Annotated in this window: 180 protein-coding genes, 1 tRNA gene, 3 pseudogenes and 3 riboswitches (2 of these 187 cut by a window edge); of the genes and pseudogenes, 84 read left to right on the top strand and 100 right to left on the bottom strand. The window is 61.7% G+C overall.

Annotation, left to right across the window (positions count from 1 at the left end; all coding sequences use genetic code 11):
• On the bottom strand, nt 1–1,767 hold the 5' portion of the coding sequence (locus HBN54_RS07850; RefSeq protein WP_168672626.1) for a TonB-dependent receptor domain-containing protein. It extends 1,152 nt beyond the left edge of the window; the window shows 1,767 of its 2,919 coding nt (coding positions 1–1,767); its start codon is at nt 1,765–1,767; its stop codon lies off the left edge, out of view.
• A gap of 313 nt (nt 1,768–2,080) precedes the next feature.
• Here HBN54_RS07850 and dxs point away from each other — a divergent pair, with 313 nt between their 5' ends.
• Nucleotides 2,081–4,027, top strand: coding sequence for a 1-deoxy-D-xylulose-5-phosphate synthase (gene dxs / locus HBN54_RS07845; RefSeq protein WP_168672625.1), 1,947 nt, complete (start codon nt 2,081–2,083; stop codon nt 4,025–4,027).
• A gap of 954 nt (nt 4,028–4,981) precedes the next feature.
• Nucleotides 4,982–6,697: a T9SS type A sorting domain-containing protein gene (locus tag HBN54_RS07840; RefSeq protein WP_168672624.1), complete on the top strand. Its 1,716-nt coding sequence runs from the start codon at nt 4,982–4,984 to the stop codon at nt 6,695–6,697.
• Between the two features lie 670 nt (nt 6,698–7,367).
• Here HBN54_RS07840 and HBN54_RS07835 read toward each other — a convergent pair.
• Nucleotides 7,368–10,190 carry a bifunctional transaldolase/phosoglucose isomerase gene (locus HBN54_RS07835; RefSeq protein ID WP_168672623.1) on the bottom strand — a complete coding sequence of 941 codons (2,823 nt, stop codon included), beginning with the start codon at nt 10,188–10,190 and terminating at the stop codon, nt 7,368–7,370.
• A 202-nt stretch (nt 10,191–10,392) separates the two neighbouring features.
• On the opposite strand from HBN54_RS07835, the gene HBN54_RS07830 reads away from it, so the two are divergent.
• Nucleotides 10,393–11,469: a LacI family DNA-binding transcriptional regulator gene (locus HBN54_RS07830; RefSeq protein ID WP_168672622.1), complete on the top strand. Its 1,077-nt coding sequence runs from the start codon at nt 10,393–10,395 to the stop codon at nt 11,467–11,469.
• Between the two features lie 40 nt (nt 11,470–11,509).
• Nucleotides 11,510–12,277 carry an alpha/beta fold hydrolase gene (locus HBN54_RS07825; protein WP_168672621.1) on the top strand — a complete coding sequence of 256 codons (768 nt, stop codon included), beginning with the start codon at nt 11,510–11,512 and terminating at the stop codon, nt 12,275–12,277.
• A 27-nt stretch (nt 12,278–12,304) separates the two neighbouring features.
• Here the strand turns inward: HBN54_RS07825 and HBN54_RS07820 are convergent, their stop codons facing one another.
• Entirely contained in the window at nt 12,305–14,398 is a 2,094-nt protein-coding gene (locus tag HBN54_RS07820; RefSeq protein ID WP_168672620.1) for a M48 family metallopeptidase, read from the bottom strand.
• Nucleotides 14,399–14,608: 210 nt separating this feature from the next.
• Here HBN54_RS07820 and HBN54_RS07815 point away from each other — a divergent pair, with 210 nt between their 5' ends.
• Nucleotides 14,609–15,463, top strand: coding sequence for a hypothetical protein (locus HBN54_RS07815; RefSeq protein WP_235955423.1), 855 nt, complete (start codon nt 14,609–14,611; stop codon nt 15,461–15,463).
• Nucleotides 15,464–15,555: 92 nt separating this feature from the next.
• Here HBN54_RS07815 and HBN54_RS07810 read toward each other — a convergent pair whose 3' ends face one another.
• Complete coding sequence (locus HBN54_RS07810) at nt 15,556–16,770, bottom strand: DUF1501 domain-containing protein (RefSeq protein WP_168672619.1); 1,215 nt, start codon at nt 16,768–16,770, stop codon at nt 15,556–15,558.
• A 204-nt stretch (nt 16,771–16,974) separates the two neighbouring features.
• Entirely contained in the window at nt 16,975–18,546 is a 1,572-nt protein-coding gene (locus HBN54_RS07805; protein WP_168672618.1) for a DUF1800 domain-containing protein, read from the bottom strand.
• Nucleotides 18,547–18,689: 143 nt separating this feature from the next.
• Between HBN54_RS07805 and HBN54_RS07800 the strand changes: the two genes are divergently transcribed.
• Entirely contained in the window at nt 18,690–19,934 is a 1,245-nt protein-coding gene (locus HBN54_RS07800) for an aspartyl protease family protein (protein WP_168672617.1), read from the top strand.
• A gap of 148 nt (nt 19,935–20,082) precedes the next feature.
• Here HBN54_RS07800 and HBN54_RS07795 read toward each other — a convergent pair whose 3' ends face one another.
• Together HBN54_RS07795 and HBN54_RS07790 are read right to left on the bottom strand one after the other, a co-directional pair.
• Nucleotides 20,083–22,677, bottom strand: coding sequence for a lamin tail domain-containing protein (locus tag HBN54_RS07795; RefSeq protein WP_168672616.1), 2,595 nt, complete (start codon nt 22,675–22,677; stop codon nt 20,083–20,085).
• A 279-nt stretch (nt 22,678–22,956) separates the two neighbouring features.
• The gene (locus tag HBN54_RS07790; protein ID WP_235955422.1) at nt 22,957–25,446 is read right to left on the bottom strand and encodes a glycosyltransferase; all 2,490 of its coding nucleotides are present in this window, start codon (nt 25,444–25,446) and stop codon (nt 22,957–22,959) included.
• A 302-nt stretch (nt 25,447–25,748) separates the two neighbouring features.
• Here HBN54_RS07790 and HBN54_RS07785 point away from each other — a divergent pair, with 302 nt between their 5' ends.
• On the top strand, nt 25,749–27,164 hold the full coding sequence (locus tag HBN54_RS07785) for a glycoside hydrolase family 2 TIM barrel-domain containing protein (RefSeq protein ID WP_168672615.1): 1,416 nt from the start codon (nt 25,749–25,751) through the stop codon (nt 27,162–27,164).
• On the opposite strand, the gene HBN54_RS07780 is transcribed toward HBN54_RS07785, so the two are convergent.
• Nucleotides 27,140–28,972, bottom strand: coding sequence for a right-handed parallel beta-helix repeat-containing protein (locus HBN54_RS07780; RefSeq protein ID WP_168672614.1), 1,833 nt, complete (start codon nt 28,970–28,972; stop codon nt 27,140–27,142). The genes HBN54_RS07785 and HBN54_RS07780 overlap by 25 nt on opposite strands.
• Before the next feature lie 477 nt (nt 28,973–29,449).
• Between HBN54_RS07780 and HBN54_RS07775 the strand changes: the two genes are divergently transcribed.
• The 3 genes from HBN54_RS07775 to HBN54_RS07765 all read left to right on the top strand — a co-directional run bounded on the left by HBN54_RS07775 (nt 29,450) and on the right by HBN54_RS07765 (nt 33,173).
• A complete protein-coding gene (locus tag HBN54_RS07775) occupies nt 29,450–30,448 on the top strand; it encodes an aspartate-semialdehyde dehydrogenase (protein WP_168672613.1) in 999 nt (332 codons plus the stop codon).
• Nucleotides 30,449–30,567: 119 nt separating this feature from the next.
• The gene (locus tag HBN54_RS07770; protein ID WP_168672612.1) at nt 30,568–32,520 is read left to right on the top strand and encodes a carboxypeptidase-like regulatory domain-containing protein; all 1,953 of its coding nucleotides are present in this window, start codon (nt 30,568–30,570) and stop codon (nt 32,518–32,520) included.
• Nucleotides 32,521–32,564: 44 nt separating this feature from the next.
• A complete protein-coding gene (locus tag HBN54_RS07765) occupies nt 32,565–33,173 on the top strand; it encodes a DNA-3-methyladenine glycosylase (RefSeq protein ID WP_168672611.1) in 609 nt (202 codons plus the stop codon).
• A gap of 139 nt (nt 33,174–33,312) precedes the next feature.
• Here HBN54_RS07765 and HBN54_RS07760 read toward each other — a convergent pair whose 3' ends face one another.
• The gene (locus tag HBN54_RS07760) at nt 33,313–33,780 is read right to left on the bottom strand and encodes a GNAT family N-acetyltransferase (protein ID WP_168672610.1); all 468 of its coding nucleotides are present in this window, start codon (nt 33,778–33,780) and stop codon (nt 33,313–33,315) included.
• A gap of 136 nt (nt 33,781–33,916) precedes the next feature.
• Between HBN54_RS07760 and HBN54_RS07755 the strand changes: the two genes are divergently transcribed.
• On the top strand, nt 33,917–35,320 hold the full coding sequence (locus HBN54_RS07755; RefSeq protein ID WP_168672609.1) for a PQQ-dependent sugar dehydrogenase: 1,404 nt from the start codon (nt 33,917–33,919) through the stop codon (nt 35,318–35,320).
• Nucleotides 35,321–35,617: 297 nt separating this feature from the next.
• Here the strand turns inward: HBN54_RS07755 and HBN54_RS07750 are convergent, their stop codons facing one another.
• Nucleotides 35,618–40,351 (bottom strand): beta strand repeat-containing protein, encoded by a 4,734-nt coding sequence (locus HBN54_RS07750; protein WP_168672608.1) that lies wholly within the window; start codon nt 40,349–40,351, stop codon nt 35,618–35,620.
• Between the two features lie 747 nt (nt 40,352–41,098).
• On the opposite strand from HBN54_RS07750, the gene HBN54_RS07745 reads away from it, so the two are divergent.
• Nucleotides 41,099–43,717, top strand: a complete 2,619-nt coding sequence (locus HBN54_RS07745) for a gliding motility-associated C-terminal domain-containing protein (RefSeq protein WP_168672607.1) — start codon at nt 41,099–41,101, stop codon at nt 43,715–43,717.
• A gap of 258 nt (nt 43,718–43,975) precedes the next feature.
• Here the strand turns inward: HBN54_RS07745 and HBN54_RS07740 are convergent, their stop codons facing one another.
• Nucleotides 43,976–44,971: a cation diffusion facilitator family transporter gene (locus HBN54_RS07740; RefSeq protein ID WP_168672606.1), complete on the bottom strand. Its 996-nt coding sequence runs from the start codon at nt 44,969–44,971 to the stop codon at nt 43,976–43,978.
• 274 nt (nt 44,972–45,245) lie between these two features.
• Between HBN54_RS07740 and HBN54_RS07735 the strand changes: the two genes are divergently transcribed.
• From HBN54_RS07735 to HBN54_RS07720, 4 genes are all read left to right on the top strand, one after another.
• Complete coding sequence (locus HBN54_RS07735; protein WP_168672605.1) at nt 45,246–46,607, top strand: Nramp family divalent metal transporter; 1,362 nt, start codon at nt 45,246–45,248, stop codon at nt 46,605–46,607.
• Nucleotides 46,608–46,718: 111 nt separating this feature from the next.
• Complete coding sequence (locus HBN54_RS07730) at nt 46,719–47,600, top strand: transporter (protein ID WP_168672604.1); 882 nt, start codon at nt 46,719–46,721, stop codon at nt 47,598–47,600.
• A gap of 194 nt (nt 47,601–47,794) precedes the next feature.
• Nucleotides 47,795–48,008: riboswitch (cobalamin riboswitch) on the top strand.
• Nucleotides 48,009–48,169: 161 nt separating this feature from the next.
• On the top strand, nt 48,170–50,155 hold the full coding sequence (locus HBN54_RS07725; protein ID WP_168672603.1) for a TonB-dependent receptor plug domain-containing protein: 1,986 nt from the start codon (nt 48,170–48,172) through the stop codon (nt 50,153–50,155).
• A 43-nt stretch (nt 50,156–50,198) separates the two neighbouring features.
• Complete coding sequence (locus HBN54_RS07720; protein WP_168672602.1) at nt 50,199–51,314, top strand: DUF5074 domain-containing protein; 1,116 nt, start codon at nt 50,199–50,201, stop codon at nt 51,312–51,314.
• Between the two features lie 126 nt (nt 51,315–51,440).
• On the opposite strand, the gene HBN54_RS07715 is transcribed toward HBN54_RS07720, so the two are convergent.
• Entirely contained in the window at nt 51,441–51,713 is a 273-nt protein-coding gene (locus HBN54_RS07715) for a hypothetical protein (RefSeq protein WP_168672601.1), read from the bottom strand.
• 166 nt (nt 51,714–51,879) lie between these two features.
• Here HBN54_RS07715 and HBN54_RS07710 point away from each other — a divergent pair, with 166 nt between their 5' ends.
• Together HBN54_RS07710 and HBN54_RS07705 are read left to right on the top strand one after the other, a co-directional pair.
• Complete coding sequence (locus HBN54_RS07710) at nt 51,880–52,476, top strand: thioredoxin family protein (RefSeq protein ID WP_168672600.1); 597 nt, start codon at nt 51,880–51,882, stop codon at nt 52,474–52,476.
• A gap of 419 nt (nt 52,477–52,895) precedes the next feature.
• The gene (locus HBN54_RS07705; protein ID WP_168672599.1) at nt 52,896–53,468 is read left to right on the top strand and encodes an AraC family transcriptional regulator; all 573 of its coding nucleotides are present in this window, start codon (nt 52,896–52,898) and stop codon (nt 53,466–53,468) included.
• A gap of 91 nt (nt 53,469–53,559) precedes the next feature.
• On the opposite strand, the gene HBN54_RS07700 is transcribed toward HBN54_RS07705, so the two are convergent.
• Nucleotides 53,560–53,913: a four-helix bundle copper-binding protein gene (locus tag HBN54_RS07700; RefSeq protein WP_235955420.1), complete on the bottom strand. Its 354-nt coding sequence runs from the start codon at nt 53,911–53,913 to the stop codon at nt 53,560–53,562.
• A gap of 201 nt (nt 53,914–54,114) precedes the next feature.
• Here HBN54_RS07700 and HBN54_RS07695 point away from each other — a divergent pair, with 201 nt between their 5' ends.
• Nucleotides 54,115–56,424, top strand: a complete 2,310-nt coding sequence (locus tag HBN54_RS07695; RefSeq protein WP_317170188.1) for a B12-binding domain-containing radical SAM protein — start codon at nt 54,115–54,117, stop codon at nt 56,422–56,424.
• 174 nt (nt 56,425–56,598) lie between these two features.
• On the opposite strand, the gene HBN54_RS07690 is transcribed toward HBN54_RS07695, so the two are convergent.
• The 3 genes from HBN54_RS07690 to HBN54_RS07680 are packed head-to-tail and all read right to left on the bottom strand — an operon-like array spanning nt 56,599 to nt 58,520.
• Nucleotides 56,599–57,651, bottom strand: coding sequence for a hypothetical protein (locus tag HBN54_RS07690; RefSeq protein ID WP_168672598.1), 1,053 nt, complete (start codon nt 57,649–57,651; stop codon nt 56,599–56,601).
• 24 nt (nt 57,652–57,675) lie between these two features.
• Entirely contained in the window at nt 57,676–58,221 is a 546-nt protein-coding gene (locus tag HBN54_RS07685) for a GNAT family N-acetyltransferase (protein ID WP_168672597.1), read from the bottom strand.
• Nucleotides 58,222–58,250: 29 nt separating this feature from the next.
• A complete protein-coding gene (locus tag HBN54_RS07680) occupies nt 58,251–58,520 on the bottom strand; it encodes a hypothetical protein (RefSeq protein ID WP_168672596.1) in 270 nt (89 codons plus the stop codon).
• A 105-nt stretch (nt 58,521–58,625) separates the two neighbouring features.
• On the opposite strand from HBN54_RS07680, the gene HBN54_RS07675 reads away from it, so the two are divergent.
• From HBN54_RS07675 to HBN54_RS07655, 5 genes are all read left to right on the top strand, one after another.
• Nucleotides 58,626–58,698, top strand: a tRNA-Gly gene (locus tag HBN54_RS07675).
• A gap of 501 nt (nt 58,699–59,199) precedes the next feature.
• Nucleotides 59,200–61,980 (top strand): substrate-binding domain-containing protein, encoded by a 2,781-nt coding sequence (locus HBN54_RS07670; RefSeq protein ID WP_168672595.1) that lies wholly within the window; start codon nt 59,200–59,202, stop codon nt 61,978–61,980.
• Between the two features lie 390 nt (nt 61,981–62,370).
• Nucleotides 62,371–63,693, top strand: a complete 1,323-nt coding sequence (locus HBN54_RS07665) for a sugar porter family MFS transporter (RefSeq protein ID WP_168672594.1) — start codon at nt 62,371–62,373, stop codon at nt 63,691–63,693.
• Nucleotides 63,694–63,850: 157 nt separating this feature from the next.
• Nucleotides 63,851–64,732, top strand: coding sequence for a carbohydrate kinase family protein (locus tag HBN54_RS07660; RefSeq protein ID WP_235955419.1), 882 nt, complete (start codon nt 63,851–63,853; stop codon nt 64,730–64,732).
• A 44-nt stretch (nt 64,733–64,776) separates the two neighbouring features.
• The gene (locus HBN54_RS07655; RefSeq protein ID WP_168672593.1) at nt 64,777–66,321 is read left to right on the top strand and encodes a glycoside hydrolase family 32 protein; all 1,545 of its coding nucleotides are present in this window, start codon (nt 64,777–64,779) and stop codon (nt 66,319–66,321) included.
• Here HBN54_RS07655 and HBN54_RS07650 read toward each other — a convergent pair.
• A complete protein-coding gene (locus HBN54_RS07650; protein ID WP_168672592.1) occupies nt 66,310–66,552 on the bottom strand; it encodes a hypothetical protein in 243 nt (80 codons plus the stop codon). The genes HBN54_RS07655 and HBN54_RS07650 overlap by 12 nt on opposite strands.
• A gap of 105 nt (nt 66,553–66,657) precedes the next feature.
• On the opposite strand from HBN54_RS07650, the gene HBN54_RS07645 reads away from it, so the two are divergent.
• The 5 genes from HBN54_RS07645 (at nt 66,658) to HBN54_RS07625 (ending at nt 75,553) form a co-directional block, all read left to right on the top strand.
• Nucleotides 66,658–69,621 (top strand): SusC/RagA family TonB-linked outer membrane protein, encoded by a 2,964-nt coding sequence (locus tag HBN54_RS07645; RefSeq protein ID WP_210427970.1) that lies wholly within the window; start codon nt 66,658–66,660, stop codon nt 69,619–69,621.
• 19 nt (nt 69,622–69,640) lie between these two features.
• Nucleotides 69,641–71,206 carry a RagB/SusD family nutrient uptake outer membrane protein gene (locus HBN54_RS07640; protein WP_168672590.1) on the top strand — a complete coding sequence of 522 codons (1,566 nt, stop codon included), beginning with the start codon at nt 69,641–69,643 and terminating at the stop codon, nt 71,204–71,206.
• Nucleotides 71,207–71,332: 126 nt separating this feature from the next.
• Nucleotides 71,333–73,390 carry a glycoside hydrolase family 65 protein gene (locus HBN54_RS07635; protein WP_317170187.1) on the top strand — a complete coding sequence of 686 codons (2,058 nt, stop codon included), beginning with the start codon at nt 71,333–71,335 and terminating at the stop codon, nt 73,388–73,390.
• 195 nt (nt 73,391–73,585) lie between these two features.
• Entirely contained in the window at nt 73,586–74,938 is a 1,353-nt protein-coding gene (locus tag HBN54_RS07630; RefSeq protein WP_168672589.1) for a metal-dependent hydrolase family protein, read from the top strand.
• Nucleotides 74,939–75,034: 96 nt separating this feature from the next.
• Nucleotides 75,035–75,553 carry a hypothetical protein gene (locus HBN54_RS07625; RefSeq protein WP_168672588.1) on the top strand — a complete coding sequence of 173 codons (519 nt, stop codon included), beginning with the start codon at nt 75,035–75,037 and terminating at the stop codon, nt 75,551–75,553.
• A 70-nt stretch (nt 75,554–75,623) separates the two neighbouring features.
• Here the strand turns inward: HBN54_RS07625 and uvrB are convergent, their stop codons facing one another.
• The 5 genes from uvrB to HBN54_RS07600 form a co-directional block, all read right to left on the bottom strand.
• Complete coding sequence (gene uvrB, locus HBN54_RS07620) at nt 75,624–77,663, bottom strand: excinuclease ABC subunit UvrB (protein WP_168672587.1); 2,040 nt, start codon at nt 77,661–77,663, stop codon at nt 75,624–75,626.
• A 248-nt stretch (nt 77,664–77,911) separates the two neighbouring features.
• Nucleotides 77,912–79,597: a hypothetical protein gene (locus HBN54_RS07615; RefSeq protein ID WP_168672586.1), complete on the bottom strand. Its 1,686-nt coding sequence runs from the start codon at nt 79,595–79,597 to the stop codon at nt 77,912–77,914.
• Nucleotides 79,587–80,243, bottom strand: coding sequence for an RNA polymerase sigma factor (locus HBN54_RS07610; protein WP_168672585.1), 657 nt, complete (start codon nt 80,241–80,243; stop codon nt 79,587–79,589). Before HBN54_RS07610 ends, HBN54_RS07615 begins: the two co-directional genes overlap by 11 nt.
• 173 nt (nt 80,244–80,416) lie before the next feature.
• The gene (locus tag HBN54_RS07605) at nt 80,417–81,178 is read right to left on the bottom strand and encodes a shikimate dehydrogenase family protein (protein WP_168672584.1); all 762 of its coding nucleotides are present in this window, start codon (nt 81,176–81,178) and stop codon (nt 80,417–80,419) included.
• Nucleotides 81,179–81,302: 124 nt separating this feature from the next.
• Nucleotides 81,303–81,965 (bottom strand): DedA family protein, encoded by a 663-nt coding sequence (locus HBN54_RS07600; protein ID WP_168672583.1) that lies wholly within the window; start codon nt 81,963–81,965, stop codon nt 81,303–81,305.
• 423 nt (nt 81,966–82,388) lie between these two features.
• Here HBN54_RS07600 and HBN54_RS07595 point away from each other — a divergent pair, with 423 nt between their 5' ends.
• Both HBN54_RS07595 and HBN54_RS23955 read left to right on the top strand, forming a co-directional pair.
• Nucleotides 82,389–83,312: a bestrophin family protein gene (locus HBN54_RS07595; RefSeq protein WP_168672582.1), complete on the top strand. Its 924-nt coding sequence runs from the start codon at nt 82,389–82,391 to the stop codon at nt 83,310–83,312.
• Between the two features lie 1,111 nt (nt 83,313–84,423).
• On the top strand, nt 84,424–86,817 hold the full coding sequence (locus tag HBN54_RS23955) for a T9SS type A sorting domain-containing protein (protein ID WP_210427969.1): 2,394 nt from the start codon (nt 84,424–84,426) through the stop codon (nt 86,815–86,817).
• Nucleotides 86,818–86,978: 161 nt separating this feature from the next.
• Here the strand turns inward: HBN54_RS23955 and HBN54_RS07585 are convergent, their stop codons facing one another.
• From HBN54_RS07585 to HBN54_RS07560, 6 genes are all read right to left on the bottom strand, one after another.
• Nucleotides 86,979–87,809: a phosphosulfolactate synthase gene (locus HBN54_RS07585; RefSeq protein ID WP_168672580.1), complete on the bottom strand. Its 831-nt coding sequence runs from the start codon at nt 87,807–87,809 to the stop codon at nt 86,979–86,981.
• Nucleotides 87,810–87,934: 125 nt separating this feature from the next.
• The gene (locus tag HBN54_RS07580) at nt 87,935–89,332 is read right to left on the bottom strand and encodes a tetratricopeptide repeat protein (RefSeq protein WP_168672579.1); all 1,398 of its coding nucleotides are present in this window, start codon (nt 89,330–89,332) and stop codon (nt 87,935–87,937) included.
• Between the two features lie 164 nt (nt 89,333–89,496).
• Nucleotides 89,497–90,519, bottom strand: a complete 1,023-nt coding sequence (locus tag HBN54_RS07575) for an NAD-dependent epimerase/dehydratase family protein (RefSeq protein WP_168672578.1) — start codon at nt 90,517–90,519, stop codon at nt 89,497–89,499.
• Nucleotides 90,520–90,592: 73 nt separating this feature from the next.
• The gene (locus HBN54_RS07570; RefSeq protein WP_235955418.1) at nt 90,593–91,363 is read right to left on the bottom strand and encodes a tyrosine-protein phosphatase; all 771 of its coding nucleotides are present in this window, start codon (nt 91,361–91,363) and stop codon (nt 90,593–90,595) included.
• Nucleotides 91,364–91,377: 14 nt separating this feature from the next.
• A complete protein-coding gene (locus tag HBN54_RS07565; RefSeq protein WP_168672577.1) occupies nt 91,378–93,882 on the bottom strand; it encodes a polysaccharide biosynthesis tyrosine autokinase in 2,505 nt (834 codons plus the stop codon).
• A 74-nt stretch (nt 93,883–93,956) separates the two neighbouring features.
• Nucleotides 93,957–94,925 carry a polysaccharide biosynthesis/export family protein gene (locus HBN54_RS07560; protein ID WP_168672576.1) on the bottom strand — a complete coding sequence of 323 codons (969 nt, stop codon included), beginning with the start codon at nt 94,923–94,925 and terminating at the stop codon, nt 93,957–93,959.
• A 250-nt stretch (nt 94,926–95,175) separates the two neighbouring features.
• On the opposite strand from HBN54_RS07560, the gene HBN54_RS07555 reads away from it, so the two are divergent.
• The 4 genes from HBN54_RS07555 (at nt 95,176) to hpf (ending at nt 98,075) form a co-directional block, all read left to right on the top strand.
• A complete protein-coding gene (locus HBN54_RS07555; protein ID WP_168672575.1) occupies nt 95,176–96,321 on the top strand; it encodes an acyl-CoA dehydrogenase family protein in 1,146 nt (381 codons plus the stop codon).
• Nucleotides 96,322–96,498: 177 nt separating this feature from the next.
• Entirely contained in the window at nt 96,499–96,693 is a 195-nt protein-coding gene (gene rpsU / locus HBN54_RS07550) for a 30S ribosomal protein S21 (RefSeq protein WP_168672574.1), read from the top strand.
• A gap of 166 nt (nt 96,694–96,859) precedes the next feature.
• Entirely contained in the window at nt 96,860–97,738 is an 879-nt protein-coding gene (locus HBN54_RS07545; RefSeq protein ID WP_168672573.1) for a tyrosine-type recombinase/integrase, read from the top strand.
• Nucleotides 97,739–97,775: 37 nt separating this feature from the next.
• On the top strand, nt 97,776–98,075 hold the full coding sequence (gene hpf / locus HBN54_RS07540) for a ribosome hibernation-promoting factor, HPF/YfiA family (RefSeq protein ID WP_168672572.1): 300 nt from the start codon (nt 97,776–97,778) through the stop codon (nt 98,073–98,075).
• A 120-nt stretch (nt 98,076–98,195) separates the two neighbouring features.
• Here hpf and metK read toward each other — a convergent pair whose 3' ends face one another.
• The 4 genes from metK to HBN54_RS07520 all read right to left on the bottom strand — a co-directional run bounded on the left by metK (nt 98,196) and on the right by HBN54_RS07520 (nt 102,324).
• Entirely contained in the window at nt 98,196–99,458 is a 1,263-nt protein-coding gene (gene metK, locus HBN54_RS07535; RefSeq protein ID WP_168672571.1) for a methionine adenosyltransferase, read from the bottom strand.
• A gap of 167 nt (nt 99,459–99,625) precedes the next feature.
• Nucleotides 99,626–100,360: an SDR family NAD(P)-dependent oxidoreductase gene (locus tag HBN54_RS07530; protein WP_168672570.1), complete on the bottom strand. Its 735-nt coding sequence runs from the start codon at nt 100,358–100,360 to the stop codon at nt 99,626–99,628.
• A 201-nt stretch (nt 100,361–100,561) separates the two neighbouring features.
• Nucleotides 100,562–101,773: a class I SAM-dependent methyltransferase gene (locus HBN54_RS07525; RefSeq protein WP_168672569.1), complete on the bottom strand. Its 1,212-nt coding sequence runs from the start codon at nt 101,771–101,773 to the stop codon at nt 100,562–100,564.
• Between the two features lie 29 nt (nt 101,774–101,802).
• Nucleotides 101,803–102,324 carry a hypothetical protein gene (locus HBN54_RS07520; RefSeq protein ID WP_168672568.1) on the bottom strand — a complete coding sequence of 174 codons (522 nt, stop codon included), beginning with the start codon at nt 102,322–102,324 and terminating at the stop codon, nt 101,803–101,805.
• Nucleotides 102,325–102,567: 243 nt separating this feature from the next.
• Between HBN54_RS07520 and HBN54_RS07515 the strand changes: the two genes are divergently transcribed.
• Nucleotides 102,568–103,317, top strand: coding sequence for a DUF4397 domain-containing protein (locus tag HBN54_RS07515; RefSeq protein WP_168672567.1), 750 nt, complete (start codon nt 102,568–102,570; stop codon nt 103,315–103,317).
• Nucleotides 103,318–103,446: 129 nt separating this feature from the next.
• On the top strand, nt 103,447–104,766 hold the full coding sequence (gene ahcY, locus HBN54_RS07510) for an adenosylhomocysteinase (RefSeq protein WP_168672566.1): 1,320 nt from the start codon (nt 103,447–103,449) through the stop codon (nt 104,764–104,766).
• 186 nt (nt 104,767–104,952) lie between these two features.
• On the opposite strand, the gene HBN54_RS07505 is transcribed toward ahcY, so the two are convergent.
• From HBN54_RS07505 to HBN54_RS07495, 3 genes are all read right to left on the bottom strand, one after another.
• A complete protein-coding gene (locus tag HBN54_RS07505; RefSeq protein ID WP_168672565.1) occupies nt 104,953–105,981 on the bottom strand; it encodes an Atu2307/SP_0267 family LLM class monooxygenase in 1,029 nt (342 codons plus the stop codon).
• A 77-nt stretch (nt 105,982–106,058) separates the two neighbouring features.
• The gene (locus HBN54_RS07500) at nt 106,059–108,290 is read right to left on the bottom strand and encodes a prolyl oligopeptidase family serine peptidase (protein WP_168672564.1); all 2,232 of its coding nucleotides are present in this window, start codon (nt 108,288–108,290) and stop codon (nt 106,059–106,061) included.
• A gap of 71 nt (nt 108,291–108,361) precedes the next feature.
• On the bottom strand, nt 108,362–109,456 hold the full coding sequence (locus HBN54_RS07495; protein WP_168672563.1) for a hypothetical protein: 1,095 nt from the start codon (nt 109,454–109,456) through the stop codon (nt 108,362–108,364).
• A 251-nt stretch (nt 109,457–109,707) separates the two neighbouring features.
• Here HBN54_RS07495 and HBN54_RS07490 point away from each other — a divergent pair, with 251 nt between their 5' ends.
• Nucleotides 109,708–111,198 carry an alpha/beta hydrolase gene (locus tag HBN54_RS07490; RefSeq protein WP_168672562.1) on the top strand — a complete coding sequence of 497 codons (1,491 nt, stop codon included), beginning with the start codon at nt 109,708–109,710 and terminating at the stop codon, nt 111,196–111,198.
• Here HBN54_RS07490 and HBN54_RS07485 read toward each other — a convergent pair.
• Nucleotides 111,195–112,196, bottom strand: a complete 1,002-nt coding sequence (locus tag HBN54_RS07485) for a sugar phosphate nucleotidyltransferase (RefSeq protein WP_168672561.1) — start codon at nt 112,194–112,196, stop codon at nt 111,195–111,197. The two genes, HBN54_RS07490 and HBN54_RS07485, sit on opposite strands and share 4 nt — an antisense overlap.
• A 201-nt stretch (nt 112,197–112,397) precedes the next feature.
• Here HBN54_RS07485 and HBN54_RS07480 point away from each other — a divergent pair, with 201 nt between their 5' ends.
• The 4 genes from HBN54_RS07480 (at nt 112,398) to HBN54_RS07465 (ending at nt 114,778) form a co-directional block, all read left to right on the top strand.
• Entirely contained in the window at nt 112,398–112,976 is a 579-nt protein-coding gene (locus HBN54_RS07480) for a LemA family protein (RefSeq protein ID WP_168672560.1), read from the top strand.
• Between the two features lie 121 nt (nt 112,977–113,097).
• Nucleotides 113,098–113,556, top strand: coding sequence for a TPM domain-containing protein (locus HBN54_RS07475; protein WP_168672559.1), 459 nt, complete (start codon nt 113,098–113,100; stop codon nt 113,554–113,556).
• Nucleotides 113,553–114,416 (top strand): TPM domain-containing protein, encoded by an 864-nt coding sequence (locus HBN54_RS07470; protein WP_168672558.1) that lies wholly within the window; start codon nt 113,553–113,555, stop codon nt 114,414–114,416. The genes HBN54_RS07475 and HBN54_RS07470 overlap by 4 nt, the downstream gene beginning before the upstream one ends.
• 182 nt (nt 114,417–114,598) lie before the next feature.
• On the top strand, nt 114,599–114,778 hold the full coding sequence (locus HBN54_RS07465; RefSeq protein WP_168672557.1) for a hypothetical protein: 180 nt from the start codon (nt 114,599–114,601) through the stop codon (nt 114,776–114,778).
• Between the two features lie 148 nt (nt 114,779–114,926).
• Here HBN54_RS07465 and HBN54_RS07460 read toward each other — a convergent pair whose 3' ends face one another.
• From HBN54_RS07460 to HBN54_RS07440, 5 genes are all read right to left on the bottom strand, one after another.
• Complete coding sequence (locus HBN54_RS07460; protein ID WP_168672556.1) at nt 114,927–115,601, bottom strand: sterol desaturase family protein; 675 nt, start codon at nt 115,599–115,601, stop codon at nt 114,927–114,929.
• A gap of 36 nt (nt 115,602–115,637) precedes the next feature.
• Entirely contained in the window at nt 115,638–116,225 is a 588-nt protein-coding gene (locus tag HBN54_RS07455) for a shikimate kinase (protein ID WP_168672555.1), read from the bottom strand.
• A 116-nt stretch (nt 116,226–116,341) separates the two neighbouring features.
• Nucleotides 116,342–117,400, bottom strand: a complete 1,059-nt coding sequence (locus HBN54_RS07450) for an ABC transporter permease (RefSeq protein ID WP_168672554.1) — start codon at nt 117,398–117,400, stop codon at nt 116,342–116,344.
• Nucleotides 117,401–117,539: 139 nt separating this feature from the next.
• The gene (locus tag HBN54_RS07445) at nt 117,540–118,697 is read right to left on the bottom strand and encodes a BT_3928 family protein (RefSeq protein WP_235955417.1); all 1,158 of its coding nucleotides are present in this window, start codon (nt 118,695–118,697) and stop codon (nt 117,540–117,542) included.
• 180 nt (nt 118,698–118,877) lie between these two features.
• Nucleotides 118,878–119,414, bottom strand: coding sequence for a DUF1599 domain-containing protein (locus HBN54_RS07440; protein ID WP_168672553.1), 537 nt, complete (start codon nt 119,412–119,414; stop codon nt 118,878–118,880).
• A 109-nt stretch (nt 119,415–119,523) separates the two neighbouring features.
• On the opposite strand from HBN54_RS07440, the gene folP reads away from it, so the two are divergent.
• From folP to HBN54_RS07425, 3 genes are all read left to right on the top strand, one after another.
• Complete coding sequence (folP, locus tag HBN54_RS07435) at nt 119,524–120,405, top strand: dihydropteroate synthase (RefSeq protein ID WP_168672552.1); 882 nt, start codon at nt 119,524–119,526, stop codon at nt 120,403–120,405.
• Nucleotides 120,406–120,585: 180 nt separating this feature from the next.
• Nucleotides 120,586–121,422 (top strand): diadenylate cyclase CdaA, encoded by an 837-nt coding sequence (gene cdaA / locus HBN54_RS07430; RefSeq protein ID WP_168672551.1) that lies wholly within the window; start codon nt 120,586–120,588, stop codon nt 121,420–121,422.
• 344 nt (nt 121,423–121,766) lie between these two features.
• On the top strand, nt 121,767–126,167 hold the full coding sequence (locus HBN54_RS07425) for a beta strand repeat-containing protein (RefSeq protein ID WP_168672550.1): 4,401 nt from the start codon (nt 121,767–121,769) through the stop codon (nt 126,165–126,167).
• A gap of 157 nt (nt 126,168–126,324) precedes the next feature.
• Here the strand turns inward: HBN54_RS07425 and kbl are convergent, their stop codons facing one another.
• The 3 genes and pseudogenes from kbl to HBN54_RS07410 all read right to left on the bottom strand — a co-directional run bounded on the left by kbl (nt 126,325) and on the right by HBN54_RS07410 (nt 129,184).
• On the bottom strand, nt 126,325–127,521 hold the full coding sequence (kbl, locus tag HBN54_RS07420; protein ID WP_168672549.1) for a glycine C-acetyltransferase: 1,197 nt from the start codon (nt 127,519–127,521) through the stop codon (nt 126,325–126,327).
• Between the two features lie 163 nt (nt 127,522–127,684).
• Nucleotides 127,685–128,779 (bottom strand): patatin-like phospholipase family protein, encoded by a 1,095-nt coding sequence (locus tag HBN54_RS07415; protein ID WP_168672548.1) that lies wholly within the window; start codon nt 128,777–128,779, stop codon nt 127,685–127,687.
• A gap of 28 nt (nt 128,780–128,807) precedes the next feature.
• A pseudogene (locus HBN54_RS07410) lies at nt 128,808–129,184 on the bottom strand (BLUF domain-containing protein).
• 190 nt (nt 129,185–129,374) lie between these two features.
• On the opposite strand from HBN54_RS07410, the gene HBN54_RS07400 reads away from it, so the two are divergent.
• A complete protein-coding gene (locus tag HBN54_RS07400; protein ID WP_168672545.1) occupies nt 129,375–130,364 on the top strand; it encodes an NAD-dependent epimerase/dehydratase family protein in 990 nt (329 codons plus the stop codon).
• A gap of 285 nt (nt 130,365–130,649) precedes the next feature.
• Here HBN54_RS07400 and HBN54_RS07395 read toward each other — a convergent pair whose 3' ends face one another.
• The 3 genes from HBN54_RS07395 to HBN54_RS07385 all read right to left on the bottom strand — a co-directional run bounded on the left by HBN54_RS07395 (nt 130,650) and on the right by HBN54_RS07385 (nt 134,404).
• Nucleotides 130,650–132,386, bottom strand: a complete 1,737-nt coding sequence (locus HBN54_RS07395) for a T9SS type A sorting domain-containing protein (RefSeq protein WP_168672544.1) — start codon at nt 132,384–132,386, stop codon at nt 130,650–130,652.
• Nucleotides 132,387–132,631: 245 nt separating this feature from the next.
• Complete coding sequence (locus HBN54_RS07390; RefSeq protein ID WP_210427968.1) at nt 132,632–133,399, bottom strand: TerC family protein; 768 nt, start codon at nt 133,397–133,399, stop codon at nt 132,632–132,634.
• Nucleotides 133,400–133,492: 93 nt separating this feature from the next.
• Nucleotides 133,493–134,404 (bottom strand): alpha/beta fold hydrolase, encoded by a 912-nt coding sequence (locus HBN54_RS07385; RefSeq protein ID WP_168672542.1) that lies wholly within the window; start codon nt 134,402–134,404, stop codon nt 133,493–133,495.
• Between the two features lie 138 nt (nt 134,405–134,542).
• On the opposite strand from HBN54_RS07385, the gene HBN54_RS07380 reads away from it, so the two are divergent.
• Nucleotides 134,543–135,283: a DUF3891 family protein gene (locus HBN54_RS07380; RefSeq protein ID WP_168672541.1), complete on the top strand. Its 741-nt coding sequence runs from the start codon at nt 134,543–134,545 to the stop codon at nt 135,281–135,283.
• Here HBN54_RS07380 and HBN54_RS07375 read toward each other — a convergent pair.
• A complete protein-coding gene (locus HBN54_RS07375) occupies nt 135,280–136,107 on the bottom strand; it encodes a hypothetical protein (protein WP_168672540.1) in 828 nt (275 codons plus the stop codon). The genes HBN54_RS07380 and HBN54_RS07375 overlap by 4 nt on opposite strands.
• Before the next feature lie 163 nt (nt 136,108–136,270).
• Between HBN54_RS07375 and HBN54_RS07370 the strand changes: the two genes are divergently transcribed.
• Nucleotides 136,271–137,242, top strand: coding sequence for a YihY/virulence factor BrkB family protein (locus HBN54_RS07370; RefSeq protein ID WP_168672539.1), 972 nt, complete (start codon nt 136,271–136,273; stop codon nt 137,240–137,242).
• A gap of 250 nt (nt 137,243–137,492) precedes the next feature.
• Nucleotides 137,493–138,503, top strand: a complete 1,011-nt coding sequence (locus tag HBN54_RS07365; protein WP_168672538.1) for a hypothetical protein — start codon at nt 137,493–137,495, stop codon at nt 138,501–138,503.
• A gap of 89 nt (nt 138,504–138,592) precedes the next feature.
• On the opposite strand, the gene rlmN is transcribed toward HBN54_RS07365, so the two are convergent.
• Nucleotides 138,593–139,672 (bottom strand): 23S rRNA (adenine(2503)-C(2))-methyltransferase RlmN, encoded by a 1,080-nt coding sequence (gene rlmN, locus HBN54_RS07360; protein WP_168672537.1) that lies wholly within the window; start codon nt 139,670–139,672, stop codon nt 138,593–138,595.
• Nucleotides 139,673–139,748: 76 nt separating this feature from the next.
• Nucleotides 139,749–139,846, top strand: a riboswitch (TPP riboswitch).
• Nucleotides 139,847–139,928: 82 nt separating this feature from the next.
• Here rlmN and thiS point away from each other — a divergent pair.
• The 6 genes from thiS to thiH all read left to right on the top strand — a co-directional run bounded on the left by thiS (nt 139,929) and on the right by thiH (nt 145,821).
• The gene (gene thiS, locus HBN54_RS07355) at nt 139,929–140,132 is read left to right on the top strand and encodes a sulfur carrier protein ThiS (RefSeq protein ID WP_168672536.1); all 204 of its coding nucleotides are present in this window, start codon (nt 139,929–139,931) and stop codon (nt 140,130–140,132) included.
• A gap of 168 nt (nt 140,133–140,300) precedes the next feature.
• Nucleotides 140,301–142,178 carry a phosphomethylpyrimidine synthase ThiC gene (thiC, locus tag HBN54_RS07350; RefSeq protein ID WP_168672535.1) on the top strand — a complete coding sequence of 626 codons (1,878 nt, stop codon included), beginning with the start codon at nt 140,301–140,303 and terminating at the stop codon, nt 142,176–142,178.
• A gap of 202 nt (nt 142,179–142,380) precedes the next feature.
• Nucleotides 142,381–143,127: a hydroxymethylpyrimidine/phosphomethylpyrimidine kinase gene (locus tag HBN54_RS07345; RefSeq protein WP_168672534.1), complete on the top strand. Its 747-nt coding sequence runs from the start codon at nt 142,381–142,383 to the stop codon at nt 143,125–143,127.
• Between the two features lie 7 nt (nt 143,128–143,134).
• A complete protein-coding gene (locus tag HBN54_RS07340) occupies nt 143,135–143,758 on the top strand; it encodes a thiamine phosphate synthase (protein ID WP_168672533.1) in 624 nt (207 codons plus the stop codon).
• Between the two features lie 5 nt (nt 143,759–143,763).
• Complete coding sequence (locus HBN54_RS07335) at nt 143,764–144,543, top strand: thiazole synthase (protein WP_168672532.1); 780 nt, start codon at nt 143,764–143,766, stop codon at nt 144,541–144,543.
• Between the two features lie 168 nt (nt 144,544–144,711).
• The gene (gene thiH, locus HBN54_RS07330) at nt 144,712–145,821 is read left to right on the top strand and encodes a 2-iminoacetate synthase ThiH (RefSeq protein ID WP_168672531.1); all 1,110 of its coding nucleotides are present in this window, start codon (nt 144,712–144,714) and stop codon (nt 145,819–145,821) included.
• Nucleotides 145,822–145,851: 30 nt separating this feature from the next.
• On the opposite strand, the gene HBN54_RS07325 is transcribed toward thiH, so the two are convergent.
• Nucleotides 145,852–146,460, bottom strand: coding sequence for a thiamine phosphate synthase (locus tag HBN54_RS07325; RefSeq protein WP_168672530.1), 609 nt, complete (start codon nt 146,458–146,460; stop codon nt 145,852–145,854).
• 6 nt (nt 146,461–146,466) lie between these two features.
• The gene (locus tag HBN54_RS07320; RefSeq protein WP_168672529.1) at nt 146,467–146,892 is read right to left on the bottom strand and encodes a thioesterase family protein; all 426 of its coding nucleotides are present in this window, start codon (nt 146,890–146,892) and stop codon (nt 146,467–146,469) included.
• Nucleotides 146,893–146,927: 35 nt separating this feature from the next.
• On the opposite strand from HBN54_RS07320, the gene mnmD reads away from it, so the two are divergent.
• Nucleotides 146,928–147,644 (top strand): tRNA (5-methylaminomethyl-2-thiouridine)(34)-methyltransferase MnmD, encoded by a 717-nt coding sequence (mnmD, locus tag HBN54_RS07315; protein ID WP_168672528.1) that lies wholly within the window; start codon nt 146,928–146,930, stop codon nt 147,642–147,644.
• Nucleotides 147,645–147,790: 146 nt separating this feature from the next.
• On the opposite strand, the gene HBN54_RS07310 is transcribed toward mnmD, so the two are convergent.
• The 3 genes from HBN54_RS07310 to HBN54_RS07300 are packed head-to-tail and all read right to left on the bottom strand — an operon-like array spanning nt 147,791 to nt 150,962.
• Nucleotides 147,791–148,570, bottom strand: a complete 780-nt coding sequence (locus tag HBN54_RS07310; protein WP_168672527.1) for a LytR/AlgR family response regulator transcription factor — start codon at nt 148,568–148,570, stop codon at nt 147,791–147,793.
• Nucleotides 148,567–149,616, bottom strand: a complete 1,050-nt coding sequence (locus HBN54_RS07305; protein WP_168672526.1) for a sensor histidine kinase — start codon at nt 149,614–149,616, stop codon at nt 148,567–148,569. The genes HBN54_RS07310 and HBN54_RS07305 overlap by 4 nt, the downstream gene beginning before the upstream one ends.
• A gap of 50 nt (nt 149,617–149,666) precedes the next feature.
• Nucleotides 149,667–150,962, bottom strand: coding sequence for an erythromycin esterase family protein (locus tag HBN54_RS07300; protein WP_168672525.1), 1,296 nt, complete (start codon nt 150,960–150,962; stop codon nt 149,667–149,669).
• A 279-nt stretch (nt 150,963–151,241) separates the two neighbouring features.
• Between HBN54_RS07300 and HBN54_RS07295 the strand changes: the two genes are divergently transcribed.
• Together HBN54_RS07295 and HBN54_RS07290 are read left to right on the top strand one after the other, a co-directional pair.
• The gene (locus HBN54_RS07295; RefSeq protein WP_168672524.1) at nt 151,242–152,525 is read left to right on the top strand and encodes a DUF2157 domain-containing protein; all 1,284 of its coding nucleotides are present in this window, start codon (nt 151,242–151,244) and stop codon (nt 152,523–152,525) included.
• A 21-nt stretch (nt 152,526–152,546) separates the two neighbouring features.
• The gene (locus HBN54_RS07290) at nt 152,547–153,098 is read left to right on the top strand and encodes a GDYXXLXY domain-containing protein (RefSeq protein ID WP_168672523.1); all 552 of its coding nucleotides are present in this window, start codon (nt 152,547–152,549) and stop codon (nt 153,096–153,098) included.
• A 94-nt stretch (nt 153,099–153,192) separates the two neighbouring features.
• Here the strand turns inward: HBN54_RS07290 and HBN54_RS07285 are convergent, their stop codons facing one another.
• The 6 genes from HBN54_RS07285 to pheS form a co-directional block, all read right to left on the bottom strand.
• A complete protein-coding gene (locus HBN54_RS07285) occupies nt 153,193–154,038 on the bottom strand; it encodes an energy transducer TonB (protein ID WP_168672522.1) in 846 nt (281 codons plus the stop codon).
• A 134-nt stretch (nt 154,039–154,172) separates the two neighbouring features.
• Nucleotides 154,173–154,760: a 5-formyltetrahydrofolate cyclo-ligase gene (locus tag HBN54_RS07280; protein ID WP_168672521.1), complete on the bottom strand. Its 588-nt coding sequence runs from the start codon at nt 154,758–154,760 to the stop codon at nt 154,173–154,175.
• A 14-nt stretch (nt 154,761–154,774) separates the two neighbouring features.
• Nucleotides 154,775–156,370 carry a bacillithiol biosynthesis cysteine-adding enzyme BshC gene (gene bshC / locus HBN54_RS07275; protein ID WP_168672520.1) on the bottom strand — a complete coding sequence of 532 codons (1,596 nt, stop codon included), beginning with the start codon at nt 156,368–156,370 and terminating at the stop codon, nt 154,775–154,777.
• Between the two features lie 184 nt (nt 156,371–156,554).
• Entirely contained in the window at nt 156,555–157,868 is a 1,314-nt protein-coding gene (gene rimO / locus HBN54_RS07270; protein WP_168672519.1) for a 30S ribosomal protein S12 methylthiotransferase RimO, read from the bottom strand.
• An 81-nt stretch (nt 157,869–157,949) separates the two neighbouring features.
• Complete coding sequence (locus HBN54_RS07265) at nt 157,950–158,573, bottom strand: Uma2 family endonuclease (protein ID WP_168672518.1); 624 nt, start codon at nt 158,571–158,573, stop codon at nt 157,950–157,952.
• 41 nt (nt 158,574–158,614) lie between these two features.
• A complete protein-coding gene (gene pheS / locus HBN54_RS07260) occupies nt 158,615–159,700 on the bottom strand; it encodes a phenylalanine--tRNA ligase subunit alpha (RefSeq protein WP_168672694.1) in 1,086 nt (361 codons plus the stop codon).
• Nucleotides 159,701–159,800: 100 nt separating this feature from the next.
• Between pheS and HBN54_RS07255 the strand changes: the two genes are divergently transcribed.
• The 4 genes from HBN54_RS07255 to HBN54_RS07240 all read left to right on the top strand — a co-directional run bounded on the left by HBN54_RS07255 (nt 159,801) and on the right by HBN54_RS07240 (nt 162,204).
• Complete coding sequence (locus HBN54_RS07255) at nt 159,801–160,439, top strand: hypothetical protein (RefSeq protein ID WP_168672517.1); 639 nt, start codon at nt 159,801–159,803, stop codon at nt 160,437–160,439.
• Between the two features lie 267 nt (nt 160,440–160,706).
• A complete protein-coding gene (locus HBN54_RS07250) occupies nt 160,707–161,051 on the top strand; it encodes a hypothetical protein (RefSeq protein ID WP_168672516.1) in 345 nt (114 codons plus the stop codon).
• A 174-nt stretch (nt 161,052–161,225) separates the two neighbouring features.
• The gene (locus HBN54_RS07245) at nt 161,226–161,648 is read left to right on the top strand and encodes a hypothetical protein (RefSeq protein ID WP_168672515.1); all 423 of its coding nucleotides are present in this window, start codon (nt 161,226–161,228) and stop codon (nt 161,646–161,648) included.
• 181 nt (nt 161,649–161,829) lie between these two features.
• Nucleotides 161,830–162,204: a hypothetical protein gene (locus HBN54_RS07240; protein ID WP_168672514.1), complete on the top strand. Its 375-nt coding sequence runs from the start codon at nt 161,830–161,832 to the stop codon at nt 162,202–162,204.
• Between the two features lie 89 nt (nt 162,205–162,293).
• Here HBN54_RS07240 and HBN54_RS07235 read toward each other — a convergent pair whose 3' ends face one another.
• The gene (locus HBN54_RS07235) at nt 162,294–163,547 is read right to left on the bottom strand and encodes a M16 family metallopeptidase (protein ID WP_168672513.1); all 1,254 of its coding nucleotides are present in this window, start codon (nt 163,545–163,547) and stop codon (nt 162,294–162,296) included.
• Nucleotides 163,548–163,878: 331 nt separating this feature from the next.
• On the opposite strand from HBN54_RS07235, the gene HBN54_RS07230 reads away from it, so the two are divergent.
• On the top strand, nt 163,879–166,269 hold the full coding sequence (locus HBN54_RS07230; protein WP_168672512.1) for an ATP-binding protein: 2,391 nt from the start codon (nt 163,879–163,881) through the stop codon (nt 166,267–166,269).
• Here HBN54_RS07230 and HBN54_RS07225 read toward each other — a convergent pair.
• Nucleotides 166,266–166,985: a LytR/AlgR family response regulator transcription factor gene (locus HBN54_RS07225; RefSeq protein WP_168672511.1), complete on the bottom strand. Its 720-nt coding sequence runs from the start codon at nt 166,983–166,985 to the stop codon at nt 166,266–166,268. The genes HBN54_RS07230 and HBN54_RS07225 overlap by 4 nt on opposite strands.
• Nucleotides 166,986–167,476: 491 nt before the next feature.
• Between HBN54_RS07225 and HBN54_RS07220 the strand changes: the two genes are divergently transcribed.
• The 4 genes from HBN54_RS07220 to ytxJ all read left to right on the top strand — a co-directional run bounded on the left by HBN54_RS07220 (nt 167,477) and on the right by ytxJ (nt 170,963).
• Nucleotides 167,477–169,456, top strand: coding sequence for an alpha-ketoacid dehydrogenase subunit alpha/beta (locus tag HBN54_RS07220; RefSeq protein ID WP_168672510.1), 1,980 nt, complete (start codon nt 167,477–167,479; stop codon nt 169,454–169,456).
• 78 nt (nt 169,457–169,534) lie between these two features.
• The gene (locus HBN54_RS07215; protein WP_168672509.1) at nt 169,535–170,149 is read left to right on the top strand and encodes a hypothetical protein; all 615 of its coding nucleotides are present in this window, start codon (nt 169,535–169,537) and stop codon (nt 170,147–170,149) included.
• The gene (locus HBN54_RS07210; RefSeq protein WP_168672508.1) at nt 170,070–170,510 is read left to right on the top strand and encodes a hypothetical protein; all 441 of its coding nucleotides are present in this window, start codon (nt 170,070–170,072) and stop codon (nt 170,508–170,510) included. Before HBN54_RS07215 ends, HBN54_RS07210 begins: the two co-directional genes overlap by 80 nt.
• A gap of 108 nt (nt 170,511–170,618) precedes the next feature.
• On the top strand, nt 170,619–170,963 hold the full coding sequence (gene ytxJ, locus HBN54_RS07205; RefSeq protein ID WP_168672507.1) for a bacillithiol system redox-active protein YtxJ: 345 nt from the start codon (nt 170,619–170,621) through the stop codon (nt 170,961–170,963).
• 78 nt (nt 170,964–171,041) lie between these two features.
• Here the strand turns inward: ytxJ and HBN54_RS07200 are convergent, their stop codons facing one another.
• Nucleotides 171,042–171,449, bottom strand: a complete 408-nt coding sequence (locus tag HBN54_RS07200; RefSeq protein ID WP_168672506.1) for an OsmC family protein — start codon at nt 171,447–171,449, stop codon at nt 171,042–171,044.
• A 109-nt stretch (nt 171,450–171,558) separates the two neighbouring features.
• Here HBN54_RS07200 and HBN54_RS07195 point away from each other — a divergent pair, with 109 nt between their 5' ends.
• From HBN54_RS07195 to HBN54_RS07185, 3 genes are all read left to right on the top strand, one after another.
• Entirely contained in the window at nt 171,559–172,452 is an 894-nt protein-coding gene (locus HBN54_RS07195) for a hypothetical protein (RefSeq protein WP_168672307.1), read from the top strand.
• 144 nt (nt 172,453–172,596) lie between these two features.
• Nucleotides 172,597–173,490 carry a lipoyl synthase gene (lipA, locus tag HBN54_RS07190; protein WP_168672505.1) on the top strand — a complete coding sequence of 298 codons (894 nt, stop codon included), beginning with the start codon at nt 172,597–172,599 and terminating at the stop codon, nt 173,488–173,490.
• A gap of 45 nt (nt 173,491–173,535) precedes the next feature.
• Entirely contained in the window at nt 173,536–173,937 is a 402-nt protein-coding gene (locus HBN54_RS07185; RefSeq protein ID WP_168672504.1) for a DUF805 domain-containing protein, read from the top strand.
• Between the two features lie 58 nt (nt 173,938–173,995).
• Here the strand turns inward: HBN54_RS07185 and HBN54_RS07180 are convergent, their stop codons facing one another.
• Nucleotides 173,996–174,595, bottom strand: coding sequence for a DUF4136 domain-containing protein (locus HBN54_RS07180; RefSeq protein ID WP_168672503.1), 600 nt, complete (start codon nt 174,593–174,595; stop codon nt 173,996–173,998).
• Nucleotides 174,596–174,826: 231 nt separating this feature from the next.
• On the opposite strand from HBN54_RS07180, the gene HBN54_RS07175 reads away from it, so the two are divergent.
• On the top strand, nt 174,827–175,156 hold the full coding sequence (locus tag HBN54_RS07175) for a hypothetical protein (protein WP_168672502.1): 330 nt from the start codon (nt 174,827–174,829) through the stop codon (nt 175,154–175,156).
• A 72-nt stretch (nt 175,157–175,228) separates the two neighbouring features.
• On the opposite strand, the gene gcvP is transcribed toward HBN54_RS07175, so the two are convergent.
• Complete coding sequence (gene gcvP / locus HBN54_RS07170) at nt 175,229–178,147, bottom strand: aminomethyl-transferring glycine dehydrogenase (RefSeq protein ID WP_168672501.1); 2,919 nt, start codon at nt 178,145–178,147, stop codon at nt 175,229–175,231.
• 315 nt (nt 178,148–178,462) lie between these two features.
• Between gcvP and HBN54_RS07165 the strand changes: the two genes are divergently transcribed.
• Entirely contained in the window at nt 178,463–179,686 is a 1,224-nt protein-coding gene (locus HBN54_RS07165; protein ID WP_168672500.1) for an NAD(P)-dependent oxidoreductase, read from the top strand.
• A 3-nt stretch (nt 179,687–179,689) separates the two neighbouring features.
• Here the strand turns inward: HBN54_RS07165 and HBN54_RS07160 are convergent, their stop codons facing one another.
• The 5 genes and pseudogenes from HBN54_RS07160 to HBN54_RS07145 all read right to left on the bottom strand — a co-directional run bounded on the left by HBN54_RS07160 (nt 179,690) and on the right by HBN54_RS07145 (nt 182,731).
• The gene (locus HBN54_RS07160; protein WP_168672499.1) at nt 179,690–180,520 is read right to left on the bottom strand and encodes a DUF1206 domain-containing protein; all 831 of its coding nucleotides are present in this window, start codon (nt 180,518–180,520) and stop codon (nt 179,690–179,692) included.
• 180 nt (nt 180,521–180,700) lie between these two features.
• Nucleotides 180,701–180,865: pseudogene (locus HBN54_RS07155) on the bottom strand (CsbD family protein); the annotation flags it as partial.
• 75 nt (nt 180,866–180,940) lie between these two features.
• A pseudogene (locus HBN54_RS23210) lies at nt 180,941–181,135 on the bottom strand (CsbD family protein); the annotation flags it as partial.
• 168 nt (nt 181,136–181,303) lie between these two features.
• Nucleotides 181,304–181,942 (bottom strand): hypothetical protein, encoded by a 639-nt coding sequence (locus tag HBN54_RS07150; RefSeq protein ID WP_168672498.1) that lies wholly within the window; start codon nt 181,940–181,942, stop codon nt 181,304–181,306.
• 3 nt (nt 181,943–181,945) lie between these two features.
• Complete coding sequence (locus HBN54_RS07145; RefSeq protein ID WP_168672497.1) at nt 181,946–182,731, bottom strand: hypothetical protein; 786 nt, start codon at nt 182,729–182,731, stop codon at nt 181,946–181,948.
• Nucleotides 182,732–182,928: 197 nt separating this feature from the next.
• On the opposite strand from HBN54_RS07145, the gene HBN54_RS07140 reads away from it, so the two are divergent.
• Nucleotides 182,929–184,488 (top strand): hypothetical protein, encoded by a 1,560-nt coding sequence (locus HBN54_RS07140; protein ID WP_168672496.1) that lies wholly within the window; start codon nt 182,929–182,931, stop codon nt 184,486–184,488.
• Between the two features lie 72 nt (nt 184,489–184,560).
• Here the strand turns inward: HBN54_RS07140 and HBN54_RS07135 are convergent, their stop codons facing one another.
• Nucleotides 184,561–184,956: a hypothetical protein gene (locus HBN54_RS07135; protein WP_168672495.1), complete on the bottom strand. Its 396-nt coding sequence runs from the start codon at nt 184,954–184,956 to the stop codon at nt 184,561–184,563.
• A 168-nt stretch (nt 184,957–185,124) separates the two neighbouring features.
• On the opposite strand from HBN54_RS07135, the gene HBN54_RS07130 reads away from it, so the two are divergent.
• The 3 genes from HBN54_RS07130 to HBN54_RS07120 all read left to right on the top strand — a co-directional run bounded on the left by HBN54_RS07130 (nt 185,125) and on the right by HBN54_RS07120 (nt 187,780).
• The gene (locus HBN54_RS07130) at nt 185,125–185,526 is read left to right on the top strand and encodes a hypothetical protein (protein WP_168672494.1); all 402 of its coding nucleotides are present in this window, start codon (nt 185,125–185,127) and stop codon (nt 185,524–185,526) included.
• 125 nt (nt 185,527–185,651) lie between these two features.
• Nucleotides 185,652–186,668, top strand: a complete 1,017-nt coding sequence (locus tag HBN54_RS07125) for a hypothetical protein (RefSeq protein WP_168672493.1) — start codon at nt 185,652–185,654, stop codon at nt 186,666–186,668.
• A 107-nt stretch (nt 186,669–186,775) separates the two neighbouring features.
• Nucleotides 186,776–187,780, top strand: coding sequence for a DUF3089 domain-containing protein (locus HBN54_RS07120; RefSeq protein ID WP_168672492.1), 1,005 nt, complete (start codon nt 186,776–186,778; stop codon nt 187,778–187,780).
• A gap of 5 nt (nt 187,781–187,785) precedes the next feature.
• Here the strand turns inward: HBN54_RS07120 and HBN54_RS07115 are convergent, their stop codons facing one another.
• The 5 genes from HBN54_RS07115 to rplM form a co-directional block, all read right to left on the bottom strand.
• Nucleotides 187,786–188,109 (bottom strand): hypothetical protein, encoded by a 324-nt coding sequence (locus HBN54_RS07115; protein ID WP_168672491.1) that lies wholly within the window; start codon nt 188,107–188,109, stop codon nt 187,786–187,788.
• A gap of 65 nt (nt 188,110–188,174) precedes the next feature.
• Nucleotides 188,175–189,011: a translation elongation factor Ts gene (gene tsf, locus HBN54_RS07110; RefSeq protein ID WP_168672490.1), complete on the bottom strand. Its 837-nt coding sequence runs from the start codon at nt 189,009–189,011 to the stop codon at nt 188,175–188,177.
• Nucleotides 189,012–189,284: 273 nt separating this feature from the next.
• Entirely contained in the window at nt 189,285–190,052 is a 768-nt protein-coding gene (gene rpsB, locus HBN54_RS07105) for a 30S ribosomal protein S2 (protein WP_168672489.1), read from the bottom strand.
• Between the two features lie 18 nt (nt 190,053–190,070).
• Entirely contained in the window at nt 190,071–190,457 is a 387-nt protein-coding gene (gene rpsI / locus HBN54_RS07100; RefSeq protein WP_168672488.1) for a 30S ribosomal protein S9, read from the bottom strand.
• Nucleotides 190,458–190,557: 100 nt separating this feature from the next.
• Complete coding sequence (gene rplM, locus HBN54_RS07095; RefSeq protein ID WP_168672487.1) at nt 190,558–191,010, bottom strand: 50S ribosomal protein L13; 453 nt, start codon at nt 191,008–191,010, stop codon at nt 190,558–190,560.
• Nucleotides 191,011–191,278: 268 nt separating this feature from the next.
• On the opposite strand from rplM, the gene HBN54_RS07090 reads away from it, so the two are divergent.
• The gene (locus tag HBN54_RS07090; protein ID WP_168672486.1) at nt 191,279–192,745 is read left to right on the top strand and encodes a hypothetical protein; all 1,467 of its coding nucleotides are present in this window, start codon (nt 191,279–191,281) and stop codon (nt 192,743–192,745) included.
• Between the two features lie 157 nt (nt 192,746–192,902).
• Here the strand turns inward: HBN54_RS07090 and HBN54_RS07085 are convergent, their stop codons facing one another.
• From HBN54_RS07085 to recA, 5 genes are all read right to left on the bottom strand, one after another.
• Nucleotides 192,903–193,616, bottom strand: coding sequence for an RluA family pseudouridine synthase (locus HBN54_RS07085; RefSeq protein ID WP_168672485.1), 714 nt, complete (start codon nt 193,614–193,616; stop codon nt 192,903–192,905).
• Between the two features lie 160 nt (nt 193,617–193,776).
• Nucleotides 193,777–194,832: a sensor histidine kinase gene (locus tag HBN54_RS07080; protein WP_168672484.1), complete on the bottom strand. Its 1,056-nt coding sequence runs from the start codon at nt 194,830–194,832 to the stop codon at nt 193,777–193,779.
• 142 nt (nt 194,833–194,974) lie between these two features.
• The gene (locus HBN54_RS07075) at nt 194,975–195,670 is read right to left on the bottom strand and encodes a response regulator transcription factor (protein WP_317170185.1); all 696 of its coding nucleotides are present in this window, start codon (nt 195,668–195,670) and stop codon (nt 194,975–194,977) included.
• 208 nt (nt 195,671–195,878) lie between these two features.
• Complete coding sequence (locus HBN54_RS07070) at nt 195,879–196,697, bottom strand: DUF3108 domain-containing protein (protein WP_168672483.1); 819 nt, start codon at nt 196,695–196,697, stop codon at nt 195,879–195,881.
• A gap of 147 nt (nt 196,698–196,844) precedes the next feature.
• Entirely contained in the window at nt 196,845–197,876 is a 1,032-nt protein-coding gene (gene recA, locus HBN54_RS07065) for a recombinase RecA (RefSeq protein WP_235955436.1), read from the bottom strand.
• Nucleotides 197,877–198,297: 421 nt separating this feature from the next.
• Between recA and HBN54_RS07060 the strand changes: the two genes are divergently transcribed.
• A complete protein-coding gene (locus tag HBN54_RS07060) occupies nt 198,298–199,383 on the top strand; it encodes a hypothetical protein (RefSeq protein WP_168672481.1) in 1,086 nt (361 codons plus the stop codon).
• 57 nt (nt 199,384–199,440) lie between these two features.
• Here the strand turns inward: HBN54_RS07060 and HBN54_RS07055 are convergent, their stop codons facing one another.
• From HBN54_RS07055 to HBN54_RS07010, 10 genes are all read right to left on the bottom strand, one after another.
• A complete protein-coding gene (locus HBN54_RS07055; RefSeq protein ID WP_168672480.1) occupies nt 199,441–199,992 on the bottom strand; it encodes a GNAT family N-acetyltransferase in 552 nt (183 codons plus the stop codon).
• A gap of 68 nt (nt 199,993–200,060) precedes the next feature.
• On the bottom strand, nt 200,061–200,486 hold the full coding sequence (locus HBN54_RS07050; RefSeq protein WP_168672479.1) for a hypothetical protein: 426 nt from the start codon (nt 200,484–200,486) through the stop codon (nt 200,061–200,063).
• A 94-nt stretch (nt 200,487–200,580) separates the two neighbouring features.
• Nucleotides 200,581–201,546, bottom strand: coding sequence for an AAA family ATPase (locus HBN54_RS07045; protein ID WP_168672478.1), 966 nt, complete (start codon nt 201,544–201,546; stop codon nt 200,581–200,583).
• Between the two features lie 168 nt (nt 201,547–201,714).
• Entirely contained in the window at nt 201,715–203,094 is a 1,380-nt protein-coding gene (locus HBN54_RS07040) for a peptidylprolyl isomerase (protein ID WP_317170184.1), read from the bottom strand.
• 265 nt (nt 203,095–203,359) lie between these two features.
• Nucleotides 203,360–205,675: a peptidylprolyl isomerase gene (locus tag HBN54_RS07035; protein ID WP_168672476.1), complete on the bottom strand. Its 2,316-nt coding sequence runs from the start codon at nt 205,673–205,675 to the stop codon at nt 203,360–203,362.
• A gap of 183 nt (nt 205,676–205,858) precedes the next feature.
• Complete coding sequence (locus HBN54_RS07030; RefSeq protein ID WP_168672475.1) at nt 205,859–206,272, bottom strand: ATP-binding protein; 414 nt, start codon at nt 206,270–206,272, stop codon at nt 205,859–205,861.
• A gap of 110 nt (nt 206,273–206,382) precedes the next feature.
• Complete coding sequence (locus tag HBN54_RS07025) at nt 206,383–206,712, bottom strand: STAS domain-containing protein (protein ID WP_168672474.1); 330 nt, start codon at nt 206,710–206,712, stop codon at nt 206,383–206,385.
• A 15-nt stretch (nt 206,713–206,727) separates the two neighbouring features.
• Complete coding sequence (locus tag HBN54_RS23950) at nt 206,728–208,224, bottom strand: PP2C family protein-serine/threonine phosphatase (RefSeq protein ID WP_168672473.1); 1,497 nt, start codon at nt 208,222–208,224, stop codon at nt 206,728–206,730.
• A gap of 199 nt (nt 208,225–208,423) precedes the next feature.
• Nucleotides 208,424–209,902: an IMP dehydrogenase gene (gene guaB / locus HBN54_RS07015; protein ID WP_168672472.1), complete on the bottom strand. Its 1,479-nt coding sequence runs from the start codon at nt 209,900–209,902 to the stop codon at nt 208,424–208,426.
• Nucleotides 209,903–209,991: 89 nt separating this feature from the next.
• The gene (locus tag HBN54_RS07010) at nt 209,992–211,401 is read right to left on the bottom strand and encodes an alpha/beta hydrolase-fold protein (protein ID WP_168672471.1); all 1,410 of its coding nucleotides are present in this window, start codon (nt 211,399–211,401) and stop codon (nt 209,992–209,994) included.
• A gap of 141 nt (nt 211,402–211,542) precedes the next feature.
• Between HBN54_RS07010 and HBN54_RS07005 the strand changes: the two genes are divergently transcribed.
• Both HBN54_RS07005 and HBN54_RS07000 read left to right on the top strand, forming a co-directional pair.
• Nucleotides 211,543–212,394, top strand: a complete 852-nt coding sequence (locus HBN54_RS07005) for an oxidoreductase (protein ID WP_168672470.1) — start codon at nt 211,543–211,545, stop codon at nt 212,392–212,394.
• A gap of 211 nt (nt 212,395–212,605) precedes the next feature.
• Entirely contained in the window at nt 212,606–213,445 is an 840-nt protein-coding gene (locus tag HBN54_RS07000; RefSeq protein ID WP_168672469.1) for an FRG domain-containing protein, read from the top strand.
• Between the two features lie 9 nt (nt 213,446–213,454).
• Here the strand turns inward: HBN54_RS07000 and HBN54_RS06995 are convergent, their stop codons facing one another.
• Together HBN54_RS06995 and HBN54_RS06990 are read right to left on the bottom strand one after the other, a co-directional pair.
• Nucleotides 213,455–214,366, bottom strand: coding sequence for a fatty acid desaturase (locus HBN54_RS06995; RefSeq protein ID WP_168672468.1), 912 nt, complete (start codon nt 214,364–214,366; stop codon nt 213,455–213,457).
• Between the two features lie 96 nt (nt 214,367–214,462).
• The gene (locus tag HBN54_RS06990; RefSeq protein ID WP_168672467.1) at nt 214,463–215,191 is read right to left on the bottom strand and encodes a DUF2490 domain-containing protein; all 729 of its coding nucleotides are present in this window, start codon (nt 215,189–215,191) and stop codon (nt 214,463–214,465) included.
• Nucleotides 215,192–215,417: 226 nt separating this feature from the next.
• Between HBN54_RS06990 and HBN54_RS06985 the strand changes: the two genes are divergently transcribed.
• Nucleotides 215,418–217,049, top strand: coding sequence for a GMC family oxidoreductase (locus tag HBN54_RS06985; protein WP_168672466.1), 1,632 nt, complete (start codon nt 215,418–215,420; stop codon nt 217,047–217,049).
• A gap of 411 nt (nt 217,050–217,460) precedes the next feature.
• Here the strand turns inward: HBN54_RS06985 and hrpB are convergent, their stop codons facing one another.
• From hrpB to HBN54_RS06970, 3 genes are all read right to left on the bottom strand, one after another.
• The gene (gene hrpB / locus HBN54_RS23435) at nt 217,461–220,115 is read right to left on the bottom strand and encodes an ATP-dependent helicase HrpB (protein WP_235955416.1); all 2,655 of its coding nucleotides are present in this window, start codon (nt 220,113–220,115) and stop codon (nt 217,461–217,463) included.
• Nucleotides 220,116–220,160: 45 nt separating this feature from the next.
• Complete coding sequence (locus HBN54_RS06975) at nt 220,161–220,949, bottom strand: YqjF family protein (protein ID WP_168672465.1); 789 nt, start codon at nt 220,947–220,949, stop codon at nt 220,161–220,163.
• Nucleotides 220,950–221,011: 62 nt separating this feature from the next.
• Nucleotides 221,012–221,344, bottom strand: coding sequence for a rhodanese-like domain-containing protein (locus tag HBN54_RS06970; protein ID WP_168672464.1), 333 nt, complete (start codon nt 221,342–221,344; stop codon nt 221,012–221,014).
• Between the two features lie 73 nt (nt 221,345–221,417).
• Here HBN54_RS06970 and pnuC point away from each other — a divergent pair, with 73 nt between their 5' ends.
• Complete coding sequence (pnuC, locus tag HBN54_RS06965) at nt 221,418–222,065, top strand: nicotinamide riboside transporter PnuC (RefSeq protein ID WP_168672463.1); 648 nt, start codon at nt 221,418–221,420, stop codon at nt 222,063–222,065.
• Nucleotides 222,066–222,201: 136 nt separating this feature from the next.
• Nucleotides 222,202–223,647 (top strand): aldose epimerase family protein, encoded by a 1,446-nt coding sequence (locus tag HBN54_RS06960; protein WP_168672462.1) that lies wholly within the window; start codon nt 222,202–222,204, stop codon nt 223,645–223,647.
• A gap of 202 nt (nt 223,648–223,849) precedes the next feature.
• Here the strand turns inward: HBN54_RS06960 and HBN54_RS06955 are convergent, their stop codons facing one another.
• The 3 genes from HBN54_RS06955 to HBN54_RS06945 form a co-directional block, all read right to left on the bottom strand.
• Nucleotides 223,850–224,863 (bottom strand): Brp/Blh family beta-carotene 15,15'-dioxygenase, encoded by a 1,014-nt coding sequence (locus tag HBN54_RS06955; protein ID WP_168672461.1) that lies wholly within the window; start codon nt 224,861–224,863, stop codon nt 223,850–223,852.
• Nucleotides 224,864–225,009: 146 nt separating this feature from the next.
• Nucleotides 225,010–225,783, bottom strand: a complete 774-nt coding sequence (locus HBN54_RS06950) for a bacteriorhodopsin (protein ID WP_168672460.1) — start codon at nt 225,781–225,783, stop codon at nt 225,010–225,012.
• A 292-nt stretch (nt 225,784–226,075) separates the two neighbouring features.
• Nucleotides 226,076–226,300 carry a hypothetical protein gene (locus HBN54_RS06945; RefSeq protein WP_168672306.1) on the bottom strand — a complete coding sequence of 75 codons (225 nt, stop codon included), beginning with the start codon at nt 226,298–226,300 and terminating at the stop codon, nt 226,076–226,078.
• 162 nt (nt 226,301–226,462) lie between these two features.
• A riboswitch (TPP riboswitch) is annotated at nt 226,463–226,566 on the top strand.
• A gap of 60 nt (nt 226,567–226,626) precedes the next feature.
• On the opposite strand from HBN54_RS06945, the gene HBN54_RS06940 reads away from it, so the two are divergent.
• On the top strand, nt 226,627–229,140 hold the full coding sequence (locus tag HBN54_RS06940; RefSeq protein WP_168672459.1) for a TonB-dependent receptor: 2,514 nt from the start codon (nt 226,627–226,629) through the stop codon (nt 229,138–229,140).
• 157 nt (nt 229,141–229,297) lie between these two features.
• On the opposite strand, the gene HBN54_RS06935 is transcribed toward HBN54_RS06940, so the two are convergent.
• Nucleotides 229,298–230,686, bottom strand: the 3' portion of a protein-coding gene (locus tag HBN54_RS06935; protein WP_168672458.1) for an APC family permease. The gene runs 375 nt beyond the window's last position; 1,389 of the gene's 1,764 nt are visible here — the last part of the coding sequence; the start codon falls outside the window, past its right edge; its stop codon occupies nt 229,298–229,300.

Raw genomic sequence — 230,686 nt, 5'->3', positions numbered from 1 at the left:
GCGCTGAATGCGGCGGTTGTAGGCCAGCTTCAGCACGTTGCCGTTCGAGAGCTTGCGCGAGAGGTTCACGCTGGGTACCAGCACGCCGTAGTTGGGAATGTTGGTCTTCGCCGTGTCGGTTTTGGCAAAATCGGCTTGGATAGTCGTGTACTCGTAGCGCAGGCCGGGCTTCAGGGTGAAGCCTTTGGGCAGGCCCAGGGTGTAGGCCACGTAGCCGGCCGTCACGTTCTGGCGGTAGGTGAAAACGTTGTTGGTCGATAGCCCCACCGAAGGTATTACCTCGCCACTGGCCCCGAAAGACGTGGTGGTATAGTCCGAATTCACGCGCCGCAGAATGTTCTTCGCGCCCATCTCCAGAATCTGGGTTTTGCTGATAGGGTTCTGATAATCAAGCTGAACGGTGTATTCCTCGTTGTAGCTCGGGTTGTCGTTCACGATGCTGGCCGGGCTGTTGGGCAGCGTCGTGCTCAGAATGGAGTTGGTGTAGCTGTTGGTGCGGTCGTTGCGGCTAAACAGCGTGAGCAGGCTGATTTCGTGCTGCGGCTTCGCGAAGCTGTGGGTGTAGTTCAGGCTGGCATCCACGGTGCCCGACAGGTCTTTCGAGTAGGTGTCGCGCAGGTCGGTGCCGGAAGGGGTGCCGGTGGCGAAGGCCCCGGTGTAGCTGGTGCGCAGCAGGCCGTCCTGGTAGTTGCGGCCGCTGCGGGTGCCATAGGCCACCGAAGCTTGCAGAGAGTTAAACTTGTCGATGTCGTAGTCCCAGCCCAGCGTGTAGCGCCCAAAAATCTGCTGCAGGCGGGTATTGGCCGATTGCACCGTGGTCGTAGCCTTGCCATCGGCAAGGCTGCGCGTCACCTGCGTGTTCGAGAACTCGCCCGGCACGTTGTACTGCGCCCGCCCGAAACCGCCCAGCGAAAAGCCCATTTTGCCCGTGCGCAGGCCGCCGTTCAAACTCAGGTTGCTGCTGCGAACGCCAACGCTGGCGTCGATGCCCAGCGTAGCCCCGCGCAGGTTGTTGCTTTTGGTGATGATGTTGATGATGCCGCCCGAGCCTTCGGCGTCGTACTTGGCCGAGGGCGAGGTGATGACTTCCACGGTCTTAATCTGGTCGGCCGGAATCTGCTTCAGCGCGTCGGCAATGCTGTTGGCGGCAATGGTCGAAGGCTTGTTGTTGATGAGCACCTTAATGTTGCTGGAGCCGCGCAGGCTCACGTTGCCATCCAGGTCCACGCTCAGCAGGGGCACCCGCTTGAGCACGTCGGTGGCGTCGCCGCCCCGGGCGGTCTGGTCGTTTTCGGCGTTGTACACCGTGCGGTCTACCCGCTCTTCGATGATGGCCTTTTGGCCCGTCACTACTACTTCGCCCAGCTTCTGGGCCGAAGTGCCCAGTGCCACCGTGCCCAGGCTCACCACGCCGCCGGCGGGCACTACCACGCCGGGGCGGTCCTCATTCTTATAGCCCAGAAAGCTGATTTGCACCGTGTAAGTCCCGGCCGGAATGCCAGCCAGCACGAATTTGCCGTCGTCGCCGGCCACGCCGCCGTTCACGGGCGCGCCGGCCGCATCCAGCACCGCCACCGTGGCGTAGGAAATCGGCTTGCCGGTGGTGGCATCGGTCACGGTGCCGCTGATGCGGCCCGCTGCCGCGCGGGCCGGAGCTGCCAAAGCCGGGCGAGTGCCCGCAGGCGGGCCTTGCTGCGCGAACGACAAATGGCTGATTGCCAGTAGGCCGGAGAATAATACGGCAGTAGCCGGTAAGGGTCGTTTCATACAATTCATAACGGCCAAAGTGTCGTAATTGGGGCCGGAGGTTGCATGCTCCCGGTGCTTTTGTTGTTTGTGGGGCAAACTGATTGGTTGCTTTATTGCTATTCAGCGCTTGCGCATTACGTAAAGGTCTTTGCTGCCAGTATGTTTCCCGTCGGAAACTAGATTACCAAACCTCAAACCCCGACCAAGCCCCCAATTCCTTCGGGCGCAACAACCGCACTTCGCCCGCCGTCGTACCTTTGTGCCAGCCCGATAATCTTTTAGCGGGTCAGGCGGTTAACTCTCCGTCACCCATCCCACCACGCCTGCCCCGATGATAGTTGAACCCGGCCCGCTGCTAGCGGCGATTGACTCGCCCGACGACCTCAAAAAGCTCGCCCCCGAGCAGTTAGTCCAGCTCAGCACCGAGCTGCGCGACTTTATCATCGATTCCGTCAGTATTTACGGCGGCCATTTTGGGGCTTCGCTGGGCGTGGTTGAGTTGACCGTGGCGCTGCACTACGTCTTCAATACGCCGCACGACCAGCTTATCTGGGATGTGGGCCACCAGGCCTACGGCCACAAAATTCTCACCGGCCGCCGCGAAAATTTCCCGACCAACCGCCGCTACAAAGGCATGTCGGGCTTCCCCAAGCGCAGCGAAAGCCCGTATGATGCCTTCGGCGTGGGCCACAGCAGCACCAGCATCGGGGCGGCGCTGGGCATGGCCGTGGCCTCGGACTACAAGGGCGAGTTTGACCGCCAGCACATCGCCGTAATCGGCGACGGGGCCATGACGGCGGGCATGAGCTTCGAGGCCATGAATCAGGCCGGCGTGCTCAACAATAACATGATTGTCGTACTGAACGACAACTGCATGAGCATCGACCCCAACGTGGGCGCGCTCAAGGAATACCTCACCGACATCACCACCTCCCGCACCTACAACAAGGTGCGCGACGAGCTCTGGAACGTGCTCGGCAAGCTCTCCAAATTCGGCCCCAACCCCCAGCAGATTGCCCGCAAAGTAGAGGCCGCCATGAAGGCGACCCTTATGAAGCAGAGCAACCTGTTCGAGGCGCTGAAATTCCGCTACTTCGGCCCCGTCGATGGCCACGACGTGCAGCACCTCGTCACCATTCTCAACGACCTGAAATCCATTCCCGGCCCCAAGCTGCTGCATTGTGTGACGGTTAAGGGCAAGGGCTACGCACTGGCCGAAAAAGACCAGACGCTGTGGCACGCGCCGGGTTTGTTCGATAAAATCACGGGCGAGATTTACAAAAAGGTTCCCACCGCGCCCCAGCCGCCCAAGTACCAGGACGTGTTTGGCCACACGCTGGTGGAACTGGCCGAGGCCAACGACAAAATCATGGGCGTGACACCGGCCATGCCCTCGGGCTCGTCGCTGAACATCATGATGGCCGCCATGCCTACCCGCGCTTTCGACGTGGGCATTGCTGAGCAGCACGCCGTCACGTTCTCGGCCGGCCTGGCCACGCAGGGGCTCATTCCGTTCTGCAACATCTACTCCTCGTTCATGCAGCGGGGCTACGACCAGGTGGTGCACGACGTGGCCCTACAAAACCTGCACGTGGTGTTTTGCCTCGACCGCGCCGGTTTCGCCGGGGCCGACGGCCCCACCCACCACGGCTGCTACGACCTGGCCTTCATGCGCTGCATCCCCAACATCGTGGTTTCGGCCCCGATGAACGAGCAGGAGCTGCGCAACCTGATGTACACCGCCACCCTGCCCGAAAACGCCGGCCCTTTCAGCATCCGCTACCCGCGCGGTGAGGGTGTGATGCCCGAGTGGCGCACGCCGCTGCAACGCGTGGCCATCGGCACGGGCCGCGTGGTGCGCGAGGGCGAAGCCGGCGGCGTGGCCATCCTCAGCATCGGCCACATCGGCAACTACGCCGTAAAAGCCACCGACGCGCTGGCCGCCGAAGGCTTCTCAGTGGGCCACTACGACATGCGCTTCTGCAAGCCCTTGGACGAGGAAATGCTGCGCGACGTGGCCCACCGCTACCGCGCCATCGTGACGGTGGAAGACGGATGCCTGCCCGGCGGCTTCGGCTCGGCCGTGCTCGAATTCCTGGCCGACCACGGCTTCCAGCTGCCCGTTGTCCGCCTCGGTATTCCAGACCGCGTGGTGGAGCATGGTACGCAGGATGAGCTTTACAAAGAATGCGGATTTGATGCCGCTGGTATTGCCCAGGCCGTGCGCGAGCTGGGTGCCAAAGTGACTGCTGACTCGCTGGCGACTGTGCTGCGGTAGCTGGGTTTTTGAGATAAGAAGAAGCCCCCGTAGCTAGTGCTGCGGGGGCTTTTTTGCTTAGTATATACAGTCAGAGAAGTAGGCTTTATGACCAGTAGCAAGCACCGATTATAGCTGGAGCAATTTAGTAGGTCGCCCAAGTAAATAATTGAAGCACGTAGGTAAATAGGAGTAAAATGGTGGAAACAACAGTGCGCGGCTGAGCGGGGATATTATATGTATAAAATGTTATTAATATTTATTTTCATCACAACTATAAGTATGATATAATTGCTGTTAAATTGTTGTTTATATTGAACAGAGTAGAATGTCATCATTCTATGGGATTAGATAAAGTATATTGTGAAACTGTAAAGACTTGGCTATTAGATTAATTTTTAGTTATAATACAAATTCAGAAGTTATGTATAAATTTGTAAACAGTACTTCAATTGCACTAATCTAATCTAACCCTTATTCAGAATGAAAGCACTACCTACTTTCCTAATATGGCTTTTCCTAGTTGGCGGACTGGACCTTTATTCTTTCGTCAGTTTTGGCCAAAGCAACGCCTGTTCCAACCAAATTACTTTTAGCTACTTCAATAATTCGCAGGTAGTCAACAACGGCCAGAGCGGCGCTACTGCTAATGTATGTCCGGTAGCGGGTGCCGGATACGACTTGAGTGGCAGCTCAACCAGCAATGCAATTCTGACCTGGTCGCGGGTGATTACATCGGGCGGTACCACAGCAAACCCAAACCCTGCTAATGATGTGGTGGTCGATATTGCTAGTATCACGGCCCCAGCGAACACCATTCTCTCCATATCGCCTCAGTTGACAACTAGTACCTTATTCAGATTAAGAGCCGACGCCAAGAACTACCCCACCGGCAACTGCAGTAAGATTGACTACGTGTATGTTACCTTGGCTCCAGCCCTGTCGCTGTCTTCTTCGGGCGTTTCAGGCATATGCATGGGCACCAGCACCACGCTCACCGCTTCGGGCAGCACCGGGGGCTACACGTGGTCGGCCAATGGCACGAACATTCCCAACCAGACCGGGGCCACGCTCACCGTGGCTCCTACCGTGACGACGACTTACACAGTAACGGCCAATACATCCTGCGGCCTCAGCTCGCAGCAACTTACCGTCCCAGTATTTGGGGTGAGCGTGACGCCGAGCGCGCCAGTGATTTGCGCGGGGGAGAGCACGCCGCTCACCGCCAGCTACAGTGGCACCAGTGCCACATACCAGTGGTTTGTGAAGGGCCAGCCCGGTGTGTTGTCCACCAGCAATACGTTGACGGTTGCCCCCAATACTACCACTACCTACCAGGTAGTGGCTACGCCCTCTGACTGTGGTGGCACAACAATTACCAAGGATGTGCCGGTAACCGTTGGGCCGCCCACTGTCGTTATTTCTTCCGGGGGCGGCACCATCTGCTCGGGTACTTCTACCACGCTCACGGCCGTATCGAACAACCCCAACGTGAGCTTTGCCTGGCAGGCCAACGGTGCGCCTATTGCCGGCCAGACGAGCCGCACGCTTACAGTGAGCCCCACCGCTACCACTACTTATACCGTGACGGCTACGGCTCCCTGCAATACGGCCAGCAGCCAGACCACTGTGAATGTAGCCACGGCCGCCACCTTTGCCGTGACGCCCACAACAATGGCCATTTGCAATGGCAGTTCGGCTACCTTCATAGCTAGTTCCAACATCACGGCCGTAAGCTACAAGTGGTACAAGTCGACGGACTTAGGAACGGCCATTGCGACAACTCCCAGCCTGACCGTGTCACCCACAACGAACGCTACCTACCGGGTGCTCACCGCTACCAGTTGTGGCAACAACAGCCAAGATGTGACGGTAACCGTGAACACGAACCCCGTAAGTGTATCGCCGCCCTCGACTACCATTAACTACGGCGAAGCCACGACTCTTACTGCCAGCGGTGGAACGTCCTATACCTGGACGGCGACCAGCAACAACAATACAACAACACTACCTAATACTTCGGCATCCATCACGGTGTCGCCGGCTTACACGACCGTTTATACCGCTACTGCCACTAACGTAGCTTCGGGTTGTAATACGGCGCAGTCCACAGTAGGTGTCAACCGGCCGCTGCCAGTTGAGTTGATTAGCTTTGAGGCCGCTTGGATTTCCAACGCGCCGCAGCTAAGCTGGAGTACAGCGTTGGAAAAGAACAGTGCCTACTTTGCCATTGAGCGCAGCCTAGATGGTGTAGCGTTCGAAACCGTGGGCCAGGTTGAAGCCGCCGGCAACATTCAACGCCGCACGGAGTACTCCTTCCGCGACGCCCGCCTGCCATTGACCGCGGCAGGTACGGTATACTACCGCCTGCGTCAGGTCGACGTATCTGGTGAAACCATGTATTCACCCATCCGGACTGTGAGGGTGGCAAAGTCGAGAGCCGATTTCCAGGCCGCCGTTTACCCAAATCCCTATGGCAACAGCGTGGCGGTGCAGGTGTTGTCGTTGAGCACCGAAGCCGTAACGATGACGGTGCGCAATGCGCTGGGCCAAGTGGTGTTGACGCATACCGAAGCCGCCGGCAGCCAAGAAATAGTTCTGCCTCACGCCCAAGCCCTGCCCGTGGGCCTCTATTACCTCACTGTGCAGCAGGGTGACCGGCAGCAGGTATTGCGTTTGAGCCACCAGTAAAGGCCGCTGCTTACCAACCGTTACTGGCTTGCAAAAAAGCCTGAAACCCAAGTGGGTTTCAGGCTTTTTTGCGTTTGGGCAGGCCGCTGCTTGCGGCTGGCAACCGAGGGCATTTCAGAGGAAGTGTTTTGCTTAGATTTAAGACAGCCAATAAAAACCATTTTGGTGAAGGACACTGTCAATGGTATTCTGGTCGTTGCAGACAGCCGCTTCGCCAGCACGGTTGCGGCTGATGCTAAGCTTGTATTTTCCTTCGTAGCCTGTGCCACATAGGGAGCGTCCGCTGTAAGACAATGCAATACTGCAATCCCGCCAAAAAATATTTACGCCAGCATCCGCTCGATTACCTTGAAGGCCTAAAGGCCGCGTTACGCCGCGTAGCGCAAAGCATACCTGCCGCTCAGACTGTGGGCTTGGCCGTGAATACTACCGGCTCCACGTCCGCCCCGGCGAATCTTGAGGGCTTGGCCCTATGCCTATTACCCGAATATACCGATGAAAACGGTGACGCACTTAAAGTCCACGGTGGCGGCTTTTATCGGGCCGAAATTCCTGAAAGCTAGTTGCTCATTCATGGGATTCTCAACAAAGGGATGGGCCCAAAAGTACCACGCGGCGGCCCCCGTTGCCGGGAACCGCCGCGTGGTAGTTGCAGCCGAAGCTACGGGGGTTACTTCAGGTCCAGCGCGGCCAGCATGGTTTTCAGGCCGGCTTCGGCGTCGTTGCCGAGGTTCACGCGCAGGGTGCGGCGGTCGTTGTCGAGCAGGGCCTGCAGGTCGCCGAGGGCCTGGGCATTTTTGAAGGTGCCGAAGGTGTAGGAGCGGCCGGGCAGGGCCAGGTCCTGCGGGTTGTCGTCGGTGAACTGGATGAACAGGCCCGTGTTGGGGCCGCCCTTGTGGTACTGGCCGGTGCTGTGCAGGAAGCGTGGGCCATAGCCCGAGGTAGTGGCAATGTGCAGCGCCTGCTGCACGCGCTGGCGCAACTCCAGCAGGCTGGCGCTCACGGCGGGCGTCTCGGTCAGGTAGGCCTGCAGGCACATGAAATCGCCGGGCTTCGCTTGCGCGAAGAAGGCTTTCAGCACACCGGCGGCGCCTTCGCCGTGGGCGGCGGTGTAGTAATCCACGCCGTTTTCGCTGACGGCTGGCTTGTCGCCCTCGGGCAGCTGGCCGGTGGCTTCCACGGCCTTCATCAGCTTGTCGGTGGCCGTTTTGGCGGCCTGCACGTTGGGCTGGTCGAAGGGGTTAATCTGGAACACGGCGCTGGCTACGGCCGTGGCCACTTCCCAGCGGTAGAACTCCTGGCCGAGGTCGAAAGAGTCCTTCATCAAGAGCGTGATGACGGGGTGGCCGGCGGCGGCCAGGGCGTCCAGCTTGGCGGTGTTGACCTCGTCGCGCTGGCCCTTGTAGCCCACGTACACGAACACACGGTCGGTGCCATAGATGGCGGGTTCGCCCAGCGGCTCGCCGGCCACGGGCAGAATACCCTTGCCTTCCTTGCCGGTGCTTTCGGCGATGAGCTGCTCCAGCCACAGGCCGAGGTCGTGCAGGGCATCGGGCACCACGATGGTGAGCTTGTCGCGGCCCTGCTGGGCCAGCACGCCCAGGGCGGTGCCAAATTCCAGGCCGGGGTTTTTATCGGTAGCGCCGTAGGCGCCGCAGGCGCGCATCATCAGAATGGCGCGCTCCAGAATCTCGCCAATCGGCAGGCCATAGAGGGCCGCCGGCACCAGGCCGAAGTAGGTGAGGGCCGAGAAGCGGCCGCCCACCTCGGGGAAGTTGAGGAAGATGTGGCGGTAGTTGGCGGCCGTGGCATCGGTCACAAACTTGGAGCCGGGGTCGGTGATGGCCACGAAGTTTTCGCCGGCCTTATCGCCCTTCAGCTCCTTCACCTTGGCGTAGAAATAGTCGCCGAAGGCCAGCGGCTCGGCCGTGGTGCCTGATTTGCTGGCCACGATAAACAGCGTGTCCGCCAGCGGAATCGAGGCTTCGATGGCGCGCACCGCGCCGGGGTCGGTAGTGTCAAGCACCGACATCGGCAGGCCGTTTTCGCCTTTCTCGAAAGCCGATTTGAACACGATGGGGGCCATCGTGCTGCCGCCCATGCCCATTACCACCACGTGCTTGAAGCCGGCGGCCTGCACCGAATGCACAAACTGCTCAATTTCAGTCACGCGGCCCACCATGGTTTCGGCCACGCGCAGCCAGCCCATGAAGCTGCGGATGCTCTTCTGGCCGTCGGCGTCGGCCGTCCACAAGTCCGCTTTCTTGTCCCAGAAGCCGGTGATGAAATCATCGGCCTTGAACTTGGCAATCTGGGCATCCACGGCGGCCTGGTATTTCCCCAGCTCCATTTTGGAGTCGTCCACCTGGTCTTCCACGGCCAGGGCGCGCTTCTTCTCGATGGACTGCATGAGCTTGGCGAAGGGCTCCTTGAACTTAGTGGCGCCGTCTTCTTCGAGGTGTTGGGTCAACTCTTCGAGGTTCAAACCCAACTCGGGTAGGCTGCTCAGGGTTTTGCGGGCTTGGTCGAGGTTGTCTTCGATGGTCACGGCCACCTTGCCTTCTTTACCGAACAGGTCCAGCGTTTCCACCGGCACGGTGTTCACGGTATGCGGGCCGATGAGGCCGTCTACGTAGCGCAGGTTATCGTATTTGGGGTTTTTATTGCCGGTGCTGGCCCACAGCAGGCGCTGCGTGGGAGCACCCTGGGCGGCCAGCGCCTCCCAGCGCGGACCCGCGAAAATCTCCTTGTAAATCTGGTACGCCTGTTTGGCGCTGGCCAGGGCCACTTCGCCCACGAGGCTTTCGGCCAGCTTACCTTTCTCGCCGCCTTCAGCCGCAATTTTCTCCAGCATGGGGTCAATCAGCACGTCGATGCGGCTCAGGAAAAAGCTGGCCACCGAGTCGATGCGGGCCAGCGGCTTGCCGGCCTTAGCGCGGTCTTCGAGGCCGGCGATAAAGGCCTCGGCCACCAAACGGTAGCGCTCCAGGCCAAAAATCAGCGTCACGTTCACGTTCACGCCCTCCGAGATGAGGCGGCGGATGGCGGGCAGACCCTCCAGCGTGGCCGGCACTTTTATCATCACGTTGGGGCGGTCCACAGCTTTCCACAGGGCCAGGGCCTCAGCAATGGTGCCTTCGGTGTCATTCACCAGCTCAGGCGAAACTTCGAGGCTCACGTAGCCGTCGGAGCCGTGGTCGGGGCCGTCGTAGAGGGGCCGGAACAGGTCGGTGGCCGCCTGCACGTCGGATACGGCCAGGTTGGTGTAGATTTCGTCGGTGGTTTTGCCCTGCACCGCCAGCGCCTTGATGGCCGAATCATAGTCGGCGGTATCGCCGATGGACTTGGCAAAAATGGCCGGGTTGGAGGTCACGCCGCGCAGGGCTTCGGTGCTGATGCGGTGCTGGAGCTTGCCGTCGATGATGATGGGGCGGCTAATAAAGTCCAGCCACAGGCTTTGGTCGAACTGGCGGATGTCAACGAGAGGGTTCATAGAGTCGCAATTGGTTCAGAGGGGCCAAAGGTCCGGAAAGACGGGCGTTGTTGTACCGTTTCGGCCGGCGTAATTGAGAGATTGACAATAAAAGTTGCGTCCTTATACGGCTGGCGGGCAGGTTTGCATCAGGCCGTCAGGCAATCGTTGCGGCACTTCCACTAGCTTTACGCACTGCATTGCTATTTATCGCATCATTAAAATGGCTGGACGCCGCCCTTCTGCCAAACCATCCGACGCGGGCCACAGCCCGGTTTCCATGGCCGATTTGGCCCGGGAGCTGGGCGTGTCGATGACCACGATTTCGCGGGCCCTGAGCGACCACCACAGCATTGGGCCGGCCACCAAGCAGGCCGTGCTCAAGCTGGCCAAAAAGCTGAACTACCAGCCCAACCGCATGGCCTCGTCGCTGCGCAAAGGCACCAGTACGCTGCTGGGCGTGATTGTGCCCCACATCGAAGGACGCTTTTTTGCTTCGGTGGTGCACGGCATCGAAACGGCGGCCAGCAAGGCCGGCTACAGCGTCATCATCTGCCAGTCGAGCGAAGACGTTGCCCAGGAGCGCAAAAATCTCGAAACGCTGCTTAGCGCGCAGGTGGCGGGTATTCTGGTGTCGGTTTCGCGCACCACGCTCGATTTGCGGCACTTCGACAAGGTGCTCCGGCGTGGGGTGCCGCTGGTGTTTTTCGACCGCTTGCTGGAGGGCGAAAGCGTAAATGCCGTGGTGCTCAACGACCAGGATGGGGCCCTCCAGGCCACCCGCCACCTGCTGGAGCAGGGCTGCCGCCGCGTGGCGCACCTGGCCGGCCCGCAGCACATCAATATTTACCGTAACCGCCGCCAGGGCTACCTCGACGCCCTGCAAAGCCACGGCCTTGCCCCGGATCAAAGCCTGATTATTGCCTGCGACATGACCCTGGAGGGCGGCCGGGCCTGTATGCAAACGCTCCTATCCCTATCCACTCCCCCCGACGCCGTGTTCGCGGCCGGCGACTCGGCTATTCTCGGCGCCCTCCAGGTGCTGAAAAGCCGGGGCCTGCGCGTGCCGCAGGATGTGGCCCTGGCCGGCTTCAGCAACGAGGACCTGACCATGGTGGCCGAGCCCAACCTCACCTCCGTAGACCAGCGCTGCGAGGAAATGGGTCAGGCCGCCTTCCGCCTCTTCACCGATTTAGTAGCGGCCGAGGGCACGGCGTTTTCGCAGCGGCAGGTGGTGTTGCAGCCGCAGCTGTTCGTGCGGGAGTCGTCGGTGCGGCAGGTGGAGCAGGGCGCGAAATAAATTGTAGATGCGAAAAGGCCGAAACGTTACTTTTGCCCGTATGACGCCCGCTTCTAACCCGCCCACCATCGTTTTCCTCCACGGCTTTGCCGAAAGCCGGGAGGTGTGGACCGACTTCACCCGCACTTTTCCCGACGGCTACCGGCTGCTCGCCCCCAACCTGCCCGGCCACGGCACCAACCTGGCCCCGGTGCCCGATTTTTCGATGGAAGCGCAGGCGCGGCACGTCATCGACTACCTCAACCAGAAAGGCTGCCCCGACCCCGTGCTGCTCGTGTGCCACAGCATGGGCGGCTACGTGGCCCTGGCCCTGGCCGAGCGCTGGCCCCAGCGCGTGGCCGGCCTGGCCCTCATCAACTCCACGGCCCTGCCCGATACCGACGAGAAACGCCAGAACCGCGAGAAAAACATCAGCTTCGTGGAGCGCCACGGCGTGGGCAAGTTCATGGAATCGTTCGTGCGCCCGCTCTTCGCGCCCCCCAACCGCGACAAGCTGACCGATGCCCGCGGCCTGCTCGAAGAAATCGGCAAGGCCACGCCCGCCAGCACCATCACCGGCGCCTTGCGTGGTATGGCCGCCCGCCCCGAGCGCACTCAGGTGCTGGCCAAAGCCCCTTTCCCGGTGCTGCTGGTGGCTGGCAAGCACGACGTGGCCGTGCATTTCGATGATGCCGTGCGCCAGGCTGCCCTGCCGCCGGTGGGCGCGGCGCTGTTCCTGGAGGGCAGCGGGCACCTCTCGTACCTGGAGCAGCCGGAGGCCACGCGCCGGGCCGTGCTGGCGCTGGCCGCGGCCGTGTTTGGGCGGTAGATTCCGGAAAAGCGGCCGGCTGCTTTGCTACACGGCCTCCTGCAAGCGGAGCAGCACGCCCAGGTTCTTGAAATACAGCCGCCGCATCCGCTCCTCGCTCAGGGTGGTGCCGCTCAGGAAGGTGTTAATCCACTCATTGGTGAAGGTGGCGTACTGGGGAAGCGCCCGGTTTTGCAACACAAAATCGGTGAGCGTGGCAAAGCCTTCCAGATGGGCCAGTGGTAGCATTGGCACCGTGCGGGCCTCTTCCAGTGCTACGTCAAGCAGCGTGCGGAGCTGTTCAAAATCAGCCACGTAGCGCGCCACATCGGCTTCCTGAATGGTGTCCTGCTGCTGAATCTGAAAAACCAGGCGGTGGGCCTCCATATCCACGCTGCGTACCGTTTCATAGGCGCGCTGAATGCCGAACTGAAAGCGGAAGCGGGCCAGCCACTCCTCGCGCTGCGCCGCAGGGGCCTGGGCAAATAAGTGGTGATGGAGTAAGGCCGTCTGCCGGTCAAAATCGGCGCATTCGGCGCGGTAAAGCTCGTTTTCGCGCTCCAGGCGGGCGGCCACGGTGGCGGCTTCGGTGGCGGGGTAGCGGGTGCCGGCCACGGTGAAGAACTTGTCCTTGGTATGGCCCTGCCGGAACAGGGCCAGCTTCTGTAAATTGGCCTGGCGAGCGGTGTGGGCGTCGGTGCGGGCCTTCAGCTCGGGGCCGAAGAGGGCGGTGCGGGCTTCCGCCAGCGTGCCCGCCGGCAGGGCAGTGGTATCTACCAAGTCGGCCAGCTTATCGGGGTTGAGGGTGGTGATAATGCGTTGCTCGTAGGTGCCGCCGTACATCGGCGCGTAGGTGATTTCGGCCCGCTCGGCGGCTAGGAAGGCCTCGATTTCAGCCGCCGGCCGCACTTCGGGGGCCTTGCCGGCCGCTGCCTCCGGGTAGATGCACTGGGTCACGAGCCGGCGCAGCTCCTCCGGGTTGTTGAATAGCAGCCAGGCCGAGCGCTCGTCGGTGGGGCCGGGCACGGGGTGGGCCTGGGCCTGCTCCTCGCGCAGGTAGTCGGCGGGGTGGCTGGCGTACATCTCCACCACATTCACTTCGTCGGGCCGGAACAGGCGGCGCGGCTCGCCGGGTGCGGGCGGGGCCGGGGCTTCGCGCTGGGCCAGGTTTTCGGCCAGGTACACCGACTGGTGGTAGAACACGTCATCGGTGGCGAGCTTGTGCTCCAGGGCCATGCCCAACTGCCCGGTGGCCGCGCCCAGCGCCGTGCTCACCGGCCCCAACTGATAGAGCACCTGGCACATGGCATCGGAGCCGGCCAGGCTCACGGCCACGCGGTCGGCCTGAAATTCCATTTCCCGCGAAAGGGAGGCGTGCACCAAGTGTATGCCTTGATAAGCCAGCTGCAGCAGCTTGCGCATCACCCAGACCAGGGCCGTTATCAGCCACGCGGCCGCCGACACGCGAATGTCGAGCGCCCGCCACTGCACCAGCATTTCGTCCCATTTGTCGCGCTCGTACACCATGTCGTGAATCAGGCGGCTGGCCGTGTTCACGTAGGAGCCAAGACGCATGCTGCGCTGCGCAAAGTGGCCAAACTCGTGGGCCAGCACCGCCTTAAACTCCGAGAGCGTGAGGCCATTAACCAGCCCCAGTCCAATGAGCAGGTTTTTGCGCGTGGGCCAGAACAGGCTGCGCGTGGCGTTGTCATAAAACACCGCCGCGTTCACTTCGGAGCTCACGCAGATGTACTTCGGGCGGTCGGCCCCCGCCTCGGCGCAGAGCTGGTCTACGAACGCAAACAGCGCCGGATGCGCCTCCCGGCTCAGGCGCGGGTGCTGGCTCAGGTAGCTAATGGGCCCGCGCTTAAACAGCGCTTTCAGCAGGAAGGCCACCAGCATGAGCGCGGCCACCACGCAGCCCAGGTGGAACAGGCCCGTCCACAGCCCATAGCTTTCGAAATGATGCGTGAGCGTGAGGTAAACCAGGCCCGCCGCCCCGGCCAGCAGTGCCGCATACAGCACCAGAAACAGCAGAATGCTCGCCAGCATGGCGGCCACAAGCCCCATGTAGCGGCCCGAGGGGCGCGTGAAACCAGCCGGCAAACTGGCCGGGCTGGGTGGGTAGAGAGCCGGCGTCATAAAGCGAGCAGTAAAGCTAAAAAAGTGGTGGAAAGGTAAATTTTGCCACCAAGCTACCACGCGCTTCGAAATTAATTTCGAATTTTATGGGCCTTGCCAGGGCTGCTTCGCTGAATTGACTGACTCAGCTAACCAGTTGGCAGACTTGCGCCTTACCTTCGCGCGCTTTTATCGTTGAGCTTTATCGCGGAATTTATTTATTCATTTTCAATGAGATTCTTCTTCTTATTGTCGGGCCTGTTGATGGGCCTGGCCGGGCCACTTATTGCGCAGCCGCTGGCCCCGGTGGCCGACCCAATTATCACTGAATCAGCTCCCACAGCCGCGCCCATCCCGCCTGAGCTCAAGCCGCACGGCAGCCTCTATTTCAGCTGGGGCTACAACCGCGACTGGTACACGCGCAGCGATATCCGCTTCAAAAACACGAAAACCGACAACTACGACTTCACTTTCGTGAACGCGCACGCTAGCGACAAGCCCGATTTCAAGGACTTCTGGCGGTTCAATTCTTGGACCATCCCGCAGTATGACATGACGCTGGGCTACCTGTTCAAGGACAAGCACAACCTGGGCATTGAAGTGAGCTGGAACCACCTCAAATACGTGGTCGATGACAACCAGATTATCCACGTTCGGGGCCAGATTCGGGGGCGCTACCTGGACAAAGACACGCTGGTAACGCCCGATTTTGTGCACCTCCAGCACACCAATGGCAATAATTACCTGATGGTGAACCTCGTGAAACACAAGGTGCTGTGGGAGCGTCGCTTGCTGAAAGTGAGCGCCGTGGGCAAGGTGGGAGCCGGCCCCATGATTTCCTACACCATCTCCACCGTGCTGGGCAACCACCAGGAGGGGCCATTTCACTACCACGGCCTGGTGGTGGGCAGCAGCTTGGGCCTGAAAGCGGATATTCTCCGCTACTTCTTTCTGCAAACCGACATTCAGGGTGCCTTCGCCGACTACACCAACACCTACCTCGGCGATGACCGGCAGGGCCGCGCCACCCACGTTTTCGGGTCGCTGCAAGCCATCTGGGCGTTCGGGTTCAACGTGCCGCTGTAGGTCATTTAACATTTATCAATTAACAGTTAACAGCCGTTTCACCTGCCCGAATTGAGGAGGTGGAACGGCTGTTAACTGTTAATTGATAAATGTTAAATGAAAGACGTTCGCTCGAAGCCCTTGCCCAGAATGGCCGTGTCGTCGGCCCCGAGCCAGTCTTTGAGGATGCTGGCGTAGATGCTGCGGAAATCGACCTGGTGGCGCAGGTCGCCCTGGTCGAGGTCCACGAGGTCGGGGGCGGCGTTTACTACGCCTTTTTTCTGGAGGGCGCCGCCGGCCAGGAACACGTTGTTGGCCGTGCCGTGGTCGGTGCCGTTGCTGGCATTCTGGCCCACGCGCCGGCCAAACTCACTGAATACCAGTACCAGTGTGTTGTTCCATTGGTCGTGCTGGCGCAGGTCGTCGGCCAGGGCGGCCAGGCCGTCACCAAGGTCGGTGAAGAGGCGCTGCTGCTGCTCGTGCTGCCGAACGTGGGTATCAAAACCGTTCAGGGCCAGGTAGTACACCCGCGATTCGACGCCGGAGTTGATGAGCTCGGCGGTGGTTTTCAGGTTTTTGCCGAAGTCGGAGTTCGGGTACGTTACCGCCGACTTGTAGATTTTCGACTTGTCGTAGAGGTAATCGGCCGAGGACGCGGTTTCGGCCAGCGTCTTGTACAGGTAATCGACCTGCTCCTGGTGGGCGGGCGCGGTTTCCTTGCTCACTTTGGCCAGCAAACGGTTCTGGCTGATTTGGTGAAATTTGTCCGGATTTTTGAGGGCCAAGCCTTTGCGCTGGCCGCCTTTGAGGGCGAGGCTCAGCGTGTCGTCGATTTCGAGGGCGTTGTAGGGCCGCTGGCAGTCGGGGCAGTTGGAGTCGAGGTAGCGGCCCAGCCAGCCGGTGCTCACCACCTGGTCGGAACCCGAGCCGGACTGCCAGATGTCCATCGAGCGGAAGTGTGAGCGGTCGGGGTTGGGGTAGCCCACTGAGTTTAGCACGGCCAGCTGGCCCTGGTCGTACAGGCCTTTCAGGCCTTTCAGGGCCGGGTGTAGGCCCAGGTCCTTGTCCAGGGCCAGAATGCCGTCGGCTTCTTTGATGCCCAGCGTGGGCCGGGCCTTGTAATACAGGTCGTTGCGGTAGGGGATGACGGTATTCAGCCCATCATTGCCCCCGCCGAGCTGCACCACAATGAGGCGGCGCGCCCCGGTGGCATCGCGCAGGCCGGCAAGGCCTGTCCCCCGGTCCAGGGCGTGCAGGAACTTGGGTATCAGCAGCAAGGTGCTGGCTAAAGCGGAAGTGCGGAGGAATTCGCGGCGGGTGGAAGCCATAGCTCTATTGGTAAGGGTTGAGAGGACATCAAACTCCCCTCCTTAAAAAAGGAGGGGGCGTTTCAGCGAAGCTGAAACTGGGGTGGTTGAAGTCGTTGAACGACTCGCGGCCGAACTGTTCGCCCATCGTTCAACGACTTTACCACCCCCGTCCGGGCCTGCGGCTCGAACATCCCCTCCTTAAAAAAGGAGGGGAGTTTTACCTTACGCCAGCTGGTATTCGGGCAGGCTCAGCAGGTTCATTAAGGTGGCGCGCAGTGCCTCGGTCGGCTCTTTTTGCTGGGCAGCCTGCTGCACCAATTGCAGGTTTTCGGGCCGAATAGTGGCCTGGAGCAGGAAGCCGCTGAGCTTCTCGGGCTGCTGGGCAGTAGGCGTAGCCCCCAGCAGCAGCTGGAGCGGACCGAGGGGCAGGTGGGCACCCGCGCCGGGCCGCACGGTGCGCTCGGCCTTAGTCTGGTTGGGGGCGATGTCGTTTTCGTCCTGCTTGAGGGCCACGGCAAACTCGGCGTTTTTGAACAGGATGGCCGGCAGCTGCAGGCGCAGCAGCAGCGACGACGAATCAATCCAGTTGCGGCCGCCGGGCCAGCCGGCCACGTTGGGCGGCTGAAACAGGTTCTGGCCCAGGGCGCGCTGGTAGCCCAGCAGCGGCTGCGCGTTGTCCACCTTCACGTTTAGGGTGCGGCGGATGCCGGCCAGCAGCTCCACCGGGCTTTTGATGTGGGTGCCCATGTTGGCGGGCTCGTAGAACCAGTCGGCCGAAAACAGGCGCTCCATGAGGTCGGCAATGTCGTAGCCGCTCTTGCGGAAGGCCACGGCCAGCGGCTCGATGTGCATCGGGTTGGGTACGTCGTTCACGAAGAAACGGTAGAGCTTGGTGGTCAGGAATGTAGCGGCGGCGGGCTGGGCCAGAATGTGCGTTAGCACGTCCTCGCCGGTCAGGTTGCCGGTTTTGCCCAGGAAGGTTTTGGGGCCGGCATCGTGCTCGCGCTGCTGAAACCGGAAGTTGCCCTGCCTGTCGTAGCCCCAGCCGGTGAAGGCGCGGGCGGCCTCTTTCACGTCGGTTTCGGTGTAGTTGCCGCGCCCGAGCGTGAACAGCTCCATCACCTCACGGGCGAAGTTTTCGTTGGGATGCTCCTTGCGGTTTTGCTGGTTGTTGAGGAACTGGAGCATGGCCGGCTCCCGGCTCACGGCCAGCAGCAGGTCGGGGAATTTGCCCAGGGCGTACTGCCGGGTGGTGTTGTGCAGGCTGAGCGCGGCATCGGGCTGGCGCACGCGGCAGGCAAAGTGCCCGTGCCAGAACAGCGTCATTTTCTCGCGTAGCTGGGTCGGCGAGGTAGCCATGCGCTCCATCCAAGCCGTGCTCATGTTATTGAAGGCATCGCGGATGCCTTCGTTCTGCATTTTGCGTTGGGCGGGCGTGAGGTCGGCGCGGCGCAGGCGGGGCACGCCGGCCGCAATGGTGCCGCCCTTAAAAGCGGCGCGGGGCCGCATGGCGGCCACGGGCGTGGCGGGCGCGCCGGGGGGCGCGGGCTGGTCGGGGGTGGTCACCATGCCGTTGGGCACGGGGTTGTTTTTGGTCGAGGCCGGGTCGGTCATCACCATGCCCTGCGGGTCGGTGTAGCTCAGGGTGGGGCCGGCGAGGGGCTCATAGTGCTCCGAATCGAGAAGCAGCTGGCGCAGGGCTTTGCGCGGGCTGAGGCCGGCGGCCACGTCCTGCGGGCGCGGGCCGAAGCCGGCGCGCCAATAGAGATGCTGCAATTGCTGGGTGCTGTTCATACCGGTAAGACGCCGGGCCGGGCACGAGGTTTAAGCCGGCCAGACAATTGCCGGCGCAACCCCGGCGGCGGTGGGCTGGTCATTGGCACGCTTTACGGGCAGTTATTGCGTCCCAACGGTGTTGCCCACAACAGGTATTCCCGATGAAAAAACTTTTCCTGACTTGCTGCTTCTGTCTGAATTTCCTGGCTGCCGCGCTGGCCCAGGAAGCTACCGGCGTAGCTCCGCTCGACCAGCTGGTGGCCGCCATCAATGCCAAATCGGTGGAGCCCCTGCAGCCCTACCTCACGCCCGAAACCCGCCTCGGCAGCCTGCCGCCGGCCTACACGGCGCGGGTGCTGGCCCAGCTCATTCCGCAGTTTGGGCCTCTCGAAGGTTTCCGGGTGGTGCGCCAGACCACCGAAGGGGCCAACACGCGCTACGTGTGTGCCATTACCCGCAAGGGCACGGAGAAAGAATATGACTTTCTGCTGACGCCCACCGGCACGTTTGCCGAGCTGAATCTGGCCCAGGCCAGCCTGAAAAAGATTGATACCGCCTTCAAGCCCGAAGACCTGACCACGCCGCCAAGCCTCGACGTACCCGTGCGCATCAGCCACGACCTGCTGCTGGTGGAAGCCGAAGCCGATGGCCGCCGGGGCTGGTTTTTTCTCGATTCGGGGGCGCCGGCCCTTATGCTGAATAAAAAGACGTTTCCGCCGGCCGCCACCGAAACCACGCTTGCCGTGAACGGGGCCAAGGGCGTGAACGGAGCCGTGGGCGGCATGTCGTACCACCTCACCAAAACGTTTGACTGGAGTGGTATCCGCTTCGAAAACAAGGAAGTCGCCACGCTCGACCTGACCGGCCTCGAACAGCAGACCGGCGTGGAGCTGCTGGGCATTATCGGCTTCAACCTGCTGAACCAGTACGCCCTGACCCTGGACTACCGCGCCCAAAAGGTGCTGCTGCGCAAGCCCACTACGCCCGATGCCCTGCCCGCGCCGCTCATGCGCGTGCCCTTCACGCTACGGGGCCACCTGCCCGTGGTGGCCATGACGGCCAACGGCCAGACCTTCCAGATGGGAATCGACTGCGGGGCGCAGAACAACCTGCTCGACCAGCAGTTCGAAGCCGCTTTTGCCAATAAACTGCGCAAGCCGGAAAAAAGCACCCTGCACGGCGGCGATGGCGCGCTGCGCACCGTGACCAGCGGCCAGCTGGCCGATGTGCGCCTGGCTGGCCCGCTGCCCTTCCGCAACCAGCAAACCGTATTTTCCGACATCTCCCAGTTCAACCAAAACCCCGATAAAACGCTCTTGCAGGGCCTGCTGGGCTATCCGCTGCTCAGCCAGTACCGCACCACGATTGACTACGTGAACAAGCAGCTGGAATTTCGGAAGTGGTAGGCTGCTGCTTAGCAGCTGTTTGAGTCAGCGGAGAATACCGCTGGAACGATGTAGAGACACATCTTTGCGTCTTGTCGTTGGGCGATTTCCTTCAACGACAAGACGCAAAGATGCGTCTCTACATCGTTTCAAATTCTAAGCGTCCGGCTTAAAACCGTGCGCCCAGTACCACCGTTTTCTTGTATTCGCGCTTCTCGCCACTGGTTGGGCGGAAGAGCTCGACCAGTAGAATATAGTACCCCACGGCCGCCTTGTGGCCTTTCTCGTCGGTGCCGTCCCACTGAATGAAGCCGTTGGTGGGCAGGGTTTCGTTGCGGGTGAGGCGGCGGGTGAGGCGGCCCAGGGCGTCGTACACCGTTACGCTGGCGGCGTAGCCGGGGGCGTCGAGGTGGTAGTTGAGGGTGGCAAAATCCTGCTGGCCGTCGTCGTCGGGGGTGAAGACTTCGGGCATTATGGTTAGTTCCTGGTCGCCGCCGGCTTCGTCCTGGGCCTGCGAGTTGGGCCGGCCGGGCGTGGCATAGCCCGCCGCGCTGGCCGCCGAATGGAAGTTGCTGCCCAGCGTAGGCCCATTGGTGCGAATGCGCTCCAGCGACACGCCGTCCTGGGTGACCAGCAGGCTCAGGTGCAGCGCTTTGCTATACACAAACCGGTCGATTTCGAAGCCCTTGCCGTCGGCCAGAAATGCCGTGCCCACATCAGCAAAGGTGGGCAGGCTGGCCGTCTGAACCAGATTGGCCGCGTCGCTGCTGGTGGGGTACTGCGTGGTGATGATGGCCAGGCTGCTACTGAACGCCAGCAGCTGCCCCGGTGCCAGCACCAGCGGCCCGGTGCTGAGCACGGTGGTACTGGCGGTACCATCCGGTTTCACGCTCCCGATTTGCCAGCCCTGCAAATCGATAAATTTGTTGCTGCGGTTGATGATTTCCACAAACCGCACCGCGCTCACGCGGGGGTTGAACAATAGCTCGTTTATCACCACATCGCCGCTCACGGCTTTTTCGGGCAGGGCGAAGGTGGCGGGCTGCAACACGCCGCTGGCGTTGCCGACGCAGTCGGTGGCCGTTTGCACGGTGAGGACGCTGGGGCGGCTGGGGAGCAGCGCGGTGGCCAGCGTGAGGTCGACCTGTCGGAAATCGGGCCCCACGGGCGCGGCCCGTGTGATGGCCGGGCCCGGCGTGGCCAGCGCGTAGCGGCCCACAGTGGCGGCGGCGGCGCTATCGAGCTTTTCGGAGAAATAGGCCCGCACGGTGGTCGCGTTCAGGGCAATGGCGCGGAGCAGGCTGGGGGCCAGGGCATCGGCATTGGCGGCGCGCACCGAGTTGGCGCGGCCGGGGGTGCCGCCGCTGGCGTTGGTGCTGGCCGTCCAGTTGCTGGCCCCCGCGCAGAAGTTGTTGGTATCAATCATTTCCAAGCTCCAGCCGCCGTCCTTTTTCACCGCGTCGCGGTACCAGGTGTCGGAATACGCCACCTCAAACAGCGTGCGGCCATCGCGCCCACGCAGAATGAGCTGGTCGCCGCCGTTGTTGAGCGAAGGGAAATTGGTGGGCCCATACACCTTGCCGTACTGCGTGAACTGGCTGATGCGGGTGCTGCCGCACACAATGGCATACTGGCCGGGCAGGAGCTTAGCCGTATCGGCGAAGGCTGCGAAGGTGGTGCTGCTGGTTTTGCCCAGGCGCACGCCGCGCAGGCTCAGGGTTTTGGTGGTGCTGCGGTTGTGAATTTCCAGGTATTCGGAGAGCGGCAGGCCTATCTGCGGCGTTTCATCGGCAAAAATCTCGCTGATAATCAGGTCGCCAAAGGCCGGAGCGGCGGGCAGCGACGTGAAGGCGGCCGTGAGCGGACCGGCCGCAACGTTGCCGTATAGGTCGGCCACGTTGCGGGCCTGTAGTACGTCCTGGGCCGCAAAATCGGCGGCGAAGGCCAGGCGCACCACGGCCGGGTTGGTAGCCGAGAGCTGCGCCGAAACCGGCACCGCGCCGCTTTGCAGGCGGTAGTTGGCGGGCAGGCCGGCACTGGCGGCGGCCACGGCTTCGTTGAAAACCACGTCTACCTGCCGGGCATCGGTGGGCACGGCGCGGGCGAGAAGGGGGGCCGTGGCATCGGTTACCACAAAGTCATCGAAGTAAAAATTGCGGTTGTTGGTGGAGGAGTAATTCAGGAACACGCCCACGGCCACGCTGCGCTGATAGGTGGCATCCAAGGGCTGCGCCGCCTCGGCCACGAAGGCGCGTCCGCCGGTGAGGTCGCGCTCCAGGGTCCACTGGTTGGCCGTGGTGCGGGTCACGCGTACGCGCACCAGGTTGTTGGTGGTAGACAGGCTGTTGAGCGCACCGTCGATGACCGCCACGGCGGTGCGGGTAGAGTCTTTGCGGAACAGGCTCACCTTGCCGCCGGTGCCGCCAAGGCGCACAAAGTAGCCGGAGTTGCTGGTTGCCCTGAGGTCGGCCTGCGAGGCGATGAGCCACACATCGGCATAGTTGCCCGAAGTGGTGACTACCCGCAGATTAGCCCAGAACTCCCAAACCGTGCCGATAGTGGCCTGGCAAGGGGTACTGAGGGCAACCTGCGTGGTGGTGACGGCCGGGCCATTGCTTTGCAGCACCTGCGCATTTACCTGGAAGCTGGCCGCGTCGCCGGTCCAGGTGGGGTTGGCGGTAAAGTTGCCATCGCTGAAATTATCGGCCAGCTGGGCGTGGGCAAGGCCGGGTAGGAACAGGAGCAGGAATAAAAATTTCTTCATGCAAGCGCAGATAAGTCGTAGTTATGCACAAGGTAATATTATTGCAAGGGATAGCGTGAATGTATCGTCAGCAAGCCCCTGCATGCATAATTGGCCGAAATATATGCTGTCGCCCTGTCCGCGCTCCGTTACCATTAGCGAACAAAAGCACCGCTGTTATACAGTATGTGCGTTCATTACGTGGAAAGGATATTTCTCGAAGCTGCAAAAGCAGCCGTATCGCGTTTTGAGCTAGCCAAACAGAAAACCCGGGTTGTTGGGCCCGGATTGTGGCTCGAATCAGTATAAGAACTGGCTGGTATGCAAGAACGGTGAGCTAGCCGCTATTGACTGGCCTGACTGGCTAACCCGACTGGCCGTGGGAGTTGTGGTATGCGTTGGTGCCGCAAAAACTACTGCTTTAATCTCGGGATATTGCCAGCCCAGGCGGGCTACATCGGCGGAAGCGCCATTTTGCGGCGGCGCCATCAGCAGCACTGGTAACTGGTGAAATGCCAGGTTCTGGGCCATCTGTGGCCGCAGCGTACCATAGGGTGGCCCCTGGCCGTTCAGCAGCGAGCCCGCCACCCAATCGGTGTAGGCAACCCCCGGAAACCGTTGCAGCAGCGAGTCCGTCGCTTCGGGGCTCCACACCCAGACCACATTCCGTACGCCCTCGCGGCGAAAAACCTCCACCATGTCCCTCCAGGTACGCCGATAACTCAGAGCCGTTGGTGCGCTCAGCAGGGGGCGCAGCATCACCGGCCCCGGCACTTCCCTTAGCTGCCGGGCCACATGGTGCCAGTAGCTGGGCTGCCGGCTGGTAGCAGCACTAACCGGCCAGCTAAGCAGCGGTACTTTTTGCTGGCTGGCCAGGTCGCTCACCAAGGCTGGCAATTGCGATGAAGCCGTTGGGAGTTCAATACGCAAAGCGGCAATATCACAATCCACAGCTACTGATTTTGTGAGGCCCATGGCGGCGAAAGTGCCCACCATGCTGGCCTCTGTCGAATTAATATCCTGCCCTACGTGCATGCTCTGCGTATTGGTGAGCAGCCATTCGGGGATATCCTGGGCCACCCAATCGGCCCGGACATGATAGGATATGCCTACGATAACCAGACTTGCCACCGCCACCGGCTGGCTGAAGCGACGCAGGCGCGGCACCAGTGCCAGTGCTAGCATTGCCTGCAACCGGTGCAGGCGCAACACCACGCCGCGAAACGGCCAAGCCGCCATATCCCGGATAAAATTGCGCGTGGCCTCGTGCTGCCCTAGGGCAGCGGCAGCCACCAGAATAGCCACATTCACCAGGGCCAGCACCACCATGGTGTTGGTATAAAACCCATAGGCGGTCACCCGGCCATATTTGCAGGCCAGCAGCAATAGCACGGCCAGCAGCAGGTTGGGCAGCGCCAGCAACCATTCGTTGTCCCGGCGGCCTTCTTTTGGAGTAGGGAGGTATGGAACCCGTACGCCCAGCACCGCATACACGAAGCCTAGCGTGTATACCCACCAGGTGCCGATGCGCAAAAACCCACCCGCAAGGTGCAGGCCGCTCTCGCCGGGCTCGCGCAACCAGCGCTGCACGTAGCAGCGGATAAGTAGTGACATACCCAGCATTGGCAACGCGTGCAGGGCCAGTTCATCCAGGCCAACCAGCCACGGGAACTGGCTAAGTCCCAAGGAAAGTACGGGCAACGTCAAGTCAATCAAGGCGATGATGCCGGAAAAAAAGTAGAGCGGTAGCAGCAGGTAGTGCAGGCGTTGCGCCCAGGTGAATTTTCCGAAAAGCCGGGGGTAGACGCGGAACAGCAGGTCGAATGCCCCGCGTGACCATTTAAGCTGCTGCGAGTAGTAGGCCGCCAGCGAAGCCGGCACCAGGCCCCGGCTCACTACTTTAGGCACATATACCGACTGCCAGCCCGCCGCGTGCAGCCGCATAGCCGTGTGCATATCCTCCGTAAGCCCGGCCGCGTGCCCCCCGATGGAATCGAGGGCGGCCCGGCGGAAAGTGCAGTTTGCTCCGATGGCCTGTACCGTGCCATACCCGTTCATGCCCATCATGAGGGGGCCGTAGAAGTGGTAGGTCTGCTCGGCGGCACCTCGTGCCACCAGGCTTTCCTGCTGGTTGCCATAGGCCTGCACCACCTGTACAAAGCCCACTCGCTCGTCGTCAAAGTAAGGCAGCACCTGGTCCAGAAAATCGGGGGTCGGCACATGGTCGGGGTCCAGCACCACGCATATTTCGCCGGTTGCCTGGCGCAGCGCATTGTTGATGTTGCCCGCTTTGGCGTCTTTCTTCAGCACGCGGGTTACGTGTACTACGCCCAGCCGGGCACAGGCTGCCCTTAGCACGGGGTCGTTGCCTTCATCGCAGAGGTAGCTGGTGTGCGGGTGCCGAATAGCCTGCATTGCTTCCAGTGTCTTGATTATCATGCCGTGGGGCTCTCCGGGGCAAGCTGTCGTCAGCACATCTACCCGGCGTATAGCGGCGGCGGGGGCAGGCGGCATAGGTACCCGTACCTGCACATAGTGTACCCATTCGTGCAGCATGCGCAGCAGCTTAAAACCGAGCGAAATCGCCAGCAGCCAGAATAATGGAGCATAGCCGATGCGTAGCGTCGTGAAGAACCACCACAGAAAAAAAAACATGCATGCCATGCCTGCGGCCACCAGCCAGCGCATAGTAGCCAGCCCTGCTATTGGCTGGTAGGTTACGCGGTAGTGCGTAGGACCTGGTTTGATAGTGCTGATAGTCGAATTTTTTGCCTGGAAAGCATATATCATAAAATGGAATCTTATGGGTAATCATTTTTATATAAGTTAAAAATGATATTACGTACTCAACATAATTTACGGTTTGATTATTTGTAAGACATTCAAGAATTTTGTATAATAATTTAGGCAAAAATAAGGCAGTTTTCTGAAACGAGTACTTTAATTAAAAATAAAACAATAAAATTGAGGATTATACTACAGATGAGCTTTGCTGTTATTGGTAACTAATTGTGCTTATTTATTGAAATAAGCAAAGCATTAATGTAATTTGCTTGCGAAACGCCTCGACCAAGCAGACTGATTTTTCCCATATGTTTTTCTCTTCACGCCCTTCTGCCAGCTCTTGCGCGGGCCTTTGTATATTCTTCCGGGGCTGGCAACTGGTGCTGGTGGCGACGTTGGCGAGCCTGCTCCAAGGCTGCGGTACTTCCCCGCAGGGCCCCCCCGTGGGGGCAACCCACGAGGCTGCTGTTTCCAAGGCCGCTACTGCCGTGCGGGTAGAAAAAACCGGACACGGCTACCGCTTGCTGCGCGGCGGCAAGCCTTATTTTCTACGGGGCGGCGGCGGGACGCAGCAGTTTGCCCGATTGCGAGAGGCTGGTGGCAATACCGTGCGGCTGTGGAGTACCGACTATGCGGGACCGCTCCTCAGCGCCGCCCATAACCAGGGCCTGACGGTGATGTTGGGTATTTGGCTAGAGCCTGAAAGCGAGAATTTTACCTACTATGACCCGGCTATGGTGGAAGCCCAGCGGCTGCGGGTACGGCAAGAGGTATTGCGCTTTCGTCACCATCCGGCGCTGCTCATGTGGAGCGTAGGCAATGAGCTGGAACTTACCTCTACGGGCCCCCGGCTGTTCAGCGCCATCAATGAACTAGCCCGCATGATTCATGAGCTGGACCCTGACCACCCGGTTACCACGGCCCTCGCCCTTTTTGTGGGTAGGGTGGCCGAGCTCCAGCAGCTGGCACCAGCAGTAGATATCCTGTCCATCAATATCTATGGGGGGTTGAGTCAATTGCCGGCACAGCTGAAAAAAAGTGGCTGGCGGGGCCCTTATATCATCAGTGAGTACGGGGCCAAAGGTTATTGGGAAACGGACTCGACCAACTGGCACGTGCCGATTGAGCAAACCAGCGCCACCAAAGCGGCCTTTATGAGTGAGCGGTACCGTCAGGTCATCCCGCACGATTCTGCCTGTCTGGGGAGCTACATCTTTTACTGGGGTTCCAAGTTTGAATATACGCCCACTTGGTTCAGCATATTTGGGCCGGCCGGCGAAAAAACCGAGATGGTTGATGAGTTGCAACTGCTATGGCTGGGACGCTACCCGCCCAACCGGAGTCCGCACCTGACTGAAATGCGGCTGGATGGCAAAAGTGCCATTAGCAACGTGCAACTGGTGGCTGGCCACTCGTACCCGGCTGTCGTGACGGTATCCGACCCGGAGGGCGACTCGCTCACGACGCGCTGGGAAATACTGCCCGAAATGCGCGCCAAAGCGAATACCAAGGAAGTAGTGACGCCGCTGGAGCCCCTGGCAGGACTGGTGAGGCAAACCGGGCGGCAGCAGGCCCAGGTGCGTATGCCCACCAAGCCGGGCCCCTACCGGCTCTACGCTCGCGTATTCGATGGGCACGGCAGCATGGCTACAGCCAATATTCCGGTATTGGTGCGGGCTGCGCCAGCTGCGGCGGTTCGTTACTCGGCTACCACCAAAGACTGACGCTGCGAATGACTCTCGCTTTGGATGCGCAGCACGTAGTGGCCCAGGGCCAGGCCGGCTACCGGCAGGGCCAGGCCGCCGTCCTGCAGCTGGGTGCCGGGGCGGCTCCACGTCCGGCATTCGCGGCCCAGCATGTCGAATAGCTGGAAGCTGACCGACGAAGGCAGGCTGTGCTCGCAAACGACCCGGATTTCGTCGCGAATGACCGTCGGGTATACTTGGAACCAGGCCGTGGTGGGGGTATCGCGGGTGGTCGTACTCACCACCGCCGTCTGTGCCTCGGCAGCCCCGATGTTGCCTGCCGTACCGGGCGCGGGTGCGGGATTGCCAAAGAAGTCACGCGTGCCGGGGTCGATGCCAAACTCAGCGCTGAGACTAAGGCCGGCGCCCATCAGTACCGAAGGCCGGCGCGGGACGTAGCCGGCCAGCCCATTGGTCATGGGTACGATGCCAACGGCCGTGGTAGCGGTAAGAAATGGGTCGGCGCAGATGCCTGTGTCGCGGCGCGTGCCTCCTAGCGTTTCCTGGCCAGTGCCAGCCCGCCAGGCGGCCAGCGAAGTGTAAAGCGCGCCCTGCCAGTTGATAGCCAGGGCGGCGTTGGGCGTCCAGTAGCAGTTGCCTTCTAGGCGCAGGCCAGTGGTGGTGCTCGTAACCAGTACCGGCAGGCCCGCCGCCGTTTGCAGGATGTTGTTGCGCAGGGTCACGTCGGTGATTCCGCCGCTTATTACGTACACGGCCTTGGGGGCCGTGCCGTTGGCCGGCTGGTCCAGCAGCACGGAGTTGTTGTATATATCGGCCCGGACAATGCCTCCGTTAGACCCCGAGGAATATAGCTCGATGGCTCCCTGGCTATAGCCCCGGGCATCGTTCTGGCTGATGTTATAGCGCACGGTGAGGTCGTGCATCGCCGGTGCGCCGCCAAACTGGGCCAGCAAATAGCCTGGGCCCTGGTTGTCGTGCGAATAATTGTACTGCAATATCGAATTGGTGCAACCGCCGTCCAGGTCAAAGCCACCGCCGTCGAGGGCCGTGCCGGATTGGTTGTGGTGCGATTCGCACCGCTGAATAATAAGCCGGTTGCAGTTCCAGCCCCAGATACCCACCGGGCCGCCCGAAGCATTGGCATTCAGCCAGCCATTATGGTAAGCCGTGCACTGCTCTACCAGCGCTTGGTCGATGCCCGACAGCACGATGCCGTTGCCGGTGTGCGTGGTCGTGACGTCGGCCCGGCCCGCGTTATCATACACCGAGCAATTGCCAACGTACCAGTTATGGTGGCCCAACAGCGGATATTCAGCGTAGGAGCTCAGCCCCGCTTCGCCATTGGCGTGCAGCTGGCAGTTGGTGATGCGTACATCGCTGTAGCCGCTGGTGCCGCTCCAGCTACCAATGGAAAGGCCCGCATTGCGGTAGCCGCTCACGTCCAGGCTATCGAAGCGCAGGTGCGGCAGGTTCGAATGGGCCGAGTCAAGGTAGAAAACAACGCCCGAATTCCGGCTGTGCACCCGCCCCGCCCCGACGAAATTGAGTTGCCGCAGCTCGATGCCGGCGGCATTATGCGCGTAAAACCCATAGGAAGAATCACTCTGAATAGTAGCTCGCCCCGCGCCATACGACCGGAAGACTATTGGCTGAGCGGGCGTGCCCTGGCTATTGCCCCGCAGCCAGATGCCCCCGGCAAATACCTGCCCGCCAGCCAGCAAAACCCGGTCGTTTGGCTGGAAATGGGCCGCGCTGACGCGGGCTGTCGTGCGCCATGCCTGTGCCTGGGAAGTCCCGGCGTTAGCATCATTGCCCGTATTGCTCACATAATAGGTGGTAGCAAATAATGTGTAAGGCAGAAAAAAAGATAATACAAGGAAAAGTATAATTCTAAACTGCATATAAAGGCGTTTGTAAATGTGTAATACAAATTTAATGTATTTGATTTTATAAAAAAAATACAGAAAAATTATTTTTAATTTAATTAAACTAATAAAATTACTTCTGAAATACTGTTTGCTTAATAATCGAATGTATTATGTGTTTTGCACTTTGGTATTTAAAATACAAATTTTGGCTCTTGTGACATGTGTGGGAATTCTCTCTGTGCAGTAGGCAAAAACGCGGCAACTGACCGGATACTTCGCTCGCAGCTTGGGGTCCTGATTATGTAGGCTACATAGGCAGCAAGTGCCCTGGCCACACACAAGACGGCGCTGGAGCGATGAGGCGATTAACCAATTCCTGGCGACCTTTGCATAAGGCGGCCTGATGGAATGGCAGCCCCATCATTTCTTACCTGTATGAAAATTGCTGTTGTGGGTGCCACCGGCCTGGTGGGCACCGAGCTGTTGAAAGTATTGGCCGAGCGCCAATTTCCCCTCACCGAGCTGCTGCCCGTGGCTTCGGCCAAATCGGTGGGCCAGTTTATTGAGTTTCAGGGCAAAAAATACCCCGTGGTGAGCATGGACGACGCCATTGCGGCCCGGCCCGACATTGCCATTTTCTCGGCCGGCGGCTCCGTGAGCAAGGAGCACGCGCCACGCTTTGCCGCCGTGGGCACTACCGTTATCGACAATTCCTCGGCCTGGCGCATGGACCCCACCAAGAAGCTGGTGGTGCCCGAGCTGAACGCCGACACCCTCACGCCGGAGGATAAAATCATTGCCAACCCGAACTGCTCGACCATTCAGATGGTGGTGGCCCTGAACGATTTGCACCGGAAATACAAGGTGCGCCGCATCGTGGTGAGCACCTACCAGAGCGTGACCGGCACCGGCAAAAAAGCCGTGGACCAGCTCCTCGAAGAGCGCGCCGGCCAAACTGCCAGCAACCCCGCCTACCCGCACCCCATCGACCTGAACGTGCTGCCCCACATCGACGTGTTCGAGCCCAGCGGCTACACCAAGGAGGAGCTGAAAATGGTGAACGAGACCAAGAAAATCATGGGCGACGACAGCATCCGCGTCACGGCCACCTGCGTGCGCATCCCGGTGATGGGCGGGCATTCGGAGTCCCTCAACGTGGAGTTTGCCGAGGAGTTTGACATGGCCGAGGTGCGCGAAATTCTCGCCAACACCGCCGGCGTAGAGCTGGTGGACGACCCCGCCACCAACTCCTACCCCATGCCCAAAGACAGCCACGGCAAAGACGCCGTGCTGGTGGGCCGCCTGCGCCGCGACGAAACCCAGCCCAAAACCCTCAATATGTGGGTGGTAGCCGACAACCTGCGCAAAGGGGCCGCCACCAACGCCGTGCAGATTGCCGAGTACCTGCTGAGCCAGCAAGTGCCGGCGAAGTAGCGGTAGAAACGTTGCAGAGACGCATCTTTGCGTCTTGTCGTTGAGCGGCTCACGCGAAAGGCGCGGGCAAAACCGTTCAGTGACGAGACGCAAAGATGCGTCTCTGCCGCGTCCAGCCCATGCCCGTTTTGAAGCGACATTTTCTATTGCTGTGGCTGGTGCTGCTGGCCATGCCGGCCCGCGCCCAACTGGTGCTGCGCGGCCGGGTGCTCGATGCCGAAACCCACCAGCCCATTCCCAACGCCCAGGTGGGCGTGGCTGATAACCGCATCGGAACCAGCACCAACGACGCTGGCCGCTTCGCGCTGAGCATCCCGCCGGCCTACGCTGGGCAACCGCTGACGGTGGCCCTGCTGGGCTACCAGAGCTACCGCCAAATGCTGCCGCCGCTGCCGGGGCCGGAACTGCTGATTGAGCTGAAAATGAGCCCGGCCGCGCTGGGCGAGGTGCAGGTCACGGGTTCGGTATTGGGCATTGTGCGGGAGGCCGTGGCGCGTATTCCGCGCAACTACCCGGGGCGGCCCACGCAGCTCACGGGCTTCTACCGGGAGTCGGACAATGACAGCCTGGGGCGGCCGCGCTACCTGGTGGAGGGCCTGCTGACGGTGTACAAAGCGCCGTATCCGCAACGCACCAGTACGGGCGAAGTCCAGATTCGGCAGTCGCGCAAGGTCGATTTGCGCTCGGATAAGCTGGTGCGGATTGACTGGGCCGGCGGGCCGTTTATCGCGCATCTGGCGGATTTCGTGCACCGGCGGGCGCAGTTTATCGACCCCGGCCATTTTCGGGACTACGACTACCGGCTCGCACCCGGCAGCAGCTACCATGACCGGCCGGTGTACGTCGTCACGTTCGCGCCCAAAGCGGGCAACCGCCGCGCCGATTTTGCGGGCCGGATGTACATCGACCAGGATACCTACGCTTTTCTGGGGGCCGAGTGGCGCTACACGCCCGCCGGCCTCCGGCACTCTCCTAACTTGGCCGACTCGCGGGCCCTGCGCGTGGCCTACCAGCCCTACGCTGGCCGCTGGCACCTCAAAACCGTGTGGTGGCAAACCCGCGCCCGCCTGCCCATCGGCCCGCCGCTCAACTACTTCGGCGAATTCCTGACCACGGCCATCGACACGGCGCAAACGGTCCGGCCCGGCTACCTGGAGCGCGCCCAATACCACGACGTATTTCTGCGCAATGCCGTGGCTTACGACTCGGCCTTCTGGCGGGGCCACACCACGCTGCTGCCTCCCGAAACCCTGCGGCAAGCCCTGCTCGACCAGCAGCGCCAGCACCGGGCCGACTCGCTGTTCCGGCCGGTGGCCGCCGGCGATTCAACTTCGGCTAAAGACGCGCCGCAGACGCTGTTTGGGAAGTTTCTGAGCCGCTTCCGCTACGGGGGCATGGTGGGGGCATGGCCGCTGTCGGTAGCGGCGGCGGGCCTGGCGGTGGCGTATGCGCCGGATGGGTACGGGTTTGGTTTTCAGGCTGATAATTCGGTGAAAGCGCAGTCATTTTCTGTTTATTCGCAGTTTGAATATCAGTTTGAGTTAACCCACGAACTGGCCGTGCGCCTGGCTACGCAGCGCCTGTACGGGCAGTTCCGCGCCGATGGCTGGGCGGCCGGGCTGAGCTATCAGCGCAACTTCAGGCCCCGGCACCGCCCGCTCTACGGCCGCGCCGGCCTGGCTTACACCCGCCAGACCGCCGGCCGCGAACTGGGCACCTTCGCCAACCCCGATGCGGGCCTGCGCGTGGCCGGCACCCACCTCGGGGCCGATGAGCTCAGCGCCCAGCTACAAGCCCTGACCGAGGCCCTGCAACCCAGCCTGGGCCTCGGCCTGGAGCTCAGCCACAAGCTGGAGCTGGTGGCCGATGCCAGCTACCTGCTGCCGCTGCGCACCCGCACCCGCCTGCAAATCAGCGAGGAAAGTGGTTTTTTTCTCGCCCGAAGCGCCGCCGTCATCAATTTGCCTCATCCCGACGTAAGCCTGAGGGACAATGGACAGCTTACTGCTGCCCTGCCGTGGCAACCCCGGCCCTGGCTGTTCAGCATTGGGTTGCTGTACCGGTTGCGGTAGCGCACGTAGTGCGAAGCGCCGCTTCGCACTACAACTCACCATATATGTCCCGAAAACTTTCCGCCGCTTTCTTCCAGCGCCCCGATGTGCTCACCATTTCCCGCGACCTGCTGGGCAAGCACCTCTACACCCACATCGACGGCGTGCTGACCGCCGGCCGCATTGTCGAAACCGAGGCCTACCGGCATGAGGGTGACCAGTCGCTCACGCTGCATTTGCAGCGCAAACGCCACCAGGCCCAGGGGCTGCACGTACCCGGCGGCCACGCCTACATCTACACCGTTTATAACCGCCACGCGCTGTTCAACATCGCCACACACGATGCGCAGCACCCCGACGCGGTGCTCATCCGGGCCATCGAGCCACTTATTGGCGTTGAGGAAATGCTGCGCCGCCGGGGGCTGGCCAAGCCCGTGCGCGCCCTCACCGCCGGCCCGGGCGTGCTGAGCCAGGCGCTGGGCATCACGCCCGCCCTCACGGGCCAGCCGGTGACCGGGGACATTATATGGTTTGAGGACCACGCCGAAGCGGTGGCCGAAGCCGATGTGTTGGCCAGTGCGCGGGTGGGTCTGGCCTACGCCGGGGGCGAAGCGGCCGGGCTGCCGTGGCGCTTTCGGCTACGCGACAGCAAGTGGACCAGCCCGGCGAAGTGAGGGGCTTCTGTTAAAGGAGAAGTGTTGTCATCCTGAGCTTGCGAAGGACCTTATCACGGTTGCGCCGATTAAGTCACTGCAAATCATTCCAGCGTGATAAGGTCCTTCGCAAGCTCAGGATGACAATCTTTCTCATTCCTCATTCCTCATTCCTCATTGGATAAGGGTTAGGATGCTTGATTTCGAGCCACCTATCGGGCCGGTCCAGGGGCTCGTAGCCGAAGCGTTGGTAGAGGGTGTGGGCGTCAAAGGTGGCGAGCAGGTGGCGGCGCAGGTTTTGCAGGTCGGGGTGGGCCAGCATCTGCTTCACCAGCCACTTGGAGAGGCCGTGACCCCGGAACCCGGGCAGCACAAACACGTCGCAGAGCCAGGCAAACGTGGCGCGGTCCGTGACCACGCGGCAGAAGCCGGCCTGGCGGCCATCGGGGGCGTAGAGGCCGAAATTGAGCGAGTTGGCCACGGCGCGCTCCACGGTGGCGCGCGGTATGTGCCTGGCCCAGTAGGATTCTTCGCTCAGCCAGCGGTGAATGGCGGCGAGGTCGAGCCGGGCGGGGTCGGTGCTGAGGGTATAGCCGGTGGGGTGAGTGGCGGTGAAAAATTCAGCCATGCTGGAAGTCGGTAAATGGTGCCGCAAGCTACAAAATCCGGCTGTGGGCCGGACCGCCAGCATCCGGTTACGGCCAGGTTTCGTTATCTTTTGACAAACGACGCACTGCCACTTTCCTCACCAACTGCCTATTGTCATGAAACTTCTACGTAACGCGTTGCTGGCCTTGGGCACCCTGGGGCTGCCGCTGGCCGCCTGCGCTCAGGCCCCGGCCCTCACCACCTTTGCGGTGGGCACTACCACGGTCACGGCTTCGGCCTTGGCTAGTAATCTGGCTACCATCTGGGAGCTGGTGTGGGGGCCCGATAATTTCATCTGGGTAACGGAGCGCAGCGGCCGCATCAGCCGCGTGAACCCGGCCACCGGGCAGGTGCTGCCGCTGCTCACCATTGCCGACGTGACCGAAAGCAACGAGAGCGGCCTGCTGGGCATGGCCATCGACGCTACGCCCACGGGGCAGCCGGCCGGCACCTACGGCGTGTTTGTGGTGTACAACTATACCGACCAGGGCACGCTGAAGGAGAAGCTGGTGCGCTATTCCTATACCAATGGCACGCTGAGCAACCCCGTGGTGCTGCTCGGCAACATCGTGGCCACCACCAACCACAGCGGCTCGCGCCTGCTGCTGCTGCCCGACCGCACCCTGCTCATGACCACCGGCGATGCGCTGGTGGCCTCGGAGGCGCAGAGCCGCACCTCACTCAACGGCAAAATTCTGCGGCTGAATTTCGACGGTACTATCCCGGCCAATAACCCCACGGCCGGCAGCGCCATCTACACGCTGGGCCACCGCAACCCGCAGGGCCTGGTGCGGCTGCCCGATGGCCGCATCTACAGCTCGGAGCACGGCCCCAATAACGACGACGAAATCAACAAGATAGAAGCCGGCCGCAACTACGGCTGGCCCAACGTGGAAGGCTTTTGCGACCTGCCCGCCGAAGCCACCTTCTGCACCGCTAACAATGTGCGCGAGCCCCTCACCGTCTGGACGCCCACCATTGCCCCGGCCGGCCTCACGTACTACGACCACCCGGCCATTCCCGGCTGGCGGGGCAGCCTGTTGCTGGCCGTGCTCAAAGACCACAAGCTCACCCAACTCACGCTGGATGCGGCCGGCCTCACCATCCCCAGCCGCACCGATTTCCTCACCGGCTTTGGCCGGCTGCGAGCCATTTGCGTGTCGCCGGCTGGCAAGGTGTACATCGGCACCAGCAACCGCGACGGTCGGGGCAACCCCGCCGCCACCGATGACCGGATTCTGACCCTCGAAAACCGCGCCTACGTGCCCACGGCCACACGCCCGGCCACTGGTTTCAGTTTTGATATTTTCCCCAACCCCGCCCGCCGGCAGGCCACCGTGCAGCTGTCCGCGCCGGGCGGCCTACTCACGCTCAGCGACCTGCTGGGCCGCCCCGTGTATGCCGTGCGCCCCACCAGTTCCACCGCCACGCTGGACCTCGCCGGCCTGCGCCCCGGCACCTATCTGGTGCAGGCCGACGGCGCGGCCGGCCGCAGCACCCGCAAGCTGGTGGTGGAATAAAGCCATGAATAACAATGTGTTGTGTAATATTTGCTAAATACTTGTGCAGAAGTGCTCGGCTGAGCCGGTCTGACCGCCCTAGGCGGTCTGACCGGTTGTCGTGAGAACGAAACCGTGGGTTCGACCAATTGTCGCGAGAACGAAACCGTGGGAGCTTCAACCGGTCAGACCGCCTAGGGCGGTCAGACCGGCAGGCCCGACTCAGATACGCTCACGGCTGCATGACTACCTAAATTCAACCAAAAAAGGGCCGGCAAATTGCCGGCCCTTTTCGTTGCGTGGTAGTTGTGCGGAGGGTTATTCCAGCACCACTTTGCGGGTCAGGACCTGGCCGGCCACCGTCACGCGGAGCGTGTAGAGGCCCGTGGCCAGGCCGTGGGTGCTCAGGGTTTGCTCGGCGGTGCCGCTCAGGGCTTTGGTCGCTACTACCTGGCCCAGGGCATTGAGGAGGGTTGCCTGCCCGGTTCCGCTCAGGCCACTCAGGCGCAGGGTGAGCTGGCCGGTGCTGCTGGGGTTGGGGTACACCAGCAGCGCGTCGGTATCAGCCTGGGCGCGGGTGGCGGTAGGCAGGCTCAGGATGGTGAAGGAGCCCGCCGTATCGGAGCTGCCGTAGCCGCTCACGGCCACGTAGTAGCGCGTGCCCACCGTGAGGCCCGTCAGGCTCACGGGGCCCACATTGAGGTTGTTGTTAGCTGCGGCCTGGCATTTCACGCTGGTGAACGGCCCGGCGGCGCAATCGGGGCTGGTGTACACGCGCACCATGCCGGCGGCCGTACCCGTGATGGTCAGGGTGCGGGTCGTCGTCGTGGCCACAAAGGAGAACCACACATCCTTGGGCTGGGCCGCCGGCGAGCAGGCCGGCGTGATGATGCCGTTCTGGATGCTGGTGGTCGAACCCACGTTCGAGCCAGTGATGGTGGTGGTGCCCAGGGCAACCGCGCCGCAGGGCTCATCGTTGGCCGGCGCGGTGAGCGGCGTGGTGAAGCACGTCGGCCCCACGAAAGTGCTGCTGCCATTCGTCGTGCCGCAGTTCTGGCGTACGTAGAAGCAGTAGTCGGTAGCCGCCTGCAGGCTGGTCAGCGCGTAGGTAGCGGCCGTGAGGCCGGTGACGCTGGTGCCGGTGCCCTGCGTAAAGCCCTGAACGCCGTATTCCAGCTCGTAGGTATTGCCGGCGGGCAGGCCGCCCGTGGGAGCCACCCAGCTCAGCGTGGCCGTCGTGTTGGTCACGTTGGTAGCCGTGGGGCCGCTGGGGGCGGCGCAGTTCGACGGCGCCGTGGCGCACACCGCAATCAGGCCGGCAGTGGTGCTGCTAAACGCCCAGGCGCGGATGTAGAGCACCTCGCCGGGCGTGCGGCCCGTGAGGGCCACCTGCGAGTACAGGCCGTTGGTGTCGTCGTTGCAGCCAATCTCCGTCAGGTTGCCGCAGGTACCGGAGTACAGGCTGATAACCGTATCGGTGATGTTGCTGCCAGCGGTGGGGGCCACGGTTTTCACCGTTACCGACCCGCTCACGGGCACCGTCACTTTAAACCACACGTCCCGGTTCAGGGTAGCGGAGCAGCTTGGAGTGGGGGCCCCCGCCGAGGTGGTGGCGGCGGTGTTATCGGAAGTAGTCTGGGTGATGCAGGTGCCAAATTGAATGGGCACGCTGAGCGCCCCGGCGCACTCATCATTCAGCGGCGCTACCGGCGGGGTGGTGAAGGTGAGCGTGGCGGCCGGCGAGGTCTGGCCCGCGCCGCAGTTGCTCACAATGGTAATCGTGTAGCTCGTGCCGGGCGTCAGGCCGGTCAGGTTCACCGGCGAGGTCGTGGCCGTCTGGGTCGTGGTGGTGCCGCCGGCGGGGGTCACCGTCACCGTGTAGGTAGTGGTGGCGGTGCCGGGCGTGAAGTTCACGGTGGCCGCCGTAGGCGTTACGCCGCTGGCGGAGAGGCCCGTTACGGTAGGGCAGGCCAGGTAGGTGATGTTCACGTTATCCAGGCCAATATCGGTGGTGCCGAAGTCGCCCACGGCGCGCAGCCGGATGATGGTAGTGGCCGTGAGGCCCGTGCCGGGCAGGTTCACCGTCTGGCGGGTCCAGGTGCCGGCCTGGCCGATTCGGGCCAGCGCCGCGCTGAACGTGGTGCCGCCGTTGGTGCTTATAAACACGTTCAGCGAGTCGGTGCCCGAGGTGTTGATGTAGTCGAAGCTGAGCGCGGGCGTGCCCGATGTGCCCGCCATGTTGGCAAACAAATCCAGGCTGCCCCGGGCGCGGCCCGACACATTGTAGGAGTGGAAGCGGGCCGAGTGCAGGCTGGTGCCCGAGCCCAGCGGGCTGCCAGCCGGCGTGTAAATGCCCAAAGCCGGGCCGGTCCAGGCGGCGCTGGCGCCGTCGTCGTCGCGGCGCCACGAGTTGTTGCCCGTCAGCGGGGTGTTGCGCCAGTTCACGGCCGGAACTTCGTTTGTGCCGCACTGGCTGGTCCAGGCGGCCTCAAAGTCCTGGTTGTAAGGCGTCGTGTTGTTGATGAGCACATACGGGGCCGCCGCGCAGCTTGTGGTGAAGCTGGTGGTGGTAGCCGTGGAAGTCGTGCTGCCGCTGCAGTTGCTCACAATGCTCACGGTATAGGCCGTGTTGGGCGTCAGGCCCGTCAGCGTTATCGGGGCCGATGAAGGAGCAGGGGTGACGGTGGTGGCCGTGCCGCCGGCCGGGGTCACGGTCACCGTGTAGGTGGTGGGGCCGGCCGGCGGGGTAAAGTTCAGCACCGCGCCGGTGGCCGTCACGCCCGTAGCCGTGAGGTTGGTCACGGCCGCGCAGGCGATGTAGCTCACCCGCACGTTGTCTACCCCGATGTCGGAGAAGCCAAAGTCACCCGTGCCGCGCAGGCGCACGATGGTGGTAGCCGTGAGGCTGGCCGGCAGCGATATCAGCTGGTGCGCCCAGGTAGTGGTTGTGTTCAGGCCCAATATGGCGGCGCTGAACGACGTGCCGCCGTTGGTGCTCACAAATACCTTCAGCGAGTCGGTGCCCGAGGTGTTGATGTAGTCAAACTCCAGCGTGGGCGTGCCCACGGTGCCGGCCATGTTCACGTACAGGTCCAGCGTGCCCCGGGTACCGCTCGTGGCATCGTAGGAGTGGAAACGGGCCGAGTGCAGGCTGGTGCCCGTGCCCAGCGGGCTACCGGCGGGCGTGAACGCCCCCGACGTACCGTCCCAGGTGGCGCTGGTGCCGTCGTCGTCGCGGCGCCACGAGGTGTTGCCCGTCAGGGGCGTCGTGCGCCAGTTCACGCCGGGAATCTCGCGGGTGCCGCACTGGCTCAACCAGGTAGCTTCAAAGTCCTGGGTGTAAGGCGTGGTGTTGTTCACCGTAACATAAGGAGCGGCCAGGCAGCTCGTCGAGAACGTAACCACCGTGGGCTGCGAAGTCGAGCCGGCGCCGCAGTTGCCCACAATGCTCACGGTATAAGCCGTGCTGGCCGTCAGGCCCGTCAGCGTCAGGGGCGACGCCGTGATGGTTTGGGTGGTGGCCGTACCGCCGGCCGGCGTCACCGTCACGGTGTAAGTCGTTGGGCCAGAAGCCGGCGTAAAGCTCACCGTGGCACCCGTGGCCGTAATGCCGGTTGCCGTAGCAGCCGTCACGGCGGGGCAGGAAATGTAGCTCACCCGCACGTTGTCTACCCCAATATCGGTAACGCCAAAGTCGCTGGTGGCGCGCAGCCGGATAATGGTGGTGGCCGTCAGGCCGGTGGCGGGCAGGTTCACCGTCTGGCGGGTCCAGGCGGTGGCCGTGGTCAGGCCCAGCAGCACGGGGTTGAACGTGGTGCCGCCGTTGGTGCTCACAAATACCTTTAGCGAGTCGGTGCCCGAGGTGTTGATGTAATCGAAGTTCAGTGTGGGCGTGCCCACCGTACCGGCCATGTTCACGGCCAGGTCCAGCGTGCCGCGGGTGCCGCTGGTAGCATTATAAGAGTGGAAGCGGGCCGAGTGCAGGCTGGTGCCTGTGCCCAGCGGGCTGCCGGCCGGCGTGTAGGCCCCTGAGTTGCCACTCCAGGCGGCGCTGGTGCCGTCGTCGTCGCGGCGCCAGGCGTTGTTGCCCGTCAGGGGCAGGCTGCGCCAGTTGGCATCGGGCGCATCGCGGGTGGCGCACACGTTCAGCCAGGTGGCTTCAAAGTCCTGGGTGTAGGCCGTCGTGTTGTTCACGAGGGCGTAAGGCGCGCTGGTGCAGCCCGTGAAGAACGTAATGGCGTTGGCGGCCGAAGTCGAGCCCGTGCCGCAATTGCCCACAATGCTCACGGTGTAGCTCGTGCTGGCCGTCAGGCCCGTCAGCGCCAGGGGCGACGCCGTGATGGTCTGAGTGGTGGCCGTGCCGCCGGCCGGCGTCACCGTCACGGTGTAGGTGGTGGCCGACGAGGATGGCGTGAAAGCCACCGAAGCGCCCGTGGCCGTGATGCCCGAAACCGCGAGGTTGCTCACGCTCGGGCACGCCGCTGGTGCTCCCACCGTGAGTGTAAAGTCCTTGGTTTCGCCGCTGCCAAACGAGGTGCAGGCATCGGCCGCGCCGTTGGCATTGCCCGCGCCCCGGCTGCGAATACGCATGCCCGTAGTGCCCTGCACGGCCGTAGTGGGCACCAGCAGCGTAGCGCTCACCGGCGTGCCCGTGGGCGAGGCCGTGGCTATCTGGGTCCATTCGCTGGCTTCGTACACGAAATTGTGGTTGTAGTCAATCCACACCGATACAATGCTGCTGCCGGTCAGGGTTACGCTCAGCGTATACGGCACGCCACCCGAAATAGCGCCCGTATTGGTGCCGGTAGCCGGATAGCTGGTATAGGCCTGGCCGCCGGTAGCGGCGCAGCTAAGCCCCGTCGCGTTGAGCGTAGTGCCCGACAAGCCCACGTCAGTAATATCGTTGCCGCCGCAGGAGCCGCCCAGGCCCGTTGCGCAGTAGGCCGTCGTCTGGGCCTGGGCCGGCCCGCTACCAAAGAGCAGTGCCGCGAGCAGCAGTACCCCCGCCTGCGGCCAGTGCCGCCGCGTGAAAGAACGTAGAAGTGTCGTCATAAGTAGGAGAGTGGGGTGAAGAGGGGAAAAATGGAGAAAAGGTGGGGAAATGCCGCAACGGCCAGCAGCCGCTCCTGCCGGTTTGGTGTCGTAATGTAGAGACAAAGCTCGAATGTTTGGCTGCCTTACCTGCTTTTAACCATTTACTTACCACAAAGGCAAATTGCTGTTGCCAGCTTCTTTTTAGTACCCACTAGCCGAGCTATTAGAAAAATTGTCTTTTTAGGCGCCCTGATATCCAAATAATGCGGTTGATTATTATAAATATGTTCATTAAACAAGGATGATATGTGTTATTTTTGACTCTTAACTGTCATCGAAGCAAGGCGAAACTTCGTGCCCGTGCGTGCACCCGGTCAGTTGGCTTCGTCCTCATTACTGAGCACCCTTGCCTGGCGCACTGGTCCGCCGCTACTGCCCATAAGCAGGAGGTAAGTGCTGTATTTCAGGAGTTTGCTACTGATGCATTGCCCTGTTGGGGCTTGGCAAATGGCAATTTGCGTAAGTCCCGTTAGCGTTGAGCTTAACCGGCGTGGGGCTGGTAGAATGGAAAGCTGAAAATAAGTTCATTTTTGACTGAAAAAATATCGTTTGTGGCCCTTAATTTGCTATATGCGGTGATAGTTTTATGGCTTTTTTTGAACTCGCTCTTTCTGCCTGTATCTTGGTTCGCTGATTAGTTGGCACCCACCCGTTTTGTGTTTTTTTACACCCACTACACCCCCCTCACCCCCTCTTTTTTCACCCATGAGAAAAACTTTACAATCTTTCATCCTCCTGCTCTTTGCGTGTAGCCTGCTGGGCGGGCTGCCGTCGGCACGAGCTTCCCACTTGCTGGGCTGCGACATGACCTACACCTCGCTGGGCAACAACCAGTACCGGGTGAAATTCCGCCTCTACCGCGACTGTTCCGGTATTACGGCCTCGCCCTTCACGCTCTCGTGCCGCAACGGCGGCTGCAACGCAACGGCCACGGTATCGGCCCCACTCGTGCAGCAGGGCGTTCCATTGGCCGCTACACCACTGTGCCCCAGCACGCCCAATTCCTGCGCCAACCCGTCGTCGCTCTATCCGCTCTACGACTTCACCAACTACGAAGCCACTGTGACGCTGCCCCCCGGCCAGTGGACAATGAGCACGAGCCAGGGCTCGCGCCCCACCATCGCCAACATCGTTGGCTCGCCCGACCTGTATGCCGAGGCCTACCTCGACAACCGCAGCAGTGGCACCACCACGGTGGCCAATACCTCGCCCCAGTTCGACCCGCAGGATATTCCGATTCAGTACGTGTGCGTGAACCAGCGCACCACCTTCGGCTTCTCGGCTATTGAGCCCGATGGCGACTCGCTGGTGTATGCCCTGGCCGCTCCGCTGGCTTCCTGCGGCACGCCCGTGGTCTATACCTCTTACCCGGGTGCCAACGCCGGCGGCGTATTTATCATCACCCGCAGCCCGCTGTGCATTCTGGAAATCCCCGGCCTCACGGGCGGCACGCTGTTTACGCCCACGCTGCCTATTCCGGTAGCTACCGACACCACCGGGGTTTGCCCCATCAAGCAGGGCGTACCGTATTTCGGCCTCAACCAGTCGGCCCGCACGGTTACCTTCACCCCAAACGTATATAGCCCGGCTACCTCCGCCGCCGATGGCCGCAACAAGTACCAGGTAGTGGTGGAAGTAACCGAGTATCGCCGCGTCAACGGCGTGCGCCGCATTGTGGGCCGCGTGCGCCGCGAGGCCGTGCTCATCGTTATCAACTGCGGCACCAACACCACGCCCAACCCGGTGCAGGCCACCAACCAGACGCCCAACTCCAACACCGGCACCATCAACACTGCCGATACTACCCAAATCAACGTGTATTCGTGCAACTACTCGCGCGTACTGGTAAACTTCACCGACCCCGACAACCTGCGCACCCCCAGCGCGCACCAGCTGCTGACGGTAACCCTGCCCTCGAACATCAACACCGACCCCAGCTACCTGGCTGCGGGCGATGTGGGCACGTTCACCCTGTCCGGCAACGGCACCGAGAACCCCCGCGGCGTCTTCTTCTTCCAGCCCTCGCCTTCGCAGGTGGGCCGCACCATCCGCATCAACGTGCGGGTGGAAGACAACGCGTGCCCGGTAAAGGGCCTGCAGAACCGGGTAATTGTCATCAAAATTCTGCGGGGCAACTTCGCCTCGGCCGTGGCGGCCGTGGGCGGTTCCACCCTCCTGGGCTCGGCGGCAATCTGCCGCGGCAACTCGCTTTCGCTGCAAGGCCGCGTAATCCGGCCTGACTCGGTGCGCCGCCTGGCCACTAACACGACGCAGGCGCAGGTGTATACCTACCAGTGGACGGCTTCGGCCGGCGGCACCGGCCTGCCCGCCGTCACCAACGTGCAGAACATCGCGGTGAAGCCCACCGTTACCACGCGCTATTTCCTGACCATTGCGCCTACGCTGGGCTTTGCACAAGGTGCCTGCGGCGATACCACCTCCATTCTGGTGCGGGTGGTGGCCCCGCCGGTAGCCCGCGTGGTTACCAACAACGCCTACATCTGCCCCGGCGGAACGGCCACGCTCCAGGCGTCGGCAACTACGACCGGCAGCCCCGCCGGCACGTACACCTACGCCTTCCGGGCGGCCAACGGCCTGGCTACCGCCGATTTGACGAAGGCCAACCCCACAGTTAACCCCACGGTAACCACCCGCTATTACGTAACGGCCTCGGGCAGCGCCCCCACGAGCTGCACGGATACGGCTTCGGTGCTGGTGCGGGTGCTGCCCGGCGTGGTAGCCAACTTCACTACCGCCGACTCGGTGGGCCTCAACGGCCAGCGCACCAACCGCCCGCCGGTAATCTTCACCTTCAAAGACGCCTCGACCGTGACCGGCCTGCCGCAGGGTGCCTCCACCACCTACAAGTGGACCTACGAGCGGGTGCGCGACATTGCCAACAACCGGGTGTCGGGCACGGAAACGACTTTCGGCACGGCATCGGCTACGCCGGGCCCGCTGCAGCTGGCCATCGCCGGCTACTACCGTATCCGTCTCACCACGTTGGTTTCCATCGTCAACGGCGGGGTTACCACCACCTGTACGCCTTCGGTGAAGGAGCGCATCGTGCTGGTGCCTGATTTGCAGGTGCCCAACGTAATCACGCCCAACGGCGATGGCCAGAACGATTACTTCAAGGTTTCAACCGTTAGCACCACCAACAGCAAGATTGAGATTTTCAACCGCTGGGGCCGCAAGGTGTACGAACAGGCCAACTACGCCAACAACTGGGGGGGCGATAACCAGCCCGCCGGGGTGTACTATTACCTGCTCACGGCTTCCAACGGTGCGCAGACCAAAGGCTGGATTGAGGTAGTGCGCTAAGCCCTGCTTCTCACCAGATGCACCAAAAAAGGGTGCCGCGATTATCGCGGCACCCTTTTTTAGTTGTGGCTAAGCCAGCGTGGTTCCCGGGTGCGCGTACCTGCACGCAGCAGTAGCAGCAGTAGCGCGAACTTTATAGTTCGCGTCCCCGCGCCGTCAGAGTAGTTCTAACGGCGCGGGGACGCGAACTACAAAGTTCGCGCTACAAGCACACGAACGCTGTGAATGCCGCAGTACTGCTTACTTCTGCACCACTGTTCAGGCCGACTGCCCGAGATGGTGCCGCTCGTTTTTCACGGCGTTCTGCACGGTCCAGGTCACTTCGTGCCGCAGGGGGAACTGCCGCACCGGGCAGGCGGGCATCAGGCAGAGGGAGCAGGCGGCAAAGGTGCAGGGGTCGGCGTGCACGAACATCTCGACTTCCACCGCGAACCGCGCCCGAATGAGCTCCTCGATGTCGTGAAGCTCGGTGTGCACCTGCTCCAGGGTGAAATAGTAGGGCATCTGCATGTGGCAGTCGATGTGCAGGTTGGCGCCGTAGCGCTGCACGCGCAGGTTGTGCACGTCAATCCACGAAGCTCGGCGCTGAACCTGGAGCTCGGCAATTACCTCGGCCACCACGGCGGTATCGGTTTCGTCCATCAGGCCCGATACGGCCCGGCGCAGCATCCGCCCGCCATTCACCAGGATGAAGCCGCCCAGCAGCAGGGCCGCGCCCGAGTCGAACCGCACGATGCCCGTGGCCGCCACCAGCACCAGCGCCCCCGACGAGACGATGGACGTGAGCGCATCAATGTAGAGGTGCTGCCCGTCGCCCACCAGTGCCACCGACTTCAGGCGCTTGCCGTTGCGCACCAGCAGCAGGCCCACGGCCAGGTTCACCACGGCGGTGCTGGCCAGCAGCGCCACGCCCCAGTCGGGCCGGGCCACGGGGTGGGGGTGCAAAAAGTGCCCGCTGGCGCTGTAGAGAATAAAGGCACCGGCCATGAAAATCAGTCCCCCTTCAAAGCCGAGCGACAGGTTCTCGATTTTGCCGTGGCCGTAGGGATGGTTCTCATCCTTGGGCAGGCTGGACAGGTAGAGGCTATAAAGCGCAAATCCACTGGTAGCCACGTTGATGATGCTCTCCAGTGCATCGGTGAGCACCGCCTGCGAGCGGGTGAGGTGGTAGGCGTAGAACTTAACGGCCACGAGCCCGATGCTGACCACGAGGGACAGCAGGCCGAGGCGGTACTTGGTTTGGGAGGACGTCATGCAGCGGGATTTACGGTGCAAAGGTCGGGCACCGGCCGCAAGCGGGGCGGCGTGCCCGGCGCGGGCTTCCAAGTGGCTACCCACCGCCGCAGCTGCCGGCCAAAACCTAAACGATTCGGTAGCCGCCGCATTACGTAGTTGGCAAACGTTGCCACTGCCGCGAAAAATTGCCGCCTGATGGCAACTTTTTTTACGTAATGTTGTATTTAAGGCAGTCGAAAATTATTTTTAGGCTAATCTAAAAAGAGGCCCTTGCCCTTACCGATTGATTAACGTGCCTCCTTCTACATTAACTGATACCCAGCCAACCAACCCAGATGCCGGCTGGCGCCACCCCCGCCGGGGCAATTCGCTGAGCGAGGTATACGCCAGCATCAAGGTGCCGCCGGCCAATGCCTCATTTTGGCGCAAGCTGATGGCCTTTTGGGGGCCGGGCCTGCTGGTAGCCGTGGGCTACATGGACCCCGGCAACTGGGCCACCGACCTGGCCGGTGGCGCCCGCTACGGCTATACGCTGCTGTCGGTGGTATTGATTTCCAACCTGTTCGCCATGCTGCTGCAGCACCTGGCGGCCAAGCTGGGCATTGTGACCGGGCGCGACCTGGCCCAGGCCTGCCGCGACCACTACTCGCGCCCCATCAGCCTGATGCTGTGGGTGCTGTGCGAAATAGCCATCGCGGCCTGCGATTTGGCCGAAGTCATTGGCTCGGCCATTGCGCTCAACCTGCTGTTTGGCCTGCCCATTGCCTGGGGGGTGGTCCTCACCACCCTGGATGTGCTGGTGGTGCTGTTCTTCCAGAACAAGGGCTTTCGCATCATCGAAAGCATAGTGGCGGGGCTTATCGTGTTGATTTTCGGGTGCTTTCTCTACGAAATTATCGCCTCGCACCCCGACTGGCTGGCGCTGAGCAAAGGTCTGGTGCCGCGCCTCGAGGTCGTGACCAATCCGCAGATGCTCTATGTGGCCATCGGTATCTTGGGCGCTACCGTGATGCCGCACAACCTCTACCTGCACTCCAGCATCGTGCAAACGCGGGCCTTCCCGCAGGACGAGCCCGGCAAACGCTCGGCCATCAAGTTTGCCACCATCGACTCGACGCTGGCCCTGTTTCTGGCCTTTTTCGTGAACGCGGCCATTCTGGTCACGGCTGCCGCCGCCTTCCACGGCAAGGGCCACAACGACGTGGCCGACATTGCCGATGCCCACAAGCTCCTCACGCCAGTTCTGGGTGCGGGCGCAGCCAGCGCGGTCTTCGCCATCGCGCTGCTGGCCTCGGGCCAGAACTCGACCCTGACCGGCACGCTGGCCGGCCAGATTGTGATGGAAGGCTTCCTCGATTTGAAGCTGAAACCCTGGTTACGCCGGCTCATCACCCGCCTGATTGCGGTGGTGCCGGCCCTGGTGGTGGCCATTGTGTATGGCGAAAAAGGCACCGGGCAGCTGCTGGTGCTCAGTCAGGTTATTTTGTCGTTTCAACTCAGCTTCGCGGTGGTGCCGCTGGTGCTGTTCACGGGCAGCCGGGCCAAAATGGGCGTGTTTGCCAACCGGCCGGTGGTGCAGGCTATTGCGTGGGTGGTCACCGGCATCATCATTTGCCTGAACGTGTTTTTGCTCTGGCAAACCTTTGCTGAATAACACTTTGGGGCGGGGAGCGCCTTGCGCGGCTGCCAGGTGCGCCGGGCGCAGGTAGTAGGGCCATTTCAGGAGCAAATCGCCCGTGCCGAGGAGCTTTGCGTATAGGCGGCCATGCCAATAATCAATACCCTGCTTCGTCGCGGTGCCATTTGCCTGCTCCCGCTGGTGCCCGTAGCTGCGGCACGGGCCCAGGAGGGGTTAAAAAACGACACCATTAAGGTCGACAAAAACCAGTTCAACCTGTTTCGGCCCACGCCGCGCCAACACATGCGCCCCATGGTGCCCGACCGCCCCGGCATCACCGAAAGCCCGTATTCGGTCGATGCGGGCCACTTTCAGTACGAAACCGACGCCCTGCGCCTGCTCACGCGCCGCGAGGGCACGGCCTACGGGCACGACTGGTACATCAACCACGCCCTGGCCAAAATCGGCCTTACCAACCGCACCGACCTGCAGGTTGGCCTCGATTCCTACACCGCCACCCGCAGCTACGACGATGCCGACCCCAGCCAGACAACCGTATCCAGGGGCCTCGGCGACCTGAATATCCGCCTGAAACACACGCTGGTGGGCGACGACAACAGCCGCTGGGCCCTGGGCCTGATTGGCTACGTGACCCTGCCCACCGGCGGCCCGCGCGGCGACGGGGCCGTGGAATACGGCGCGGTCCTGCCCGTGGTATACCAGCTCACCAAGCCCTGGAGCATTGGCGGCCAGGTGGCCACGCAGGTGTACTGGGACCGCGAAACCCACTCGCGCTACCTGCAACTCACGCCCACGTTCACCACTGATTATCAGTTCTCTAAATTTGCGCAGGCCTTTGTGGAGCTGGTGGGCTACCGCGACGTGCGCCAGTCCTCCTGGCTGAGCTCCATCAACACGGGTGTGCAGCTCGACCTGAGCGACAACGTGCAGCTCGATTTCGGCACCCACCAGCCCATCACCAATTCCGTGGACCGCGAATATTTCCTGGGCATGAGCTTCCGGCGCTGAGATTGTAGCGTGGAAGCTGTTTGAAAAGTCAGTCCGAAGTCGTTGTTCCGGTCTGACCGCCCTAGGCGGTCTGACCGGTTGCCGCGAGAACGACGCCAGTGCTTGTTGGGCCGATGCCAGCGACAACCGGTCGGACCGCCTAGGGCGGTCGGACCGGCGCAACCCGATTTTCTAAACATAGTCCACGCTACGCGCTACCTTTGCCCCGTCAAGGTGCCAGACCCCAATCGCGGGGCGCGGCTGAAAAGGGAATCCGGTTCAACGCCGGAGCTGTCCCCGCAACTGTACGCTTCACATCGGAGCGGGCCACGAATGCCACTGTTTTTGGTTGATTATCAACCGAATAAATGGGAAGGCGGCCCGCTCGGCGAAGCAAGCCAGGAGACCTGCCCGGACATTCACAGGTTCAGCATTCGCGGAGGACGAATGGAGAAAGAAAGCAGCGGCCGCCCCCGGGCAGCCACCTTACCCCCTGTTTTTCGGCCTCGGTCTGGCGTTGGTTTTCTTCAATTGAAGAGAGCCTCCGGTAGATTTTGAATCGAATTTTCTTAATCGAAAATTTGATTCGGATGCGTTGTTTTTCACTCAGCCGGTTGGCGGTAGTCTGCGGATTACTAGCCGTAACCGGTGTGGCCCGCGCCCAGCCGCTGCGCCCTGCGCCGCCCGATTCGGCCCGGCTCAGCCGGCGGCTGCACCAGCTGGCCGAGGTGAACGTGCGCGCCGTGGGCCCCGAGCGATTTGCCACCGGCAGTCGGCACTACGCCGCCGATTCGGCCACCCTGAGCCAGTACCGCGACGGCACCGTGGCCGAGCTGCTGCAGGACCGTACTCCGCTGTATATCAAGAGCTACGGGCCGGGCCAGCTGGCCTCTATCAGCATTCGGGGCACCTCGGCCCAGCAAACGGCCGTGCTTTGGAACGGCCTGAATATCATGTTGCCCACCCTGGGCCAGAACGATTTTGCGCTGCTGCCCGTGGGGGCCAATACCCGCCTGGCCGTGCAGCCCGGTCCGGCCGCCGCCCTCTACGGTAGCGGGGCCATTGGCGGGGCCGTGCTCCTGAACACCACGCCCGACTGGCGGCCCGGCCTGCGGGGCAGCGTGCAGGCCGATGCCGGCAGCTTTGGCCTGCGCGGCGGTAGCGCCGAGGTGAGCACCGCCAACGCCGCCGTGGCCGTGCGCGTGGCCGCCAGCTACCGCCAGGCCCTCAACAACTACCCCTACACCACCCAGGAATTTGGCGGGCCGGTGCAGCGCACGCTGGTCGGGGCCGCCCTGCGCCACCAGTGGAGCCTGGCCCCCGAAGTGGCCCTGCGCCTGGGCCCGGCCGGCCAGCTCACCGCCAGCGCGTGGTTCACCGACACCGACCGCGAGGTGGAGCCCACCGCCGGCCTCAACCGCCACGCCCGGCAGCTCGACCAAAGCCGCCGGCTGGTGCTCAGCTACCGCCACCAGGCTTCGGCGCGGGCGCAGTGGCTGGTGCGCGCCGCGGCATTTGAGGACGTGCTGAACTACCACGACGACGGCATCACGAGCGACTCGCGCGTACGCACCACCCAGGGCCAGGCCGAATACACGGCCGCCGTGGGCGCGCGCGGCTCCCTGCGCGTGGGGGCCGAGGTGCAGCATTTCAGCACCACGTTCCGCGAGTACGCCAGCCCGCTGACCACCGAAAACCGCGCCGCCGCGTTCGCGCTGTTTCGCTACGACCCGCAGCCCCGCCTGCGCCTCACGGCCAACCTGCGCCAAGCCGCGCTGCCCCAGGGCAACCCCCTCACGCCCACCGCCGGCCTGGAATGGGACCTCTGGGCGAATGGCCCGGCCCCCGACTCCCTCACCAGTTCACCAACTCACCAACTCACCTTCAAGGCCAGCGCGGCCCACACCTACCGCGCCCCTACGCTCAACGAACGGTTCTTTAACCCCGGCGGCAACCCCAACCTGCGTCCTGAAATCGGGCTGGGCTACGAGGCCGGCCTGCTGCACCGCACCCAACTCGCGCTCCGTACCACGCTGCAAACCGAGCTCACCGGCTACCGCCAGCTGGTGGACGACTGGGTGCAATGGACGCCCGGCCCCGAAGGCTACTGGCGGCCGCGCAACCTGCGCCAGGTGCTCACGCAGGGCCTGGAGGCTAGCACGGCGCTCACGCTCCGGCGCGGGGCGCACCGCCTGGGGGCGCGGGCGGCCTACGCCTTCACCCAGGCCCGCACCCGCCGCGCCACCCCCGACGACCCCGTGCCCGTGGGCCAGCCGCTGCCCTACGTGCCCACCCACACCGGCACCCTGAGCCTGGACTATGCCTGGCACGCCTGGCGCGTGGCCGCCGCCACCAGCGCCACCAGCTACCGCTACATCGATGCCACCGCCCGGGCCTTTCTGCCCGGCTACGGCCTGCTGGGCGGCAGCGTGGGCTATGCGCTGCGCCTGCACGGGGCCGAGGCGCTGCTACTGCTGCAAGGCAACAACCTCCTCAATCAGGCCTACGAGAGCTATGAAGGCCGCCCCGCGCCGCCCCGCGCCTTGAGCGTGAGCCTGCGCCTGAGTTGGCGCTGATAAACTGCATTCAATCCTCCATTTTTCTCCTTTTTATTTCCCCATGCGTTTTTCTAACTATTTGATTGTTTCGGCGCTGGCTTTGGTGAGCCTGGCCGGCTGTAGCCCCGACAAGGATGTGACCGTGGCCCCGTCGAGCGACAATACCAACGTGTTTGTGCTCAACGAAGGGCTGTATTCCGCCACCGGTACGGGCACCATTTCGCTGTTTAATAAAAGCACCAAGGCCGTAACCCCCGACCTGTTCGCGAGCGTGAACGGCGCGGGCCGCCGCCTGGGCAACGTGGTGCAGAGCATGGCCGTGCGCGACAAGCGCGGCTACATCGTGGTGAACGGGGCCAATAAAGTGGAAGTGGTGTCGCTGCCCGATTTCAAGTCGGTGGGCGTCATCAACGGGCTGAACAGCCCCCGCTATTTCCTGCCCATCAGCACGAGCCGGGCCTACGTGACGCAGTGGGGCGCCTACAATTCGGCCTACAACCCGATTCGCGTTGGTATCAAGGTAATTGACTTGATTACCAATACGGTGGTCGATAGCATCGCCACCGGGAGTACGCCGGAGCGCCTGACTATGGCCGGCGGCAAGGTGTTCGTGGCCAACTACGGCAGCAACACCGTCACCGTCATCGACCCCGCCACCAACCGTGTCACCAATACCCTGACCGTGGGCGATGCCCCCAACAGCTTCGCGCTCGACAAAAACAACCGCCTGTGGGTGCTCTGCGGCGGGCTGATTGCCTACAACGCCAACTACACCGTGGACTACGCGGCCACTACGCCGGGCAAGCTCGTCGGCCTCGACCCGGCCAATCCTGCGGTGGGGGCCACCTCGCGCACCTTCGCCAGCAACCGCTACGCGCCCACCGACATCCATACCAACCCGGCCGGCGACCAGCTCTACTTCCGCGCCGCCGATGGCTATTCCTACCTGGGGGCCGTGGTGCGCCTGGGCATTGCCGACGCCGCTTTGCCGTCGCTCACGGGTACGCCCTTCATCGACGGGCTGTTCTACGGCCTGGGCATCGACCCGGTCGATGGCACTGTTTACACCGGCACGGGTACCTTCTCGGTCGATAAAATGACGCGCTACCAGCCCAACGGCACCAAAATCGACGAAACCGTGGTGGGCGCTGGCCCCAACGGCTTCGTGTTCTTCTAAGCCGGGGCGCTCAGCCGCCAGCTTTCCCGTTCCTTCTCCTTCCTTTCTGCAAATACTGAAAAAGGCCCGTTCCGAAAGGAATGGGCCTTTTTTGCGCGTCCTGAATTTGAAGCCGGCCGAATGAAACTAGTCGGCGATGCCGTCGTGGTTGCGGTCTTTGGCGTCGCCGGCGGCTTTGTAGAGCTCTTTGCCGGTGGGGCGGTTGGTGGTGTCGCGGCGGAGGCCGGCCGTGGCCGAGTCGCCACCGGCTACGCCGTCGGTGCCGGCGGCGGGGCCTTTTTTGTTGTAGCCGCGCTCCACGTTGGTGTCGCCCTCTTTGGTGCCCGAGCTGCAGGCGCTAAAAGTGGCGGTGAGGGCGCAGGCCACAGCGAGGGGGCGGAGGAAATTTTTCAACGACATGAAAATGCGAAGGTGAAGGATAAATAACGTATGATGGCGCAAGGTAGAAAAATAACCCGCCCGCACGCAACCCGAACCACCGGGCGCGGGTACGGTTGTAGCGGGGCGGGCCAGCCGAAGGTTGCCCCAAACTGCGCGCTCCCGCTTCATTTTTCCCATTTGCCTGATGTCCAATCCGATTTCTGATTCCCTGCCGACACCGGCCTATACTTACCGCGAGTTTCGCGCCCTGATGGCCACGCTGGTTGCCGAGCACCGCACCACTGGCCCCGAGCAGACGCCGGGCCTCATCCGCTACACCGACCAGAACCAGACGCACCTCGACAACGGCCAGGCCCGGCCCCTGCTGCCGGCCCTGGTTGAGAAGCTGCGCCAACTGCCCCACCCCGAGCGCTGGCTGGTGCTGGGCGAAGCCTGGTGCGGCGACACCGCCCACGCCTTACCCATTCTGGCCCACCTGGCCGATGAAAGCCAGGGCCGCGTCACGCTGCACGTCGTGCTGCGCTCCGAACACCCCGAGCTGATGGCCACCCACCAGACCGACGGCAAAAACAGTATCCCCAAACTCATTCGCTACGACGCGGCCACCGGCACCGAGCTCAGCACTTGGGGCCCGCGCCCGGCTGCCGCGCAAGTGCTGAGCCACCAGCTGCACAGCGATAAATCTTTGCACGTCAATCAGGTAATAAAGGGCATGAATGCGTGGTACGAGGCCGATAATGGCCAGGCCATGCAGCAGGAATTGCTGGCGCTGCTGGGCTAAGATTGGGGTTCAACCAAAATTTCCCCTATTTTGCATCTCCCCAATTCCTAATCTATGCCTTTGCCGCTGCGCCGCCGCCTTCATAATCACGTTGCCGCCTGGCCCTGGCGGCGGGTGGGTGTACTGGCTGGCGTTAGTCTGTTGTTGGCACTAATGCTGGTAGTTTATTTGTTTGGCATAAGCGACCATTTCTTTAGTCGACTTTTTTTTGCGTTTCTCGTATTGGTCTGGCTGCTGGCCGTTACGTTCCTGGCCGTGGTACCCTTCGTGAGTTGGGCCACCGCGCATTGGTTCGGACGCGGATGGGCCGAAATTTCGACGCCGGCCCCCCGGCCCCGCCGAGCTGCTCCGGGCGCATCAGCAGCGCGTTCTATTTCTCCACCGGCTGCCTCACGGCGGCCCGAAACACGTTAAAGCCCTTGAAAACCAACCTACTGCATATCAAAAATATGGTGTGCCCCCGGTGCGTAGAAGCCGTGCACAACCTGTTGGAGCGCGCTGGTTACAGCCCCAAAACCGTAACGTTGGGCGTTGCTGAGCTCGACGAGAACACGCCCGCCGACCCCGAAGACCTGGCCCCGCTGCTGCAGGCCGCTGGCTTTGAGTTGCTACGCGGCCGCGCCGAGCAGCTTACCGAACAAATCAAAGGCACCCTGGCCGAATACCTGGAGCACCTGCGCACGGCGCGCTCGCCGCTCACTACGTCGGCTTTTCTTACCGACCGGTTTGCGGCTACCTACTCGCACCTGAGCAAGGTGTTTTCGCGCACCGCGCACCTCACCATCGAGAAATACCTCATCCGCCTCAAAATTGAGCGCGTGAAGGAGATGCTCAGCTACGGCGAGCTGACCCTGAACCAGATAGCCGACCAGATGCGCTACAGCTCCGGCCAGCATCTGAGCAACCAGTTCCGGCAGGTGACGGGCTACTCCGTGAGCGAGTTCCGCCGCCTCATGCTGCCCGAGCGCCTGTCGCTGGATGCGCTGGCGTAGTGGCTCAGTGTAAAAACACAAAAAAGCGGCTCTCCTGAACGGGAGAGCCGCTTTTTTGTCGCATAAGCTGAAGCTTATACTACACTCATGCTTAGGCGCTATAGCTTTTGCAGGCTTCCAAACAGGCTTTGCAGGCGGCGGCGCACCGCTGGCAGTGCTCGTGCTGGTGCTGGGCGCACTCGTCGTGGCACTTCTGGCAAATTTCGATGCATTCCTTGATTACGTGTTGCGCGTGGTCGGAGCCCCGGGCGATGAAGGCGGCCGTGAGGCGGCAGATGTCGGCGCAGTCGCGGTCGAGGCGGATGCAGGGCACCATCATGGCTATATCAGACTCGGCCAGGCAGGCGTCGGCGCACATTTCGCAGGCGGCGGCGCACTGCGCCAGGGCATCGAGGACGGCGCGGTTGTCGCGGCTGGTACGGTTTTTTGGGGTGGGCATTTGCATAAGGAAGTGGGTTGAAGTGAGGCGATTGTGCCGGTAGCTGTTTGCTTATACGAGTCAGGCCTGGTGCCCGGCCGTGTAGAATTTGCGCCCCGGAGGCATAGAATTCGGCTATGCCCGCCTGGCGGCCCTTCCTCGGCCGCCAGGCCCGACCTTTGCGCCTCAATTTGAACCCCGGGCCCCGTGGCCGGGTTAGTCTCCACTGTGCCTACTGCCTCGCCCCGCATCCTGCTTCTCACGCCGCCCCTCACGCAGCTCAACACCCCGTATCCGGCCACGGCCTACATCAAGGGCTTTCTGGGGGGGCGTGGCTACCAGGTGACGCAGGCCGATATGGGCCTGCAGCTGGTGCTGCGCCTGTTTTCGGAGGCCGGCTTGCGGCGGGTTTTTCAGGCAATCGAAGCCGGAAATTTCGACCTGAGCGACAATGCCACGCGCATGCTGCGCCTGCAAAACCGCTACCTGGCCACCATCGCCCCGGTCATTCGGTTTTTGCAGAATAAGGACCTCACGCTGGCCCCGCGCATCTGCCACGGCCGTTTCCTGCCCGAGGCCAGCCGTTTCGACAACGTAGCCGACCTCGAAACCGCCTTCGGCACCATGGGCCTCACGGACCAGGCCCGCCATCTGGCCACGCTCTACCTCGAAGACCTCGCCGACCTCATCAAGGAAACCGTGGGGCCGCACTTCGGCTTCTCGCGCTACGCCGAGAAGCTGGCCCTCTCCGCCACCAGCTTCGAACCCCTGCACCAGGAGCTGACCGCCGCCCCCAACCTGCTCGATACCATGCTGCTGGAGGAACTGGAGCCGCTGCTGGCCCGCGTGCAGCCCGATATGGTGGGCTTCACCGTTCCCTTCCCCGGCAACCTCTATGGCGCACTGCGGCTGGCCAAGCACATCAAGCAAATCAGCCCCGCCACCGTGACCGTGATGGGTGGCGGCTATCCCAATACCGAGCTGCGCGAAATCAAAGAACCCCGCTTTTTCGATTACATCGATTACCTGACGTTGGATGATGGCGAAGGGCCGTGGCTGCGGCTGCTGGAATATCTGGCGGGCCAGCAGCAACAAAAAGAACGTCATGCAGAGCGCAGCGAAGCATCTCGCTTGCCGTCACTAATCCTGTCGTCCAACGATGCGAGCGAGATGCTTCGCTGCGCTCTGCATGACGTTCAACCTGACCGTTCAAAACTCCAGCGCACCTTTCTGCGCGACGAAACCGGCGAAATCCAGTACATCAATCACCCCTTTCCCGACGTGCCGCACGCCGAGGTAGGCACGCCCGACTATTCGGATTTGCCCCTCACCGAGTACCTCTCGGTGCTGGAAGTGCTGAATCCCATGCACCGCCTCTGGAGCGATGGCCGCTGGAACAAGCTCACCGTGGCCCACGGCTGCTACTGGAAGCGCTGCTCGTTCTGCGACGTAACCCTCGATTATATAAGTCGTTACGAAACTGCTCCCAGCACCCTGCTGGTCGATAGAATCGAGCAAATTATCAACCAAACCGGCCAGACCGGCTTTCACTTCGTGGACGAGGCCGCGCCGCCCCTGGCCCTGCGCGACCTGGCCGTGGAGCTGCTCAAGCGTCGGGTGCCCATCACCTGGTGGGGCAACATCCGGTTCGAAAAAACCTTCTCGCCCGACCTTTGCCGGCTGCTGGCCGCTTCGGGCTGCATTGCCATTTCGGGCGGGCTGGAAGTGGCCTCGGATAGATTATTGGCGCTGATGGAAAAGGGCGTGACCATCGCGCAGGTGGCCCGCGTCACGGACGGCTTCACCCAGGCCGGCATCATGGTGCACGCTTATTTGATGTACGGCTTCCCCACCGAAACCGCGCAGGAAACCGTGGACAGCCTCGAAGTAGTGCGCCAGCTTTTTGCCGCCGGTGTGGTGCAGAGCGGCTACTGGCACCGCTTTTCGATGACCGCGCACTCGCCCGTGGGCAAGAATCCGGCGAAGTACCAGGTGGCAGCCATCGGCCCCGAGCCCGCCGGCTTCGCCTGGAACGACCTCTGGCACGACGACCCGCTGGGCACCGACCACGAAGCCTTCGGCCCCGGCCTGGCCAAGTCGCTCTACAACTACCTGCACGGCGTGGCCCTGGATGAGCCCCTGGCCCGCTGGTTCGACTTCAAAACCCCCAGAACGACGACTCCGCGCCACCTGATTCAGCAGGCCCTTCAAGCCCCGGACAAACCCGATTTCGCCCGGCAAAACCAGCGCCTGTTCTGGCTCGGCAACGCCCCCGAAATCCGCATCGAGCCCGGTAAAAAAGTCCCCCGCGCCGTCCTCACCTGCTACGAGCAGGCCGAGGACTTCGAGGTGAAAACCACCGAAGCAGCCGGCTGCTGGCTGCACCAGCTCCTCACCCAGCTCAGTCAGGATTTCGACACCAAATTGCTGCTGCGCGATGCCGCCGCCAGCTTTCCCAAATCAGAAGGCTCATTCGAGTCTTTCTTGCAAACTCCGGCCTGGACCCTGCTGCGCGAAAAGGGCCTGCTGCTGCTGTAGCACAAGTTTCCGCGTGTGCCCGTACGCTCCGGTCCGACCGCCCCAGGCGGTCTGACCGGTTGTCGTGAGGACGAAATCGGGGTGCTTCAACCGGTCCGACCGCTTGGGGCGGTCGGACCGGAGCATACGCTTAGCCACTCAAACGGCGCGGGGACGCGAGCTACAACGTGTGCGCTACTGTCCGCGCAGCCACTCCACCACCTCGCCCGGCAACCCCGGCCCAAATACCGGCCCCAAGCTGCCCGGCACCAATAAATCGGCACCGGCGGCGCGGTACACCCGCACGGCCGCGCCGCGCCGCCCGCCCAGCGCGTTGCGCATGGCGGCCGACCGGGCAAGCGCCCCGGCCCCGCCATACAAGGCCAGCAGGGGCATTTTGCGGCTGCGCAGCTCCCGAAACGCGGCGCGGGTATTGGCATCTACCACGGTATTCTGGGCGATGAAGAAGGCGGCCCGGGGCGCCCCTGGTCCAGTGAGCAGCGAGGCCAGCGTGGCGGCCCGATTTCCGGCGGCCCACATTCCGATGTTGGTAGTGTCGGCCCCGCTGGTGCCGTGCAGCAGGCGCAGGGCCGCTTGTAGGCGCGGCGTTTCCTCGGCGGCCGTGGCCGAGTCGGCGGGCGGGAGAAGGAGCACAATCACGCCTTCACGGGCCAGCGCATCGGCCCAGATGGCGGCCGTGGGAGCTGTTTCCGCATCGGGCAGCAGCACCAGCGCCGCGCCGGGCGTGTCGGTGTCGGCGGGGGCAAACAGCCAGGCCGAGCCGGTGGCCTGGGGCACTTCTTCGGTGCGGTAGGCAGTGGGCGTGGGCACGCCGCGCTTCACTAGCAGGGTGGTGACCTTGGTAGAGTCCAGCGTGAGCGTACCGCGCCAGAAGTCGCCGTCCAGCGTCAGGGCCAGCGTTTGGCCGGGCCGGGCGGGCCGGCTGAGGCGCAGCTGGTTGTTGCTGAAAACAATGGTGTCGGCCACGAAGCTGAGCGTGCCCGGAGCCGTAAACTCGGCTTCGTAGTGGCCGGGGCTGGGGTGGCGAATGTCGAGCGTGGCCCGGGCCCCGGCCTGCCCGGCCGCGCCGAGGCTGCCCTCGTAGTGCCCTACCGGCGGCGTGGCGGCTGCCGCCGTTTGCTCGTTTTGGGGCTGGCAGGCCGCCAGAAGCGCACCCACGCACAGGGCCAGCAATGCTCCGCTGTGGCGAAGGAAGGGGCGGCTCGTCGGGTGCGTGGGGGCTGGCATAGGCATTCGCAAAAATAGACGCCTTTAGCGGCCGGCCATGCCCTTGCGCAAAATCAGGTCGGTCTGCACGTCCTGGCCCAGCCGGAACTCGTGCTGGCCCACCTCGCGGAAGCCAAACCGCTGGTAGAAAGCCCGGGCCTTGTCGTTTTTCTCCCACACGCCCAGCACCACGGCCGAGCAGTGCAGCTGTTCGGCCAGGGCCAGAATGCCGCGCATCAGGGCTGCGCCCAGACCGGTGCCCTGCCAGTCGTCGCGCACGTACAGGCGCTCGATTTCGAGGCGGCCGGCGGCGTCCTGGCCTTCGGGCAGGCCCATGGCTGAATTATCGCGCAGCTTGGCGTAGCCCACCAGTTCGTTCTGCATGTGGGCCAGCAAAAAGGTGTTTTCGCGGTCCTGCAATTCGGCCATTTGGATATCCGGACCAAAATTTTCGGCCAGGTATGCCGCCATATCCGCTGGCGTGTTGGTAGCGGCGAAGGTGTCCTGAAAAGTTTGGCGGCCCAAATCGGCCAGTTGGGCGGCGGTGGCGGTATTGGCCTTGGCCAGCGAGATGCGCAGAGGAGATGACATGGCGCAAAGGTCGCGTTGCCGCCGCAGATTTAGAGTATTTCGTCGGCGTTGGGGTCGCGGTGCGTGCTGGTGCCGCGCCGCATCCGGAAGCCCCAGCGCATTAGAAAGCCACTGGCCAGCAGGGCTACTAGGTTCACTGTCAGTAGCAATGCCGAGGGGCTTTCGGGGCTGCCCGCGTTCCACGAATAGGCTCCCACGGCTACTTTCAGCAATAAACCCAGGCCCATCAGCCCGCCACTAACGATAAGGAGCAGGCCAACCAGGCGTTGGGTAGTAGGAGGGAGGGGAGGGGTTGCCATAATTAACAGTGCATACGCGGCCCGCAAAGCGGGGGTTGGCCGTTTGCTTTTCGGCCGTTGCTAATCCGGTTCTTTGGCGTAATTTCGTGCCACCAAGATATTACTGCGAGAGTAGCTCAGTTGGTAGAGCATCAGCTTCCCAAGCTGAGGGTCGCGAGTTCGAACCTCGTTTCTCGCTCATTGATTAACAGCCATTTAGCTTTGTTGCTAGGTGGCTGTTTCGGTTTTGGGTTACACGGTGGTTTACATTTAGTACGCACCGCCAAGGGTGGGGTAAGCAGATGCTGAGGTGGTGGTAGCGGCTTAAGTAGTCTGCGTGAAGTCGTTGCGATGGGCAAACGTGATTGGGTTGGCCGCCACCAGTACAGTGGCAAAGGCAACCCGCGCCAGCACCCCGTTGCGGGCGGAAGAATTGTTTTTTAGCGGAAGGAAGCTAAGATTCGGCCGGGTGTAGGTTGAGCTAATGGACTCAATACTGACGTTCCAAAAACTGCTCTGTTTCATGGGGCGCTCCGCCCCGCAGGTCAGGGAGCGGGAGGTATGTTGGTTATTTTTCCGGCGTGCCTACAGCAAGTGGGAATAACCGAATCGCCATATAATGTGTAGTTTGCAGCAGGCATAGCCTGTTAGCCTACCTGGATTATACGTTTACCCCGTAGTTTTTTGCTCCAGAATTTAAGTGACTGACTCCTTGAATGGTTTGTGGTGCCGAATCCTGCTGCTGCTGCACGTAGGAGCCCTGCTGGGCGGCTGCGCGGCGGCCCCGCCCGAGCCGGTTTACCGCATTGGCTTCTCGCAGTGCACCATGGGCGACGACTGGCGCCGGGCCATGCTGGCGGGCATGGAAAAGGAGTTGAGCTTCCATCCGAATGTGGAGTTCCAGATGCTGGATGCCCACAACGACAGCGAGTTGCAGCGCCAGCAGGTGGAGCAGTTGATTAAGCAGCAGGTCGATTTGCTGATTATCTCGCCCAACCAATCCGGCCCCCTTACCGCCCTCACCGAAATGGCTTACAACCAAGGGATTCCGGTGGTGATACTGGACCGGCGCACCGCCTCGCGCCTCTACACGGCCTATGTGGGCGGCAACAACCTGGAGGTGGGCCGCACCGCCGGCCGCTACGTGGCCCAGCTGCTGCACCAGCGCGGGCAGGTGCTCGAACTAATGGGCCGGCCCGGCTCCTCACCGGCCACCGACCGTGCCAAAGGCTTTGCGCAGGCGCTGGCCGCCTACCCCGATATCCGGCTGACGGCGCAGGTGGCCTGCGACTGGCAGCCCACTTCGGTGCTGCAGCAGCTGCCGGCGGTGCTGCGGGCGCACCCCGAAACCGACCTGATTTTTGCCCACAACGACCCCATGGCCCGCGCCGCCTACCAGGTGGTGACGCAGCTGGCACTGCCGCATCCCGTGCGCATCATCGGCGTTGATGGGCTGTCGGGGCCGGGCAACGGCCTGCAGCTGGTGGAGGATGGCGTGCTAAATGCCACTATGTTGTACCCCACGGGCGGCGAAGAAGCCATTCGGACGGCTCTGCACATCCTGCGCCACGAGCCATTCACTAAGGAAAATTTGCTGAAAACGATGGTCATCGACTCGGCCAACGTGGGGCCGATGCGCGCCCAGACCGAGCAGCTGGCCTTGCAGCAGCACGACCTGCGGCAGCAGCAGCAGCGGCTCGAATCGGAGATGCAGCGCTATGCCAGCCAGCGCACCGCCGTGTATCTGTTGTTGGTTAGTTTGATGGTAGCCAGCTTATTGGGTGTCTTTGCGGGTCGCTCGCTGCGCATCAACCGGCGCATTCGGCGGCAGCTGGAGCAGCAGAATGCCGAAATCAGCACCCAGCGTAATCAGATTGCGCAGCTGGCTGAGGCCGGCCGGCGCACGGCCGAAGAAGCCAGCCGCTCTTCCGAAGCCAAGCTGCGGTTTTTTACCAACTTCTCGCACGAGTTGCGCACGCCGCTCACCCTCATTCTGGGCCCGGTAGAGGAAATGTTGACCGATGGGGCCGAGCTGGCGGAGGGGCAGCGCCAGGACCTGCAGCTGGTGCGCCGCAACACCCAGCGGCTGCTGCGGCTGGTGAACCAGCTCATGGATTTTCGGAAGATTGATGTGGGCAAGATGTCGGTGCGGGCCACCGAGGGCAACCTCGTCGACTTTGTGCGCGAGCTGATGGACGTGTTTGAGAAAACGGCGCGGCGGCGCAACATCACCTACCGGTTTTTGCCCGCCGAGCCGGTAGTGCAGCTTTGGTTCGATGGCGAAATTCTGGACAAGGTGTTTTTCAACCTCCTTTCGAATGCCTTTAAATACACGCCCGATGGCGGCCAGATTACGGTGAGCCTGCAGCCCGATTTGGTGGCCCATATCGTGCGGGTGAGCGTGGAGGACACCGGCCGGGGCATCGCCGAAGTCGACCAGCCGCACGTATTCGAGTGGTTTTACCAGGGCACCCGGTCGTCGGCCAACAGTTCCGGCATTGGGCTGGCGCTGGCCGAGGGCCTCACCCGGCTGCACGAAGGCTCCCTCACGTTTCGGACCCAGCCCGGCCATGGCACCACCTTCGAGGTGAAGCTGCCCCTGGCCCGGCCCGCCACTTTTCTGGAGGCTGGCCCCGAGCCGCGCCCGGCTCCCAACGCCGGCCTGCTGCCCGATGATGAGCTCGCCAACCCCGCCCCGCCGCTGGCCCGCACCGATGCCACCGCCCTGGTGATAGAGGACAACGACGACGTGCGCAACTTCCTGCTGCAGAAGCTGCAACCCTATTTCCAGGTGAGCTCCGCCGCCGATGGCCTCACCGGCCTGCGCATGGCCGGCGAAACCATTCCCGACGTGGTGGTGTGCGACGTGAACCTGCCCGGCCTAAACGGCCTGGAAGTAGTGGCCCGGCTGCGGGCCGACTGGCGCACCTCGCACATTCCGCTGGTGCTGCTCACGGCCCGTAGCGCCCCCGAGGAGCAGGTGGCCGGCGTGCAGGCCGGGGCCGACCTCTACCTCACCAAGCCCTTCAACCCCACCTTCCTGGTCGAGAGCCTGCGCACGCTGCTGCGCAACCGCGACCAGCAGCGCGAGCATTTCCGCCGCGAGCTGAGCGTGGACACCGCCACCGTGGCCCCGCAGCGCGTCGACCAGAAGTTCCTGGCCGACCTCACCGCCATCATCGAAGCCAACCTCGACCAGCCCACCCTGAGCGTGGACGACGTAGCCCGCAGCCTGGGCGTGTCCCAGATGCAGCTCTACCGCAAAGTGAAGGCCCTGCTCGGCACCGGCGTGTCGGACTACATCCAGAGCCTGCGCCTCACCAAGGCCCGGCTGCTGCTGCTGCAGGAAGGCAGCACCATTGCCGAAATCGCCTACCTCACCGGCTTCTCCTCGCCCTCGTACTTCTCCACCGCCTTCAAAGGCAAGTACCAGGTGTCGCCCTCCGAGTACAAAGCCCTGCACACCCCCGGTCGCCTGTAAAACCGCTGTCGTGCACTTTGCTTTTGGGGCAACCCGCAAAGCGGCGGCCCTCGGTTTGCAGCGGGCTTCGTACTGTTCAGGAAAAAGTGCCGCCGTTTTCTGGCTTAAAACACATTGCCAATCAATATTCTACCAACGTGCCGCCGTTTCGCGGCTAACTATGGAAGGATGGTGCGTAACAACCGTGAAATATTATTGCAAATCGGGTCGGATTAATGAAAGATAACTGGGAAGGGGTCGAATAATATTTTAGTATAAGATATTGATAGTTAGTATTTTGAAATTATAAAGGGGAGTTGTCGGAATTCTGCAAGTAATTGAAAGAAACGAGCAAGCCTTTGAGACGCCAGGGCCGGACTTTTGGAGAAACCTCTCTCGTCCTGTTTTCTCATGGTGCAGCGCAAAGTCCTTTTCTGGTCCATCGTCACGGCGCTGGGCGGCTTCCTGTTCGGCTTCGACACGGCCGTGATTTCGGGGGCTGAGAAAGCCATTCAGCAGCTCTGGCACCTGAGCGCGTTCGAGCACGGCTTCACCATTTCCATTGCCCTTATCGGCACGGTGCTGGGAGCCATTTTCGGCGGTATTCCTTCCGATGCACTTGGGCGGCGGCAGACGCTGCGGTGGATTGCGGTGCTGTATTTGGTATCGGCGGTGGGGGCGGCGCTTGCCCCGGCTTGGGTGCCGTTCATGGTGTTTCGGTTTTTGGGCGGGCTGGGAGTAGGGGCGTCGTCGGTGACGGCACCGCTCTACATCTCCGAGATTTCGCCGGCCGAGTCGCGGGGCAAGCTGGTGGGCTTGTTCCAGTTCAACATCGTGTTCGGCATCCTTGCCGCCTACCTCTCCAACTACCTGCTGGCCAACGCAGGCGAGCATTCCTGGCGCCTGATGCTGGGCGTGCAGGCCGTGCCGGCGGTGCTGTTTTTACTGTTCCTGTTCCGGGTGCCCGAAAGCCCGCGCTGGCTGCTGCTGCACGGTCGCCTCGAGGAGGGCCGCGACGTGCTGCGCATTATCAACCCCGTCACCGTGGATGCCGACGTGGCCGCCATTCTCACCTCGCAGGCCCTGGATGCCGGCCAAAGCGAGTCGCTCTGGAGCGCGCAGTACCGCACGCCGGTGCTGCTGGCCATGGCCTTTGCTTTTTTCAATCAAGTATCTGGCATCAATGCCATTATCTACTACGCTCCGCGCATTTTTGAGATGACCGGGCTGGGCCAGAGCACGGCACTGCTTTCGTCGGCGGGCATTGGGCTGGTCAATTTCATCTTCACGCTGCTGGGTGTCAATCTGATTGACCGGTTTGGGCGGCGCACGCTCATGCTGGTGGGCTCGGTAGGGCTCATTGCTACGCTGGGGCTGGTGGCGCGGGCGTTTTACCTGCAGCAGTTTGGCGGGGTGTTGGTGCCAGTGCTGCTGTTCGTGTACATCGCCTTTTTCGCCTTCTCGCAGGGCGCGGTTATCTGGGTGTTTATCTCCGAGATTTTCCCCAACGCGGTGCGGGCCAAGGGCCAGGCGCTGGGCTCCAGCACGCACTGGGTAATGGCCACGGTCATTGCCTTCACTTTTCCGTGGTTTTCCGAGCACCTGGGCGGGGGCAACACCTTCGCCTTTTTCTGCGCCATGATGGTGCTGCAACTCGTTTTCGTTCTGCGTTTTATGCCTGAAACCAAGGGCACCAGTCTGGAGCAGGTTGATAAGGCTTTAGTAATGCACTGACGCGCCCGCCTGTCATCCTGAGCTTGCGAAGGACCTTACCACGATTGCTGTGAATTGAAATTACTGCATGCTGTTCTTCGGTGATAAGGTCCTTCGCTTTGCTCAGGATGACAGCCGCTTACACTCACGCTCACCTCCAAAACCCACCCCTCACGCCATGGCCATTGCCTGCTTCGGAGAAATGCTTTGGGACGTGCTGCCCACCGGAAAGCAACCGGGCGGGGCCCCGCTCAACGTGGCGGTACACCTGCGCAATTTCGGTCTGGAGGCGCAACTCATCAGCCGCGTGGGGCACGACGATTTGGGGGCTGAGCTATTGGCTTTTGTGGAAAGCAAAGGGCTGAGCACGAAGTATGTGCAGCGCGGCGAAACCCACCTCACGGGCGTGGTAAAAGCCAACGTGAGCAATACCAATGAGGTAACTTATAAGATAGTCCAGCCGGTGGCCTGGGACTATATCCAGTATGAACCGGCGTTGAGTGACCTGGTTCAGGGGGCCGAAGCCTTCGTCTTTGGCAGCTTAGCTGCTCGCAGTCCGGTGAGCCGCGAAACCTTGTATCGCCTGCTGCAACAGGCGCCACTGAAGGTCTTCGACGTGAATCTCCGGCCCCCTCATTACTCGCGCGACGTGGTGCAGTACCTGCTGCGCCACGCCGACATCGTGAAGCTCAACCACCACGAGCTTACCGAAATCATGGACTGGTTTGGGGCCAGCCCGGCCGAAGAAACAGCCCTAGAATGGCTGGCCCACCGCTTCCAGCTGCAAGCCGTGTGCGTGACCAAAGGGGCCGACGGGGCCGCGCTCTGGAGCGGCGGCCAGTTCTATTGCAGCCCCGGCCGCCCCGTGGCCGTGCAGGACACCATCGGCAGCGGCGATGCTTTCCTGGCGGCGCTGCTCCGGGGCCTGCTGGCCGGCCAGCCGCCGGCCGACAACCTTGCCTTTGCCTGCGCGGCGGGCTCGCTGGTGGCCACTTTCCAAGGCGCCACGCCCGCCATATCCGAAAGCATGGTGCGCGGGCTAGCCTCCGCTAATGCCTGATTACCTGGATTTAATAACTTTCTAAAATCGCCCTTTCCCTCCCCATGAACCGAATGCTCCTCTGCGCTTTGCCTTTGCTTGTGAGCATAACCAGCCCGGCCCAAACCCCGGGGCCGGCCGCCGACCCGTACCGGCCGGTGTACCACTTCACGGCCCCCAAAAACTGGATAAACGATGCCAATGGCCTGGTGTACAGCAATGGGCAGTACAACCTGTTTTACCAATATAACCCCCAAAGCGCTCAGCCCGGCCACCTGGCCTGGGGCCACGCCACCAGCCCCGACCTGCTGCGCTGGACCGCGCAGCCCGTGGCCCTGACCGAGTACGCCAGCCTGGACGGCAGCAATACCATGATTTTTTCGGGCAGCGCGGTGGTCGATAAAGACAACACTTCGGGCCTGTTTGCGGCCGGCAAAACCGACGGGCTGGTGGCCTTTTACACCGGCCACCAGGAGCGGGCCGGCGCGGTGGTGGCCCAGCACCAGAACCTGGCCAGCAGCCCGGACGGCGGCCTCACCTGGCAGCGCTACGCCGGTAATCCCGTGCTCGACATCGGCAGCAAGGAGTTCCGCGACCCCAAGGTGTTCTGGTACGCGCCGCAGCAGAAGTGGGTGATGGCTACCGTGAAAGCCGACCGCCAGCAGGTGTACCTCTACGAATCAAAAAACCTGAAAGACTGGAGCTTCCTGAGCCGCTGGGGCCGCGTCGGCAACACGGTGAAAGAGTGGGAATGCCCCGATTTGTTCGAGCTGCCCGTGCCCGGCGGTGGCACCAGGTGGGTGCTGCTGATTTCGGCCGGCGGCCCGGTGGAGCAGTTCCGGGGCCAGCAGTATTTCCTGGGGCAGTTTGACGGTAAGACGTTTACGCCCGACCAGGCGTATGAGGAGCCGACGTACCTCGACTTCGGCAAGGATTATTTTGCTGCCGTCACCTTCAACAACGTGCCCGATGGCCGCCGCCTGCTGGTGGGCTGGGCCAACGACTGGGCCTACGCCCAGGCCGTGCCCACCGGCACCGAATGGCGCGGCAGCTTCGCGGTGCCCCGCGAGCTGAGCCTGCGCCGCACCGCCGCCGGCCTCGCGCTGGTGCAGCAGCCCCTGGCCGAGCTGCGCCGCCTGGGCAAGGAAGCCCTGAGCATCAAAAGCCGCGACCTCAAGCCCGGCCCCGCCGGCTACGAGCTGCCCTTCCACGGCGAGTCCTACGACCTGGAGCTGACCCTGAAGCCCGGCAAAGCTAACCTGCTTACCCTGAATGTTCTGCAAAGCGCCAACGAGAAAACCGTGTTGCGCTACGACGTAGCCAAACAGGAGCTGACGCTCGACCGCCGGCAGTCGGGCAACGTGGCCTTCCACCCCATGTTTGCCAGCAGCCTCGAAACGGCCAAAGTGCCCCTGCGCGACGGCCAGCTCCAGTTGCGCCTGCTGGTCGATAAGTCGGTGGTGGAGGTATTCGCCCAGGACGGCGAAACCACGCTCACCGACCTGGTTTTTCCGACGCAGCACGCCGGCCGCCTCAGCCTCATCACCGATGGCCCGGCCCAGGTCACCGCCCTGCGCCTCACCGACCTTAGCCAATCATTAACACCTTGAAAATGTATTTTCTAGCCTGGTATGATGATTTTTTTTCGGCTGGTTGTGGTGCTCCTGCCCAGGTAAAAAGGAGCGGTTTTTTCGTGACAACTCACCTTTCTCACCTAACGCTGCAATGAATGAACAGACCCGGAATTGCTCACCAATTACTTCGGAAGCACTTGTAAAAACCCTTCCGAAGAACTGCCCAAAACTCACCGCTTCAATATTTCCCACCATTTCACTTTTCATACCATGAGAAACAACTTGTACAAACGGTATAACCCGTGCGAGCTGCCGAACGCCTCAGGGGGGCGCGGGCCAGCAACGCTCCTAAAGCTGCTGCTGTTAGGCGTTTTGTTTGTCCTGTTTCCGCTGTTGAGCCAGGCCCAGGCCAACCGCTCTGTTTCGGGCAAAGTGACGGACGAAACCGGTGCCGGCCTGCCCGGCGTGACGGTACTGGTGCCCGGTACCAGCAACGGCACCAGCAGCGGAGCCGATGGCGGCTTCCAGCTCGATGTGCCGGCCACGGCTACCAAGCTGTCGTTTTCATTTGTCGGCTACTCCGCGCAGCAGGTCGACATCACCGGCAAGTCGTCGGTGTCGGTAGCGATGAAAGGTGACGCGCAGGCGCTGAATGAAATTGTGGTAACCGGTTATGGTACGGCCCGCAAGAGCGACCTGACCGGCGCGGTGACCCAGATAACGGAGAAGGAATTTAACAAGGGCACCTTCACCTCGCCCGACCAGCTGATTCAGGGCCGGGTGTCGGGGGTGCAGGTGAGCAACAACAGCGGCCAGCCCGGCGGCCCGGCGTCGGTACGCATCCGGGGCAACTCGGCCGTGACCGGCACCGGCCAGCCGCTGTACGTGGTGGATGGCGTGGCCCTCGACGGCCGCACGGCCCGCCCGGGCCTGACGGCTTCGACCGACGTGGGCACCGGGGCCGACAGCAACCCGCTCAACTTCCTGAACCCCGACGACATTGAGTCGATGACGGTGCTGAAGGATGCCTCGGCCACGGCCATCTACGGTTCGCGGGCCGCCTATGGAGTAGTGCTCATCACCACCAAAAAAGGTAAAACCGGTGCTCCCATCCTGAACGTGAGCGCATCGGGTGGCTTCTCGACCTTGTTGCGCCGGCCGGAATACCTCAACGCCAGCCAGTACCGCCAAGCTCTGAGCTACTATGGCCTGCCCACCAGCGGCCCCACCAGCGCCGACAAAGGCGGCGACGTGGATGCCCTGAAAGAGATTCTGCACACGGGCAGCCTGCAGAACTACAATGTAGCCATGTCGGGGGGCGGCGAAACCGGCCGCTACCGCGTCTCGCTGGGCTACCTCAACCAGGACGGCATTGTGCGCAGGACCGGGTTTGAGAAGTACAGCGCCAGCCTCGCCACCAATTTTCAATTTCTGGAAAGCAAGAAATTAGGGCTGGACATTAACATGACAACCAGCCAGTTCAAGGAGCAGCTGGCTCCGATTACCACCGATGCGGGTTACCGGGGCAGCCTCATTGGGCAGGCGCTGCAGTGGAACCCCACCCAGCCCCTGCGCAACGCCGATGGCTCCCTTTATATCGTGCAGGGCGATGTGATAAACCCCCTGGCCGCCCAGGAGCTGTACGACGACCGGTCGCGCGTGAATTCGGTGCTGGCCAGCATCGCGCCCTCGTACAAGTTCACCGACTGGCTGCAGTACCGCCTGATGCTGAGCGTGAACTACAGCAGCGGCGAGCGGCGTCAGTCCACTAGCCAGCGGCTGATTAACTACCCCGGCATCGAGAACCAGGGCTACGCCGCCATCGGCAACAATGAGCTCACGACCCAGCAGATGGTGCACACGCTGAACTTTAACAAGAAGCTAAGCGCCGACCTGAACCTGAACGCCGTGGTGGGCTTCGAATACACGAAGTTTGCCAACTCCGGCACGGGGATGAGTGCCTACGGTAACGCAGCCACCGGCGGCTTTGGCAACTACGGCCTCGATTACACCAATTACATTCAGTTCTCGGCGGCCGGCAACCGTACGGTCAGCTCGTTCATCGACCCCACCTCGGCGCTGCAGTCGTTCTTCGGCCGGGCCATTTTCAACTATAAGGAGCGCTACGTGCTGACCGGCACGCTGCGCCGCGACGAAAGCAGCAAGTTCGGCGCCAACCACAAGGTGGGCTATTTCCCCTCGTTTGCGGCGGCCTGGGACCTGAGCCAGGAAGCATTTTTCCCGTCCGAAAAGCTGAGCCAGCTGAAGCTACGGGCCGGCTTCGGCCTCACCGGCAACCAGGAGTTTCCGGCCGGGGCCTCGCAGGACCGTTTCACGCTCGACAACAACGGGGCCGTCATTCCGCTCAATGGCCTGAGCCCGGACCTGAAGTGGCAGGCCGACCGGCAGTACAACGTTGGTATTGACATCGCGGCCTTTGACAATCGCCTCACCTTCACGGCTGATTATTTCAACAAGACGACTTCCGACCTGCTGTTTCCCACCATTCCCGGGTTGCCCGCTCCGCAGGTGCAGGCCCTTTACTGGAAGAACCTCAACGGAAATATCATCAACAAAGGCGTTGAAATGGCCCTGGGTACAACGTTTGTACGCAGCGACAAAGTGGATGTCGGCCTGAACGTGAACGCCACGTTTATTCGGAATGAAGTGAAAGATTTGACTGGCGGCGACATCATCACCGGTGCCATCAACGGGCAGGGGCTCTCGGGAGCTACCTCGCAGCTCATCACCAACGGCTATCCTATCAATGCCTTTTTCCTGCCCCAGTTCACGGGCCTGAATGACCAGGGCCAGTCGCAGTACGCCAATGGCGGCGTGGCGGCCTACTCGGGCAGCCCCAACCCCCGCACCCTGTTGGGCCTGAGTGCCAATGCCCGCTATGGCAAGCTCTCGCTGGTGGCCAACATGACGGGGGCTTTTGGGCAGTACATCTACAACAACACGCTCAACGCAGTAGGCAACGTGGGGCAGATTGGGGCCGGCAAAAATATTGCCCTCTCTACTTTCAACAACCCTATTAAGGAGGCCGTTGGCAACGCCGGTTCGGCGTCGACGCGTTACTTGCAAAAGGGCGACTACCTGAAAATGTCGAATATCACGCTGTCCTACGGCCTGGGCGACGTTGCCGGCTTCGTAAAAGGGGCCCGCATATTCGCCACGGGCCAAAACCTGTTCGTGATTACCAAATACGATGGGTTCGACCCGGAAGTAAACACGGTGAAGCGGGGAAGCAATCAGGTGCCTTCGGTGGGCATCGACTACCTGGCGTATCCCAGCGCCCGCGTCTTCACGTTCGGCGTCAACTTCTCTCTCTAACTGCTAATTATACTTTCCCATGAGATACTCCAAGATTGCCTCGGCGCTGGCTACGCTGGGCCTGCTCCAACTAACCGCCAGCTGCGACCTGAGCGAAAAGCTGGGCGGCCAGCTCAACAAAGACCAGCTTACCGCCGACTCACCCACAGCCCTGCTCCAGGGCTTGTATAACTCCCAGCGCGACCCCATTCAGGGCTGCGTGAGTGTATTTGCCCTCGAAGAGGTGTCGACCGACGCGCGCATCATGCCCACCCGCGGCCCCGACTGGGACGATAACGGCAAGTGGCGCGCCCTGTTCAACCACACCTGGGATGGCAACAACGAGCGAGTGCGCGACACCTTCACCCAGCTCGAAGGCATCGAGTACGCCGCGACCGACCTGCTTCGCTTCAACCCCACCACCCAGCAGCAGGCAGAGGCGCGGTTTATACGGGCCTGGGCCGAGTACCTGATACTCGACCTCTACGACCAGGTGCTGTGGCGTGACCCCGGCGAGGAACTGAGCAAGAATGCTCGGGTGCGCAAGGGTACCGAAGCGCTCAACTTCATCATTAGCGAGTTAACGACCATTCAGAAAGACCTGCCCGATGCCCCCGTGAGCCGCGCCACCAAAGATGCCGCCCGGGTGCTGCTAATGAAGTGCTACCTTAATAAAGGGGCATACGCCAACCGCCAGTCCCCGACCTTTGCCGCAGCCGACATGAACCAGGTCATTACGCTGGCCGACCAAATCATTACCAGCGGCAAGTACTCGTTTACGCCCAATTTCTTCGACAACTTCGCGCCCAACAACACGGCCATTGGCTCGGAAAATATATTTACCCAAGCCAACACCTTCGGCAATGCCGGCCCCACGCGCGACTTCTGGAAGTTCGTGTCGCACTACAACATGGTGCCCGTGAATGGCTACAACGGCCCGGCTACAACGGGCGAGTTCTACAGCCTGTTTGAGGCTGCCGACAAGCGGCGGGGCGTGGCCTACGTCACGGCCGGGGGGCCAGCCAACCCGGGTAACCGCATCAATGTAGGCTTTTTGGCGGGTCAGCAATACAACCTCCTCACCGGTGCAGCGCTCACCACACGCGGCGGGGCTCCGCTGGCTTTCACGCAGGATATTAACCTGTTTGAAAGAGGTGCCGACCTGGAAGCCAAAGGTATCCGGCCGCTGAAATACCCCGTCGATTACGCGAGCGAAGCCAAAGGCGGCAACGGCTGCGAAAACGACCACGTTAGCTTCCGCCTGGCCGACGTGCTGCTGATGAAGGCCGAAGCCATTCTGCGCGGCGGCACCGCCACCAGCGCCGGCACCTACGGCGGTACGGCGTTGGCCATCGTCAACAGCCTGCGCACCCACCCCTCGCGTGGGGCCAGCGCGCTGCCGGCCCTTACGCTTGATGTGCTGCTCGATGAGCGTGGCCGCGAGTTGTACGGCGAGTCGTGGCGTCGGCAGGACATGATTCGCTTTGGCAAGTTCCTGGCTGCCCGCAAGGACAAGCCCCAGAGTGACCCGAAATACTTGGTGTATCCGGTTCCGACCGCTCAGGTGTCCATCAATCCCAACATCACTCAAAATCCGGGCTACTAAGCTGCCCGTGCTGAGGAGTTGATATTTTCGGACTACCTCAGGGAAAGCCGTCATGCTTACTTCGGGTCGGCATGACGGCTTTTTGTTGCGGTTCCAGTTGCTTTCACCTTCTTTCTTTTCCCATTCGTGAATATTCATTCATTTCTCGTGGCCTGCGTGATGCTGCTACTGGCCTTGGCCGGCCGTCCAACCGCCGCCCAAACTGCTTCCCCCGACCCCTGGCGCATCATTGCCGATAAAGTGGACCCGGCCAACTACTACGGCGTGACCGTGGCCAACGGCGTGATGGGCGTGGTTTCTTCGCCCGAGCCGTTTAAGGTGAAAAACGTGGTGCTGGCCGGGGCCTACGACCAGTACGGCCGGGGCCGGGTGAGCAATTTTCTGAACAGCATCAACCTGCTGAATATGTACATGGAAATCGACGGCCGCCGCCTCGGCGCAGCCGATGTGAGCCACTACCGTCAGGAGCTGGACATGCAGAAGGCCACCCTCACCACCACCTTCGACTACGCCGACAAGGCCACCATCAGCTACACCACCTATGCTCTGCGCCACCTGCCCTACACGGTGCTGCTCGATGTGTCCATCGTGGCCAAAAAGGACCTGGCCATGACCGCCGCCAGCGTGATGGACACGCCCGACGCCCTGCGCGACGTACAGAACTACTACAACGAAATCGACCGGCCGCACGCCACCGTGCGCCTGCTCACATCCTCGGCCAAAAGCCCGACGGGTAAGCTGCTGCTATGCGCGTCCACCACGTTTCTGTTCACGGAAGGGCAGGGGCAGGAGCCGCGTGTCATCCACGAGATGTGGGATAATAACCAGCATCTGATGAAGTTCAGCAAAGCCCTGAAAGCTGGGCAGACTTACGGCTACGCCGTGGCGGGCTCGGCCAGCACCACGGCCCACCACCCCGACCCGCTGAACGAGGCCGAGCGCATGACCATTTTCGCCCGTCTCGAAGGCCGCGACCGGCTGCTGGCCTTCCACGCCAAAGCCTGGCAGGACCTGTGGCAGAGCGACATTCAGATAGCCGGCGATGCCCAGGCCCAGCAGGACGTGCACAGCATGCTCTACCACCTCTACAGCTTCTCGCGGGCCGGCACCGATTATTCGCCCTCGCCCATGGGCCTCTCGGGGCTGGGCTACAACGGCCACGTTTTCTGGGATTCCGACCTGTGGATGTTTCCGGCGCTGCTGGTGCTGCACCCGGATATTGCCAAATCGTTGGTCGAATACCGCTTTCGGCGCTTGGAGCCGGCCCGGCAAAATGCCTTCTCCCACGGCTACCAAGGGGCGATGTACCCTTGGGAAAGCGCCGACACGGGCGTGGAAGAAACGCCGGTCTGGGCCCTGAGCGGACCATTTGAACACCATATTTCGGCCTGCGTGGCCCTGGCCGCTTGGCAATACTACTGCGTGACGCAGGATAAAGACTGGCTGCGCGAAAAAGGCTGGCCGATGCTCTCAGCCACCGCCGACTTCTGGGCCAGCCGGGTGGAGCGCAACGGCCCCGGCCACTACGACATCAAGAATGTGGTAGCCTCCGATGAGTGGGCCGAAAACGTGGACAACGACGCCTTCACCAACGCCGCCGCCAAAGTCAACCTGCAAAACGCCGCCGCCGCTGCCAAGCTGCTCGGCCTGCGCGCCAACCCCGACTGGGCCCTGGTGGCCCAGAACATTCCCATCCTGAAAATGGCCGACGGCGTGACCCAGGAGCACGCCACCTACCACGGCGAAGGCATCAAGCAGGGCGACGTGAACCTGCTGGCCTACCCGCTGAACGTCATCACCGACCCCGCCCAAATCAAAAAAGACCTCAGCTACTATGAAACCCGCGTGCCCAACGAAGGCACCCCGGCCATGACGCAGGGCATCTTCGCCCTGCTCTACGCCCGCCTGGGCAATGCCGATAAGGCGAAGCTCTGGTTTAAAGATGCCTACGAGCCCAATCTGCTGCCGCCCTTCCGCGTCATTGCCGAAACCAAGGGCGGCACCAATCCCTACTTCGCTACCGGCGCGGGCGGGGTGTTGCAAGCCGTACTCATGGGTTTCGGCGGGCTGGATATTACGCCGGTCGGCATCATGCAGCGCAAAGCTACGCTGCCCACCGGCTGGCAGTCGGTGAAAATTACCGGCGTGGGGCCGCAGCACCGCACGTATTCCGTTGGTCGATGAGATGTTAGTGGAATAGGTGTTTAAGCGGGCCGCCCCAGTCCGGGCGCTCAACATTGCCCGCGTCTTATATCGCCTGTTTAGATGGCTGCTGAGTAGGGCCTCACGCAAATGCGGCGTGGCCAGCGGTGTAAACCGCGCGGGCAGAGTAGCTTCGCTTAGCCGCCCGCTTACCGTTGAGGGCAGCCGCTGCTGTTTATGAGATATTTCCAACTTATTGCTGCCCAATCGGGCCCCATTCGCCGCTCTTGCCGTTTGCGCTACCTGGTGTTGGGTGGGCTGCTGGCCTTGGGCAGCCGGCCCGCCCCAACCCAGGCCCAAGCCCAGGCCGGGCCATCTGTGAGCGCCGCCGTCGCCACACTGTTGCGCCCCGCCGCCGTGTTCGACGGTCAGGAAATGCACGCGGGCTGGGTTGTGCTGGTCGAAAACGACAAAATTACGGCGGCCGGCCCCGCCGCGCAGGTAGTGTCGCCGCCCAGTGCCCGCACCCTGGAGCTACCGGGCCTCACGCTGCTGCCCGGCCTGATTGAAGGCCACTCGCACCTGCTGCTGCACCCCTACAACGAAACCCAATGGGACGACCAGGTGCTGCTCGAATCGCAGGCGTTGCGGGTGGCGCGGGCCACGGTGCACGCCCAGCGCACATTGCTGGCCGGCTTCACCACCATCCGCGACCTGGGCACCGAGGGCGCTGGCTTCGCCGATGTTGGTATCAAGCAAGCCATCAACCAGGGCATTATTCCCGGCCCACGCCTGCTGGTAGTCACGCGGGCGCTGGTGGCCACGGGCAGCTACGGCCCCAAGCTGTCGGTGGATGAAAATGTGCCCCAGGGTGCCCAGGAGGCCGATGGCGTGGACGGCATCATCCGGGCCGTGCGGGAGCAGATTGGCAAAGGAGCCGATATTATTAAGGTATATGCCGACTACCGCTGGGGTCCCGACGGCTCGGCCCAGCCCACGTTTTCGCAGGAAGAGCTGACGCTGATTGTGCAAACGGCCCGCTCCACCGGCCGGGGCGTGGTGGCCCACGCCAGCACCCCCGAGGGCATGCGCCGCGCCATCCTGGCCGGCGTCGAAACCATCGAGCACGGCGACGGCGGTACCCCCGAAATTTTCGCCCTGATGAAAAAGAAAGGTGTGGCCCTGTGCCCCACCGTGGCCGCTTCCGATGCCGTAGCCCAATACCGAGGCTGGCACAAGGGCACCGACCCGACCCCACTCCGCATCCAACAAAAGCACCAGAGCATGGCCGCCGCCCTCAAAGCCGGCGTGACGCTGGCCCAGGGCGGCGATGTGGGCGTGTTCCCGCACGGCGACAACGCCCGCGAAGCCGAACTGCTGGTGCGCGACTACGGCCTCACGCCCCTGCAAGTGCTGCGCCAGGCCACCAGCGGCAACGCCCAAATCTTCCACCTCGCCGACCGGGGCCGGGTCGCTCCCGGCCTGCTGGCCGACCTGGTGGCCGTGGTCGGTGACCCCACCCAGGACGTGGCTGCCTTACGGCAAGTGCAAATGGTGATGAAAGGCGGCGTGCTGTACCGGCAGCCCTGAAAATATCTTTTCCATTAGCTTTGCCGTGCTGTACCTGTGGGGCTTTTTTTAAAACTCCATTCAGCAAGGTTCTACCTGTTTCACCATCCTTTTTTGATGTCGCTTTCTACCCGTTTTCGAGCTACTGTAGGCATTTTGAGCCTCTGTACGCTGGCTGCCCATGCCCAAACCGAAGCTCCTGCTACGCCACTTGCCCCGGCCCCGCCGGTGGCCACCACTCCGGCCGTCGAGCCACTGCTCATGCCCGCGCAAGTGAAGGGCAAGTACAAGGATTACCTGAATAAGCGCTACGCAAGCGACAAGGAGGCGCGGGCGGCGGTGCACATGTTCGGCCGAAAGCAGACGGGTGGGGCCGTCTGGCTGGTAGGCGGAGGGGCCGTGCTGGGCCTTTTATCTGCCCAAACCGGCACCACGCGCACCAACACTGGCACCACCACCTTCACTATTTCTCCGCTGGGTTACGTGGTATTTGCGGGCCTGCCCACTGCCCTTGCCATCAGCAAGTTTACGCGCTTTAGCAACGGCGAGCTGTATAAGATGCTGCTGGAATACGATAAAAGCCATTCCCTGCCCGGCTATGTGATTGGTAAGCTGAGCAAGTCAGACTACCAGTAGCCCAGGATTACGATTAGGGCAGGCCCGGCGGTGCATTTTTGCGAAGCGCCACCGGGCCTGCCCTGGTTTACTACTCCCGCTTGCCTTTGAGCATGGTTTTGAGCGCGGCCAGCTCGTCGCGCAGCTTGGCGGCCGTGAGGAAGTCGAGGTCTTTGGCGGCGGCTTCCATCTGCTTCTCGGTGGTTTTGATGAGCTTTTCCAGCTCGGGGCGCGTCATCATGGCTATCACCGGCTCGGCGGCCATGGCCAGGGCGGCCCCGCCGTCCGCATCGGCGTAGGCAATGGTGTCGAGCACGCGGTAGTCCGAAAGCGAGGTCTGGCCCATGATTTCGGCGTGGCTTTTTCGTACGGTGCGCGGCGTGATGCCGTGCTCTTCGTTGTAGGCCGCTTGGGTGGCGCGGCGGCGGTTCGTCTCGTCAATGGCCCGCTGCATGGAGCCCGTCATGCGGTCGGCGTACATAATTACCTTGCCCCGGTCGTTTCGGGCGGCGCGGCCCATGGTCTGAATCAGGCTGCGCTGGTCGCGTAGGAAGCCTTCCTTATCGGCATCGAGAATGGCCACGAGGCTTACCTCGGGCAGGTCGAGGCCTTCGCGCAGTAGGTTCACGCCAATCAGCACGTCGATTTCGCCTAGCCGCAGCTTGCGCAGAATCTCCACGCGGTCCAGCGTTTTCACGTCGGAGTGCACGTATTCGACCTTGATGCCGAGGCGGTCCATATACTTGCTCAGCTCCTCGGCCATGCGCTTGGTGAGGGTGGTTACGAGCACGCGGTCACCCATTTTCACGCGGTTGTCCACCTCGTCCAGCAGGTCGTCAATCTGGTTCACGCTGGGCCGGATGTCGATTTCGGGGTCGAGCAGGCCGGTGGGGCGGATAATCTGCTCCACCACCACGCCATCGGCCTGGGTCAGCTCGTAGTCCGAAGGCGTGGCCGACACGAACACGGCCTGCTGGTACATGCTCTCGAACTCGTTAAACGTCAGCGGGCGGTTGTCCAGCGCCGAGGGTAGACGGAAGCCGTACTCAATAAGAGCCGTTTTGCGGCTGCGGTCGCCGCCCCACATGGCCCGAATCTGGGGCATGGTGGCGTGGCTTTCGTCCACTACCAGCAGGTAGTCTTTGGGGAAATAATCGAGCAGGCAGAACGGCCGCGAGCCCGGCGTGCGCCCATCAAAGTAGCGCGAGTAGTTCTCGATGCCCGAGCAGTAGCCCAACTCCCGAATCATCTCCAAATCGAACTCTGTGCGCTCCATAATGCGCTTGGCTTCCGAGTCGCGCCCTTCTTTTTCGAAGTAGGCGTGCTGCTTCACCATGTCGTCCTGAATCTGCTTGATGGCCGCGTTCAGCGTGTCTTTGCCGGTCACAAACAGGTTGGCCGGGTACAGGGCCACGCCGCTGGCCTCGTCGCTCAGCTTCTTGCCACTCACGGGGTCAATCTTGTGCACGCTCTCAATCTCATCGCCAAAGAAGTAGATGCGAATGGCGTAGTCGGCATAAGCCGGAAACACGTCCACGGTGTCGCCCTTTACCCGAAACGAGCCGCGCGTAAACTCCACCTCGGTGCGCGAGTACAGAATCTGCACGAACTGATAAAGCAGGTTATTGCGCGTGTAGCGCATGCCCGGCTTCAGGAAAATGACGTTTTTGGCGAATTCCTCGGGGTTGCCGATGCCGTAGATGCACGACACCGAGGCAATCACAATCACATCGCGCCGCCCGCTAAGCAGGGTGGAAGTGGTGTGCAGCCGCAGCTTCTCGATTTCCTGGTTGATAGCCAGGTCTTTCTCGATAAAAACATCGGTACTGGCGATGTAAGCTTCCGGCTGGTAGTAGTCGTAGTAGCTGATGTAGTACTCGACGGCATTGTTCGGAAAAAATGCCTTGAACTCGCCGTAGAGCTGCGCCGCCAGGGTTTTATTGTGGCACAGCACCAGCGCCGGCTTGCCGGTTTCGGCAATGACGTTGGCCATGGTGAAGGTTTTGCCGGTGCCGGTGGCACCCAGCAGCACCTGGGCGTGCTCGCCGTTGTTCACGCCCTCCACGAGCTTGGCAATGGCCGTGGGCTGGTCGCCGGTGGGCTTAAATTCAGAGGTCAGTTGGTACTCCATGCAACGCGAAAGGTAGGCCGAAATGGTCAGCCTACCTTAACCCGAATGCCGGGCAATGGGTTTCGCGGGAACAGGAAAAGGGTAGGGAAGAACCGGAGAAAAAAGAACGTCATGCCGAGCGCAGCCGAGGCATCTCGCGTGCAGCAGTAAACCAATCGCAAGAAAAGGATTACTACCACAAGCGAGATGCCTCGGTTGCGCTCGGCATGACGTTCTTAAGTTGTGCTTATATCATCAAGCATTCGGACCTACCGCCCAAACTCCACGCCCGCTTCCAGCCCGAAGCTATACGGGTGGCTCTGCGCGAAATAGCTCTGCACCGGATGGGCATTCATGGCCAGCAGGCCAATTTCAGCCACCGGGCCCATCGTGAAGGCCCACTTGCCCGTGCTGGTGCGGAACTGGGTGCCCGCCGCGCCGCGCAGGCTGCCCGTCACGCGGCGGTAAGGCCCGCCCGTGGAGGCGATGGAGTAGGTGCGGGTAGCTTCCGGGTCGCCTTCCACGTCACTGCGCACGCCCAGCAGGGCCGTTACCACGCCGCCCAGGCGGCCGTAGAGGCTCCAGCCGCGTTTCATGGGGTTGCTGTAGCGCACTTCCAGCGGAATGCTGCCCATGCTGTAGCGGAAATTGGTGGTATGCAGCGGGCGGCTGATACCGGCCTGGCCCAGGTCAAACAGCTGCTCGCCCACGAAAGATGCCGACGATGCCGACTGCGCCGTGGCTTGGGTGAATTCGGCCCCGGTGCTCAGCGACCAGTGGCCGCGCAGGTGGCGCGTGGCCAGCAGCGCAATGCGCTGGCTCAGGCCCGGCCGCAGGTTGTTGCGGTATTCGGTGGCGGCTACTTCGGTCAGGGTAGGGGAGTCGGTACCAAAAGCAGGGCCCCGGTCGTAATCGAACGACGGCTCGATGCCGGCCCGCGAGAAATTAACATTGGGATTGAACACGCCGGCGGTGTAGCTGGCCCCGTAGGTCCAGCGGTGCGCGGCCACAGCGGGCAGCTCATCAATCGGCACTGCGGCCAGCCCGTTAGGCAGGGTGGCGGCATTTGCCAGGCTTAGGGCCGTTTGGCGGGCCGCCAGCAGGCTCACTTCCTCGGGCGCAACCGTCGCGGCCGAAGCAGCAGTAGCCGCCAAAGAGGTTGTAGCCGTCGCGCTGCTGCCCATCGCGCCGGCCGTGCCGCCGCCCACGGCTGCCGAAGTGCCGGCCGCAGCGCTGCCCGCTACATCAGCCGCCGCCAGCATCCGTTCGGCCAGCTGGTTCACCGAATGCTCCCCAGCGCTCGGCTGGTCAGCAGTCGGGTTGGTGGCCGAAGCCGTCGTTTCGCTCGCCGCTACGGCTGCAATGGTTGCCGCCGCCGTGCCGCCACCCGCCGCCAGACCGGCCTGGCCCGCCGATTCAGCCGCCGGGCGCTGGCCCGCCGAGTAGCGAACTGTTGAAGCCGGCCCGAAGCCGGTGTACTTGCTGTTGGTAGCGGCTACGCCCGTCCCATTGGCGTAGCCCGGGCTGGCTGCCGGCGTAGCACTGCTGGGCTGGCTGGCCACTGGCGTATTGCTGCTGGAAGTGCCGGCTGGGCCCGCAACATCTTTCATGCCCAACGTGGCCGCCGTATTAGCGCGGCTCATGGGGCTGTTAGTTGCCGGCCGGCTGTTCGCCGCCATTTCTTCGGAAGTGCCCAGCACGCTGGTGCGGCCGGCCCACCAGCCGGTGCCGGCCAACGTGGCCAGCAGCAGGCTGGCCGCCGCCACCCAACGCGTAGCCGCGAGGCGACGGCGGTAGGTTTCGTTCTGCCGAATCAGCAGCGAATTATCAATCTGGTCCCAGAGCATAGGGCGCGGGGGCACGGCGGCCTCCTCGCCCAGGTGGTGGCGGAATAATTCCTCCAGGCTGCCGGTGGTTTTAGGAGTAGGGTTATTTTCGATAGGATTAGCGGACATGGCGGGTTGGGGCACCGAGGCGCTCCAGTTTAGTTTGTAGGATGACGCGGGCCCGGGAATATTGGGATTTGCTGGTGCCCTCGGTAATGCTCAATAATTCGCCGATTTCTTTATGGGTATAGCCTTCGATAGCATAAAGGTTGAAAACCATGCGGTAGCGCGGGGCCAGCTCCTGCACCATTTCCAGCAGCTCCTGAAAATTGAAATTGCTGAGGGTAAACTCTTCGCTGGACAGCGTTTCGGGGTAGTCGCCGTCGCTCACTGCCACCAGCGAGGCGTTGCGGCGGTGCTGGCGCAGGGCCGCGTTTATCATGATACGGCGAATCCAGAATTCCAGCGGGCACTCGCGCCGGAAGCTGGCCAGCGTGCGAAACACCGTCAGAAAGCCTTCCTGCAACACGTCCTCGGCCTCGAAGGTGGTTTGGGCGTAGCGTAGGCACACGGCCATCATTTTGCCGGCGTATTTGTCGTAGAGCAGCTTCTGGGCCAGCTGGCGGCCGCGCAGGCAGCCGTCAATCAGCTCGGCTTCGGTGGGTGGGCTGGTCACGGCTGTGCTGCGGCTGGCCGTGAGGCGTGGCGCGGCCGTGGGCTGGTCGGGCAGCACGTCATCGGCCCCAAATGCGAACCAAGTAAGAGCGCTGCTCATGCCTGTGCCCGGTAACCCGTGCCGGCCAGGGGAAGAAGGGTAGAAGAGTCCATTTTCGCTTGCATAGAAAGGCGTGTCAGTCAGAAAGTAGCCGGCCTGTGGCGGGCTGGCTCATGGGAGATGCACGCCCATTCCAAAAGGTTGCAAGAGCGATTATCAAGGAAGTTGATTTTTCATCGTCCCTCATTCTCTATACCCGGATTATTCCAGATATCCCAGGCCGCCTCAGCTTGCAGGCACAGCATCTCGAAGCCGTTTTTTACCTGTGCGCCAGCGGCCCGGCCTTTGGCCATAAATACCGTTTCGGCCGGGTTATACACCAGGTCATACAGATAGTGCTGTTCCGTCAGGGCCTCGTAGGGCAGGCGCGGGCATTCGTCTACCAGCGGAAAAGTGCCCAGCGGCGTGGTATTAATGATGAGCTGATGCGCGGCCAGCACCTGCGGCGTCAGGTCGTCGTAGGTGAGGCCGTGCCCCAGCGGGTTGCGTGTGACGGACCAGTAGGCAATGCCCAGGTCGTTCAGGGCCACGCTCACGGCTTTGGCCGCGCCGCCCGCGCCCAGTACCAGCGCCCGGGCTTCGGGCGTAGCCGGAAAAAACCGGCGCAACGATTCCCGAAAGCCCACCAGGTCGGTGTTGTGGCCGCGCAGGCGGCCGTCGGGCAGCCACTCAATCACGTTCACCGCGCCCACGCGGCGGGCCGAAGTGGCCAGCTCGTCGAGGTAGGGTACCACGGTTTCCTTATAGGGAATGGTCACGTTCAGGCCCGCCAGGTTGGGGTGGGCAGCCAGCAGGGCGGGCAGTTCGTCCACGGTGGCCAGCTCAAACAGCTCGTACGCATGGTCGGCCAGGCTCTGCGAGTAAAACTTCTGGTTGAAGTACGTCTGTGAGAACGAGTAGTTGAGGGTGCGGCCAATGAGCCCGAACTGACGCATAGAATCGAAATAGCAATGGAAAAGCAGTCTAAAGTAGCGCAAAAAGCCGTCCCGGATACGAAAATCCGGGACGGCTTGCTACTGGCAGCGCGGTGTAGCTGCGGGGGGCAGGGTCATTTGCCCGCTAGCGGGCCGGGGCATCGGCCGGGCCGGCCATCTTCCCTTTCACAAACGACCACAGCGGCGGCAGCACCGACAGCGCAATGATGCCCAGAATAACCAGCTCGAAGTTCTTTTGCACCACCTCGATGTTGCCAAACAGGTAGCCGGCCAGCGTAAGCACCACCACCCACAGTACCGCCCCCATAATGCTGTACGACGCAAAGTGGCGGTACGTCATGGTGCCGATGCCCGCCACAAAGGGCGCAAACGTGCGAACGATGGGCACGAAGCGCGCCATGATAATAGTTTTGCCACCATGCTTGGCGTAGAAGGCCTGCGTCTGGTCCAGGTATTTGCGGTTCAAAAACCGGAAGTCCTCGCGGAATACCCGGGGGCCCAGGTAGTCGCCCACGGCGTAGTTCACATTGTCGCCAATGAACGCGGCCGCAATCAGCAGCGGAATGATTATCCACACGTTCAGGCCGGTTTCGGGGCGGGCGGCCAGGGCGCCGGCCGCAAACAGCAGCGAGTCGCCGGGCAGGAAGGGGAATACGATAATGCCCGTTTCGGTAAAAATAATCAGGAACAGCACCAGGTAAGTCCAGGTGCCATAGTTGTGTACCACATCTACCAGGGTCTTGTCGAGATGAAGTAGAAGGTCGAAAAAGTGTTTGATAATTTCCATGCCGGACGTGAAGTGAGCCACAAAGAAAACCGGTTGCCGCCGAAACTGCTACGGCCACCGGGCATTGGCCACCCGAGCATCCGGTTTATTATTTTCTGCGGTTAGCGTCCCGAGTCTGTGGTTCTTACCTTTGCGGCCCGGTAGACCAGCCGGGTTTTTGACGTAGTATTTATTCGATATTTTTTTCAAGGCAAACAAAACCCGCTATTCTGGGTAGTGGGCATGTTATTAAGCCGTTAGAAGCCCCATTATACTGTTCAGGTTAGTATTAGGCGGCCAGAATATGGCATGACCTATGATAAAGCCTGCCGTAGTACCGCTACGGATTCGGCGAAAGCTCATTTTCACTATTCTACGGTGCGGCTGTGCAAGCCCAACCCCGGCAAATTATTTGCCGTTGCAGGACAAAATAATTCTTACTCAATGATTGTATATCAAGGCGGTGACTGGTGGCGGGCCTTGTGGCACTTTCATACTTCGGCCGTTATCCGCCTGTTGTTGAAGCGCGTGGCCCTGGTGGGCCTCTATGGTTCGGCCATTGCCGTTATCAGCCTCGATTTTCACACCCTCAATGTGCGTATCGGGCGCGAGTACCTGTCCATTTTGGGCATTCTGCTCAGCTTACTGCTGGTGTTCCGTACCAACACGGCCTACGACCGGTACTATGAAGGCCGCAAAGTCTGGGGCGTTCTGGTATCGCAGTGCCGGGGCCTGGCCATGGAAATGAATGCGCTGCTGCCCCGCGAGGCCAAATCCAGCCGCCGCTACTTCGCTGCCCTCATCTCCAACTTCCCCATTGCCCTCGAAGGCAGCCTGCGCAACCGCATGCGCTTCGATAAGATGGAGGCCACGCCCGACATCATCGAGCGCCTGCAAAAAGCCGAAAGCGTGGCCTCTACCATCATCGCCGTGCTCATGGAAAGCGTGGAGCAGCTGCGGCAGGTGCAGATTTTCGACCCCATCCACCTCATCAACATCAAGCAGCACTACCTGGCCATGATGTCGGTGAGCGGTACCTGCGAGCGCATCAAGGCCACGCCGATTCCGTATTCCTACAGTTTTTTCATCAAGTGCTACATCACCGTGTTCATTATGGTAATGCCCCTGGTTCTGGTCGATTCCTGCGGCTGGTGGATGGTGCCCGTCACCATGATTGGGGCCTACGCCATGCTGGGCCTGGAGATGATTGGCAACGAAATTGAAAACCCATTCGGCTACGACAGCAACGATTTGCCCATTACCCAGCTCTCCAATAAAATCCGGGTAAGTGTACATGATTTGCTCGGTGTGGAACTACCTGCCGAGAAAAAGGCTTTGGCGACCGTACCGTACAGCGTTGTTCATTAATCGAGGTTTTCTATGTGTTCAGCCAGTAATAAGTCGCATTCACATATTGCGATTAGCTTATGCCAAAAATAGCTTATTTGGACAGATTTGGCATTTGTTTAAATTTTCTCAGACTAGGTCAGACCTTTTTTTTACCTTTGCGTATATGCGGCTCGCCGTGTAATACGCGCTCCAAGCGTTTCATTATCTCTAACATCCAACCCTCCAATACATGCAAACATTAACCTTTACTCAGAAGCTGTTGCGACAGCGAGGCTTCCTCAGTTCTCTCATCCCGCTTTTTGCCTTGTTCTTGGGCTTGGGTGCTGTTCAGTCGGCGTCGGCTCAGACGCAGATTGTAAGCAACTCGGTAACAATAAATGTGCGCGGCACATCGGGTACATACGATACCCAAGCAGGTGTCGTTGGAGTTAATAACTTCTTTAACAAGGATTTCGGTACTTTTAGCACTTCTGATGTATTTCGGATTACTGGTGGTACTGTAAGCGTGCAGGAAGCTGCGGGTAGTGCTACATACACAACTGGTGAGTTGCTTTATCGTGTATTTGCAGGTAATTTAGGCACTACTACTACTGGTACAAATCCTGCTTTCACTTCTATTGACTTAGGTACTGGTGTACTTGATGCAGGTACTAATATTCGTACGTTCACCATTAGTGGTGCAGCCATCAACTTGCTTACTTCGGCTACAAGCTCCGTGACTCCTGGAACTTCGAACCGGTTTGATATTCGCTTTAGAGTAACTGATACCGATGATAACGCTAAGTCGTCGACTATCCGCAACTCCGTCTTTACTCTAGTTGCTCCACCTTCAAATGGTGTTACGTTCTCTGGTGAATCGGTTACTGTCGACCAAGGCAACGGTACTGTTAATTACCCCGGTACTGCTTTCAATGTTAAGTTAACTGACCAGAAGCCCGGCTCGACTTCGGCTCCGGCTTTCGATATCAACTCGGGTCAACTCATCCTGCAAGGCGGTACGCTCACGACGACCGAAACCGGCACTTTCGTTGTGAATGGTGCTAATTTGGACTATACGCTCTTTGACCCAAGTTTCAATCAGGTTAGCACAGGCACTTTGCAACTGGCTCAGCAAACGTCCAGCGGTGGCGTGCGCACTTTCTCCCTCGGCAGTGGCAATACCAACCTGATTAGCCTCGTAGCCAGCGCTGGCGTTGGTTACACCATCCAAGTAACGTTCCACGCCACTTACCAAGTAAATGGTACGGGCCTGCCGCAGCGCGCCAACGATAACAACTCGTATGCTGCCACTTTTGACGTAACCGGTACTAAAACCCCTGCGCCTACTGTACAAGGTAATACCATTGGTATCGCTCCGAACAACAGCGGCTCGGTTACATACAACATTAACCCCGCCGGGTCGCGCAACTTCGTTGGTGCTGACCTGAGTTCTGCGGCCAACAACGGCACTGCTTACGATGTGAACAACGGTCAACTCCGCCTGAACCTTACGTCCGTAACCACTACCGAAGCTGGTGCCAACACCATCAGCAACGTAGTGCTCTACTACCGTACCCGCTTGAGCGGTACTTCCGGCGGTGCTTTCCAGCCCATCAACCTCACGCAGTCCGGCAATACCGTCAACGGTGTGCGTACGTTCATCCTCGACCCCGGTGTTAACAACATTAACCCACAGCCCAACCTGATTGCTACCCCGGCTGTCACGGCTGCCGGCAACTATGTAGTTGATGTGTACTACCAGGCCAGCGGAACGAACTCGATTACGAATACCAACTTCACCATCACCGACCCGAACGGTGCTCCTGCCAACTACTACTCGGCCAACTTCACGGTGACCGGTACGCCAATCGCTCAGACTATCTGGACGGGTTCCATCAACGACAACTGGTTCGATGCCCGCAACTGGAGCGCTGGTGTACCAAATAAAACTACGAATGCACTGATTCGTGACTTGGGTGCCGGTAGCGCTGTTCCGTACCCGAACGTTAACTCTGACGTTGCGACGCCTACCTACAGCAACCTTAATTCGGGTCCGGCCGAGTGTCTCAACCTGATTATGGGTGGTACTTCGCAGGGTTCGCGTTCTATTACCCGCTTGGTGGTAGGCCAGCTGAAAGTATACGGTGACTTCGATAATAGCTTCGACAGCTTCATTCAGCGCGAAAACACCATTATGGAGTTCGCTGGTAGTGCAAACCAGACCATTACCGGCGGTTCGTTTGTTCGGGTTGATATCTCGGGCGGTGCAACTAAAGCAGTAGCTGGCATCATGAACGTTTCGGAAGCCATCAACTTCCTGACTCCTAGCGTTGGCGCTGTTAATCCCATCATTGCCAATCGTTACACCGCGCTCAATGCCAATGCTGGTGTTTTGACTACTGATATCCTTAAGCCGCTGTTGTCGGTAATTGTATTGGCTGACCGGGCTATCACAAATGGTAATAACGGTGCTCAGCTCAACGGCGAAACGGACTTCTCCTACCTCCGCGGTTTTGCCCGTACTACCCGCCAGGGTGTATTGGTAGGCGAAACCCGCACGTACGGCAACATGGGCATGACGCTGACATTTACCGGCACCAATAGCCCCGGCAATGTGGATGTGACTCGTAACACGGTAGAAGCCTATGCTCCGGTAAGCGGCCGCTTCGGCATCCGTCGTATCTTCGGCGTACGTCCTGGTGACCAGACGACCAATACTGGCGGCCTGATTGCTACGATGGTATTCCATTACCGCGATTCGGAAACGCAGGACCTGAACGGTGCTGACATCCGCACCCCTGGTAACAGCAGCATTCCAGAAGACCAGTTGACCATCTTCTATTCGAACAACGGTGGTGGTGCCTTCAGCCTGATTGGTCGCGATGGCCCGGTTGACCAAGTGAACAACAACGTTACCAAAACGGGTGTGACGAGATTCGCCACGTTCACGCTGGGTAGCACTGAAACTCCCCTGCCCGTTCGCCTCATGGCGTTCGACGCCAAGCGCATCGGCAGCGATGCCCTGGTGACTTGGCAGACGGCTTCGGAAGAGAACAGCAAAGGCTACGAAGTGCAGGTTTCGACCAATGGCACCGAGTACCGTACGCTGACTTCGGTTCCGAGCGCTTCGCCCAACACCACGCAGGTCACTACCTACAGCTATGTAGACAAAGAAGCCAACAAAACGGGCAAGCGCTACTACCGCTTGCACCAGCTTGACCTGGACGGCAAAGACGCTTTCTTCGCTCCGACCGTGGTTAGCTTCGATGGCAAGGCTCCTGCCTCCAACTTCGTAGCTTACCCCAACCCCCTCAATGCTGGCAACGAACTCCACGTAGCCCTGCAATCGGCGGCTACGGGCACGGCCAAGCTGTTGGTGACCGACATGACGGGCCGCACCCTGCAGCAGCAGAACGTGGTGCTGACCGGCGGTCTCACCGATGCTTCGGTAGTCGGTATGGGCGACCTGAAAGCTGGTATGTACCTGGTGAAAATCACCCTGCCTTCCGGCGAAGTGAAAAACCTGAAAGTGGTAAAGCAATAAGCTGCGCCACGGCTCCGGCCAATAAAAGAGCCGGTCTCCGCAGGGAGGCCGGCTTTTTTTGTAGATGCTGGTAGTCGGACACGCATAAAACAAAGGCCCATCATGCTCAGCATGATGGGCCTTTGTTTTATTGGTTGAAGCAGTAAACTAGCCGTGCTTCCCTAGCCGCGGGGCATCGAAGTGCCGGGCTTGCTGGTTTTGGCAGCCGGGTGGAACATGGGGTCCACGGCATCCATATCGAGGAAGTGCGAGAACGTGTCGCCACGCAGTCCCAAACGGATGGTTTCGAGACTCACTACCTCGTTGGGAGCAATGTTGCCCAGGTTCACGTTGGCACCCAGTAGCTTGATGAACCACACCTGCTGCGCTTTCTGCGGCGCTTCCCACAGGATTTTCTCCGAGGGAATCTTGGTCAGAATCTCCTCTACCAGACCCGAGCGTACCTCGCCGGTGCTGCGGAACAGACCCACGTTGCCGCCCTCACGGGCCTCGCCGATTACCTTAATGGCCCCGGCTTCAAGCTCGGTCTGCATCTGCGAAATCCACTTATAGGGCGGAATGATTTTCTCGGCGTCCTTCGAGCCTACTTCGCTCAGCACGCGCACGTACTTGCTCAGCTCGCGGATATACTCGCATTTACGCTCGTGGTCGAGGTCGATGCTGCCGTCCGATACCTCGGCATACTCCATCCCATAAGTGTCCAGCAGGCGCCGGTAATCGTCGAACTGGTTGCGAATGATGAAGGCTTCAAACAGCGTGCCGCCGAAGTACACCGGAATGTTGGCTTCGCGATAGATTTCGAGCTTACGCTTCAAGTTGGGCACTACGTAGGAAGTAGCCCAGCCCAGCTTTACCACATCGGTATAGGCTTCGCCTACCTCCAGAAAGTCTTCTACTTCGCGCAGGCTCATGCCTTTGTCCATCACCATCGTGTAGCCCTGCTCGCGGGGCTTGGGGGTGCGCTCCGGCAGTTGGGAGAGGTCGTAATTCATTAATGATAAGGGGGATAGGGTGAATTGGGGGAAAGCTTGCCCGCTCTAAAAAACGGGTGGCGCGAGCAAAGAAAAACCGCCCGTCGGCTGACGGGCGGTTACAAAAGTAGCGGTAAGCCGAAATTTTATTTCCGAAACTGCTCAATAAGGCGTTTCAGGCCCGGCTGCTCCCGCAGTTGGGGGAAGTAGTCGAACAGTGTGATGTGCTGCTCATAATTGAGCGTGAGGGCAGTTTCGAGGGTCTCGTAAGCCTCGCGCATTCGCCCATCGGCCAGCAGGTAAGCGCATAGCATGTAGTGAAAATGGGCTTCGTGCGGGTGCAGCTCCACGGCGTGGCGCACGAGGTCCACGGCTTCGCCGAAGTGGCCCTGCTCGTAGAGAATGGCGCTCCAGTTCACCCAGCCCTGCACGTCGTCGGGGGCTACTTCGGTGGCTTTCTCATAGGCCTCCAAGGCACTTACTACGTTGCCCACCTGGTTTTCGGCCGCACCCAGCGCCGACCAGTATTCGCCGCTTTCGGCATACAGCTCCGTCGCCTTGCGGAAATAATGAATGGCCTCGAACCAGCGCTCCTGCTCCTGCAGCAGCACGCCCTGACCAAACCAGGCCTCATCCATCTCAGGGTTCAGCTCCAGCGCCTGACGGTAGTACTTGCGGGCGGGCTCCCACTCGCGCAGCTTTTCGTAGCACTCACCAATGTTGCACAGGGCCTCATCGGTGGGCTCGCCGGGCGGGTAGGCCATCTCGAACTCCGGAATGGCCTTCAGGTACTCCTGCTGGCACACGAAGGTGTCGGCCAACCAGTGGTGGGCATCATAGAAATCGGCGCTGATGGTCACGGCGAAGTCGAAGGCCTCGGCGGCCTTCGTAAAGTCCTCGCGGCGGTACCAGTACTGGCCCAGGTTGTACCAGGCCGTGGCCGAGTACGGGTCGTCGTCGGTGAAGCGCTTGAAGAAATCCTCGTGCTCTTCCAGCCGCGCCGTAATATCCAGGCAGTGCAGGAGCTCCTGCACGCCGGTTTCGTTATCAGGGTTGAGGCGCAGGCTCTGCTTGTAGTGCTTGGCAGCGCTTTTGAATTTCTGCCAGCTCTGAAATGCCAGGCCGAGGTTGAAGTGAATGTCTTCGCGCTCGGGCTCCTGCTCCAGGCCAGTCCGGAAAAACTCTACAGCTTGGGCAAATTCGCCCCGCTGCGTGCTGATAATGCCGCGGGTTACGGCCACATCTGCATTGGTAGGGTCCAGGGCTGCTACGGCGTCAATCTGACGCTCGGCTTCGGTATAGTCGCCGCGCATAGCCGTCACTTGCGCCCGGTCAATCAGCAGCTCGGTAGAAAAGGGGTATTGGCCGAGGGCTGCTTCACAGGCTTGCAGCGCCTTATCAAACTCGGCACTCGTCACGTAATGGTCGATGATGTTCTCGAAGTCTTCCAGGTCGAAGAAAACAGACTCCTGCTGGGCAACCATGCGCTCGAAGCGACGCACGGTATCCAGCACGGTCCGGTGGTTTTCAAAATGTTCGTTCATGCGCATAAAACCGCAGTTAAGTGGATTAATCTGGTTTTGTGGATTATTGAATCCAACGGCCGGAACCGTTTGTGGCGTTACTCGCCGGAATCATTCCACTCCACTTTATCAGTACTCTATCAATAATAACAAATATTGGCCAAAACCGTGCAATCTGGTTGTTGCTAAGATACGATAACCGGTTCGAGGGGGCCGGGTTTCGCTCCCAGCTCGGCCGCGCACCACGCCAGGGTATCAGCTAACGGCCGGAATGTTAGGCCGGTAGCGCTTTGCACTTTGGCGTGGCTGTACACCACCGGTTGCCGGCCGGCCCGGGCAGTATCTTTGGTAATGAGCGGTCGCGCACCGGTGAGCACGGCGCGGGCGTGCTCCAGCCGCCAGATAATCTCAGCGGCCCAGTCGGGCACGGCCACGGTGGGGGGGCGGCGCTGCATGGCCGCCGCCGCCTGCCGAAAAAAGTCGGCCAACGGCACGGCCTCGGCGCTCAGAATATAGCGCTGGCCATAGGCCGCAGGCTGGTCGAAGGCCAGGGCCAGTAGCTGGGCTACTACGTCGCGCACGTCCACGAAATTGATGAGGCCGCGGGTGTAGAAGCGGTGTTGCTGGTGCGCGTAGCGTAGCAGACGGGTGCTGCTGCGGTGCCAGTCGCCGGGTCCCAGCACCACCGACGGGTTCACGATGACGGCTGATAGCCCCTCGGCCACGCCGCGCCATACTTCCAGTTCGCCCAGGTATTTGGAGGTGGCGTAGGCCGGATGCGCCGCCCCCAGGTCCCAGGAAGCTTTTTCGGTAACAGGTAGTACCTCGCCCGGAGCCGCAGCCGCGCCCGCAGCCGGCCCGCCCAGCGCCGCCACCGACGACACGTGCACCAGCCGGATGCCCGGCCGCTCCAGGCAGGCATCGACCAGGGCGGCGGTGCCCTGCACGTTCACGCTCAGCAGCAGGTCTTCGTCCTGCGGTGCGTACGATACCAGTCCCGCGCAGTGGAATACGTGCGTGACATCGGGACTGATGGCCACCCGCAACTGTTCGGTATCAAGCAGGTCGCCGGCCACCCACTCCACCCCGGGAGCACCGCCGGTAGGTACCGCGCCCCGGTGCAACGCGCGCACGGCCAGCCCCCGCTCCCGTAGCGCCCGCAACAGAAAAGAACCAATAAGGCCGGTGCCGCCGGTTACAAATATCATGAAATCAAGGATTAATGCCTGATGGCGAATAGGCAGGGTCAGCAGGAGTCCTCAACTGCCAACGAGCCATTGGTTAAAGCGTATTGTTCAGCAAAGGAAGCCGAAGCAGCTTTTCCATGTACGGCTGCACGAGCGTGCGCTGGGCCAGGGTATCGGTGTGGCGCAGGTGGTGGGTATCGGTGCCAACGAAATCAACCAGTTCACCATCAATCAACTGCTCGGCTACTTTTTTAGCGGCTGGTGAGTAGTAGCCAGACAGCGAGTTCAGGTTTACTTGGAGCAGCACACCGTAGTCGCGGCGCATCTTCTCGATTTCGGCAAAGCGGCCGTAGAGGTACGTATAGCGCTCCGGATGAGCCAATACCGGCTGGTAACCCTGCGCCTTCATCTCGAAAATGATTTCGAACAGGTTAAGCGGCTCGTTCATGTATGAGGTTTCGAACAGCAGGTAGCGCTTATCGCCGCCGAAGGTGAGCATCTCGGTCCCATCGGCCAGCTTCTGGCCCAGAAACTCGTCGAGGTAGTACTCAGCGGCACATTCGAGGGCTACATCTTGCAAGCCGGCAGCGGCAGCGGCCTCGCGCAGCAGCTTGAGCGCGGCCCGAATGCCTTCCGGCGTATTCTTGTAGAAGTCGCCCATGATGTGGGGCGTCATCACCAGTTTGCGGTAGCCGAGGTCGCGCAAGGCTCGGAGTAGGTCCAGGGAATGCTCCACCGTTTCGGCCCCGTCGTCGAGGCCCGGCAGCAGGTGCGAGTGCATATCGGTCGCCAGGGCTGCCAGCGTGGCCGGAGCCACCGAAGCGGAAGTCGCCCCGCCAAAAAGACGTTGCCAGAGCGAAGCCATTTATGATGTGTGTATTAGGTGAAAAACTTCTTCAGCTTCTCGCCAAAGGTCAGTTTTTTAGACGCAGGCTCCTCGTAGTAGCCCTGGCCATACGCACCATAGCCATATCCATAGCCGTAGCCGTAGCCATAACCATAGCCACCACCCGACTGCGCATCGTTGAGAATGGTGCACATTCGCGTGAAGTTATTGCTGCGAATAAGCCGGTTCATATTCTTGATGAAGGCCTTGCGCGAATAGCCGGCCCGCACAATATAAAGCGGGATGTCAGCCTTACGCATGATGAGGATACCGTCCGTGACCAAACCCACCGGGGGTGTATCAATCAGGATAACGTCGTACAATTGGAACAACTCCTGAATCATACTGTCGAATCGGTCGCTCAGAATCAGCTCTGACGGATTGGGCGGCGTAGGGCCGGCCGAGATAAACTGGAGCGAGTCAATACTTGTGGGCTGAATACATTCCTGCACGTTGTGCCGGTCGATGAGGATGGTACTTACGCCGCGCGTGTTTTCGGCCCCAAATGCCAAGTTGACTTTGGGCTTGCGCATATCCAGGTCCAGGATGATGACCTTCTGCCCCGAGAGGGCAATTATGCCACCCAGGTTCACGGTAACAAAGGTTTTGCCCTCGCCGGAGATGGTGGACGTCACTGAAATCAGGCGTTTCTTTTTGGATGAGCTGATGAAATCCAGGTTAGTTCGAATGGAGCGTATCGACTCGGAAATGGCCGATTTTGGGTTCTTGTCCACCACTAGGCGCGACACTTCCATTTTCTCCTTATCGTAGGTCGGGATAATGCCCAGCACCGAGGCCCGGGTGTTGCGCTCCAGTTCCCGTACGTTCGTCACCGTGTTGTGCATGAAGTAGCGCACCGCAATCAGGCCCAGGCCCAGCAACAGCCCGCCCACCAGCCCCACGGCATACACGATGAGCCGATTGGGGAAAATGGGCGGCGAGGGCGGTGAGGCAGGCGACAGAATCTGGAAGTCGGCTGTAGTGCCGGCTTTCTCAATATTGAATTCCATCTTCTTGTCCAGCAGCATCAGGAAGGACTTTTCGTACAAATCCAGCGGGCGTTGCAGGCGGGCCAGCTCGGTGCCCTTTTCGGGCAGACTCTGCAGCTCGCCGGTCAGCTTGGCGCGCTGGGCGTTGAGCTCGTCCATGCCGCGGCGCAGCAGCTTCTGATTTTGCAGCAGCAGGCGCTGGATGTTGTTGCGAGTAAAGGTGATTTTAGCCTGTTCGGCCTGCACTACCTCCGTTTTATCAGTATAGGAGCGTGAGAGGCGCCGCAGGTTCCACTGCAGGCTGTTTAGCTCGGCCAATTGGTCGCCCAGCTGCGGGTCTTCAATCTCGGCCAGTGCGGGAATGCTTTGCTGCACGGTCTGGTTTTCGTCGCGCGTGAGGTTGCCCTGCTGGGCCATCTGCGCAACTTGGCTCAGCAAAGTCAACGTTTGCGCAAGCTTAATTCGGTCCTCTTCCAGTTTCTCCAGCTTCGAACTAAGCGTCCCTACCTCGGCCTTCACATCGTAGGTGCCGGAGCGCTGTACGAAATTTTGGAGGTTGTCTTCGGCATCCTGCAGGCTTTTGCGGTTCTCCTCCGAAATCTTATCCAGAAACCGAAGCTGCTTTTGGGTGGCTTCCTGCTTGCTGGCAATTTTTTCGTCGAGGTATACCGAATCAATCTTATTGACGATGTCCTGTGCCTTAACTGCATTGAAGTCGTTGAACGAGATGCCGATAGTGTTGGCGTCCGGGTTAACAATCTCAACAGTCAGGTTCTTATCCAGATAAGCGTTCAGGGTGTTGTCGTCCTGCACCGTGAAATGGTAGCTGCTTTCCAGTGCGTCTATGCTCAGCCTATCTGTTGGCAATACCTGCAGCGTAATGCCGGGCAATGCAATGGTCTGCCCTAGCGCGTATTCGCCGCCCTGTGGTCGGTTTTGATTGGTAAAGTCGAGCTTAAAACGCTGCTGATTTACAAATTTCAAATCGAACTTGCGGTTATACAGCGCGTTGTCAGTGATTTTATAGACTACGCGGAAAGGAGCGGTTCCGTACATTTCCGACTCCAGCACCGTGCCCTGCACGTAGTAGTTCACATCAAGGTCCAGCGAGTCCTTCAGCCGCCGGTAAATGATATTAGACTTAATCAACTCTACCTCGCCGGCTAGTTTGCTGCCGCGGCCTTTGTCTACCACGGCTGGAGCCATCTGCCCGGCCAGGCCCAAAGCGCTGCCTTCGTTGCGCTCGTCAATTTTGAGCAAAGACGTCGACTTATATACCGGCTTGGTATAGCGCAGATATAGCCACGAGGCCGTAATGCCCAAGATTATCAACAAGAGCATCCAAAGCAGGCTGCGTCGGGCTACCAGTACCAACGTGGCCACATCCAGGCTGGCGGATTCTTCGTCAGCCTCATTTCCTCCGGCGTTGGGCACAACCGAAGGCTCCGTGGCACCGCCGCTGGCATTCCGGATGAGCTCTTCCAGTTCCGAGTTTTCGTTTACGGCCATTGTAATGCTATTGCCAGCAAGCGCTGGATATGATAAAAGGAACTAGCTGCTTGATACTTGGCTATTTGATAAGACTATTTTTTTACAAAACTGTATAAAAATAAAGTAGTCGTCAGAATAAGGGAGGTGAAGCTGATAATGGGTGCCGCGTCGGTAAGGGTTTCCAGCACCGGGCGGTGTACGGGCTCTACGTAAACAATATCATTCGGCTCCATTTGCAGGTTGGCCCGGCGCATGCCATCAAGCGTGGTCAGGTCCACCTGCTGAATGCGTGGGTTCTTTAGGTCGCCCCGGATGATGCGAATATTGCTGGCTTTGCCGCCGTAGCGGTAAAAGCCTTGATTGTTGCTGCCGCCGCCTTGGCTACCACCGCCGTCTATTCCGCCGGCTAGCGCCAGCACCTCAATCAGGTTCATGTTATCATTGGCCAGCGTGATAACCTGCCCACCGGTAGCGCCCAGCATAAAAACACGGTTGTTGGTCACCCGCGTGGTCACAAAGCTTTCTTTGTAGAATTCGTTGTAACGCACCTGTAATACGCTATCGGCCTGCAGCAACGACAAGCCGCTCACCTTCACTCGATTCACTAGCGGCAGTACCACTGTGCCATCGGCCTGCACCAAAAACTCGGAGCCTGCCGTAGCACTGCCGGCCGTCTGGCCGGTGGCGCGCTGGCCTACGGCAGCGCGGGCATTGCCCCCACCGCTACTGGGGCTGGCAGCGCCACCGGTGCTACGGCTGGGTAGCGCGCCGCTGGGCTGGCCAAATTGTAATTCGCCGTTGGGGTCCAGAATGCGCTCGCCCTTGTTGGTATTCACCCGCACTTCCAGAAAATCGTTGGGCTGGATGAGGTAGTTACGGGCCGTGCGATTCACGGCCAGGCGTAGCTTGGTGCTATCTAGCTGACGGCCTTGGCTATCGGTGAGCCGGAACATGGTGCGCTGGTTGTAGTAGCGAGTAGAAACGCACGACGAAAAAAGCAGCAGCGCGGGAAGGGCCAGCAGCCAGAGCTGCTTAAGGCGACGGAAGGGAAATGTCGGCATGAAGGCCAATTAGGGGCTGAATCAAACAAAAACCAGGAAAAACTTTAGCCCCGCAAGACAGATTCTCCCCAAAAAGCCTCAAAAGTAACGCTTTTACCGCGCCTATTCAACAACAGGCGGTTACGATGAGTTGTACCCTACCAATTGTCAACTGCCTGAACCGTACTTTTGTGGACCGAAAACGGCTAAACTGCCGTTCAGGTACCCATTACCTTATATTTTCTTAAATCCCACCCTTATTTCCCTTTACATGGAAGCCGTAGCCACCGAAAACCAAACGATGATAGCGCAGATGGTGCGCGACTTTGGTGCCCAGCACATCAAGCCCGATATGATGAAATGGGATGAGAGCCAGGAGTTTCCCATTCATGTGTTTCACAAGCTCGGCGAGCTGGGCCTGATGGGCGTGCTCGTGCCCCAGGAGTACGGCGGAGCCGGTTTTGGCTACGTCGAGTACGTAACGGCCATTGCCGAACTGTCTAAGATTGACGGCAGCATTGGCCTGAGCATGGCGGCCCACAACTCGCTTTGTACCGGCCACATCCTTCAGCATGCTTCCGAAGCACAGAAGCAGAAATACCTGCCCAAGCTGGCCTCCGGCGAATGGATTGGCGCCTGGGGCCTCACCGAGCCTAACACCGGCTCCGATGCCGGCAACATGCGCACCACCGCCGTGCTCGACGAGAGCGGCGAAAACTATATTATCAATGGCGCGAAAAACTTCATCACGCACGGCAAATCCGGCAACGTGGCCGTGGTAATCGTGCGGACCGGCGAAGTGGGCGACTCGCACGGCATGACGGCCTTCATCATTGAGCGCGGCACGCCGGGCTTTGAGGCCGGCCGCAAGGAAGACAAGCTGGGCATGCGCGCTTCCGAAACCACCGAGCTGATTTTTACCGACTGCAAAGTGCCCAAGGAAAACGTCATCGGCAAAGTGGGCGATGGCTTTGTGCAAAGCCTGAAAGTGCTCGACGGTGGCCGCATCAGCATCGCGGCCCTCAGCCTGGGCATTGCTCAGGGTGCTATGGAGGCCGCCACCAAGTACAGCAAGGAGCGCCACCAGTTCAATCAGCCCATCAGCAATTTCCAGGGCATTGCCTTCAAACTGGCCGATATGGCGACCGAGATTGAAGCCGCCAGCCTGCTCACCTACCGTGCTGCCGACATGAAGGACCGCGGCCTGAACGTGAACCTGGAGTCGGCCATGGCCAAACTCTACGCTTCGGAAGTATGTGTGCGCACTGCCAACGAAGGCGTTCAAATCTTCGGCGGCTACGGCTACACCAAGGATTACCCGGCCGAAAAATATTATCGCGACGCCAAGCTTTGCACCATTGGCGAGGGCACCAGCGAAATTCAGAAGCTGGTGATTGCCCGCGCCCTGCTTAAGTGAACCGTGGATTTTGGCGAGTTTCGCGGGTTTTCAGTATGGTTCAGCCGTTTTCGCCTAGGCGTTGGAAATGAATCGACTACAAAATCCGTGAAATCTGTTTGAATTCGATAAATCCGTGATTATCTTTGCGGCCCGGTTTATACCGCCTCCCTCTGAAAATCTCCCTCATTCCCTGATATGATTATCATTCAAATCAAAGACAACGAATCGGTTGACCGCGCTCTGAAGCGTTTCAAAAAGAAATTCGAGCGCACCGGCGTTCTGAAAGAGCTGCGTCGTCGCACGTTTTTCCAGAAGCCCAGCATCACCGAGCGCAAGATGAAGCAGAAGGCTGTTTACAAGCTGGCTACTTACGGCCAGCCCGGCGAATAGCCCGAAAGTTTTTCGGCCGTTTAGCTTTGTTGAAAACCGGCTGGTTTGCCTTTATTGGCAAGCCAGCCGGTTTTTTCGCGTCCGTATAGGAGCAGAAAGCTTGGCTTAAACTAAAAAAATGCTACATTGGATGCCCGGCCCACCGCCGGGCATTTTTGGTGTTGGTATGGATGCTTTTCTCGATTTTTTGCGCTTTGAGCGGCGCTATAGTCCGCATACGCTGGTGTCGTACCAAACGGACCTGGGCCAGTTTGCCGCCTATCTGAAATCGGCCTACGAGCTAGCCGACCCCGCCCAGGCCACTCACCCGCTCATCCGGGGCTGGGTGGTGGAGCTGATGCAGGAAAACCTGGACCCACGCACCGTGAACCGCAAAGTGGCCTGCCTGCGCTCGTACTACAAGTTCCTGCTGCGTACCGGCCGCATCGAGGCCAACCCCATGCTACGTATCACGGCCCCCAAAATGGCCAAGAAGCTGCCCGAATTTGTGCCCGAAGAGGCCCTGAACGGCTTGCTGAATACCTTCGAGTTTGGCGATGACTTTGCCGGCCAGCGCGACCAGCTGGTGCTGGAAATGCTCTACGGTACGGGTATCCGCCTTTCAGAGCTCATCGGCATTCATGCCGATGATGTGAGCCTGGGGGCTAGTACCGTGCGCGTAACCGGCAAGGGCAATAAGCAGCGCCTCGTGCCGCTGAACCCCACGCTGAAGCTCGTGATTGAGCGCTACCAGGCCCGGCGGGCGCACGAGTTTGGCGCAGCCGGCGGCCCGCTGCTACTCACCGACAAGGGCGAGGCCATGTACGAAAAGTTCGTGTACCGCACCGTGAAGCGCTACCTGAGCCAGATTACTACTTCCGGTGCGCAGCAGCACCCGCACGCGTTGCGCCATGCCTTTGCCACGCACCTGCTGGGCAAGGGTGCCGACCTGAATTCCATCAAAGAGTTGCTGGGCCACGCCAGTCTGGCGGCCACCCAAGTGTACACGCACTTGTCCGTCGACCGCCTGAAATCCGTATTTAAACAGGCCCACCCACGGGCCTGAGTTTTGTTTACCCTTTTACCTCTAAATCACCTGCCTTATGAAAGTACAGATGCATTCGGTGCACTTCGACGCCGACCAGAAACTGCTTGATTTTGTTCAGCAACGCCTGAATAAGCTGGAAACTTTTTACGATAAGGTTACCGAAGGCGAAGTCATTATGCGCCTCAACAATAAAGATGGTATCGATAACAAAACCATCGAGATAAAGCTGCTGGTGCCCGGCAATATCCTGTTCAGTACGGAAGATGCTGCTTCCTTCGAAGCCGCCGCCGATGCCGCTACCGACAGCCTGCGCCGCCAGATTACGAAGCACAAAGAGAAAGCGCTGACGCATTAATTCGTGGCATAAGCTTTAGCTTGTGCTGCTTCCATTGAAGAGAAAAACCCCGCTTACCGAAGGTGAGCGGGGTTTTTTATGCCGATTTTGGCACGCATAAGCTAAAGCTTATGCCACATACTACAGTCCAAACTCAGCCTTAATCTGGGGCACGTAGTCGAGCTTTTCCCAGGTGAAGGTTTCGAAGGTTTTCTTCTCGCCGTTGGGCATCACCACGTCCACGGTGCCGGGCTGGCGGCCCATGTGGCCGTAAGCCGCCGACTGGGCGAAGATGGGGTTTTGCAGGCCGAAGCGCTTCACGATGGCGTAGGGGCGCAGGTCGAATAGCTTATTCACTTTCTCGGCTACTTCGCCGTCGGAGAGGGGCTGGCCGGCGGCGTTTTTCACCTTGGTGGTGCCGTAGGTGGTCACAAATACGCCCACGGGCTGGGCCACGCCGATGGCGTAGGCTACCTGCACCAGCACCTGGTCGGCTACGCCGGCAGCTACCAGGTTTTTGGCGATGTGGCGGGCCGCGTAGGCCGCCGAACGGTCTACTTTGGAGGAGTCTTTGCCGGAGAATGCCCCGCCGCCGTGCGCGCCTTTGCCACCGTAGGTGTCCACGATGATTTTGCGGCCGGTGAGGCCGGAATCGCCGTGGGGACCACCGATGACGAACTTGCCGGTGGGGTTGATGTGGTAGGTAATTTTATCGGTAAACAGCGCCTGGGCATCGGCGCTCAGGCCGGCTTTCACGCGCGGGATGAGAATGGCCAGCACATCGGCTTTGATTTTGTCGAGCATCACGCTCTCGGAGGAATCAAACTCGTCGTGCTGGGTGCTGATGACGATGGTGTCGATGGCTTCGGGCTTGTGGTCGTCCGAGTAGCGAATGGTTACCTGGCTCTTGGCATCGGGGCGCAGGTAGGGCATGGCCGTGCCCTCGCGGCGGATAGCAGCCAGCTCCTGCAGCAGGCGGTGCGAGAGGTCGAGGGCCAGCGGCATGTAATTGGCCGTTTCGTGGCTGGCGTAGCCGAACATCATGCCCTGGTCGCCGGCGCCCTGGTCTTCGTCCTTGGCACGCTCCACGCCCTGGTTGATGTCGGGCGACTGCTCGTGCAGGCGATTCATCACCTCGCAGGTGTCGGCGTTGAAAAGGTATTCGGGTTTATTATAGCCGATGCGGCGAATGGTTTCGCGGATGATGGGCTCGGCATCGACGTGGGCCGTGGACTTTATTTCGCCGGCAACAAGGGCGAAATCGGTCGTTACGAGCGTTTCGCAGGCTACTTTGGCGGTGGGGTCCTGGCGCAAATACTCATCGAGAATGGCGTCGGAAATCTGGTCGGCAACTTTATCGGGATGGCCTTCCGAAACCGATTCGGAAGTGAACAGATAGGGCATTGAGTGCGCGAAAAGAGCGGAAGATAGAAACGAAGTGCGCCCGCCAAGCCGAAACCGGCGGGCGGGCGCGGCGCAAAAGTACGGAAATTCGGGCTATTGTGAGTTGCTGGTTTCCGGTTGCGGTTTCTCTTTGTCGTTCAAAAACCAGTAACCGAAAAATCAGTAACCTACAGCTGGGCCAACCGGCCGCCGTCCACCACCAGCGTGGTGCCGTGCACAAAGCTGGCTTCTGATGAGGCCATGAAGGCAATGGCGGCGGCCAGCTCCTCGGGGGTGCCCACGGCGGCTTTGTCGATTTTCTCGGTGCCGTTTTTCACGTTGGGGTTGCTCCAGAGCATGGGCGTGTCTACGGCCCCGGGGGCTACGGCATTGATGCGGGTCTGCTTGCGGTCGAGCTCCAGGCTCATGCCGCGCACAAAGGCTTCGAGTGCCCCTTTGCTGGTGGCGTAGGGCACCACGTTGGCGGTGGTTTGGTGGGCGTGCACCGAGCTGATGGCCACGATGGCGCTGCCGGCCGGCATGTGCGGCAGGCAAAGCTGGGTGAGTTGGGCCAGCGAACGCAGGTTCACCAGCATCAGCAGGTCCCACTGCGTCAGGGGCAGGTCTACGAGGTGGTCGAAGGTCATCATGGCCGCGTCGCACACCAGCACGTCGATGCGGTGATACTTGGCCAGTACCTTATTTACGGTGGCGGTAATGGCGCGGGGCTTGCTCAGGTCGCAGGCTATAAACAGGGCCTTGCCGCCGGCTTTGGTGATGAGGCGCACGGTTTCGGCCCCCTCGGCTTTGTCGCGGCCTAGGGCAATTACGGTGCCGCCCTCGGCTCCCAGCCGCACGCAGCAGGCCCGGCCGATGCCGGAGGTTCCGCCCGTTACCAGGCACACTTTATCTGTAAAACGCATCAATCTAAATTGTTGAATGAAAAATGCCGCGCTAACTGCACAGCAGCTCTATGGCACATAACCGGCTAATGCGGCTTTTGTGATATACCAGCTAAACCATATTGCTCACCAGCCGCATAGCGACGGCAGAGCTGTTGGGTAACCTGCCGCCGCTATGCGGCTGGTTCGCTAAGGGTACTACGGAGCATTGTGCCCCCGGTTTCAGGCTGTGCCATTCACCGGGGGCGTGAGCTTTTCGCACACCAGCACCACCGGCCGGCCACGCAGGTCGGTGGTAGCAAACAGGTAAACTTCGCCGCCCTCGCGGATGCCGGTGCGCCGGCGGAAATCGGCCACCGAATCTGGAAAATTGCGGGTGGTGACGTGGGCGCGCGCCTCCGGCCCCAGGTGGGCTTTGAGGGCCGCGCCATCGGCTTTTTCCACGGCCAGGATTTTGAAGACCCGGCCCGGAAAATCGGCCCGCAATACATCAGAGGTATAGAGGTGGCTGTGCTGGTGCAGCTTGAGCAGCTCGAACGCCGTGCCGATGCTGCGGAATGCGCCGGCCTTGAGCACGGCCGCGTTGGGCTCGTAGAGGTACTGCTGGGCCTCGGCGTAGCGGGGGATGGCGCGGGCCTCGCGGGCACGGTTGAGGCGGAATTCCTGCTGGGTGCCGTCGCGGCGCAGGTTCAGGGCGTAGCGCTCGGGGTCTACAGCGGGCTCCTGACCCAGCTCGTAGAGCACTTCCTTCACCTCATTATCCACGGCCACTACCCAGAGGCGGCGCACATGGGCCAGGCCCTGCACGGCATGCTCGATATCAAGCATGGGTGAGGTTTTGAGCAGCACCTTATCGGCCTTGTGCAGCAGTAGCGGCAACAGCTTGACCACGTCGGGCTCGCAGTCGCGCAGTAAGAAAATCTTGCGGGCGGCGGTGTCGCGCCGGGCCGGGTCGAGGTAGAGCCAGTCGTAATGATGCGGCGTGCTTTTCAGGAATGCCACCGCATCGGCGGCATTAATGGTCACATTATCAATGCCGAGCTGGCCGAAATTATAGCGCACTACCTCCGCCAGCGCGGGGTCGCGCTCCACGTAGTCGACCTGTGCCACGCGGGCGGCAAAGGCGGCCGAGTCGGCCCCGAAGCCGCCGGTGAGGTCGGCCAGGCGCTGCCCGCCGACCAGATTGGCTTTGAAAGCCGCCGTGCGGGCCGACGACGCCTGCTCGACGGATAGGGCGGGCGGGAAAATCAGCTCCGGGTTATCGGCCCAGGCGGGGAGCTTGGCGCGGGCTTTTTGGCGGGCCTGAATCTGGCGCACCAATTCGGGAACGGGGAGGCCGGGGTGGCGGCGGGCTTGGAGGGCCAGGTGGGCGGGGTCGTCGTGCAGGTGCGCGGCCACGTACCGCCGGGCCGCTTCGGGCAAGGGGTAGTCCATGGATGACCTTATACGGGAAAAAGCAGCACTTAGCGCAACGCCCAGCGCAACGAAAGCAGCGGCTGGCCGGTGGGCGCGGCCGCAAAGCCCATGGCAGCCGGCTGCAGGCGCTGCCAGATGCCGCCGTGAACTACATCGTTATTATAGGATTTGACCGCCCGCTGCAGGTGCGAGTTGGTGTTGCGGTTGATGAAAACCGTGGCCAGCAGGCTGGTAACGAATACCCCAACGGCAATCTGCTGCGTCGAGTTGAAGTATTGCCGGTCGCCGTTGCCCAGAATCTGCTCGCCATAGAGACTGAATGACCCGACGGCCACGAGGCGGTCAATCAGAAAAAAAGTCTTCTGGCGGCGGTATTCGTTGAGGTGGGCCAGGGCGGCGGTATTGCCGGTCAGGTAGGGGCGGAGCTTTTGGCCGAAGAAGCCGGCCGTCTGGTAATTGTCGCCGCTGGCCCCGGGGGCAAGGAAATCAAAATTGTGCTGGGGACCACCCAGGCCACGGGCCTCATCTTCGGGTAGTAGGCGAACGCTGCCAGGGGTTTGCTGGGCCAAAATAGGAGCTAATAGGCTAACGGATAGGATAATAGTGGCTGCGCCACGGAGCTGCCAATTAACTGGGCGCAGCTGGTTGATTTCGTGCATAGTAACAAATATAATGATGCTTAGAGGGCTGAAAAAACCAGTGCCGCAATATTTTATGGCCGTCAGCCCAACAAACCCGGGGTGTCACACGTTCAGGCCGAAACGGCTAATTACCCTCTCAGCCGCATGCTTCACCATCCAACCGACTATTTCATGAAAACATCCCTCATATTTCGCCGCGCCGTTCAGGCCATTTTGCCGGCTACGCTGCTGCTGGCCGCGTGCAGCAAGAGCGATACGCCCGCGCCGACCCCCGCTGTGGATACCGGAAAAATTGTATTCATCAACGCTGCCTCCCACGTTGCGCCCACCACGCTGAAGTTCCTGATTGATAATTCAGAGAAAGCTTCGCTGGCTTACGGCGCCAGCAGCGGGAGCTACCAGACCATCCAGACCGGTGCGCGGCCTTTGCAGGTGACGGCGGGCGGGCAGCCTGCTTTTTCGCAGTCGCTCGCACTTGATAAAGACAAAAACTACACGTTTGTAGCTGCGCCCGCGCAGTCTTCCTCGGTGGTGGGCGGCTTGCTCTTCCCCGATGACCTGACCATTACGGATGCCACCAAAACCCGTATCCGGGTTATCAACCTTGGGCAGAGCGTTACCAATCCCATTCGTCTGTCGCAAATTACGACTACGGTAAGCGGGCCAGTTGTGGCCGATGTAGTAGCCAACGTAGGGGCCAGCGTGGCTTCGCCGTTCGTGAACGTTACGGCTGGCACTTACGGACTCTCCATTCTTGATGCCAATGGTACCACCATCGCCCAGGTAGGTGATGGCTCGGGCGCAGGCACGGGCACCAAAAACTACGAGGCCGGCAAAAGCTACACCGTACTGGTGAGCGGCACCAATGGTAGTCTGAACAACGACCAGAAGCTCAAAGCTTTCGTTTCGCAAAATAATTAACCTGATATAGTCGTGGCTTTTGCCATGCTACGAGCCCGCGCCCAACCGGCGCGGGCTTTTTTGTGGGCTGAGGTGAACAAAATCAGTATCTTTGTAGTTGAATCGCCACACAATAAATTAAACCGTATCATGGTGGAAACCACGACGAAGACGTACGTTCCGTACAAAGTAAAAGACATGAGCCTGGCCGAGTGGGGCCGTAAGGAAATCCGCCTCGCCGAAGCCGAAATGCCCGGTTTGATGAGCCTGCGCGAGGAGTTTGGCGCGGCGCAGCCCTTCAAGGGCGCGCGCATTGCCGGCTGCCTGCACATGACCATCCAAACGGCCGTGCTCATCGAGACCCTGAAAGCACTGGGTGCTGAGGTAACGTGGTCGTCGTGCAACATCTTCTCGACCCAGGACCACGCTGCTGCGGCCATTGCTGCCGCCGGCATCCCGGTATACGCCTGGAAGGGCATGGACGAGGAGTCGTTCGACTGGTGCATCGAGCAAACGCTGTTTTTCGGCGAAGACCGTCAGCCGCTGAACATGATTCTGGACGACGGTGGCGACCTCACCAACATGGTGCTGGACCGCTACCCCGAGCTGGCCGCTGGCATCAAAGGTGTTTCGGAAGAGACGACGACTGGTGTGCTGCGCCTGTACGAGCGCGTGAAGAATGGCACGCTGTCCTTCCCCGCCATCAACGTAAACGACTCGGTAACGAAATCGAAATTTGACAACAAGTACGGCTGCAAAGAGTCGGCTGTGGACGCTATCCGCCGGGCAACCGATGTGATGATGGCCGGCAAAGTGGCGGTAGTGGCCGGCTACGGCGACGTAGGAAAAGGCACGGCTGCTTCGTTGAGCGGCGCGGGTGCCCGCGTTATCGTGACCGAAATTGACCCCATCTGCGCGCTGCAGGCGGCTATGGATGGCTACGCTGTGAAGAAACTGGCTGATGCTGTGAAGCAAGCCGATATCGTAGTGACGGCTACTGGCAACTGCGACATCCTGACCGAGCAGCATTTCCGCTCGCTGAAGGACAAGGCGATTGTCTGCAACATCGGTCACTTCGATGATGAGATTGACATGGCGTGGCTGAACGGCAACTACGGCCACACCAAGGACACGGTGAAGCCTCAGGTTGACATCTACACCATCGAAGGCAAAGAGGTAATTATCCTCGCCGAAGGCCGCCTCGTGAACCTGGGCTGCGCCACCGGCCACCCTTCGTTCGTGATGTCGAACTCGTTCACCAACCAGACGCTGGCCCAACTGGAGCTGTGGGAGCGTGGCAACCAGTACGAAAACCAGGTGTACACCCTGCCCAAGCACCTCGATGAGAAGGTGGCCCGCCTGCACCTCGCCAAAATCGGCGTGGAGCTGGACGAGTTGACCGCCAAGCAGGCCGACTACATTAAAGTGCCGGTAGAAGGTCCGTTCAAATCGGATTTGTACCGCTACTAGACCACGGATTAGCACGGATTTTAGCGGATTTCACGGATTTTGTAGTTGACGCTATTTTCTGCTTACGCTGTGTATAATAACAAAAAGGCCACTCCCAGGAGTGGCCTTTTTCTGTTGGTAGGCGAGAGGGCCAATGCGTGGCACGAGCGCCGACTACAAAATCCGTAAAATCCGCTAAAATCCGTGCTAATCCGTGGTCTGGATGGCCGGGGCTACCTGCGTGCCCAGGAGCTCGATGGAGCGCAGCACGCTTTGGTGCGAAATGCCTTCGATGACGAGTTGCGCCAGGAACCGGGTGTTGTTGAACAACTGGCGCTGGTAGAGCAGCTTGGCGATGATATCCTCGGGGCTGCCCACCAGCAGCGGGCCTTGTGGGCCACATAGGTAGTCGAAATGGCGGCGGTCCATGGGCGACCAGCCGCGCTCGCGGCCGATGCGGTTCATGAGCTGCGAGTAGGGCGGGAAGAATTCGTCGCGGGCCTGCTCGGCGGTATCGGCGAGGTGCAGGTGGCAGTTGATGGCGAGTTGGAGCGCGGCCACGTCGTGGCCGGCTTTCTGGGCCGATTCGCGGTAGAGCTCGGCAAACGGCACGTACTGCGCGGGTGCACCGCCGAGAATGGCAATGGTGAGCGGCAGCCCCAGCTGCCCGGCCCGAATGACGGACGCGGGCGTGCCGCCCACCCCAATCCAGACGGGAATCCTGGCTTGGGCGGGGCGCGGGTATACGCCCTTGGCATCGATGGAAGCGCGGTGCTTGCCCTGCCAGGTCACCACTTCGTTTTCATTGATTTTGAGCAGCAGCTGGAGCTTTTCAAGGAACAAGGCGTCGTAGTCTTTCAGGTCCTGCCCGAAGAGTGGGAACGACTCGATAAAGGAGCCGCGCCCGGCAATAATCTCGGCCCGGCCGTTGGAAATGAGGTCCAGCGTGGCGAAATTCTGGAAGGTGCGCACGGGGTCTGCCGAGCTGAGAACGGTGACGGCGCTGCTCAGGCGAATGCGCTTGGTGATGGCCGCGATGGCCGCCAGGATGATTTCGGGCGCGGAGATGATGAAGTCGGGCCGGTGGTGCTCGCCGAGGGCCATTACGTCGAGGCCGGTTTCATCGGCCAGCTTGCCCATGGCCAGGAGTTCCTGCATGCGTTGGGCGGCGGCGTGGTCCTGGCCGGCTACGTGGGCGGGGGCGACTTCGCCGAAAGAGCTGATGCCTATTTGCATAAAATAATTTGGGTTGATTAAGGAATGAAAAAAGCCCCGATGCCTGAAGCACCGGGGCTGGTTTTCCTACACGGTAATTATTTCACCTCCGGCGTCACGCCCATGTTGGCGTAGCAGAAGCTCCACACGTCGGCCCACTCGTCGATTTGCAGCTTGGTGCTTTTGCCCGCGCCGTGGCCGGCGTTCACATCCACGCGGATGAGGGTGGGGTTGGGGCCAGTGTTGGCGGCTTGCAGAGCGGCGGCGAACTTGAAGGAGTGGGCGGGTACCACCCGGTCGTCGTGGTCGGCGGTGGTAATCAGGGTGGCGGGGTACACGGCCGGGGCCAAGTTGTGCAGGGGCGAGAAACTGCGCAGGTTCTCAAACTGCTTCTGGTCGGCCGAGGTGCCGTATTCGGGGGCCCAGTTCCAGCCGATGGTGAAGGTCTGGTAGCGCAGCATGTCCATTACGCCCACGGCGGGCAGGGCCACTTTGCAGAGGTCGGGGCGCTGCGTCATGGTTGCGCCTACGAGCAGGCCGCCGTTCGAGCCGCCCGCGATGGCGAGGTGGTCGTAGTCGGTGTACTTGTTTGTTTTCAGGTACTCGGCGGCGGCAATGAAGTCGTCGAACACGTTTTGCTTGTTGGGGGTCATGCCGGCTTTGTGCCAGGCTTCGCCGTATTCGCCGCCGCCGCGCAGGTTGGGGATGGCCAGCACGCCGCCGTTTTCCAGCCACAGCATGCGTGCCACCGAGAAGCCCGGCGTGAGCGAGATGTTAAATCCGCCGTAGGCGTAGAGGTAAGTGGGATTCTTGCCGTTCAGTTCAACCCCTTTTTTGTGGATGATGAACATGGGAATTTTCGTACCGTCCTTGCTCGGGTAGAACACCTGCGTCGTCACGTAATCGGCCGGGTTCACATCTACTTTCGGGGCGCGGAAAACCGTGCTGGTGTTGGTGGCGAGGTCGTATTTGTAGATGGTGGTGGGGTAGGTGAACGAGGTGAAGGCGTAGTACACCGACTTGGCATCGCGCCGGCCGCCGAAGCCGCTGGCCGTGCCGATGGCCGGCAGCTTCACATCGTGCTCAAACTTGCCCAGCTCCGAATACACTTTCACCTGCGAGCTGGCATCGTTCAGATAATCAGCCACCAAACGGCCACCCACCTGCGTCACGCTCTCCAGCTTGTTCTTGCTTTCGGGCAGCACGTCATGCCAGTTGGCCTCGGCCGGTTTCTTCGGGTCGATGCGGACGACGCGGTAGTTGGGGGCCTTGTAGTTGGTGTACACCAGCACCTCGCCGCCCACATTGCCGATAATGTTGCTGTTGAATTCGTAGCTCGAAATGAGCGTGGTCCAGGTTTTGGCCTGCTTGGGGTCGGCGAGGTCGCGCACCAGCAGCTGGTTGCCGTCGGCCTTGCCATCGGTGAGCGTCAGGGCCAGGAACCGCTCGTCCTCGGTGGCGTTGGCGAAGCGGAAACCCAGGGGCATTTTGGGGTTTTCGTACACCAGCTGGTCGGCGCTCTGCGGCGTGTTCAGCTTGTGGAAGTACACTTTGTGGAACTCGTTTTTGCCCGAAAGGCCATTTTGGCCGGCCTTGGGCGCATCGTAGCGGCCGTAGTAAAAGCCGTTTTTGGTCCACGACGTGCCCGATACCTTCACCCATTCCAGGGTTTCGGGCAGCAGCTTGTTGGTGGCCACGTCCAGGATGCGGACCTTGTGCCAGTCGGAGCCGCCGCCGCTGGTGGCGTAGGCCAGGTAGCGGTGGTCGTTGCTGAACTCGGTGCCGGCCAGGGCGGTGGTGCCGTCGGCCGAGAACTTGTTAGGGTCGAGCAGGATTTGCGGCTCCTCGGTGCCGCGCTGGCGGTAGAGCACCGCCTGGTTCTGCAGGCCGTCGTTCTTGCTGAACACCAGCTCCGAACCCACTTGCTCGGGCACGCCAAACCGCTCGTAATTCCAGATTTTGGTGAGCCGCTCGCGGATTTTATCGCGGAACGGAATCTGCTTCAGATAGCCAAAGGTTACCTCGTTTTCGGCGGTTACCCAGGATTTGGTTTCGGGGGCGTCGAGGGCTTCGAGCCAGCGGTAGGGGTCGGCTACCTTGGTGCCGAAATAGGTGTCGGTGAAGTCGGTTTTGCGGGTTTCGGGATATTTCACGGGGGGCAGGGGAGTGGGTAGTTCCAGGCCGGTGCGGCGGCTGGGCTCGCCGGTTTCGGGCACGGTGGTTTCGGTGAGGGCCTGGTGGTTGGGCAGGGTATTATAGGCGGGTGGAGACGTGGCGCGGCAGGCCGTGGCAGCCGCCAGCAGGACGGCCAGAGGTAAGACAGCTTTCATAAAACAAGGAAGAAAGATGAAGGCCGTTGCCAGCCGAAAAAAGAGAATGAAACAACAAAGCGTATTAAAAATCAGTCCATCTGCACATCATCTGCTACTTCGCCGGATGGCTGGCCGGAAGCGGCTGCGGGTGCCGATGCCGTATCGTGCGCCGCCGGGGCATGGCTGATGGCCGAAGCTACCAACTCGGGCAGGTTGGCGCGCAGCCAGCGTAGCTCTTCGTCCACGCGCTGGCTCACCAAGCGCTCCACTTCCAGGCGCTGGGCAGGGCTGAGCTGGTCGAGAACCGGCGTGGCCGGGGCATTGTTAGCCTCGGGCGCGGCCGCCGCGAGAATCAGGGCTTCGGCGCGCTTCACGCGGGCTACGGAGTCGGCTACGGCGGCGCTGGTTTCGGCGGCGGCGGTCTGGGCGGCAGTGGCGGCGTGCTTGGCTTCCAGGGTTTCGCGGCGTTGCTGGCGGCGCCACTGGCCCAGCGTAGCGCGCAGCATGATGTAGAGCACCAGGCTCAGAATGCCCAGGATAAGCGCCAGCGGCGCCGCAAAACGGTAAAGGAGGCTGCCCGGACCGGTAGCAGGCAGGGCCACCGCCGAGGTGCCGGCGGCATCGCGCTCGGCGGCGGCCTGGGCTTCGGCGGCTTCGGCGGGGCCGGGCGCGCCGGGTGTAGTGGCGGCGGTATCGGCTGCTTCGGGGGCCATTGCGGCGGCCACTTCGCCCAGCGGCGTGCCCGAGGCCACGTAGTTGGTGAGGGCCGTTTCAAGGGCTGCTACCCGGGCCATACGGGCGGGGTCCTTACGGCGGGCGGGCGAACTTTTCAGCTTGCTCACAATGGCCTTGGTGAGGGCTGCCAGCCGGGCGGGGTTGTCTTTCTTGCCTTGATAAACTGCGCCCCGGCCTTCAATGGCCTGGTACAGCACACTGTACACGCGCAGGCTGTCGGGCCGGATGCTGGCGGCCAGGGCGTCGAGGTTGCCCCCTTCGCAGCGCACAGTGCTTTTGAGGTTGGGCCGGCCGGCGTCGTCGTACACGAAGCGTACCGTGGCGCACCAGATTTGCACCTTCGATTCGTCGAGCGAGGGCTGACCCAGGGGCGTTTGGGCCCATACGGGGCTGGGTGGCCCGAAGAAAAAGGCAGCCAATAGCGTGGCCAGCACAAAGCGGAAAGTCATAAGCAGCGCGATTTTACCGGAAAAGTACGGTGTTGGGCGCAACTTATTATGGTTTTCATACCACGGCCCTGCTATGATGGAATTGTCCGCCGTGCCAGGCACCGGCCAGCCACTTAATGCGTGCGTCTTGCCCGGGAGGTCAGGCCTCTGGAATAGCGAAAGTCATACAATTTCAATAATAATTGATGAAATAAATATAATTTTGACTATAATTAAATTCGGCTAAGTATTCGCCGTAAATCCGCAGAATCATGTTCAACAGGTACCCCGCTTTTCTTTTGCCCCGGCCAGCAGCTGGCGTCGTTGTAATCCTGCTGACGGTTTTGCTGCTGATGCTGGATGCCTGTGCCCCGCGCATGGCCCGCAAAGCCCTTGAGCGTGACCCCGATGGCGATGGCGTGGCCCTGGGCCAGGACAAATGTCCCGACACGCCCCCCGGGGTGGCCGTAGATGCTAATGGCTGCCCGCTCGACACCGACGGCGACGGCGTGGCCGATGCCCAGGACCGCTGCCCCACCGAAAAAGGCTTGCCCGCCCTGGCCGGCTGTCCCGACCAAGACGGCGACGGCGTGGCCGATATTCAAGACCGCTGCCCCGACCGGCCCGGCCCGGCTTCGAACAAAGGCTGCCCGGAAATCCGGGTTATGGCGAGCATGCCGGCACCGGCCGCTCCGGACCCTATTCAAGCCATGGTACAGGCACAGGAAAAAAAGGAGAAAAATAAACGGATGGTCACCGTCTTCTTTTGCACCAACCGGAACCTGCTGCCCGGAAATCCCAAGACCCCCAAGGCCATTAGCTTTGGCAAAGCCAAAGCCATTACCCGATACGGCACCTGCCAGGTTAGTATTCCGCGCGACCATCGGCTGGGCCAGGTAGAGCTGCCGGCCACTTTTCTGGGCTTCGAAATCGGGAAGCCCAACCCGGCAAAAAACCTCATTCTGGAGTCCACTAAACTGCTTTCGCAGGCTGACCTGCTAACGCTGATGAACCAGAAAAGCAGCGCGTCGGCCAATCGGGATGCCTTTGTGTTCGTGCACGGCTTCAATAATAATTTTAAGACTGCCCTGTTTCGCACGGCCCAGTTCACCTATGATTTGGGCTTTAAAGGGGCCCCGGTGCTCTTTAGCTGGCCCTCGCAGGGCAGTGGCCTGGCCTACCGCCTCGACGAGCAGATGAACCAGGCGTCCGTGGAGCCTTTCAAGGCCTTCATGCGCACCTTCCTGCAAAAATCCTCGGCCACCAATATCTACCTGATTGCCCACAGCATGGGCAACCGCATCATGCTGGCCACCCTGCAAGACCTGATGCTGCGCGAGCCCCAGCTGTTTCGCAACCGGCACGTGCGCGAAATCGTGCTCACGGCCCCAGACATCAGCGTGGCAGATTTCAAGACCCGAATTGCCCCGGTTATCAATGGCAAGCTGAACGTGACGCTGTACGCGTCCAGCAACGACCGCGCGCTTGAGCTGTCGCAACGCCTCAACCGGAACATGCGGGCCGGGCAGGCGGGGCCGGGCATGCTCCTCATGCGCGGCGTGGAAACGATTGATGCCACGGGGGTTTCGACGGACTTCCTGGGCCATTCCTACTTCGCGTCCGAAGGCACGGTGATGAGCGACCTGCACTACCTGTTTGTGGATAGTATGCGCGCCAGCAAGCGGGCCTGGCTGATGCAGCCGAAGGGGAAAAGCTACTGGACGTTCAGGCGGCCGCTGAAGCGCGCAGTGTCAGTGCATTAACTGTAATCAATCTCCGTATTGTCGCCGATGTTCAGCGAGTGGTTCATGCCCCGGAACGAGGCGTCGGAGCCCACGATGCAGTCGTGCATCACGGCGGCTTTCAGCTCGGAATAGCTGCCGATGATGGAGTCGCTGAGGATGCAGTTTTTGACGATGGTTTTGTCGCCGATGGCCACGTTGGGGCCGATGATGGAGTGCGAAATCTGGCAGCCGCGCCCGATGCTGACCGGTGGAATAATTACGGTGTCGGGGTATTCGGAGTAGTCATGGCCTTCCAGAAACTCGGGGCGGTTCAGCAGACGGGCGTTGGCTTCGAGCAGCGTTTCCTTGCGGCCGCAGTCGAACCAGTTGTCGACCGGGCAAGTGGACATCACCTCGCCCTCTTCGATGAGGTGCATGAGCGCATCGGTGAGCTGAAACTCGCCGTGGGTGCGCGTTTCCGAATCGATGAGCCATTCCAGGGCCTCGGCCAGCTTTTCGGGGTAGGCCAGCTTGTAGAGGCCCACCATGGCGAAGTTCGATTTCGGGATTTTGGGCTTCTCCACCACCTTGTTTACCCGGCCGTTGTTCCCGGTTTCCACCAGGCCGAACATGCTGGGGGTTTTCACCTCCTTCACGGCCAGCACCGAGCCGGGCGTGGCCATGAGGGCGGGCAGGTCCACGTCCACAATGGTGTCGCCGAGCATGATGAGCACGCCGTCGGGGTCGTGGCGGAATTCTTCGCGGGCCAGCCACAGGGCGTGGCCAATGCCCTCGCGCGGCTCCTGCACCACAAACGTGGCCTTTAGCTCGGGGTACTGGCGGCGCACGTAGCGCACAATTTTATCGCCCAGGTAGCCCACGATGAACACAAATTCGGTGAGGCCGGCGGCCTGCAGGCGGTCGATGATGTGGCCCAGAATGGTATTGCCGGCCACCGGCACCAAGCTTTTGGGCTGGGTGTGGGTGTGGGGGCGCAGGCGCGAGCCAATGCCGGCAACGGGAATAACAGCTTTCATTGGGGTGGGGCTGTAATGGAGAAAGCGGGAGGACGATATATGAAGGCGTTTGGCGCAGCTAAGCAGCAAGCTACAACTACTAGGGCTAAGCTGCGTACTTTGCCCCAAACCCGGTACCAAACCGGAGCAGCGGCCGCAGGTTTTGCCGCCGCGCCATTACCAATCCCGAATCCCCTTCATTAACACCCTTCACAACCCATCATGAAACGCTTTCTTCTCTATTTCGCGGGCCTAGCCCTGTTGCTCACCCAGTCGTCGTGCGGCTACAATGGCATGGTGACGCGCGACCAGGCCGTGAAGGCCCAGGCCGGCAACGTGCAAAGCTCCTATCAGCGCCGCAACGACCTCATTGGCAACTTGGTGAACACCGTGAAAGGGGCTGCCAAGTTCGAGCAGGGTACCCTCACCAGCGTGATTGAGGCGCGTGCCAAGGCCACCAGCGTGCAGCTGAATGCCAACGACCTGACGCCCGAAAACATCAAGAAATTCCAGGAAGCCCAGAGCCAGATGTCGGCCGGGCTGGGCCGCCTGCTGGCCGTGTCCGAAAACTACCCCGACCTGAAGGCCAACGCCAACTTTCAGGAGCTGCAGGCCCAGATTGAGGGCACCGAAAACCGCATCAACGTGGAGCGCAACAAGTTCAACGCCGTGACCAACGACTACAACACATTCACGCGCTCGTTCCCCAATAACCTGTTTGCCGGCATGTTCGGCTTCCCGCCCAAGCCCTATTTCGAGGCCGACGCGGCCGCCAGCAAGGCCCCGACCGTTCAATTCTAGTCATTTAACAATTATCATTTAACATTTAACAGTCCGGCAATTAAGCCGAACGCCGTAGGTTTTGCCTCGCTTGTGTAAGCAGTTGGATGATGATTGTTAAATGTTAAATGATAATTGTTAAATGAAAAGCCCTCTCACTCCCGCCCAGGATGCGGCGCTGGTAGCGGCCATCCGGCAGGCCGAAATCACGACTTCCGGCGAAATCCGGGTGCATATCGAAGATAACTGCCCCACACCCGAGCCGCTTGACCGCGCCGCCCAGGTGTTTGGGGAGTTGGATATGCACAAGACGGCCGCCCGCAACGGCGTGCTTTTTTACCTGGCCTGGCAGAGCCGGCAGTTTGCCGTGGTGGGCGATTCGGCCATCAACGCGGCCGTGCCCGATGACTTCTGGGAAACCACTAAGGAAGCCGTCCTCAATCAGTTTCGGCACGAAAACTACGTGCTGGGCCTGGAGCACGGCATCAAAATGGTGGGCGAGCAGCTGAAACGCTACTTCCCCTACGATGCCGCTACCGACCAGAACGAGCTGGACGATTCCATTTCTTTCGGCGGCCAAAAACCGTCTTCCGACGCATGAAAAATTCCGTGGCTGATGCCAGGATATCGACTTTTTTCCACTTCCCGCTGCTGAAATCGGGCGTACCCAAACCGTGGTGGTCGCTGCTGCTGCTGCTTTTGGGGCTGGTTGCGGCCCTCAATGGCGCGGCGCAAAATATTCCGCCCCGCCCCAACCCGCCCCGCCTAGTGAACGACCTGGCCGGGCTGATGCAGGGCGGCGAGGCCGACCAGCTGGAGCGCAAGCTGGTGGCCTACAACGACAGCTCGTCGTCGCAAATCGCCGTCGTCACCGTTCCCAACCTCGACGGCGACGACATTTCCGACTACGCCCAGAAGCTGTACGAAGCCTGGGGCATTGGCCGCAAGGGCAAGAACAACGGCATTCTGATTCTGGTGGCTCAGCAGGAGCACACCGCCCGCATCCAGACCGGCTACGGCCTGGAAGGGGCCGTGCCCGATGCCCTGGCTAAGCGCATCATCAGCAACACGCTGGTGCCGGCCTTCCGCCAGAACCAATATTACGCCGGCCTCGACCGGGCCACCGACCAGCTCATTGCCCTCGCCAAGGGCGAGTATCAAGCCGACCCGGCCGATGCCCGGCCCCAGGGCCGGCGCGACGGCTCGGGCTCCGGCTTTCCCTTCTGGCTTATCATTCTGGTGATGGTCATCATCTTCACCATGCTGCGTAACCGGGGCGGCGGTGGGCGTGGCGGGCGCGGCAACCGGGGCTTCGGGGGCGGCTTTATCCCGCCCATCATCTTTGGCGGCGGCGGTTTCGGCGGTGGGGGAGGTGGTGGCTTTGGCGGCGGCGGCGGTGGCGGCTTCGGCGGCTTTGGCGGTGGCAGCAGCGGCGGCGGCGGTGCCAGCGGCAGCTGGTAAGGCGCACCAGTAATTGACAGAAAAACAGCCCGGCCGAGAACCCCTCCGCCGGGCTGTTTTGTGTCGATAACCAGCGTTTGCAATGGCGGGGGCTAACCTTTTTGGCGTAGGCACAGTATCAGCCCTAATCCCGTAGCCCGCGTGCTATGCGGCTTTCACCTCCCTTCTTTCTCTTTCACGCCATGAACGCCTCCCGTCTTTCCCTCTTCGTATTCCTCTTCGCCCTGGCTACCACGCTCACGGGCTGCGATGCCATTGCCGGCATTTTCAAAGCCGGAGCCTACACGGGCATTATTGCCGTGTTTATCGTGGTAGCGCTGCTGTTCTTCATTGTGAACAAAATGCGTGGCCCGCGCTCCTAATCCGGCGCGTAGCAACCACCAAAATGTAGTGGTGTGAAGAAGCCCGATGGGCAATTCGCCGCATCATCGGGTTTTGAACCTCAACCCACAAAAAAGCGCGGCCCCCGTGAAGGAGCCGCGCTTTTTTATGTCTCAGCCTGCCGGAATGCTAGGCGCTTTTCTTGCTGGGCATGGTGCCGATGATGTGGTCCCAGAGCGTGCTGCTCACACCGAAGGCCACTTCGTCTTGCCGGTAATGGTGCTGGCTGTGGTGCGTCCACCATACTTTCAGGAAGTTTTTGGGCGGCGAGTAGGCATGAATGGCATAGTGCACAAACAGGTACATGGCGTAGCCAAACGTGAAGCCCGACAGTAGCCCAAACGCATACGAGCCGAAGCTGAAGCGGAAAATGAAGAATAACAGCGACGCTACAAATACCGTGATGATGGGCGGCATAGCCAGCCGGGTTTTATCCTTGGGATACTCGTGGTGCACGCCGTGCATGGTATACTGGAACTTGGCGCGGCCCGCCGTGGTGGCCGGAATGTGGTACAGGTAGCGGTGCACCAGGTACTCTATCAGCGTGAAAGCCAGCAGGCCCACCAGAAACAGGCCCAGCGCGGCCACGCCCGTCATGAAGCCGTGCACGAGGCCATAATACATGCTGATGATGCCCGTGGCGGCAAAAATGCCCACCGGCAGCGCGATGTGCGTGTGCGAAAGCCGCTCCAGCAACGGGTTCTGGAAAAGCTGGGCCGAGCCCTTATGTTTGGGCCGTACGGGGGCTGTGACAGGCGTAGGAGCCTCGTTTACAGCCGGTTCTTCGGTGGATACTGATTGCATAGGGGTAACAAACGTCGAACGAATCAATTAACAAAATTACGAAGCGGGCGGCAATGTGCCGGGCAGGGCAAAACCCGCCCCCGCCAGCTGGGCCACCACGGCCGGCAGCGTGCAGGCCGCCGAGCAGCGCAGCCGCGCCTGGCTATAAAACTGACTTCGGGCGGCAAGAGTTTCGCGCAGCCAGGCTTCTGCCCCGCCAGCGGCGGCTAAAAGGGGGCGTTTGGCTACTTCCTCGGGGGGCAGGCGGGCGGCCAGCACGGCAATGGGCACATCGAGCCAGAGGGTGGGGCCGGCCTGGTTGAGCAGCGCCATGTTATCGTGAAAGCAGGGGGTGCCGCCGCCCGTAGCCAGCACCAGCGGCGGCCCGGCCAGGGCGAGGGCATCGCGCAGCACTGCTGCCTCTATGGCTCGGAAAGCTGCCTCGCCGTCTTCGGCAAAGACTGCGCGCACACTGCGGCCAGTGCGGGCCTCAATGGCCACGTCCAGGTCCAAAAATGGGCGGTTGAAGTGGGCGGCTAGCTGGCGGCCGAGGGTGGTTTTGCCCGCGCCGGGCAGGCCTACCAGGCTCAGGTGCCCGGAGCCGCCGGGTACCGAAATGAGCGGGTCGATAGGAAGCTGCTTCATAATTCCTGCCCTTGTCTGGGGCGATTGTGCGGATAAGGTGCCGGGCGGGTGTGGGGCGAAGTGGTGCTTCGCGCACCGTGGGGGAGGGCGCGAAGCACCGCTTCGCGACTACATCCTTAGCTCAGCTTTACGCGGGGGTCGAGCACGGCGTAGAGTACATCTACCACAATATTTATGAGCACAAACAGGGCTGCTACGAACAGAGTAGCCCCCATCACCACCGGGAAATCGAGGTTCTCCACGGCCCGTAGCGTCACGGTGCCCAGGCCTTTCCAGTTGAAGATGTATTCGATGAAAAACGCGCCGGCCATGAGCGAGGCCAGCCAGCCCGATACGGCCGTAACCACCGGGTTCAGGGCGTTGCGCAGGGCGTGGTGGAGCACGGTGGCGGTGCGGCTCAAGCCCTTGGCGCGGGCCGTGCGGATGTAGTCCTGGCTCAGCACATCGAGCATGCTGGAGCGGGTGAGTTGCGTGATGATGGCCAGCGGCCGGATGCCCAGCGCCACCGCCGGCAGCAGCAGATTGCGCAGCACGAGGTGCCGCTCGCCGGTGAACGGGTCGGTTTCATAAAGCTGGCCGGTGAGACTCAGGCCTGTGAAGTGGCTCCAGTAGAAGCCGAACGTGACGGCGATGATGATAGCCGCCACGAACGAGGGCACCGAAATGCCCAGCACCGAGGTGCTCACCAGTACCCTATCCAGCCACGACTGGGGCCGTAGCGCCGCCACCACGCCAAAGGCCACGCCGCCCACGCTGGCAATGAGCATGGCGGCCAGCGCCAGCCACATGGTGCCGGGAAAATAATCGAGCAGAATACGCAGCACGTCCTTGTTGCTCTGGAAGGAGCGGCGCAGGTAGGGCGTTTTCAGCACCAGGGACTTGCTGCCCAGCGGTAGCAGCGCCACGCCGCCGTAGCGGGCGCGGCCGGCGGAGTCGGCCGGGTGCAGGCCCAGCGGCGAAATATCGTTCAGGTAGCCCAGCAGGCGGGTGGGCAGGGGCTGGTCGAGGCCGAGGTCGGCGGTGATGGCGGCTTTGGTGGCCAAGTCGCTGCGCTGGCCGGCCAGTAGCGCGGCGGGGTCGCCGGGCAGCACATTGAAGAGCAGAAACACCGTGCACGCCACGCCCACCAGCACAAGCAGGCCCTGGGCTAAGCGACGGAGGATGAAAGGAAGCAATTTTTTAGGGTGTGAGGGTGTGAGGGTGTGAGGGTTTTTTTAGGGTAGGAGGGTGTGGGGGGAGGGGGGTAGGAGGGCTAAAAAACTCCTGCCCTCCTCCCCCCACACCCTCTTACCCTATAACCGAACACCCTAAAAACTACTGCAGCTTCTCCTCCACCTTCCCGATGCTGGGAATATCGTGGTAGTGGTACTTGCCTTTCACCACGCCGTCTTTCAGCAGCAGGAAGCCGGGGTTGGAGCGGATGATGGACTTGAGGACCGTGGCATCGGCATAGTAGAAGGGCACGGCCAGGTTGGCGCTGTGGCGAAACACGTCGAACTCGGCCGGGCTGCTGCTGGTGATGACGAGCGGCGTGATGCCCCGGCGCGAAGTTTTGGCATCGGTGAGCAGCTTGTTAATCTGGTCGTAACGGTCGCGGTCGGCCTTGTCTACGTTCTGGATGATGAGCACCAGCTTGTTGCCGCGCAGCAGCTCGGGAGTATAGTCGCCCTCATCGTTCCAGACCTTAAAATCGGTGATTTTGGGGCCGGCTTCGGGGTTGAGGGCCGTCATGCTCTTGTAGGTCCAGGTCGAGTCGGGGTAGGTGGTGAACTCCTCGGTTTTGCCGTCTTTTTCCATGGTGTACTGGTAGCGTAGCGGGGCGCTGGCCTTCATAAGCTTGCCAATGTCGTTGCCGACTTTATAGGGCAGGAAATCGAAATAGGGCAGGTGGCCCAGCGCCCGCACCCCAATGCCAATGGCAATGGCTGTGACAAAGGTCATGGTCATCACCCCAAACGTGCCCCGCACGAAGGAATGGCGCAAAAACCGCTGGTGCGTGAACACGATGGCCCACAGCGCCAGCAAAAACAGGTCTTTGAAAAACGATGTCCAGGGCTTGAGCTTGATGAAATCGCCGAAGCAGCCGCAGTCCGTCACCTTATCGAACGCTGCCGAATAGAAGGTGAGGAAGGTGAAAAAGACCAGCAGCCCAAACAGCGCCCACAGCACGATGCGCAGGTTCCAGCGCAGCAGCAGCGCCGCGCCCAGAATAACTTCGGCCGAGCTCATGAGAATGGACATGGTGCGGGCAATGCCCTTGAACCACAGGAAGAATCCCGCCAGGCTGGGCAGCGAAACGGCGAATACCTCGAAGTATTCTTCCAGCTTATAAGCCGTGCCCACCGGGTCGTTCAGCTTGATGAGGCCGGAAAAAATGAATAGCGCCCCAAGCAAAAACCAGCACACCCGCGTGAGGGTGCGCAATGGGTGCGAGGCAGGAGCAACGGCGGTAATGGAGCTAGGGACAGACATAGGGAGCAAAGGTAAGCCGGGGGCGAAACGCAGGGGCGGGGCGTGGGGTTATTGTGTGGACCTGTCATCCTGAGCTTGCGAAGGACCTTATCACGGCTGAATAATTTGTAATAATCCAACTCAGGCGAGCGCGATAAGGTCCTTCGCAAGCTCAGGATGACAGCCGACGGATGACAAACGCTACGCCTCGCCCTCCAGAATCAGCGCAAACACGGCGTAGTTCAACATATCGCGGTAGCTGCCTTCCACGCTCTCGCTCACCAGGGCTGCGCCGCCAATGTCTTCGAGCTGCTTCACGCGGTGCAGCTTCATCAGAATGAGGTCGGTGATGCTGGCTACGCGCATTTGCCGCCAGGCTTCGCCGTAGTCATGGTTTTTGGCCAGCAGCAGGCGGCGGTTTTCGGCGGCTTCGTGGTCGTAGGCGAGGGCCACGGCGTCGGGGGCCATGTCCAGCGGCGTGTCTTTGGGCAGGTGCAGCTGCATCAGGGCAATGAGGCAGTAGTTGATGATGGCCACAAACTCCTCGTTCACATCATCGGCCACGAGCTGCACGCCGGTTTCCTGAATGGTCCGGATGCGGTTGGCCTTGATAAAAATCTGGTCCGTAACCGAGGGCAGGCGCAGAATGCGCCACGCCGTGCCGTAGTCGTGGGTTTTGGCCAGAAACAGGGTGCGGCAGCGGGCCAGCAGCAGGTCGTAGTGTTCGGGAGTGGTCAAGGGTGAGCTGGTGAGGTGGTGAACTGGTGAGTTTGGAATCTCGTCTCACGCCGCAAGTTCGGGGCATTAGATGGATATTGGCGCTTTCGCCACCTCGCGCTGTCGTTCCATGTCGCCAACCGTAGCCAACTCACCAATTCACCAATTCACCAATTCACTACGAAGCCCCCACGGCCGCCTGCTCGATTTGCGCCGGCCGCAGGTGATGGGCATCCTCAACCTCACGCCCGATTCCTTTTTCGCCGGCAGCCGCGTGGCCTCCGAAAAAGACCTGCTCCTGCGCGCCGAAGCCATGCTCCGGGCCGGGGCCGCCGTGCTCGATTTGGGCGCTTACAGCACCCGTCCGGGAGCCGATGATATTTCTGAAGCCGAAGAAACCCGCCGCCTGCTGCCCGCCGTGGCAGCGGTGCGCAAAGAATTTCCGCAGGCCTTTCTCTCCGCCGATACCTTCCGGGCCGGCGTGGCCGAAGCCGCCGTGCAGGCCGGGGCCGACCTGGTGAACGACGTGGGCGGCGGCACCCTCGATGCCGATATGTTTGCCACCGTGGGCCGCCTGCGCGTGCCCTACGTGCTGATGCACCTGCGCGGCACTCCCCAAACCATGAGCAAGCTCACGCACTACGAAGACGACCTGGTGCTCACGCTGCTGCGCTATTTCCGCGACGGCCTGGCCGCCCTGCGCACCCTCGGCGTGACCGATGTGCTGCTCGACCCCGGCTTCGGCTTTGCCAAAACCGCTGCCCAAAGCCACGAGCTGCTGCGCCGCCTGCCCGAGCTGCAGGCGCTGGGCCTGCCCGTGCTGGCTGCCCTCTCGCGCAAGAAAATGGTGTACGGCCCCCTCGGCCTTGGCCCCGAAACCGCCCTCAACGGCACCACGGCGCTGCACATGGTGGCCCTGCAGGGCGGGGTTAAGCTGTTGCGGGCGCATGATGTGGCCGAAGCCCACCAAACTATACAATTATTTGCCAATACCTTTCCGATGGCGGAATAAAGGCCGTAATTTGAAGGGCGTATGTCATCCTGAGCAGCGCGAAGGACCTTAGCACCGCTGAATAGCCTCCAGCGGCGGGTTGCTGCAACTTGTTGGGCGCGGCCAAGGTCCTTGGCACGCGGACGCCCGATGAGGATGACGAATGCTTCATCTAAGGCCCTCCTTTTTTTCTCCCCCGCCATGACCGGCCCATTCCCCATCAATTTCCTGCATTTCGGCTGGATTGACGCGGCCGACGTGTTGCTGGTGACGGTGCTGCTGTACCAGCTCTATAAGCTGCTGCGCGGCTCGGTGGCCCTGAACGTGGCGCTGGGCCTGGTGTCGTTTTACCTGCTGTACCTGGTGGTGAAGGCCACGGGCATGGAGCTGCTGACCAAAATTCTGGGGCAGTTTATGAGCGTGGGCGTGCTGGCCAGCATCATCCTGTTTCAGCAGGAAATCCGGCGATTTTTGCTGAGCGTGGGCAAGGCCACGGCCCTGGAGCGGGTGCGCGGCTGGAGCTGGGGCCGCCCAGCCGAAGCGACCCCGCTGGCCGTGGGCCCCTTCGTGGAAGCCGCCAAAAGCCTGTCGAACAAGTTCACCGGCGCGCTCATCTGCTTCACCCAGGCCTCCGACCTCACGCCCTTTGCCGAATCCGGCGACCGGCTCGATGCCGAAATCAGCAAGCGCCTGCTGCTCTCCATCTTCAATAAAACCTCGCCCCTGCACGACGGGGCCGTGATTGTGACCAACGGCCGGCTACGGGCCGCCCGCTGCATTCTGCCGGTGAGCGAAAACCCCGACGTGCCCGCCTCGCTCGGCCTGCGCCACCGCGCCGCCATCGGCCTGAGCGAAATCACCGATGCCGTGGTGCTGGTGGTGAGCGAGGAAACCGGGGCCATGAGCCTCGTGCGCCACGGCGAGGTGCACCGCAACCTGGGTACCAGCGAGCTGCGTGCCCGCCTGACCGAGTGGCTACTGGTGCCCACCGGCAATGCGACCGGTGCTGCGCGCAAAACCGAAGCCGCCGCCCGCTAACCCCTTCGGCAACAACGGGTGAGGCGGAACATTGTAATTCATTTGCCTGATATCAGATATTTGATAGTCAGATATTTGGGTTGTGATTTGGCAGGTGATGGCGATGGCAGCGGGTGGGGACTGATTAGGTTTCTGAGTTTTTGTTTTTTACTTTTCTAGGAGCGTTCTGTGCTGTGCCTTTCAGGTAGTTGCAGTTTGGTGCGATTCACCCATCGCCTTTGTCAGCCAAATGCGGCTGCCAGCCAGGGCCGGCACGGGCTCGGTTTGTTGCGCTACCACCCGGTTACTTTTTCATTCATCCCCTTTTTTCACCACCGTATTCATTCACTTTACTCTTTTGTCTTATGCACAAAAAAATACTCCGCGAGCAGCAGGGCCTGCTGCTCCGTGCCCTGTCATCGCCGAAGCGGCTCACGCGCCTGTTTGGTGCCGGATTCCTGCTGCTGGGTGGCTTAGGGGCACAAGCCCAAACCACCACCGTCTTCAATGAGGACTTTGAAGGCGCTACCAATAGCTTCACGCTCGTCAACGGTGCCGCTACCAACATCAACCAGTGGTTTGTGGGCACGGTGGGCGGCAACGGCCCCACTACTGCCGGCACCAAATCGGCATACATCACCAACGATGGTGGGGTGAGCAATGCGTATACCATTACCAGTGCTGCGGTTTCGCACATGTACCGCGATGTGACCGTGGCCGCCGGCCAGGGCAATATTCAGCTCGGCTTCGACTGGAAAGCGGCCGGCGAAAGCACCTACGACTACCTGCTGGTGCAGGTGGCACCCACCACGTTTACCCCGGTGGCGGGCACCCTTCCGGCCGGCGTGACTGTGCTGGCCCAAATCAACCTGCAAACCACCTTCGGACGGACCACGCTCCAGCTGCCGGGCAATTTCAGCGGCAGCACCCAGCGCCTGATTTTTACCTGGCGCAACGATGGTTCGCTGGGCGCGCAGCCGCCGGCTACGATTGACAACGTGACGGTGACCAGCCAGACGGCCAACCCCATCAGCGGGGCCTTCACCATCAACAGCGCGCTGCCCACGGCGGGCACCAACTTCACCAGCTTCACCGATGCGGCCAGCCGCCTGAACCAGGACGGCATCAGCGGTCCGGTGACCCTCACGGTGACGGGCGGCCCCTACACCGAGCAGTTTGTGCTGGGCGAAGTAGCGGGCACCAGCGCCACCAACACCATTGTGGTGAACGGCGGCGGGCGCACCATCCGGTATGCTTCGACCAACAGCACGCAGCGCGCGGTGGTACTGCTCAATGGCACCGACTACACCACCATCAACAACCTGAACATTGATGCCACCGGCGGCAGCGGCACCAGCGGCACCTACGGCTACGGCGTGCTGCTGACCAGCGCGGCCGACAACGACCGCATCACCAACAACACCATCAACGCGGACATCGCCACCACGTCGACCAACTTTGCGGGCATCGTGGTGAGCGGCTCGACTACCAGCGCCACCACCAGCGGCAACTCGGCCAACAACCTCACCATTGAGGGCAACACCGTGAACGGCGGCTACTACGGCATCACGCTGTATGGCAACAGCACCACTTCGCTGAACACGGGCAACGTTGTGCGCAACAACAACGTGCGCGACTTCTATACCTACGGGATTTACTCGGGATATCAGGACGGGGCCCAGTTCATCGGCAACGATGTGAGCCGGCCGCTGCGCACGGCGGTCAGCTCGTTTTATGGCATCTATAATTTCGCCTCGTCGCGCAGCCTCACCATTGAGAAGAACCGCCTGCACGACCCGTTCACGGGCAACCCGACTTCGACCAGCGCGCTGTACGGCATTTACCTGGCTACCAGCACCGGCGCCACGGCTACTACCACCAACGACGTGGTGAATAACGTGCTGTATAACATCAACGGCGCGGGTACGCAGTACCTCATCTACAACTCGGGCGCTGCATTCAGCCGCATCTACAACAACAGCATCAACGCGGACGACCAGTCGACCACGACCAACACTACCTACGGCATCTACAACTCCGGGGCCAGCGCCGATATCCGCAACAACGTGGTGAGCATCACGCGGCCCAGCACGGGCACCAAGTACGGCCTGTACTACTCCACGGCGCCCACCACCAGCAACTACAACGACATTTACGTGCCCAACGGCAACGTGGGCTACTTCAGCACTGCCCTGGTGACGCTGGCCAACCTGCAGGCCGCCAACAGCAACGCGTTCGACCAGAACAGCGTGTCAGCCGACCCGGTATTTGTGGGGGCCGGCACCGGCAACCTGCTGCCCAGCAACGTGCTGCTCAACAACGCCGGCACGCCGCTTGCCCGCGTAACCGACGACATTACGGGTGCGGTGCGGGGCGCGGCCCCTGACCTGGGTGCTTATGAGTTTACGCCGGTGGCAGTGGATGTGGCCCCGGTAGCCCTGTTGGGCCCGGCCATGGGCACGAGCTGCTACAGCGCGGCCGAGGCCGTGATTGTGCAGATTCGTAACGCGGGCACTTCGGCCCTCAACTTCGCCACCACTCCGGCTACCCTTGCGGTAGTGGTAACGCTGCCCGGCGGCACTACCCAAACCTTCCCCGGCACGGTGAGCACGGGCACCCTGGCCAGCGGCGCTACCCTGAACGTGACCCTCACCGGCACGCTGAACATGACCACGCTGGGCGCTTACGCGTTTTCCGTGACGGCCACCGTGGTGGGCGATGCCAACACCGCCAACAACGTGCTGACGCCTGCCGTTACCCGCACGGTAGTGGCTCCGGTGGCCGGCGTGCTGTCCCCCGCAATCTTCAATATCTGCGTAAGCGGCACCGCTTCGCTGGCCCTGGCCGGCGCATCCAACGGCAGCATCCAGTACCAGAGCAGCACCAGCGCCACCGGCACCTTCACGGATATTGCCGGCGCTACTGCGGCCACGTACATCACGCCGGTGCTCAGCAGCACCACCTACTACCGCGTGCGCAACACCTGCAACACCAACACGACCTACAGCAACGTGGCCGCCATTACGGTGAACAACCCCGTGATTTCGGCGGCTCCCACGCCGCTCAGCACCTGCGCGGGCGGCACGGCTACGCTGTCGGCCACCGTGCCCACGGGTGTTTCGGTGCGCTACTACACCACGGCCACCGGCGGCACGGCCATCGGCACCGGCAACCCCTTCGTCACGCCGGCCCTCACGGCTAACACGACCTACTACGCCGAAGCCTTTGCGGGCGGCACCGAAAGAGGCGGCAAGCCGGCTTCCATCCAGACCGATGGCGGCTACAGCGGTACCAACACCGGCATCGTGTTCACGGCCACCGGCCCCACCTCCATTCAGGCAGCTACGGTATACAATGCCACTGCCACCGCCGGTTCGCTAACTGTGGAGCTGCGCGACAACGCCGGCGCCCTGGTTTCCACGGCTGGTCCGTTTGCACTGGCGGCGGGCAGCACCACCGCCCTGATGCCTACCGTACTGCAGCTGAATCTGGCTGTGCCAGCCGCCGGTACCTACCGGTTGGTTACCTCGGCTACGGGCACGCAGCCCACGCTGTACCGCGATTTCACGGGCAATACCTACCCCTACACTTCGCCTAGTGGCGTGGTATCGGTTACGGGCGGTTTGCTGGCCGGTGGTGCCAGCACCAGCTACTACTTCTTCTTCAACCTGCTGATTGGCAACGAGTGCGTGGGGGCATCGCGTACCCCGATTCAGGTGAACGTGACGCCGGGCCTGGTGGCTTCGCTGCCGGTGGCCGCCGCTACCAGCTGCGGCCGCACGCCGTACCAGCTGGCCGGCACCATTGCCGGCTCGGCTACGGGCGCTACCTACACCACCAGCGGCACGGGCACGTTCTCGCCCAACGCCACTACCCTCAACGCGACCTACACGCCCTCGGCAGCCGACGTAACCGCTGGCACCGTGACGCTCACGCTGACGCCCACCGGCCCCACGGCCCCCTGCACCTCCACGGGGCGCGTGGTACTCACGCTGGCTACGCCGCCGAACGCGGCCTTCAGCTACCCCGCCGGCACGTACTGCACGGGCTCGACTACGCCGGTACTGCCGGTGCTGGCCCCCGGCTCGGTAGCCGGCACGTTCTCGACCACGGGCCAGGGCCTGAGTGTGAACCCGACCACGGGCGCTATCAACCTGGCCACCGCTATCAGCGACGGCACGTACACCATCCTCAACACGGTGGCTACGTCGGGCGCGTGCAGCGGCTCATCGTCCAGCACCACCATCACCATCAACTTCGGGGTGGTGACGCCTACGCTCACCTCGACGCCCCAGGCGGGCGGGGTGCTGCTGAGCACGTCGGCCCTGGCCGGGGTTACCTATCAGTTCTTCCGCAACGGCGTGGCCGTGGCTGCCCCCGGCACTAGCAACACGCTGCTGCTCCCGGTGGGCTCGCAAAACGGTAGCTACACCGTGGTGGTGACGGCTACTTCCGGTTGCGCTTCAGCTCCTTCCAACGCGATTTCGGTAACGGTGACCGGTACGCAAACGGCGTCGCTCACCGGCGTGAACCTGCTGGTGTACCCCAACCCCACGCCCAACGGCAGCCTCACGCTGGAGCTGCGCGGCCCCCGCGCCACGGCCTCGCAGCTGGTGGTGCTGAACTCGCTGGGCCAAGTGGTGCACACCAGCACCATTGCCGCCGGCTCGGCTTCGCTGAACCTGGCCAACCTGGCTTCGGGCGTGTACACCTTCCGGGTGAAAACAACCGAAGGCGTGCTGACCCAGCGCGTGGTACGCGAATAGGTTAGCGCCTCGCAGTAAGTAAAAAGTCCCGTCGGCAGCTGCCGACGGGACTTTTTTGTGTGAGCAATTCTTGGTCCGGCCGGTTGTCGTGCGGGCGGAATCGGTGGGGCTTCAACCGGTCAGACCGCCCAGGGCGGTCGGACCGGGGTATCCGCGCTTATTTCAGCACTTCCAGCTCTCTGCCCACTTTGGTGAAGGCAGCAATGGCCTTGTCCAGGTGCTCGCGGGTGTGGGCCGCGCTCAGCTGCACCCGAATGCGGGCCTTGCCCTGCGCTACCACGGGGTAGTAGAAGCCCACCACGTAAATGCCTTCGTCGAGCATTTTGGCCGCGAATTCCTGGGCCAGCTTGGCATCGTACAGCATCACGGGCACGATGGGGTGCTCGCCGGGCGTGATGTCGAAGCCGGCGGCGGTCATCTTCTCACGGAAGTAGGTGGTGTTTTCTTCGAGCTGGTCGCGCAGCTTAGTGCTTTCGGTGAGCAGCTCCAGCACGCGGAGCGACGCGCCCACAATGGCCGGGGCCAGCGTGTTCGAGAACAGGTAGGGGCGGCTGCGCTGGCGCAGCATGTCCACAATCTCCTTGCGGCCCGAGGTGAAGCCGCCCATGGCGCCGCCCAGGGCCTTGCCCAGCGTGCCGGTGATGATGTCGACGCGGCCCATCACGCCGCGCATTTCGTGGGTGCCCCGGCCGGTTTTGCCCAGGAAGCCGCTGCTGTGGCACTCGTCCACCATCACCAGGGCCTGGTATTTGTCGGCCAGGTCGCAGATTTTGTCGAGCTGCGCGATGGTGCCGTCCATGCTGAACGAGCCGTCGGTGACGATGATGCGGTGGCGCGTGCCTTTGGCCTGGGCATCCTGCAGCTGCTTTTCCAGGTCGGCCATGTCATTGTGCAGGTAGCGGTAGCGCTGGGCCTTGCACAGCCGCACCCCGTCGATGATGCTAGCGTGGTTCAGGGCATCGGAAATAATGGCGTCCTGCTCATTAAACAAGGGCTCGAACACCCCGCCGTTGGCATCGAAAGCAGCGGCGTAGAGAATGGTGTCCTCGGTGCCCAGAAACTCGGCCAGCTTCGCTTCCAGCTCCTTATGAATGTCCTGCGTGCCGCAGATGAAGCGCACCGAGCTCATGCCGTAGCCGTGCGTATCAATGGCCTCTTTGGCGGCCTTGATGACTTCGGGGTGTGAGCTCAGGCCCAGGTAGTTGTTGGCGCAGAAGTTCAGCACTTCGCCAGCTTCGTCGGTTTCAATTTCGGCCCCCTGGGGAGAGGTAATGATGCGCTCTTTTTTGAAAAGGCCGGCGTCTTTGATTTCCTGAAGCTGCTGGGTGAGGTCGGGCTGGAGAGTGGCGTACATGGTTGGTGGGATGGTGAATTATTGGGTTGTGATGGCTAAATCGACTGTCATCCTGAGCTTGAGAAGGACCTTGTCACATCAGAACAGTTGGCAGTAATCAATGGGTTTACTGCGCATCGTTCTTCGGGTAATAAGGTCCTTCGCTGTGCTCAGGATGACAGTTTTACTTGTTAAAAAACGCCTGCGCGCCCTTCCGCCCGCTATCCATCAGCTGCTTTTTCTGCGCATCCGAAATCCGCTTGATTTTGGGGCTGAAGTTCAGAAAGTCGATGCTGATGGTGCGCTGCCAGTCGCTGGGCTGCACGGGGTTGAGGTTTTCGAGGGCCACAGTGTAGAGCGCGCCCATGTAGGTGTTGAAATCGGTGATGGTGTAGGGGGCCAGCTGCTGGCGGCCGGCGGGCACGCCATCCAGTGGAATCTGCTCGGCGCGGTCGAGGCGCAGGCCCAGTGTTTCGGGGTTGAAGACGTGGCCGTGGGCATCGGGCGCGGCGGTGGGGCCGGCGGTCAGGTAGCGCGGGTAGTCGAACAAATCGACGGGGTAGTTGGCCAGCAGGCCGCCATCGACGAGCACCTGCACGGGCTGGCCGGGGGCGGGCTCCCCCTTAATGACCTTGTTCTCCGCATCGAGCAATACGGCCCGGAAATACAGCGGAATACTCATGCTGATGCGTACGGCATCGGCCACGCGCATAGTGGGCGTGGTTTCGTAGCTGAACACCTGCACCCGCTGCTGGGTGAGGTTGGTGCCGGTGGTGTAGAGGTCGCGAAAGCGGCCGGGCTCTTTTTGGGCCAGCGCGTGCAGTTCGGCCAGGGTGAGGTGGGCGTTTTTGGTTTTGCGGGCCACCAGCTCGCCGAGGTAGGTGCTGAACTCGTCGCCCCGGTACCAGCCGTATTCCTTCACCAGCCGGTGCGTACCACCGAAAAAGATGAACCGGCCATCATTCAGCCGCTGCACGGGGGTGGCATTCACCACGTCGATAATTTCCTGAGCCGAGTAGCCCACCGCCAGCAGCGCCGCCTGAATAGCCCCGGCCGAGGTGCCGCCCACCCGCTGCAAATCGCGCAATACGCCGCGCTGCTCCAGCTCCAGCAGAGCCCCGCCGTAAGCAATGCCCCGGATGCCCCCGCCTTCCATCACTAGGTTGCGGTAGCGCGGTAGTGGAGCCGCCGCAGCTGGCTGCGCCACTACCGCGCCCGGTAGTAGCAGCAGTAGCAGTAGGGCAAAACGTAAGCGAAGCCGAATGTCCCGTATCAACATGAAGCCAAAGATACCGTCGGGGCAGGCGCTAGTTGTCCTGGGCCCGGGCTTGCACGAAATCGCGCAGGAGCCGGGACACTTCACCGGTGGGGTGGGCGGTAAGGCCGGGCGCGGCCCGCAGCGGCAGAAAACCGGTAACGAATTCCAGGGCTTTAGCATCGGCCGGGGCGTAAGCCATGCGCCAGTCGGGAAAGGTGCGCTCGGCAATGGGACCATAGGCCAGGGTGCGCACGGCATAATGGCGCGGGTCGGCCTGAATGCGGGCGTAGAGCTCACTCAGCGCGGGCTCGGGGCCTTCGAGCACCTGCATTCGCCGTTGGAATACAGCAGCAGGCCGCCGATGCGGGTGCGCTCGTTGTGCAGGCGGGCCTTGCGCAGTAGTGGGGGCAGCGTTACTTCGTGCATCGCCCGCGAGGCCTGGCTGCGGTAAATCAGGGAGTAGAGTAGTGGTTGCGAGGACATGGAAATGGCTTCGTTGGCGTAACTAAGGGCCTCCAACACCGTTGTGGGGAAAACGGTGCCCGTGGTGGCGACGCCGCCGGTATCTTTGCAGCCCAACTCCCACTCTCCCCAACTCAACCCGAACTCCCCGCGCATGGCCACCACTCCCGGCGACACTGAAACATCTGTATTACCCGGCTCCGTGCTGGTTATCGGCGCCTGCGGCCAGCTTGGGCTGGAGCTGGTGGCGGCCCTGCGCCAGCGCTACGAGCCCCACCTGGTAGTAGCCGCCGATGTGCGCCCGCCCAAAAACCCGGATTTGCTGGCCGGCGGCCCCTTCGAGTTGCTCGACGTGCTCGACCGCTCCCGCCTCGACAAGCTCATCCGCCAGTACCGCCCCAAACAGATTTATCACCTCGCCGCCCTGCTCTCGGCCACTGCGGAAAAGAACCCGCTCTTCGGCTGGCAGCTGAACATGGACGGCCTGCTCATCGTGCTCGAAGCCGCCGTGGCCCACGGCGTGGCCCAGGTGTACTGGCCCAGCAGCATCGCCGTGTTTGGCCCCGATACCCCGCGCGATAACACGCCGCAGGTCACCATCATGAACCCCAACACGGTGTACGGCATCAGCAAGCTGGCCGGCGAGCAGTGGTGCGAGTGGTACCACCGCAAGCACGGCCTGGATGTGCGCAGCCTGCGCTACCCTGGCCTCATCGGCTACAAGAGCCTGCCCGGCGGCGGCACCACCGACTACGCCGTGGACATCTACCACCGCGCCGTGGCCGGCGAGAACTACGAGTGCTTCCTCGAAGAAGACACGTATTTGCCCATGATGTACATGCCCGACGCGTTGAAAGCCACGCTCGACCTCATGCACGCCCCCGCCGAGCAAATCAAGGTTCGCACCAGCTACAACCTGGGCGCGATGAGCTTTTCGCCGGCCGAAATCACGGCCAGCATCCAGGAGCACGAGCCCGGCTTCGAAGTGACCTACAAGCCCGATGGCCGCCAGCAAATCGCCAACTCCTGGCCCGCCAGCATCGACGACTCCAAGGCCCGTGCCGACTGGGGCTGGCAGCCCGATTTCGACCTCGACAAAATGACGGCCGATATGCTGCTGCATCTGAAAGAAATGAAAAGCTAAGCAAGCCCGTCTGGAACCGGGTTCGTTGCACCGGTCTGACCGCCCTAGGCGGTCTGACCGGTTGTCGTCAGGGCGAAATCGTGCTCACTTCAACCGGTCAGAAGGGTTGTCATCAGGCTGAAATCGTCCTCATTTCAACCGGTCAGACTGGTTTTCGTCAGGGCTGAAATCGTGCTCACTTCAACCGGTCAGACTGGTTGTCGTCAGGCTGAAATCGTGCTTACTTCAACCGGTCAGACCGCCTAGGGCGGTCAGACCGGAGCAACGAGGACCTTTTTGACTGATTTACTCCACCTGCAGGCGGCTGGTGGCCGCGCCGCAACGCACCATGTACAACCCTGGGGCCAGCCCGGCCACATCGAGAGCCGCCTGGGCGGTGCGGGCGGGCAGCTCCTGCCGGCGTACCTCGCGGCCCAGGGCATCGAGCACCTGCACTGGGCGAGCCGTAGCGCTGGCCTCGGGCCAGGTGAGACGCACGGCGTTAGCGGCCGGATTGGGAGCCAGCGTGAACGTTTCGGCCGGTGTGGCGGCATGCGTATTCGTAGCGAGGGCCGAGTTGGCTAGCCGGGCCGTGAAGGCGGTGCGGTAGCCCGTAGCATTGGGCAGCACAAAGGGGCCAACGCTGATGGGGGCATCATAGAAGCCACCCACCGTGATGGCGCCCGCCGCATCTACGGATACCGCCGAAATAGCGTCCCAACCCATGCCGCCGATGGGCATCACGCTTTCCCATTGGCCTGCAGCGCTGAGCTGCGCCACAAAAGCATCGTAGGTGCCCGAGTTGGCAAGCTGAAAATTTCCGAAAATAGTGGGCGTCGTAGAGGCGGGAAAAATGCCGCCGTACAGGCCCGCTACCACGGTCGCGCCGCTGGCGGTGGTCGTGAGGGCAGTGGCAAAATCATTGGCGGGGCCGCCGGCCCGCAAGGCCTGCGTCCACTGGCCGGCGGCACTGAGCCGGGCCACAAATACATCGTAGCCCCCGGCGCTGGTGAGCAGCGTGCCGCCAACATTCACGGGCTCGGCCAGCAAGCCCGCTACGGTCACGTTGCCCGTGGCATCAAGGGCCACGGCGCGGGCCTGGGGAGCGCCGGCCCCGCTGCCGGCGTTGGTGGTGGCGCTCAGCGGCACGGCCTGGGTCCACTGGCCGGCCACCGAGAGCCGGGCCACAAACAGACCATCGTCGCGGGTGCTGAGCACGGTGCTGCCGAAGCTGGCGCTGGTGCTAAAGGTGCCGGCCACCACGGCATTGCCGGCCGCATCCACGGCCAGCGCGGTGGGGTAGGTGCGGAAAGGAATGGTGCTAAACTGGCAGGTGCTCTGGGCGGCCTGGGTCCAGGTAGAGGTGGCCAGGTTGAGCCGGGCCACGAACACGGCGGTGGTCACGCCATCGGCCACCAGGGTGGAGGTGCCAAAGCCGACGGTGTTCTGAAAGCTGCCCGCCACCACGGCATTGCCGGCCCCATCCAGCGCCAGGGCACTGGCAGCGTCCTGGCCGGGGCCGCCCATGCTCCGGGCCATCACCCACTGGCCCGTGGGGCCGAGTTGGGCTACGAAAGCATCGCTGGCCTGGGCAGTGCCGGTGGTAGTGAGGCCAAAAGATTGAAAGGAGGTGAGCGAGCCAGCCGGGGCCGCGCCGCCAAAGGACCCGGCCACCACCACGCTGCCGCCGCTCAAAACCAGGGCATTTGCGTAGTCCTGGCCTGGGCCACCCGCGCTCACGGCCTGTATCCACTGGCCGCCGGGGCTGAGCTTGGCCACAAAAATATCGGAGCCGCCCGCGCTGCTGAGCGTGGTGTTGCCCAGCGTGAAGGTACCCGAGAAATAGCCAGCTACTACCGTATTGCCGGCGGCATCCAGCGCCGTGGCCGTTATGGCCGAGCCGTCTGGGTGGGCCGCGCCGCCGGGGCCGGTGATGGCCGTGGGGGCGCTGGCCCACTGCCAGCGCTGGGCGTTGGCCAGCGCAGGCATAGCAGCCAGGGCCAGCAGGGAAAGGGCCCGCAGGTAGGGAGTGTTTTTTTTCATGGGTAGCGAAAAATGAACAGTCGGATGGATGGCCTCCTGCTGCCACCCGGCAGCGGCTCATCCATTAATGCTGAGCGCAATACTACCAGTTTGGTTGCGCTCCGCTGTTATTTATCCCAAACCGAGTGGTTGAGCGGTTTGTAAGCCCCGTTTGTCCCTTGCCGGCATCATGCTAAAACAGGCCGATGCGCGATGCCAGCGGCCGTATCTTTTTATCCGTGCCCCGCCGCGCCGGGCCTGGTCGCTTAGTTGCCACCAGCGCGTTGCGGCACATTGAACAGCAGCGAGGTAGCCCACGGCACCGCGAAGGTGGCTACCGTGAGCACGGTGAGTCCCACATCGGCCGCCTCGCTTTCGAGGGCTACGCTCACGGGGTGGCCGGGCAGGAAGTGCGCCACCAGCGACAGCATCAGCTTGAGGCCCAGCAGCCCGATAACCACAAAAGCGGCCGTTTCCAGAAACGGGTACTTGCCCATGAGCAGCACAAAAGCCTGCGCCACCAGCCGCATGGCCAGAATGCCGATGAACACGCCCACGCAAATCAGAATCAGGTTGTCGGTGAAGGCCACCACGGCAAACACGTTGTCGATGGAGAAGGCCAGGTCCATGAGCTCAATCAGGGCCACGGTGGCCCAGAACTTCCCAAACAAGCCCAGCGTGTTGCGGTAGAGCCAGCTTTTCTGCTTGTCGATAACCTCGTCCTCATCGGCTGCGGCGCGGGCCTTAAAATGGTCGTACACCAGGTAGAGCAGGTAGAGCCCGCCCAGCGGCTTCAAAAACCAGAATTTGATAAGAAACGACGCAAACACAATGCACAGCCCCCGGAAAATATACGCCCCGAAAATGCCGTAGCGCAGGGCTTTATGGCGCTGGTCCTTGGGCAAATCGCCCACCATGGTGGCCAGCACGGCGGCATTGTCTACCGACAGTAGGCTTTCGATGATAACCAGGTTGCCCACGATGGCCAGCGAGGCCAGCGGGTTTTGAAGAATTTGCTCGACGTATTGATTCACGGAATAAAAAAGCTGTGGCATAGCCAAATGGGCCGCTACTGGAACGGCCGTTGCCCGCGAAAGATGCCATTTGCTGCGGATTGGAGCCGCAAACTACAACGGCGGCGTTGCGGCAGCCGCCAGCAGCGCACTCATTTCCTCCAGAATTGCGGGCCAGTTTTCCAGGTACAGCATATGGCCTTGGGCGGGCAGCAGCCGCATGGGCGCGCCGCCCAGCCGCCGCGCCAGGTAGGGAATATTGCCGGGGCCCCACACGCCATCGGCCTGGCCGTGCCAGAGCCGGACGGGCGCCCGCACGTCCTCGATGCGGAAGCCGGGCGGGCGGCACCAGGCCTGGGCATCATCAAATACGCCCCGGCCGTGGTTGGCGAAACCCTGCACGGCCGCATCGCGCAGCAGGGTGCAGTGGCGGGCCGTGGCGTGCGCCTCGGCCGGCCGCATGCCCCGGATAAACCAGGCCAGGGTGCGGTCGGGGTGCCGGGTCCACTGCCGGCTGAGCCACAGAAACGTGGTACGGTTCAGCCACGGAAAGCCCAGCTGGCCCCACAGCAGCCCTTTCCACACCCACGAAAGATGCCGGTAGACCGTCCGCTCGCCCAGCGGCAGGCAGGTGCTGAGCAGCTGCGCCGCCGCCACCCGCGCCGGGTGCCGCGCCGCCAGCGCCAGCGCGTGCACCCCGCCCACCGACCAGCCCATCACGCCCACCGGCCCGGCTATTTCCAGGGCATCGAGCATGGCCACCACGTCATCGGCAAACGAGGGAAAGGTGAGCGGCCGGTACACGCTGGACTGGCCCACGCCGGGCCGGTCGGGCGCCAGAATCTGGAGCTGCAGGCGGGTCAGTAAGGCGGCATTATCCGGCACCTCCAGGCCCGAGGAGCCGAAGCCGTGATGGAACACCACTGCCCGGTGTGCGGGGTTGCCGTAGCGCGTGAGGCCCAGCCGGCGGCCGTCGGGCAGGCGAATGGTGAGCGGGGTGGGGCTTCCGGCGGTGGGGGCGGGCATAGGCCGGAGGGGATAGTGGGAAAGGTGAGCCTGGAATAGAAGGGAGCGGTATAGAATTGCAAAAGAAGCTACGGCAACCCTGGAATCAGTTTGCCAGTTGAATCTTAAGGCTGTTTTATTCCACTGCTCTCCTCATTCATGATAGTCAACTCCACGCCCGCCGGCTGGCAAATCGTCTACCAACAGGCCCACGCCCTGCTGGCCGCGCAGCTCGCCTACGCCTGGCCGCCCACCCTGCCGCCCGCCCGCTGGGTGGGCCTGCTGGCCGCCATCACCCAGCACGACGACGAGCAGGCCGCCTGGCACGGACACGGCGGCCACCACGGCCTCACCGCTGCCGGGGCTCCGGCCAATTTTACCCAGAAGGAATTTTCCATGGAGCAGGCCGCCGGGGTGCTGGCCGCCGCCCGCTTCCAGGGGCGCTGGCGTAGCCTGCTCACCAGCCTGCACCTGAGCTGCCTCTACGAAAACCTGCGGGGCCAGAAAAAGGCAATTGATGATTTTCTGGACGAGTTAAAAACCAGCCAGCAGCAGTGGCAGAAGGAGCTGAAAGTCTCGCGCAAAGAAGCCGACCAAGCTTACGCCCTCCTGCACTGGTGCGACCGGCTCTCGCTCATCCTCTGCCGCCACGAAATCCCGGAAATGGGCCGCGCCGTGGAAATCCACCGCGGGCCCGATGGCACCGTGCACACCCTGGCCCAGCCCGTGGCCGGCGGCCCGGTACTGGTGAAACCCTGGCCGTTTCAGGCCGCCGAAATTGAAGTGAGCGTGGAGGCCAGCGTGCTCACCCAGCTTCAGTTTAAAGACGATGCCGAGCTAGCTACTGCTCTGCGCGCCGCCCCTATCGAAATGCTGCGCTGGACGCTGGCCGCCGGCTAGCGCAGCTTGGTGACCGGGGTGGGGCTGCTCATCACGCCCTCGGGCAGGGTTTGGGCGGTGGCAATGTTGTCGAGGCGGGTGGGCTTGGTGGCATCGCTGCGGTCGGCGGCCAGCAGGATTTGCCCGTGGCGCGTGTAGTCGGCCCAGCGGCGGCGGAAAGCGGGCTGGGCATCGGCGGCGGCAGGGAAATACGCCCACTCATCCACGAGGCCGGTGGTGGGGTTTACCAGCACTTCGTAGCCGTTTTCGGGGGTGGTGCCCACGTTTTTGAAGGTGAGCTGCAGGGCTTCGGCGGGCTGGCCGGCCATGGTTTTGGCCGCGCCCTTGTACTTCAGGGTCACGCCCGAATCCTTGAGCTTGAAAGGCATGAGCAGCCACCAGGAATTGTTGTTCCAGATGGGCGTGAGCTTGCCCAGCAGCTCCTGCCCGGCGGGCGTGGCCGAAATGTCTTTGCCCAGGCGGTAGACGTGGCCCTGCTTGGTGCCCAGGTTATAGTTGGCCACCAGCGAATCTTTTTCCCAGTGGAAATCGCCGGTTTGCTTGTCCCAAATCTGGTACTGGCCGCCGAAGAAGCTCCAGGCCAGGTAGCGGGTGTTGTTCCAGGCATCGTAGCCGCCCATTTTGCGCATCACGGTGTCGGCCAGGGCCACGGCCTTAGGGTCGGAGCCGGCCTGGTCGAAGCCCTCGGCGGCGGGGTACGTGGCCGAAGTGCCAGCCGCCGGGGTCTGGTTTTCGGTGGGTTCTTTGGTGGCCGGGCAGCCCAGGAGCAGGCCGCTGATGGCTATCGCTCCGGCCAAACATAAAGACTGAGTAAAGCGACGCATATATAGAATTCTGGTTTGGTGAGGCTGCCATGAGCGGCAGGCTTTTCCGATACGCATTCGGCGGGCGAAGGTCTTGGGCGCAATGAAATTTACCAACGCCGCCCCGGTGCAGCCGTATTAACAAGCACGCCCCTGCTTTTCGGCGTTATCTATCCAGCTCTGCATGGCCACCCACTACAAGTTTTCCGATGTCCTCGCCGTCCTCAAGTCCTCGGCGGGCGAGTTTAGCAACAACAACTCCTTTCGGCACGCGGCGGCGCTGTCGTACTACACCATTTTCTCCCTGCCGCCGCTGCTGCTCATCGTCATCACGGTGGCCAGCGCCGCGTATGGCGGCGAGGCTGTTACGGGCCAGATATACGGCCAGCTAAAGGGCCTGATAGGGCCGGATTCGGCCAAATTTCTGCAGGACAGCATTGCCAAGTTCACCGTGCAGCAGCGCGGGCCGCTGGCCACCACCATCGGCGTGGCCACGCTCATTTTTGCGGCCACCACCTTCTTCGTCACCCTCCAGGAGAGCATCAACGACATCTGGAACCTGAAGGTGAAAACCAACGGCATCGGCATCCGGGCCTTTCTCAAGCAGCGCTTTTTATCGTTTGGGCTGATTTTAAGCGTGGCCCTGCTGCTGCTCATCTCCTTCGTGGTGAGTGCCGTGCTTAGCGCCTTCACCGGCTGGCTCCAGCAGCTGCTGCCCGAAATCGGGATTATTGCCATCAAAATCGTTGACTTTGCGCTGTCGCTGGGCGTTACCACGCTGCTGTTTGCGCTCATCTACCGGTATTTGCCCGATGCCATTATCCGCTGGCGCGATGTGGGCGTGGGGGCCTTCATCACGGCGCTGCTCTTCGTGATTGGCAAGTTCCTCATCGCGTTCTACATTGCCAAGTCCGACCCCGGCTCGGCCTTTGGGGCGGCGGGCTCGGCCATCGTGCTGCTGCTGTGGGTCAACTATTCGTCGCTCATCATCTTCTTCGGGGCCGAATTCACCCAGGAATTTGCCGATGCCTTTGGCCAGCGCGTGCAGCCCAAGGCCCACGCCGTGCGCGTGCGTCTGGAAGAAATCGCCCCCGGCCAGTCGGACGAGGAAAGGGCCACCGGCCGCCCGCGCTCCACGGGCAAGTGGAAGAAGTAGGGCTGGTGCGGCCGTAAAAGCCGCGCCCCCCTTGCCTATCCAAGAGCAGATTTCTGGTTTCTGTAGCAAAGCCACCCGCCGCCGCAGGCACTGCGTTACAGCAGTTGCCAGGTAACAAGGCCGGAGGAAAGGCGCATCGATTGAACCAAAAAGGGGGTATTAGGCTAAAAGTTCTGCAAGATTAACGCTTGCTTTGCAACGGTTTGGCGGCGAAGGGACATCTTTGGGGAATATTTCATTTCCACTTCATATGACCCCATCTTTCCGCAGTCTTCTTTGTAGCCTTGCGCTGGCGCTGCCCGCCGCCGCACTGGCCCAAACCACTTCCCCGCCCACGTCGGCCTCGCCCACCACCAACGAGTACCTGCTGGGCCGCACCTACCGCGTCGAAACCACCAAAGGCACCACCTTCACCGGTAGCCTGGTGGGCCTCAGCCTCAATGGCCTGGAGTTCGACAGCCCGGAGCTGGGCCACATCAGCCTGCAGCGCGACCAGGTCCGGCATGCCGATTTGCAGGGCGAAGCCCCCGGCCGCGCCAAAGCAGGCTACTACGACATTGGCAACGGCACGCGCCTCTTCAACGCGCCCACCGCCCGGGGCGTGCGCCGGGGCGAAGGCACGCTGCTCACTACCTACCTCTTTTTTGTGGGCGGCGAATACGGCATTACCGATAATTTCTCTGTCGGCGCCACGGTTTCGCTCATTCCGGGGGTTTCGCTTTCGCAGCAGGCGTTTGTGCTGTCGCCCAAGTTCACGGCCCCCATCAGCGAGAAGGTGCACCTGGGCGCGGGCGTTATCTACGCCAACATTCCCTTCGATGACAGCAACAGTGGCGGAGCCGGCATCGGCTACGGCGCCCTCACCTACGGCGGGGCCGACGACAACCTGACCCTGGGCCTGGGCTACGGCTTCACCAGCGGCGAAATCGGCAAAACGCCGGTTATCCAGCTCGGGGGCCAGAAGCGCATCTCGCGCCGCATATCCCTGGTTACCGAAAACTACATCGTGGCCGACAGCAAAGCCGGCCTGGGCGGCCTCTACGGCGTCAAGTTCAACTGGCGGCGCACCAGCCTGGGCGTGGCGGCGGCCTATGGCTACCTCTTCTCGCACGACGAGCAGCGGACCGACTACTACTACGACCCCAACACGGGCGCGTACATTCCCTATACATCAAATCAGCACGTAGACAGTCAGTTCGGCGCTACTTACATCATCCCCGTGTACTTGGACTTTGCCTTCCGCTTCGGCAGTAAGAAGTAAGCCGGTTGCGTTTGTTGTATTGATAAGAAGGCCCGTTTCCAATCTGGAAACGGGCCTTCTTCGTGAAAAATAACGCGGATAAAAGCTGCTTACGCGGCCGTTTTTTCCTCCTTCACCGCCAGCTGCCCGCAGGCCGCGTCGATGTCCTTGCCCCGCGAGCGGCGGATGTTGGTTTGCACGCCGCGGTCGGCCAGGTACTTGTGGAAGGCCGTGATTTTATCGGCCTCGGCGTTCTGGTAGTCGGCGTTTTCGATGGGGTTGTACTCAATCAGGTTCACCTTGCAGGGCAGCCACTTCGCAATCTTGGAAAGGTGCTCAGCATCATCCAGTCCATCGTTGAAGCCGTCGAAGACGATGTATTCGTACGTGACTTTGCGGCCGGTTTTCTGGTGATAATACTGCAGGGCTTCTTTCAGCGCGGCCAGGGAGTTGGCCTCGTTGATGGGCATGATTTCGTTGCGCTTGGCATCGGTGGGCGCGTGCAGCGAGAGGGCCAGGTTGGCCTTCACGTCGTCGTCGGCCAGCTTTTTAATCATCTTGGCAATGCCGGCCGTGCTGATGGTGATGCGGCGCGGGGCCATGTTCAGGCCGTCGGGCGAGGTGATGCGGCGCACGCTTTCCACCACGTTGGCGTAGTTGAGCAGCGGCTCGCCCATGCCCATGTACACGATGTTGGTGAGCGGCGTGCCGTACTGCGCCTCGCACTGCTCGCGGATGCGTACTACCTGGTCGTAAATCTCGGCCGCGTCGAGATTGCGTTTACGGTCCATGTAGCCGGTAGCGCAGAACTTGCACGTCAGCGAGCAGCCCACCTGGCTCGAAATGCAGGCCGTCATGCGCGTATCGTGCGGAATGAGCACGCCCTCCACCACGTTGCCATCGTACAGCCGGAAGGCCGATTTGATGGTGCCGTCGTTGCTGAGCTGCTTGTTTTGCACCGTCACGCCGTTGATGGCGAAGTGCTTATCCAACAGCTCGCGGGTGGCCACCGAGATGTTGTTCATCTCCTCAAACGTGGCGGCGGTGTTCTTCCACAGCCACTCCGTTACCTGCTTGGCGCGGAAGGGCTTCTCGCCGTGCTCCACCATAAAGGCCTTGAGCTCGTCGGACGAGGTTTTGCGAATATCGCGCTTGGTAACGGTGGGGGCGAGGGGCAATTCTAACAGCATAGTGCAAAGATACAAGCAGGCAGGGCGTTGGGTTCCGTGCCGCTAGTTGTTTGGCAAAAGCCCCCTATCTTCGCCCCATAAACTTTAGGGGTGCTGCGCTTCGCCGTGGCTGAGATGATACCCTTGGAACCTGAACCGGATAATGCCGGCGAAGGGAAAAGTACTGGTCCGCCCTGCGGCTGCCTTTCGGGGCGGGTCGTGGCTGGCACCCACTATTGTTTATGGTCTGATTTCACCGCTACCCAACCCGGTTGCCATGGTCTGCTACGTAAACAATATTGCACAGGAAGTCGCTGAAAATCAGTCGCTAACCGACCTGCTTGCCGCGCGCGGCATCACCGAGCCGCGCGGTCTGGCCGTGGCCGTGAACGATGCCGTGGTGCCCCGTGCCGAATGGCCTACCCACGCCGTGCAGCCCCATGACCGCATCACCATCATCCGTGCCACCCAGGGCGGGTAGGGGACGCCTGTCCTCGCCTGTCATCCTGAGCGCAGCGAAGGACCTTATCACCGCTGGACAATTTGCAGTAACCCAATAGGTGCGAGCGTGATAAGGTCCTTCGCTCCGCTCAGGATGACAGACGATGACAACCAACTAATCAACCATCACACTTTTCAACAGAGATAGATGAAGAAAAAAGACCAGGCCCCGCAGCAGACGCTGGTGGAGCGCCAGCCCCTCACCGGCTCCCGCAAAATATACGTGCAAGGCAAGCTGCACCCCGAAATCCGGGTGGCGATGCGCGAAATCGTTTTGGCTGACACCGAGCGCAAGTTCGATTTCGGCTTTCCCTCCGAGCAGAACGCGCCCGTGACGGTGTACGACACCAGCGGCCCCTACACCGACCCTAACGTCGAAATCGACCTGAAAAAAGGCCTGCCCCGCCTGCGTGAAAGCTGGATTCTGGACCGCGGCGATGTGGAGCAGCTCGCCGGTACCACGTCCGACTACGGCCAGCAGCGCGCCGCCGACACTGGCCTCGACCACCTGCGCTTTGAGCACATTGCCGCCCCGCTACGCGCCAAGCCGGGCAACAACGTGAGCCAGATGCACTACGCCAAAAACGGCCTCATCACGCCCGAGATGGAGTACATCGCCATCCGCGAAAACCAGCGGTTCGATGAATTGCCCCAGGACGACCCGCTGCGCAGCCAGCACCGCGGCCACAGCTTCGGGGCCAACACGCCGGAGGGCCACATCACTGCCGAATTCGTGCGCCAGGAAGTAGCGTCCGGCCGCGCCGTCATTCCCTCCAATATCAACCACCCGGAAAGCGAGCCCATGATTATCGGGCGCAATTTCCTGGTGAAAATCAATACTAACATCGGCAACTCGGCCGTTACGTCATCCATTGAGGAAGAGGTGGATAAGGCCGTGTGGAGCTGCCGCTGGGGCGGCGACACGCTGATGGACCTGAGCACGGGCAAGAACATCCACGAAACCCGCGAGTGGATTATCCGCAACTGCCCCGTTCCAGTAGGTACCGTTCCCATTTACCAAGCCCTGGAAAAGGTGAACGGTAAGGCCGAGGACCTGACCTGGGAGCTGTTCCGCGACACGCTGATTGAGCAGGCCGAGCAGGGCGTCGACTACTTCACCATCCACGCCGGCGTACTGCTGTGCTACGTGCCCATGACGGCCAAGCGCGTGACCGGCATCGTGTCGCGCGGGGGCTCCATTATGGCCAAATGGTGCCTGGCGCACCATAAGGAGAGCTTCCTCTACACGCACTTCGAGGAAATCTGCGAAATCATGAAGGCCTACGACGTGGCCTTCTCGCTGGGCGACGGCTTGCGCCCCGGCTCCATCGCCGATGCCAACGACGAGGCCCAGTTTGCCGAGCTGGAAACCCTGGGAGAACTCACCAAAATTGCCTGGAAGCACGACGTGCAGGTGATGATTGAGGGCCCCGGCCACGTGCCCATGCACCTCATCAAGGAGAACATGGAGAAGCAGCTGAAGGAGTGCCACGAGGCGCCCTTCTACACGCTGGGCCCGCTGACTACGGACATCGCGCCGGGCTACGACCACATTACCTCGGCCATCGGCGCGGCCATGATTGGCTGGTTTGGCACCGCCATGCTCTGCTACGTGACGCCCAAGGAGCACCTCGGCCTGCCCAACAAGCAGGACGTGAAAGACGGCGTGATTGCCTACAAAATCGCCGCCCATGCCGCCGATTTGGCCAAAGGCCACCCGGGAGCCCAGTACCGCGACAACGCCCTGAGTAAAGCCCGCTTCGAGTTCCGCTGGGAAGACCAGTTCAACCTGAGCCTCGACCCCGACACCGCCCGCGAGTACCACGATGAAACCCTGCCCGCCGAAGGCGCCAAAGTGGCCCACTTCTGCTCGATGTGCGGCCCGCACTTCTGCTCGATGAAAATCACCCAGGAAGTGCGCGACTACGCCGCCAAGCAGGATATGACCGCGAGTGAGGTTTTGGCGAAAGGGATGGTGGAAAAGTCGAAGGAATTTGTGGAAAAGGGCAGCGAGATTTATTTCTAAAGCCCACACCCCACCCCCGGCCCCTCCCCTCCGGGAGAGGGGTGCGTTCAACGACGCTGTTCTGCTGTCGTCTGGCACCCCTCTCCCGGAGGGGAGGGGCCGGGGGTGGGGTGCCTAGTCAGGCGAAGAGGTAGAGATGCTTCGGCTACGCTCAGGATGACGTTCAACCAGGCACCAACAACCAAGCACCAAGCACCAAATAATGCGCCCCTACGCCCTCACCATTGCCGGCTTCGACCCCAGCGCCGGCGCGGGCCTGCTGGCCGATGTGAAAACGCTGGAAGCCAGCGGTGTGTACGGCTTGGGCGTGTGCACCGCCCTCACGGTGCAGAACGACATCTCGTTTGAGCGCGTGCGCTGGGTGCCGGCCACTGAAATCCGCGACCAGCTACGCATTCTGTTCGCGCGCTTTCAGGTCGACTTCATCAAAATTGGCCTTGTTGAAAGCCTGCCGCAGCTGCTGGAGCTGATTGGCTGGCTGAAAAGCCGGAACCGAAACCTGCAAATCGTGTGGGACCCTGTGCTGAAGGCCTCGGCCGGCTACGAATTTCACCGCGCCACCGACCGCGACTTGCTCCGCGCGCTGTGCGCCGAAATGGCCCTCATCACCCCCAATCAGCCCGAAATGCTGCGCCTCTGGCCCAGTGATTCGGCTGAAGCGGCGGCGGCGGCAGTCGCGGCTTTCTGCCCGGTGCTGCTGAAGGGCGGCCACGCGGCGGGCGGGCTGTCGACCGATGTGCTGCTGGAAGGCGGACGGCGGCATGCATTTTCGGCGGCGCGGCTGGCGCACGGCGAGAAGCACGGCAGCGGCTGCGTGCTGTCGTCGGCGGTGCTGGCGGGGCTCGCGAAAGGGGAGGGGCTGGCGGCCGCCTGCCGGACGGGCAAGGAATATGTCACCGCATTTCTGGCCAGCAACGATTCGCTGCTGGGGTACCATTCAAACGCATAAATCAACTATGAAAATCAACGCTCTTCACTACATCACTGCCAGCCCCGAGGCGGCCGAGCTGGCTTGCCAGGGCGGCGTGCGCTGGGTGCAGCTGCGGGTGAAAAACCAGTCGCCCACCATCTGGAAGCAGCTGGCGCTGGAAACGCAGGCCGTGTGCCGCCGCTACGGGGCCACGCTCATCATCAACGATAATCCGGCGCTGGCGCAGGAAATCGGGGCCGAAGGCGTGCACCTGGGCCAGCAGGACCTGCCACCCGACGAGGCCCGCCAGATGCTGGGGGCACGGTTCATCGTCGGCGGCACGGCCAACACCTTTGCCGATGTGCAGCGGCTGGCGGCGGCTGGGGTCGACTACGTGGGGCTGGGTCCATTTCGCTTCACCACGACAAAAGAGAAGCTAAGCCCGATTCTGGGCCTGGCGGGCTACGCCGATATCCTGCAGCAGTGCCGGGCGGCGGGCATCACGGTGCCGGTTGTTGGCATTGGGGGCATCCTGCTGGCCGATGTGCCCGCGCTGCTGACAACGGGGCTGCACGGCGTGGCGGTGTCGGGGGCCATTGGCACGGCCGAAAATCCGGCGGTGGCGGCCGGGCAGTTTGTTCGTGAATTAACGGGAGTAGAAGCCATCTAATGAATATGTTGACTAAAAAACTGGTTATCGCCGGCCGGGAGTTCACCTCGCGCTTGTTTACCGGCACGGGCAAATTCAGCTCCTCGGTTCTGATGGAGGAAGCCTTGCTGGCCTCCGGCTCAGAGTTGGTGACGGTGGCCCTGAAACGGGTAGACGTGGCCAATGCCGAGGATGACATCCTGCGCCACCTCGCGCACCCGCAGTTCCACCTGTTGCCCAATACCTCCGGCGTGCGCACGGCCCGGGAAGCCGTATTTGCCGCCCAGCTGGCCCGCGAGGCGCTGGAAACCAACTGGCTCAAGCTCGAAATCCACCCCGACCCCAAGTACCTGCTGCCCGACCCCATCGAAACCCTGAAAGCCGCCGAGGAGCTGGTGAAGCTGGGTTTCGTAGTGCTGCCCTACATCCACGCCGACCCGGTGCTGTGCAAGCGGCTGGAAGAAGTGGGCGTGGCGGCCGTGATGCCCCTGGGCTCACCCATCGGCTCCAACAAGGGCCTGCTCACGCGGGAGTTTCTGGAAATCATCATTGGCCAGAGCAAGGTGCCGGTAGTGGTAGATGCCGGCATCGGCGCGCCTTCGCATGCGGCGGCGGCCCTGGAAATGGGCGCCGATGCGGTGCTGGTGAACACGGCCATTGCTGTGGCCGGCAACCCGGTGGCCATGGCCACAGCCTTCCGGATGGCCGTGGAGGCCGGGCGCATGGCCTACGAGGCGCGGCTGGCCGGGCCGGTGGCGCACACTGAGGCGGTAGCCAGCTCGCCACTCACGGCGTTTCTGGATTAGTGATTTAAGGTTTACGCCTGTCATCCTGAGCTTGCGAAGGACCTTATCACGTTAGAACAGCTCCCCGTAAATCTGACGGTGCGACCGTGATAAGGTCCTTCGCAAGCTCAGGATGACAGGCGCATTTCTCGATTAACCACTAATCACTATCCGTTAATCATTACCAACATGAGCTTCCAACCCATCTTCGAGGCCCAGCCCTGGGACGACGTGAAGGCCAGCATCTACGCCAAAACGGCGGCGGACGTAGCGCACGCCCTGGCCGCGCCGCAGCGCACGCTGGAAGACTTCAAGGCCCTGATTTCGCCCGCCGCCGCGCCGTATCTGGAGCAGATGGCACAGCTCAGCCACCAGCTTACGCGCAAGCGGTTCGGCAACACCCTGCAGCTGTATGCGCCGCTGTACCTGAGCAATGAGTGCCAGAATATCTGCACGTATTGCGGCTTTAGTCTGGATAATAAGATTGCCCGGCGCACCCTCAGCAGCGTGGAAATGCTGCTGGAAGCGGCCGTGCTCAAGGACTGGGGCTACGACCACGTGCTGCTAGTGACCGGCGAGGCCAACGTGACGGTGGGCATCGATTACCTCGAAAAAGCCCTGCGCACGCTGCGGCCGCAGTTCGCGCACATCTCCATGGAAGTGCAGCCGCTGGACCAGGCCGACTACGAGCGGCTGATTCCCGAAGGCCTGAACACGGTGCTGGTGTACCAGGAAACCTACCACCGCGCCGATTACAAGAAGCACCACCCCAAGGGCAAAAAATCGAACTTCGACTACCGCCTCGACACGCCCGACCGGCTGGGCCGGGCCGGCATCCACAAAATGGGACTGGGCGTACTCATCGGGCTCGAAGACTGGCGCACCGACTGCTTCTACACCGCCCTGCACTTGGATTACCTCGAAAAAACCTACTGGCAAACCAAGTATAGCCTGTCGTTTCCGCGCCTGCGGCCGGCCGAGGGCATGCTGCAGCCCAAAGTGGAAATGAGCGACCGCGAGTTGGTGCAGCTTATCTGCGCCTACCGCATCTGGAACGGCGAGGTAGAACTGTCGATTTCGACTCGCGAAAGCCCGGTTTTTCGTGACCACGTCATCAAGCTGGGTATCACCAGCATCAGCGCGGGCTCCAAAACCAACCCCGGCGGCTACGCCGTGGCGCCGGAGTCGCTGGAGCAATTTGAGATTTCGGACGAGCGCAGTCCGCCGGAGATTGCGGCCATGCTGCGCCGCCAAGGCTACGAGCCGGTGTGGAAAGACTGGGACGCGGCGCTGGCCTAAACCACCGCGCCGCGTACTGCAAAGTGCGTGCTATAGCTGCTCCTGCAGCTGCCGCAGGGCCGCCACCGGGTCGGGGCTTTGCCAGATAGTGCCCAGCACGGCTGCACCCGCGAAGCCGCTGTGCTGCACCAGCGCCAGGTTGCTGGCCGCAATACCGCCCAGCGCCAGCACCGGCGCGTGGTAGCCGGCCCGGCCCGCCCGGCGCTGGAAAAACGCCCGCAGCTCTGGCAGCTTAAAGGTGCTGCTGTAGCCCGCCTTGCTGATGCTGTCGAATATCGGGCTCAGAAAAATGTAGTCGTAGCGGCGGCGGTGCCGGCTGATTTCGGCCAGCGTGTGGAAGGACGTGGAGAGCGTCTGGCCGGGCAGGAGCAGCGGGCGGCGCACGGTGGCGGCGCGCTGCTGCCCGGTGAGGTGCAGTCCGCCCAGGCCATAGCATCGCACCAGCCCGGAGTGCCCGTGCAGCACCAGCCGCCCATAGAACTGGCTTGGCAGGGCCTGAATTAGCCCTTCAACCTGCGCGGTGGGCCAGCCGGGCTTGCGCAGGTGCAGGGTTTCGGAACCCGCGCCGAGCAGGGCGGCGAGCAGGCGTGCCTCATCGGGCAGGGCCGTGGGCGCGGTGAGGAGGACGAGGCGAAACACGAGTGGCTATTGCAGCTGCGCGGCCAGCTCCTCGGGCAGCAGGCGCAGCTTATGGGTGTTGTAGTCGAAGCAGAGCATGCCGGTTTTGGCGCGGGCTATTTCCTTGCCGGCCTGGTTGTGCACGTGGTACACCACATCGAAGCCATATTTATTGAGGTCATTGCCGGCCATTTGCACGCGCAGCACGTCGCCGTGAAAGGCTTCGCCCTTGTACTCCACGGCCACATCCACCATGATGAGGCCGAGCTTGGTGACGGCATCGTAGTCATTGGGCACGCCGATAGAGCGCAGGAAATGCACCCGCGCCTCGTGCAGCAGGCCCAGCATGGCGTCGTTGCCCACGTGCCCGCCGTAGTTGAGGTCGGTGACGCGCACCGGGATTTCGGTGGTGAAGGAGAAGGTGTCGGGCAGGGCTACTTTTACGCGGGGCATGGATTGAATTAAAAATTAAGAATTAACAATTAAAAATGGATGGCCAACCGCAGTGGGGCGAACAATCAAAGGTAGAGGTGCGCCGCACGGCCGACGGCTCGGCCACGCTTTTCGTGCCAGCACTGAATGAGCATTACCACTCGCAGCACGGGGCGCGGCAAGAGTCGGCGCACGTCTTCATCCGGCACGGGCTGGCCCCGTTGCTGCCGGCGGCCGCCGCAACCGGCCAGCCCTTGCGCATCCTCGAAATAGGCCTCGGCACTGGCTTGAATGCGCTATTGACGTTGGAAGCCGCGCAGGCTGCCGGCGCGTTTATCGAGTATGATGGCCTCGAAACCTTCCCGCTACCGCCCGCCGTGGTGGCCGCCCTGCAACCCGAGTGGGACGAGCGCGGTACCCCCCTCAAAGAGCTGTTTGCCGAGCTGCACGCCGCCCCCTGGGATGCGCAGGTAGAGCTGCTGCCTGGTTTTGAGTTGCGCAAGCTGCACCAGCCGCTGCAAGAAGCGGCGCTGCCCGCCGAGCACTACAATCTGATTTATTTCGATGCCTTCGCCCCCGAAAAACAGCCCGAGCTGTGGACGGAGGCCGTTTTTGCCCAGCTTTACGCCGCCGCCGCGCCCGGCGCGGTGCTGGTGAGCTACTGCGCCCAAGGCCAGTTCCGCCGCAACCTGCGCGCCGCCGGCTGGCTAACGGAAAAGCTGCCCGGCCCGCCCGGCAAGCGCGAAATGACGCGAGCGCGGAAAGAAGGGTAGGAGAGTGTAATGCCTGCTGTCATCCTGAGCTTGCGAAGGACCTTATCAAGCCCGAACGGTTTGCAGTAAATTCAAATAGCGCGAACTTGATAAGGTCCTTCGCAAGCTCAGGATGACAGACGAAATCCCTCCTACCCTAAAACCCTTCACCCTTCCAGCCAGCGGCGGAACTCGGGGGTTTGGGCGGCGCTGGTGGTGAGGGTGAGGCCGGGGGCGCGTAGCTTCACGGCGAGGCGGTTGTTGAAATACGGCTCGGCCCGCTCGATGAAGGCCACGTTCACCAGCTCGGAGCGGTTGAGGCGGCCGAAGCGGCTGGGGTCGAGCTGGCGCTCCAGCTCGGCCAGCGTGCCGCTGAGGGGGTAGCGCGTGCCGGCACTGTCGACGGCGAAGGTCACGCCTTCGTCGGCTTGCAGGTAGGCGATGTCGGCGGTTTGGAGCAGGTAGAGGCCGTTGCGCATCCGCACCGAAAAGCGCTGCTTGTAGGCCGGCTGGCTGTGCTGGCGCAGGGCCTGGGTTAGCTCACGCATCACGTCGGGCGGCAGGCTGGGCGCGGGCGTGGGCGGCGCGAGGTTGGTGCGCAGCTGCTCGTACTTGGCCAGGGCGGCCTGCAGCTGCTCCAGGGTGAAGGGCTTGAGCAGGTAGGCAATGCCGTTGCCCCGGAATGCGGCCAGCAGAAACTGGTCGTAGGCCGTGGTGAAGATGATGGGGCAGGCTACGGGAAACTGCTCGTAGAGCGAAAAAACGTTGCCGTCGAGCAGCTCGATATCCGACAGAATAAGGTCGGGCAGGGGGTTGGTTTGGAGCCAGGTCAGGGCTTTTTCCACGCTGCGGAGCACGGGCGGCGCGGTGGCGTGTCCGGCCTGGGCTAGCAGTTGCGTGAGCTGGCGGGCGGCGGGCTCCTCGTCTTCCAGAATCAGAATATTCATGCGCTAACGAGTGGTTGGGCGACCACAATCCGGCGGGCCTGGCGCTGCAGTGGAATGGTGACGGTGAAGGTATCGGCGAGCGCCTCAACTTGAATTTCCCGCTGAAACAGCAGCCGGTACCGCTCGCGCAGGTTGGCCAGGCCCGTGCCGGCCGATTCCACCGGCGTACGCTTGGGGCGGCGGGCGTGGTGCACGGTGAGGGCCGTGGCCGTGGCTTCGAGGCTTATAAGCAGGGGCGCGTCCTCGTTGCCGGCGTTGTGCTTGATGGCGTTTTCGAGCAGCAGCTGGATGGTGCCGGGTACCAGCAGCAACTCGGCCACCTCGGCCGCCGGGGGCAACGTCTGCCGGAACTCGTAGGCCGTACCGAAGCGGTGGCGCAGCAGGAATACGTACTCGTCGGCAAACTGCAGCTCTTCGGCCAGGGGCACCACGTCTTCGTGCTGGTGCCGGATGAGGAAGCGGTAGAGCGCCGCCAGCCGCGTCACAAACTCGTTGGCGGCGGCCGGGTCTTCCTGAATGAGGCCGCGCAGCACGTTGAGGTTATTGAACAGAAAGTGCGGGTCGAGCTGGGCCTTGAGGTTGCGCAGGGCGCTTTCGGCCTGGGCCTTTTGCAGCAGCAGCACATGGCGCTGGGCCTCGAAGTAGCGCTTGCCGGTGAGCAGCACGGCCAGCAGGCCGTAGCTTTTGGCGTGGGCCACCGCCCCCAGCACCAGCCGCGCCCCCGAAAGCGCCGTGGAATGCCCCAACAGGCGGCCGTAAAGCAGCAGATAGCCGGCCCCGCTCAGCACCAGAAATACCGGCAGCAGCGCCAGCCCCAACCAGCGCCGCCGGCTCAGAAACAAGGGCAGCAGCCCGCCCACCAGCAGGGCCACCGCCGCCGTGTCGAACAGCACCGTGGCCCCGACTTCGGGCAGCACCTGCCCCAGGCTCGCGCCATTGTCGGCTCGGTATTGGAGCAGCAGCACCGGGGCCACCACCAGCCAGTAGGCCGCCACCAGGCCCAGGTCGGAGCGGGAGGGGCGTTGGGCAGTGAAATGAAACGACATGGAAATCAGAAAACGCGGAAGGTGGTGCAATATGCATCTGTCGGGCCCGGCTAGCGGCGGCCCACCGCGCCAGCTGCCGCCGGCTGCAGCGGCCGTACCGGGCCCGAGTCGCGCACCAGCAGCAGGTACTGCACGTAGGCCGCCGCCGGCACCTGGGGGCTAAATTGCATTTGCTGGCTGGGCGGCATGCCCGGCGCGTACCGCAGGTGAATGGACTGGCGCGCGCTGGCTGCCCCCGGCGCATCGAGGCGGAACAGGGTGCTGCTGCCCGGCGTGGTGCGCTGCTTCAGTTCGGCCAGGCCGTCGAGTACTACCAGCGGGCCGTCGTGGTTGAATTTGTCGGTGCTGCTGTAGGGCTGGCCGGCCGTTTGCCAGGGCGCGGACAGGCCGGCGGTGGCGCACAGCATCTGGCAGCCGCTGAACACGCAGAGCACCGAGGCCACCCGGTTGCGCAGCGGCAAGCTGCTCTGCTGAATGCGGGCGGCGAACGACGGGTAGCCATCCACCAGCGGGCTTTGCAGCACGTGGGCCAGGCCCCACATGCCGTACAGCTTCTCGTTGGTGAGCTGCCGGGTCTGGTACAACGCCTCCAGGTTGGCGAAGATGTTCTGCTCGCGCTGCCGCATGCTGCCCAGGGGATAGGTGAGGTTGAGCAGCAGGTAGCGCAGGTCGGCGGAGGCGTCAGTTTGTTGATTCAGGGCGCGGCGGGCCAGGCCGGCCAGCGCCGGGTTGGCCGTGGGCTGCCGCAGCATAGTAACCACCGAATCAAGCGGGGCGCGCAGGGGCTGGGGCGGCGGGCTTTTCCGCAGCAGGGCCGCCAGATAGTCACCGGCCAGGGGCAGGTCCTGGAGCTGGTCGAGGCCGAGGAAGCGGACTTTGCGGTTGGCGGGCAGCGTCAGGTTCCAGGCCCGGATGCGCTGGAGCTTGGCCCGGAAATCCTGGTTGGCCCACTGGGAAGTTTCCGCCAGCCAGCTGCGGAAAACCAGGTCCAGGGTCGCTTCATCGCCCGTGCGCAGGTACTCGTTCAGGTAATAAGCTTTGGCGCAGTCTACTTCGGCCACGTAGGTACGCACGCCGGCCCGCTGGTTCAGGTGCTTGAGCAGGGCAAAATCCAGCTCCTGGGGCCGCTGCACGCCGTGCGCCTCGCCCAGCAAAAAAAGCTGGTTGTCGTAGAACTTCTGGTCGAAGAGCTGGAACGCCGGGGCCTCACCCGCCACGGTTTCCTGCGGCACGCCGGCAAAAACTGTTTCAGGTTGTGCCGGGGTGGGCGTTTGGGCAAAGCTGGCCAGCGGCAGCCAGAACAACGGGGCCAGGGCCAGCCGGCGAAGCGTGTGCAGCAGTTTCATAAGCGTAGGGCTTGGGAGTGAAGAATGCCCAAAACAAGCCCCGCTGCCCACCTGCCGCCGCTAGCACCACCCTCAATCCACCGAAATCAGCCCCGAACCCCGGCAAAAATCCCATGAGTTGCCACCCGGTCTGCGCGAAATGACGCGGCCGGAAGGTGGAACAGGAGGGTGCGAAGGCAAGCGGGTGCAATGGCGAGAGCGTCGCAACGCATTGGGGATTCTCCTACCTTCGCACTTACCCTCCTGCCCCCACACCCTCCTACCCTCATTCCCTAAAACTTGTCCCGCAAATTTCTCGATACCGAAAGTCCCGGCTGGGTCACCGATGGCCTCATCAGCGAGGCGCAGCGGCAGCAGCTGCTAGCCCGCTACCCGCAGCAGGCCCCGGCCCTGGGCCTGCTTCCCATCCTGGGCAGCGTGCTGGTGGGCCTGAGCGGGCTGAGCGTGGTGGCCGCCAACTGGCAGGGCCTGCCCACCGCCCTGCGGCTGGCGCTGCTGCTGGGCAGCTTAGTGGGCAGCTACGGTGCGGGTGCCTACTTCCTGCGGCGCGGCAACCCTGACCTCGGCCACGGCCTCATCGGGCTGGGGCTGCTGCTGTTTGGGGCCAGCATCATCCTCACCAGCCAGCTTTTTCAGCTGGTGGGCTACGATGCCAGCGGCCTGTTGGCCTGGGTGGTGGCAGGCGTGGGCCTGAGCTACGTTTACGGCTCGCGGCTGCTGGTGCTGCTCACGGTGCTTATCGGGGCGGCGGTGCAAACGTACTGCGTCGAGTCGCTGGGCATCTTCAGCTACGTCACGGCGTGGCTGGTGGTGGGCGGCATGGGCTACTACTGGTGGCGCCGGCCCGATGTAGTGGGCAGCTACGTGCTGGCCGCCGGCCTGCTCTGGCAGGCGGGCCTTCTCATCATCGTGCTCCACGCCAAAATTACCTGGTTTTTTGTGCCGGCCATGGCCATTTATGCGGCCGGCGACTGGCAGCCCAACCGCCTCGGTGGCCGCGCCCTACAGGTGCCGCCGCTGGTGGCGGCCTATCTGTTTATGTTCGGGCTGGCGGTGTTTGGCGAAGCCGATGCCTATGCCAACGTGCTGCGGCCGCCGCTGCTGCCCTACCTGGGGGCGCTGGCGGCCGTGCTGGCCCTATCGGTGGCCGGCAAGCGGGCGCGGGGCAGCCTGGCCACCCTGCCCGAGTGGCTGCTGCTGCTGCCGGGCTTTTATTTGTCGGGCGGGTTGTCGCTGGCCGTGGCCACGCTGGTGGTGCTGTATGCCCACGCCGGTTCGGTGCTGGCCCGCGCCAACCGTGACCACGACCCCGACCAGCTCACCATCGGCGCGGTGCTGTTTGTGGCCGCCACCGCCGTGGCCTACTTCAAGCTCACTTGGGGCTTTATGGATAAGTCGCTGTTTTTCCTGATTGGCGGCATCCTGCTGCTGGCCCTGAGCTGGTACCTGCGCCGCCGCAACGCCCAGGTACTGGCCGCCGCCCCGGCCGTAGCGCAGCAGGCCGGCACCCCACCCATCCCGGCCAATGATTCCGAAGCCGCAGAGCCAATTCATAATTTATAATTTATAATTCGTAATTATCGAATGACTGACCTGCTCTCCTGGTTCTCAAGCCCGGCGCGCCGCCGCCCGATGCTGCGCGCCCTGGTAGCGGCGCAGGTGCTCTACGTGCTGGGCGTGGCCGGCGCGGGCTACGCCACCACGGCCCTGGGCCAGAAAGTTATGCTGGCCACCACGCCCATCGACCCGCGCGACCTGCTCTACGGCGACTTCGTGCGCCTGCACTACGCCATCAGCGAAACGCCCCTGAGCCGCTGGCAAGGCCCCGCCGCCCCGCAGCGCCGCCAGGCGGTATTCGTGCTGCTGGCCACCGGCTCCGATAGCCTCAGCACCGCCGTAGGCGTGTATCCGCAGGCCCCAAAGCCCGGCGTGGGCCAGGCCGTGCTGCGCGGCTGGGTCACGGATGTGTATCGGAGCTCGTTCAACCTGCGCTTCAACCTGGAGCGGTACTACGTGCCCGAAGGCAGCGGCCTACGCCTCGAAAAAGCCGGCCGCCTGCACCCGCTGCGGGTGCGCGTCAGCATCGCGCCCTGGGGCCAGGCCCGCATCACGGGCGTGGAGGCGGAGCTGAAGTAAGCCGAATACGCATAAAAAACGTCCGGCTCCGCTCGCGTTCGCACAGGCGAAGCAAGCGGAGCCAGACGTTTTTTATGCTGCCGGCCCGAAGTGCTTATTGAATTTTGAAGCTAATGGGCACGGTGTAGGCCACGCTCACCGCCCGGCCATTTTGCTTGCCTGGGGTGAACCGGGGCAGGGTTTTTACAGCGCGGATGGTTTCCTCGTCCAGGCCATAGCCCAGGCCTTTCACCACCTTCACATCGGAAACATCGCCCAGCGAGTTCACAACAAAGCTGACGTATATTTTGCCCTCTATCTGATTGCCAAGGGCCAGTGCCGGGTATTTCGCGGCCTTCTGGATGGCTGCTACAATGGCTTTCTGGCCGCCGCCACCCGGCAGTTCTGGCATCTGCTCCACATAAACGTACGTCGTTTCTTTCACCACATCGGCCCCAATCTCTTTGGTGCCGCCGGTATCAGTCAGCGGACCTAGGTCAGTTGCGGAAGCCTCGCCAATGCTGGTGATGGTGGAAACGGTGGTATTGGCCAGCAGCTTCTGGTCGGGTACATCCTCCGTAGCCTGGTCATCGGGCGTCACCTTCATTTCAACGAAGCGCGTGGCAGCCAGATGCTGAGTCGGTGCGGCCGGAAGTACCGACTTGGGCGGGGCCGTTGTCGGGGGAGGTGTAATCACCCTTTCGGGGGCCAGCGGCGGCGCAATGAGTGTCACCTTGCCTTTGTCAAGGTCCGTCGGTACCACCAGCACATCCTCCTTCAGCAGCTGCGCTACCAACGGAAAAACCATCAGCAAAGCCAGCAAGACCGTGGCAATAATCAATGCCCGCGTCATGTGGCGCTGGTAGAGGGCGCGGAGCTCGTAGGCCCCGTAGTGACGGTTGCGACCATCGAACACGATGTCGTCGAGGCTGGCCGTCGCCAGCTGGGCATTGTTCATCATAAAGCTGCGAGTATTAGGTGAAATATACCCGGGAAACGCAGCGTCTTATTGCCTTATTGTGAGACTATTATGAATAAAAATTTATTCCTGAACCGAATAATAAATAGCCTGATATTCCGTTTTGTCAAGATGCCTCAAAACTGCCACACCCCGCCCGGCATGAGGCAGGCCGTGAGCGGCACATCGGTGGGCAGCACATCGGCAATGGCGGCTACGGGTGCCTCATCCAGCACGCTCAGGCCGATGAGCTGCGTTTCTGGCCGGCACTGGGCCAGAAACCGGTCGTAGAATCCTCCCCCGTAGCCCACGCGGTGGCCGGCCCGGTCCACGGCCAGCAGGGGCACCAGCACGGCATCGAAAGCGGCAGCCGGTACTTCCGTTTCGGCGGTAGCGGCAGGCTCAGAAATGCCCCAGTGGCTGGGGTGCAGCGGCGTGTCCGGCGTCAGCTCGTAATGGCGCAGCGAAATCCCATCGGCCTGCACCACGGGCACCGCCAGCCGCACCGCCAGCCCCTCGGCCCAGATGCGATGGATAATCAGCCAGGTATCCGGCTCATTGTACTGGGCCAGCGGCAGAAACAGGTGCAGCCAGCGCCACTCCGCCACCGGGAAATGCTGGAATAGCTGGTCGCACAGCTGCTGGCTATGCTGCGCGATTTCGGCGGCCGGCAGGGCCTTGCGGCGGGCCAGGGCGGCGCGGCGGAGATTGGCTTTATCCTGCATCACAACACGCTGTCTTACTCCTCCTCCAGCACCGTAAATTCCAGCGCCAGCGGCTCAAACGCCTCAATCAGCTGCGCAATAAAGCCGGGGTTATTAATCAGAATGCTCAGCACGTTCTCGCTGCGCTCCTGCAGGCCGCCGCCGGGAAACAGCTTTTCCTTGAGGGCAGCCAGCTGGGTGTAGGCGGTTTCATTCTTGGTTTCGGCGGCTTTGCTCAGGCGCTTTTCGAGGCCGGCGAGGCTGGCGGCGGCTTTCTGGGCTTCGGCGGCCACCGTTTTCACCAGGGTGGGGTCGAGGCGCTGGGCTACGTCCTGCACCTGCTGGAAGGCGGCGGCCAAGGCCTGCTGCTGCTCCTGCAGGCTGATTTCTTCTTGGCCCAGGGCGGCACCCACCTGCTTCTTAAGGTCCGGCAGGGGCCGGAAAATCTCGGGCGTGGTCAGGCCCAGCTTTTTCAGCTTGCCCGCGTTGGCCCGGCTGATGTACTCGGCCGAATTGCGCGGCAGCACCATCGGGAACGGCACGTCAAAGGCCGCAAACACGTCCTTCAGCTGGAACCAGTACGCCACCTCGGCCCCGCCGCCGATGTACACCAGGTTCGGCAGCAGGATTTCCTGGTACACCGGCCGCAACACCACGTTGGGGCTGAACTGCTCGGGGTGCGCCTGGGCCAGGGCCAGCAACTCGGCCTGGCTGTGGCACTTGGCCGTGTTGCGAATGGTCACTTCCACGCAGTCGGCCCCGCTGGCGTCGGGCTCCAGGCGCTCGCGCTTGCCCTCGTCGGTGATGAAAAACAGGTTGATGGGCCGCGAGTACACCTGCGGCTTGTAGCCGGCGGTTATCAGCCGCTCGTTGGTGGCCTGCACGGCGGCGTTCGAAACCTGCGCCTCAATTTCTTTGGTCAGCAGCGGCACCAGGGCCTGTTTCAGGGCCGGGCGGTCGGCGTCGAGCGTCACCAGGCCGTATTCGCCAAACAGCGAATCGGCCAGCTTGCGGGTGGCTTCGGCCAGGTTCTTCGACGTGGAATACGCTTCGTGGAAAGCGGTGGGCACTTCGGGCGGCAGCTGGCTCAGCAGCTGCTCGCTCAGGCCGTCGAGCAGCAGGCGGCCCACCGGTCCGCCGGTGCCGGCGGCATCCCAGGCGTAGGTTTTACCAAAGAGCGAGAAGTGGTTGATTTCGGCGAAATCGTGGTCCTCCGTGGCCATCCAGTACACCGGCACGAAATCGTGCTGCGGGTATTTGGCCTTCAGCTCCTGGCTCAACTTAATGGCCGACACGATTTTGTAGATGAAATACAGCGGCCCGGTGAGCAGGTTGAGCTGATGCCCGGTGGTGACGGTAAACGTCGTTTCCTTCGTCAGCAATTCGATATTGGCTTCAATAGCCGCCGCCGCGTTCGGGCCGTATTGCTCGCGCAAAGCCGCTACCAGCCGCTGCCGCGCTTCGGGCGTGTAAGTAGCCTGCTTCTCCTCCATTTGAGCGGCGAAGTTTTCGAGCGTCGGAAAGCGGTTATAAAACGGGGCCAGGACCGGGTTTTGGGCAATATAATCAGTCAACAGGCCCGAGAAAGCGCCGGTTTCGGCGTAGGGCAGCGTGGTACAACGAGTAGGCATGGGGGTAATACGAGCGGGGCCGGGTTCGGGGCGAACCTGTGCCAATGGCAAAAGTCCGCACAAAACCCGGCCCCGCCGGAAAAGTTAGTTTTGGGTTGTAGAGGCGCATCCCTACGTCTCATCGTCCGTGCCGTTTAAAGGTGCCAAAAGGTGTCGTTTAACGACGAGGCGCAAGCATGCGTCCCTACACCAGCTTACCGTACAAATCGAAGTCCGTTGCGGCGGTAATCTTCACGTTCGCAAAATCGCCGAGGCGCACGAACGTGTCGCGTTCCACTGGCACCAGCACCTCGTTGTCCACTTCCGGCGAGTCGAACTCCGTGCGGCCCACAAAGTGGCCGCTCTCCTTGCGGTCGAACAGCACCTTGTAGGTCTGGCCCACGCGGGCCTCGTTCAGCTCCATTGAAATGCCCTGCTGCAATTCCATGATGGCGTCGGCGCGCTCCTGTTTCAGCTCAGCCGGCACGTCGTCCACCAAAGTGTGCGAGTGCGTGTTTTCCTCATGTGAGTAAGTGAAGATGCCCAAACGCTCAAACCGCGTCTGCTCCACGAAGTCGTACATCTCCTGGAAGTCCTGCTCCGTTTCGCCGGGGTGGCCGGCGATGAGCGTGGTGCGCAGCGCGATGCCCGGCACGCGCTGCCGAATGGTGTCCACCAGCTCGATGGTGCGGCGCTTGGTGATGCCCCGGCGCATGCTTTTCAGCATGGCATCGGAACCGTGCTGTAGGGGCATATCGAGGTACTTACAGATGTTTTCGCGCTCGGCCATCACGTCCAGCGCATCGAGCGGGAACTGCGAGGGGTAGGCGTACTGCAGCCGAATCCAGTCGATGCCGTTCACGTCCGACAGGTTGCGGAGCAGGTCGGCCAGCTTGCGTTCGCCGTAGGCTTCCAGGCCGTAGTAAGTCAGGTCCTGGGCAATGAGAATCAGCTCTTTGGTGCCCATGCTGGCGAGGCGCTTGGCCTCCTTCACCAGGTCCTCAATCTTGCGGTCGACGTGCTTGCCGCGCATCAGCGGGATGGCGCAGAACGAGCAGGGGCGGTTGCAGCCCTCCGCGATTTTGAAGTAGGCGTAGTGCTTGGGCGTGGTAATCAGGCGCTCGCCGATGAGCTCGTGCTTGTAGTCGGCGTTCAGCACCTTCAGCATCTGGGGCAGCTCCAGGGTGCCGAAATAGGCATCTACCTGCGGGATTTCCACCTCCAGCTCGTCCTTGTAGCGCTGCGAGAGGCAGCCCGTCACGTAGAGCTTATCCAGGCGGCCGGCCTCCTTCTCGTCGGCGTAGCGCAGAATGGTGTCGATGCTTTCCTGCTTGGCGTTATCAATAAAGCCGCAGGTGTTGATAATGACGATGTTAGCGTCCGACTTCTCGGCCTCGTGGGTCACGTCGAAGTCGTTGGCCACGAGCTGGCCCATCAGGACTTCGCTGTCCACGATGTTCTTCGAGCAGCCGAGGGTGATGACGTTTACTTTATTGGTGGTCTGATTTCTAACTTTCACAATCGCTGATTTATACTGATTAACCGTGATTTCGCTGATTCTCAGTTTTCAGCGAAGCGGGATATTTTGTTTCTTAATTTTTTAGCGCAACGTGGCCAGCGCAAAGGCGAAGCCGGGCAGTACGTCCTCGCCGCTCAGGGTTTCGTCGAAGGACTTTACCACGCTCACCGAGCCATCGGCGCGGAACACGCGGGCGGTTTCCATTTTGGGGTCGATAAGCCAGGCCAGGCGGCAGCCGTTGGCAATGTATTCCTGCATTTTAGCCACCAGCTCGGTTATGGCATCCGAGGGGCTGAGCAGCTCGACCACAAAGTCCGGGCACAGCGGCGGGAATTTCTCCTGCTGCCCGGCGGGCAGGGTTTGCCAGGTTTCGGCGCGCACCCACGCCGCATCGGGCGAGCGCACCGCGCCGTTGGGCAGCCGGAAACCGGTGGAAGAATCGAAGACGAAGCCTGGCCGGCCTTGCCGATTCCAGATAGTTAAGTCCGTAAGCAGCTCGCTGTTGCGGTTGCCTGTCGTTCCTCCGGTCATGTTCAGGTATTCAATGGTGCCATCGGCGCGGCGCTCAAACTTCAAATCAGGGTTGCGCTGGCAGAATTCATAGAATTCGTCCTCGCTCATGTGATTGAAGCGCTCGGACAGGCTGATGGCCGGCGCACCGGCTTCCAGCTCAGGGTCGGCAAAAGGCAGAATGAGGTTTACCATAACCATCGCAACAGCGGTTTAAAGCCAAATGATTCAAGTGCCTACAGTGCCTCAAACTGCCGCAGGAAGCGCATGTCATTCTCCGTGAACAGGCGCAAGTCCTTAATCTGGTACTTGAGCATGGCAATGCGCTCGATGCCCATGCCCCAGGCGTAGCCGGAGTATTTCTCGGGGTCGATTTTGGCGTTTTCGAGCACGGCGGGGTCCACCATGCCGCAACCACCAATCTCTACCCAGCCCGAGTACTTGCAGATGTTGCAGCCCGCGCCCTTGCAAATCAGGCAGGTGATGTCAATTTCCGCGCTGGGCTCGGTGAAGGGGAAGAAGCTGGGCCGGAAACGGATGTTGATATCAGCCCCGAATAGCTCCTGCACGAAGTAGTACACCGTCTGCTTCAGGTCGGCGAAACTCACGCCCTCGTCAATGAAAATGCCCTCCACCTGATGAAACATCATGTGCGCCCGCGCCGAAATGGCCTCGTTGCGGAACACCCGGCCCGGCATCACCCGCCGGATGGGCAGCGGCTCGGTTTCCATCACGCGCACCTGCACGGTGCTGGTGTGGGTGCGCAATAGGTGGGGTTGTGGATTGGTGGATTGGTGGGTTTGCGAATTGTCGTCTGCAGAATCCACCATCCCACCAGTCCGCGACTCCACAAAGAATGTGTCCTGCATATCCCGCGCCGGGTGGTTCTCGGGGAAGTTGAGGGCCGTGAAGTTGTGCCAGTCGTCCTCAATCTCCGGCCCCTCGGCCACGGCGAAGCCAATGCGGCCGAAGATGCGCAGCATCTCCTCGCGCACCAGGCTCAGGGGGTGGCGGGTGCCCAGGGCGTTGGGCACGGGGGGCAGGGTGTAGTCGAAATCGGGGTTGGCGGGGGCGTTGTCGGCGGTGGCTTCGGCGGCCTGCTGGGCCTCGTCGAAGCGGGCCTGGGCCTGCTGCTTCAGGGCATTTAGCTGCTGGCCCACAGCGCGTTTATCCTCGGCGGGCACGGTCTTCAGCTGGTCGAATAAGTCGGCCAGCCGGCCCTTGCGGCCGAGGTAGCTGATGCGAAAAGCATCAAGTTCGGCGGGATTATTCAGTTCGGCCGTCGTAATTTCGGCCGTCAGCGCGGCAATGGATTCCTGCATCATAGCCCGCAAAGTTACGGCAAGGGTCCGGCCCTGGCCGAACGTTTCGCAAACACATTCAGTTACGCCGTTTATAAACCATCCACAAAAATCTCCTGCCATGAAGCGCGCTCTATTCTTTTTACTTATCAGCGGAGGATTAGCTACTTCCGCCGCCGCCCAAAGCGGAGGCTGGGATGCTCCGAGTGGCTGGGATACCCCCAAAAAGGCTCCGGCTAAGAAAACCACCAAAAGCAGCTCGTCGGCTGCCGGCCAGAAGGCTGCCCAGAACGGCGGCGCGGCCGCAGTAGCGCCCGAAATGCCGGCCGCTGCGCCGGCCCCCGAGGTTGCGGCCCCGGCCGATAAAGGTGGCTTTGGTGGCGGCGGTGGTGGTGTATCCGGTGGTGGCGTGGCCAGTGGCCAGGGCATTTCGGTAGCGCCCGGCGCGCCCGTAATCATGCGCGGTGGCCGTAGCGTGATGGCCGATGACGCCGCCGCCATGCGCGAGCGCCGCCTCAACCGCAAGCCGCGCCACGAGAAGCCCTGGCCCCCGCGCCCAGCCACGGCCCTCATGCCGGCCGAGCCCGCCCCCGCCGCTGCTGCGCCAGTAGCCGCCCAGGCCAGCACCGGTGCCGCTAATGCTGCCAACGGGGCCGAAATGGCTCCCATGGCCGCCGCGCCCAAAGCCGGTACGCCCGCCAAAGCTCCTGCCAAGGCCGCCGCGCCCAAAAAGAAAGCGCCCGAGCCGATGGGCTGGTAATCGTAGTGCGGGGTAAGCTGAAAGGCTGTTTACCCGTTGAAATCTTCAAAACAGCAGAAAGCCCGGCCGGGTCCTGAAAAGGGCCGGCCGGGCTTTCTGCTGTTTTTCATGCTGTCTCTAATGAGTCTGGTGCGGCGGCGGGCTGCTGGCGCTGGGTAGGCCGTGGGCGTGGACCCCGCCGCCGGGTTTCGCGTATGCCTGGAACCGGGTCGCGTTGCGGCGCGGGTTTTTTGAACATCCTGTCCCTCATTACCCAAACCCTCGCTTATGATTCGCTCCATCCTAACGCTGACTCTGGTGCTGGCCCTGGCTACGGAAGCCTCCGCCCAAACGGCCCCCGCTACCAAAACTGCCGCCCGCGAAACCACGCCCAAAACCACCACGCGTACCAAAGCTGCCATGCGCCAACCGACCCGGACTGCCCGGCCGGCTACCATTACCTCAACCGGTACCATGGCCGATTTGCCGACGAGCACCAAAGGCCAGACGCAAAGTATTTATGCGGCTCCAGGCCAGCCCATTGTAGTGCCCGAGGGCAAAGTTGGGCCGTATGATGGTAAGGCAGCCGGCCGCCACACCACCAAAGGCGGCACAACGCTGTCGCCGCGCTGAGGTCTTATTCCGGATTTTGTCGATGAAACGGCCCGATTGGTATGCGTTTGCGCACCAACCGGGCCGTTTTGCGTGGGCCGGGCAGGAAGAAGATAAAGTTGGCACGCTTTTCGAAATGTACCCTAACAGCTACACGAACCAACTTTTCCCTCCCCACTTCTTTTTCCTTCAGCCATGTTCCGCTCCATCCTTACCCTTGCCTTGTCGGTGTTCCTATTGGCTGAAGCCAGTGCCCAGACCACGCCCATCGCCGCCAAAAAGAAGACCACCAAATCGGTAAAAGCCACGGCCCGCGCCGCCAAAAAAGCCCGCCGCGTAGCCCTCAAAACCACCCCCACCACGGCCGTGATGAATGACGGCTGGCCTCCCCTCGAAACCACGCAAACTGCCGTGGCCAGCACCACATCCGCCACCGACGGCGGCTGGGGCGCCGTTGCCCCAGGTGCGAGCACCTCGCGGGGCGAAATTGACAACGCCAACGTGTATGCGGCCCCCGGCATGCCGGTGCACATCCGCACCAGCAACGGCATGGTGCCCTACAGCGTGCGCCCGCCCCGCAAGTCGGCTACCAGCAGCCAGACCACGCTCGGCAACTAATTCGGCCCGGTGGCGGCCCGGTTGGGTAAATCCCGACCGGGCCGCCTTGCGTATTGCCATTCGGCTTCCGTCGTTCGACTTCACCCGCTGTGGGCCGTGGTGCGTATGACGGGAGCCGGTTCGCTTTCGGCCCGTCGGGGCAGTCACTTTCCCATCACTTCACTTTTTTAATAATCCATCGATGCTACGCTACTTTTTCGTCACGCTGCTGCTGGCTACGTTTGCCGTAACCGGGGCCAATGCGCAAACCGGAACCCGTACCGCCCGCAAAAAAATCGCGCCCTACTCCACGCGGGGGGCTCGCCGGGCCCCCAATATCAACCCCCACACCGGCAAGCCCTACGGGGCCGGTGTGTCGCAGGATATTAAGGATGGTACGGCCTACCTCGCGCCCGGCGTGCCCATGCGCAAGCAGGTGGGCTACCAGAACAACGGCGGCTACAACGACAACCGCACCCCGCGCCCCCGCTACGTTAAGCCCGCCAACAGCACCCTCAGCCGCGACAGCAATGTGCCGGTAGCCCCCGGCAAAACCAAGGTAAAAATCAAGCGCTAGTAAGATATCACCTGGTCATCTAGCGCCACATCAACGGTCATGCAGAGCGCCGCGAAGCATGACCGGTTTTTAACAACCCGTCCTAGAATCTACGCCGGTTCCGCTACGGCAGTGGCTTCGTAGTACATCGTATTGCAGTTTTCGGGGCGGAGCACCAGCTGGGCCATGGCGCGCACGTCGGCTACGGTCACGGCCTGGATGCGGCGGCTTTCATCGTTTACCAAGTTGGCGTCGCCTTGCAGCTTGCTGTACGCCAGGTTCATGGCGCGGTTCAGAAGGTCAATTTCGCCAAAAACCAAGCTGCTTTCGGCTTGGTTTTTTACTTTTTCGAGCTCGTAAGCGTCCACATCCCCGGTCAGGAATTCGGCTACCACGGCCTCTACGGCAGCATCGGCCGTTTTCAGGTCCACGCCCTCGTTCAGCTTGCCGCTGATGACGAGCAGGCCGGGGTCGAGCGAGCCGGTGAGCGACGCCGAAATGTTGTTGAACAGGGCCTGCTCCTTCACCAGCCGCTGGTGCAGCCGCGCCGATTTGCCGTGGCCCAGCATGTCGCTGAGCAAGTCTACGGCGTGGTAGCGGGCATCGCCCCGGGCGGGCATGTGGTAGGCCTTGTACAGGGCGCTGAGCGGCACTTCGGCCTGGGCCGTGAGGTGACGGGCCTCGGCCTGGGCGGGCTCCTGGGGCAGCTGGCGCTGGTAGGCCGGCCCGCCGGCAATGGGCCCGAACCACTTCTCGGCCAGCTGGCGCACGGTGGCGGCGCTCACGGCCCCGGCCACCACCAGCACGGCATTCTGCGGGGCGTAGTGCTTCTTGAAAAAGCCGCGCACGTCGTCCATTACGGCATTTTCGATGTGCGCAATCTCCTTGCCGATGGTGTTCCACTGGTAGGGGTGGGTGTGGTAGGCAAGGGGCTTGAGCTGGAGCCACACGTCGCCGTAGGGCTGGTTGAGGTAGCTCTGCTTGAACTCCTCCACCACTACTTTGCGCTGCACTTCGAGGCCGTTTTCGGAGAAAGCCAGGTTCAGCATCCGGTCGCTTTCCAGCCAGAAGCCGGTTTCGAGGTTGGCGGCGGGCAGCGAGAGGTAGTAGTTGGTGACGTCGGCCGAGGTGAAGGCGTTGTTTTCGCCGCCCACGCGCTGCAGCGGCTCGTCGTAGCTGGGGATGTTGACGGAGCCCGAAAACATCAGGTGCTCAAACAGGTGCGCGAAGCCGGTGTGCTCGGCGTCCTCATCGCGCGAGCCCACGTCGTACATCACGTTGAGCACGGCCATGGGCGTGCTGAAATCTTCGTGCACGATGCAGCGCAGGCCATTATCGAGGGTGAATTCGGTGAAATGAATCATAGGGAAAGCAATGGAAAGGGCTAAAGGTACGAGCCACGCCCAAGGCTGTTAACCCCGGAAAAGCCCGGCGGGTTTGCCGCGGCTCCAAAAACCTACCGGGCTTTGCAAACCGGTCCGCCGGTGCTGCTGCCTTTGCTGGCGGTGCCCGGGCATTTGGGGGAGGCGCAGCCACATACGCGAAACCGATGACTAAAGCGTTATCAGGAACCGCGCCCGGCAGTTCAACCAGAAAAAAACGCCGTTGGTCCGGCCAAATCGACCGTTGGCTTACTTGCCAGTCGCTAAATACGGCTTCTTCCTGACCTTTATTAGCTGCCCTTGCCCTTGTTTTATGCCCGAAACGTTACTCGCCGCCCTTGCCATTGAAGCCCCTGCTACGCTTGCCGGGGCCGTGGCTCGTATCGCGGCTCTCGAAGAAGCATTGGCACTGGCCCGCCAGGAAGCTGCGGCAGCCGCGCAGCAGCGGGATTTCTACGAAACCATCCTGCATAGCCTGCCATCCGAAATAGGGGTGGTCGATACCGAATTCCGCTTTCAATACCTCAACCCGGCCGCCATGGCCGACGCCGCCGCCCGCCAGGCCGCCCAGGGCAAGACCCTGGCCGAACTGGCCCCGCAGCCCAGCTGCCCGCCCGAATTCACCCCCCGGCACCGCGCCCTGTTTGACCGCGCCCAGGCCGGCCAAGTGGTAGAGTGGACCGAAGTGGTGGCCAAGCCCACCGGCCCGCGCCATTTTCTGCGCCGCCTGCAACCCGTGTTTGGGCCGGATGGGGCGTTGGCGTGGTTTATCGGCTATGGCCTCGATGTGACTGACCAGGAACAAGCCCGGCAGGCCCTGGCCGACGAGCAGGCCTTCACGCGGCAGGTGCTGGACACCACGCCCAGCATGATTTACGTGCGCGACCGGGCTGGCAATTTTCTGTTTCAGAACCGCGCCATTCAGGAGCTCTACATTGCTGCCCGGTTGGAAGGCGATGCTGAAAGCCGCCGCCAGACCCGGGATGCTGAGCTCGCCCGCTTCGCCGAAATTGATGCCCTGGTAATGGATGGCGACCAGGAAATAGTGGTGGAGGACTGCTTCACCCTGCCCGATGGCAGCATGCGCTGGTACCACTCGACGAAGCGCCCGCTGCACCGCCCCGACGGCACGGTGCACGTGCTGGGCGTGAGCACCGATATCACCGAGCTAAAGGCGGCCCAGCTGGCCGCCGAAGCCGCCGCCACGGCCCGCCAGAACTTTCTGGCCAACATGAGCCACGAAATTCGCACGCCCCTCAACGGCGTGCTGGGTATGGCGGCCCACTTGGCCAAAACGCCGCTCGACCCGCGCCAGCAGCAGCTCATCGACATTATGCAGCGCTCCGGGCAGCACCTGCTGAGCGTGGTAAACGACGTGCTCGATATGGCCAAAATCAGCTCCGGGAAGCTGGAAATGGAGCAGGTGGCGTTCAACCTCTGCGAGTCGGTGAGTGCCGCGCTCCAGCCGCTGGCGTTGCAGGCCACCGAGAAAGGGCTGGTTTTTGAGGGCAAGTCGCTGCGCGTGAGCTGCCCCCAGCCCTGGGTGATTGGCGATGCGCACCGCCTCAACCAAATCATTATCAACTTGGTAAGCAACGCGCTCAAGTTTACCGAGCGCGGCACCATCAACGTGTCGAGTGAGCTGCTGGCGGAAACCGCCGACAGCCTCACGGCCCGGTTCAGCGTGGCCGATACCGGCATTGGCATCGCCCCGGCCCAGCAGGAGCGCATCTTCGAGAGCTTCACCCAGGCGTATGCCGATACCAGCCGCCAGTTTGGCGGTACCGGCTTGGGGCTGAGCATTGCCCGGGCGCTGGTGGCGCAGCTGGGCGGCACCCTCACCATGACCAGCGCCGTGGGCCAGGGCACCACGTTTGTGTTTAGCGTGACGCTGCCCAAAGCCCCGGTACCGGTGCTGGACGAGGGCTTCACCGCCGCCTACGACACCCGCCAGCTGGCCGGGGTGCGCGTGCTGATGGTGGAAGACAACGAAATAAACCGGGCCGTGGCCCAGATGACGCTGGCTCCCTGGGGCGTGGTGCTGGAAGAAGCCGTGGACGGCCCCGCCGGCCTGGCCTGCCTCGAAGCCAATACCTACGACCTCGTGCTGATGGATATCCAGATGCCCGGCATGAGCGGCGTGGACGTGACCCGGCACCTGCGCCAGCTGCCCGATGCGCGCCGGGCCAATACGCCGGTTATTGCCCTCACCGCCAATGCGTTTCAGTCAGATGTCGAGCACTACCTCGCCGCCGGCATGAACGATTACCTGGCCAAGCCCTTCGATGAGGAGGTGCTGTACCACAAAATGGTGGCCTTGCTCGAAGTGCCGGCAGCGCCGCTTTATGACCTGTCGCGCCTGCGCCGCCAGTCGCAGGGCCGCCCCGCGTTTGTGGAGCAGATACTGCGCTCCTTCCTGGCCAACATGCCGGTGAGCCTGGCGCAGCTGCACGCGGCCGCCGCCACCCTGCACTGGGCGCAGGCCGCCGAAATAGCGCACCACATCAAGCCCAATTTGCTGGCTCTGGGCATTGCGGGCGTAGCTGCTCCGCTGGATATTCTCAACCAGGCGCATCCCAAGGCGCAGTGCCCAATGCCTGCGCCGGAGCTGCTGGCGGAAGCCGTGGCGCAGCTGGCCGGCGTGGTGGGCCGGGTACTGGCCGCCTTGCCGGCCGAGTTGGCCACCCTGGACGCGGCCCGCTAGAGCGGGGCCAGCCGCCGCATCAGCTCCGCTTTGTGGAGCTTGCCCACGGGGATGGTATAGGGGCCCAGCACCAGCTGGTGGTCGTCTACCGCGTCGATGCGGTGGGTATTGGCAATGTAGGAGCGGTGCACCCGCACGAAGTGGCTGAACGGCAGCCGCTCCTCCAGGCTCTTGAGCGTGACGTGCACAATGTGCTTGTGCGTGGCCGTGACCAGCACTGAGTACGTGGACAGGGCCTCGATGTAGAACACCTCGTCGAAGTTGATGCGAACCAGCCGGCCGTTGACTTTGGCAAAAATGTTGGCATTATCGGCAATGGGCGCGGGGGCGGCGGCGGCCCGCGGCCAAAAGTCGCGCACCTGCTGCACGGCCTGCAAAAAGCGCACGTAGTCCACGGGTTTCAGCAGGTAGTCGGCCACGGGCAGCTCGAAGGCCTCGGCGGCAAAGTTCTGGTGCGAGGTCACCAGCACAATGGCCGGCAGCGGTTGGGGCAGTATCCGAATCAGCTCCAGGCCGTTGAGGTGGGGCATTTCAATGTCCAGTAGCAGCAGGTCAACCGGCGGGTGCGTTTGCAGAAAGTGCAGGGCGGCCAGGCCGTCCGGCAGCGTGGCGGCCAGCTCCAGGCCGGGGGTGAGGGCCACAAAATGCTCCAGGGCCAGGCGGCTCATCTCGTTGTCGTCTACGATGACGCAGGTAAGCGGGATTAAGTCGACCATAGATAGACGGCAAGCAGCGGATAACTGCCCGGAAGAGTGGGGTGCGCCGACAGCGGCAGGTAATTACCACGGTAAGCTGCTGGGGATTATGATGAAAAATTAGCAGATAAACACGATTGCAGCGTTGGGGGGAAAGAAGGAATGGATGTCAGGCCTCAAGGTGCTGATTTTCCCTTGGGATTCCTACGTTTTTCGCCCTCCCATCCGTTTTCGCTCCCTCGTGCTCATCCTCCGGAAGCTGCCCGGATGCGGGTTTTGCGGGCGATAATGATGCTGCCTGGCAGTTCATTAGCCGGTCGGGCTGGGTTTGGCGGAGCCCCGCTGCTTCACCAGTAAACAATTGCCAGTGCAATAAAGGTGCCTCGGCGAGCTGAGCCTGACCACCAGGGTGCGGGCAAAAAGAAAAGCACCAACCGATAGCCTGCGCAAAAGGTAGCCCGGCGCGGCCCCTGCTTTCCTACCTTTGCCCACCCTAACCCACCCACTTCGTCATGACTTTTGACCGCCACGACCTATCCAACGAAACCCTCCTGCACCTCTACCAGCACCTGCTGCGCCCCCGGCTGATTGAGGAAAAAATGCTGATTCTGCTGCGCCAGGGCAAGGTGAGCAAGTGGTTTTCGGGCATCGGGCAGGAGGCCATTTCGGTGGGCAGCACCCTGGCCCTGGACGCTGACGAGTACATTCTGCCCCTGCACCGCAACCTGGGCGTGTTCACGGGGCGCGAGGTGCCGCTGGGCCGCCTGTTCGCGCAGTGGCAGGGCAAGCGCCTGGGCTTCACGAAGGGCCGCGACCGCAGCTTCCACTTCGGCACCAACGAGTACCACATCGTGGGCATGATTTCGCACCTCGGCCCGCAGCTGGCCGTAGCCGGTGGCATTGCCCTGGCCGATTTGCTCGATAAAAAGCCGAAGGTGACGCTCACCTACTCCGGCGATGGCGGGGCCAGCGAAGGCGACTTCCACGAGGCCCTGAACGTGGCCGCCGTGTGGCAGCTCCCGGTCATTTTCATGATTGAGAACAACGGCTACGGCCTGAGCACGCCCAGCAACGAGCAGTTCCGCTTCAAGTCCTTCGTAGACAAAGGCCCGGCCTACGGCATGGAAGCCGTGCAGGTCGACGGCAACAACGTGCTGGAAGTGTACACCACCGTGAAGCGCCTGGCCGAAGACCTCCGCCAGAACCCGCGCCCCGTGCTGGTGGAAGCATTGACTTTTAGAATGCGCGGCCACGAGGAGGCCAGCGGCACCAAGTACGTGCCCCAAAGCCTGATGGAAGAGTGGGCTGCCAAAGACCCGGTGGAGAACTTCGAGAAATGGCTGCTGGCCGAAGGCATCCTCACCGAAACCGCCAAGCACGGCATCCGCGAGAAAATCAAGGCCGCCATCGAGGCCGGCCTCCAGGAAGCCGACGCTGAGCCGATGCCCACGCCCGACATCGCCGAGGAAATTGCCGATATGTACCAGCCCTTCGAAGCGCCCGTCACAGATGCGCCGCAAGACGCTCCAACCCGCGAAATCCGTTTCATCGATGCCATCTCGGAGGGCATGAAGCAGAGCATGACGCGCTACCCCGAACTCGTGCTCATGGGCCAGGACATTGCCGACTACGGCGGCGTGTTCAAAATCACGGAAGGCTTTGTGGCCGAATTCGGCAAGGCGCGGGTGCGCAATACGCCGCTGTGTGAGTCGGCCATTGTGGGCATTGGGCTGGGCCTGAGCATCAAAAAGAAGAAAAGCATGGTCGAGATGCAATTTGCGGATTTCGTGACCTGCGGCTTTAACCAGATTGTGAACAACCTGGCCAAGAGCCACTACCGGTGGGGCCAGAATGCCGACGTGGTGGTGCGGATGCCCACCGGCGCGGGCAGCGCGGCCGGCCCCTTCCACTCCCAGAGCAACGAGGCGTGGTTCACGCACGTGCCCGGCCTCAAAGTGGTGTACCCCAGCAACCCGCACGACGCCAAGGGCCTGCTCTGCGCCGCGTTTGAAGACCCCAATCCGGTGCTGTATTTCGAGCACAAGATGCTGTATCGCAGCCTGTCGGGCCCCGTGCCGGAGGCGTACTACACCACGCCCATCGGCCAGGCCGCGTTGGCGGCCGAAGGCACCGAAATGAGCATCATCACCTACGGCATGGGCGTGCGCTGGGCCCTGCAAACCTGCCAGGACCTGGGCGTGTCGGCCGACATTCTCGACCTGCGCACCCTGCTGCCCTGGGACCAGCAGGCGGTGCGCAAAACGGTGGAGAAGAACGGCCGCATCCTCATCCTGCACGAAGACACGATGACGGGCGGCATCGGTGGCGAAATCGCGGCCTGGATTGGCGAGAATTGCTTCGAGCACCTCGATGCGCCCGTGCGCCGGGTGGCCTCGCTGGATACCGCCATTCCGTTTGCGCCGCCGCTGGAGGCTGCGTTTTTGCCCCAGCAGCGCCTGCGCGAGCAGGTGCAGGCCCTGCGCAACTACTAACCGTGGGGTTGGCGCGGTTTTCGCGCGTGGCCCGCGTATCTTTCTGTCTCTGATTTAATTGGTTCTACCCGCTGCGTGGTGAAATACTGTTTGCCCTCCGTCGTGTTCCGGTCCTTGCTGGGCGTGCTGCTGCTGGCCGCGCTGGGCAGCTGCACGCTCTACCACAAAGTGTTTCACCCGTACCGGCTGCCCACGCCCAAGCCGTCGCCGGAGTACATTGCTCAGCAAAAACAGAAGAAGAAGGACGAAAAGCTGAAGAACGACCTGGCCAAATCGGCCGTCTCGGCCCGGAAAAAATCGGGCGATGCGACCCCGGAAGCCGCTACCGATGTCTCGACGCCCAGCAACGCCGGGGCCACCGCCAGCGCCAGCACCGCCGATAGCAAAGGCAGCGTGTACCCGGAGCGCTCCACGGTGCGGTACGACAAGCACGGGCTCATGAAAAAGCCGAAGCTGAGCCGCCGCAAGCGCCACAAGGTGAGCAAGGGCTTCCATCCCATCGAGTCTATCCGCAACTTCTTCAAATACGGCCTCCATGCAAAACCCAACTACAGCCCCGACCACCGGCCGGCGCCCAAGCAGCCCAGCGCTACGCCCGAACAGGAATTGCCCGATGAAGCCATGCCTACTCCCGCACCCGCAGCGCCCGCTACGGAGCCCGCGCCAAGCTCCGCACCTGGCGGCAAGCCTTAGCCGGCTGCTGGGCCTGCTGGCCGTAGCCGTCTTTCTACTGAGCACCGCCCCCGCCCGGGCCCAGATTGAGCCCACCAAGCCCGGCAAAATAAAAGCCGCCAACCGCCGCGCCCTGCGCGAAGACCGCACCACCGAATCGCCCTACAAAGACAGCCACCTCGACGTAACCCGCGTGCAGCTCAAGCGCGGCCGGAGCACCCAGGCCGTGCCCGAAACCCGCAAAGACCTCGACTACAAAACCGGCACCGCGCCCAATGTGCAGCCTCCTGGTTTCCTGGGCCTGCGCCGCAAAAAGACCAATCTGCAACGTCCGCCCGCCCAGTCCGGCAACAAAAAGGACGGGCCCCACGAAAAAGAATGAGCCGCGCAGCGGGAATCTACTGGCCGTAAGTTGTTGTAGTGTACCAGCGCGCCGGTCCAGTTTCTTTTATTCGGCCCGCAGGCCTCATCATCATCCCTAATTATTGCAATGTCCACTCCCTGGCTTCCCCTCACCCAATCCGACGAAATTACCAAGCTGGCCCAGGCCTCGCACGAGCAGCCGGTGCTCATTTTCAAGCACAGTACTACCTGTTCCATCAGCGCGGCGGCCAAGGGCAAGATTGAGCGCCAGTGGGCCGATAGCGGCCTCACCCTGCCCATCTACTACCTCGATTTGCTGCGCTTCCGGCCCCTTTCGGCCCAGATAGCCGAGCAGTTTGGCGTCACCCATCAGTCGCCGCAGCTCCTGCTCATTCAGGCCGGCGAATGCACCTACGATGCCTCGCACATGGGCATTCGCCTCGCCGATGTGAAGCAGGCCGTGCAAGGCTAGCAACCCGTCGTAAAAAGTGAACGGCTGCCCGGTTTCAGGCGTTGAAACCGGGCAGCCGTTCACTTCTTTTATTCTTGCTTACTTGTATTCGAATACGATGTTTTGCCGCACGTCCGGGTGCAGGCTCAGGCCCACCGGGCAGGTGTGGGCGGCGCGTTCCAGGATGGTCCGCTCGGTGGGGGCTAGGACGGCGGGCAGCGTAAACGTTACGTCGATTTGAGCAATGCGGCGCGGGGCTTCCGCGCTCATGTGCTTCTGCACGGCGAAGGTGCTGCCTACTAAGTCCCACTGGTGGCGCTCGGCCACAATGCCCATCACCGTCATCATGCACGAGCCCAGGGCCGTGCTCACGAGGTCGGTGGGGGAGAAGGCTTCGCCCCGGCCGTGGTTATCGAGGGGGGCGTCGGTTTGAATAACATTGCTGGAGGCCACGTGCGTGGCTTCGGTGCGGAGGTGGCCCGCGTAGCGGGCAGTGGCGGTGCTCATTAAATCAGGAAGTTACCTTTACGAAGTTGTTTGTTATTTTGCTAAATTACGTATTACGTGGTGCGCCGTATCTGCGGCGCCGGTTCGGGTCCCCTTTCGGTTGAAGATTATGCGTTGTTTTCCTGCCCATACTTACCGCTGGGGCCTGTTGGCTGCCGGCCTGCTCATGGCCGCTGGCGCGCAGGCCCAGGACCGCCCCACGCCGGCTCCTCCTGCCGCTGCACCGGCTCCCGCGTCGGTGCCCGCTCCCCGCTCCGCATCGGCCCCGCTGCGGGCCGATATGATTTCCGACGTGCCCTCAGATGAGCAGTCGTATCAGAAGGAATTTGTTTTTGGGGTGAATTTTAACACCCAGGGCGGCCTGCTGGGCGGCGCGTCCGTCCGCTCCTCGCGGGTGATGGACGACCGCCTGCTCCGCTTCTGGAGCATTGAGGGCGTGATGCTGAAAAACGCCAAGGAAGAGCGCATCAACTCGCTCATTGGTGGCACCTACATCAACCGCAAAACCAACTATGCCTTCGTGCTACGGCCTTCGGTGGGCATCCAGCGCATCCTGTTCCGTAAGGCCGCCGATGCCGGTGTGCAGGTGAATGGCCTGCTCAGCGTGGGCCCGTCCTTCGGCCTGCTGATGCCTTACTACATTAGCTACGACCGCACGGCAACGCGCACAAATGTCATCAATCTCTCGACCGATGAGATTGTGAATGAGCAGTACGACCCCTACAAGCACACCATCACGGGTGCTATTCTCGACCACGGCCCCTTGTTCAGTGGCATCGGCCAGACGCAGGTGGTGCCCGGCTTTCACCTGCGCGGCGGCCTCAGCTTCGAGTATGGCCGCTACCGCGATGCCGTGACGGGCCTGGAAGTAGGCTTCCTGGTGGAGGGCTTCACCAAGCGCCTGCTCATCCTCAGCCCCAGCACCCTGTCTGATACCGACGCGCTGAACCGCAAGTTCTTCCCCTCGGTGTACCTCACGCTGTATTTCGGGCACCGCTCTTAAGGAAATTATGAATTATAAATTCTGAATTATGAATTGGCGGCCAGCGCCGGTGTCGAAGCACTTCGTTCGTAATTTTGTTGTGTCTGGGCACTGGCTTCAATTCTGCCAACTCATAATTTATAATTCATAATTCATAATTTAATTATGATTGATTTGCCCGTTATCCAGCCCGAAACGGCTGCCCCCGCCCGCCCCCGCAAGCCCGACTGGCTGCGCGTGAAGCTGCCCGTGGGCGAAGAATACGCCGCCGTGCGCCGCCTCGTCGACGAGCACAAGCTGCATACCATCTGCGAGAGCGGCAACTGCCCCAACATGGGCGAGTGCTGGGGAGCCGGCACCGCCACGTTCATGATTCTGGGCAACATCTGCACCCGCTCGTGCTCGTTTTGCGCCGTGGCCACCGGCCGCCCCACCGAGTACGACCTCGACGAGCCCCGCCGCGTAGCCGAAGCCATTTCGCTGATGAAGGTGAAGCACGCCGTGCTTACCTCCGTGAACCGCGACGAGCTAAAGGACCGGGGCGCCAGCGTGTGGCGCGAGACCGTGGTGCTCACCAAGCAGCTCTCGCCCACTACCACCATCGAAACCCTGATTCCGGACGTGAAAGCCAACTGGGACGCGCTCGACGTGATGATTTCGGGCGGCCAGGAAGTGATTTCGCACAACGTCGAAACTGTGGGCAGCCTCTACCGCCTCGTGCGCCCCCAGGCCCGCTACGACCGCAGCCTGGAGCAAATCCGCCGCACCAAGGCCGCCGGCCACCGCACCAAATCCGGCATCATGCTGGGCTTGGGCGAGAAGCCCGACGAGCTGTACCAGGCCATGGACGACCTCGTGGCCAACGGCCTCGACATCCTCACCCTCGGCCAGTACCTGCAGCCCACCAAGCGCCACCTCGAAGTAGCCGAGTTCATCACCCCCGACCAGTTTGCCCACTACAAGGAAGAAGGCCTGCGCCGGGGCCTGAAGTACGTGGAGAGCGGCCCGCTGGTGCGCAGCTCCTACCACGCCGAGCGGCATGTGAACGTGCCGATTTAAGGCCGTTTGAGCGGACCGGTGTAGCTTAGGCCAAAAATCCACTGCATGGCCTTTTTTACAGCTGCCGGACGCCTTCGCCGGCGGGCTTATTTTCTGCGAGTGCTGGGGCTTTATGCCGCAGGAATTGTCATCTATGCCATTCCTGGCTTGCTCTACCCCGCCGAAATACCCTCCTGGATGCAACTGGTAGCCTTGGCAGTCATAGTTGGCCTGTTCTACCTGGTAATTGTGCAGGCACTGCTGCGGCTCCATGATTTGGACCTGCGGGCATGGTGGTTTCTGGTGGCTTTATTGCCCTTGGTGAGCTACGTGCTGGGTGCCGGAATGCAATTTGTGCAGGGAACCATTGGCCCCAACCGCTTTGGTCTCGACCCTAAGCGTCCTTCATTACTGCCGGCAGCCCTACCAATTACCTTGCTGCCTCCAGACGCTGATATTGAATCATAAAAAAGAGCCCCACCAATTTTGGTGGGGCTCTTTTATTGTGCCGAACGCGCTAAAATGCTTAGCGGCGAGCGTTGTTGTCCTGCGGCGGGTAGGTGCTCAGAATGCCGTTCACGATGCGGTGGGTTTCGGCCTCGTCGATGGTGTTCTGGTTGACCTGGGCCTGGCCGGTGCCGCGCCACGCCAGTTCCTTACGGCGGGCGTCGATGATGTCAATCACCACGGTGCCGGCTTTGTACTGGCTGACAGACTGCATGCCGCGGCCGTAGTAGCCATAGCCGTAGCCATACGGGTAACCCAGGCCGTTGTAGTAAGGCGATACCTGCTGCTTGTCCTCCACACGGGCGCTGTAGGCCACGTAGATGTCGGGCGCGGTAGTTACTTCGGTGAGGCCCTTCTGGGTCATTTCCGACGCTACCGAGGCGCGCATGCGCTTGTCGAGGAACGACTCGTAGCCCTTGGCCGGGCCACCCTCGGCATCCTTGGGCTGCTGTGGGTACCAGGACCAGGTTTTGAAAGCCCGGAAATTTACGGCGTGGTCAAAATCATTGGTCACACCTACGCGGGAGGCCGTGGTGCAACCGCTGGGACCCAGTAACAATACTAAGCTGGCGGCAACCATGGCCACCGGATGGACCAGGAAACGGGTGATGCGGTTCATAAAAAGGAAGAATGAATACGGGTGGATTTGAGCTCCTAAAAAGCCGTTAATCAGGATAAACGGGCCGTTTTTGGAGGCTGTGATGATAACGGAAAAGAGGGGTGCGGCGTTCCATTTTCAGGGGGGCGGGCCGGATGTTAAGCGAGTGCAAATAAGAAGACAAAATATTGACATCACGCGAATTTGTCCTACCTTACCTCCAAAATCCCCACCCTTGCATTTTCCTTGTTGATGAAAAGAACTGCCCTACTCTTTTTGGCTGTTTCCAGTCTGCTTGCTGCCTGCACCTCCACCCGCGACGAAATGGGTAAGGCGGGGGTCGACCGTACCCCCGTAGTGCACAACACGATTGTAGACTGCCCGGTGTACGATGGTATGAAAAAAACGTCCATCATACTGGCCCAAACCACCAGCGGCAATGAAGTGCAGGTGACGGACACCATCAACGCTTACTTCGTGCGCGTCCGGCTCGAAAAGGATGGCCAGACTAAAGTGGGCTACATGGACCGCCGCTGCTTCGGCGAGCGCGGCAACGAGCGGGGCAATCGTAAGATGAAATAAATGAGTTAGGAGTTAAGAGTTAAAAAGCCCGTCTGAATCGTCAGACGGGCTTTTTAACTCTTAACTTTTAACTTAATAGGACGGGCCTTTATCGGCCTGCACCAGCTCTTCCTGCTGGTCGGCATATTCTTCCATCGGCGTGCAGCTGCAAATCAGGTTGCGGTCGCCGTAGGCCGAGTCGATGCGGCTGACGGTGGGCCAGAACTTGTTGGCGCGCACGTAGTCCATGGGGTACACGGCCTGCTCGCGCGAGTAGGGGCGCGTCCAGTCGTGCACCAGTACGGTAGCGGCGGTGTGCGGGGCATGCTTCAGCACGTTGTCCTTGGCATCGGCCTTGCCCGATTCCACTTCGGCAATTTCCTTGCGAATGGAAATCATGGCGTCGCAGAAACGGTCGAGCTCGGCTTTGCTTTCGCTTTCGGTAGGCTCAATCATCAACGTGCCAGCTACGGGAAACGATACCGTGGGCGCGTGGAAGTTGTAGTCCATCAGGCGTTTGGCGATGTCCTCTACTTCGATGCCGGCCTTTTTGAAGTGGCGGCAGTCGAGAATCATCTCGTGGGCGCAGCGGCCGTGTTTGCCGGTATATAGCACCGGGTAGTGCTCTTCGAGGCGGGCCTTGATGTAGTTGGCGTTCAGAATAGCAATTTCGGTAGCACGCTGCAATCCGTCGCCGCCCATCATCGAAATGTAGGCGTAGCTGATGGGTAGGATGCTGGCCGAACCCCACGGCGCGGCCGAAACCGAGCCGTTGGTGCGGCCTTCCACGGGTACCACGGCGTGGCCGGGCAGGTAGGGGGCCAAGTCGGCCACCACGCCGATGGGGCCCACGCCGGGACCGCCGCCGCCGTGGGGGATGCAGAAGGTTTTGTGCAGGTTCAGGTGGCACACATCGGCCCCGATGGTAGCAGGGGAGGTGAGGCCCACCTGGGCGTTCATGTTGGCCCCGTCCATGTACACACGGCCGCCGTGCTCATGAATCATGTTGCAGATGTCGATGATGGTTTCCTCGTACACGCCGTGCGTGCTGGGGTAAGTTACCATCAGGCAACTCAGATTGGCGGCGTGCTTGTCGGCCTGGGCCTTGAGGTCGGCCACGTCGATGTTGCCGTCTTCGGTGCTCTTCACCACCACTACCTGCATGCCGGCCATGACGGCCGAGGCGGGGTTGGTGCCGTGGGCCGAAGAGGGGATGAGGGCCACGTTGCGGTGATGGTCGCCGCGGGCTTCGTGGTATCCTTTAATGGCCAGGAGGCCGGCGTACTCGCCCTGCGCGCCCGAGTTGGGCTGCAGGCTTACGGCATCGAAGCCGGTGACTTCGCAGAGCCAGGCTTGCAGGTCGGAGAAAATCTGCTCGTAGCCTTTGGCCTGCTCGCGGGGGGCGAAGGGGTGCAGGCCGCCGATTTCGGGCCAGGTCACCGGAATCATCTCGGCGGTGGCGTTCAGCTTCATGGTGCACGAGCCGAGCGCAATCATGCTGTGCGCTAGGCTCAGGTCCTTGTTTTCGAGCTGCTTCATGTAGCGCAGTATCTCGTGCTCGGCGTGGTGGCTGTTGAACACCGGGTGCGTGAGGTACTCGCTGGTGCGCACCAGGGTGGATGGCACGTGCAGCTCGGCGGCTTCAATTTCTTCGGCCAGCTGGTCGGCTTCCTTGCCCAGTACCTTGGCGAACACGTCCAGAATATCGGCCACGTCGTGCAGCTCGGTGTTTTGGTTCAGCGAAATGCCGACGCGCACGTCCTCAAAATAGCGGAAGTTGATACCGGCGGCTTCGGCTTCCTTTTGCAGGGCCTGCTGCATTTCGGCGCTTTCGAGGCGCAGGTTCAGGGTGTCGAAGTAAGACGTATTGGTTTGCTCGACGCCCAGTTTTTTCAGGCCGGCTTCCAGGGTCTGGGCCAGCAGGTGGGTGTTGGTGGCAAACTGCTTGAGGCGCTGCGGGCCGTGGTACACGGTGAACATGCCAGCCAGCACGCTCAGCAGTACCTGGGCGGTGCAGATGTTGCTGGTGGCTTTTTCGCGGCGGATGTGCTGCTCGCGGGTTTGCAGGGCCATGCGGTAGGCCTTGTTGCCGGCCGCGTCGATGCTCTGGCCGATGAGGCGGCCGGGAATGACGCGCTTGAACTGCTCGCGGCAGGAGAAGAAGCCGGCGTGCGGGCCACCATATCCCATTGGCACGCCGAAGCGCTGGGAGTTGCCCACGCACACATCGGCCCCCAGCTCGCCGGGCGAGGTGAGGAGCGTGAGGGCCAGCAAATCGGCGGCCATCACCACGAAAACGTTGTTCTTCTGCGCCTGGGCGATGAAGTCTTTGTAGTCGAACACCTCACCGTCGGCGGCGGGGTACTGCACCATAGCGCCAAAGAAGCCTTCGTTGCTCAGGTCAATCTGGCGGTGGTCGCCCACTACCAGCTCGATGCCGACCGGCGTGGCGCGGGTGCGCAGCAGGTCGATGGTCTGGGGCAGCACCTGCTCCGATACGAAGTACTGGTTGGCGCCTTTTTTCTTGGTCTGGCTATGCAGCATGTGCATGGCCTCGGCGGCGGCGGTGCCTTCGTCCAGCAGGCTGGCGTTGGCAATTTCGAGGCCGGTGAGGTCGATAACGACCGTCTGGTAGTTGATGAGGGCTTCGAGGCGGCCCTGAGCGATTTCGGCCTGGTAAGGCGTGTAGGCGGTGTACCAGCCCGGGTTTTCCAGAATGTTGCGCTGGATAACGGGGGGCATGGTGGTGTCGTTGTAGCCGAGGCCGATGTACGACTTAAACACTTGGTTCTGGCCGGCAATCTGCTTGAACTTCGCCAAAAAAGCCCGTTCGCTGAGGGCGGCGGGCAGGTCGAGCGGTTTCTTCAGGCGGATGGCGGGCGGCACGGTTTCGGCGATGAGCTGCTCGATGCTGTCCACGCCGATGGTGCGGAGCATGGCGGCCTGGGCATCGGCCCCGGGCGCATTGTGGCGGGCTTCAAAAACGTCGACTGGCGAGAATTTCAACGACATAATGACGGGAATAGATTGGTGGGTAGCCGGTTAGGCGGGTGGGATTACAGAGTTTGATTCCGTAACAAAGGTACGCCCGAAACGTCCCGGCGAACTGTGGGTAAATCTGTAATTTTGGGCGTTGGCCGGTTGTATTGGCCGTCATTGTGCCTTCCTGTCATCCTGAGCATTCTGCGACTAGAGCAGAGACGAAGGACCTTATCACGTTTGTGCCGGCTGAGTTACTGCAAATCGTGCTGTGGTGATAAGGTCCTTCGCAAGCTCAGGATGACAGCCGTTTTCCAAACTCCTTCCCAATTCCCACCACTCCCACCCATGTCCCTCACCATTGGCCTCATCCGCGAAGGCAAAACCCCGCCCGACAAGCGCGTGCCCCTCACCCCCAAGAAATGCGGGGAAGCGCTGTCGGCCTTTCCCGGCCTGCAAATCGTGGTGCAGAGCAGTGCCATCCGCAGCTACTCCGACCAGGAATACCGCGACCTCGACCTGGAAGTGCGCGACGATATTTCGGACTGCGACGTGCTGATGGGCGTGAAGGAGGTGCCCATCGACCAGCTTATTCCCAACAAAACCTATCTCTTCTTTTCGCATACCGTGAAGAAGCAGCCGGCCAACCGCAAGCTGCTACAGGCGGTGCTCAAAAAGAATATTACCCTGATTGACTACGAGCGGCTGACCAACGCTCAGGGTGAGCGCATTGTGGCCTTTGGGCGCTACGCCGGCATCGTGGGGGCCTATAATGGCCTGCTCACCTACGGCCGCAAGCACGGCCTCTACAACCTGAAGCCCGCCCACCAATGCGTGGACATGGACGACATGCAGGAGGAGTTTTTTAAGGTGAAGAAGCTGCCCCCCATCAAGATGGCCGTGACCGGCTCGGGCCGCGTGGCGCAGGGCGCGCTGGAAGTGCTCGACCGTATGGGCATTCGGCGGGTGAGCGTGTACGACTACCTCTACCTCAATTTCAACGAGCCGGTGTACACGCAGCTGCGCAGCTCCGACTACAACCGCCGCCGCGACGGCCGCGTGTGGGACACCCCCGATTTCCACCAGCACCCCGAGGAGTACGAGTCCACGTTTGGCAACTTCCTGCCCGTGACCGACCTGCTCATCGCCTGTGCCTACTGGCACCCGGCCGCCCCGCTGCTTTTCAGCGAAGCCGATACCCGGCGGCCCGATTTTCGCATCAATACCATTGCCGACGTGACCTGCGACGTGAACGGCTCGGTGCCCACCACCAAGCGCAGCAGCACCATCGCCGACCCGGCCTTCGACTACAACCCCGCCACCGGCGAGCTGGAGCCCGCCTACTCCCGCCCGACTAACATCACCGAGATGGCCGTGGACAACCTGCCCTGCGAGCTGCCCCGCAACGCCAGCCGCGACTTCGGGCGCCAGCTCATCGACATGGTGCTGCCCCACCTGCTCGGCAACGATGCCGAGGGCGTGATTGCCCGCGCCACCATCGCTCAAAATGGCCAGCTGACGGAGCCGTACCAGTACCTGCGCGACTACGTGGCCGAGCCCGTGCAAGCCTAGCCGTTACACGCCCCGCAGCATGGGATAGCGGGCCTGCACCAGCGAATTGAGCCCGTAGGCAATGAGGCCGGCGGCCACGGCGGCCAGTACGGGTTGCCCCATGGTGGCCAGAAAGTCGAAGGCCTCATCGGTGCTGCCCACTGCGCCGGCCCGCGACTGCTGCCCCGCCTGCACGAAGAAATAGCCGATGATGCCCACCACAATGCCCCGGGCCGTGACGCCCACCTTCGCGGCCCGGAACACGAGGCGGTGCTCGGCGGCCGAAAGTTGTCGGGCGCTTACATCCGACTGCAGTTGCCCGGAAAAGGCGCGGTATCCCTGGTACAAGCCGATGAAAATGGTGACCACGCCCCCCACTATCAGGAGCCAGTCGCCCCCAGGCCAGCTCAGCACCTCGGTGGCCAGGGTTTTCGTGGCATCGGTGCCTGCGTCGGCGTGGCCCTGGAAGGCGAGCCTGGCGGCGTAGATAGCCAGGCCGCTATAGAAAAGCCCGCTGCACACATACCAGAACCGAAAGCTCAGCCCTTTCAGGCTGGTGCCTTTGCCCTCGGTATCGAGCAGCGCCTGTGCGAAGCGCCACAGAATGTAGCCGAGCAGGCCCAGCGCAATAAGGCCCAGAAGCACGCTGCCGCCGGGCACCTGCTGCAGGTGCTGCACGGCTTCCTGCTTGTCGGCACGGGCCCCGCGCTGCACCCCCATAGCAGCCAGTAGCGCCAGCACGCCCATGAGCACATACACTACGCCAATGGCGGCAAAGCCGAGCTTCGCCAGTGCTTTAATGCCGGACGACGGTAGAGGAGGAATAGCGGCAAGCAGCTTATCGGTGGCAGACATAACAACGGCAGAAGACAAAATACTGCATTCCCTTACGCAGCAACCCTGCGCAAAGGTTGAGGCAGTACCATCCGGATAGATACAAAAAAAGCCCTTTCTGCTAACAGAAAGGGCTTTTTTATTAACGAAGTAACGCGGTGGAATTGGGAAGGCGCGTTATTTCATCGGGGAAAAGTCAATTTAGAACGTGCGCTGGAACCAGCCTTTGATGTCGTCGATGGTGTGGCCCGTTTTCTCCTGCAGGCGGCCGTACCACTCGTCCTGCTTGCCGTCTTCGTAGTCGAGGTCGTTATCGGTGAGGTTGCCCCACTTCTGCTTGGCCTGGCCTTTAATCTGGTTCCAGTCGCCGCGGGCTTTCAGCTCGGTGCTGTTGCCGGTGGCGGCAGCGCTGGCGTCATTGGTCGTGTTGCTGAACCAGTTTTTGATATCATCAATGGTTTCGCCGGTTTTCTCCTGCAGGCGGCCAAACCATTCGTCCTGCTTGCCTTCGCTGTAAGTCAGGTCGTCGTCGGTCAGGTTGCCCCATTTCTGCTTGGCGGCACCTTTCAGTTGGTTCCAGTTGCCGCGGCCTTGCAGTTCAGTATTGTCGCCGATGTTATTGTTGTTAACGTCCATGATTGAAAGGGAAGTTTAGTTAGAAAGAAATGAGGGTGGGAGAGGAAGCAGTTGTGGGCTTTGTACGCAGGGCGTTTGGGGCGCGTTGAGGACGGGGGACGAATGCCGGAATCTTACACCCCCATTGCTGCGCATCCGTAGCCCGGGCTGGCCACATTGCGGCAACTGCTATAAGTTGCCCGCTACGAGGCTGCCCAGAAGCGCTATCCACAGGCCCGCGCCCACGCTGTAGCCGCCCCAGGCCCGGCCGCGCTTGCGGTGCTGGGCTTCTTCGCGGTAGGCGTGGCCGTAGGCAGGGTCGGCCAGCAACCCGGGATAGGGAGCCTTCAGGTTGGCCGCCGTTATGGCGTGGGGCGCCATGATAGCCGGGGCCATCACGCCCAGAAACGGCCCCCCGTAGAGCGTAGCAGCCAGCGAACCCCAAAACGGGCCGCCGCTGGTGTAGCTGCGGGCCGCATCCTGGCGGCCCTTGGTGCGGCGCTGGGCATCGCTCAGGCCCGGTAGCAGGTCGGATGCCAGCGACTCATCGGTTGCGGGGGCCGGGTGCAGCACCTCACGGGTGCCGTTGGCATAGCGCACCAGAAACACGTCGGCCGTAGCCAGGCGCAAGGTGTCGGTGCCAGCGGGCGGCAGGTAAGTAAGGGCCAGGGGCGAGATGGTGAGCACCCGGCCCGGTACTTCGCTGCCATCGGTGCGGAGGATAACATCCGTGGTGCCGGCTGCCTGCGCGCGGGCCTGGCCCATCCCGGCCAGGAGCAGCAGGAGCAGCAAATGCCACAGGGCCGTAGGTTTGGCAATGGTGCGCATGGCCTAGCGGTGGCGGGCGTTGAAGCCAAGCATCAGGCTGACGCGGGTGCCGCCATTGCCCGGCACCACGGCCAGGTTCACGGGAAAGTTCACGCCGTTGGAGCGAAACGAGGTGCCCATGGCCAGCACCAGGTTGGCCCCCAGGGGCGTGATGTTGGGGCCCACGCCGAACTCGAAGCCCTTAGCCCCGCGCATGCCCAGCAGGCCGCTCACGCTGGGCAGAAACTTGCCCTGCTCCAGCCCGCCCACCAGCGGCACGAATTCCACCAGCCCGCTCACCCCGTTGGGCAGCCGAAACAGGCGGCTCTCGAACTGCCAGCCAAACTGCGTCAGGAAGGGGTTGAGGTCGGGAATGCTTTCGCGGGCCTTGTCCAGCACATTGGCCGAGAGAATGGTGAAGCCAATGCGCGGCCCATCGAGCCGGATGGGCTCGTCGAGAATGGCATCGTCGGGCGACTGGTTGTTAACGGTGGGCACATCGGTGGGGAAAGCCGTGTGCGCCGCTGCCGTCGATATGGGCACGCCGCCGCTAGCCGTTGCCGGGGGCGCGTTGAGCACTTCCTTGGTGCCGTTGGCGTAGCGAATTAGGAATACATCGGAGCGCCAGATGCTGATGAGCGGGCCATCGGGGTTGTCGGCGCGGCGGTATTTTACTTCGGAAGGCGTGATTTCGACCACCTTCACCGCAACTTCGTCGCCGTTGCGCTTGGTGAGCAGGTCCTGGGCGCGGGCCGTGCCAACCAGCAGCAGCACCAGCAGGGAACACAATAGGAGTAGGCGTGTAAACATGGTGCAGGGGGCTAAGGGTGAAGTATGCCCAAAGGTGGCGTATTGACTACCCGTATTTCAACCCTATTTTGCACATTGTTAGACCTTAAGCAACGGGTGTTTCTGGGGTTAAGATATTGGTTTATAAGCTATAATATTGTAATAAAAGGATATTATCTCGCCCTCCAAATAATCAAAACTCCCTATCTGTCGCATCCATGGACGACCTGCGCACCACGCTTCTCACCCTCAGCCCCGACGACCGGCGCGATTTCGGCCGCTTCATTCAGCGGCAGCGCCGCAAAACCATCGGCCGGCTTGATTCGCGCCTCTACGAGCTGCTGGTGCGGGCCAAGGAGTTGAAAACCGAGCAGCTCATCGCCCAGCTTTACCCCGACGAGCCCAATCCCACGGCCTACTACGCGCTGCGCAAGCGCCTCATGCGCCACCTCACCGACTACCTGCTGCTGCGCCAGCGCCAGCTCGATACCACCGCTGCCGCCACCGTGCGCGGCCACCTCACCCTGGCCCAGTACCTGTTCGAGGCCGGCATTCCGCGCCTGGCCTGGAATACCCTGCGCAAGGCCGAAAAACTGGGCCGCGAAACCGAGCAGCACGAGCAGCTCAACGCCGTGTACAACCTCCAGATTCAGCACGCCAGCTCGCCCTACGCCGAGCCGCTCGACGAAATTCTGCCCCGCTACCGCCTCAACAAAAAGGCCGCCGACGAGGAGGAGCGGGCCAACATTGCCGACAGCCTGCTGCGCCAGCGCCTGCGCGAGTCGCGGGTGCGCGGCCGGGCCACGGTATCCGTGGATGCCATTCTGCAAAATATTCTGGCCGAATACGACTTGCAGGAAGCCTTCGCCCGCTCGCCCGCGCTGCTCAGCCGGCTCATGTCCATCACGCGCAGCGCCATGCTGGTGCGGCGCGATTTCACATCGTTTGCCGTTTTTATCGAGCGCTGCTATAATCTTATGGAGCGCCGCCACGGGTTTGCGCCGGCCCAGCGCGGGCACCAGCTCAAGCTGCTGTATATGCTGGCCCACGCCCTGTACCGCTCGCGCCGCTTTGCCGAGTCGGTGGTTTATCTGGAAAAAGGCACTGCCCTGATGAGCGCCGGACCGGGCCAGCCGTTCAGCGAGTTTGCGCCGCGCTTCACCTTTCTGCTGGCCGGCAACTACGCGTTTCTGCGCCGCAACGCCGAAAGCATTGGCCTGCTCGAAGCCGTTTTGCGCGGCCCCAAAGCCCTCACCGCCGCCGACGACCTCACCGCCCGCCTCCAGCTCACGTTTCACTACTTCGCCGAGGGCAAATTTGCCAAAGCCAACCAGGTCCTGCTCAGCCTGGCCCGCACCGACCACTGGCTGGAGCAGCACCTCGGCCTGGAGTGGCTGCTGAACCGCAACATCGGCGAAATGCTCATCCAAATCGAGCTCGACAATGGCGAGCAGGCCCTCACCCGCCTGCGTGCCATCGAGCGCACCATCCGCGACCTGTTTCCCGCCGTGCCCGCCGATGCCGCCGCCGCCACCGAGGCCGTGCCTGTCGGTGGCCCCTACCACCCCGTGCTCATCTACCTGGGCCTGGTGCGCGAGCTCATCGAAAACCCCGCCACCGCGCACAGCCACGACTTCGGCAACCGGGTAACGCACCTGCCCCCGTTCATTTCTCAGGAGCGCGAAGATTTGCAGGTCATCAGCTTCTACTCCTGGCTGCGCGCCCGCAGCCTGGGCCGCCCCTACTATGAGGTGCTCCTGGAAATTGCCAATGCCTGAGCATTTCGCATAAAGAAGCCCCGTGCAATTTCCTGCGCGGGGCTTCTTTCATACATTAAGGGCCGGCTGGAATTACTTCTTGGCGGCAGCCTGCATGTTGTCTTTGGTCTGCTGGGCCGATTTGGAGGCGGCATCGCCCATGGCGTTCATTTTGTCGCCGGCGGCGTCCATCTTGGCGTCCATTTTGGCACCGGCGGCGTCCATTTTAGCGCCCATCTTATCACCAGCGGCATCCATTTTGTCACCGGCGTTCTGCATGCCCTCTTTCATGTTGGCCGAGGCGTTGTCGACGGCAGCGCCGGCGGCGGCACCAGCTTCGGTAGCCGTGGTGGCAGTGCTGTCGGTCACGACCGTAGCGGTGGTGCCGTCGGTAGCCACGGTGGTTTCGGTGGTTTTGGTTTGCTCGCAGGCGGTGGCGGTGAAGGCAACGGCGGCGGCTACGAACAGTGCTTTAACGGAAATTTTCATGGTCTGTGGATTTGAAAGTGAGATTTGACCGTTAATCAATACTAATCAAAAAGGTAACCCATCCGCTGAGTTGGTCTGCGCCCGGGCCGGCCGCCGCAAACCGCTCAGCTAACTTTTATCGGCCGGTAGCAGTATAGCCCTCACGCATCTTTTCAATCTCGCATTCCCATGGATTCCACCGCCGCCACTCCGCAAACGCCCGCCACGCCCGCCGTGCCCATGGCCGTTAGCGACCAGCAAAACACCGCCCTGCTCGACGATACCCTCACCTTCCTCACGGCCAGCACGCCCACAAACTCCGGCCCGCAGGGCATCGTTGAGATTGAGCGCTGGGCTGCTGTGCTGGCCGCCTCAGAACGCACCGGCCTGGCCAAAATAAAGCAGGAGCTCGGCCAGCTCAGCGACATGCTGGCCGATGCCAAAACGCCCGCCCACGACATCGCCGAAATCCTCGCCAGCCTGGGGGCCGAAACCGCCAAAGTAGCCGAAGAGGCCGGCGGCGACTACGCCGCGCCGCTCACTAACCTGAGCAAGCAGCTCATCAAAGCCGGCAATACGCTTTCGAAGTAGCCGGCTCCGCGTCGCCGTAACCATTGTAGCGCGAACTTTGTAGTTCGCGTCTCCACAGCCGCCCGGAAAATTCCGGCTGGCCGCGTGGCGACGCGAACCACCAAGTTCGCGCTACTGCTTTTTCTATGGCCCCCCTCACTCCCGCCGACCTGCTGCCCTACGACCCCTTCGACGGCATGCGCTTCGGCCCCGAAACCTGCTTTCTCAGCGGCCAGCCCGTGGGCCCCGACGACACCGTGCCCGTTTTCGCCGACTGGCTGCAAACCCGGTATAATCTGGCCGAGCGCCCCATTCAGCTCCTCGACCAGCGCACCGTTCTCATCAAGGATTTGCGCCTGCCCGCCGCCCCCGCCGCCCGCCAGCGCATCGAAGAGCTGGAGAGCAGGGTAGAAGCCGCCGCCGCGCACGGCCCCGCCGCCCTGCGTGCCCTCGGCGACGACACGCTCTTCCTCTGGATGGGTAAAATGTTCTACGGCATCTTTATCACCGAGCTGCTGAACGAGTTCGAGCCCCTGATAAAGCCCAAGTACCCGCTGGCCGAAAACGCTGCGCTGGTGCGCCGCTTCCAGGCCTTCTTCCAACTGTTGCAGGGCCTGCGCGTGCCCACCGAATACGCCGATTTCGTGCCCGGCTCCGTGTTCGTGCTCGAAGCCGACACGGCCGAAGACGTTACGCCCTTCGAGTACGACGACGACCTGAATACCCTCGTTTTTAGCATTAAGCTCGATAAAACCGTGCTGGTGGCCTGTCTGGTCGATATCGGCCTCGTAGGCCAGGCCATGCGCAAAGTCTACGCCGATGCCCAGCGCCCCCTGCACCCCGTGCAGATTGCCGAGTTCAAGGCCCGCGTGTACTATGCCGCCCACCTGCTGCACGTCGTGCCCGATATCTACCCCCGCCACCCGCGCCCCGGCGATACCCAAATCGTCTTCGATGCCCTCATCGATGACGTGACCGGGGCCATCTTCAATCCCTGGGAAAACAGCGCCTACACCCAAACCCTGGCCGAAATGTGGCAGCGCTGGGACATCACCCTCGCCGACGTGGTAGCCAAACCCGCCGAACCGCTGACGCTGCTCTACAACCAGGACGGTACCCCACGAGAGCTGAAGCACTGGCCGCCAGTTTCAAGCGAAGCATGAGTTTCTTCAAAAACAATCATCAGGCTTCCCCTCTCCGCAGGAGAGGGGCCGTGCCCGGCAGGGGCCGGGGGGTGAGGTTACTCGTCTGGGCAATCATATTATCAATATTGCCGCTCACCAGCTGCCTCCGGCTGCTCAAGCCGCCGCACGACTTTGCCTACTACCACCCCGGCTCCGTCCCCAACTATGCCGAGGACAGCAACTGGGCTGCCCTGCCCACCCGCTGCGACCCTGCCGATGCCGTGCCCCGCAAAACAACCCTGCGCGACCAGCAGGCCACGGCCGAAGCCGACGTGTTTTTCGTGCACCCCACCACCTATTTCTGGCGCGGCTCCTGGAACGCCAGCGTGGCTAACGCCCGCCTCAACCGCTACACCGACCGCAGCACCATCCGCAAGCAGGCCACCGTGTTCAACGCCGCCGCCCGCATCTACGCGCCGCGCTACCGGCAGGCCACCCTTTATTCCTTCTTCGATTCTACCGCCGAAGGCAGTAGCCGCAAAGCCCTGGCCCTGGCCTACGCCGATGTGCGTACTGCCTTCCAATACTACCTCACCCATTACAACCAGGGCCGCCCCATCATCATCGCCGGCCACAGCCAGGGCACCGACCACGCCACCCGCCTCCTCCACGAGTTCTTCGATAACGACCCCAAGCTGCGCCGTCAGCTCGTAGCCGCCTACCTCATTGGCTTCAGGGTGCAGCCCCACGAGTACCAGACCATTCTGCCCTGCGCCGATTCGCTGGCCACCGGCTGCTTCGTGGCCTACAATTCCGTGGCCACCGGCAACGAATTCCCGCCCTTCAGCCACGTTGCCGTCACCAACCCCCTCACCTGGACCACCGATACCGCGCGGGCCCCTGCCAGCCTCAACCGGGGGGGCGTCAGCCAGCGCTTCAAGCGCATCGACCCGCACGTAACCGATGCCAAAATCCACGACGGCCTGCTCTGGGTCACGCCGCCCAAGCCCGGCGGCTACCCGCGCTTCCTGCTCCCCGGCGAACTCATCCTCCGCCATTCCTTCCACATCGCCGACTACTCCCTCTTCTACATGAACCTGCGCGAGAACGCCCAGGCGCGGCTGCGGGTGTGGCAAAGTCGCCATCCATAATAGAATCAGGCTGATTTCAGAAGTTTTGCCACATCGTGAATTAGTGAAGGGTATTTTTCTGCTGCGAAAGCTTCACAGAAACCCTCGTAGCCAAGTGCAAAATATTCATCGTGCCAGTCATTCCAGCCTTCAAAGTTTTTGGCCGAGTGCATAGCCAAATCATGAAGTAAATCGGACAGCCCAGCGATATAGGCCATTATTTCATCCCGGTTCAACGGTGGAAGCCACGGGTTGGTGGGTTCTTGAGTAGCACGGTAGCTGAAGTTGCGAATGTCAACCAAGCCTATATATAGCAGCCTTCGATAAATAACTTCTTTTTCTCGGGTCATAGCCACAAAGAAAAGCCCCGCCGGCACAATGCCAGCGGGGCTTTCAATTTAGCAATGCGCCGCAATTAAGCGCCGATAGCCACACGCTTGAAGTCCGAAACCGTCATGCCTTTCGACTTGCTGTCGAGCAGCTGGGCGATGGTCATCGAGCTGTCTTTCACGAACTCCTGGTTCAGCAGGGTGTTGTCCTTGTAGAACTTGTTGAGCTTGCCCTGGGCAATTTTCTCCAGCATCGCCTCGGGCTTGCCTTCGGTGCGGGCCTGCTCTTTGCCCACTTCAATCTCACGCTCAGCAATGGAAGCATCCACACCGTCTTTGTCAACGGCGATGGGCTTCATGGCCACAATCTGCATGGCTACGTCGCGGCCCACGGCAGCAACATCAGCATCGCCCACGTTCTTCAGGCCCACGAGTACGGCCTTCTTGTTGTCGGAATGCACGTACGAAGCCACTTTCTCAGCGGTCAGCGTAGCGTAAGTCACTTCCAGCTTCTCACCGATTTTGCCCATCAGGTCGGTTACGTGCTCCTGAATGCTCAGGCCGTCCGCAGCTTTAGCGGCGAGGATGTCCTCTTTCGTGCCAGCATCGATGCGCACGGCCGTGTCCAGAATTTGCTGAGCCAGTTCGCGGAAGTTAGCCACTTTGGCTACCGACTCGGTTTCGCAAGCCAGTGCCACCAGTTTGCCCTGGGTGCCGTCTTCGCTCACGCTCACCAGCACGAGGCCTTCCGACGTCTCGTTCTCGGCGCGCTTGTCAGCGATTTTCTGGCCGTGCTTGCGCAGAATGTCGCGGGCGGCTTCGAAGTCGCCGTCGGCTTCCACCAGGGCTTTTTTGCAATCCATCATGCCGGCACCGGTCATGGTGCGGAGCTTATTTACGTCTGCGGCGGTAATAGCGGCCATTAGATGTTGTGTTTGGGAGGGTTGAGGAATGAACTTCAAACTCCCCTCCTTACCAAGGAGGGGACGCTGGCGCGAAGCGTCAGCTGGGGTGGTTGTGGGCGTGCGAATCGTTGGCGCGAAACCGTTCGCATATCGTTCAACGCCATAACCACCCCCGTCCGAACCTTCGGTTCGAACATCCCCTCCTTGGTAAGGAGGGGAGTAAATAAAAAAGGGAACCTTCGGAGCCTAGACTACGCGAAGGTTCCCTTTTTTCAAAGAGCTAAGAAGGAATTATTCTTCGTCAGCAGCCGTTTTTTCAGCAACAGCAGCCTCGTCGGCTTCCTTGCGGTCGGCATCCTCTTTGTCAACTTTGCGCTCCGACAGGCCGTCTTCGATGGCCTTGCCAATCACGCTCACGATGAGCTGAATCGACTTCGAGGCATCGTCGTTGGCAGGAATCGGGAACTGTACCAATTCGGGGTTCGAGTTTGTGTCGCAGATAGCGAAAACCGGGATGCCCAGCTTGTGCGCCTCTTTAACCGCGATGTGCTCACGCTTCACGTCCACGATGAACAGGGCAGCGGGCAGACGGCCGAGGTCGGCGATACCACCGAGTACACGGTCCAGCTTGGCGCGCTCACGCGACATCATCAGCTTCTCACGCTTGGCGAGAGCGGCGTAGGCCGTGTTCTCTTTCACCATCTTGTCGATGGTGGCCATCTTCTTCAGGCTCTTGCGAACCGTAGCGAAGTTGGTGAGCATGCCGCCCAACCACCGGTCGGTAACGAAAGGCATCTTCAAACGCTCGGCTTCGGTGGTTACGATTTCCTGCGCCTGCTTTTTCGTGGCTACGAACATGATTTTGCGGCCGCTTTTCGCGATGTTGCGAATAGCAGTGGCAGCGTAATCAAGCGAAACCAACGTTTTATTGAGGTCGATGATGTGGATGCCGTTCTTCTCCATGAAGATGTACGGCGCCATTTTGGGGTCCCACTTGCGGGTGAGGTGACCAAAGTGGGCACCTGCGTCGAGCAGGTCCTTATAAGTCGTCTGAGCCATGATAGTATCCTCCTGGTTTTAGCGTTTCGAGAACTGGAACGAGCGACGAGCTTTGCGCTTGCCGAATTTCTTGCGTTCCACCATGCGCGGGTCGCGGGTGAGGAAGCCTTCCTTCTTCAAAGCAGGACGGGTTTCTTCGTTGTCGCTCACGAGCGCCTTGGTGATTGCGAGACGGATAGCCTCGGCCTGAGCCGAAATGCCGCCGCCTTTCACGTTCACCTTGATGTCGTACTGGCCGACTTGCTCAAGAATTGCCAGGGGCTGGTTGACTACGTTTTCCAGCAACTCGTTGCTGAAATACGACTTCATGTCCCGGTCATTGATAGTGATATTCCCTTGCCCGGCCTGCATGTAAATGCGGGCCACCGAGGTTTTTCTTCTACCAGAGGTGTTGGTAATTGCCATTAGTGGAAAAATTGTGAGGTAAGCTTTAGCTTGCCGGATAGCAAGCTGGTTAAAAAAGCAGGTACCCGGCACGGCAAGCTAAAGCTTACCGCACTTGGACCTACAGGTTTTTCAGTTCGATAGCAACGGGCTGCTGTGCCTCGTGCGGATGCTGGTCGCCGGCGTACACGTACATGTTGCGGTACTGGGCCGAGCCGAGCTTGTTGCCCTGCAGCATGCCTTTCACGGCGTGCTCGATTACACGACGCGAATCGCGGTTCATCTGCTCGCGCACGGTGCGACGCTTCTGGCCGCCGGGGTAACCCGAGTGCGTGATGTAGACCTTCTCGGTCATTTTTTTGCCCGTTACGCGCAGGTTGTCGGCGTTGATAACGATGACATTGTCGCCGCAATCAGCGTTGGGCGTAAACGAAGGCTTGTGCTTGCCACGCAGAATGTTGGCAATCTGCGAGCAAACGCGGCCCAGAGGGGCGACGCTGGCGTCTACGATAACCCAGCTCTTCTGGGCGTTGGCCTTACTGACGTGGGTCGTCTTGAAGCTCAGGTGGTCCATGAGTCGAAAAAAAGGTATGCTAAACTATTGAATAAGAGTACGGAGCCGTTGAGGCTTCGGGAAAAACGGACACAAAGGTACTGATTTATCGGGAAATAGACAAATGCAGACAAGTAGTTTTTCTGTAAAACCTTAGGGGCGTACACCAAGCGGTAGCCCGTGTAGGCTATTGAGGGCTGCTGGCCCAGCCACCGGTCGGCGAGCGGGAATTGGGGATTAAGCAGGGGCCTGATGCGTCTGCGTGTACTTTTACGGTTTGCTACTGCCTATGCCTTACGCTACCGTTGTGCCGGTTTCGGCTGTTTCTGCCCGCCGCGCCCGGCTGCTGCTGGCCGGGCTATTCGCATTGTCGCTCACGGTGGCATTTTTCACCAAAGGCACTTATGATTCGGGCGACAGCATCAAACATTACCTCTTTGCCCGGTATGCGTTTGCCCACCCGCTAAATTTTCTGGATTCGTGGGCGAAACCCCTGCTCACGCTGCTGGCGGCCGGGCCGGCACAGGCCGGTTTTATGGGCATGAAGGCCTTTCAGTGCGTGGTGGTGGCCGCTTCGGCCTGGTGTGCTTTCCGGATTGCGCAGGCCTTGCGGCTGCCCGTGCCAGAACTGGCCATCCTGTTCGCCTACGCGGCTCCGGACTACTTTCTGATACAGTTTTCCGGCCTCACCGAGCCGCTATTTGGGCTGGTGCTGGTGGGGGCGGTGCGGCTGGCCGTGGCTGGCCGGTTGGGGTGGTCGGCGGTGGTGGTTTCCCTGCTGCCATTTGCCCGTTCCGAGGGCTTTATTCTGATTGGGATTTGGGTGGTGTACCTGATATGGCAGCGGCAGTGGCGCAGCTTGCCGCTGGTGTTGCTGGGCTACGTGGTGTACAGTGGGATAGGCGCGGTAGCATTTGGCGAGCTCGGCTGGGTGTTCGGGCACAATCCGTACGACACCATTTCGGCATACGGGCACGGCGATTGGAGCCACTTTCTGCTCAATATCCCCAACCTGCTGGGCTGGGTGCTCACCGGCCTTTTTGTGCTGGGGGGCGGGCGCATGGTGCGCGATTTGGGCCAGCCCACCCGGCGCCAGTCGCCGCTGTTTCCGGCCGAGCTACTGCTGGTATACGGCAGCATTACGGTGTTTGTGGCTGCTCATACCATCTTCTGGGCCAAAGGATTATTTAATTCGGCGGGGCTGGCGCGGGTGCTGGCCGGCATTGCGCCCCTGGCCGCCGTGGTGGCCCTCAATGGCCTGGCCCAGCTCACCGAATGGACCCGCACCGAAACGACCCGCCGCCGGGTGCGCCTGGTGGCAACCGTGGCGGTAGTGGGCTGGCTCTTTACCGGGGCCCGCAATGCCATTCGACCGGCGCGCGATTTCAGCCGCGCCCCCGACCAGGAGCTGGCCCAACGCGCCGCCGGCTGGCTGCAACAGGCGTACGCGGGGCAGCCGCTGCCGCCCATCGCATTCACGGCTCCCTACGTGGCCCCCGCGCTGGGCATTGACCCGTTTGATGCCGCCCACTGCCCGCCCTTAATCCAAGACGCCCAGCCCATTCTGGAAACGCTGCCAGTGAACTCCCTGGTTGTATGGGACGACGTGTATGCGCAGACCGAAGCCCACATTCCGCTGGAAATGCTGCAGCAAAATCCTGCCTTCCGCCTGCGCTGGCAAGATGCCCTTGTGCGGGATGCGACTCACCCCGACCGGGGAACCTGCCAGCTGGCGGTGTTCGAGCGCATTAAGTAAGTGCTGCAGGCTATTGAATTTCAGCCCTGTAGGGGCGGCGCGTTGGTAGAAGAACAGGGTAGGGTAGAACGCTAAAGCCCCATCGGGCCGACACTCGCTAAACGAGCGTCGGCCCGATGGGGCTCCGGTTTAATAGTTTTCTGGCCGGCTGTCGGGCTTATGCCAACTGCCGCAACGCTTCTACCAGTACCCGAAAATCTTTCGGGTACGGCGCTTCCACGCTGATTTCTTCGCCGTTGAGGCCGGTGAACTGGAGCTTGAGGGCGTGCAGGGCAAAGCGCTTGATGAATGGCTGCTCTTCTTCACCCTCCTTCATATTGAATTTTTTCTTCAGCGAAGACAGGAAAAAATCCTCTCCGCCGTAGTCTTTATCGCCGATAATGGGGGCCTGCAGGTACATCAAGTGCAGGCGAATCTGGTGCATGCGGCCGGTGACGGGCTCGCAAAGAATGAGCGAGTGGCGGGTGAAGTTTTCGAGGGTGGTGAAGTAGGTTTCGGCGGCTTTGCCTTTGTAGGCGAGGCGCGCTTTGCCGCGCGTGGTGGTTTCGATACTGCGCTCCACCAGCTGGTGGTCGAACTGCGGCGTGCCCCACACGGCGGCGTGGTACTGCTTTTTCACCTCGCGGTTTTCGAACTGCATGGCCAGGTGGCGGTAGGCGGCCGGGTTTTTGGCGAAGGCCAGCGCGCCGCTGGTTTCGCGGTCGAGGCGGTGGGCCGCCTGAATGTCGTCGTGGTGCTGGCGGGCCAGGCGCAGCATGTTGGGGGCACCGCCCACCCGCTCATCGAGCGTGGCCAGAAACGGCGGCTTGTTGACGACGAGGTAATCGTCGTTTTCGAAAATAACGAGGTCGGAGAAATTCGGGAGCTTCATAAGAGGCTGCAAAGGTAGCCGGTAGGGACTTGAGGTCTTGGGGACTTAGGGGCTTGGGGGCTTGGGGACTTGGGGACTTGGGTTTATTCAATGCCCGTTCCCAATCAAAAACCCAATAACCCAAGTCCCCAAGTCTCAAAGTACCCAAGCCCCCAAGTCCCTAAGCCCCCATTTTCGGCTTATTCAACTTGAATTCCAAGGTGGTGCCTTCGCCCACGGTACTTTTCACCTTGATGGCGGACTTGTGGGCCTCCACAATGTGCTTGCTGATGGCGAGGCCCAGGCCGGAGCCGCCCGACTCGCGGGAGCGGCTTTTATCGATGCGGTAGAACCGCTCGAAGATGCGGCCCTGGTGCTCGGGGGCGATGCCCGCGCCATCGTCGCGCACGGCAATGCGCACCGCGCGGCCGCTTTCGACCAGCGACACCACTACTCGGCCTTTATCGCGGCCGTACTTGATGGCGTTGTCAATCAGGTTGATAAGCACCTGGCGGATGCGGTTGCGGTCGGCAACTACCAGCAGGCCCTCCTCGGGCAGGCTGGGCGGGAACAGCTCCAGGTGGGTGCCGCGCCGGGCGGCCTGCTGCTCCAGCAGCTCAAATATCTCGCGCACCAGCACAATCAAATCGAAGCGCTGGCGGCGCATCCGCACCACGCCTTTTTCGAGCTGCGCGATGGTGACCAGGTCCTGCACCAAGGCGTCGAGCGTGTCGAGACTGGCGGCGGCTTTGCGCAGAAACTTGCGGCGGGTGGCCAGGTCGATGTCGTCGTCCTCGTCATCGAGAATGGTGTGCACGAAGCCCTGGGCGGCAAACAGCGGCGTTTTGAGCTCGTGCGATACATCGGCCAGAAACTCGCGGCGCAGGGCCTGCAGGCGCACCAGCTCGTCGAGCTCCTGCTGGCGGCGCTCGGCCATCTGCAGGATTTCGTCGCGCACGCGCTTCACTGGCTCGGGGCGGAACAGGAACTTGTTGCTCAGCCGCTTAAATTCCTTGCGCTTGATGTGCTCCAGACCCGCGTAAATGCCGTTTATCTCCTTGAAAATCAAGGCTTCAAACGACAGGTATATCAGCAGAAAGCAGGCCGCCACCGTGACGCCCGCCGCCAAAAAAGCCTCCCGAAACGGCAGTGTGGGGCCAATGCGGGCATAAGCAGTGAGCACGCCCGCCACCAGCAGCGCAATGAGGATGGCAATGGTGCGAGAGGAGAGGTTCATGGGGTAGTGAAATAATGGAAAAAGCACGTCATGCAGAGCGCAGCGAAGCATCTTTACCGCAATAGTAAATAATTACTGCCTGCGGGCAAGATGCTTCGCTGCGCTCTGCATGACGTGCTTTCGTAAGCACATCATACCAAACCTAATCGGCGTTGAACTTATAGCCCACGCCCTTGATGGTCTGAATGTGGTGGTCGCCCACCTTCTCGCGCACTTTGCGCACGTGCACGTCCACGGTGCGGGCCAGCACGAACACGTCGTTGCCCCAGATATTCTGGAGCAGCTCTTCGCGGTTGAACACCTTGTGGGGCGAGGCGGCCAGAAAGGCCAGCAGCTCAAACTCTTTCTTGGGGAGGGTTATTTTTTTGCCTTCCTGGTACACGGCAAAGGCGGTGCGGTCGATGCGCAGGCCGTTGATGTCGATGGCATCGACTGCTGCGTGGGGGTCCTGGTCGCGGCGCTTCACGGCGGCCAGGCGGCCTAGCAGGGCGCGCGGCTTGATGGGCTTGGCGATGAAATCGTCGGCCCCGGCCTCGAAGGCAGCCACTTCGGAAAACTCCTCGGCCCGGGCCGTGAGGAACAGGATGTAGGTATCCTTAAACTTGGGGTTTTCGCGCAGCAGGCGGCAGGTGGCAATGCCGTCGAGGTTGGGCATCATCACGTCGAGCAGGATGATGTCGGGGTGAAACTCGGCGGCCACTTCCAGGGCTTTGCGGCCGTCGGAAGCGGAAGCGGTTTGGTAGCCTTCCTTCTTCAGGTTGAACTCCAGCAGCTCGACAATATCCGGGTCGTCATCAACCACGAGAATCTTATACACGGGCGTTTTGGCAGCAGTCACGGCGTTTGGGGCTTAAGTGAAGCGAGGCAATGTTTCCGCAAAAGTACCGCTCCCGGCGGCCGTCATCATGTTACGATTGTGTGACCACAGATTAAGCGGGTTTCAACGAGTTGAACAGATTTTCTGTGGTTCCGCATTCGGGCTGGGCCAGAAGGAGTGGAACCACAGAAAATCTGTTCAATTCGTTGAAATCTAAGGAATCCGAGGTCTAGTTAGCCAGGTTTAGCTTCCACTTCAGGCCCTGGTAGCGCACCATGTCCACCTTCACGGTACCCACAAACATCTCGGCCTGAAACAGCACCGGAATCTTATTGCGGTCGTCGGAGAGGTAAACCGAAATGGCGTTTTCGCCCCGGAATAGCTTGTTGTTCGGCATTCTGGGCACCAGCTTAAAGGCGCGCACATCGCCGGCCTTGGTCTCTACCACTTCGCGGCCCTTGTACACCACGTCGAGAATAAAATTGTCGCCGTCGAAGTAGCCGGGCATCCGCACCACATCGCCCACTTTCATGCGGTCGAAGTTGATGGTGCGCAGGTAATAGAAGCCGCTCACCAGCTCCAGGGTGTTGTTGGCCACCTTCACGGTGGTGTGCTTGGGGTTTTCCTTGTCGTGGTCCTGCACTTCGGCAATGTCGTGCAGGTGGTCAAACTCCACGGTTTCCTTCTTGCGGTAGTTCTTCTCGGCAATGTCGCGCTGGGCGCGCAGGGGCAGAATGCTGGTGGTATCGATGTAGGCGCGCCACTGGTCGCGGATGCGCAGGAAAAAATCGAACGAGCCGGTGGTTTTGCCGCTCACGGTGGCCTTGTAGCAGGGCCGGTCGTTCACGCGCTCCAGGCTGCCGCCGGTTTCCACGGTGGCCTCGCCGCCGTTGATGAGGCCGTAGTGAACGGTGTATTTTATGGTTTCGCCCCGCCCGAAGCTGGACTGTGGAACGTTGCGCACGGCATCGCCAGGGCCTAAAGCCGGTTGCGCGGCCACCAGTAGCAGCAGGACAGCAGGAGCAAAGAGTAACCAGCGGCGCGTCATATCAATAATTATAATAAAAAGAAGGAGTAGCCGGAGCCTACACAAACCTGATGCCAGCCCGGGAGCTAAGGTAAAGGTACGAACGTAAAAAAAGCCCGCTGCGGTTGGCAGCGGGCTTTGGATTATTTACGGAAGGCGCAACTGTAGTTACAGCGTGTCTTCGCCGTCGTCCGCGATGCTCATGTCCACGGGGATGACGGCATCGTCGCCCTTGGCCATATCGCGGATTTTCTTCTCGATTTCGGCCGCCAGCTCGGGGTTATCGAGCAGCAGCGTTTTCACGGCCTCGCGGCCCTGGCCGATTTTGGTTTCGCCGTAGTTGAACCACGAACCCGACTTGCCGATGATGCCCATATCAACGCCCAAGTCAACAATCTCGCCGACTTTAGAAATGCCCTGGCCGTAGATGATGTCAAACTCGACCACCTTGAAGGGCGGCGCTACTTTGTTCTTCACCACCTTCACCTTGGTGCGGTTGCCGGTCACATTATCCTTGTCCTCCTTAATCTGGCCGATGCGGCGGATGTCGAGGCGCACCGAAGCGTAGAATTTCAGGGCGTTACCACCGGTCGTGGTTTCGGGGGTGCCGAACATCACGCCGATTTTTTCGCGGAGCTGGTTGATGAAAATACAGCAGCAACCGGTTTTGTTGATGGTGCCGGTGAGCTTGCGCAGGGCCTGGCTCATGAGGCGGGCGTGCAGGCCCACTTTCGAGTCGCCCATGTCGCCTTCCAACTCGGCTTTGGGCACAAGGGCAGCCACAGAGTCAATCACGATAATGTCAATGGCACCCGAGGAAATTAGCTGGTCGGCGATTTCGAGGGCTTGCTCGCCGTTATCGGGCTGGGCGATGAGCAGGTTGCTGGTGTCGATGCCCAGCTTCTCGGCGTAGGATTTGTCGAAGGCGTGCTCGGCGTCGATGAACGCGGCCATGCCGCCTTTCTTCTGCGCCTCGGCAATCATGTGCATCGTGAGCGTGGTCTTACCCGACGATTCCGGGCCGTAGATTTCAATGACCCGGCCCCGGGGCACGCCGCCAATGCCGAGGGCAATGTCGAGCGAAAGCGAGCCAGTGCTGATGCTCGGAATGTCGACCACTTTATTGTCGCTGAGCTTCATTACGGTGCCTTTACCGTAGGCCTTGTCGAGCTTGTCCAGGGTGAGCTGGAGGGCTTTCATTTTTCCGGCTGCGGTGTTGAGGTCGCCTGCCTCTGCTTTTTCAACTTTATCGGCCTTGGGAGCCGCTTTGGTAGCTAGTGCCATGTGGGGGTATTTGGGAAAAACGGGTTAGGTTTGGTAAAGTTACTGGTTTTGGCCGGGTCGCAATCGAATAAATCTATTCATAAGTAAAGGCCCCAAATGGGCCGTTTTGCGGCGGCTTTTTCTAACACAGCGAGTAGTAGTTTGGTGCCGTTGAGAGGCGAAATATATGAGGAATTATCTAAAAATATTAGTTGGCCTTGTGGCTGTGCTAATTAGAGTGGAAACGGCGCAGGCGCAATTGGATAATCGGGCGTTTACGTCACCCCGACCTGGCGAAGCAAAATACGTTTACATTGCTTACAGTCCGGATGGTGACAATAAAGTGCTAAATGATTCTTTGAAAAAAGAGCGCGCGCAACGGAGCCTCGAAGAAACGGTTGCTGCTGGGGACCTGCGCATTTCCCTCAACGCCTTCACCTTCTTCAAAGACAACGAGTACTTCAACAAGATTGTGGATGGCTATACGCTCTACGGCACGCAGCTGAATCCGCAGCTGGTGTATTATCCCACCAAAGACCTGCGGCTGGAAGGCGGCGTGTTTCTCTGGAAAGACTTTGGCAATCCGGTGCTGAAGGCAGTGCGGCCCACGTTCCGGGCCACCTGGACCACGGGCAAGCAGCAGATAATTCTGGGCAACATCCGGGCAAACCTGCACCACAACTACATCGAGCCAATGTTCAACTTCGAGCGGGTGATGCTGAACCCGCTGGAGGAGGGCATTCAGATGCGCTACACGGGCTCGCGGCTGTTTGTGGACCAGTGGGTGGACTGGCAGCGCCAGCAGTACCGCTACAGCAACTACCAGGAGGAAGTGGCGGGCGGCCTGACCAGCAGCTACCGCATCAGCCCCGACAACAGCCGCTGGACCGTAGCCATTCCGTTTCAGTTCACGGCCATCCACCACGGCGGGCAGATTGATACGCTGGATAAGCCCCTGCAAACGGTGTTCAACGAAGCCTTCGGTCTGGAGGCGCGCCGCACCCTGGACGGGCCGACGGTGCGGGCCGTGCGATTCAGTGGCTACGTGCTCGGCTATCAGGATTATTCCTTCACGAAGGGCCAGTTCCCGTTTCAGTACGGCCGGGCTTTGTACCTCAACGGCACCCTCGAAACCCGCTTTGCCGATGTGATGGTGAGCTATTGGCAGGGTTCGCGCTTCATGTCGCCGCTGGGGGGCGACTTGTACCAGAGCGCCTCGCGCACGGTATCGAACCCGGAGTTTCTGGACCGCAAGCGGAACATCGTATTCGTGCGGCTCATGCGCGACTTCCGCATTTCGGACGGGGCGGCGCTCACGGCACGCGTCGAGCCGGTGTTCGACATCAATGCCAAGCTGCTGGATTATTCTTTCGGGATGTACCTGAATTTCCGGCAGGACTGGCTGCTGGGCAACGTGGGCAAGCGCGTGCGAGTGGGGCAGTAAGGCGGTGGCATAAGCTTTAGCTTGTGCGTGTTAACGTTAGCACGCACAAGCTAAAGCTTATGCAACGTCCCGCGTCAGCCAGAAACGCTGAATCTGGTTCAGCGCATCGGAATTGCGGAACCAGAGCGGGCGCTTGGGCAGCGGCTCCAGCTGAAAACCAAGGGCGCGGGCTACGGCCTGTCCGCGCACGTTGTTGGCATAACAGCGCACCAGCAAGCGCTGGCTCTTCACCGCAGTAAATCCAAAGTCGATGATGGCCCCCAGCGCCTCGCGGGCATAGCCCTGGCCCTCGGCGGCAGCAGCCAGGTAGTAGCCGATTTCGGCCTGGCCCTTCTGCTGGGGCATGAGGCAGATGTCGCCCACATACGAAGCAGTGGCGCGGTGCCAGATGCCGAACACGTAGAAGCGGCCGGTGCGCCAGTCCTCGGCGAAGGTGCGCAGGGAGGCCACGGCGTCGGCGGGCACGCGCACGGCCTGAAGGCGGTCGGGGAAGGAGGGCAGGAAGCGGGCGCGGTCGGCGTGCAGCAGCGCGAAGAAAGCGTCGGCGTCAGCAGGCTCGTAGGGGCGCAGGCAGAGGCGTTCGGTGTAGAGCGGGGCGCGGGGCAGCATAGCAGCGTACTACGAAAAAAGGGCCGCCTCCGTGCTCAGAAGCGGCCCTTTCACAAGAAATAAACGGGCTATTTGTTCTCGCCCACGTACTGGCTGGGGCTGCCCAGCGACTGCTGGGTGCGCATCACGTTCACCTGCCGGGCGGCTTCGTTGAAGAATTCGAGGCGGCGAATGAGCATTTCCTTCGCCAGCACGCGGCCTTCGGGAGTGCGCATGGTGGCGCGCTTGTCGGTTAGTACGCGCTGCATGGCGGCCAGCGTCTGGCCCTCGTGCTTCATGAACTGCTGCTGGAACTCGGCCAGCCGGGCTACGCCGCTGGCGGTGAGAGTAAAGTCCTCGCCGGCACCCTGGTTCAGCACTTCGCACAGCACGTACACTTCAATGGGCAGGCTGGTTTCGAGGGCCGTGGTGCGCAGGTCGAGGCCGGCGGCCAGGGCGTCGAGGATGATGCGCACGTTGCGCTCAAATTGCTGATAGTAGGCTTGGGCTTCCATAGTAGGGACTTGGGGACTTAGGGTCTTGGGGACTTGGTTATTTCAGGGATTGGCCAAAAAACCAAGTCCCCAAGACCCTAAGTCCCCAGGTTCCTTATAACAACTCTTTGACAATCTGCTCCACGCCGATGCCTTCGGCTTCGGCTTTAAAGTTGCGCACGAGGCGATGGCGCAATATCGGCACGGCCACGGCGCGCACGTCCTCAATATCGGGCGAGTACTTGCCGTTGAGCAGGGCGTTGCACTTCGCGCCCACAATGAGGTGTTGCGAGGCCCGGGGGCCGGCGCCCCACTCCAGCAGTTGGTTGGTGCGGGGAGCGGCGCGCTCGGTGTTGGGGCGGGTTTTGTGCACGAGGCCCACGGCGTATTCTACCACGTTGTCGGCCACCGGCACGCGGCGCACCAACTCCTGGAACGCCTGAATGTCGGCGGCGTGGAGGACCTTATTTACCGTGTTTTTTATATTGGACGTGGTCTGCTTCACGATGTTCAACTCCTCGGCATAGGTCGGGTAGCCCAGCTCAATGTTGAACATGAAGCGGTCGAGCTGCGCCTCGGGCAGGGGGTAGGTGCCTTCCTGCTCGATGGGGTTCTGAGTAGCCAGCACGAAGAACGGGCGCTGCAAAGGGTAGCGCTGCCCGGCCACCGTCACGGCGTATTCCTGCATGCTTTCCAGCAACGCGGCCTGAGTCTTAGGCGGTGTCCGGTTGATTTCGTCGGCCAGAATGATGTTGGCGAAGATGGGGCCTTTCACGAAGTGAAAATCCCGCTGCTGGTTCATCGTTTCCGAGCCCACAATGTCGCTGGGCATCAAATCGGGCGTGAACTGGATGCGGTTGAACGATAAATCCAGTGAGTCGGCAATAGTCTGAATCAGCAGGGTTTTGGCCAGACCGGGCACGCCCACCAGCAGGCTGTGGCCCTGCGAAAAAACCGCCGTGAGCACCAGCCGCACCACCTCGTCCTGCCCCACGATGACCTTGCCGATTTCCTGGCGCAGCTTCTGGAAGGAGGCGGCCAGGGCATCGGCCGCTTCTTTATCGTTTTGGAATTGAGCCATTCGGAAGGTTGAGAGGGGAAAGCACGTCATGCCGAGCGCAGCCGAGGCATCTCGCGTGGGGTAGTAAATCAATCGTTGGCTATGCCGGCCTTCGGTTGAAAAAGGATTAGGGTTAGCACGCGAGATGCCTCGGCTGCGCTCGGCATGACGTGCTTTTTCAACACGAGCTTATTTCTCCGCCACGTCCAGCACCTTGCACTGGGCGTACTCCGGCTCCACTTCGAGGTACACCGTGCCGCGGTTCTTGGCAAACCACTCGTCCAGGGCCTTGGTCTTTTTCTCGTTGAGAGCGGCGGCGGCAATCTTCTGGTAGTCGTCCTGCAGGTTGGCTTGGTGGGGCGGGGTGTTCGATTTCAGCCACAGGATGCGCATGGCGTCCTTGCCGTCGTCGGTGCGGTAAGCCATGGGCGGGGTGATGTGGCCCACTTTCATCGTATCGATGGTGAAGAAGATGGCCGGGTCAAGCTTGTCGAGGGGCAGGCGCGAGCCGCCGTCGGCGCGGTTGGCCAGCAGGCCGCCGTTGGTGCTGCTGGGCTTGTCGGTCGAGTTATCCTTGGCCGCTTTGGCGAAGGTGGTGCTGTCGGACAAAATCTGGCGGCGCAGCTTGGTCAGCAGGCGGGCCGAGGCACTCACATCGGCCGAGCCCGTTTCGGGCTTCAGCAGGATGTGGCGCGTCGAATAGGTATTGCCCTTACGCTCGATGAACTGAATGAGGTGGAAGCCGAATTGCGACTGCACCACTGGCGACATCTGGCCCGGCTCCAGCTTCATCGACGCTGCTTCGTACTCCGGTACCAGCTCGCCGCGCTTGAAAAAGCCCAGGTAGCCGCCTTCTTTGGCCGAGCCGGGGTCTTCCGAATTGGCCTTGGCAAAAGTGGCAAAATCGCCGCCTGCCAACACCTGCGCCCGAATATCGTTGAGCTTGGCAATGGCGGCCTGCTTGGCCTTGTCGTTTACCTGCGCCGGAATCACAATCTGGCCCACTTCCACCTCGGTGCTGAAGTAGGGCAGGCTGTCTTTCGGAATGCGGGTGAAATACTGCGCCACTTCGCGCGGCGTCACCGCCACCTTACCGGTGATGGTTTCCTGCATTTTCTGCTGCGTAAGCTGGTCCTTAATCTGGGGCCGTAGGTCATCCTTCAGCGCTTTGATGGACTTGCCGTACTGCTCTTCGAGGCGTTTTTCGGAGCCAATCTGCTGCGCGAAATAGGCCATGCGGCGGTCTACTTCGCCGTTCACCTGCTTGTCTTCCACCGTCACGGAGTCGACGTCGGCGCGGGCCAGCATCAGCTTGTTGAGTACCAGGCTTTGCAGAATTTTGCATTTCAAATCGGGCGGCAGCGGCTTGCCATCGGCCCGGGCCACCTCCTGCGCATAGATGAGCTCCACTTCGGAGCGCAGCACAATCTGGTTGTCCACCTTCACAATGATGCCGTCGAGCAGCTGCTGGCCCTTGGGCCGGCTGATGCCCAACTGGGCCTGGGAAGCGGGCGCGAAGCCCAATAAGAGCAATAGCGTAAGCAGGGCCGACGCTACGGCGCGATTCACATTAACAAGCATAAAGTTGTATTGAAAAGCCAATGGACAGGTGCCACGGCTTGGTCCGTGCGGGGCTAACACCCAAACGGCCCCACAAATTTCACCATAAATCCGTTGGCAGACAAAAACAAGGAGCCGAACGGTCCCCGGAAGGTTGCAGTTGGGCTCTAAAGGCGAGTTGGTGAAATGGTGAGGTGGTGAGTTTGATGTTGTTGGTAGCGCATTTGGCGCAAACGGAACATCAAACCCACCACCTCACCATTTCACCAACTCACTATTTCGTGACCAGCTTGCTCACTTCGGCCTCGTTCACTTTCACGGGGCGGGCGGCGCGCATCTGGGTAATCCATTCTTTTTCCAAGTAGGTCTGGTAGTCCGATGTGGCCTGGCCGCGGGCGTCGGCCAGGGTTTTGGGGCCGGCGGGCAGGGTGCGGTCGATGGTGACGGCGTAGTAACGGCCGTCCTTCTGCACGTTGTAGGTACCGGGGCCTTTGGTCATCAGGTCGTCCATCACCTTGTTGTCACCTTTCTGAAATACCTTCTGGCTGATTTGCACCGACAGCGGGTTCTTTTCATTCAGCTCCGACTCGATGGCGGCGGGGCTGCCGCTGAACAGCGCTACCTGGGCCGAATTATCGGTGCCCGGCTTGGCCTGCACCATTTTGCGAATGCGGCTGGCGGCCACCCCGCGGCGGCGCAGCTGGCGCACAAGGGAATCGGCGCGGGCGGCGGCCAGGCTGGCCTTTTCGCCCTTCTTCACGCGGCCGGTGATGGTGACCAGCATGCTGGTGTCCTGGGCCATGCGCTTGCTAATCTCATCCAGCGCCATCGTGCCCGTTTTCGGTATTGAGGTGCCGTTGGTGAAGGCCACGCGCTGGGGTACGCTCCGGGTGAGCGGGAAGCGGCCTGCTTTCATGCCTTGCTGCACGCGGGCCAGCAGGGCGGGCGTGGCCGCGCTCACCACCGAGCCTTGCACGCGCTGGTCCCATTGGTACTTAGCCTGGTTGTCGGCGAAGTATTTTTTCAGGCCCACGGTGTCCTCAATGGCTTTGCTCCACACTTTCTCGTCCATCAACTGGAAGAGCAGGATGCCGTCGCGGTACTCCTTCACCAGCATGCGGTAGTCCTCATACTTGGTGTCGAGGCTGTTTTTCTCGAATTCGGTCAGGTTTTGCTCCACGTACTGGTCGTAGAGCTGCTGCATGGCAAAGGCCGGCTGCGCGCCGGTGCGGACCCGCTGGTTTTGCTGCGCGTAGGCCAGGAAGTCCTTCACCAGGTAGGGCTTGCCCTTGATGCTGAACAGCGTCGAATTGTCGTTGGCAGTGCCTTTGGGGGCCTTTGCTACCGCTTCCGGCGCGGTGTACTTGAACCGGCCGGCCACCAATGCCGTGTCAGCCTTGGCGAACACATACGCTTTGGCGGCGGCTACTTCCGCGAACTGGTCTTCCTGGCGCACGCGCTTCAGGAAGGCTGCTTTGTTGAGCTCCGAGCGCGAATCCTTGGCCACTTTGCTTTTGAGGCTGGGCTCCATGTCGGCGAACTTGGCCAGGGGCTGGCGCTCAATCAGCTTGATGATGTGCCAGCCGTAGGGCGTTTGCACGGGCGGGGCCAGGTCGCCGGACTTTTGCAGCTTGAACGCCGCATCCTCGAATGAGGGAATCATGCGGCCGGTGCCGAAGGGCGGCAGCTCGCCACCGTTGGCGGCCGAGCCGGCATCTTCCGAGAACTGGGCCACGAGCTTGTCCCAGTTTTCGCCCTTTTTCAGGCGGCTGTAGAGTTCGTCAATTTTCTTCTTGGCGGTAAGCGAGTCGGCCTTGGCGGCGTTGGCGTTCATGCGCACCATCAGGTGCGCTACCTTGATTTCGCCCTGCGCCGCACGCTTGTCATTTACCTTGATGATGTGGTAACCGAAGCGCGTGCGGATGGGCTGCGACACCTGCCCCACGGGCGTTTTGTAAGCCGCCGACTCAAACGGGTACACCATCTGCATGGCCGTGAAGTAGCCCAGCTTGCCGCTGTTTTCGCGGGCCGAAGGGTCTTCGCTGTTGGCGCGGGCCAGCTGGCCGAAATCGGCCCCGGCCAGGGCTTCCTGGCGCAGCTTCTCGACCTTCTGGTAGGCAATCAGGGTGTCCTGGGGCGTAGCATCGGGTGCTACACGGATGAGAATGTGCGAGGCGCTCACCTCCTGGCTCATGCGGTCGTAAGCCTCGCGCACCAGCTGGTCGGTCACGCTCTTTTCCGTGAGGTAAGGCTGGGCCAGCTGCTGGCGGTAGCCATCCAGCTCGCGCTTGAAAGCCTGCGTGGTGTCGAGTCCTTTCTGCTCCGCCTCCAGCACCTTCAGGCGGAAATTGGTATACAGGTCCAAATAGTCGTTCACGCTCTGGCGGGTGCCGTAGTCGGGGGCCGAGCTGTTGTTTTTCCGATAGACGTAGGCAAACTCGTTGGCCGGTACCGGGTACGTGCCCAGCGTTTCAACGGCCGGGCCGGTAGCGGTGGAGCCAGTGGTGGCCGAAGCGGCCGGTTTGGAGGTTTGGCAGCCAGCCAGCAGCGTAGCAACGGCCGCGCCGGCGTACAGAATGCGTTTATGCATAGGAAAAGTTAGAAGACAAAAGCGCTAAGCCAGTAGTAAGTAGCGGCGCGGGCATAAAATTACCGGTGCGAAATTAAGTAATTTCCGGGGGGAATGACGCAAGTTGCCGCCGGATGCGCCGGATAAAAAAAAGACCGTCGTGCGGGGCACAACGGTCTCAAAAATAAGGCCTGGGCGCGAAGCTCAGGCCAGGTGCTTGCTGAGGTGGCACACGGTATGGTTGCCGCGCGTGAAAAACTCGACCCGGTCCATCAGCCGGTTTACCAGGGCCATGCCCATGCCGCCCTTGCGGCCCTGCTGGATGTAGGCGTGGAAATCGGGGTTGGGCGTGGGGCCGGGCAGGAAAATGGTGTCGCCGTTGTCGGCAATCTCCACGTTCAGGTCGTGCTGGTCGAAGGCCAGGGTGAGGTCCAGAAACTGGGTTTCGTCCTCGCTATTGGCGTGAATGATGAAGTTGGCCACTACCTCATCCACGGCCAGCACCACCTGGTTTATCGCAACTTCGGAAAGCTGCCGGCTGGTGAGATAATTCCGCACAAAATCGCGCACCTGTTGCAGGTGAACACGCGAACAGGCAATGCGGAGGGCAGACTTCACTTAAGGGAATGTTGAATGTTGAGGGTTGAGTGTTGAGTTTAGAAATGTGTGGAAAGAAAACCGAAATCCTGGTCAACTCAACATTCAACCCTCAACATTCAAAACTTCAATTACGCTGCTTCGGCTTCGGTTACGCTGGGTACGATGGTCATGAGCGCATCGAGGCCCAGGATTTCGAACACGTTGAACACTTTTTCCTGCATGTTGAAGAAAATCAGCTTTACGTTGGCATCCTGAAAGCGCTGGAGGTGCGAAATGAAAACGCCCAAGCCAGCCGAGGAAATATAGCTGAGCTTGGCGCAGTCAATCAGGACTTTGCGGTAATTGAGAATATCGGGCTTAGCCAGCTCAGTGTCAAGCACAATGGCGGAGCTAGCGTCCAGCTCGCCATCGAGCAGGAGGGTAAGGGTATCGGCGGAGGGTTGAGCGGTAACTTTCATAATGAGGGCGATACGTTAGCCCAGTGGCAGGGGTTGGGCCGACTTGAATTTAATCACGAGCAGCGTCTGGTCGTCGTGGATGGGGTGGCCGTGGGTAAAGCCGTTGAGGTCGGCGAGGATGAAGTTTTTAATATCCTCAGCCTCTTGAAAATAACTTTCCTCCAGGCGCAGCTTGAGGCGGTCCTCGCCATACTCGTCGGTGCCGGAGCCGCCGCGCGCCTCCACAATGCCGTCGGTGTAAATCACCATCACATCGCCGGGGCTGTAGTCGTAAAACTGATTTTTGATGTGCTTCTCGTAGCTCTCGTTCCGAATAATGCCGAGGCCCAGGCCCGTGGAATCGAAGTAAAAAACCTCTTCGCGCAGGGCGTGGTAGTAGAGCGTATGGCAATGCCCGGCGCGGGCAAACACGAATCCACCCTGCTCATAGTCAATAATGTAGAGCGAAGACGTGATAAACGATGACTTCTCCAGGCAGTGCACGAGGGCCGCGTTGGCCTGAGCCATGAACTTGCTGGGCACCGGGAACTTGTCGCGCTCATTCTTGGCCAGGGGGTTTTCCTGCATCAGCGAGTGGAAAATTCCCTTCATCTGGGCCATGTGGAAGGCGGCGGTTACGCCCTTGCCGCTCACATCGCCGATGATAACGGCTAGCCGCCGGCCCGGCAGGTGCAGAAAGTCGTAGAAATCGCCGCCCACTTCCTTGGCCGCCAGCGAGTGCGAGCTGATTTCGAACCAGTTATCGGTAGGCAGGTTTTTTGGAATGAGGCTGTCCTGAACCTGGGAGGCAATTTTAAGCTCCTCCTGGGTGCGCTGGTTGGCCAGCGAGGTCTGCATCAACTCCAGGTTTTCGATGCTGAGTACGGCCTGGCCAGTGAAGGTCTGGAGAATGCTGAGGTCTTCGCGGTTGAAGGTGCCGGGCTCTGCTTTCAGCAGGTACAGGGTGCCGTAGCTGAAGTGCAAGCCCCGCAGCGGCAGTTGAATGACCGAACGAAATGCCTGCGAAGTGCCAACAAAGCTGGGGTGGCGGTTCAGGTCGTTGGTCACGTACTCGCCCTCTACGAGTGGATGCGCCCGCAGGCCCGCGCGCAGGGAATCGGCTTGCGCGGGTGTGATGTTGTAATACTGGGTGGCGTTGGTGTCGTCGGTGCCCGTATGGTTGGGGTCGAGGTCAATCCAGGCAGCATCGGCCCGCACGGTTGCCACGGCCGAATCAAGCAGCACATGGTACACCTCCGTGGAGGTCTGGCCCCGCTGCACAATCTGGGCCAGGCGCTGCAGGCTCAGCATTTCGCTCTCGCGAAGGGTGACTGGGGTGGCGCTGGCGGGTGCGGCCGATGGCCGGAAAAACAGCTTTACCAGCACCGCCAGGGTGCCGAGGTCGGCCAGCAGCAGTAGCCAGATGGCCCACGGCGTGGTTCCGCCGCTACCATCAGCCAATAAATTGCCGACGGCCAGCGCTCCGCTCAGCAGCGCCAATAGAAAACCAATGTACAGTAACGGATGACGCACAGACAGAAACTAGGAATAACACAAGCACACCAGCCCGCCGCGCCGTAGCGGGCGCTCAACCGGCGTGCAAGATACAATCGGCTACCCGAAACGGCTCTATCCGGGGCGGGGCACAAAAAAGGGGCAATGCCGGTCGTAACCAGCATTGCCCCTTGTATTTCAAAGCGCTATTCGGGCTTTGGCGATGTAGTGGCCCGACCTACCGGCTCGAATAATTCGGGGCTTCCTTGGTAATCTGCACGTCGTGGGGGTGGCTTTCGCGCAGGCCGGCCCCGGTGATGCGCACAAACTGCGCCGCCTGCAACGCCTCGATGTTGGCCGCGCCCACGTAGCCCATGCCGGCGCGCAGCCCGCCCGCCAGCTGGTAAATCACCTCCGAAACATTGCCCTTGAAGGGCACGCGGCCCACAATGCCCTCGGGCACCAGCTTCTTCACGTCGTCTTCGGCATCCTGGAAGTACCGGTCCTTGCTGCCTTCTTCCATGGCCTCTACCGAGCCCATGCCCCGGTAAGACTTGTACTTGCGGCCTTCGTACATGATGAGGTCGCCGGGGGCTTCCTCGGTGCCGGCCAGCAGCGAGCCCACCATCACGGCAGCCGCGCCGCCAGCGAGGGCTTTCACCACATCGCCCGAAAACTTGATGCCGCCATCGGCCACCAGCGAAACGCCGGTGCCTTCGAGGCCTTTGGCCGCTTCGAGCACGGCCGAAAGCTGCGGTACCCCAATGCCGGCGATGATGCGCGTGGTGCAGATGGAGCCGGGGCCCACGCCCACCTTCACGCAGTCGGCGCCGGCGTCGGCCAGGGCGCGGGCCCCGGCGGCCGTGGCCACGTTGCCAGCCATCACGTCTAGATTCGGGTGGGCCGCTTTGATGGCGCGGACGGCATCCATCACGCCCTTGGAATGGCCGTGGGCAGTGTCGAGGCTCACAATGTCCACGCCGGCTTCCACCAGGGCGGCTACGCGCTGGAGCAGGTCGGGCGTCACGCCCACGGCGGCTCCCACGCGCAGGCGACCGAGGCTGTCCTTGCTGGAGTTGGGGGCGCGGCGGCGCTTGCGGATATCCTTATAGGTCATGAGGCCGGCGAGGCGGCCGTCGGCGTCCACCAGCGGCAGCTTGTCCACTTTGCTGTCGGTGAGCAGCAGCTCGGCCGCGGCCTGGGTGATGCCGGCAGGGGCCGTCACGAGGCGGGCCAGGGGCACCATCACGGTGGTTACGGGCTGGCTCATGTCCTTCTCGAAGCGCAGGTCACGGCTGGTGAGGATGCCTTCGAGCACCTGGTTGCCGTTCACCACCGGAATACCGCCGATGTTGTGCTTGCGCATCAGCTGGCGGGCGTCGGCCAGGGTGGCGGTGGGGGGCAGGGTGAAGGGGTCCTGAATCAGGGCCGACTCGCTGCGCTTCACGCGGCGCACCTGGTCGGCCTGGGCCTTGATGGACATATTCTTATGAATGATGCCGAGGCCGCCTTCCTGCGCCAGGGCAATGGCCATATCGGCTTCGGTCACGGTGTCCATGGCCGCCGAAATGAGCGGGGTATGCAGCCGGATGTTGGGGGTGAGGCGGGTGCCGGTGTCGCAGTCGCGGGGCAAAACCTCGGAGTACGCTGGCAGCAGCAGTACGTCGTCGTAGGTGAGGGCCTCGAAGGCAATTTTTGGGGTTGCGGAATCCGCCATGGCAAAAGGGGTTGGGGGTTGGTGCCTTTTGCCAGTCAAAGGTACGGCGGGAAGTTGGGTTGGACGCCTAACTTCCCGCCGCCTTGTGATTATTCTTTGGTGAATTTGCTGGTGCCCACTGCGCTGCCGGCCGTGAGGCGCGAGAGGTACAGCCCCGCCGCCAGCCGGCTCACGTCCACGGCCTGGCCATTGCGCACGCGGGTGCGCAGCACGGCCCGGCCCCGCGCATCACTGATTTCGAGCAGGGCTTCGCCGGCCAAATTCGCGGGCAGCGATACGCGCAACTCCCGGGCCGCCGGGTTGGGGTAGAGGCTCACCGCCAGGGTTTGGGCTGGGTGGGTGGCCGTGGCTGTGGCAGCCGCGTACAGCCAGGAGTAGCCGGCCGGAAACTCACGCTTCCAGAACCATTCGGCGTGCTGGCCATCGGCGCGGGTGTTGAAGTTGAGGTTGGCGGCGGGCACGCCGCCGCGCTGCAGCGAGTCACGTATCGCCTGCATATTGGGGGCCATGGTGGCGCTTTCGTTGGTGCCGCTCACGAAGTAGAAGCGGGTGTTGGGGTTGGCCGGGTGCTGGTGGGCGTAGGCGGCCAGCTGCGGGTAGGCAAACCAGTAAGCGGGCGAAAACGAGGCCACTTTGCCAAACACCGTAGGCTCGCGCAGCGCGGCGTAGGTGGCAATGAGCGCGCCCATGCTGGAACCGCCGATGCCGGTGTTGGCGCGGTCGGGCAGGGTGCGGTAGTTGCTGTCGATGTAGGGCTTGAGGGTTTGCACCAGGAAATCAACGTATAAATCGCCCTGGCCGCCGCCGTAGGCCGGGTTGTTCCAGGGTGAGTATTCGTCGAGGCGGTTGGGGCCGTTGTCCACGGCCACCACGATGCAGCCGGTGGGGTCCTGGCCGCTGGTGGCCAGCAGGTTCAGGGCTTCGTCTACGCCCCATTCGCCGGCGAAGGAAGTGGCGGCGTCGAATACGTTCTGGCCATCCTGCAGATATAATACGGGGTAGCGGCGGCCGCTGGTGGCGTAGCCGGGCGGCAGGTAGAGCCACACGCGGCGGGTGCGGCCCAACTGCGGCATGGCGAAGGTGGTCGAAATCACGCTCACGTTGGCTGCCGCCGTGGAGGTGGAGCCGCCGCCGCCGCCAGCCAGGTCTTCCCAGTTGAGCACCTGGCACAGCACGGTGGCCGGCGCGCTGCCGAAGGTGTAGCTGCGGTTGGGTACCGAGCCGTTCGCGGCATTGGTTTCGACGGATGCCCAGGCACCGCGCGTAAACTTGTATTCCATGGTGCCAGTAGTGGCGGGCAGCGTGATTTGGTAGCTGCCGTCGGCGTTGTGGGTGAGAGCGTGGGTTGTGCTGCCGGGGTTCCAGCTATTGAAGGTGCCCGCGATGTAGAGGGTGGCATTGGCCGGCGTGTTGGCGGGCACCGCCGTGATTTTGAAGGTGACCTGGGCCTGGGCCGCGAAGCCGAGAAGCACCAGCAATAGGGAGAAAAGCTTTCTCATAGCAAGTGGGTGGGAATGGATGAGGCGATAGGAAAAAACAGGGCCGCGAAGGTACAGCCGGGGAGTCCCTTGCTGCTGCCGGCAAACAATTCGCCGCCTGATACCGTCTTAGCAGCTACCATTTCTAAAGAATGATTTATTATGTCTGATTCAACTGCCAAAACCTGGTTTATCACCGGGGCCTCGTCCGGCTTCGGCGAAGCCCTGGCCGACTACGTTCTCGAAAAAGGCGACCGCGTGGCCGCCTCCTTCCGCAAGCCCGAGCAAGCGGATGAATTTACCAAAAAAATCGACGGCCGCACCCTCGGCGTAGTGGCCGACGTGACCAACGAAGCCCAGGTGAAAACTGCCGTGGCCGACGCCATTGCCCATTTCGGCCAGCTCGACGTCATTGTCAACAACGCCGGCTATGGCTCCATGGGCAGCATTGAAGAGGTGCCGGCCGAAGAAGTGCAGCGCCAGTTCGACGTGAACGTGTTTGGCGCGCTGCACGTGCTGCGGGCCGTGCTGCCGCAGCTGCGCAAGCAGCGCTCGGGCCACGTGCTCAACATCACCAGCATCGGCGGCCTCAAAACCTTCCCCGGCGTAGGCATCTACAACGCCTCGAAGTTTGCCCTGGAGGCCATTGGCGAGAGCCTGAGCCAGCAGGTGGGCCCGCTCGGCATCAAAGTAACCAACATCGAGCCCAGCGGCTTCCGTACCAAGTGGGCGGGCGAGTCGGCGACTATTGCCACCACCGAAATTGAGGACTACCAGGCCACCGTGGGCGAAAACCTGCGCGGTATTCAGGGCTACAGCGGCCGCCAGCCCGGCGACCCCGTGCGTGCCGCCAAAGCCATGTATGAGGTAGTGCAGATGGAAAACCCGCCCCTGCACCTGCCCCTGGGCAAGGCCGCCGTGAAGGGGGCCCGCGAGAAATTCGCCACCATCGCCAAGGAAGTGGAGCAGTATGCCGACATGGGCGACGCCGCCGATTTCCCGGCCGGGGAGTAGGGCTGGTAGAAGGGAAACCCCCCTCCTCAGATGAGGAGGGGAGTTTTTGCGCAGCAAAAACGGGGGTGGTTGAACTCGTTGAACGATGCCGTGCGCTAGTCGTCTCAGCATCGTTCAACGCCCTGACCACCCCAATTTCAGCTTCGCTGAAATGTCCCCTCCTTGGTAAGGAGGGGATTTTTTCGTTCTAGGTCCGGCGTATCTTCGCCCCATGCCCTTATCCGCCAACGATTACGAAGCCACTTCCTGGGAAGACCTGCAACGGCTGCTGTTCCAAGACACCTGGGATGCGCGCATTGGGCGGTTCCGGTCGCCGTTTGTGTACCGGGGCGGCCGCTCGCGTCATTTTCAGCTCGAAACCAGCTTGCAGCGCCTTGGCGGCGAGTACCATAATCTGGAGCATCACCTGCTGCGTAATTTCCGCAAGTATGCCCGCGAAACCGACATGCCGGCTGCCAACACCAGCACCTGGGACTGGCTGGCGCTGGCCCAGCACCACGGCCTGCCCACCCGCCTGCTCGACTGGACGTATTCGCCCTACGTGGCCCTGCACTTCGCCACCGACGACCTCGACGCCTACCACGAAGACGGCATTATCTGGGCCCTGAACTACGTGAAGGCGGCCGAGCACCTGCCCCAGCGCCTGCGCCATGCCCTGCGCCAGGAAGGTTCCAACGTGTTTACCTCCGAGCTGCTGCTGCCCGTGAGCAGCAGCCTGCGCGAACTAGAAGAACTGCAGGCCGAGCCCTACGTGCTGTTTCTGGAGCCGCCCAGCCTCGATGCCCGCATCGTGCACCAATATGCGCTGTTTTCGCTGATGAGCACGGGCAAAAGCGTGCTGCACGACTGGCTGGCCGACCGGCCGGAGCTGTATTTCCGCATCATCATTCCGGCCCGCCTGAAGTGGGAAGTGCGCGATAAGCTCGACCAGGCCAATATCACCGAGCGGGTGCTGCTGCCGGGCCTTGGGGGGCTTAGCCGCTGGCTGCACCGGCACTACTCGCCCCGCACCGACGGCAAGAACTTCCTGGACGACAATGAGATGCGGTAGGATTTGGGGCTAGGTCTGCCACGGCCAGTGCCAGCGGTAGGCATGCTCTTTGGCCCGTGCCCTTTGGGTGGCGGTGTGGCCCACCACCTGCACGTCCCAGATGAGACCCGTGGCGCGCAGGCCGGCCACCAGGTACCAGCCCAGGTCCAACTCGTACCATTCGGCGCTCATTTTGGCCGAACTGGGGTGGGCGTGGTGGTTGTTGTGGAAGCCCTCGCCGAATGACAGCGCGCCCAGCACCCAGCTGTTGTAGCCGTGCTCGGTGGCATCGTCGATGGCGTAGCGGGCGTAACCGTATTTGTGCGTCATAAAGCCCACAAACCAGTGCCCCAGTATGCTCACGCTCACCCGTACCGGCACGCAGATTATCATGGCTTCGAACCCGAAAAAGGCCCAGATGAGGCCGGCTAGGCTGATAACGTGCAGGTGCCAGGTTTTTTCGAGGAAGACCAACCAGGGGTCGTGCAGGTCCTCGTCGGGAATCTGGTAACGGCTGATGTCGCCGGGCACCAGGTCGAAATGCAGGTTCCAGTAGTAGTCGCGGGCCAGGGAGTGGTCGTAGCGGAAGTAGGGCGGGCAGTCGAGCCGGTTCTGCCAGTAGTCGCGAAAATAATGCACCCGCAGCCACGAAATCGGCCCACCCAGTCCCGACAGCACCGCCAGGTAGGCCAGTACGCCCCGCGTGATGCGCCCGCACCGGTAGGCGTGGTGAATAATGCCCCGGTGCAGGCCAATGGAGTGCCCCAGCCCCACCGTGAGCACCACCAGCCCCGCCGAAGCCAGCCCCCGCGGCCCCGACCAGCTCGACCAGCCCCAGCCCAACGCGGCCGCCAGCATCAGGTACATCCAGCTGTTATGGAGCCAGCCCGGCCGAAGCTGGTCGCCGGCTAGCACGGGCGAATTGGGGGTGAAATCCGGCATCGGAGCAGGTGTTTTTTGTTGCTACTACGAATGTAGCGCCCGAAATTCCAACCTGCAACGGCTTGGTAAAGCAGGCGAAACCGGCATCTGAAAGCCCTAGCGGCGCACCAGCGAGAGGTGGCTGGGAGCGGCCACCGCCACGCTGAGCTGCACCGCGTTGCGAGCCAGGGCGAAGCCCAGGTTGCCCGCCGACTGAGTTTGGTGCAGGTAGGCCAGCTCTATGGTCGCCAGCGGGCTGAAGCGGTAGCCCAGGCCGGCGCTGGCGCGGTTTTCTTCCAGAAAGCTGCGGCCTGCCTGCTTGCCCAGGCTGGCAAAAAGCTCATCGGCTACTACCACGTAGGCGCTGCCCACGGGCAGCAGGCCACCCGAATGCAGCGGCACCACCAGCCGGAGCTGGTAGCGCAGGCGCGGCGCAAACCGAAAGGCGGCTTCCGGCAGCGGGCGCAGCCACCGCTCCTCGGCCCGCAGGCGGTGGCTGGCGCGCACCGGCCCTTTCACATCGGCGAGGATTACTTCCTGGTAAAAGCGGTGCTCGGGCACTCTGGGGCCATCGGCCGGGCCAAGTTCGTTGGCCGCCAGTACGTAGCCGGTGCTCAGGCTGAAACTGGGTGCTACGTGCAGGCGCAGCCCCAGCCGCCCCAGCTGCTGGGCACCCAGCTGGGCACTGCTTTGGCGGCTCTCTACTTCCGAATACAGGGTCCAGCGCCCTCGTAGCGGCAGGTCGGCGCTGAGCTTCAGCCAGCCTACGGGAGCCCCACCACCCTGCGCCAGCGCAGGGGTGCCAAAAAGTAAGGCTAGCGGCAAGAGGCGGAAGAGGTGTTTCACTCCCTCAAGTTACGTAATTGTTACGTCATATTGCCTCCTGCTGCATGCCATCCATAAATACTGGTTAGCGGGTGCCGCTGCTGGCTGGAATCAAGGTTTGAATTTTATTGTGTGGTTAGGCCGGGCGCGCTGGCTGCCAGTTGGAATAGTGTGCTATTTATCATAGCTTTAGGCATCTTACGGGCCGGCTCCAACTGGCTTTTACCAACCCAACCAATTCCCACCCATGACCCCAACGGAATACGATTACATTGTGATTGGCGCCGGCTCGGCCGGCTGCGCGGTAGCGGCCCGGCTCAGCGAGCGGCCCGAGCTGCAGGTGCTGGTGCTGGAAGCCGGCGGCCCCGATGCCCAACAGGAGATTCACGTGCCGGCCGCCTTCCCGCACCTCTTCAAAACGGCCCTCGACTGGGACTACATGACCGTGCCGCAGGCCGGCCTCAACGGGCGGCGCGAGTTCAACCCCCGGGGCAAGATGCTGGGCGGCTCCAGCTCGATGAACGCCATGATTTTCATGCGCGGCAACCCCAACGACTACAACCGCTGGGCCGAGATGGGCAACCGGGGCTGGGCCTACCAGGACCTGCTGCCCTACTTCCGCAAAACCCAGCACCAGGAGCGCGGCGAGTGCGCCCACCACGGCGTGAACGGCCCCATCAACATCGCCAACCTGCGCGACCCCAACCCCCTGAGCCTGGCCTTCGTGGAAGCCGCCACCCAGGCCGGCTACGCCCCCAACGACGACTTCAACGACGGCGAGCAAACCGGCTTCGGCCTCTACCAGGTGACGCAGAAAAACGGCCTGCGATGCAGCGCCGCCGGCGGCTACCTGCACCCCGCCCTGGCGCGCGAAAACCTCACCGCCATTACCCACGCCCACGTCACGGAGCTGCTGATTGAGGACGGCCGCTGCGTGGGCGTCGCTTACATGCACGACGGCCAGCCGCAGCAGGTGCGGGCCCGCCGCGAAGTCATCCTCAGCGGCGGCTCCATCAACTCGCCGCAGGTGCTGCTGCTCTCGGGCATCGGGCCGGCCGAGCACCTGCGCCAGCACGGCATTGAGGTGAAGCTCGACCTGCCCGGCGTGGGCCAGAACCTGCAGGACCATATGTTTGTGCCCGTGGCCTACCACTGCACGCAGCCGGTTTCGCTGGCCGATGCCACGTCGCCCGAGCAGGGAGCCCGCTTTCAGAACGAGCAGATGGGCATGCTCACTTCCAACATCGGCGAGGCCGGCGGCTTCATTGATTTGGGCATCGACGGCTCGCCCGAAATTCAGTTTCACTTCGGGCCCAGCTGGTTCATTCATCACGGCGCGGGCAACCCTGCCGGGCACGGCTACACGCTGCTGCCGGGCGTGGTGCGCCCCCACAGCACGGGCAGCGTCACGCTGAACTCGGCTGACCCGTTCGACAAAGCCCTGGTGGACCCCAACTACTACGGCGACCCGCACGACATGGAGCTGATGAAGCAGAGCGTGGCCGCCGCCTTCGCCATTGCCGAGCAGCCCGCCTTCGCCCCCTACCGCGGCGAGCGCCACTTGCCCGGCCCCGACGTGACCACGCCCGAAGCCCTCGAAAACTTCATCCGCGACTACACGATGACCATTTACCACCCCGTGGGCACTTGCAAAATGGGCCACGACGCGCTGTCCGTGGTCGATGACACCCTGAAGGTGCACGGCATCGCCGGGCTGCGCGTGGCCGATGCCTCTATCATGCCCATCATCATCAATGGCAACAGCAACATCCCCACCATGGTCATCGGCGAAAAGTGCGCCGATATGATACTGCAGGAGCTGGACGCCGCCGGCCAAGCTCGCGACATGGTCGCGGCCAGCGCCTCGGCTGCGGAATAGCGTAGCCCGGGCCGCGCGCGCAGAATCCGTAGTCCAAGTTGCGGAGTAGCTGGTTAAGTCCCAGCGGAGCGGCATATCGGTAGAAGAATCAGCGTAATGAGCCATAAAGCCCCAACGGGTCGACACTCGTCCAACGAATGTCGCCCCGTTGGGGCTTTGACCTTTTTTTACTGGCTTTACTACCGATATGTCGCCTGCTGGCAGGGCTTATGCACCAAATTGGTTGCCGGATTTTGCCCGGCGCTTTAGCGCCGGGATTCAAGGCCAACGTTGTTTCGGGGCTTTAGTCCAGGGTATTTTCAGGCTGCGCATGGGCTAAAGCTCCAAGCTCCAAAAGAAGGGACGAACCCAGCATCCCGGCCCTAAAGGGCCGGGCAAATCTAATGCGCCATGTTTGGTGCGGAAGCCCTATTATCCCAGCCGCCGCTTGGTAAGTTTGGTCGGAATGTGCTCCATCGGCTTGTCGGGCCAGGGGTGGCGCGGGTAGCGCCCCTTCAAATCCTTGCGCACTTCAAAGTAGCCCTTCTCCCAGAAGCTGCGCAAGTCGCGCGTTACCTGCGCCGGGCGGCCGCCGGGCGAGAGCAGATGCAGCAGCAGCGGCACGCGCCCGGCCATCACCGTTGGCGTTTCGGTGAGGCCGAATAACTCCTGGAGCTTCACGGCCAGCACCGGGGCGGCGGCGTCGCTGTAATCCAGGGTGATGTGCGAGCCGCTGGGCACTTCGAGCGCGGCCGGGGCGAGGCGGTCCAGCTCTTGGCGCTGGTTCCAGCCGCCGGGTAGGCGGGCTAACAGCGGCTCGTAGAGGTCGAGGCGCTGCACCTGGTCGAGGGTTTTGAGGCCGGCGAGGTGCGGGCCGAGCCAGTCGGCCAGCTCCAGTGCTAGTGTGGCATCATCAAATGCCGGCCACGCCTCCGCCCCTTCGGCAACGGGGAAGTGCTGCCCCAGAAACGCCAGCCGCTGCTGGAGCTGACGGGCAGCGGGCGTCCAGTTCAGCTTGCTCACGCCGGCTTCCTGCAAATAATCGAGCAAGGCCCGCGCCACCAGCACCGCATCGGGCTGGCCGATTACTTTTTCATCGAGCAGCAGCGCGCCCAGGCGGCGCACGCGGCGGCCGGTCACGCGCTGGGTGGTGGCGTCGTAGCGCACTTCGTCGGTGGTTGTAATCTGGTCGGCGAAGGCCAGCTCCAATTCATCCTGACCCAGCGGCGCGGCCAGCGTGGCCCGTGGCGCCGAGGCCGTGCCCGCCAGGTGCGCCACCGCGAAAAATGTGGCTTGCGGGTCTACGTCGGTGGTGTTCAGGCTCACGCGCTGGCCGGTTACCAGGCGCAGGCGGTCGTGGGTTTCGCGCTGGGCCAGCCGGTCGGGGTAGGCCAGCGCGGTGAGCAGCCCCACGGGTGGGTGGGTGGATTGGTGGGTTGGTGAGTTGGCCGGCTTGCCCAGGCGGCCGGTGAGGTTGCGGGCCACGTCGCGCACCCGTTGTAGCGTGGCGTGGTGCAGGGCCAGGCCGGGCAGGGGCGGGCGGCCACTTTGCAGCGCTTCGAGGCGCAGGCGCAGGTCGGGCGGAGCGGGGCGGGTGTCGGTAGGGGCGGCCCATCGCAGCAGGTCGCGCTCGGCCAGCAAAGCGGCCAGGGAGGCGGCGGCCGCGCCGTGGCCCAGCTCCTGGCCGCGCACCACGAGGTGGCCGAGGCGGGGCGGCAGGCCCAGGGTAGCTAATTGGCGGCCGTGGGGGGTCGGTTTTACAGGGGAATTAAAAATTAAAAATGAGGAATTAAAAATGGGTTGCTGAGCACCGGTTTCGCCCGCTTTATCGCCCTCATTTTTAATTTTTAATTCTTCATTTTTAATTAATTCCAAAGCTCCCAACCTGACCAACAATTCCTGCGCCTGCCCGAACGCGGCGGCCGGTGGCACATCCAGCCAGCGCAAACTCGTAGGCTCAGCCGCGCCCCAAAGGGCCAGCTCCAGGGCAAGGCTGCTGAGGTCGGCGGTGTGGATTTCGGGCGGGCGATGGGCGGGCAGGTTGTGGTGCTCGGCTTCGGTCCAGAGGCGGTAGCAGGTGCCGGGGCCGAGGCGGCCGGCGCGGCCCCGGCGCTGGTCGGCGGCGGCGCGGGCCACGGGCACGGTTTCGAGAGTGGTGAAGCCGGTGCGCGGCACGAAGCGTGGCACCCGCGCAAAGCCGCCGTCAATTACCACCCGCACGCCCTCGATGGTGAGGCTGGTTTCGGCAATGCTGGTGGCGAGGATGACCTTGCGCCGGCCGGCTTTGGCGGGGCGCAAGGCAGCGTCCTGGGTTTCGAGGGGCAATTCGCCGTGCAGCAGGTGCAGGTCGATGTTATCGGCCAATGATTCGAGCTTGCGGGCGCTGCGCTGCAAATCGCCCACGCCGGGCAGGAACACCAGAATATCACCTTCCGGATGTGTGGTCAGCGCCTCCCGCACCTGCTTGGGCACCAGCTCGGCCAGCCGCTCGTTGGGCTTGTTGGGCAGGGCCGAGGCACGGCGCGGGTCGAGGTAGTGCGTGTCAATCGGAAACAGAAAACCGGCCGACGACACCACCGGCGCGGGCAGCCACTGGCCCAGCCGCTGGGCTTCCAGCGTGGCGCTCATTATCAAAATGCGCAGCTCGGGCCGCAGCACGGCCTGCGCATCCAGCGCCAGCGCCAGGCCCAAATCAGCGTTCAGGCTCCGCTCGTGGAATTCATCGAACACCACGGCGGCCACGCCCTCCAGCGCCGGGTCATCCTGAATCATGCGCGTGAGAATGCCTTCGGTGATGACTTCCACGCGGGTGTCCTTGCTCACTTTGCTGTCGAGGCGCACGCGGTAGCCGATGGTGCGGCCCACGGGCTCGCCCAGCAGCTGGGCCAGGCGGGCGGCCGCGCCGCGCACGGCCAGCTGGCGCGGTTCCAGCACCAGAATTTTATCGTCGGGGTTGCGCCATTCGGCGGCCAGCAGCTCCAGCGGCACCACGGTGGTTTTGCCCGCGCCGGGCGGCGCTTCCAGCACCACGCGGCTGTTGGCCGCCAGGGCGGCCCGCAGCGCAGGCAGCGCCGCAAGGATGGGCAAATCGGGGAGGGGTGGCAGGACGAATGGCTTATTCACTGCCCAAAATTACACCCGCTGCATGGGCCACAGCTCCACCTGCACGGGGCCACCGGCGTGCACTACCGGCGGGCCGGCCGGCGTGGGCAGGCCGTGGCCCTCAATCAGGGTCGACTCCAGGTGCAGGACCTGGGCCGTGTGGAGCGGCCACTGCGTGTGCGCTATCCGGCCCCGGTAGAGCTTGGTTTGGGCCTTGTTGCTGGTGTAGAGCGCATACCGCTCGGTGAGGAAAAATGCCAGCGAGCCGGGCTCGGCGGGCGGCAGCGGGGCCCCTATTTTCCAGGTGGCGCGGAAGCTGGCGGGCGGGGCCCCGCCGTGAGTACGCAGGGCCGTGAACTGCCGCAAATCGGCGCTGGGGCTTTCCATGCGCATGGTGGCGCGCAGGTAGGGCAGGTTGAAAAACATGCGCGCCACCCACACAGCCAGCGCATTGGTGGCATCGAGCGAGAAAAACCACACGCCCGGCACCCCATCCAGATGCACGTAAGTCCGTACGTTCAGCTCCAGAAACTGGTGCGTGCCGGGCACCGGCGGGGTGAAGCGGGTGCGCACTTTGCTCATCTCAAACGGCACGATGGCCAGCCAGGCCATGCCGTCGTGGGTATCAATTTTGAGGCGAGGCGGCAGGTGCGGCTGCAGCAGCTCGGCCGGCACGGGCCAGTGCAGAAACAGAAGGTCGCTCCACTGCTGGCGCAGCAGGGGCTTGCCCATGGGCCGCTCGCGCAGGGCCAGGCGGTCCGAGAGGGTAGGGGCGTGGGGAGAAGGCGCGGGGCTGGTGGGCAGCGGAAAATCAGGCATGAGGGGCGGCGGCGGTTGGCAGTATAACAACAAACCCCGGCAAGTGGCGGCCGCGGCTCGGCCTAGTACGTGGGAAACGCCGGGTCGACTCGCAAGGCCCAGGCATCGACGCCGCCGCGCAGGTTGATGACGTTGGTGCGGCCCAGGCGCTGGCGCAGGTAGCCCAGGGCGTGGGCCGAGCGCACGCCCTGGTGGCAAATAACCACCACCGGCCCTTCGGTGCGGATTTCGGCGGCGCGGCGCGGCAGCTCGTCCAGGGGCAGCAGCAGGCTGCCGGGCAGGTGGCAGTACTCGAACTCCATTTCCTCGCGCACGTCGATGAGCTGAATGTCGTCGCCGGCCTGCAGGCGGCGGTGCAGGTCTTCGGGGCTGATTTCGAGGGGGCTGTTTTGCATAATGCGGGGAGTTGAACGACAAAAATAGGCCCGCCGCGCCCTACCTTGCAGCTTCCTATCAGGACCTGCCCGCGTGTTTGCTCTTTTGTTGCTCGATATTCCGACCTCTTTTGTGCAGTACTGGCACGCCACCACCCCGCTGGAGCTGGTGGCCGTGGTTACGGGGTTTGCCTGCGTGTGGCTGGCCGCGCGCGAGTCCATCTGGAACTTCCCGGTGGCCATTATCAGCTGCCTGCTCTACGTTTTTGTCTATTACCGGGCGCGGCTCTATTCCGACTGCTACCTCCAGGTCCTGTTCATCGTGCTGAGCCTCTACGGCTGGTACGAGTGGCTGTATGGCGGGCGCAATGCCACCGAGCTGGGCGTGACGCACGCCACCCGCCGCGAGTGGCTGCTGGGCGCGGTGTTCGTGGTGGCCTTCACGCTGGGCTTTGGCTACTACCTTCATTATAACACCGATGCCTCGCTGCCCCACCTCGACAGCTTCACCACTGCCGGCAGCATCGTGGCCCAGTACCTGCTCACTCGCAAGCGCCTCGAAAACTGGCTGATTTGGATACTGGTCGACCTGATTTACGTGCCCGTGCTCTGGTACAAAGACCTGTACCCCACCAGCATACTCTACGCCCTCTACCTGGGGCTGGCTGCCTACGGCTACTGGCAGTGGCGGCGCGAGCTGGCCCGGCCCGTAGCCGCATTGCCCGCACCCGTTGCCGGCTAAACAGCGGCAGACTATTGTTACGTTGATTTGTTATGCCGGGAGGCACCCCCATTATCCACCCAGATAATGGCTTCCGGCGTATGGTTGCCATTGCTTCCCTCTCTTTTTCCTGCATCCGTTTTCCACCCCCTGTAAGTTGCTGCGCGTTTCCCTCACCGGCCCGGAATCCACGGGCAAATCGACCTTAGCTGCCCAGTTGGCAGCGCACTACGGCACCTCTTTTGCCCCCGAGTTTGCCCGCGAATACCTGGCCCAGTCCGGCCCGCACTATACGCCCGAAGACCTGGAGGAAATAGCCCGCGGCCAGCTCGCGGCCGAAGCCGAAGCCGCCACCCGCGCCCACAACAACCTGGTGTTCTGCGATAGCGACCTGCTGGTGATAAAGATATGGGCCGAACATTCCTTCGGCTCCTGTCCCGAATGGATTCTGCGCACCATCGACGAGCAGCAGTACGACCTGGCCCTGCTCATGGGCGTAGACCTGCCCTGGGAGCCCGACCCCCTGCGCGAGCATCCGCACCTGCGCCAGCATTTCTACGACCTGTACCGGCGCGAGCTAAGCGAGCGCATGGCCAACTTTGCCGAAATTTCCGGTTCCGGCGAGCGCCGCTTCGCCCAGGCCCGCTTTCTGGTTGATGAGTTGCTGCGCACGGCCGCGCAGCCCTCGGCTCACGTTTTAGAAGAACCCCGCATGTCGTACCGCACCACCCACTACACCCTCAATACGCCCGCCTGCCAGGCCACGTTTGCCGCCCGTGGGGCCGAGCTCACCAGCCTGCGCACCACCGCCGACGACCTCGAATACATCTGGCCCGCCGACCCCGCCGTGTGGGCCCGGCATGCGCCCGTGCTATTCCCGCTGGTGGGCCGCCTGCCCAACGATGCCTACTCCTACGAGGGCCGCGACTACAAGCTGCCGCAGCACGGTTTCGCCCGCGACCAGGAGTTTGCCGTACTGCGCCACACGGCCACCGAGCTGGTGTTCCGCCTCCAGCACGACGAAACCACCCGCGCCATATTTCCCTTCGCCTTCGAGCTCACCATCACCTACACCCTGCGCGATGCCGAGCTCACCGTGCGCTGGGACGTGCGCAACCCCGCCACCGATGCGCCATTGCTTTTCAGCATCGGGGCGCACCCGGCCGTGCGCTGCCCCCTCAGCCCGGACGAAAAGTTCGAGGATTACTACTTCGAGTTCGACCATCCCGTGACCCTGGAGCGCCACCTGCTGGCCGGTGGCCTGCTCACAGGCCTAACGGCCCCCGTGCTCACCCAGGCGCGCCAGCTACCGCTCACCTACCGCCTGTTTGCCGACGATGCGCTGGTTTTCAAGCACTACGATTTCTCCGGTCTCACGCTGCGTTCGCGCAAGTCGGCCCATTTCGTACGCTTTCAGTTCGATGGCTTTCCCTACCTAGGCCTCTGGACCAAAGGCCCGGGGGCCAGTTTCGTGTGTGTCGAGCCCTGGCACGGCATCGCCAGCGCCGCCGGCAAGCCCGGCGAGCTCAGCGAGAAAGAAGGCATCCTGACCCTGGAGCCCGGGCAGGTTTTCACGGCCGCCTACACCATTGAGGTGGGCTAGGAGCAGTGGTGCACCCGTTTGACTGCTTAGCCCAGATTGCGGACTAGCCGCGTAGCCGGCGGTAGGTTTGTAGGCAAAAGTTGATTTGAGGAAGTAAAGCCGCGTAGCAGTGACAGAAATACTGGGAAATCTGTCATCGCTACGCGGCTTTGTTCTTTTATCCGGTATTGCTACAAACATGCCACCGCTACGCGGCTTTTCCTCACCGCGCAGCTGGCCGCCACTGCGGGGCATCCATCACCAGCGTCACGAGCAGGGCGTGGGGCAGCGTCACGATGGAGGCCACCACCAGGGCCAGACTGAACCAGGCGGTTTCGTCGGGCAGGTGGGCGGCCAGCAGGCGGCCCAGCACCAGCAGCGCCACGCAGCTAATGAGCAGCAGCGGAGCCGCCCGCCGCAGAAAAAATGCCAGCCGCGCCAGCAAATTGCCCCGGCTGGTTCCCAGCTGCTGGCCCGGCCCGGCATAGCCAAGCCAGCCCGTGAGGCGCAGCACGTGCTGCAGGCTGTGCCAGAACACGAAATATACGCCCACCGACAGCTTGGGCGGCAAGGCCACAAACAGCACCGCCAGGATAAGGACTTCGCCCAGCTCGGCCGCCAGCAGCGGCCACTGCTGCCGGGCGGCATACCGCGCCCACAGCACCACATGCCCCACCGCTACCACCACCGCCAGGCCGGCCGCCCCGGCCGTAAACGTGCCGGGTCCCATCGTGCCCGTGCCCACAAACCGGAGCAGCCCGTTCACGATGCCGGCCGTTTCGGTGGGCCACTGCCAGGCGGGCACGGCAAATAGCAGCAGGCCCCGCAGCAGGCTATGCGCCAGCCACCAGCCGGCCGGTACCAATGGCCCGGCCGGGGCATCGGCCGAGCCCCAGTGCCACACCGTGAGCAACAAGAAGCCAGCCACCGTGGCCGCCGGCCAGCGCCACCACAGCAGGCCCACCGCCGCCGCCAGGCCCAGGTAGCCGGCCAAAAACCGCAGCCAGTAGCGCCAGCCGTCGGCCGTGCTCCCCGGGTGGCTGGCCGGCACCACAAACTGGTCGCAGGCGCCGTGCGCCACGCCCAGCACTACCATGCCCACGGCCAGCGGCAGCCCCAGCAGCAGCCCGGCCCGGCCCGGAAAGGCCGCGCCCAGCCCCACCAGCACCAGCACGGCCGCGTAGGAATAGCGCCGCTGAGACCAGTCAGAAGCCAATGCGCCAAGCGAGTTAGTCATAAGTGAAAGAGGAAAAAAGCACTACAGGCTGAACTGCACGGCCGAGGCCGTGCAATTCAGCCTGTAGGCCGGGGGGTGAATGGCGGGCAATTCTGCTCGCCACCGAGCCGGAAAAGGGTGCCGCCACTGGGCTGCCCCCCTCAAAGCTAGACGACCGAAACCGCGTTAGCCGGAGCCACTTTCACGGCCGACTCGCTGCGGGCAATGCCGTACACAACCAAGCCAAAGCCGATTTTGTTGATGGCATCGGCAATGTTATACAGCAGGTCGAGGTCGTGGGGGCGGAGCAGGCCGGCCCCATCGGGCCCGAGCCAGCCGCCGGGCATAGCCATGTAGCCAATTGGGTAAATGGCCCAGCCTACGAGCACGAACCAGGCCAGGGCGCGCACGCCCTTCTGCACGGCTACCGAGTTGGAAGCTGCCGCCAGCTTCGCCACTTCGCCCATCCAGGCCGAGTACAGAATGTAGAGGTAGCCCAGTGTCGAGAGCGAGCCCCACAGCACCGAGTGCCCCATAGAGCCATCGGTGAAAGCTTCGCCGATGTAGCCGAACACGAGCATCACGACTGCCGCCACAATCAGCTTGTAGAGCAGCGACACCTTGGCCCCGGCGGCTCGCACCAGCAGGTAAAATTCAACCACCATCAGCGGCACGGTCAGCGTCCAGTCGATGTAGCGCAGGGCCACGGGCGTCTCGTGGGTACTCACGTAGTAATCGCGCATGTAGTAATAGTGCACCGCCGCGATGCCGGTAATCAGTCCCGAAATCAGCAAAGATGTTTTCCACTTATCGGCCACGGTACTGCGCTCAAATAGGAAAAACACGGCCGCCGCAGCCATTGCCATATATCCCGTAAAAAACGTGAATGCCACCGGGTCGTCCACGGGAATGCGCATGATATCCAGAAACAGGTTTTGCATGGGAAAAAGGGTAAGGGTGAGGATTGTGCGATATGCACGGTTCTAATGTAAGATATTTGCAATATAATTGTTTAATATGTTTGGGTATTTGATTAAACAAAATAATAAAATGCCCGAAAATAGCTCGCCTGGGCACTTTCTATATTTTCGAAATTATGGTTCGCAATTGCAGGTAAACCAGAAGCCGATACGCCGCGAGCCCCCGCCGGCCGCCGCACCCTAGTGGGGTGTCGGCGGCCGGCGGGGGCTCGCGGTGAATGATGGGGATGCGGGAGGGGGCGGCTTTCAGCGGCTACACTTCCACCCGGCGGCGGTTATAGTCCGGCTCCCAGTCGTTGATGGGGCGCGAAATGCCGGGCGGCAGGTCCAGGTCGGGCAGGCCGGGGTCGTGGGGTTCGCCGCCGTCGTCGTCGCCGTCGTGGGGCGGTGGAGGCGGCACTACGCGGCGGCGGCGCGGCAGCACCAGCACAAACAGGAAGAAGGCGCAAAAAGCAACGGCGTAGATTAAGCTGAACATAACGAAAGCGGCTAAAGCGGTGCGGAGCTTATAACGTAGGCCCTCGGCCCGACGTTCCGCCGGCCGACGTCCCTAAATTAACTGACAGTCAGCAAACCGCCACTCGCTTAACCAACGAATAATAAAAAAAGATATGGCCTGGCACGACGGGCCGTATCTTTGCGGCATGTTTAGGGGTGCTGATGTTGGGTACAACATCGGCTGAGATGATACCCATCGAACCTGAACCGGGTAATGCCGGCGAAGGGAATAAACTATCCACGGACGATTCTGCGGCCGCTCCGACCCCTGGGGCGACGGCACGTTCCACTTTTCATCCCATCTTTTTGAAAACTGTACTCCTTGCGGGGGCGGCACTGTGCGTGCTGGTCGCCGCGCCGGCGTGGGCACAAGGCCCCGTGTCCGGCACCGTTTTGGCCGATGTGCTCCACATCAGCGAAACTAATCCGGTTGCTAACGCGACCATTCTGCTGGATGGCAATGTCGTTGGCACCACGGGTGCCACCGGAGGGTTTGCAATCGCCGTAGTGCCTCCGGGCACTCACGAGCTGCGGGTGATACGGGACGATTTTGCGTCGAGCTCCGTGACTATAAAGGGCTCGGCTGAACCCCAGAAACTGGGCGATGTCGTTTTAGCTGCTTTTGCAGTGGTCACCCCCGAAGCCCTCGTGACGGCCAGCCGCGCCAACGACCGCACTGCCACCGCCTACACCAACCTCAGCAAGCAGGACCTCGCCAAACAGAATTTCGGCCAGGACCTGCCCTATCTGCTCAACCAGACGCCCTCCGTGGTGGTGAATTCCGATGCCGGAGCCGGTGTGGGCTACACCGATATCCGCATCCGGGGTACGAGCAATACGGGCATCAACACCACCATCAACGGGGTGCCGCTGAACGACCCGGAATCGCACGGCGCGTTCTTGATTAACCTGCCGGATTTGGCTTCGTCCATCAACTCGCTGCAAATTCAGCGCGGGGTGGGCACCAGTCAGAACGGCGGCGCGGCCTTTGGGGCCAGCATCAACGTGAGCACCCTCGACAACCGCCGCGAGGCCTACGCCGAAACCCAGAACACCTACGGCTCTTACCAGACCTGGAAAAACAACGTGTCGTTTGGCACAGGGCTCATTAACGGCCATTTCACCGTCGATGGGCGGCTGTCGCGCATTGCCTCCGATGGGTATATGAACCGGGCGGCTTCCGATTTGAAGTCTTACTACTTCGCCGCCGGCTATCAGGCCAAGAACACGCTGCTGAAATTCATCACCTTCTCAGGCCGCGAAAAAACCTACCAGGCCTGGAACGGCGTGCCCGAGCCGGCCCTCTCCGGCGACCGCGCCCGGCTCCAGACGTTCATCAACAACGGCGAGCTCACGGAGGCCGATGCCGCCCGCGTGCTCCAGGAAGGCCGCCGCTACAGCTCCTACACCTACGGCAACCAGACCGACAACTACCAGCAGAACCACTACCAGCTGCACCTTTCGCAGGGCCTGGGCCAGCGCTGGAACCTGGCGGGCGCGCTACACCTCACGCGCGGCTTTGGCTACTACGAAAGCTACCGGACCAACAAAAAGCTGGCTGATTACGGCCTGAACAACGTGGTGCTGGGCAGCACGACCATCAAGCGCACCGATTTGGTGGACCGCAAGTGGCTCGATAACAACTTCTACGGCGGCACGATGGCCCTGAACTACCAGCCCACCGACGGCAAGCTGCAAGCCACCCTCGGCGGGGCCTGGAATCGCTACGACGGCGACCACTACGGCGAAATCATCTGGGCGCAGTATGCCTCCAACGGCCAGCTCGGCCAGCGCTACTATTTCAACAACGCCGTGAAAACCGACTACAACGCCTACGCCCGCGCCACCTGGCAGGTGCTGCCCATCCTGGGCATTTACGGCGACGTGCAGGTGCGCCACATCGACTACCGCATCGACGGCCTGGAGCCTAAAAAGCAGGATGTGACCACCCGTGCTAAGTACACCTTTTTCAACCCCAAGGCCGGTGCTACCCTCAGCCTGGGCCAGGGGCAGCAGCTTTACGGCAGCTTCGCGGTGGGCCAGCGCGAGCCCGTGCGCTCCGACTTCACCGACCGGCCCGTGGGCGACCAGTCGGCCCAGGCCGAGCGCCTCGAAGATTTTGAAGGCGGCTACCGCCTCACCCGCACCGACCTGCCTTTTCTGGGCCCCAATGGGGCGCTACGCCTTGAAGCCAATGGCTTCTATATGAACTACCGCAACCAGCTGGTAGCCACCGGCCAGCTCAACGACGTGGGCACGGCCCTGCGCACCAACGTGGCCCGCAGCTACCGGCGCGGCGTGGAATTGTCGGCCTTCCTGTCGCTCAACGACAAAATCAGCCTCAGCAGTACCCTCACCCTGAGCCAGAACCGCATCCTGAACTACCGGGATGTTTCCTATAGCTACGACACGGTAACCTACGTCGTCACCACCAATGCCGCCGAAGCGCGTACGTCCACCATCTCGTATTCTCCGGGCGTCGTATCGGCCCACACGCTGGAAGGCCAGCCGCTGAAGGGCCTGCGCGTGGCCCTACTCCTCAAAACCGTGAGCCGCCAGTACCTCGACAACTCGCAGAACGACTACCGCAGCATCAACCCCTACCAGACGCTCGATTTCCGCCTGCGCTACGCCCTGCACCCCCGTTTCATGAAGGAAATTGAGCTGGGTCTGCTCGTGAATAACCTGCTCAACCGCGAGTACGTGGCCAACGGCTACACCTATACCTACCAAGGTGACGGTGCTCAGCAGAGAACCTTCAACTGGTTCTACCCGCAGGCTACGCGCAACTATCTGGCTTCGGTAGGGCTGAAATTCTGACCACTGATTTTTCGGATTTTAGCGGATTTCACGGATTTTGTAGTCGATTAAAAAAGGAAAAAGGCTTGCCAAATGGCAAGCCTTTTTTGATTCACGCCGACCGAACAAAATCGTCCACAAAATCCGTGAAATCCGCTAAAATCCGAAAAATCAGTGGTCAGATGATAAGGCGCACGCCGCCCAACTCCGAAATCTGGTAGGGGAATTTGTCGCCGGGCGAGCCGATGAACATGAAGTTTTTGGGGATGCTCCATTCCTGCGACAACTCGTCAATCAGCTCCGGGCCGAAGGTGCCGATGCGCGTCACAAACTCCATGTGAATGTTGGGGTAGGCGCGGTCCAGCACGTTCAGGTCGGTGAGCAGGCCCTCGGGCACGGCCTGGTCGTCCCTCAACAGCATCACAATTTTGAGGCGGTTGGTGAATTCATTTTCCTCCACGTAGGTCATCACCTTGTTGAGGTTGGCCACGTTGTCGCCCTTCGTGAAATACACAAACTCCTGCTTGTTAAGGTCATGCACCAGGCGTCGGATGGTGACCTGGCTGCTGATAGCCGCCCGTCGAAACCCTTCATAGAACGACGTGGCCCCGGCCAGCACCAGGTTGAGAATGGCGATGCGCTCCAGCATGGCATACACGATGAGGGCCGACGGGATGAAGTATTGCAGGAACACCACCAAATAGGCCGGATTCTTCGAGATATTGCCGTACAAGCCGGCCAGCACGCCCACCAGCGCCAGAAAAACACTGAATACGCCTGCGTACACCGGCCGCGGCAGCTTGCCGCGCTTCACCTTCAGTAGGAAATTGCCGATGGCGAAAAAGGCCATCACCGCCAGAAACGAGATGGTGTACACGCCCGCCAGCGTTTCGAGCTCGCCCTGCGTAATGGCCAGAATGGACACGCACAGCGCAAAAAAGATGGTCAGGATGATGTAGTTGGCCCCCCGGCTGTTTTCCTTGAGAAAAAACTGCGGCCAGATGCGGTCCAGCGCCATGCGCTTTATCAGGCCGCTCACGCCCACGAAGCTCGTGAGCACGGCTCCGGAAAGCACCGTCACGGCATCGATGGAAATAACCGTGGCCAGCCAGGGACCGCCGGTTTGCTCGCCCAGATAAGAAAGCAGCGTTTCCTGATGTTCGCCCACCGTGGCCAGCGGCACCACGGCCACCGCCAGCAGGGCAATCACGGGGTTGAAGAAGCTCACCACCAGCCACATATTGCGCAGCGTTTTGAGGAATACGCCGGGGGCCTGCTCCTCCACGAAGTTGGCCGAGCTTTCGAAGCCCGAGATGCCCAGCATGGCCGCGCTAAACCCCAGGAATAGCGCCACCAGTATACTGCCGCCTACCACCGGCTGCGCATAGTTGAGGTGCAGCGTGGTGAGGCCGTGCTGCCACACAAACCACCCGCCCGCCAGCACCAGCAGCGTGAGCGAGATGAGGTGGGCGATGAAAATAACCACCGCGACAATGGCTGATTCCGACATGCCCGCCGACGTGAGCAGCAGGAAAAACACCAGCAGCCCGGCCGTGGCCCACAGCAC

Origin of the sequence: Hymenobacter artigasi (genome assembly GCF_012275535.1) — a bacterium.
Taxonomy (GTDB): Bacteria; Bacteroidota; Bacteroidia; order Cytophagales; family Hymenobacteraceae; genus Hymenobacter; species Hymenobacter artigasi.
The sequence above is the reverse complement of the archived record's forward strand: the minus strand, read 5'-3'. Positions and strand labels throughout refer to the sequence as shown.

Coding starts and splice junctions, on each gene's coding strand:
- HBN54_RS06945 (WP_168672306.1), bottom strand. CDS start 226,300: ATGTTCAGCTTAATCTACGCCGTTGCTTTTTGCGCCTTCTTCCTGTTT.
- HBN54_RS07660 (WP_235955419.1), top strand. CDS start 63,851: ATGGCCATTGCCTGCTTCGGAGAAATGCTTTGGGACGTGCTGCCCACC.
- HBN54_RS07230 (WP_168672512.1), top strand. CDS start 163,879: ATGCCCGAAACGTTACTCGCCGCCCTTGCCATTGAAGCCCCTGCTACG.
- kbl (WP_168672549.1), bottom strand. CDS start 127,521: ATGTACGCCACTCTCCAGCCCGACCTCACCCAGCAGCTTCAGGAAATC.
- HBN54_RS07415 (WP_168672548.1), bottom strand. CDS start 128,779: ATGTTGATACGGGACATTCGGCTTCGCTTACGTTTTGCCCTACTGCTA.
- HBN54_RS07210 (WP_168672508.1), top strand. CDS start 170,070: ATGAAGCCATGCCTACTCCCGCACCCGCAGCGCCCGCTACGGAGCCCG.
- HBN54_RS07395 (WP_168672544.1), bottom strand. CDS start 132,386: ATGAAAAAAAACACTCCCTACCTGCGGGCCCTTTCCCTGCTGGCCCTG.
- HBN54_RS07815 (WP_235955423.1), top strand. CDS start 14,609: ATGAGATTCTTCTTCTTATTGTCGGGCCTGTTGATGGGCCTGGCCGGG.
- ahcY (WP_168672566.1), top strand. CDS start 103,447: ATGGTGGAAACCACGACGAAGACGTACGTTCCGTACAAAGTAAAAGAC.
- HBN54_RS07505 (WP_168672565.1), bottom strand. CDS start 105,981: ATGCAAATAGGCATCAGCTCTTTCGGCGAAGTCGCCCCCGCCCACGTA.
- HBN54_RS07625 (WP_168672588.1), top strand. CDS start 75,035: ATGTCGCTTTCTACCCGTTTTCGAGCTACTGTAGGCATTTTGAGCCTC.
- HBN54_RS07730 (WP_168672604.1), top strand. CDS start 46,719: ATGCCAATAATCAATACCCTGCTTCGTCGCGGTGCCATTTGCCTGCTC.
- HBN54_RS07025 (WP_168672474.1), bottom strand. CDS start 206,712: ATGAAAGTTACCGCTCAACCCTCCGCCGATACCCTTACCCTCCTGCTC.
- HBN54_RS07000 (WP_168672469.1), top strand. CDS start 212,606: ATGCCCTTATCCGCCAACGATTACGAAGCCACTTCCTGGGAAGACCTG.
- HBN54_RS07490 (WP_168672562.1), top strand. CDS start 109,708: ATGTTCAACAGGTACCCCGCTTTTCTTTTGCCCCGGCCAGCAGCTGGC.
- HBN54_RS07830 (WP_168672622.1), top strand. CDS start 10,393: ATGGCTGGACGCCGCCCTTCTGCCAAACCATCCGACGCGGGCCACAGC.
- HBN54_RS07495 (WP_168672563.1), bottom strand. CDS start 109,456: ATGACTTTCCGCTTTGTGCTGGCCACGCTATTGGCTGCCTTTTTCTTC.
- HBN54_RS07725 (WP_168672603.1), top strand. CDS start 48,170: ATGCGTTGTTTTTCACTCAGCCGGTTGGCGGTAGTCTGCGGATTACTA.
- HBN54_RS07185 (WP_168672504.1), top strand. CDS start 173,536: ATGGCCTTTTTTACAGCTGCCGGACGCCTTCGCCGGCGGGCTTATTTT.
- HBN54_RS07680 (WP_168672596.1), bottom strand. CDS start 58,520: ATGGCAACCCCTCCCCTCCCTCCTACTACCCAACGCCTGGTTGGCCTG.
- HBN54_RS07285 (WP_168672522.1), bottom strand. CDS start 154,038: ATGATGAACAATGCCCAGCTGGCGACGGCCAGCCTCGACGACATCGTG.
- pheS (WP_168672694.1), bottom strand. CDS start 159,700: ATGCAGGAATCCATTGCCGCGCTGACGGCCGAAATTACGACGGCCGAA.
- HBN54_RS07445 (WP_235955417.1), bottom strand. CDS start 118,697: ATGTCTGTCCCTAGCTCCATTACCGCCGTTGCTCCTGCCTCGCACCCA.
- HBN54_RS07580 (WP_168672579.1), bottom strand. CDS start 89,332: ATGAACGAACATTTTGAAAACCACCGGACCGTGCTGGATACCGTGCGT.
- HBN54_RS07265 (WP_168672518.1), bottom strand. CDS start 158,573: ATGGTAAACCTCATTCTGCCTTTTGCCGACCCTGAGCTGGAAGCCGGT.
- HBN54_RS07710 (WP_168672600.1), top strand. CDS start 51,880: ATGTCCAATCCGATTTCTGATTCCCTGCCGACACCGGCCTATACTTAC.
- HBN54_RS07525 (WP_168672569.1), bottom strand. CDS start 101,773: ATGGACTACCCCTTGCCCGAAGCGGCCCGGCGGTACGTGGCCGCGCAC.
- HBN54_RS07720 (WP_168672602.1), top strand. CDS start 50,199: ATGCGTTTTTCTAACTATTTGATTGTTTCGGCGCTGGCTTTGGTGAGC.
- HBN54_RS07290 (WP_168672523.1), top strand. CDS start 152,547: ATGACTGACCTGCTCTCCTGGTTCTCAAGCCCGGCGCGCCGCCGCCCG.
- HBN54_RS07200 (WP_168672506.1), bottom strand. CDS start 171,449: ATGAGCACCGCCACTGCCCGCTACGCGGGCCACCTCCGCACCGAAGCC.
- rpsU (WP_168672574.1), top strand. CDS start 96,499: ATGATTATCATTCAAATCAAAGACAACGAATCGGTTGACCGCGCTCTG.
- HBN54_RS07370 (WP_168672539.1), top strand. CDS start 136,271: ATGGCCACCCACTACAAGTTTTCCGATGTCCTCGCCGTCCTCAAGTCC.
- HBN54_RS07475 (WP_168672559.1), top strand. CDS start 113,098: ATGAAAAGCCCTCTCACTCCCGCCCAGGATGCGGCGCTGGTAGCGGCC.
- HBN54_RS07810 (WP_168672619.1), bottom strand. CDS start 16,770: ATGGCTTCCACCCGCCGCGAATTCCTCCGCACTTCCGCTTTAGCCAGC.
- HBN54_RS07700 (WP_235955420.1), bottom strand. CDS start 53,913: ATGCAAATGCCCACCCCAAAAAACCGTACCAGCCGCGACAACCGCGCC.
- HBN54_RS06955 (WP_168672461.1), bottom strand. CDS start 224,863: ATGACTAACTCGCTTGGCGCATTGGCTTCTGACTGGTCTCAGCGGCGC.
- HBN54_RS07035 (WP_168672476.1), bottom strand. CDS start 205,675: ATGCATAAACGCATTCTGTACGCCGGCGCGGCCGTTGCTACGCTGCTG.
- HBN54_RS07800 (WP_168672617.1), top strand. CDS start 18,690: ATGAAAAAACTTTTCCTGACTTGCTGCTTCTGTCTGAATTTCCTGGCT.
- HBN54_RS07485 (WP_168672561.1), bottom strand. CDS start 112,196: ATGAAAGCTGTTATTCCCGTTGCCGGCATTGGCTCGCGCCTGCGCCCC.
- tsf (WP_168672490.1), bottom strand. CDS start 189,011: ATGGCCGCTATTACCGCCGCAGACGTAAATAAGCTCCGCACCATGACC.
- HBN54_RS07385 (WP_168672542.1), bottom strand. CDS start 134,404: ATGCCCGCCCCCACCGCCGGAAGCCCCACCCCGCTCACCATTCGCCTG.
- thiS (WP_168672536.1), top strand. CDS start 139,929: ATGGTCTGCTACGTAAACAATATTGCACAGGAAGTCGCTGAAAATCAG.
- HBN54_RS07255 (WP_168672517.1), top strand. CDS start 159,801: ATGAAGCGCGCTCTATTCTTTTTACTTATCAGCGGAGGATTAGCTACT.
- HBN54_RS07630 (WP_168672589.1), top strand. CDS start 73,586: ATGAGATATTTCCAACTTATTGCTGCCCAATCGGGCCCCATTCGCCGC.
- HBN54_RS07610 (WP_168672585.1), bottom strand. CDS start 80,243: ATGAGCAGCGCTCTTACTTGGTTCGCATTTGGGGCCGATGACGTGCTG.
- HBN54_RS07690 (WP_168672598.1), bottom strand. CDS start 57,651: ATGCCAGCCCCCACGCACCCGACGAGCCGCCCCTTCCTTCGCCACAGC.
- HBN54_RS07235 (WP_168672513.1), bottom strand. CDS start 163,547: ATGATTCATTTCACCGAATTCACCCTCGATAATGGCCTGCGCTGCATC.
- HBN54_RS07655 (WP_168672593.1), top strand. CDS start 64,777: ATGAACCGAATGCTCCTCTGCGCTTTGCCTTTGCTTGTGAGCATAACC.
- HBN54_RS07130 (WP_168672494.1), top strand. CDS start 185,125: ATGGATTCCACCGCCGCCACTCCGCAAACGCCCGCCACGCCCGCCGTG.
- HBN54_RS07320 (WP_168672529.1), bottom strand. CDS start 146,892: ATGCCCCGCGTAAAAGTAGCCCTGCCCGACACCTTCTCCTTCACCACC.
- HBN54_RS07140 (WP_168672496.1), top strand. CDS start 182,929: ATGGACGACCTGCGCACCACGCTTCTCACCCTCAGCCCCGACGACCGG.
- recA (WP_235955436.1), bottom strand. CDS start 197,876: ATGAAAGCCCTCCAGCTCACCCTGGACAAGCTCGACAAGGCCTACGGT.
- HBN54_RS07175 (WP_168672502.1), top strand. CDS start 174,827: ATGAAAAGAACTGCCCTACTCTTTTTGGCTGTTTCCAGTCTGCTTGCT.
- HBN54_RS07305 (WP_168672526.1), bottom strand. CDS start 149,616: ATGTCGTTTCATTTCACTGCCCAACGCCCCTCCCGCTCCGACCTGGGC.
- HBN54_RS07775 (WP_168672613.1), top strand. CDS start 29,450: ATGAAAATTGCTGTTGTGGGTGCCACCGGCCTGGTGGGCACCGAGCTG.
- HBN54_RS07045 (WP_168672478.1), bottom strand. CDS start 201,546: ATGGCTCAATTCCAAAACGATAAAGAAGCGGCCGATGCCCTGGCCGCC.
- HBN54_RS07055 (WP_168672480.1), bottom strand. CDS start 199,992: ATGCTGCCCCGCGCCCCGCTCTACACCGAACGCCTCTGCCTGCGCCCC.
- rpsB (WP_168672489.1), bottom strand. CDS start 190,052: ATGGCTCAGACGACTTATAAGGACCTGCTCGACGCAGGTGCCCACTTT.
- HBN54_RS07565 (WP_168672577.1), bottom strand. CDS start 93,882: ATGGCCGTAAACGAAAACTCGGAACTGGAAGAGCTCATCCGGAATGCC.
- guaB (WP_168672472.1), bottom strand. CDS start 209,902: ATGGCGGATTCCGCAACCCCAAAAATTGCCTTCGAGGCCCTCACCTAC.
- HBN54_RS07515 (WP_168672567.1), top strand. CDS start 102,568: ATGAAAACATCCCTCATATTTCGCCGCGCCGTTCAGGCCATTTTGCCG.
- HBN54_RS07010 (WP_168672471.1), bottom strand. CDS start 211,401: ATGAGAAAGCTTTTCTCCCTATTGCTGGTGCTTCTCGGCTTCGCGGCC.
- HBN54_RS07460 (WP_168672556.1), bottom strand. CDS start 115,601: ATGCAATCAGTATCCACCGAAGAACCGGCTGTAAACGAGGCTCCTACG.
- gcvP (WP_168672501.1), bottom strand. CDS start 178,147: ATGTCGTTGAAATTCTCGCCAGTCGACGTTTTTGAAGCCCGCCACAAT.
- HBN54_RS07465 (WP_168672557.1), top strand. CDS start 114,599: ATGAACGCCTCCCGTCTTTCCCTCTTCGTATTCCTCTTCGCCCTGGCT.
- HBN54_RS06995 (WP_168672468.1), bottom strand. CDS start 214,366: ATGCCGGATTTCACCCCCAATTCGCCCGTGCTAGCCGGCGACCAGCTT.
- metK (WP_168672571.1), bottom strand. CDS start 99,458: ATGCCCTATCTGTTCACTTCCGAATCGGTTTCGGAAGGCCATCCCGAT.
- HBN54_RS07245 (WP_168672515.1), top strand. CDS start 161,226: ATGTTCCGCTCCATCCTTACCCTTGCCTTGTCGGTGTTCCTATTGGCT.
- HBN54_RS07080 (WP_168672484.1), bottom strand. CDS start 194,832: ATGAACCTCTCCTCTCGCACCATTGCCATCCTCATTGCGCTGCTGGTG.
- HBN54_RS07115 (WP_168672491.1), bottom strand. CDS start 188,109: ATGACCCGAGAAAAAGAAGTTATTTATCGAAGGCTGCTATATATAGGC.
- HBN54_RS07570 (WP_235955418.1), bottom strand. CDS start 91,363: ATGGCTTCGCTCTGGCAACGTCTTTTTGGCGGGGCGACTTCCGCTTCG.
- HBN54_RS07575 (WP_168672578.1), bottom strand. CDS start 90,519: ATGATATTTGTAACCGGCGGCACCGGCCTTATTGGTTCTTTTCTGTTG.
- HBN54_RS07755 (WP_168672609.1), top strand. CDS start 33,917: ATGAAACTTCTACGTAACGCGTTGCTGGCCTTGGGCACCCTGGGGCTG.
- HBN54_RS07005 (WP_168672470.1), top strand. CDS start 211,543: ATGTCTGATTCAACTGCCAAAACCTGGTTTATCACCGGGGCCTCGTCC.
- HBN54_RS07145 (WP_168672497.1), bottom strand. CDS start 182,731: ATGTTTACACGCCTACTCCTATTGTGTTCCCTGCTGGTGCTGCTGCTG.
- cdaA (WP_168672551.1), top strand. CDS start 120,586: ATGACCGGCCCATTCCCCATCAATTTCCTGCATTTCGGCTGGATTGAC.
- HBN54_RS07795 (WP_168672616.1), bottom strand. CDS start 22,677: ATGAAGAAATTTTTATTCCTGCTCCTGTTCCTACCCGGCCTTGCCCAC.
- HBN54_RS07225 (WP_168672511.1), bottom strand. CDS start 166,985: ATGGTCGACTTAATCCCGCTTACCTGCGTCATCGTAGACGACAACGAG.
- HBN54_RS07805 (WP_168672618.1), bottom strand. CDS start 18,546: ATGAACAGCACCCAGCAATTGCAGCATCTCTATTGGCGCGCCGGCTTC.
- HBN54_RS07500 (WP_168672564.1), bottom strand. CDS start 108,290: ATGAAAGCTGTCTTACCTCTGGCCGTCCTGCTGGCGGCTGCCACGGCC.
- HBN54_RS07160 (WP_168672499.1), bottom strand. CDS start 180,520: ATGTCTGCCACCGATAAGCTGCTTGCCGCTATTCCTCCTCTACCGTCG.
- HBN54_RS06985 (WP_168672466.1), top strand. CDS start 215,418: ATGACCCCAACGGAATACGATTACATTGTGATTGGCGCCGGCTCGGCC.
- dxs (WP_168672625.1), top strand. CDS start 2,081: ATGATAGTTGAACCCGGCCCGCTGCTAGCGGCGATTGACTCGCCCGAC.
- HBN54_RS07195 (WP_168672307.1), top strand. CDS start 171,559: ATGCGTTGTTTTCCTGCCCATACTTACCGCTGGGGCCTGTTGGCTGCC.
- HBN54_RS07280 (WP_168672521.1), bottom strand. CDS start 154,760: ATGCAGGATAAAGCCAATCTCCGCCGCGCCGCCCTGGCCCGCCGCAAG.
- HBN54_RS07640 (WP_168672590.1), top strand. CDS start 69,641: ATGAGATACTCCAAGATTGCCTCGGCGCTGGCTACGCTGGGCCTGCTC.
- HBN54_RS07770 (WP_168672612.1), top strand. CDS start 30,568: ATGCCCGTTTTGAAGCGACATTTTCTATTGCTGTGGCTGGTGCTGCTG.
- HBN54_RS07220 (WP_168672510.1), top strand. CDS start 167,477: ATGACTTTTGACCGCCACGACCTATCCAACGAAACCCTCCTGCACCTC.
- HBN54_RS07820 (WP_168672620.1), bottom strand. CDS start 14,398: ATGACGCCGGCTCTCTACCCACCCAGCCCGGCCAGTTTGCCGGCTGGT.
- HBN54_RS07530 (WP_168672570.1), bottom strand. CDS start 100,360: ATGCGTTTTACAGATAAAGTGTGCCTGGTAACGGGCGGAACCTCCGGC.
- HBN54_RS07365 (WP_168672538.1), top strand. CDS start 137,493: ATGACCCCATCTTTCCGCAGTCTTCTTTGTAGCCTTGCGCTGGCGCTG.
- HBN54_RS06975 (WP_168672465.1), bottom strand. CDS start 220,949: ATGCCTGATTTTCCGCTGCCCACCAGCCCCGCGCCTTCTCCCCACGCC.
- HBN54_RS07595 (WP_168672582.1), top strand. CDS start 82,389: ATGATTGTATATCAAGGCGGTGACTGGTGGCGGGCCTTGTGGCACTTT.
- HBN54_RS07070 (WP_168672483.1), bottom strand. CDS start 196,697: ATGACGCGCCGCTGGTTACTCTTTGCTCCTGCTGTCCTGCTGCTACTG.
- HBN54_RS07090 (WP_168672486.1), top strand. CDS start 191,279: ATGCCTTACGCTACCGTTGTGCCGGTTTCGGCTGTTTCTGCCCGCCGC.
- lipA (WP_168672505.1), top strand. CDS start 172,597: ATGATTGATTTGCCCGTTATCCAGCCCGAAACGGCTGCCCCCGCCCGC.
- rpsI (WP_168672488.1), bottom strand. CDS start 190,457: ATGGCAATTACCAACACCTCTGGTAGAAGAAAAACCTCGGTGGCCCGC.
- HBN54_RS07600 (WP_168672583.1), bottom strand. CDS start 81,965: ATGGAAATTATCAAACACTTTTTCGACCTTCTACTTCATCTCGACAAG.
- ytxJ (WP_168672507.1), top strand. CDS start 170,619: ATGTCCACTCCCTGGCTTCCCCTCACCCAATCCGACGAAATTACCAAG.
- HBN54_RS07750 (WP_168672608.1), bottom strand. CDS start 40,351: ATGACGACACTTCTACGTTCTTTCACGCGGCGGCACTGGCCGCAGGCG.
- HBN54_RS07760 (WP_168672610.1), bottom strand. CDS start 33,780: ATGGCTGAATTTTTCACCGCCACTCACCCCACCGGCTATACCCTCAGC.
- HBN54_RS07400 (WP_168672545.1), top strand. CDS start 129,375: ATGGCCACCACTCCCGGCGACACTGAAACATCTGTATTACCCGGCTCC.
- HBN54_RS07380 (WP_168672541.1), top strand. CDS start 134,543: ATGATAGTCAACTCCACGCCCGCCGGCTGGCAAATCGTCTACCAACAG.
- HBN54_RS07340 (WP_168672533.1), top strand. CDS start 143,135: ATGAAAATCAACGCTCTTCACTACATCACTGCCAGCCCCGAGGCGGCC.
- HBN54_RS07310 (WP_168672527.1), bottom strand. CDS start 148,570: ATGAATATTCTGATTCTGGAAGACGAGGAGCCCGCCGCCCGCCAGCTC.
- HBN54_RS07345 (WP_168672534.1), top strand. CDS start 142,381: ATGCGCCCCTACGCCCTCACCATTGCCGGCTTCGACCCCAGCGCCGGC.
- HBN54_RS07425 (WP_168672550.1), top strand. CDS start 121,767: ATGCACAAAAAAATACTCCGCGAGCAGCAGGGCCTGCTGCTCCGTGCC.
- HBN54_RS07685 (WP_168672597.1), bottom strand. CDS start 58,221: ATGTCATCTCCTCTGCGCATCTCGCTGGCCAAGGCCAATACCGCCACC.
- thiC (WP_168672535.1), top strand. CDS start 140,301: ATGAAGAAAAAAGACCAGGCCCCGCAGCAGACGCTGGTGGAGCGCCAG.
- thiH (WP_168672531.1), top strand. CDS start 144,712: ATGAGCTTCCAACCCATCTTCGAGGCCCAGCCCTGGGACGACGTGAAG.
- HBN54_RS07605 (WP_168672584.1), bottom strand. CDS start 81,178: ATGCGTCAGTTCGGGCTCATTGGCCGCACCCTCAACTACTCGTTCTCA.
- HBN54_RS07165 (WP_168672500.1), top strand. CDS start 178,463: ATGTCCCTCACCATTGGCCTCATCCGCGAAGGCAAAACCCCGCCCGAC.
- HBN54_RS07715 (WP_168672601.1), bottom strand. CDS start 51,713: ATGTCGTTGAAAAATTTCCTCCGCCCCCTCGCTGTGGCCTGCGCCCTC.
- HBN54_RS07560 (WP_168672576.1), bottom strand. CDS start 94,925: ATGCCGACATTTCCCTTCCGTCGCCTTAAGCAGCTCTGGCTGCTGGCC.
- HBN54_RS07335 (WP_168672532.1), top strand. CDS start 143,764: ATGTTGACTAAAAAACTGGTTATCGCCGGCCGGGAGTTCACCTCGCGC.
- HBN54_RS07375 (WP_168672540.1), bottom strand. CDS start 136,107: ATGCGTCGCTTTACTCAGTCTTTATGTTTGGCCGGAGCGATAGCCATC.
- HBN54_RS07050 (WP_168672479.1), bottom strand. CDS start 200,486: ATGGAAGCCCAAGCCTACTATCAGCAATTTGAGCGCAACGTGCGCATC.
- HBN54_RS06970 (WP_168672464.1), bottom strand. CDS start 221,344: ATGCAAAACAGCCCCCTCGAAATCAGCCCCGAAGACCTGCACCGCCGC.
- HBN54_RS07555 (WP_168672575.1), top strand. CDS start 95,176: ATGGAAGCCGTAGCCACCGAAAACCAAACGATGATAGCGCAGATGGTG.
- HBN54_RS07125 (WP_168672493.1), top strand. CDS start 185,652: ATGGCCCCCCTCACTCCCGCCGACCTGCTGCCCTACGACCCCTTCGAC.
- rlmN (WP_168672537.1), bottom strand. CDS start 139,672: ATGCTGTTAGAATTGCCCCTCGCCCCCACCGTTACCAAGCGCGATATT.
- HBN54_RS07545 (WP_168672573.1), top strand. CDS start 96,860: ATGGATGCTTTTCTCGATTTTTTGCGCTTTGAGCGGCGCTATAGTCCG.
- mnmD (WP_168672528.1), top strand. CDS start 146,928: ATGGATGGCCAACCGCAGTGGGGCGAACAATCAAAGGTAGAGGTGCGC.
- HBN54_RS07825 (WP_168672621.1), top strand. CDS start 11,510: ATGACGCCCGCTTCTAACCCGCCCACCATCGTTTTCCTCCACGGCTTT.
- HBN54_RS07300 (WP_168672525.1), bottom strand. CDS start 150,962: ATGAAACTGCTGCACACGCTTCGCCGGCTGGCCCTGGCCCCGTTGTTC.
- bshC (WP_168672520.1), bottom strand. CDS start 156,370: ATGCCTACTCGTTGTACCACGCTGCCCTACGCCGAAACCGGCGCTTTC.
- HBN54_RS07665 (WP_168672594.1), top strand. CDS start 62,371: ATGGTGCAGCGCAAAGTCCTTTTCTGGTCCATCGTCACGGCGCTGGGC.
- HBN54_RS07785 (WP_168672615.1), top strand. CDS start 25,749: ATGTTTTTCTCTTCACGCCCTTCTGCCAGCTCTTGCGCGGGCCTTTGT.
- HBN54_RS07740 (WP_168672606.1), bottom strand. CDS start 44,971: ATGACGTCCTCCCAAACCAAGTACCGCCTCGGCCTGCTGTCCCTCGTG.
- HBN54_RS07135 (WP_168672495.1), bottom strand. CDS start 184,956: ATGAAAATTTCCGTTAAAGCACTGTTCGTAGCCGCCGCCGTTGCCTTC.
- HBN54_RS07250 (WP_168672516.1), top strand. CDS start 160,707: ATGATTCGCTCCATCCTAACGCTGACTCTGGTGCTGGCCCTGGCTACG.
- HBN54_RS07240 (WP_168672514.1), top strand. CDS start 161,830: ATGCTACGCTACTTTTTCGTCACGCTGCTGCTGGCTACGTTTGCCGTA.
- HBN54_RS07765 (WP_168672611.1), top strand. CDS start 32,565: ATGTCCCGAAAACTTTCCGCCGCTTTCTTCCAGCGCCCCGATGTGCTC.
- HBN54_RS07470 (WP_168672558.1), top strand. CDS start 113,553: ATGAAAAATTCCGTGGCTGATGCCAGGATATCGACTTTTTTCCACTTC.
- hpf (WP_168672572.1), top strand. CDS start 97,776: ATGAAAGTACAGATGCATTCGGTGCACTTCGACGCCGACCAGAAACTG.
- HBN54_RS07615 (WP_168672586.1), bottom strand. CDS start 79,597: ATGTCCGCTAATCCTATCGAAAATAACCCTACTCCTAAAACCACCGGC.
- HBN54_RS07835 (WP_168672623.1), bottom strand. CDS start 10,190: ATGAACCCTCTCGTTGACATCCGCCAGTTCGACCAAAGCCTGTGGCTG.
- HBN54_RS07745 (WP_168672607.1), top strand. CDS start 41,099: ATGAGAAAAACTTTACAATCTTTCATCCTCCTGCTCTTTGCGTGTAGC.
- HBN54_RS07480 (WP_168672560.1), top strand. CDS start 112,398: ATGAAACGCTTTCTTCTCTATTTCGCGGGCCTAGCCCTGTTGCTCACC.
- HBN54_RS06950 (WP_168672460.1), bottom strand. CDS start 225,783: ATGCAAAACCTGTTTCTGGATATCATGCGCATTCCCGTGGACGACCCG.
- HBN54_RS07180 (WP_168672503.1), bottom strand. CDS start 174,595: ATGAACCGCATCACCCGTTTCCTGGTCCATCCGGTGGCCATGGTTGCC.
- HBN54_RS07455 (WP_168672555.1), bottom strand. CDS start 116,225: ATGAAGCAGCTTCCTATCGACCCGCTCATTTCGGTACCCGGCGGCTCC.
- HBN54_RS07650 (WP_168672592.1), bottom strand. CDS start 66,552: ATGAAAAGTGAAATGGTGGGAAATATTGAAGCGGTGAGTTTTGGGCAG.
- HBN54_RS07790 (WP_235955422.1), bottom strand. CDS start 25,446: ATGATATATGCTTTCCAGGCAAAAAATTCGACTATCAGCACTATCAAA.
- uvrB (WP_168672587.1), bottom strand. CDS start 77,663: ATGGAGTACCAACTGACCTCTGAATTTAAGCCCACCGGCGACCAGCCC.
- rplM (WP_168672487.1), bottom strand. CDS start 191,010: ATGGACCACCTGAGCTTCAAGACGACCCACGTCAGTAAGGCCAACGCC.
- HBN54_RS07085 (WP_168672485.1), bottom strand. CDS start 193,616: ATGAAGCTCCCGAATTTCTCCGACCTCGTTATTTTCGAAAACGACGAT.
- HBN54_RS07150 (WP_168672498.1), bottom strand. CDS start 181,942: ATGCGCACCATTGCCAAACCTACGGCCCTGTGGCATTTGCTGCTCCTG.
- folP (WP_168672552.1), top strand. CDS start 119,524: ATGTCGCCAACCGTAGCCAACTCACCAATTCACCAATTCACCAATTCA.
- HBN54_RS07585 (WP_168672580.1), bottom strand. CDS start 87,809: ATGAATTACGACCTCTCCCAACTGCCGGAGCGCACCCCCAAGCCCCGC.
- HBN54_RS07840 (WP_168672624.1), top strand. CDS start 4,982: ATGGGCACCAGCACCACGCTCACCGCTTCGGGCAGCACCGGGGGCTAC.